Below are 230686 nucleotides of genomic sequence, written 5' to 3'. Positions count from 1 at the left end.
TTCACGGCCACCAGCCGGCCGCCCGGCGAACGGCCGAGATACACCTGCCCCATGCCACCGGCGCCGAGCCGGGCGAGAATCCGCCACACGCCTATTCGTTCAGGATCCTGAGGTCGCAGCTCATCCACGGCACGACTTTGCCACATTCCGGCCTGTGGTGGACTACGAGGGACGTACAAAGTCCCCTTGTGTTCGGCGGAGTTGGGGCCCGAACCAGAACGCGGTCACGAGCAGCAGGGACAGGGCGGCGAAGCCGGCCGCCCAGCCGAACATGCCGGAGACGGTCCGGCTCGGGTCCGCGCCGTTCGCGGTGAACGGGATGAGCAGGACGGCCAGGCCGACGGTGCCGCCGATGGTCAGCGCGGCTTGCAGAATGCCCGCGGTGATGCCCGTGTCCTCGGGGCGGGTTGTCGACAGGATCGTCAGGTTGACCGGGACGATCGCCATTCCGACGCCGGCACCGAGCAGCACGATCTGCGGCAGTACGTCGGTGGCGTAGCCGCTCTGCCCGTCCAGGCGGGTGAGCCAGAGTGTGGCCGCCAGCACCACCGCCAGGCCGGTGACCGCGCGGAGCCTTCGGCTGATGCCCACCAGGAACGTGTTGAGCAGTTGGACGGTGAGCAGCATGCCGAGTCCGAAGGGGAGGATCGCGAGTCCGGTCTCCAGTGGGCCGAAGCCGAGCGCGGTGTCCAGGTACTGGATCAGGTAGAAGAGGAATCCGGTCAGTACCGCGGCGAGCGTCATCAGGCCGAGGAAGCCTCCGACGCGCTCCGCGCTGGTGAACACCCGCAGCGGGAGCAGGGGTTCGGGGGACCTCGGGTCGACGTACAGCAGCGCGCCCGTGAGGGCGGTCGCGGCGGCGAGCGAGATCAGCGTTCCGGTATCGCCCCACCCTTCCTCGGCGGCCCGGACCAGCCCGTACACGAGTGCCACCAGTGCGCCGGTGACCAGCGTCGAACTGGGCAGGCCCAGCGAGCGGCGGGCGGCGGCGGGGGGCCCGCCCCGGGTCAGGACCCTGTTCCCGACGACGACGATGGCCAGCGCCACGGGTACGTTCACGAGCAGGGTCCAGCGCCAGTCGCCGATCCAGGTCAGCACAGCGCCGAGGATCATCCCGGCCACCGCTCCCAGGCCGGTGATCACGGCGTACAGACCGAACGCCCGCTGCCGCCGCGCGCCGTCGAACTCGATGGTCAGCAGGGCGAGTCCGGTGGGTCCCGCGATGGCGGCTCCGGCGCCTTGCAGCACCCGGCCGGCCAGGAGAACGGGGAAGTTCGGTGCCAGCCCCGCCAGCAGCGACGCGGCGCCGACCAGGCCGACGCCGAAGAGGAAGAGCCGGCGGTGGCCGAGCACGTCGCCGAGTCGCCCCGCGAGCAGGAGCAGTCCGCCGAAGGCCAGGAAGAAGCCGTTGAGGACCCACGAACCGCCGGTGACCCCGAGCCCCAGGTCCGACTGGGCACCCGGAAGCGCGACATTCACGATCGTGCCGTCCAACTGGAGCATGAACTCCGCTCCGACGACGGCGAGGAGCACAAGCCTCCCGGGCGCGGGACGCCCTACGGGCCGGGCCGCGCGTTCGGGATCCGGGGGGCTGGTATCGGTGGACATGGAAGTGCCTCCTTCGTCGCGGCATGACTGGCATGACGGCATGACGGCATGACGGCATGACGGGATGTCCGGGGACGTCGGCCCCGGATCCGTAACCTGAGGAGACCTCAGGTTGTGCCGCTCAGTTAAGCTGAGGCGTCCTCATGTAGTCAACGGCGGGAGAAGCGGACATGGACGCGCCCCCCTTCATCGCCCAGCGCCCCAAGCGGGCCGACGGCCGGCGCAACTACGACGCGATTCTCGCCACGGCCCGGGCGGCCTTCGCGGCCCACGGCTCCGGCGCCTCACTGGAGGACATCGCCGGCCGGGCGGGCGTCGCCATCGGCACCCTCTACCGGCACTTTCCCAGCCGCGCCACGCTCATCGAGGCCGCCACCCGGGACGGCCTCGACGCGCTCGTCGCCGACGCCGTCAGGCGGGCGGCCGACAGCCAACCGCTCGACGCGCTCACCGGCTGGATGGCCGGCGCGGTGACGCACATCAGCACGTTCCGCGGCCTGGTCGGCATCCTCACCGAGGCGATGTACGACGAGGGCACCCCCTCGCACACGGCCTGCACCGCCATGCACCGCTGCGCCGCGGACCTGCTGCGGGCCGCCCAGGACGCGGGCGAGGTCCGCCCGGACCTCACCCCCGACGAGCTGTTCGACCTGCTGACGGCGGCCGGCTGGGTGCGGGAGCACTCCGCCCCCGGCCGGGACCCGAGCGCCCGAGTCCTGCAACTGATGCTGGAGGGAGTGCTGTTGCCGCCGCAGGAGGGACCTCGCCGGGCTGAGTAGCTGAGGAACTGCGGAGCAGCGGGTACGGCGGCAGCGGGTACGGCGGAGGCCGGTCAGCGCATCCGTAGAACGATCTTTCCCCGGCTGTGCGGCCCGGCGAGCGCCGTGTACGCCTCGCGGACCCGCTCGATGGGGTACGTGGCGCTGACGGCGGCGGTGATCTCGCCTTCGGCGAGCAGGGCGGCGAGTTCGGCCAGGACATCCGCACTGGCCGCGGCAGCGCTCCCGTCGCTCTTGGTGCCGAACTTCCGCGCGGCGGGGAAGTCGGCGATCGTGTTGATCCGTACGGGGGCGACACCCAGCCTCATGGCGAGTTCGACGTAGCCGTCCCCGTGCGCGTCGATGAACGCGTCGACGCCTTCGGGCGCAGCGGCACGGAGCCGTTCCTCGACACGTTCGGCACCCTCGCCGTACGCCACCGGCACCGCGCCGAGGGAGGCGAGCCAGTCGTGGTTGGCCTCGCCCGCGACGGCGAGGACCCGCACGCCCCGGCGGCGGAGCAACTGGACGGCCAGGGAGCCCACGCCGCCGGCGGCGGCGCTGACCGCGACGGTCTCGCCGGGCTCGGCCCCGACGGCCCGGACGGCCGCGTAGGCGGTGGTGCCGGCCACGAACAGGGACCCCGCCACGTCCCAGTCGACGGCCGCCGGCTTGGGCGTCACCTGGTTCGCCGGGACGGCGACGTAGTCCGCCTGCGCGGCGCGCCGGTCGGTGAACCCGATCACCTCCGCGCCGATCGGAGGCGTGGACACGGCGCTTCCCGCGGCGCTTCCCACGGCGACGACGCGGCCCGCGAAGTCGCTGCCCTGGCCGGAGGGGAAGGAGGCCGGCCAGACGTCGTGCATGAGCCCCTCACGTACCGGGATCTCGCCGGGATTGAGCCCGGCGACGACCACTTCGACGACCACCTCGTCGGCGGCCGGGGCGGGTGTGGCGACGTCGGCGATGTACAGGACGTCGACGGTTCCGTAGCGGTCGTAGCGGACGGCTCGGGGCATGCCGGTGCTCCTTCGTGGTGGTCGAGTTGGTGGTGGCCGAGGCGGTTATCGGCCGATGGAGTCGAGTTCGGCGACGGCGTCGGCCGGCAGGCGCAGCTCGGCAGCGGCGACGTTCTCCCGCAGGTGGGCGACGGACGAGGTGCCGGGGATCAGGACGGTGGTGGCCGAGCGCTGGAGCAGCCAGGCCAGGGCGACCTGTTGCGGCGCGGCGTCCAGGCGGGCGGCGACCGACGTCAGGGTCTCGGACTGCAACGGGCTGAAGCCGCCGAGGGGGAAGAACGAGGCGAAGGCGATGTTCTCGGCCGCGCAGCGGTCCACGAGCGCGTCGTCCGCCCGGTTGGCGAGGTTGTAGAGGTTCTGCACGGTGCCGACGGGCGCGATGGACTGCGCCTCGGTGAGCCGGACGGCCGAGACATTGCTGAGGCCGAGGTGGCGGATCAGACCCTGCTCGCGCAGCTCGGCCAGGGCGCCGAACTGTTCGGCGAGGGGCTGGTCGGAGATGCCTTCGGCCGTGCCCAGGCGCAGATTGACCACGTCGAGGGCGGCCAGGCCGAGGTGCCGCAGATTCTCCTGGACCTGGGTCTTGAGGTCGGTGGGCTTCAGCGCGGGGATCCAGATGCCGTCGTCGGTGCGACGGGCGCCGACCTTGGTGACGATGCGCAGGTCGGCGGGGTAGGGGTGCAGGGCTTCCTTGATGAGTTCGTTGACGACGGTGGGGCCGTAGAAGTCGCTGGTGTCGATGTGCGTGATCCCGAGCCGCACCGCCTCGCGCAGCACGGCGAGCGCCTGGTCGCGGTCCTTGGGCGGGCCGAAGACGCCGGGTCCCGCCAGTTGCATGGCTCCGTAGCCCATGCGACTGATCGTCAGGCCCTTCGCCGGGGTGAGGGTTCCGCCGGGAATGGTGGTGGTCATGTCGCGCCTTCCTACGCTCTCTGCCTCGGCCGTTTCCGCTGCTTCGGCCGTTTCCGCCGCTCTATCTCCCCGCGCGGCGATCCCGTCTCGGCCTGGATCTCCTTCACCGCGCCGGTCGGCCCTCGCGGGCCAGGCTCTGGGCGACGGGGACCGAGGACTCGACCTTCGACATCGCCTCGTCGGGGACGCCCCGACAAGTTGGACGAGCGCGTGGCTCAAGGAAATCTCGCGGAACCCGCAGACCGCCTGACGGAATTACGCCGCCTCGGTGACGAGCTGAGAGACATCAGCCGGGACGCAGGAATTCTTGCCCTACTGGAAAAGGAGCCGGATTTCAGCAGGCTGGAGATAACGGTCAGCGAGCCGCAGATCATTGGCCCGGGAGAGTATAGAAGTCTTGAACTCCCGGTCGACGTCAAGATTCTGTATGTGGTCAGGGACGGGGACACCCGCGAGATCCTCAAAGTGGGCGAAACGACGTCCGGCCGACCTCTTGTCGCGCGCTTCGACCGGTACCAACGGGCAGCGGATAGATTGGGAAAGAGGGTCGAGTCCGAAGTCCGGATACCCCGTTCGAATCCCTTCCCGGAGGAAGCCGACTGAGAACGGAAGGGTGGTATCGGAATGAGCGGGGTGAACTCGTGCCCCCGTACGGCGCCGCCCCTCCATCCTTCCGTCGCGCCAACGCACCTCCCGAAGAAGGCGCCGTCCGCGAAGTTCTGACGAGATCTACCGGTAACGTGCGGGCTGCGGCGACAGAAATGAATGTCACCACGGGCGCGATGTACAAGTGGATGACCCGCTACAATACCAACGCTGTTGACTACAGATAGGTCGCCCTGTGCTGCAATGGCTGGAATTTTGGGAACTGATCGGCCTGGGGAAAGAGGATCCGGATGCCCTGAACTCTAGGATCGCAAGATTTTCCGAGGCTGATCTGGTGGAGTTCTATTGGATCTACGAAGAGGCTGCTGCCGACCTCAAGGATGAAGAATTCACGGAACATCTGACTTGTCCTCGCACTGAAGATTATGTCGATGATATTGCCCAATGGGTGGTCGCCCAAGGGCTGGACTACTACGAGAGCATCATGACGGATCCGTCAAAAATTCCTGCGGAACTACCGCCGGGCGCTGTCCCGCCACCCTGGACAGGCGCGGCGTCCGAGTTCTACCGAGAGCGATACGGGACGCCTGTGCGCTTCCGTGAAGATCCCCCACCCAGAAATTCTTGATGAGCTCGCCGGGATCATACGCGAGTCAGGTTGTCAGGAAGGCGGACCGCCTGGTTCTGCCCGCAGCACCGCGGCGGCGTACGGGATCAGAGAAGCGCTACGCCGAATCGCTGGAGTATGTACAGCGGGACATTGATTGGCTCGCAGGTCAGCTGGTGGCCGACGATTTGCCTGATTCGGCGTCCTACGCTTACGAATTAAGCCTGGAGCTGACTTCTCTCTTCTGTGCCGCTGGGGCCGACCGCGATGTTTGGCAGGCATGGTCATCCTTGGCCTCCGTGGGTTCAGCGATCCGAGGAAACGTTCTCGAAGCCGCCGCGTACACTGCACTGAGTGGCCGATTTCGGAAAGGGCGAATTTTCGAGAATGCCTCCACCCGGACCGGATGCCCAGGCCGCGACCCTGTGGCGACTTACTGTTGATCCGGAACTCCCCTTGCAGGGTGTCGAATGCCGAGACGAATTGGATGAAGCCTGGCTGAAGCTGGCCGAGAGTATTCCCCAAGGAAAGCACGTGGACACGGAGGAATCACTTCAAGTTGTTGCGGACTTCTGGATTCAGGAGGATGAGGACTGGGGCTTGTTCCATCCCAGAAGCTATCCGTGCTTCGATCCCTATGTCTGTGCGGTAGCGGCACTCGCCTGCCGAGGCGGATATTCTCCTCGCAAGCTCTCCGCCGATGCGCTCAAATTCCTTGATCCGGGCCTGGTGCCACCGAATGCGGACTCGCCCCGCTCGGCTTGACTCTCAGGGCAAGTACCATACCCGCCGTCGCGAAAAGCGAGCGCAGCTCTTCGTCTTGAACCTTGGGGCTTGCCGTATGGAAGGTCAGATTCAAGTAGATCGCCGGCAGGCGGCCCAGCGTCACGGCTTCCACCAGATCGCGGTCTATGTCCTCTTCTTCGAAATCACCTGGTACGACAAGGGCTACGACTTGATAGCCGGCGAGGGCTCCTTCTCTCTGTAGCACCGAGAGCCGAGAGCCGAGATTCCCCATGAGGGCTACTGCTTCGCCGTGAGTGTTGAATTCTCGCTCGGAGACGAAGGTTTCGCAAGAAAGGTCCATTTGTTCCTACAGTGTCACTATCGCGGACAAAGGGGTCGCGCAGGCTGGCGCGGTGACGGCACCAAGCCCTCCCTCCCCCTCCGGGAAGGTGATCGCGGCGATGTCAGTGCCGGCCGACAGCGTCGCACCCATGAACCTGAAAGGCAGCACTGTCGCGCTCTCCGGTAGTTTCGACGCTTCTCGGGCCGGCGAGGCCGAGAGACGTCTGGAAGCCGCAGGCGCACACGTGACGGACGAGCTTACGCCTTCGACCGCCGCGATCTTCATAGGAGAGGAGACGTCGAGGGACAAGGGCAACAAGGCGTACGTCCAGGGCATACCGAAGTATGACGAGGCCGCGCTCCTCGCGGCGCTCGCGGTGCTTGTGGGCCCGGCGGGCGGGGACGGTTCCCGGCCCGCTCCTTTGCCGGACCTATTCGCGGACCCCGCCGCCCTCGCCGCGGCCGGCCCGGACGAGCTGGAGAGCCTGCTGACGGAAGCGGACTGCACATCCTTCGTTCCCGCCCGCGACCTGCCCCCTTGCGGGCCCGGCTGACCGCGCTGGAACGCGAGCACGGCCTCACCCCCGCGCACCGGCTCGCCACGGACAGGATCCGTGTGCGGGGCACGATGCTCAGCCGCCCCTACGGGCACCACTCGAAGATCAACGCACTGGCGCTCAGCCCTTCGGCCACCGGAGACTGGGGGCATGGCGAGAGCGGCACCGCGCGGGTCTGGGAGGTGGCGACCGGGCGGTGCGTCAACGTCCTGGAGTGGATCGACGGCGGCGTCGGCTGGGACGGCTACGCGCGCACCATGCGGTGGTCAGCCGACGGCCTGCACCTGGGCATGGCTTTTCGCACCAACACGGTTGGCGTGTGGGACCCGTTCGGCGAGTCCTCCGAGCCACGTGTGGAGGCCCAGGTGACCAATGGCGCTTCCCGTCCGCCGGCCTGGGCGCTGCATCCCGAGGGGCGCGGCGCCTACGTCGTGGCGGGGAACAAGGACCGGGTCAGTGTGGGCGGGAGCCTCCCCCCCGTTGGAGCACGGCGCCCTGTTCTGGCTGGCCGAGCATGCCGAGATGCCGCACGAGCACATCCTGGCCAAGGGGCCCGTACCGGCGAGCGTCCAGGACTGCGGGGAGGAGTTGGGGGTCGACCGGTCGCCCGTGTGGTCTCCCGACGGAAGCCGGCTGTACGTCGCCAATCGCTCCGAGGCGTTTGTCGTCGATGTCGCCACGGGTGTTCCGCTCTGGTGCACAGGGAACAGGGTCGACTGGCTCGCCGAGTGGAGCCCGGACGGACGCTACCTCGCTCATCTCCATCAACGGCTGCTGCACTTCCGTGACGCGGCCACCGGCCGCCCGGCCGCCCGGCCGCCGTACCGAACGCCGGGCCGCGCTGGGATCTGTCGCTGCACTGGGGCATGCGCGGTGACACGGCCCGACTCGCCGCCGTGCTGAGTGAGGTGGCGGCGGAGCCTGGCGTGGAGGTCTACGACGACGGGCGGCTCAGCCACCGACTGGCTGTCACCCCGGCGAGGACAGCCCTGGCCCGTGAGAACAAGGGCTTCGCGGTATGGGCCTGGGCACCGTCCGGAGACCGGGGAGCCGTCCTCACGGCAGCGGGGGCCATCGAGGTCTGGTGGCTGGGCGACGGCGAGCTGCGGCGACTGCGCACGCTCGCCGCCCCGGCCGGTACGCAGGGCGTGCTGTGGGGCATTGACGAGGTGATCGTCGCGGTGGGCGAGCGGGTGCTGCGGTTCCTGCGGGCCGACAGCGACGAAATCGTGGGCGCCTATACGTTTCTTCGTGAAGCGGACGCTGAGCTGCCGCTTCACGAAGGATGTGTCTACGACCACTTCGACGGCAGAATCCTCGCGCTCGACGAGCACACCTGGTGTCTGCCCGTCGAACCGGACATGGCGATCGCGCCACCCGAGCGCCGCGCCGGCGTCGAGGCGCAACTGGCCTGGATCGTCGACCGGCGCTACGCATGGCCGCTCCACTGGGGCCGGTTCGGCGTCTGGCCGGACGCGGCCACCGCGGTCGCCGCGGTCGCCAACCTCCGGTCGACGTCACCGGGCACCTGGAAACTGCGCCAGGCCGTCAGACAGGCAGCCGGGTAGGCGACTGCCGCCCGGTCGAACCCCGCTGTCGCGCGCCACGTCGGCAGTCGTACGGGAGATGAACTGGTGGCAGACTCGGGGCCATGGTGCGTCTGCGGGTTCTCACGGCGAGCGACTGGCCGTTGTGGCGGGAGGTTCGCCTGGCGGCGCTTGGCGAGGCACCGCACGCGTTCAAGTCCCGGCTCGAAGACTGGGACAACGGCGGCCAGGAGCTCTGGCGTGCACGCCTGTTGATGCCTGCCGCCCACAACCTCGTCGCGCTGCTGGACGGCCGACCCGTGGGGATGGCCGCCGGCCTTCCCGAGGGCAGTGGCGTATGTGAGCTGAGGTCGGTGTGGGTCGGTCCCCGAGCGCGGGGCCGCGGCGTCGGAGATCGTCTCGTGGCGGCGGTCGATGCGTGGGCCCGGGAGTCGGGAGCCGTAACGCTGAGGCTCGCGGTGCTTCCGGACAACGAGTCCGCCGTCGCGCTGTACCGGCGCAACGGGTTCGTCTTCACGGGAGAACAGGGCGACCTGTTGTCCGACAGGGTGACCAGGGAACGGGTGATGGCGAAACAGCTTCGCTGACACTTCTTCGCCGACGGGTCCCTTGGCCGTCCGTTCCCTCGGCCGTCCGGTCCCTCGGCGGTCGGGTCCGGCGGCCGTCCGGTGCGAAGGGCCTGCGCGGTGAATGCGGGAAAATGAGGAAAGGAACTGGGCGGTGTCGGACAGGGACCTTCACGCGAGTGAAGCGGGTCGTATCATTGTTCGTCTAAAGGCGGCCGGCTGGGACATGGCCGATGGAGCGGAGACGCTGGGTCTGGCCTCCATGACTTACCACAACGGCCGAATGCTGATCGAACTCGAACAGGACTATGAGCAGCGGGAGTTGCTTTTCACCCTGGAGTCTCCGGATGGCAGGGGGACTACCGTGTACCCGGTCTACGGGGACTCCCTCGAAGCCACCCTGGACGCGGTGATCGGCTTCCAGGACCGGGTCGGTCCGGAGAACTTCCAGGAAATCCTGAAGGAGCTGGTCGTGGCATGTTCCGAGGTCTACGTGCAAGAGGGTGATGACAGCGAGGCCCGGCTGCTGACGGCTGAGTAGTTGATACGTGGCGCGACAGGGCACGGCAACGCACGGCACACGACAACGCACGGCAAGCGCCGCGCGCCCGGAACGCCATGGGCGATCCGGGCGCGCTCAGCCCTGCACCAGCCCCAGGGTCCGGGAGGGGGAAGTCGACGACCAGGTCGAGGCGGCGGGTGAACGCGTCGTCCAGGTTGGCGCGGAGATTCGTCGCCAGGATGGTCAACCCGTCGAAGGACTCCATGCGTTGCGGGAGGAACGCGCTCTCCACGTTGGCGTAGCGGTCGTGTGCGTCCTTCACGTCCGAGCGTTTGCCGAAGATCGCGTCCGCCTCGTCGAGGAGCAGGACGCCGTTCACGCCCGCCGCCTCCGTGAAGATGCGCTCCAGGTTCTTCTCGGTCTCGCCCACGTATTTGTCGATCACCGTCGCCAGATCGACCGTGTACAGGTCCAGGCCCAGATCCGCCGCGATGACCTCCGCCGACATCGTCTTGCCCGTGCCCGAGTCGCCGGCGAACAGGGCCGATACGCCCCGGCCCCGGCCGCCGCCCGGCCGCATTCCCACTCGCACTGAGGTAGGCCAGTTGGACGCCGTCGGCCAGCACCCCGGCGAGGGGCGCCGGATCGCCGACGCCCGGTACCGCGTGCCACGGGGCCAGCAGGTCGGCCAGCCGCGGGTCCGGGGTGTCGTCGCCCAGGAGGTGGGCCGTGACCCGGTCCGGTACCCGCAGCGCGCGGCTCAGGAAGGGCCGGTCCAGGTCTTCGACCAGGAGCAGTCCACCGGCCCGCAGTGGGGAGCGGCCGGCCAGCCGGGCGCGGCCCACCTGGTCCGCCGGGGTCGAGCCGCACAGTCCCAGCGCCAGGCCGATGGACGGGCGGCGGCGGGTCACGTCGTCGTTCAAGTAGCCGTAGAACGCCTCGAACCGGTCGTCCAGGTCCGGTACGAGCGCGATGAGCAGGATCTCGATGTCGAGCGCGGTGAGGCCGAACTCCGCGGCCAGCGTGGTGAGTCGGGAGTCCGGTACCTCTTCGATCAGCTGCTCGTCGCGGGGCGGGAACGACCGTACGCCGTCCTCGTCCAGCAGCCTCGCGACGTTCTCCTCCGTCAGATACGGGCCCCTGAAGGCGTCGTCCGGATCCGGGTCGACGCGTTGCCTCGCCTCCACGGCGCGGCGGACGCGCTGCTCCACCGCCACGGCCCGCGCCAGCAGGTGCCGCAAGCTCGTCATGCGCCGGTGTCCTCCGGTGTCGTGCCGCGCGTCCCCGTGCCGGGCGTTTCGGTTCCGCGCGTCCCCGTACCGCGCGTCTCCGTGACGCGGACGGCGCCGGACGATCGCGGCGGCGCCGGATCCCGGTGCGGACGGCCGGGCCGTGACCCGTACACCGGCAGCCCCTTACGGCCCGGCTGGTCCTCCGTCCCGCCGGCCCCACCCCGTACCGGTACGTCCCCGAACGTCGCCCGCAGCCCTTCGCCACCAACGCCGCCGGCCCCGGGAGCCTTGCGGCTGCTCCGGTTCCGGCGGCGCGTGGTTCAGCTCAGCTCAGCCCTGCTCAGACACCGACGCCGAAGTCGGTGGCGATGCCGGAGAGCCCGGAGGCGTAACCTTGGCCCACCGCGCGGAACTTCCACTCCGCGCCGTTGCGGTACAGCTCGCCGAAGACCATCGCGGTCTCCGTCGAGGCGTCCTCGGTGAGGTCGTAGCGCGCGAGTTCGGCTCCGCCGTCCTGGTTCACCACGCGGATGTACGCGTTACGGACCTGGCCGAAGCTCTGGCTGCGGGACTCGGCCTCGTGGATGGAGACCGGGAACACGATCTTGTCGACGTCGGCGGGCACCCCGGCGAGGTTCACCTTGACGACCTCGTCGTCACCCTCGCCCTCACCGGTGAGGTTGTCACCGGTGTGCTCGACCGAACCGTCCGGGCTCTTCAGGTTGTTGTAGAAGATGAAGTGCTGGTCGGAGGGGACCTTGCCGGTCGCGTTGATCAGCAGCGCGCTCGCGTCGAGGTCGAAGTCCGCGCCGGTCGTGCTGCGCGCGTCCCAGCCCAGGCCGACGAGCACCGCCGTCAGCCCCGGCGCCTCCTTGCTGAGCGAAACGTTGCCGCCTTTGGAGAGGGAAACTCCCACGATCTTCTCCTGGTGCTCGATGGTATGGACTGATCAAAATCTACAACACTGTAGAAGTTGTCAGACAGCCGACTCGGCCCCCCACACACACGGTGTGCCACCGCCCGGCTCCGTTCACCTGGCGGAGCCGAGCTGGAACAGCACAGGCTCCTGGAGAGCTTGGTGCGCTCCTTCGAAGTCGGCGAGTCGTGCGGCGACCGTGGCCACCGCGAGTCTCTCGGGCAGGGCCGCGGAGAATTTGAGCCCCTGAACGGCGCGGCGGTCGACATCCGGAAGCACGAGAACCCTGCCACCGTCCGTGGCCTCGCGGCTCGCACGCCACATGTCGAGCGTCAGGTCTTCCCGCAGGCGCACATAGCAGTCAGTCGGCCGCTGCACCGGATCGGTGATCGGCGACAGCGTCGCCGCGAGTGTCGCGTTCGCGCGGTAACCGGCCCACGTCCACCACCGGACGTCGCCGCCCTGACACGCCACGAGTGTTCCGCCAGGATCCACGATCTCGGGGGCCTCTTCCTCGCGCCACGTGGCCAGACACAACTCGGCCCGCCGCGTGAGTGAGACCGGGGGATCGGCCCCCAGCAGGACTTCGCGCATCGCGCGTGTGAGGGCGAACGACAGCCCGACGAGTGAGCCACCGGTCCACTTGGCGACGCCGCCGCCGTCGGCCGGCTCGACGAAGACCCGCTTGCGCCCCCAGTCGATGAATGTCACCTGCCAGCTACGCCCGCCGAGCAGGAGCCGACGTGGGCCCGGACGTTCCTCGGTCAGTACCGAAGGATCCATCTGCCCGATCTCGGTGCGCCCGGACAGGACCGTGAACTGCGGGGGAGCGGTGAAGGAGGCGGTCAGTTCGATGAAGTGCCGTCGCCCGAAGCGCCGTTCGGCTTCAGGCCCGACGAACAGCAGACCGTCGTCCTCGTCCAGGAAACCCTCGGCCACCAGGTGACGCAGGACAGGCCGCGCCGAGCGGTCGAAGGGCGCCAGGCCGTTCCACTGCTCGGGCCACAACTGGTCGCCGATCCGCTGCTGCTGGAGGGTGACGGCGAGCAACTGCTGAGCCACCAGGTGACGAGGCTCGGGTGGCGGGGTCACCGACTCCACCCAGCCCCTTCCCCAGAGCAGGAGCAGCGCCGCTGCCTGAAGGAAACTGTCCTTCCGGGTGGCGAGGAACAGGCAGTTGCGGGTGTTTCCCGGACGGCGCCCCGTGCGCCCGATGCGTTGCAGGAACGAGGCGACGCCGCTGGGCGAGTCGATCTGGATGACGCGGTCCAAGTCCCCCACGTCAATGCCCAGTTCCAGCGTGGAGGTGGAGACGATGACGCAGTCACGGGCCTCGGCGAAAGCCTGCTCGGACCTGGCCCTCTCCTGCGCCGAAAGCGACGCGTGCGACAGGAACACCGTCACCTCGCGTTCGCGCAGCGCGGCCCCCAACTGCTCGACCTGCCGCCGGGAGTCACAGAACACCAGGCGTTTCTCGCCCCGGTGCAGTGCGGCGACGAGCTTGGCCGCGTTGTCCAGAGAGCCGACGTAGTCGAGCTCCACCTCACCGGCCGGCGGCGCGCCGCTCGACGGCGCGTCCGGTTCCATGAACGAGCCGGGGACGACGACACGCGCCGGCCGCCTTCCGGCGCCCGAACCTTGCAGCCAGGTGAGCAACTGCTCCGGATTGCCGACGGTCGCCGACAGCCCGATGCGCTGGATGGGACGTCCGGCCACTCTCTCCAGGCGCTCCAGCACCGCCAGCAGGTGCCAGCCGCGGTCGTCCCCCGCGAAGGCGTGGACCTCGTCCACGACGACCGCCCGTACACCTGCGAGAAGGTGCGCGTGATCGGTCTTCACGCCGATGAGCATGGCTTCCAGCGACTCCGGCGTGGTGAGCAGGATGTCCGGCCGGTCCGTACGGATGCGTCGCCGCTGAGACTCCTTCGTGTCGCCGTGCCACAGCGCGGCACGGCGACCGAGCCATTGGGCGTACCCGTCGACGCGGGTCACGAGGTTGTTGAGCAGTGCTTTGAGCGGACAGAGATACAGCACGGAGGTGCCGGTCCAGCGCTGCTCGGACATGGCTGAAAGGATCGGCAGGCACGCGGCTTCGGTCTTTCCGCCCGCCGTGGGAGCGAGCAGAACCGCGTCTTCGCCGTCCATCAACGGGTGGATCGCGGCCCGTTGCAGCGGTCGTAGATCCGGCCAGCCGAGTGTGTTCACCACGTGATGCAGGATGACCGGGTCGAGCCGGTCCACCGGATCCTCCTGGGCGGCCGCGGTACGAGCGGAGTGCGGGGGAACGGCGCCCGCGTCGTCGGCGCCCGCCCTCACACGTCCACGTCCAGTGCGATGTCGTCGGCCGAGCCCGCGGCGGCGGAGTTCCGCTCCACGTCGGTGAGTTCACCGCTGTTCACGGTCAGTCTGTAGTGCCGCCGCGGGTCGAAGTCGTCGAACTGGTCGATACGGTCGAGGACATCGCCCACCAGTTTCTTCAGGTAGAGCCGCGGTGCCACCCCCACCTTGCCACCGAGCGCTCCGCCGACCGCGCGGGCCAGGTCGGCGACGTACGCGTCGTCCGCGAGCCTCCTGATCCGGTCGGGGGCAGCGGCTCCGGCGGCATAGAGGTCGCGGATGGCGACACCCAGGCGCACCAGCGATTCCTGGGTGAAGCCGGGCAGCCTCAGTTGCACCGCGCGGGGATTGTCGAAGCGCGGGTCGGTGGTGAAATCGGTGGCGAGGCGCTGAGCGAGCGGGGCGAGGCGCTGCACGCCCTGCTGTCCGTCGTAGAAGGCAGGGGTTCCGGTGATCACCAGATAGAGGCCGGGGAAGCGACCCGAGTGCGCCTCGTCGATGAGCTGGCGCAGGGCGTTGAGCGCCTTGTCCCGGGCGTCGGAACGCACCCGCTGAAGCGTCTCCACCTCGTCGAGCACGACGAACAGTCCGCGGTGCCCTGAATCCCGCAGCACGGTCAGCAGCCCCTGCAGAAAGCCGAGAGCGCCGAAGTGGTCGAGGTCCCCGCGGACCCCGGCAGACCGCCGCGCCGCCGCGGCCACGTGCGGTTGCCCGCCCAGCCAGGCCAGAACGGCTGCCGCCGTCGCTTCGTCCCCCTCCGCCAGCGAGGCCCGGTAGCCGCGCAGCGCGGTCGCGAAGGACGGGGCGTGGCGCGAGACGTCGGCCAGCCTCGCCGTCAGCAGCCCCTCGACCTCGCCGGCCAGCTCGTCCTCGCTCACATCCGCCGCGAGGGCGTCCTCCTCCAGGGCGTAGAACCAGGCGTCCACGATCGGCCTGAGCGCGCTCGGAGGGAAGCTCGATGTGGTCAACCGCTCGGTGAGGCGCCGGTAGACGGTCTCCAGCCGGTGCAGCGGCGTCTCGGTCTCCGAGATCTGGATCTCGGCCACGGCGAAGCCGAGGCGCTTGGCCCGCTCGCCCAGCCACCGGGTGAAGAAGGTCTTGCCCGATCCGTACTCGCCCCGTACGGCCTTGAACACCGCTCCGCCCGACGCGACCGACTCCAACTCGGCGTCGAGCGCGCCCTCGAACCGGTCCAGCCCGGTGGCCAGCAGATCGAGCCCACTCTCGGGCACGGCCCCACGGCGCAGCGCGTCGATGACCGTCCGCCTCCGGGCAGCGGAGGCGGGGGAGGCGACAGGGGCGGGTGCGACAGGATTCGGCTCGGCTGGGCTCACCGGCTCAGTCTCTCACCCGGTCTGATCGACGGTCTGGGTCACGGCTGCCAGGGTGTCGGCGGCCAACTCGCCTCCCTCGGAAGAGTGGTGTGTGAAACACTCACCCGGTGTTACTGACCTACGTCGATGAGTCATACGACAACGATCGCTACTGGATGGTCGCTCTTGTGGTGGCCGAGGGAGACCTGCGGTCGCTGCACCGCGCGCTCGACGCGATCGTGGCCAAGGCGGCGGACCACTACCCGGTCGACCGCCATGCCGAACTGCACGGACACGCCCTCGTGCAGGCCAAGGACGACTGGCAGCGGATGGACAACAAGGGCCGCAACATGGTCCGCGCCCGTATCGGTGTCTACGGCGACGCGATGAAGGCGATCGGCGCGCACGACGTGCGGGTGATCGTCCGCGGGCTCGATCGACGGGCCTACCGGGCCCACCGCCCGCGGGAACCCGACGCCGGGTCGGGGTACTGGCCCCCTCCGCACGAGCTTGTGCTGCGGCACCTGCTGGAACAGGTCTGTGACCATGCGCGGGGGCGGGATCAGCTGGCCCTGGTGATCGCGGACGAGATCGAGGGAGCGGACGAGCACCGTCGGCACTTCCGCGACTACCAGCTGGACGGCACAGGGGGCAGCATCAGCACGACGCTGCCGAGTCTTGTCGACACCATTCACTTCGCGCCGTCGAAGGCCAGCCGGCTTCTGCAAGCCGCCGATCTGATCGCGTACCTGCACCGCCGGCTGGTCAGCGGACAGGACGGCGACTCCCGGGCACGTAAGGCCAACGAGACGCTGTGGTCCTTCGTGGCGCCCCGCGTCGCCCATCAGTACTGCTGGGTCCCGGGGCAGTCCCCGGACTGAGCGAGGCCGATCAGCACAAAGGCCCCGCTTCCGCGGGGCCTGAGGCGAACCGGGCGTCATTTTCTGAGGACGTCCCTGCGGCCGAGGCTAGCACGGTACGCCGCTCGGTGACTGCCCCGTGACTGCCCGCTCGCGGCCCGCGCATGCCCCGCGCCCGGCCTCACCCCAGTGCGAACTGCTCCCGCAGAAGCCCTTCGTGCAGGCGCAGTGTCCGCCCGTCCGGCAGGGTCTCCAGGACCTGGACCCCGTCGTAGTTGAGGAGCTGACGCAGGACCGCCGCGAAGCCGTCCGCGCGACCGACGGGGAAGTCGACGCGCTGCGCCAGCGCCGTCACCGGCAGCGTGCCTCCCGCGTCGAGAAGAGCCTCGACCGCCCGCCCGAACTTGACCAGTTCACGCTCACGCGGCCTGCGTGCCAGGAGTTCGACCTGGTCCTGGAACGACGCCGAGGCGAAGAGCGCGGTGGCCACGGCTCCCACCGCGCTGACCGGGTCGGTGCCGGCCGGCGGGGCGACGCCCCGCTCCGTGGCGAACGGGGTCTTCCCGCTCTCGTCCGCGGGAACGGTCACCGCCGGAGCGGTGACGGGGAGCACGTCGAACAGCGAGTCGTGCGTCTGCGCCAGTTCTGCCTGGACCTTGGAGGGCTTGTGACGGGGCGGCTTGTTCGGCGTCGCAGTCGGCGCCGTCGGCGTGGTGCTGGTCCGACTGGGAGTGAGAGGCGGTACCTGTCCGGCCGCTTGAGCGTCGAGGAACCACCAGGGCGGCCGCTGATCGCCCAGCTCCCGCCACTGTCGCGGCGGCATCGCCCCGAACGGCAGGAAGGCGAGGATCGGAATGGTGAGTTCGGCGAGCGAGGCCCCACCGTGGTAGCCCGCCTTGAGCGCGGTGTAGTGCGAGTCGGCGTCCCACAGGGCGACGATCGACGCGCCGGGCTCGGGCCAGACCACGCGCGGTCCGGTGAGGACGACCTCGCTCGGTGCCAGGGCACCGCCGGGCGTGCGGTGGCGCGCGGATTCCGGGGTCTCGGCCGCGACCTTGGCACCGCGCCGGTCCACCACATGCCCGTGGTCGCTGGTGATGAGCACGGCCATGCCCTGTGCCGCGGCCACCCGCAGCAGGTCGGCCAGCCCCGGGATGTGCGCGACCCGCCAGCTTCCGTCGCCGAGCTTCTGCTCCTTGGCCAGTCGGTCGTCGATGGCGTTCAGGACCACCGCCACATGGGTGCGTCCATCGGTGAGGGCCTCACCGAGCGCGCGGCCGAACGTCTCACCGGCACTCTCGGCACGCAGATCGTCCTTGTGGAACACGGCGGCCGGCGCCCCGCCCCACAGCTTCCGCGTGGGGAAGAGCCGCTTCTCGTCGGCCTGCGTCCCCTTCGTCAGCCTCCCCGCGAACAGCGATGTACGGGAGATGGTGGTCAGGGTCGGCAGCGCGGCGGCCATACCGCGCCGACGTGGCTTCCCCTCCTCCACCGGATCAAACTCGGCCCAGGAGGAACGCAGTTCCTCACCCAGCTCGGCGGCGATCGCCGCGCTCATCCCGTCCAGGACGAGGAGCAGGACGCGCCGGCCGTCCGTGTCGCGCACGACCGGTCTCACCACCCGGTCCAGGAAGGACTCCACCGTCAGCATCGAGCCCGGCGGCGTGCCCGCGGCGGTCCAGGTCGCCAGCGCCCGCGCGAAATGACCGTCCATCGCGTGGCGGCGTTCCCGTACGCGGGCGGCGAGCTTGTCGAACGCGGCGGTGAGAACCGGGTCGGGGTCCCCGCCGGCCTCGATGTGTTCGAGCGCCTGATCCACCCAGCCGGTCTCACTGATCTGGCGCTTGATCCAGTCGCCCGTGGAGTCGCAGGTGACGGCCGCGCCGCCGGCGAGCCATCGCGTCAGCCGTCCGCCCATGCGGGCCCGCTCGATCCGTGCCCCGGCCTCGGGGATCTCGGCGCGCCGATGCGTGCTCAGGGCGCGCACTGTCTCGGCGACAGCCCCGAGCGCGCCCGCGTCCAGCGCCCGTCCCACGGCCGCGAACCGGGCCTCCAGCCCGGTCGGCAGCAGCGGGCTCGACCTGGCGGCCGACTCCGCCCCGAACTGGCGGGCGATGGCGGAGGCCCGGTCCAGGATCGTGTCACTCGTACGACGCGCCTCGCGCGCCTCGTCGGCCGCGTCGCCGGACCCCCCGTGGGAGGCGTTGCCCGCCGCCCGGTCCGTTTCGCGTGCCGCCGTCGTGAGCAGCACCCCGGTGTACTCCTCGCAGGCCCGCCCGAACGCGGCGGTGAGCGCGTCGAGTTGTTCGCCTTCGGCCGGCGGCTGTTCGCCGAACCAGCGCTCCGCGCGGCCCCGTGCGCGGTAGGTGTCCGCGTCCGGTACGGCGTGCAGCCACAGCGCCCCGCACACCAGCCCGAACGCGACCGCGTCCTCGCCGTGCTCGGCTTCGACCAGGGCCAGCAGCGCCCGTCCGGCCGGACCCGCCTGGTCCTGCTCGCTGAGGAAGTCCCGCAGACCAGCACGCTCGGGACCGCGCAGCTCCCGGAACCGTTCGGGGGCGCCGGGCCGCAGGGACCACGCCAGGAGCATGTGGGTGTCGAGGCTGTCGCCCGGCTGGGCGCCACGCCGGGCGTCGGAATCGCTCTCGTACCGTCCGAGCCGCAGCCGCCGCAGGGTCAGTGCGGACAGGGCCGTACGCCAGGAGAGAATGCCTCCGGCGAGCGAGGGCCAGCCGGTGGGCGGCCGGGCGTCCAGGAACGCTTCCGAGGCCCAGCTCGCCTCGCGCAGCCGGGGGTCGATCTGCTGGGCGCCGAAGGCGTCGCGCACCATGTCCCAGTTGTCGACGGTGTCGATGCGCTTCTTGTGGGCGCGCGCCAGGATCGCCGGATCGAGTTCGCCCGGTTCACGGTCGGTCAGTACGACGAGCACGGCCGGACCGTCCCCCGCCGCCCCCTTGATCCCCGCGAGGTGCCCCAGCACGAGTTCATGGACCGCCAGAGCGGACGGCGCGGCGGCGATCCGGGCCGTCCGTCCGTCCCCCCACACCGGCTCGGCCGGTCCGTCCCAGTGCGGCGTCGAGCGCAGCAGGACGGCCCGTCGCCTGTCGCCGCCGGTCAGGGACGCGGCCAGCGAGGTCTGGGCGGAGAGGTACTGGGTGATGGTCGCGACATTCAGCGGTGCCACCACCGAGCTGATCGTGGCACTCACCGGTCGATGACCTGCCAGTGGAACTCAACCGTCGCGCCGGGCTCCCTGGCCGCCAACTCGGTCAGCTCCCGCTGGAGTTGGGCCGCCGCGTGCGCCGCCGTCGCACGGCCGCTCCCGGACCGCCCGACCCGTCCCGCGCCGGCGGCGCCGCCCGAGCCGTCGGTCGGCGACGGGACGCTCGGCACCGGCGGGTGGCTGGTGTCCGTGTCCAGGGGCACGTCGCCCGCTCCTGGCGGCACCTGTACGGGTGCGGGATGCGCGGCCGGGGCCCGGTTCCGCTTCAGCAGCGCGAGAACCTGGCTCTGCGTACGGGCCAGGGCCTCCCGCAGGTCGCTCGTCCGCTGGTCGCTCCCGGCCACGTTCCGCAGCGAGTCCAGCAGCGCCGCTCCCTCGGGGCCCTCTCCCGTCGCCAGTTTCACCGTCTCCCAGGACGTCGTCTCCAGTGCCTGGGCGACGGACTTCGCCTGCTTGACCGACGCGCCGAACCGGTCGGCACCGACCTGCCCGAGGTCGAACGAGGCCAGGGCTTCGACCGTCCTCTTCGCCCCGGCCGCCCCCTGCCCCGCCGACTGAGTGAGAGCCTTCAGCAGTTCGACGCAGCGCCGGGCCAGTGGGAGCCGGCCCGTCTCGTCCGTCCCGTCGAGACGCAGGAACCCCGCGTGGGCCTCCAACTGCCTGACGAGATCGGCCGCGTGGTCCTGGTGGGAGCGGGCCTCCTCGGTGATCTTGCGGGCGAACTGGTTGACCATGCGTCCGCGCCGCAGCGTCGGAGCGGGCTTCCCGAAGATCGCCTCGAAGCGCTTCCGGGCGCTGTCCCAGTCCTCCGCCGAGGGCAGCGGCTGGCTGCGCAGCGCGTCGTGGTCCTTGATCTGCGACAACTCGGGGGCGGGATCGAGCGGCATCCCGGCGCGCACCCACACCCGGTCGTCCATCTCGGCGAACGCGGCGACGACCAGCCGGGCCAGGAAGTCGGGCAGCCCGCGCGGTTGCGGCAGGTCGGTCCAGTCGGTGAGCGTGATCAGTGAGAGGTCTCCGGTGACACCGCGGTCCCGCGCCAGCCCCCGGAAGTGATCGGCCCAGTACTCGGACAGCTCGAAGTACGCCTCCTTCTGCTTTCCCAGCCGCAGCGGGCCCGCGATGCGCTGCACCAACGCCCTTTCACCGCCGGGCACTTCGGCGTGGCGGTCGCGTGCCTCGGCGGCGTTGCGGATATGGGTGAAGACCTTGCGCGCGTCGGCCGCCTTCACCACCGTGCCGGTGGAGTCGGGGTCGAAGTCCGGGTGGCCGGGAAACTGCTGGGCCAGCAGCGTGCCCGCGATGTGCCGCAGGCCGTCGTGCGGCGACTGGCCGATGGACAGCGTCAGCCCCTCGACGTCGCGCAGCGAATGGAGATGGTCGCCGAATCCGGGTCCCACATCGGTGGCCTTCTTGTCGGCCAGACCGTACGCCTGCTTGAAGGCGCCCTTGATGGTGGTCCGCAGGGACTCGCGCTGGGTCTCCAGCAGCCCCTTGGCGCGGGCTCGGTTGTCGGCGTTGAGGTGACCGGCGTACTGACTGTCGAAGCGCTGCTCATCGGCGAGCGCCTTGTCGATGACGACGAGCCGGCAGAAGTCCCCGTACCGCTGCGCGGACAGGTGGGCGGGCAGCCAGGCGACCGTACGGGACCGCTCGCCCCCGACCTGCCGCTCACGCAGCTTCTCGACGCGGCGGACATGATCGACGGGGCCGAACTCGCCCTCGTCGTACGGCAGATCGATGACGATCCGCCACAGGCCCTCCTCCTGCGGACTCAGGTCGTGGTCGGCCAGTTCGTCCTCGTCGGTCACGTTCCCGAAGACCACTTCCGCGGCCCGGCTCGTGCCTCGCCAGGTGAATTCCACCCGGCTTGTCAACTGCCCCTGCTCCACGCCCAGTTCCTCGGAGAGGAGCCGCTTCGCGAGCGCCTGTCGGTTGCCCGGGTTGTCGTTGACCTTGGCGTTGGCGATGACGGAGTCCACGTCCACGCCGGTCAGTTCGAGACGGACGCCCGGATTGGTCTTGGTGCCGGTCTCCTTGATCTCCGGGAAGCGGCCCGCCCATTCGGCGACCTTGTCCTTCAGGACGCCGTACTCGCGCCCCGGGATCGGGGCGACGACGGAGCCGTAGTTGAGCGCGGAGAGCCGGCGGATGGTGAGATCGGCGAGCGCGGGCACGCTGGGCGCGAGCGCGGACAGCAGCAGCGTGCCGACGATCCGGTTGTCACCGACGAACGTCTTCACCCGGGCCCGCTGCTCCGGATCGGCGATACCGGCGGGACCACGGCGCGTGTACTGCTCGACGTCCTCCTCCGACACCCCGCACGTTTCGAGCAGATACGGGCGCAGCTTGGTGCGGTAGAGCTTGTCGGCCGCCTCGAAGACGACCTTCAGGCTGTCGGTGAACGGCTTGTCGCCCCCGGCCGTGATCAGCGGATACAGATCACCGACGGGGATCAGATCACCGAGCCGCAGCTCGTCGCGGTGGTCGGCGAGCAGCTGACCCATCAGCTTCATACCCGTCCTGTTCCGCTGGAGCGCGGAGGAGACGTGCACGAGCGTGTCCATGAAGGCGGGTGAGAAGGGATACGTCAGCCGGAAGCTCTCCTCGTCGGCGCCCACCCCGCCGGCACCGCGGTCCGACCCCAGCAGCGTGTCCCAGACCTCTTGACGGATCCTGCGCGTCTTCTCGAACTCGGCGGTGACGAGCGCCTGCGACTCCGCGTCCTTGGGCCGCAGCAGCCGGGCGTGCGCGACCTGCGGCAGGTTCCGGTCCTCCAGCGTGATCTTGTCGAAGCGGCCGGACGCCAGGTTCAGGGTGTCCTGGATGGACGACTCGGCCGCGCCGGACACCTCCTCGCCCACGAGTTCCCGCAGGTCCCGCTGGCGGGCGATGAAGGACACCACGGGAACGGCGCGGCGCGCGTCGCCGCCCTCCACGAAGTTCGTGATCTTGCCGGCTTCACGGGCCACGAACTTCTGGTCGTGGATGAGGGTGGCGAGCCACAGGATCAGCTCGTCCATGAACAGGATCAGTCCGTCGTAGCCGAGCGACTTGGCGTGCGCGGCGATCACCGACAGGCCGGCGTCCAGCGAGACGAAGCCGTGCTCGTCCTCGGCGGCGTCCTTCGCGAAGCCGGGCAGCAGATGCGTACTCGCGTCCTGGACGAGGCGCGCCCGCAGCTCGGCCGGGGCGGACGGACTGACCAGGTTGAGCGCCTGCCCCGACTCGTGCACCTCCTCGGCGGCCAGTGCGATGTCCAGCAGATCCGGCGCCCAGGAGAACGCCTCGCCCCACTCGTCCTCGTCGCCCTCGACGGCGTCCTTGGCGGCGAGACCGTCGATGATGAACCGGTCCCCGTGCCGCTCCCGCAGCGACCGGATGCTCTCGAAAAGCGCGTCCGTCCGGTACACCTGCGGCGTCGGGGCCTGCGGATGCAGCTTCTTCACATGGCTCACATAGCCGCCGAGCACCCGCTGCTCCAGGGCCTTGGCACCGAGCATGTGGTACGGCACCAGCAGGAACCGCTTCCCCCGCGTACCGAGCCACTCGTGCTTGGTCAGCACCGGATCCAGGTCGGTCCGCGCACGGGCCGCCGGGCTCGCACTCAGCAGCGCGTGCAGCACCGCCATGAAGTGCGACTTACCGGAACCGAACGACCCGTGCAGATAGGCCGCCTTGGAGGCGTGCCCGTCGACGGCCGCCTTGATGAGGCCCAGCGCCTCGTCGAAGTTCTCCAGCAGCCGCTCCGTGACCACATAGTCGCGCAGCGCGTGCTCGGCGCCCGCCGAGGTCGTCGCCTCGGACAGCTGAAGCACGAAGTCCGAGGTGGAGATCGACTCCTTGATGTCGATGACATCGCGGAGCAGGGGCGGCTGCGGCTGTTGGGCCATGGACGGTCTCACTCTCCGACGGGCGGTGGCGCGGTGTCGTCCGAATCGTATGGCGTAGGTCGGACAACGACCCAATGGTTCCGAGATCAGACCGTCAGACGAGCGCGGTCGCCCTGACCCCGGTCCCCGGGTGGATGAGCGAGCGCAGCTTCTCGCGGGTCTCGGGATCGGTGGAGTAGATCATCGTTCCGACCATCCCCCGGGTCAGCAGCACCTTGTACGTGTTGCGGACGAGGCGCTCGACCTCGTCGTCCGGGGTCGCCCTGGTGAAGATCGGATCCTTCGACGCGGTGCGGTCCACCACCCACTGGTCCGTCCGCCACACCAGGTCGGGCCCGATGATGACACCGGACCAGTCGTACTCGAAGCCCTGCGCCGTGTACACGCAGCCCACCTGCCCGAAACCGGCCGGATCGGTGGCCCACAGGGACGACGACGGCGCACCGAGCACCGACCGGTCGCCGTACAGGTTCCACGGCCGCGCCCAGTCGCCGATCACGACATCGGCGGGGAGCGCGGACATCCCCGGTGTGATCTTCGTGGTCCACTTCCAGCAGTACCCGGCCGCCATGCGCGCGCCGTAGTCCTCCTCCCGGCGCGAGACGAGGAAGTCCTCCAACTCCCGCGGGCTGTCGGCGGTCAGCAACTCCACCTTGCCGTCCGGCTCCCAGGCGAGGGGTCCGTCGCCCTCCAGGCCCAGCAGATTCGCGACCCACGTCACGTACGCGTCGCTGCCGCCGCAACGGAACTGGTCGTCCAGTTCGATCACGGCGCATTCGAGCCCCTGCGCGGCAGCCGCCTCCTTGATCTGCTCCTTGGTTCCCATCTCGCCGGGGCGCACCACCTGGTGCTGATCCAGCAGGAACACCGGCACCCGGGCGGCGTCGATCAGCTCCGCCACCTGCGGGCGGCCGGTACGCAGAGCGGCCGTGGTGTACCGGTTCGCCGAGGTCTTGCGGAGCCGGTGCGCCTCGTCGCAGATCAGCACATCGAGATCGTTCGGCTCGGCCGCCATGAAGCTGTTGAAGTACTTGAACAGACTCCGCACCTCGGGCTTCCGGGCGCCCGCGACCTTACGCATCGTCTTGGTGAACGACTGCGAGCCGGTCGCGTGCAGAGCGGTGACCCCGGTGCGGTACAGCTCGCCGAGGAGCGACAGGGCGACCACGCTCTTGCCGGACCCGGGGCCACCGGTCACCACGATCACCTGCTTGTGGTTCGACCGCCGCGACTTGCGCACCGCGGACAGCACCGACTCGTAGGCGACCCGCTGCTCGGCGAGCAGGACGAACTGCTCACGGTCGCGAATCTCGGCCGCCGCGACCGCCATCAGCTGCTTCGACGGGCGCACCTTGCCCTGGAGCAGCAGATCGGCCGAGTGGGCGCCGGACTTCGGAGCGAGCCGTGAGCGCAGGAAGTCGAGGAACGCGCCGCGCTGTTCGGCGGTGTACATACGTCCCCGCAGGTCTTCCGGGACCTCGCGCAGTGAACTGATGCCGAACTCGGTCGCGTTGTGCAGGAAGGCCACTCCGGCGACGGACTCCGGGATCCGTTCCAGCGCGCCGTTGAAGTCCGTCAGGTAGGAGCAGTAGCCCCGCACCTGTTCGATCGGGTTGAGCACGGGACGGGCATACGCCTCGACCCGGCAGAGCAGCGGCGCGTCCTCCTCGGCGAAGGCCGCACTCCACTGCTTCAACTCGACCACCACGTAGGACGGCTCGCCGGTGGCCGGGTGCACCCCGGCGAGTACGACGTCCGCGCGCTTGCTGGTCAGCGGGAGTGCGTACTCGATCAGCATCTCGACCTCGCCGAGCCCGGCGTCGAGCAGCGCGCCGGTGAGGGCGGGGATGCTGCGCTCCCAGGACCGCACTTCGGACGTCCCGGGCCGGCGGCGGTGCGCGTGAACGAAGTTCTCGACCAGACGCAGCGACAGTGACCCTTCGAGATTTCGGGCGGCGACGGACGTGGCGGAGTCGCGGAACAGCAAGGAATGCCCCCAGGCAGCACGAAGTTGCTCGTGCGGGTGGGGGCATGTCCTCTTAAGTCCGCTGACGCGGAACGGAAGCCCGTCGGGCCGCTGAGATGATCTGTCTCATCGTAGGGCGGCGGGCGGATCGGGCGGAGGAGATTTCGGCCGGACTTGGCCTGACTCGGTCGGGACCGGTCAGGACCGGTCAGGACCGGTCAGGACATGGTGCGGGCCTGGATCGTCGGACTGTGAGTACAGAAGTGACGGGGCGTCAGATCTGTTGCCTGCTGCGAGCGTTCACCTCGGCGAGTTGGGCGCTCAGCAACTCGGCCGGGCTCGGCGGGCGGACGTGGGCCGGGTCCGCGTCCCACTCCCGGCCACCGCCGAGCGGACGGAGCTGAAGACACGGCCCCTGGTGGGCCATGACGATGCCGACGCGGTCGCGGGCCGTGTCGTGGACGGTGTCCCCGATGGTCGGCTCGGCTGGGGGAGTTGTCGGGGTCGGCGAGGTCGGGACGGACGGCGAGGCGTCCCGTACCGGCCCCGTACTGCCTGTCACCGGCCGGCGCCCTTCACGATCACGGCGGCGAGCGCGAGCGCGACGGGCGCCGAGCAGACGCCGAGATGCACGAGCGCGTAGCGGGTGGCCCGGCCGGCGTCGCCGGCGTCGGTGATCGGCCACGGGGTGCGGACGTCCATGGAAGGCAGTTGGATACCGGCGCTCGTCAGTGCTGCTGCCAGCGCGTCGCGTGCGTCGACGCTCTCCTGGATCTTGTCCGGAGCGACCAGCCCGGCCGGGGGGACGAGGGTGCCGGGAGTCCGGTCCGGGGCGGTGGCTTGCGGGGTCCGCCGGGGGAGGGGCGGCTTGGGTGTCGTGGAGGTCATGGGGGGTTTCCTTCGGCTGATTGTTTCGCGGTTTCTCCACCTGGGCCGCGCGGCGTGAATTACCGTGCGTGAGGGGTTCGTTACGAGAATGCGCCCGCCGGCGCTCGATTTCGCCGTTGGTCTGTGCTGCTTCCGGCGCGAGCGTCGCAACTTCCACACCTTCCACGGAGGGCAGCACCATGCCGACGAGACGAGTGGTCACCGGCCGCAGCAGGGACCCCCGAGCACGGTTCGCGGAGGAACTGCGTTCACTGCGCGTCGCGCGGGGCGAGAGCCTTCGCCAGCTCGGCGAACGGCTGGGCTGGGACTGGTCGTTGTTCGGCAAGATGGAGAAGGGCGAGACGCTGGGCGGCCCGGAGGTCGTCCAGGCGCTGGATACCCACTACGGGACGCCGGGGTTGTTGCTGGCGCTGTGGGAGCTGGCGGTGAGTGACAAGTCGCAGTTCAAGGAGCGCTATCAGCGGTACATGGCGCTGGAGGCGGACGCGACGAGCCTGTGGCACTTCGCGGTGAGTGTGCTGCCGGGGCTGTTGCAGACGGAGGGGTACGCGCGGGAGCTGCTGGCGGCGGGTGGCCTCAAGGGGCAGGCGCTGGATCAGCAGGTTGAGGCGCGCATGGGGCGGCGGGAGTTGCTGGAGGGGGACAACGCGCCGCCGTTCCGGACGATCCTCTCGGAGGCGGTGCTGCGGACGCCGTCGAGTGACGCCGGTGAGTGGCGTGAGCAGTTGGAGCACCTGGGGGAGATGGCGGAACGGTCGGAGGTGACTGTTCAGGTGTTGCCGTTCCACGCCGGGCTGCACGGGTTGATGAGCGCCGACATGTGGTATCTGCGACTTCCGGACGGTCGTACGGTCGTGTACACGGAGAACGGTTACCGGGGCGAACTCATCGAAGAAACCGCACCTGTTGAGCGGTTGCAGCTCACGTACGATGCGGTACGAGACTTGGCGCTGTCCCCGGCCGAGTCACGGAAGTTCATCCTGCGCATGTTGGAGGAAGTACGGTGCGAACCGTCGACCTGAGCGTCGCGACTTGGCGCAAGAGCAGTTATAGCAACCAGGACGGTGGCGCGTGTGTCGAGGTCTCCGACGACTTCGCCGCCGTCGTCCCCCTGCGTGACAGCAAGAACCCGCAAGGCCCGGTGCTCGCGTTCGGTGCGTCCGGCTGGGCGTCGTTCGTCTCGGCCGTGAAGGACGGCGCGTTGGACATCTGACGCGCCTGTTGTACGAGACGGCCCCGCAGACCGGTTTCATTGGTCTGCGGGGCCGTCTTCGCTACTTCTTGACCGCTTTGCGTCCGCGCGTCGCGGCGATCGGGCGCCAAGCGCGCAGGTCGTCATCCGAGAGGCCGTGCTCGCCCTGGACCATCTGCCTGTCGCCTCGGAAGAACGCGGCGGGCGAGGAGCCGAATGCCGCGTCGAACTCGTCGTGCCACTGCTCCAGCCAGGGCTGGAGTTCCAGCAGGCCCGCGAGGAACGGGGTCAACTCCTCGGAGGTCAGCGCCTCGTGCGAGGCGATGTACGCGTCCAGCGCGTACGCCTGCTCCTGGTGGTCCCAGCCGGCCCAGCCGTACAGCTCGGGGGTGGCGACGTTGCTCTGCCCGTACGAGATGAACCGCTCCTTGGGAACGTCGAGCTTGCCGCGCGCCCGCCAGAAGGAGGTGCGCAGGAAGTCGGCGGAGGTGTACTTCGGCGGTACGGGGATGGTGTCCCGGATCTTCCGCTTGGCGGGCTCGTCCGCTGCGGCGTCCTCCGCACGCTGAAGGTCCCAGACGTGCTCCCAGTCGGCGCGCTTCTTGAGCCCGGAGGGCTTGTAGCGGAGGGCGGAGAGGAAGGGGACGTGCTCGTCGGTCATCAACTCGCTGACGACGGAGTGCAGTTCCTTGTGCGGTGCGTAGATCTTGGCAACGGAGACGAAGTCGTCGTCGCGCGAGAGTACGTCTGCGAGACGGGAGAGAGTGACGAGGGCGGGCATGCCGTTCTCGTCGAACCAGTGATCCCGGTCCTCGATCCGGTCGAGCAACCAGGACTTGAGGGCCTTCTCCTGGAGAGCGTCCCATCCCTCTCCGTCCCAACGCCTTTTGAACTCGGGACGCTCGACCATGCCGATTGCGCGGCTAGTTTCGATAACGTCGATGCGACGCTGTACCACGTCCCTATACGAATCAGGCCAGTTGATAGGAATGTCAGTTACTGCCGTGAATCCATGACGCCTAAACCAATCTGTTGAAGCAGTTCCATCTGCGACCCGCCGAGCCAGGACAATTTCGAAGGCACGCTGCCCCGGCAGTAGTTCGGGAATTTCAACGAAGTCTGAGTCGTTAGGCATGCGAAGGTCTTCTGAGTGCAGGGTGTAAAGAGTATAGACTTGCCAATCCAACTCCTCTTGGAGAGCGATCATGCGAGCGTGGGTGGAAAGCCAAACGGTGCGAGCATCACGAAGGGAGGAGGCGGTGGGTGTGCTTTTCGAAGTGATGGCTGAAGGGCTGGCGGATGAGAGCTGCTGGGCGAGGGTATCTAGAGCTGCGGCAAGTTCGGTTGGGTAGGAGGGCGGGAGTGGGAATTCTTGGAGTTTGGTGCCGGTGAACTCGTAAAACTCTTCCCACTTCTCACCTCGAAGTCCTTCATTGACTCCGCCGTTCCCCTTGCCGTGGCTGACCATTTTGAGCCAGAATCCAGCCGTAGAGCTGTTGAATAGCCCGAGTAGCTTTAGGTGCAATTCTTCGTTAGTCGCGTCCCGCAACTTGATTACTGGGGCGTGGCGGTTGAACACGCGGCCCCCGCGGCCGAGGGCGAAGTGATTGTGTGTTGCCACGAATGGAAATGTGATCAAGAAGTCTGCGCTGAGGCGGCCCTCATGGTGATATGCATAGTTGGACCAAGGGAGCCCTCGTTGTTCTTTGGTTGTGGAGAACATGAGCCCATTGCGCAAGATCTGACGTCCTTGCCACAAGACGTGTTCTTCGAGGTTTTCTCGCTCTGGCAAAGTTGCGGCAGATGGGAAGATAGTGTCTGCCGCTTGGTGGCAGTTCCAATCGCGTACCTGCTCGCCGGTGACGAAGGACCTGCGAGGCACATCGTGCTTGCTGAGCCAGCTGGCGAGCGGATGTGGCAGTACGAAGTACTCGTCGTCTCCTGTAATGGCAGCGAAGCCGATGGAATCCGCCAGTTCTGACAACTTTCCGGTGGCGCTGTGCTGAAGTTTCTCGACCATTTCAAGCCCACCATCTGCGAGGGCCCATGGTTGCTTTTCGAAGTAGCGCTTGCGCTCCAGGTCATCGACCGAAACCCATTGGCTTGCAGAACGAGGTTCGTCTATCTGCTTGAGAATCGCCCGCCAGACCTTTCCGTCTTCTCCGTGCTCCGGCGCGCCGGGCTCACCCTGAATGCTACGTACCGTGCGAATTGTTTCTGAACGCCCAAGGCCGCTACGGCGTTTTCCTACTAGGATGACCGTAGGAGTTCCATGCCCTGGAATGTAAGCGCCTGACGTGTCAATGACTTCCGTCAATTCGACTTCGTGGCCGAAATATGTTTCGATGAGTCGGGCCCCGAACTCCCGCTTCATGAAGGAATTCGATGTGATCTGCCCGACCAGACCGTACCCCCGCCCACTCTCAGCTTCCCCGGACTTCGCCAGCTCGAAGAACCGCTGAGCGAACGGCACTGAGAGAGCGTACTTCCCCGAGCAGGCGTCGTATAGGCCTCGATAAAGCTCGTTGAGCTTCCTGTCTTTCACCGTGATGTAGGGCGGATTCCCCACCACCACGTGATACCGCCCCTGCCGCAGAATCTCCGGATGCTCGTGCACGTCCTCCGTCACGTACTTGAACTCCGCGAGTTCGTCCGCGCCCTCTTCCTCCAGGCCGTCGAACAAGTTCCCCTGCTTGTGTCGAGTCTTGATCAGCGAGTCCCCGACAGCCAAATGAATCGGCCACTCGTACTTACTGGCCTCCGCCATCGTCCGCACCCCACTCGCGGCCATCGCCGCCACCAACAACCGGAACCGCGCCACCGCCACAGCAAACGGATTCAGGTCCACCCCGTGCACCGAATCCAGCGCCGCCCGCACCCGCTCGTGCAGATCCCGCCCCGGCTGGCCCTCCGCCCACAACCGCACCAGCCGCCGGAAAGCGCCCAGCACAAAGTGCCCCGACCCGCACGTCGGGTCGATCATCTTCAACTCTTCGTACCCGAACTCCCGCACCGCCGGGTTCATCGTCCGGTCGAGGATGAACTCCTCCACGAACTCCGGGGTCTGGAGCAGCGCGTACGTCTTACGCGCGGCCTCGCTCAGGTCCTGGTACAGATCCCCAAGGAACCGCGTGTCCCACCCCCGCGTACCGTCGCCCTCCTCCTCCAGCGGGTCGGTGAAGTCGTGCACCAGCACGCCCTCCTCGTCCCGCCCGCGCCAGAAGTCGACCAGGTCCCGCGCCCCGTCGTGCGACAGCGGGATCTGATAGAGCGGGTTGTGCTTGCGGTCGAAGAGCAGCCGGCCCGCCTGGCCCGCCCCCAGCTCCTCGAACGATGTCTCCAGCCAGCCCCGGTACGTCGGGTCGTCCGACGTCGCCACGTAGTCCTCGTACCGCGCCAGTGCCACGTCCCGGCGGTCGTCCTCCGGGGCCGTCAGGTACGGCTCGGGGATCAGCCGGTTGTCCTCGCAGAAGCGGACGAAGACCGTGCCCAGTACCCACGCGACGCCGACCTGGGTGACGCGTTCGTCCAGCCAGGAGTTCCATGTCGCCGCCGTACGGCCCAGCTTCCGCGCCATGTCGTACTCGGCGTGCAGCCGCGTGCCCACCTCGGCGACGGCCTTCACCTGCCGGGCGAGATCCGTTTCGACCGCCTTGACCTGCTGCTTCAGGTCATCCAACAGAGCTTTGCGGTCGATCACTTGACGTCTCCCTCGTGTGCTTCGGCACCGTTGGCGCCTACTTCGCCGGCCCGGTGGGCGTTGCGCACCCACGCGTCCGGCAGTTCGATCCATTCGCCGAGGCCCGCCTGGTAGGCGACCGCGACCTGTCCGAGTTTGGGTTCGCGCGCCGGGTCGCTCTGCGGGACCAGGAGCCACAGGCCCCGCCCGCCCTGCCGGGATGTCTCGGCGAGGCGGTCCAGCACGCCCATGGCGTCGTAGCGCGCGAAGGCCGTGGCCTCCGTCAGCAGCAACGGGGCCGTGCCGGGGCCGCCGTCTTCGAGCAGTTGCCGTATGCGCGGCTCCACCGTGCCCCACGCCGTACGGGCGTACTCCGCGAACTTCCGCGCGTTCGGGGAGCCGGGCGTCGCCGCGTCCGCCTTGAGCAGGGTCTCCCACGTGGGCTTCTTTCCCGGCGGGGCCAGCGCGTGCAGGGCGGCCAGGAACAGCTCCGTCACGGACACCACGTGCGCACCGATCCGCCCGTTCACGGGTCCCACGCCCACGCCCACGCCCTCGCCCGCGTCCACCGCACCCGCTTCGGGCGCTCCGCCCAGCTCCACCACGGCTTCCCGCGACAGTTCTTGCCACACCGTCAGGACCCGGTACCCGTCCTGCCGCGCCGACGCGGTCAGCCGCTCCTCCGTGCGCACGGCGCCCGCCAGCAGCGGATCGTCCGCGTACCGTGTCACCGCGCCGATGTCCGTGGAGCGGCGCCAGGCGCCCGTCGTGAGGTAGCTGGACGCGGTGTCCATCCGGGTGGGCAGGTAGCGCAGCGTCCCGGTGTCCTCGCGCGTCGAGAGCGTGAGGTCGAAGCCCGCGTTCCGCAGTGCCTTCGTCAGGGGACCGGCAGTCGGGAGGTCGCGTGTGGTGCCGCCGCGCCCGTCCGGCACGACGAGTTCGGGGAACCGGGCGCGGACCCGCTCGTGCACGTCCGCGCCGGTCAGCCCCGGCTGCCGGGCCTCCGGTACGCCCGGGATCAGCCGTACCAGCCCGGCCTGGGTCAGCCGCAGGGCCCGTACGAGGTCCAGGTCGCGCGGGTAGATCTCCAGGCGAGGGGTCGCCGCCGCGTTCACGGACGCGGCTGCCGCCAGTTCGACCAGTCGGCGTTCGTCCCACTCCACCGCTCCCGGCGCCGGGGGCAGCGCGGCCAGTTCACCCAGGACGGTGGTCGCCGTGGGCAGGGTGTCCAGCCGCGCGAGGTCGTCGGCCGTGTTGCCGAGCCGCATCGCGTAGTCGAGCAGGCCGGGTGCCGTGGGGGTGTCCGGCGGGTCGCCCGCCGTCCCCGATGCCTCGTCGGCCTCCCGCACGTCCAGGGCGAGCAGGCCGGCCCCGAGGGCGTCCTCCGTGGCCTGGCGGTTCGGCTGGTGCTGGAACTCGGCCGATTCGGGGGCGAGTTGCTCCACCTCGACCACGGCACGGACCGCCGCGAGCGCCAGCGCGCGTCGCTGCTCGCGCTCGGAGAGCAGTGTGCCGCGCCGTACGGCGAGGGCGTCGGCGATCTCGGCGGCGGAGGCGACGCGTACCAATCCTCCGAGGAGGTCGGTGATCTCCGCGCGAAGGGCCAGCACCGCCGGGTCCTTCTTCCAGCGCTTGCGTTCCTCCTTCAGCATCTGCGAGATACGGCCGGGGGAGAGGCCCATGGCGTCGGCGACGTCCTTGAGCCGGGGCCAGGCGTCGATGTCCGGGAGGACGCCGTGCTCGTCGGGGAGCCGCAGCAGCAGCCGTACCATCTCGACCTTGCTCCGGTTGGAGCCGTTGTTGTTCAGCTCGGGAACCAGGATCGTGGCGAGCGTGTCGAGGCTGACCGAGCGCAGCGCGGGCGCGGAGAGCCCGGCGGCGCCGCCGTCCGTGGCGAGGGCGTCGACCACGGCCGATTCGGTCGCGGTGAGCTGCGCCAGCTCTTCCCTGGCCTCCGCCCGGCCGCGCGGTGTGAGCGGCGACAGGGGTGCCTCGCGCAGCAGTTCACCCCACTCGCGCTGGCGGCGCTGCACCTCGCCGCGGGTCTTGGCGCCCAGGCCCGGCGCGTTGAGGAGCTTGCGACGGCTGTGGTCGAGGAGACCGCCGACGGTGGTGAGGCCGAGGCCGTAGAGGAAGGACTCGGCGGCCGGGGTGAGGCCCGCCGACGACAGGTGTGTCTCGCGGGTGACGTCCTTGGCCACCTGGTCGCGCTGCTGCTCCGCGGTGAGTGGTTCGGCGTCCGCGATGGCGGGCGTGTCACCTTCCGCGCGCTCCGCCGCGGCCGTCCCGGCGGGACGCGAACGGCTGGACGGTACGGCCAGGGTGGCGTCCAGGAAGATCTTCCGCCAGGCGTCGCGCATCGGCTTCAGCTCGGGGAAGCGGTGGGCGACGTCCCGGTGCAGGGCCTTGTGGAAGAACGCGACCAGGTCGTCCCGTACGGCGGGTTCGAAGGCGTCGTACGCGACGATGGGGGACGGGTACTCCTCCGGGTCCGTCTGGCGGGGCAGGACGGAGCCGTCGCCCCACTTGGGCAGCTCGCCCGAGGCCATCTGGTGCAGGGTGACCGCGACCGCGTACCGCTCGGCGTGCGAGTCGTAGGCGGTGCGGGTCAGTTGACCGATGAACGGGTCGAGATAGCCCTCCGTACCCGCCTCGAACTCCCCGGCGGGATAGCCGGCCAGGGAGAAGTCGATGAGGACCAGTTCGCGGGTGCGGTTCGGGCGGACGCGGATCGCGATGTTGTCGGGCTTGATGTCCCGGTGCCAGACGCTCTCACCCTCCAGGAAGTCCACGGCACCGAACAAGTAGTCGCCGTACGCCTCCAGTTGGTCCATCTGGAGGCGGCCCCGGTCGCGGAGCTGACGGGCGACGGTCTCCTCACGGCGGCGCGCTCGTTTGCCGGTGGACTCGGCGCCCTCGCCCGGCTCGTCGCGCTCGTCGCCCACGTACTCCAGGGCCAGTACGGTGCGCTCGGCGATGGTCAGCGGCTCCGGCTCGACGAGCCGGATGACGCGGGAGTCGGGGCGCAGCCGCCCCATGATCTCCGCCTCGCGCCGCAGGATGTCCCCGCGGCTGTCGGACAGGGCCACCTTCAGGACGGCCAGGGGCCGCGTCCTGCGGGCCTCGGCCTCCCGGTCCCTGACGAGGAACGCCCGGCTGGTCGAACCCGTCCCGAGGCGGCGGCGGACCTCCCAGCGGTCCCCGAGCACATCGCCCGCGACGGCTTCCAGGGGGTCCTTCGCGCTCTCGCGCTCGGTCGTGGAGGCGCTCGGCGGGGCGGTCAGTACGTCCTCGACCAGTTCCAGCGTCTCCAGGAACTCCAGGACGGTGGTCATCCGGGCGCGGGGGTCGTAGGCGGTGGCGGCCTGCACCAGAAAGTCGATGTCCTCCGACAGGTCGTCCACCAGGGAGCTGGGCCGCAGACCCTCCCCGGCCTCCAGCCGGGTGTGCAGCTCCGACTGGCTCGCCGCCGGGGCCTGGCCCGTGACCAGCAGATAGGTCAGCACACCGAGGCCGTAGACGTCCAGGGACACCGGGTCGGCGCTCAGGGCCCGCAGCTCCGGCGCGAGATAGGCGTCGGAGCCGTCGGCCAGGTGTGTCGTGGACAGCGTCGTCGGCGCGAGCCGGGGGGCGCCCGGCGCGGCACCGCCCGTGCCGCCGCGCTGCGTGGCGATCTGCCAGTCGGAGATCTCCAGGTGCGGGGTGAGCCAGGTGGCCTCCTCGCCCACCGCCTGCCCGCGCCGGCCCCGGTCACGGGGTACGACGTGCACGGAACGCGCGGTCAGGGCGCGGTGGAAGATCCGGGCGGAGTGGGCCGACTTCATGGTCTCGGCGAGCTGTCGCACGAGCGCCATACGGCCGAGGATGTCGAGCTTTTCCCCGTACTGGAGCAGGTATTCGTCCAGGCGCAGGGTCTCCGGGTGGTAGCCGAAGATCAGGGCGGGACCCGCCGTGTGCCCCGACGGGTGGTACTGCTTGAGATCCACCACGCCGGGGTGCTTGAAGCGCTGGAGGACGGCGGCCTCCCGCCGGGCGGCGTTCTCCACGGACCGGCGGATCGTGGCGTCCGAGCCGCGCTCGCGCAGATAGACGCGGACGCGGGCTGTCTCGGGCAGCTCGATGTGTTTGGCCTGGTAGTCGGACCAGGTCTGTCCGGAGTCGAACGACTTCCGCTCCAGCTCGTACGGACCGACGATGCGCGCGGCCTCGCTGGGCCGGATACCCACACGCTCCAGCGCGTTCTTGATCTCACGGGAATCGGGCGCGGTGATGCGGTGACGCGCGTCGCGCGGCGGCTGCTTCAGCATCGTGACCAGCTCGTCGACGCGGTACACGCCGTTCTGGTCGTGCGCCGGGAGCTGGATGCGCAGCGAACCCTCGGTGAAGCAGACGGCCTCGCCGACCCATACGCGCCTGCCGTTACGGCCGAGCAGCCCGGCCAGCTCTTTCGCCTTCTTGTTGACGAGGTGCAGCGGATTGCCGTGCGGGCGGCGCCTGTTGCCGGGGATGGTCTGGACCCAGGTGCCGTTCTCGCTGGTGAGGGAGCCGTACCAGTTCTTCAGCTCGATCATGCAGACGCCACCGGGGGCGATGACCAGAAGATCGACCTCCCGGACGTGTCCGGTCGTGGCGGTGAAGGTGAAATTCGACCAGGCGCGCCACGGGTCCGAATCCGGCAGCCTCTCCCGGATGGCCTCCAGCCCTTGGCGTTCATGATCGAACTCGGACTCGGTGACCGTGGTCCACCGGCCTTCGCGCATGCGCTGTCCCCGCCCCTTGTACCCCGTGCCCCGCTGGTCGCCGACCGCCCGTCCGGCTGTCGGCCCGCGGACGGTGGAGGCGTGGGGAAATCCTAACGGCGGGCCGGGAACATGAGGCGGCACATGATGAAGAAGGCACGGAGTGCGCCGCTCGCCCGGCGAGGAGTTCACCACCGCGGTGGGACGGTCAAGCGGTCGCGACGGAGAAGGGAAGGGGAATGACCGAAGAGGCGGTCCTGCCGTATCCGGTAACGGAGTTGCTCACGGCGGTGCGGCTGGAAACGGGGAGTGCCAGGCCAACTGGATCTTGTCGGCGGCCGGCTGTTCAGCGCGAGCCGCTCCAGGCGGCGGGAGCGAAGGTCCAGAGCACTTCCGCGACCGACGTGCCGTCGTTGCGCCAGTTGTGCGGTTCGCGGCCGGAGAAGGTCAGCGTGTCCCCGGCCGCCATCGGCACGGTGCGTCCGGTGAACAGGACGGTCAGTTCGCCGCTGATCACATGAAGCACCTCGACCTCGCAGTTGATCGTGTAGAGGTCGTCGCCGCCGTCCGCGCCGGGTTCGAGACGGGAACGCAGCACCTGGACCCGTGACTGGCCGCGAGGCGTGATCATGCGGTCGACGACGCCGCGGCCTCCCATGTTGATGTGCGGAGCGCTCTCCAGGTGGACCAGCTCGGTCTCGGCGTCCTCGAAGAGCGAGCCGACCGGCAGTGAGAGGACCTGGCAGAGCGTGACGAGGGTCGCGACGCTGGGTGAGGTCTCGTCGCGTTCCACCCGGCTGACGAATCCCTTCGTCAGGCTGGTCGCGGCGGCGACCTGGTCGATCGTGAGTCCCTGTGCTTTGCGGCATGCCCGCAGGCGGGCGCCTATGCGGACCGGAAGCGTGGACGGCTTCGGATGCAACGCCTTCATGAAGTCCTCACGTCGATCAGCCGATCGGCCGGTCACCGGCGACCCTTGACAGGGGTGGTGACCCAGAGCAACACTACCGGAACGTGAGTTGTCTAATAGGCATTATTTATTGTCTATCAGTGGCTCCCTGTACACAGAGATCCGAGGCTCCGATGAACGCTCCCAACTCCCCCATCGGCCCCGCCGACGCCAGTGTCGTCCCCAGGTACGCGGGGATCGCCACGTTCGCCAGGCTCCCCCGAATTGAGGACGTCCCGAGCGCCGACATCGCCGTCGTCGGGGTCCCCTTCGACAGTGGCGTGAGCTACCGGCCCGGAGCGCGGTTCGGCCCGGCGCACATCCGCGAGGCGTCCCGGCTGCTGCGCCCGTACAACCCCGAGCAGGACGTCGAACCCTTCGCCCGGCAGCAGATCGTCGACGCGGGCGACATCTCCGCCAACCCGTTCGACCTCGACGAAGCCGTCCGGCAGATCGAGTCCGCGGCCGAGGCGCTGTCGGCGGACGGCAAGCGGCTGCTGACCCTCGGCGGCGACCACACCATCGCGCTTCCCCTCCTGCGCGTCGCCGCCCGGCGCCACGGACCGGTCGCGGTCCTGCACTTCGACGCGCACCTCGACACCTGGGACACGTACTTCGGCGCGCCCGTCACCCACGGCACACCCTTCCGCCGCGCGTCCGAAGAAGGCCTCATCGACCTCGCCGCCAGTACCCATGTCGGCATCCGTGGCCCGCTCTACTCACGCGACGACCTGCGGGACGACGAACGACTCGGCTTCGCGGTCATCTCCAGCGTCGACATCGAGTCCGAAGGGCTGCCACGGGCCATCGAGCGGATGCTCGCCCGCCTCGGCTCCCGCCCCGTGTACCTCTCCATCGACATCGACGTACTCGACCCGGCGCACGCCCCCGGCACCGGCACCCCCGAAGCCGGCGGCATGACCAGCCGTGAACTCCTCGCCATGATCCGCGCGCTGCGCGCGGTGAACCTGGTCGGCGCCGATGTCGTCGAGGTCGCGCCCGCCTACGACCACGCCCAGTTGACAGCCTTCGCGGCATCCCACGCCGCGTACGAGATCCTCTCGGCCATGACCCCGGCCGGCCCCGCCCACGCCGGCTGACCGGCCAGTTCTCCGAGAGGACGACGATGTCTTCACCGACGACGTCTTCACCACAGACCACACCCGAACGTGACAGCGTGATCGAGCAGCACTCGATCGACTACGTGCCCCACGCCGAGCGCCACGGCAAGGTGTGGCACCAGGGACCGTTCTGGTTCACCGGCAACTTCGTCCTGCCCACCATGGTCACCGGCTTCGTCGGCGCCGCCATGGGACTGAGCGTGGGATTCAGTGTGCTCGCCATCGCACTCGGCGTCGGGTTCGGCACCTTCTTCATGGCGTTCCACGCCAACCAGGGGCCACGCATGGGCCTGCCGCAGATGATCCAGTCCCGTGCGCAGTTCGGCAGCCGGGGTGCCTCCGTACCGTTCGCCGCGACCGTGTTCGTCTACGTCGGCTTCCTCGTCTTCGACACCATCCTCGCCGCCCAGGGGATCGGGCTGCTGCTCCCCGACAACAAACTGTTCTGGTATCCGCTGCTGATCGCCGTCTCCATCGTCATCGCGGTGGTCGGGCACGATCTGCTCCACTTCGTCCAGCGCTGGCTCACCTACGCGCTGATCGTGGTGTTCGCGATCCTCACCGTGGCCGCGATCGCGCACTTCTCCTCGACCCCGCTCGCCGCCGGCGCACCCGCCGCCGACGCCGGATGGGACACCACGGCGTTCCTGGTGCAGTTCTCACTCGCCGCCGGATACAACATCAGCTACTCGGTGTACGTCTCCGACTACACCCGCTACCTGCCGGCGAACGCACCCGCCGGGAAGCTGATCACCGCCGTCTACGCGGGCGCCGCGTTCTCCGCCATCTGGCTGATGTCGCTCGGCTCGATCCTCGCCAGCTACATGCCCGACCCCGACCCGATCGTGGCCCTGCGCGAGGTCGGTGACCTCGTCTTCCCCGGCTTCGGACTGATCGCCGTACTGGTCTCGGTGGCCGCCCTGATCTCGATCATGGGCGTCAACGCCTACGGCGCCATGCTGACCGGGACCAGCGCCGTCGACGGCTACAAGAAGGTCAGGCCGACCGTACGGCTGAGAGTCATCGGCCTGAGCGTCGTGGGCGTCGGCACGCTCATCGTGGCCCTGCTGATCCCCGACGACTACATCGGCAGCTTCAACAACTTCGTCCTGATGATGCTGTACTTCCTCGTCCCGTGGACCGCCGTCAACCTCGTCGACTTCTACTTCGTGCGCCGATCCAAGTACGCCATCGCCGAGATCCTGAAGCCCGACGGCCTCTACGGCCGCTGGGCGTGGCGGGGGATCGCCGCCTACGTCGTGGGATTCCTGGCGATGGTGCCCTTCTTCTCGACCAGCTTCTACGTGGGGCCGGCCGCCGAAGCGCTCGGCGGAGCGGACTTCTCCTTCGTCATCGGGCTGATCGTCGCCGGAGGGCTGTACCTGTACCTCTCCCGCACCATCGACCGCGACGCGGAAGCGGCTGCGGGCGTGGCCAGCGAGGCGGAACTGGAGGGAACCCCCTGATGAGTTCAGCACACCCCCCGCCGTCCGCCGCGCCGACCGCCGCGCCGTCCGCGGTCACCGTCGCCTGCTGCCAACTCGCCCCGCGAGTCGGCCGTACGCGGGAGAACCGCGCACGCGTCAGCGCCGCCATCCGCACCGCCGCCGACCAGGGCGCCCACATCGTGGTCCTTCCCGAACTGGCCAACTCCGGCTACGTCTTCGAGGACGCCGAAGAACTCCACGCGGTCGCCGAGCCGATCGACGGCGCGACCATCCAGGAGTGGCAGGCGCTGGCCGAGGAGCTGCGCCTGGTGATCGTCAGCGGCTTCGCCGAACTCGGGCCGGACGGGCACGCGTACAACAGCGGTGTGCTCATCGACGAGACGGGACTGCGCGCCGCGTACCGCAAGGTCCATCTGTGGAACGGCGAGAAGAAGTGGGGCTTCACGCCCGGCGCCCAACCGCCACCCGTGGTCGACACTCCGTACGGCCGAATCGGCCTCATGGTCTGCTACGACCTCGAATTCCCCGAGTGGGTCCGACTGGCGGCGCTGGCGGGAGCCGAACTGCTCTGCGGACCGGTCAACTGGCCGCTCTACCCCCGGCCGGAAGGTGAACGGCCCGGCGAGATCGTCCGCATCCAGGCGGACGCCGCGGTCAACCGGATGTTCGTCGCGGTCGCCGACCGGACCGGCACCGAACGCGGCCAGGACTGGCTCGGCGGCAGTGTGATCGTCGATGCCGACGGATACCCGGTCACGGCGCTCCACCTCGGCGAAGAGGCCCTGATCACCGCGTCGGTCACGCTCGCCGACGCGCGGAACAAGGCCATCAGCGAACTCAACGACGTACACGCGGACCGCCGTCCGCAGCTGTACGGGCGCGTCGGAACGGAGCCGGCATGACCACCACCACCACGATCGCCATCGTCCAACAGCCGCCCGCACTGCTCGACCTGGAGGAGTCGCTGCGCCGCGGCGCCGCGCACGTGCTCGCCGCGGCGGAGTCCGGCGCCACGCTCGTGGTGTTCCCCGAGACCTGGCTGACCTGCTACCCGGCGTGGGTGTTCGGCCTGGCGGGCTGGCGTGACACCACCGCCCAGCGGTGGCACGCGCGGCTGCTGGAACAGAGCCCCGTGCTCGATCACAGCGGTGGCGTCGACGACGATCTGGCCCCCGTCCGCGCCGCGGCGCGCGAGGCCGGAGTGACCGTGGTGCTGGGACTCAACGAGCGCCCGGCACGGGCGAGCGGATCGCTCTACAACTCGCTCATCACCATCGGCCCGGACGGCCGTACGCTCAATCTGCACCGCAAGCTGACACCGACCCACACCGAACGCATCGTCTGGGCGGCGGGCGACGGCGCCGGACTCCAGGTCGTCGACACCCCGGCCGGCCGGGTCGGCGGGCTCATCTGCTGGGAACACTTCAGCCCACTGGCCCGCCAGGCGCTGCACGCGCAGAACGAAGAACTGCACGTCGCCGCCTGGCCCGACATGCCTCAGAGCCATACGATCGCGGCCCGCTCCTATGCCCTCGAAGGCCGCTGCTTCGTCATCTCCGCGGGCCAGATCCTGTCCACGGACGACCTTCCGGCCGATCTCCTGGACGCCTACCGTACGGGCGTCGGTCCTGACGCCCCGGAGAGCGGGCTGATCTTCACCGGCGGTTCCAGTGTGGCGGGTCCGGACGGCTCCTGGGTGGTGGAACCTCATTTCGGCGAGGCACGCGTCATCACCGCGACACTGACGACCGATCGCCGGTACGAGGAGTCGCTCGACCTCGATGTCGCGGGCCACTACGCCCGGCCGGATGTCTTCCAGCTCTCCGTCGACCGCCGGCGGCGGACGACCGGGGTCGACTTCACCGACTGAGCCGCGGCGGTGGGTTCCTCGACGAGTTCACGACTCTTGCGTGATCCCCGTGATCCCCGTGATCCCTGTGGTTCCGGCGATCTCTTCGGTTGCGGTGATCTCTGCGGTTGCGGTGAACGCCGCCCGAGCGGCGTGCTGTTGTGCGAGTGATTCCTGCTCGACGGTCCATCCGGCGCTGCTCCGCAGCGAGTTGAACTCGCGCGTCAGCGAAGTCGCCGAGGTGGTCCGGGCGTCGGTGCTGATCGTCACCGCGAGGCCGTCCGCCAGCAGGCGGGTCGCGGGGTGCTCGGAGCAGTGCCACGGCGTCGTCGGATCCGGTCGGTGTCGGTGTCGACCACCAGGGGGAGTGCGGGGACGTGGCTCACCGGGCGGGAGCCTCCACGGCGGTGGTCAGCTGTGTGAAGAACAACGGACTCCGCCCGGTCGCGGCGGCGACCCACCGACCCGGCGGCCCGCCCGGTCGGTGGGCGGCCCGTCAGCGCAGGATCCCCGCCTGCCGGGCCTCCCGCAGCCACGACGGGAAGTCCGACAGGAGCCGGTCGTACAGCTCCGGATCGGAGACCTGCTCGATGTCGTCCACGGCGAAGAAGCCGACGTTGTCGACGCGGCGGCCCGCCATCGTGTCGAAGCGTTGCAGTACGCCGTAGTTGGCCCGGCCCAGCCCCACGAACTGCCAGAACACCGGCTCCTCGACGGCCGCGCGCAGCTCGCGCTCGATCTCGCTGTCGCGGTACACACCGCCGTCGGAGAAGAACAGGACCAGCGTCGGCACGGGCACGGGATTGTCGCGGACGTACGCGCGTACCTCCGCGATCACCTTCTGCTCCTCGTTCTGGAAACCGACCGCCCGCATGTCCACCTGCCCCGGAACCTGGCCCTTCGGCGGCTTCTTACGGCCGAAGAGGCTCATCTGCCCCACCCGCACATGCAGCCTCAGCCACTCGGGCAGCTCGCCGATCACCAGATCGGGCAGCCGGGCCGGGTTGGAGGCGAACGTCCACGCCTGCATCTCGCCGTCGTCGTCGAGCTGCGCCGCGACGGCCGCCATCCGCTCGGCGACGTTCTTCACCACGCCGCGCGAGTACAGCGCGCTCATCGAGCCCGAGGCGTCGAGGACGAGGATGACCCGCGCGACGACGCCGGTGACACCGTGCTTGTCCAGGCTGACCGCGACCTGCTCCTTGCGCAGCGACAGGCGCTTGCGCATGTCGACGGGAAGCCGCTCCTCGCCCTTGGTGAGCCGGGTGGCGGGCCGCCCGCCGGCGGGAGCCGGGGGGGAGGGGGCGACGGGAGCGGGCGGCGCCGGGGCGGGAGGCGGTACCGGCGGCGGCTCCTCGTCCACCGTGATGCCGAAGTCCGACGCCAGACCGGCCAGCCCGCTCGCGTACCCCTGCCCGACCGCCCGGAACTTCCACCCGCCGCCCCGCCGGTACAGCTCGCCGCTGACGTACGCCGTCTCCGCGCCGGCCTCCATGTCGAAACGGGCCAGCTCCGTACCGGCCGCCGCGTCCAGCAGCCGCAGCCGCAGACCGGGCACCTGCCCGAACGTCCCGCCGTCGGCGGACGCGCACAGCGCCACGCGCTCGATGCCCGGCTCCAGCGCGGCCAGGTCCACCTCCACCGAGTCGGCGCCGGGCTGCTTGCCGAGGTGGCGTACGGCGCCCGAGGCGTGGCGCGGCTGGTTGTAGAAGACGAAGTCGCCGTCGGAGCGCACCTGTCCGGCGCCGGTCAGCAGCAGCGCCGAACCGTCCACGTCCGGTACGCCGGACCCCGCCGACCAGCTCAGGACGGCCCGCACGGCGGGGACCGTCACCGGGAGATTGGCGCCTTTGCCCAGTGTCGTCATGGCAGCCAGTCTGCCCGCCGGCGCGGCCGAATTCCCAGGCGTGACGGACTTCACGGAATCGTGGGCCTCCACGGCACTCCGCGGTCGGCACCGGGGCTCTCCGACGCGCCCCCGGCGCCCCGCCGCAGTACGATCGCGCCATGGCTACATGTACAGATCTCGCCAACGCGACTGCTGACGTGACGCCCCTCTCACCCACCGACGCCTGCGCCGACTGCGTCGCCCTCGGCCGCCGGGACTGGGTGCATCTGCGCCTCTGTCTCGCCTGCGGACACGTCGGGTGCTGCGACAGCTCGCCGCTGCGCCACGCCTCCGAGCACTTCACGCAGACCGGTGATCCCGTCATGCGGTCCCTGGAGCCCGGCGAGGACTGGCGCTGGTGCTTCACACACCAGCTGCTGGGCTGACCTCGTCAGCCGCCCCACCGGCCTTAGTCGTCCTCACTGGCCTCAGCCGTCCTCACTGGCCTCAGCCGCCCCACCGGCCTCAGTCGTCTCACCTGACTCGGCCGTCTCGGTCGCCTCGGCCGTCTGCTCGATCGGCAGGCACACCTGAAAGCGGGTGTCCCCCGGCCGCGAGGTGACCCTGAGGTCCCCGTGGTGCTTGTTGACCACGATGCGGTACGAGATGTCCAGCCCCAGCCCCGTGCCCTCACCGACCTGCTTGGTCGTGAAGAACGGCTCGAAGATCCGTGGCCGCACGTCCTTCGCGATGCCCACCCCCGTGTCCGCGATCTCGACCATCAGCCGGTCGTCCTCGCGCCAGGTGCGCAGCGTGAGCGTGCCGCCGTCGGGCATCGCGTCCAGGGCGTTGACGATCAGGTTCGTCCACACCTGGTTCAGCTCCGCGCCGTACGCCGGGATCGACGGCAGGTCCCGGTCGTACTCCCTGACCACCCGCACCCCGTCCGGGATTCTGGCCTGGAGCATGGTCAGCGTCGCGTCGAGCAGGTCGTGCACATCGACGATCTGCAACGGTGTGCGGTCGAGCTGCGAGTACTGCCGCGCCGCCCCGACCAGCTCCGAGATCCGCTCCACGGAGTCGTCGATCTCGCCCATCATCAGCTCGGTGTCGATGGTGTACGTGATCCACCGCACCGCCGCCTCGAAGTGCTCCGCGCCCACTGTCCGCGCCGCGTCGGCCAGCCACGACACCCCGATACCCGCGGCCACCAGCGACGGCGCCAGGTCCCACGCCCCGGCCAGCCCCCGCTCGTCCAGCCAGTCGCTGACGGTGTCCTCCGCGTCGGCGGTCTCCATCGCGGTCATGCTGACGCCCGTCGCGGCCCGCTGGACGGCGTCGTCCTGGAGCGCCACCAGCCGGTGCAGACCGGCCCCGTCCAGCCGCCCGTCCGCGATCATCGCCAGCTTGTGCCGCATGCCGGTGACCCGCCCGCGCAGCCCGGCCGTCGCCCGCAGGGCCGCCGCGGCGGGATTGTTCAGCTCATGGGTGAGACCGGCGGACAGCGACGCCAGGGCCAGCAGCCGCTCCCGCTCGTTGACGATCGCGTTGGCCGCCCGCGTACCGAAGAACAGCCCCTCCAGCAGATGCAGCGCCATCGGGAACCAGGTGCGCACCGCGTACGCGAACTCGTCGGCCGGGAGCACGAAGAACTCGGCGTCGCTGACCGCGCGCAGCGTGTGCGGATACAACTGCTCGACACGGTCGCCCAGATACGCGCGGGTGGCGCCGCTGTACACACCCCGCTGGTCGGTCCTGGTGACCTCGACATCGTCGCCGTGCAGCACCCGGTTGAGCGAGAGCGCCCCGCTGAGCAGGATGAAGAAGCAGGTGGCCGGCTCACCCTCCCGGTAGACGACCTCACCGGCCTCCCGTCGCTCGACCCGGCCGCGCTCCGCCAGCCAGTCGAGCTGTTCGGGGCTGAGCGCCTCGAAGAGAAAGAGGGTGCGCAACTCGTCCGGTGTCAGCCGGTCCTGCGGTGTCGGCCGGTCCTGCGGTGTCGGCCGGTCCTGCGAGGGGGTGGTCACTGTGCCTCCAGATATCGGTGCACCAGGGATACGGCCATGGCGCCCTCGCCGACGGCCGACGCGACGCGCTTGACCGAGGTGGCGCGCACGTCCCCGGCGGCGAAGACACCCGGGACGCTCGTCTCCAGGTGGTACGGATCGCGTGGCAGCGGCCAGCCCGCCGGGCGCCGCCCGCTCGTCATGAGGTCCGTCCCGGTCATCACGAAACCGCGCTCGTCGCGGGTGACGGCCCCGTCCAGCCAGTCGGTGTGCGGCTCGGCGCCGATGAAGACGAACAGCCACGACGTCGGGACGATTCTGCTCTCCCCGGACCGGCTGTCGCGCAGGGTCAGGCTCTGCAGATGCCCGTCGCCCTCCGCGCAGGTCACCTCGGTCCACGGATGGATCTCGATGACGGGGATGCCGTCGAGCTGGTCGATCAGATAGCTCGACATCGAACGCGTCAGATCGCCCTGGCGGATCAGCACGTGGACGCGGCGGGCGTAGCGGGAGAAGTACACGGCCGCCTGCCCGGCGGAGTTGGCGCCACCGACGATGTAGACGTCCTGGTCGGAGCAGTTGACCGCTTCGGTGACGGTGGATCCGTAGAAGACACCGGTGCCGGTCAGCTCCGCCACGCCGGCCGCGCCCAGGCGCCGGTAGGAGACCCCGGTGGCCAGCACCACGGTGTGCGCCGTGACGGCGTTCGTCTCGCCCAGGCGCAGCACCCGGCCGGAACCCGCCGCGTCCAGTGCGACGGCCCGCTGGGTGCTGAGGATCTCCGCCCCGAACTTGAGCGCCTGGCGGCGGGCCCGCTCCGTCAGCTGCCGGCCCGACACGCCGTCGGGGAAGCCCAGGTAGTTCTCGATCCGGCTGCTCTGGCCGGCCTGCCCGCCGGTCGCCTGCTGCTCCACCAGCAGCGTGCGGAGCCCTTCGGAGGCGCCGTAGACGGCAGCGCCGAGACCGGCGGGGCCGCCGCCGACGACCACCAGGTCGTAGAAGTCGGCCGCCGGTACGGTGCTCAGCCCGACGTGCGCGGCGAGTTCCCGCTCGGAGGGTTTCACCAGCGTCTCGCCGTCCGAGGTGACGATCGTCGGCACGTCCGCCCGGGTGAGTCCGGCGGCGTCCAGCAGCCGGCTGCCCTCCGGTTCGTCCGAGAGCAGCCACCGGAACGGCACGAGGTTACGGGCCAGGAAGTCACGTACGGCGAAGGACGGCGCGGACCACCGGTGGCCGACCACACGGGTCTCGGTCGCGACCGGATCCGGGGTGGCCAGCCACAGCTCCAGGAGCGAGTCGATCACCGGGTAGAGGTTCTGCTCCGGCGGGCTCCACGGCTTGAGCAGGTAGTGGTCGAGGTCCACGACGTTGATGGCGTCGATCGCGGCCTCGGTGTCCGCGTACGCGGTCAGCAGCACCCGGCGGGCCAGCGGGAAGAGATCCATCGCGGCCTCAAGGAATTCGAGACCGTTCATGCGGGGCATCCGGTAGTCCGCCAGCATGATCGCGAGCTGGTCCCCGCGCAGCTTGATCTCCCGCAGGGCCTCCAGTGCCTCCTCGCCCGACACGGCGCGCACGACGCGGTAGCCCTCGCCGTACTGCCGCCGGATGTCACGGGCGACGGCCCGGGAGACGGCGGGATCGTCATCGACGGTCAGGATTGTCGGATTTGCCATACCTCCATCATGGCTCGTGACGGCGTGGCACGGCGTGCGGTGCGGGGGCGGCCGGGACAACAGCCATCCGGTCATCGCAGTGGTGACGAGCGCCATGATCACCATCATGGTGAACATGCGTCCGCTGAGAACGCCCAGGCTGACGGCGGCATTCAGGATGATGAGCTCGACTCCCACTCCCCCAACCGCCAGTGGCTCGTACCGTCCCCCTCACCCCCCCGTGAGCACGAGCTCATGCATTACGTCACCCAAGCGCTGAGCAACCGCCAGATCGCGATCCAGCTCGGCAGCGTCGAAGGCACTGCCAAACGGCACCTCCGCAATATCTTCGCCAAGTGGGGTGCCACCTCCCGCATCGACGCCGCCAACCGTCTTCGCGAACTCCAGCAGGGCTACGAAGCGCCCCGCTCCGGACAGGAAGCGACGAGGCAACCGTCACCCACTCTCCCCTCCCCGCGGCCGATGCCGTGACGGGCGGCGGTGAGCCGGGAGTGGGCGGGCTGTTCTGTCAGTTGCCGGCCCGACACGCCGTCGTGAGCCCAGGTAGTACTCGATCCGGCCGCTCCGGCGGACCACGGGTGGCCGATTACGCGGGTTCGGTCCGGTGCGGTGGACGGCGGTTGGGGGGCCGCCGTCCACCGCGGTCGAGGGGGTCGTGCCCCGCGACGGTCAGTGCGCGGTGTTGGTCTGCCAGACCACCGTGCCGTCGGCGGCGCGGATCACCACGTTCCCGTCCATGAGGGCGATGAGCTTGGCGCGCGGATTCCCGGTCGTACGGGACTTCCACACCGGCCTGTCGCCGGCCCCGAAGATGACGAGGTCACCGTCCTCCTGGAAGGTGGCCCGCGCCCCGCCGCTCCCGGTGGTGCCCGACTCCCAGCGGACCTCGTCGCGCTCGTCCAGGACGACGAGATTGCCGTCCTGCCACATCACCAGCCGGGCCTTGGCCGGGCCGATGGGACCGTCCCCGGGGAGCAGGGTGAACGGAGCCTCAAGGATCCGGTCGCCGTCGGCGCCGCCGCCACCGTCGAGCTTGCCGTCGGCGAGCTTCTCGATGGTGGTGAGCGACGGGGAGAACGCGTACACCGCGCCCTCGGTCCTGACGAACTGCTCGAAGTGCACCTTGGTGCCCTTGAAGCTGACATCGGTGGCGGTGGCGACCAGCGGGTCCTTGCCGGGCGGTGTCTTGCGCTCCGGGAAGTTCGGCGCCTCGATCCAGTCCTTCTGGATGAACTCGAACTGCCGCACCAGGTCCGCCTGATAGCAGACGAAGACCAGACCGCGCGGCGCGTCCGGGCCGTTGCCCGCACTGCCGGCGGGGTCGAACGGCTGACCGTAGGGGATGCCGCGCCGCATGATGCGCCGCCCGTCGAGGACGTTCTTCTCCGATACGGGCTCCTTGTCGCCCGACTTGAGCAGCAGACCGTCGCGCGGTGTGGTCTTGCGCAGGTGCGAGAACAGTGGGGTGATCTCCCCCTCCAGGTCGTCGCGGTAGCTGATGTCGTTGTCCGACCACGCCTCCGCGTCGCTGGGGCTGTCCGCGTGCGGGCACTTCGCCACCGGCGTGCCCGAGCGCCACCGGCCGACCAGCCGGGCGGCCAGCCACTCGGTCGTCGCCTCGGGCGGCACCTTTCCCTGCGCCTTGAGCTCCTTCAGACGCGCCGCGATCTGGGCCCACCAGCCCGGAACGTCCTGTGCGAGACGCCGCAGAACCTGGAAGGAGCCGTTCTTCGCCCAGTCCGGGAGGTCGTTCGGCCGGCCGGCGGTCCGCTCGTAGCCGACGACGATCTCGCCGGTCGGGATGATCCGGGTGCCGGGGCTGCCCTTCTTGTGCTCGGGCCTGTTCGGGTCGGGCTCGTCGAAGCCCTGGACGGCTGGCTCACTGATGCCGTCCTTGAAACCGAAGTGCTCCTTGCCCCGGCGGCTCCCTTCGAGAGTCGCGCCGTCCTGCTCGAAGACGATCACGACCTTGTGCCGGACGGCCTCCTCGCGCTCCTCGGTCAGCGCGACGCGCAGGTCCTGCGGACGGTCGGCGGCGACGGTGAGCACCGCGTGCACGGGCTGCCCCGTGCCGTTGCCGAACAGCCAGTGCTCCGGGGCGCACTCCCCGATGTCGCCGAGCATCGCGGCGCGCGCCGCGGGGCCCTGCTTGAAGGCTTCCTGGGTGCTGCCCGGCGGGATGGACGGGAAGGGATCGCACCCGGCCAGCAGCCGCAGTCCGGGATACGTGAAGCTGACGACCCGCCATACGGCGTTGAGCGCCTTGGGATCGTCACCGCCGGACTGCTTGCGGGCCTTGCTGAACTCCGCGTTGAACGCGGCGACCTGCCGGGTCGTCGCGATCCGGGGCCGCAGCCTGCGCAGCCACGTCCTGGCCAGGTCCTTGTCCTCGAACTTCAGCAGGAGCAGCTGGACATGGTCCTTCTTGGCCCCGGCGATGATGTCGCCCTGGATCTCCCGGCTCCTGCGCAGCGGCAGATCCGCCCCACCGCCACCGGGCGGGGTGTCGGTCCTGGAAGGCTGTGCCGCGTAGGTCATGACCGGGCCTCGTTCGGCTCCAGGGAGATCCACTTGGCGATGCTGGGCACACCCTCCTCGTTGAGGAGGAAGAGCATGTACCAGCCGGGCGGGGCGGCATCGGCACTGGGCGGAGCCTGCAGGTCCAGCTCGCCGTTGCCCTGCCGCTTGATCCGCAACTCCAGATGGCGCTGGCTGGTGTTGACCGAGTGGGTGGCGGTCGTGGGCGCCAGCAGGACGGCCCGCTTCACCTCGTCGGCGGTGGAGCTGGAGACGGTGAACCGCTGGTCGTAGGCGAGCGGAGCGGACGGCGCGGAGCCGAGGGTGGGACGGGCGCCGTTGTGGAGGTACGACGGCTCGTAGATCTCGATGGTGCCGTCGATGTCGTCCTTGATGTTCCGGTCGTTGGCGATCTGCTGTGCCTCGTCGCCGGTGACCATGACGCGCCCGTCGGGCAGCACCACGGCGTTCGAGTGGTACCCGCGCGGGAGGCGCTGGACGGGGCCCAGACGCCAGTCACCGTTCTCGTCACGCAGCTCCGTGTGCCGGTACTTCAGGTCCGCGTTCGGGTTGTACTGCCCGTTGCCGTAGTCGCGGATGTCGTAGGAGCCGTTGACGGTGAGCAGATTCCCGGTGGGCAGCAGCAGCGTGTTGTCCTGCGTACGGCCGAAGGCCCGCGCCTCCTTGGCCTTCCACTTGCCCGCGGCGAGCTGGTAGGTGTTCGGGTCCGTACGGTCGCCGCCGAGGACCAGGACGGAGTCCGGGCCGCGGAAGCCGCCGGGGAGCGGGACCGCGGAGCCGTAACTGCGGTCGACGGCGCCCGGCCGCGGCGCCAGGTCGCTCCGGGTCTCCTTGACCGGGTCGAAGAGCCACTGCTGGTCGTGGCTGCGGCCGAGCCCGTAGATCTTCCCGTCCCGCAGGCTGAACAGGTGGGGGTAGTCGAGCTTGTACGGCGCGTCCGCGCGGAAGCGGTCGACGCTCTGGAACCGGGGGAGGTCGGTCTTGCGGTACGGCACCGGGTCGCTCAGCGCGGGGAAGCGCTCCACGATCGGGGTGGGCGTGCCCCAACCCAGCTCGGACTGGCCGGACATGATCAGCATCCGGCCGTTGGCGCCGGTGACGACGCTGGGATACCAGCGGCCGACGGACATGTCCTCGTTCATCGCCCAGGTCTCGCTCCACGGGTCGAAGACGAAGGACAGCTTGGCCCCCGAGCCGCCGTTGCCGCCGAGATTGCCGCCGAAGACGCCGAGCATCCCGTTCGGCAGGAAGGCGTGTCCGGCGCAGAAGATCGGCGCGGGGCGGGAGACGCCCGTGCTGTCGGGCATCGTGACGGCGGGCGGAGTGACCTTCTTGAATGCGCTTTCGCCGGTGCCCTTCGCGGGGTCCCAGAGGTAGGCGCGGCCCCGGTTGGCGGCGCCGACGACCTGGGTGGGGGCCGTCTCCTTCGTGGGATCGGTCTCGATCCGCTCGAAGGAGAACAGGAGCACCTTGCCGGTGGGCAGTTGGGCGACGTGGACGCCGAAGTCGGGTGAGTCGAAGTACTCCTTGAAGGCGCCGAAGTCCGACGCCTTGTACTCCCCGTTGATCTTCCGCTGGGTGTCGGTGAGCATCTTCAGCCGGGCGGTGCGGGTCGCCTGCGGATACGTCCCGAGGTCTTCGGCGCCCTGGCGGGTGGTGGCGTGCTCCTCGGCGTGCTCCCGGCCGAGCACCGCCACCTCGGCGGGATCGACCTCGGGCTTGCTCTCCGTCTTGTCCTTCTTGTCCTTCTTGTCTTTGGACTTGTCCTTCGATGTGTCCTTCGCGCCGGGGTCGGCGGCCGGCTTCCCGGCGGGGTCGACGCCCGCTCTGGTGGAGTGCTCGTGGTGGTCCTCTCCGCTGTGAGCGACAACGGGAGCGGCACCGACGAGAGTTGAGGCGGCGAGGGCGCTGACGACAGCGCACGCCGCGAGGGTGTTGGACAGTCTGGTGCGAGAGCGGGAAATTCTCATGGGGCCCGGACAGGTCCTTTTCGGGATGGATGGAGCACGTGGCACGGCGGCGCCGCACCCGGAGCGAATGACTACTCGCAGTAATCATGCTGAGGGTGTTCGCGAGCAAAGGTCCAGGAGAACGGGCGATTTTGGCTCTATGGAGGTAACAGCCAGTTGATAGGGTTCGCGCCCCGCGTGAGCGCCCGGCGCGTGAAGCGCCCGCCGCCCGGCCCGATCCTGTCCGCGCCGCCCCGCGCCGCGGCCGAGCGTGGAGCGACCCCCCCCGTACATCGGGTACGAGGCCGAGGCCGGCCGCTACCAGGGCACCCTGGTCAAGGCCGACGCCGTACGCGCCTTCGGGCACACCAACTTCGCCAGCGAGTCCTCCGGCCGTAAATCGGTGCGGCTGGACAGCACCGGGGAGTGCGTGGAGTTCACCTCGACCAACGCATCGAACTCGATCGTCGTACGCAACTCGATCCCGGACGCGCCGGGCGTGACGCAGGTGGCACCCCCGGCGGCCAGGCCCGCCGAGTGCACCTCGATCACCGAGTGCGGGGCGGTCCCCGACGACGGCAACGACGACACCAAAGCCGTCCAGGCGGCGGTCACCGCCGACCAGAACGGCGACATCGCGTGCGTCTGGATCCCGCAGGGCATGCGTATCCGCAACACATACGCCGACGGCATCAACTTCACCAACGGCACCCGCAATTCAAAGGTCGACAACTCGTCCTTCCGTACCACGGGTGACGATTCGCCCGCCGTCTGGGCCAATCGATACGTCAAGGATCCGGCGGTGGACATCGCGCATGACAACTCGTTCACCAACAATACGATCCGGCTGCCCTGGCGGCCAACGGCGTCGCGATATACGGCGGTTGGCGGTTGCGGAAACAAGGTCCACAACAATTGGATCGCCGATACCGCCAACTACCCGGGAATCATGCTGGCGACCGACCACGAACCGCTGCCTTTCTCGGGCGAGACCCTGCTCCCCGGAAACGCCCTGCACCGTACGGGCGGCGCTTTCTGGGACGAGGGCCAGGAGTTCGGCGCGATCACCATTTTCCCGGCGAGCCGGGACATCATCGGGGTGAGGATCAGGGACACCGAGATCTCCGACTCGACGTACGACGGCATCCAGTTCAAGAACGGTGGCGGCAACGTACCGGACGTCGAGATCAACAACGTGTCGATCGACAGGTCCAACAACGGCTCCGGCATCCTCGCGATGAGGGGAGCCGTACGGAAGGCGCGCCGTCATAAATTCGTTATCGGTCATCCGTGATTCGCGACGGCTGGAAAATACTTATTTGTCCGCTTTTCGGGTGTGGGTGATATGCGTATCCAGCAACCAAGTTGTCCCTTTCTGGGTGGTGTTGTCGTTGAACGGTTGCGCCGCTCTCCCGTGATGTGTGTCACAAGCGCGGTGGGTCGCGGCTTCCCCGCCTCCGCCCACCTCCCGTGCGGGAAGGGAAAGTTGAGGCGTGTACCGCCGGGCGGGAATTCGAATTGATCTCCGCCCGGTCTGTCGAATGGCAGGGTGCGGTGAATTCAGGACTTGTTTCGCCCGGACGTTCTCGCTTACGTTCACCTCATTCCGGGCGGAACGCCGAATCCTGCCGCCGTCCGGAAACCGCACTCACCCATTCACGTACGGCAGGAGCGGGGGACCCAGGTAAGCCGCCGATCCGGCATTTGCCGGACCGGCTTGGGGTGAAGCCGCGCCCACAGCGCGGCCGGGCATCTCCCGCCCGAACCCGACAGCTCACCTCGTAGGCGACGGAGAGGATCTCGTCATGCCCGCAGAGGGTAAGCACCGCCGTTCCCGTACCAGCCCGCTCGCCCGCCGCCTCATCGCGGCCGGCACGGGCGGTGCCGCACTCGCCCTGCCTCTGGTGACCGCCACCACGGCGGGCGCCGCGCCCGCCCCGCGGCAGGCCGTCACCGCACCGTCGGCCGTGAACGCCGTCAAGGCGGTCACCCACACCGTCGCGGAGGGCGAATCACTCGCCAAGATCGCGGACGCCCGTTCCGTGAGCGGCGGCTGGAAGGCGCTGTACCAGACCAACCGCGACGCCATCGGCGACGACCCGTCGCTGATCCGCCCCGGCCTCACGCTGAAGCTCTCGGGGAAGCCCAAGGCGGCCCCGACCGCCTCGACCGCGGACGCGTCGGCAGCCAAGACCACCGAAGCCGTCCAGACGGCCGCCAAGTCGTACACCAACGACCTCGACGGCTGGATCCGGGAGGCGCTGGACGTCATGGCGCAGAACGGCATCCCCGGTTCGTACGACGGCATCCACCGCAACATCATGCGCGAGTCCGCGGGCAACCCGCAGGCCATCAACAACTGGGACTCCAACGCCGCGGCCGGCATACCGTCGAAGGGCCTGCTCCAGGTCATCGACCCGACCTTCGAGGCATACCACGTGCCCGGCACGTCGACCGACAGCTACGACCCGGTCGCCAACATCACGGCGGCCTGCAACTACGCGGCCGACCGCTACGGCTCCATCGACAACGTCAACGGTCCCTACTGATCGGCGACATCCCCACATCGCGCGGCTCTCGGGCCGCACCTCCTCGGACAGCCGGCGAGGCCACACACGTGGCCTCGCCGGCTGTCTGTGTGAGAACTGCCGGAAGGCGGTCGTCGTGGGGCAGTTGTCGTGGGGCGGCTGTCCGAAGGCGGTTGGCGGAGGCGTTTTGTGACGGCCTCATTGAGGATGGGTGAGGATTCGGGGGTGGTTCCGGTATCGAAGGGAGTCGGCCTGGCGCCTCGTCGGCCGGGTGGTACGTCGGCGAACGGCCGCCGGTCGGCACCGGCGGGTCCACGGGCCGGTCCCCGCGACGAGAACACCACCCGCTGTCACTCTCCGGCCTGGTGGTAGCGTGCGCGGGATCAGCGCCGATGCGCGTGTGAGCAGGCAGAGTTGGACGTAGGGGGAGCTGCCGTGACGGCTGATCTTGGAGTAGGCCCAGGAGTCCTCAAGCAGGGCGCCAAGGACATTCTTGAAGTCCTCAAACCGGTCAAGAAGGTGGACCTGAGCGACCCGGCCGGGCAGGCGACGTCGCTCGGGGACGATGGCGCGGCGGCGGCACTGGTGACTTTCTGTGCGACGTGGGAGTCGGGATCCGGGTTCCTCGCCGACTGTGCGGCGACCCTGGCCGATGGACTGAACAAGGCCAACGGCAACTACGAGGAAACGGACAAGGCCATCCGTGACGCGGTCAAGTCCGTCAAGACGGTACTGACCTAGCCGCAGTCCTGGCCGCAGCCACCGCCGCAGCCACAGTCCCGGCCACAAGCCACAGTCACAGGCACGGACACACGAACGGGGAATCCGCACACATGGCAGGCACGCTCGGGTCGACGACGGACCCGAAGGCTCTCATACCGGGAGACGTCGGCAAGCTCGGCGATCTTGAGATCGCCCTCAACAAGTGGTCGAACAAATTCGAAGGAATCGGCGACGGCCTGCGTGACGTGCGCGTCAAGGGCTGGGTCGGTGAGGCCAGCGAAGCCTTCTGGCCCACCCTCGGCAAGGAGAAGACCAACTGGTACTTCGCGGGCGACGCGATGTCCGGGGCCTCCAAGGCCATCCGCTCGTACTCCACCACGCTGACTTGGGCGCAGGGCCAGGCCGGTACCGCGATCGACACGTGGAAGACCGGGGACCACGCAGGCGCCGAACAACTGCTGAGCACCGCGCGCAAGCAGCTCAAAGAGGCGGCCACGACGCTGACCACGAAGCTCAACGACCTCGCGGGGAGTGCCAAAGGCAGCCCTGACTGGCTCGTGACGGTCAGGAGCGGGGTGGACGCCAAGGCGTGGGCCGAGGCGCACGGCGTCGCCAAGACCGCCATTTCTCCTACGGCTTGGGCCAGGGAGGACAAGCGATGGGTGACGGACGAGGCGAGCCACTGGCGTCGCAGGGAGAAGGAGTTCGGCAAGGACGCGGACAACAACTGGTATCTCCGTAACCAGGCCGCTCAGGACGGTGACCCACCCCCGGCCGACAGGAAGGCCGACGTCAATATCAAGATCGCCGAGTGGACGGGCAAAGCCAGTGCCTGGGAGGCCGGCACCACCGGTGAGACGACAGCGGGTGGTGTCAAGCTCAAGGGCGCGGCCAGCGTCCAGACGCTTGGGGTGGACGGCTCGGTCGGTGCGAGTGTCACCAACGGCCAGTTGCAGGCCGGCGCTTCGGGGACCGCGTACCTGGCGCAGGCATCGGCGAGCGGCAGCGCGCAGTACGGCATCGTCGGCGCGCAGGGCGAGGCGAAGGGCTTTGTGGGTGCCGACGCCGCGGTGAAGGTCTCCGGCGGCAAGGACGGAGTGCACGTCGGAGCGGAGGCGTTCGCCGGAGCCAAGGCCACCGGGTCCCTCTCCGCCGATGTCGCCGGGGTGGGCGCCGGTGTCACCGGCGAGGCATGGGCGGGCATCGGCGCCGAAGCCAATGTCGACGTGGGCATGACGGACGGCAAGTTCACCATCGGCGGAGATCTCGGGGTCGGTCTCGGCGTCGGCGGTAAGGTCGGTGCCAACATCACCGTCGATCCGGGCAAGGTGGTCGACGCGGTCGGCGACGCGGGTAAAGCTATCGGCGACGGCTGGGACAAAACAGTGGGCAGTTGGTTCTGAGACACGCCCTGGCCCGAGCCGAAGTTCATTGAAGGGTTGGATCCACCATGACGGCCACGTTGCCGGTCAAGATTTCCTTTTCGCTGCCGGACGGCTGGCAGGCCGCGCCGCCGGACGAGGTGGGAGCGCCGAACGCCGCTTTCGTCGCGCTGCACCGCGCCTCCGTCGACGGCGGGTTCACGGCGAACATCACCATCTCCGGGGAGATGCGCAACGACGGCGCGACCATGTCGCAGATCGCCGACGAGTCGGTGCCCCGGCTGGAGCAGGCCGGGCCCGTACGGGTCGTCAAGAAGTCGGACATCGGTACGCCGGACATTCCGGGCCTGACGGATTCCCCCGGAATCGTGCAGAACCTCGTCCTCTCCACGACCCTGCGGGGAGAGCCCATCGAGCTGTGCCAGAGCCAGGTGTACCTCGGTTTTGAGGACGTCAGGAATCCGGCCCAGCGCGCGGTGATCGAGCTTGTCCTCACGGCGACGCAGAATCAGCTCGGTGAAGTCATCGACGACTACAAGGAATTCGTCGGGACGGTCCGCGCGGCCGACGGGGACACGCCGGCCTAGGCCCTGTCCGACAACGCGGCGAGGTGCCGTGCCAGGCGTCCCGGACCCCCCGAAGATCCGCCGGACAGGACCTAGGCGAAGCGAGTCGGACCGGCCGATTTGGACCTGGACCGCACCGGGCCGATACGCGCCGAAATACGAAGGCAGAGTGCCCCTTGTCCCGGCGGGCGGAATCGCCGCTCCGGGACAAGGGGCACTCGGCTCCGCTCAGGCGGCAGTCCACGCCTGCGTGGGAATCCGGTCGAGCGCGTCGCACAGGTAGTTGAGGTTGTCCTCAAGGCTCTGCGGGGAGATCGCTCCCGTGTACCAGGTGAACAGTTCGTCGCCGCGTACCTGAAGCGGAGACTTCTTGGCTCGCTCGTCCGTGAGAAGAAAAGACACCATGGTGTCACTCAGGACGTTCCTGGCGAAGGCCTCGTCCGCGGTGACGACGCGATACGTGTCGTCGAACTCGGCTGCGCCGAGCGGCATACTGGACCGCCGGTCGAGCATCACGTTGAACATGCTCGGCCGCAGGATCTCCAGGGACGGCCCCGGGCCGGGCGCCGTGACCATGAAAATGGCCTCGATGGTGGGCCGTTTGCGCCCGCCCTGCGTATCGCCCGAAATGGGGCTGTTGTAGCGGTGCTCGAAGCACTTGAAGGAGCGACCGCGGAACTCGCCTGTGATGTAGTGCCAGGCGCTCAGATTCGATCCGCTGCCGGGCATGGGACCCACGCCGCAGTACTCGGTGGCCCGTCCCCGTGCGCGCTGCTCGTACGTCCAGCCGCGGTCCGCCGCGACCCTGGGGAGCGCCGCCCAGCCCGCTCTGAGCTGCGTGTCCTCCCTGCTGCTGCGCACGAACGTTCTGATGACGAAGGTGAACATCCCCACGACGAAAGCGAAAAGGATGACCTTCACCAGAATCCCAACCAGCGTGTCCATGGCTCCGATTATCGCGGACGCGGTGTGCGCCTGGGAACCGAGGCTTCCTCGCCTTCGAGATTGCCGGGCGGGCGCGACGTCGCGGCAGCCGTGGGTACGGAGCCGCGATCACGACCCGGCGAGCGTGGGTCGCCAGTGGTGAATATCGTTCGCCGGTGAGGTGAAGAGTCCATGGAGTGCGCGGTGGTTTGGCCGGTTCGGGGTGGAACCGCGGAGTCCGAGTCCCGATACCCGCCATACGCTGGGCATGTTGAAGGGGGCCACCCATGCTTCCGGCTTCCGCTTCCCCTCACCACCCGGAATGGAATCACCAATGATCAAGTCCCCTCTTTCCGCAGTGACGTGGGGCCTTTCGGCCGTAGCGGCAGGGGTGCTGCTCGTCGGATGCTCGGGCTCGGTCAGTGTCGGAGACTCCGCCCCGAAGGTGTCCAAGGACAAGCTCTCCGACACGGTCGCCGAGCAACTGGCCGAGACGACGGGCCAGGCGAAGCCGGACATCACCTGCCCCAAGGATCTCGTCGGGAAGGTCGACAACACCGCCCGCTGCACGCTCACCGCGGCCGACGGCAGCACGCTGGGCGTGACGGTCACCGTTTCGGCCGTCGACGGTGACGACATCGATTTCGACATCAAGGCCGACGACACGCCGACCCCCGCGAGCTGACGACCGCGAGCTGACGACCGCGCCGTTCCGGCACGGCACGGCACGGCATGCCGGACAGACGGCCGGGTGAACGGGCGGGCGGACGACGCTACTTCCCCGACACGCCCTGTTCGGTGTCCAGCAGCCCCGTCGCCACGTCCTGCACCCGCGCCCGCCACGCGACCATCGGTCGGCAGGGTCGTTGCCGGGGTGCGCGGTCATGAGGAATCGTCCTCCATCGCGTCGAGATGCCGTTCGAGCGCGTCGAGACCGCCGGTCCACAGATGCCGGTAGTGCGCGAGCCAGGCGTCGAGCTCGGCGAGTGGTTCCGGGGCCAGTTCGTACCAGCGGCGCTGGGCGTCCTGCCGGACCCGTACGAGTCCGGCGTCCCTCAGTACCCGCAGGTGCTTGGAGGTGCCGGGCTGGCTCAGGCCGAGCCGGTCGGTCAGCTCACCGACCAGATGCGGGCGCTCCAGGAGCAGGTCGAGGATCTTGCGCCTGCTCGGCTCCGCGAGCACGTCGAACGGTATGGGCATACCCCGATCATACCCACGCGATTATATAACCGCAAAGGAATGAAAGCGTCGCGCCCCGAGCCGAACCCCGAGCCGAACCCCGAGCCAAACCTTGAAACCCCCGCCCCTACGCCCCGCCCCTACGCCCCGCGCCGCGCCCTACGCCCCGCCCCCGCCACCAGCCAGTCCATCGCCACCGGACACGCGTCGAGCACCGACACATGCCCGTCCTCGGGCCGTACCCACAGCTCGCCCCGTGCCAGACCGGCGAGCATCGCCCTGGCGTGCGCGGGTGGTACGACCCGGTCGCGGCTGCCCTGCACGAGCAGTACGGGCGCGGTCACCTCCGCCAGGTCGAAACCCCACGCGGTCGCGAAGGCAATGTCGTCGTCGATCAGCCCGTCGGGCCCGGCCCGCCCCGCCTTCACCGCGTCGGCCCCCAGCGACGCCCACGCGCCCTCCAGCGCCGCGAAATCGGCGGAGATGAAGCTCGCGGGGTCGAACTCGTCCGTCGCCGCGTACAGTTCGCGCGCCTCGCGCCCGTCGGCGGCGGCCCGCAGACCGCCGGGCGACACCATCCCCTCGTACCAGTCGAAGTCCTCCGTGTACGGCGCGATGCCCGCCAGGCAGACGGCGCCCGTCACCCGGTCCGGCAGCAGCGCGGCGCACGCCAGCGCGTGCGGTCCACCACCGGACGCCCCCATCACCGCGAACGACCCGACGCCGAGCGCGTCGGCGATCCGTTCCACGTCGGCGGCGGCCGATGCCACGTTCCGGCCCGGCAGCGGGCTCGAACCTCCGTAGCTGGGGCGGCCGTACGTCACCAGCCGGATGCCGCGCGCCGCCGCCGCGGCGAGCAGGGGCTCCAGCGGGGCGCCGGTCTGCGGCGAGCCGTGATGCCAGAAGACGGTCAGCCCGTCCCCGCGCGGGGCACCGCCACCGCTGTCGTACGTCCGCAGCGTGCGCCCGTCGCTCAGCTTCACGTCCTGTTCGATGACCACCCGGCTCAGCCTACGGCGGCCCGCCCGGCCCGGCTCAGCAGATCCCGTCCCCCGGCTTGGGGTTGCCCAGCGCGAACAGCGGGCGCAGCCGTATCCCCGCCCATGTTCCGAGCAGGGCGGTGGCGCCCCAGATCCAGCCGTGCAGACTGCCGGACGCGATACCCGCGAGGTACGCGCCGATGTTGCAGCCGCCCGCCAGCCGTGCGCCGATCCCCATGAGTACGCCGCCGAGTACCGCGGCCACGGCGGTGCGGCCGGGGACGCCCCGGTGCAGCGCCCAGGTCCCGCCGAGCGAGGCGGCGACCGCCGCGCCGATCATGATGCCGATGTCGGTCAGGCTGTTCTTGTCCTTCAGTACGGGCCCCGCGAACATCTCGGCGTTGCCCGGCTGCTGCCAGAACGACCAGCCGGCGGGGTTGCCGCCGAGCGCGTCGACGACCCGCGAACCCCACAGGCTGAACGCGCTGGTGACACCCCACGGCCCGCCGGACACCAGCAGCACACCCGCGCCCAGTACGGCCAGCGCCAGCGCGCCGGCTACCAGCGGCCACGAGCCGCGCAGCACGCGCGCCGCGCCCTTCGCGCTGGGCGGGGTGCCGATCGGCGGCGGGTTGCGGCGCGCCTGTACGCGGCGGCTCACCAGCACGATGACGCCCAGTACGGCGATGGTCACCGCCCAGGAACCGAACCACCCGACGTGGTCGGAGAGCAGCACCGGTTCGAGCGCGGGCAGATCCTTCCACAGGTCGAACTGCCAGGCGGCGACGGTCGAACCGACGATGAAGCCGCCGAGCGTCAGCACGATGGACGACTGCCCGGAGCCCACGGCGAACAGCGTGCCCGACGCGCACGCGCCGCCGAGCTGCATACCGACGGCGAAGACGAACGCCCCGACGAGCAGCCCGACGCCGAGCGGCCCCGCCGACGGCGCGGGCACGGACCCGAACAGCCCCGTGCCGCTGCCGATGATCAGCGCGAAGAGAGTGGCGGTGGTGCCGAGGAGCAGGGCGTGGGCGCGTAGCCCCTGCCCGTTGCCGACGGCGACCAACTGCCGCCAGGCGGAGGTGAATCCGAACCGTGAGTGGAAGAGCGCGAGGCCCAGACCGAGCCCGAGCAGCAGGAGCGAGCCCGGCTTGGCGCCGTGCGTCGACCACACGTACGCGGTCAGCGTGACGGCCAGCAGCCCGGACACTGCGAGCGGCACCCGCCGTACCGGAGGCGCGGGTTGGGCCTCGGGGGCGGGGGAGGAGGTCGGGGAGGGGACGAGCAGCGCGGCGGGGTTGGCGCGGCGCGGGGGAGCGGTGGTGGTCACGGCTGTTCTCCGGAGTCGGTGGTCGGCGGCTGGGCGCGGGGGCTCGACTCAGGAACAACAGAGGTTGTCGTCGACGCACCACACCGAGTTCGCGAAGCACGCGAGACAGAGGAAGTGGGCAGGTGCGGACATGGCGGCGAGAATAGCGCTCACTTTCGATTCGCCGCACACGTATCTCACGGACCGGACCGGAGCGACCCGGACCGGCCTGGACTCGACCGACCCGGACCGGACCGGACCGGCCTGGACCTTCGTGGTGCCGGACGCGGCGTGCTTACGTACGTACGGGGATGCGGCGGTTGATGTCCGTGGTCATGTTCCGCATCGCCATGCGGAAGATCTCGGCCTGGTGGTCACCGAGATACGCGGTGTGCCCGAACACCTCCAGGACGACGAGACCGTGCATGTGCCCCCACGCGCCCAGGAAGAGGGCGGCGGCGGGTGCCGGCAGTCTTCCCAGGCCGCCCGGTGGCAGGTTCTCCAGGTAGGTCCGGAGCTCGGGCGAGAGCGCGGGGATGTCGGCCGCGGCGAGTTGAGCCTCGGTGAAGCCGTCGAACATCTCGTGCTCGAACAGCGCCCCCATCCGCCGCACCGCCTGGGTGGTCGGGCCCTCGACCGGTGCCGTGTAGTACCGCAGCGGTGTTCCGTAGAGCAGTTGGAAGCGCTCGGGATGGGCGATGCCCCAACGGCGGTACCCCTCGGTCGCGATCACCAGGCGGGGCAGCTCCGCGTCGCCTTCCACCGCGGCCACGTCGCCGTCCACCGCGGCTCGCACCGCGTCCGCGAGGTCGTCGTACGCCTTCGCGACGAGCGCGGTGACGAGGGCGTCCCGGCTCGGAAAGTAGTGGTAGAGCGCCTGCACGGTCATGTCGAGGCTGCGCGCGACCGCCCGCAGGGACAGGGCCGCGGGTCCGTGTTCGCCGAGCTGGAACTCGGCGGCGTCCAGGATCTCTTGGGCCGCGGCGGCCCGGCGCCGCTGGCGCAGCGAGGGTCGGGCCGATACGCGTTCGTCAGCGGGCATGCGCCCACCGTATGAGCGGCATCAGGAATTTGAACAGTGTTAGAAAAATCTCGCACTGCCAAACCCCGCGCCACCCCACTTACCTTCATCGCGGCGACGAAGAGTGCGACACCGACACCGCACCTGGTCCGACGGGATGAAGAGCCTCCGTCGAGCACTGCGCCGGCCCCCTCATGCGCCTGGCCGCATCACGTCGTTTTCATGCAAGGAAGCAAAGGAGATCATGCGTGTTCGAACGCATAGCCGAACTGGCGATTCGCCGGTCCCGGCTGGTACTCGTCGTCGCCGTCGTGGCGGTGGCCCTCATGGGTGTCGCGGGCGCCGGCGCATTCAGCAAGCTGCTGGGCGGCGGTTTCGCCGACCCCGACTCCCAGTCCACCCGGGCCGGCCAGGTCATTGACGAGAAGTTCGGCGGTGAGACGAACCTGGTTCTGCTCGTCCGCGCCGCCGACGGCCGTATCGACACCCCGGCCGCCGAGAAGAGCGGCCAAGCGCTGGTGGCCGACCTCAAGAACGAGAAGACCCTCGCGAACGTCGTCTCGTACTGGGAGACGGACAGCGCGGACCTCCGCTCCCGGGACGGCCGCGAGGCCATGGTGCTCGCCCACGTCAAGGGCGATGAGACCCAGCAGCAGAAGAACGCCGCGGAACTCCTCGACGAGTACACCGGCACCTACGGGGACGCCCTCACGGTCAAAGCCGGAGGCGGCGCCGCCGTGGGCGCCGACATGTCGACACAGGTGGTCGACGATCTGATCCTGGCCGAGGCCATCGCCATCCCGCTGACGCTGATCCTGCTCCTGTTCGTCTTCGGCAGCGTGGTCGCCGCCCTGCTGCCGCTGGCCATCGCCGTCATCGCCATCCTCGGCTCGTTCGCCCAGCTCTCCCTGCTCGGCAGCATCACCGACGTATCCAACTCCGCGACCAACCTCACCACGGCCCTCGGCCTGGGCCTCGGCATCGACTACGCCCTGCTGATGATCAGCCGCTTCAGGGAACAACTCGCCACCGGGGCAAGCGTGGACGACGCCGTCCGAAGGACGGTCAACACCGCCGGCCGCACCGTCGCGTTCTCCGCCGCGACCGTGGCCGCCGCGCTCGCGGCGCTCCTGGTGTTCCCGCAGTACTTCCTCAGCTCCTTCGGTTACGCGGGGGTCGGCGTCGTCGCCGTCGCCGCCATCGGTACCCTGTTCGTGATGCCGGCCCTGTTCGTCGTCCTCGGCCACCGCGTCAACAGCGGAAAGCTGCCGTGGGCGAAGACCGTACGCCCCGAGGGCCGCACCTCCGTGTGGGGACGCCTGGCACGCACCGTCATGCGGCGGCCCGCCCTCACCGCGCTGCCCGTGCTCGCGGTCATGCTGCTGGCGGCGAGCCCCCTGCTGGGCATCACCTTCGGCACGCCGGACGAACGCGTACTGCCCGAGGACGCCGCGAGCCGCCAGGTGGCCACGGCGCTGGAGAAGAACTTCAACGGCAGCGACGCCGCCGCCCTGCACATCGTCATCGAACAGCGCGTGAGCGAGGCCCCCTTGGGGGCGTACGCGGCAGAACTGTCCCAGCTCCAGGGCGTGGAGCGCGTCGAGACCAGCGCGGGCACCTTCGCCGACGGACAGCCCACACAGGCCGGCCCCGGCAACGCCGCCCTCGGCCGCCCCGACGCGCAGCGGATCAGCGTCGTCAGCTCCTTGACGCCGAGGTCGGACGAGGCGCAGGACCTGGTCGGGGACGTCAGGGCGCTGAGCCCGCCCGCTGGATCGCACCCCCTGGTGGGCGGTGTCGACGCCGAACTGGTCGACTCCAAGGCATCCATCAGCGGCAAACTCCCGCTCGCCGTGGCCCTGATCGTCATCACCACCTTCATCCTGCTCTTCCTGTTCACAGGAAGTGTGGTGCAGCCGCTGCGTGCCCTGGTCCTCAACGTGATCAGCCTGGGAGCGACCCTCGGCGTCATGACCTGGATCTTCCAGGACGGCAACTTCTCCTCCCTGCTCGGCTTCACGGCGCAGCCGATGGAAGTGTCGATGACGGTGCTGATGTTCTGCATCGCCTTCGGCCTCTCCATGGATTACGAGGTGTTCGTCACCAGCCGGATCAAGGAGCTCCACGACCTGGGCGAGGACAACGAGTCCGCCGTGACCAACGGCCTCGGGCACACCGGAGGCATCGTCACGGCGGCGGCCTGTCTGCTCGCCGTGAGCTTCTTCGCGTTCGGTACGGCCCAACTCAGCTTCATGCAGATGTTCGGCCTGGGCAGCGGGCTGGCCATCCTCATCGACGCCGTCGCCGTACGCGGTGTGCTCGTCCCGGCCGCGATGCGCCTGCTCGGCCGCTCGGCCTGGTACGCGCCCGGCTTCCTGCGCACGTTCCACGGCCGGTTCGGCCTCAGCGAGGGCGGCCCGACGCCCCCGCCCGAGCCCGCGGCGGAGCCGTCGTACGAGAAGGCGTCGACGGGAGCCTGACCGCTGGGTAACGCGCTCTGCGGCCGTGCCGGGGTCCGAACGCAGCCCGTCCGGCGTCTGCGGACGGACCTTTGACCGGATGGGCCAGATCCTGGCCTGTCCGGTCAGCGGCCGTACCGCGGCCGATTCCAGCCCGTGCGGCGTTTGAGGACGAACCGGCCGCCGGACGGCCCCGGCCAACTCACCCCCGCCGCGACGACAGCCACCGCAACGCCCCGCGCCCCAGCCCCGTCATCATCGCCTCCAACCGAGGATCCGTACCCGTACCCGTACCCGTACCCGTACCTGCACCCGCGTCCGCGTCCGCCGAGTCCATCGAGCACGCCGCCGCCAGCAGAAACCCCGCCTGCGCCGAGATGAGCACGTCCACCGCCTCCGGATCGACGCCCCTCAGTAGAGGATGACGCGCGGCGTACGGCTCCGGGTCGAGCCCACTGAGCGCCACACTCCCGAGCAGCATCACCAGATCCGCGTACGCCGGTCCGGTCCACGCGTGCGGCCAGTCCACGACCACCACCCGCGCGTCGGTGATCAGCACGTTGAACGGATACAGGTCCCCGTGCGCCGGCGTCTCCCCGGCGATCGCCTCGGGCAGCCGCGCCTCAAGGGCGAGATGCCCGTCCAACGCACGGGCGGCGTCCGGAGCGACCACGGCCGGCTTGGCGAGCGACCGGGGACTGTCCGCCAGCCGCGCCCAACCTCCCAACCGGGGTGACACGCCGCCCGAGTTGAGGCGCGGCGCCGGCGTCAGCCGCTCCGCCACACCGCGAGCGGCCCCCGCGTCGACGGCCTTGGCGAACGCCCTCCGCCCATCGGCCAGTCGCAGCCGTGCCGCGAGCCTGTCGGAGAACCCGCCCCTCTGACTCGTGGCCGCCGTCACCGTCCCCCGAGCACGTCCTCGGTGCCCGTCCGCACGGCACGGGGGAGTTCGTGCCACGGCATTCGCCGGCTGCCGGTGAACGCGTCGTCGTCGGTCGTCATGTCTCTCCAGAGATCGAAAAGGAGCCGAGGCGGGAATTCCGTTTACCCGCTCGAAATAAAACTCGGGAAGCCGTGCAACCCTCGGGGAAGATCCCGTGTCTGCCTATGTGTTCGGAAGTAATTCCAGCAGACAGCATCGGGCCCAATAGCCGAGCGGTAGCCGCCAATGGCGGGCCCGTGGGTCTACTGCGCCCTTGTGCTCAGAGAAAGGTGTTCCTATGCGCTACACGAAGCGCGCGGTCGTGGCCGCGGCCTGCGCATTCGCCATGATCCCGGCGGGCGCGGCGGTCGCGGGCGACGGCCCGGCACCGGCCCCGTCGAAGTCGTCCAAGACGGCGCAGTCGACCACACCGACCGAGGCGGGAAACCCGGCGAGCGCGAAAGCGCGAGTGGCGGGAGTCTGTGCCGACGCCTACCAGGTCGGAAAGACAGCGTACATCGACAGGGCCGGGGCGCACATCGCGTCGGTCAAGCAGTTCTACTCGAAGACCTGCAACGAGAATTACGGGTATCTCTGGGTCTGGGATTCATTCCGTAAGACCAACAAGGATTACGACGTCAGCCTCGCTGTCTACAGCTACAGCCAGGACGACTTCTTCGGCGGGCAGGCGTGGACCGACCACAACGGCCAGGAATTCTGGTCGGGGGGTACGGCCACGGTGAAGGACTGCACGGCGGCGGTCGGCTCCCTCCGCAGGGCGGGCGACCCGCTCGCGGGCCAGGCGGCCAGCCAGAAGATGTGCTGACGAGAGTGGGGTGGCCCGAGGAGACTCGGGCCACCCTGTCAACGTGTCAACGCGCGGCGAGCTGGGTGGTGAAGGCGGCCCAGGCGGCGGGGGCGAGGGTGAGCCGGCCGATGTGGGGGTCTTTGGAGTCCCGTAGGAGTACGGCGTGAGGCTGGGCGGCGACCTCGACGCAGTTGTCCCCGTCACCGCTGCTGTAGGTGCTCTTCGACCAGGCGACTTCGAGGCAGTTGTCGCCTCCATCACCGCTGTAGCCGCTCTTGAACCAGGTCAGTTCAGTGGTGCTCATTGCGCTCCTCGCATCTGCTCCAGCAGGCTCACGGTGGCCTGACGGCTCAGGGCCTGTGAGCGCGTCTACCCATAGCGCTGAAGCATGGAACTCGCCAGTTTCGGATCCCTCAGCAGAATGCCGCTGTCATGACCTTCGACGTAGCCGATCCACTGGTGGTCCGATGTCTCCGCAAGGTGCAACTGACCGACGGAGCCCCCGTGGTCCTCTTGGCGCAGCGGCATGAGCTGGATCTCGACGTTGCGGTGCGCGCCCGCTTCCAGTAGCCGGTCAACGGCCGCTCCGGTGACTTTCCGCCCTCCCAAGTCCCGCTCCAAGAGGGCTTGTTCGATGATGAGGCTGAAAGCGGTATTCGGTCGTTCGACGAGGAGTCGCTGGCGTTCCAGACGAGCGGCCACCTGTTGTTCGAGTTTCCCCTCGCTCAGTGGCGGCAACCTACGCTCGGAGATTGCCCGGATGTACGACTCCGGCTGCAACATCCCAGGAATCACCCGGCACTCGTACGCGTACAACGAGATCGCCGTCTCCTCGATGATCGCCCACTTCTTGAACCACGACGCCAGCCCCGCTCCCTTCATGAGACTGCTCTCTCCGGCTTCAAGCACCCGCCTCGCGACCGGTCCCAGCACAGGCTCCGCCCGTTCCGCCAGGCTCTTCGGAGGGAACCGCTTCCCCTGCTCGATCTTGGCGATGTAGTGCACCGAGTACCGCACCCGCGGCGCGAACTCCTCCTGCGTCAGGCTCGTTTCCTCCCGCAGCGCCTTCAGGACCGCCCCGTAGGTCTTGAGACTGTCCGACGTCTCAGGTTCACTACTCGCGCTGCCATCGCTGTCCGCCGCCATACCCGTTCGCCTCTCCGCCACCCGGCGCGGTGCCCGGCTCGCGCGGCGGCCGGCCACCCAGCAGCTCGACGCGTGGGGCATTCCCTACGGCTCCGAGCCGTCCGACGCGGCGGTCCTCGTGGTCGCCGAACTGGCCGCGAGCGCCGTGCTGCACGGCCAGGTCCCCGGGCGGGACTTCGCGCTGCGGCTCGCGTACAACACGGCCAAGAACCTCGTACGGATCGAGGTGACCGACACCCACAACGCGATGCCGGCACGGGCGCCGCGCGGCGCCGCCGGCGAGGAGCGGGGGCCTACGTACCGGCTTCCCGGGAGGAGCCTGAGGCACTACCGTACAAAGCAAGTACTTACTTGCCGCTTCTTGGAGTGCTCATGTCGGACACCCGAGCGCGGATATTGGGCGAGGCCATGCGCCTCTTCGGGGAGCTTGGCTACACCGCCACCACGATCGCCAAGATCGAGGAGGCGGCAGGGCTCTCCCCGGGATCCGGGGCGCTGTACAAGCACTTCCGCAGTAAGAAGGACATCCTGAGCGTCGGCTTGCGTGAGCGCATTCGTAAGAAGGACGCGCTCACCACCCTCCTCGGTACAGAGGCCCCCGCTCCGGCCGCGCCGCCGGCCACGCTCACCACCCCCCGCGCGCTGCTGCGCGCCGTCGCGAAGTCCGGGCTGGAGCGGCTGGCGTACGAGCGGGATGTGAACCGCATCCTGGTCCAGGACCTCGCAGCCTTCCCCGAACTGCTGGAGGAGTTCCGTACGGCCGAGGTCGCACGGAACCACGCCGCGCTCACCCAGCTCCTCCAGACCCACTCGACCCCCAACTCTCCGCAGCCGGACTGGTCGGCCGTCGCCGCGATCCTTCAGGACGCGCTCTCGCACTACTGGCTGATGGCCGACATCTACGGCGGCACCCATCCGACCGGGGTCACCGAGGACGCGTATCTGGACACCCTCACCGACCTGGCACTGGGACTCGCCGGTGTTCCCGCATCGGCTGCCTCCTAAGGAGGAGTCATGAAAGTTCTCCTCGGCGGAGCCTCCGGCACGCTCGGCCGCTTCCTCGTACCCCAGCTCATCGCGGCGGGCCATGACGTCATCGGCGTCACACGCGGCGCGCGGGCCGCCGACCGCCTCACACGTGCCGGCGCGACCGCCGTCGTGGCCGACGTGCTCGACCGGGGCGCGCTGCTCACGGCCGTGGACGGACTGACCGCCGACGCCGTCGTCCACGAACTCACCGCGCTGACCAAGGCGCCCGCGCGGTACGGCGACATGGAGCCGACCAACCGGCTGCGCGTCGAAGGGACCCGTAACCTGCTCGACGCGGCACGGCGGTTGGGGGCCACCCGCTTCCTCACGCAGTCGATGTTCCTCGGGTACGGCTTCCGGGACCTGGGACGTGAACCGTTGACGGAGGACGCGCCGTTCGCCGTGCCCACGGGTGCCAGGACGGCCCCGGTGCTCGCGGCGCTGAAGTCCACCGAGGATCAGGTCCGGGGCGCCGCCCCCGGCATCGAGGGCATCGTCCTGCGGTACGGCCTCTTCTACGGAGGCGACACCGACGTCTTCGCCGCGCTGCTGCGCAAGCGCCGACTGCCGGTGCCGTCCGGGCGCTCCGGGACGCTGGCCCTGATCCACCACCGGGACGCGGCGTCCGCGACCGTCGCCGCGCTGGAGCGCGGGGTCGCGGGGCGCGCCTACAACGTCGTGGACGACACCCCGGCCACGTGGCGCGAGTTGATGGACGAGATCGCCCGTACGAGCCGTACGCCCAAACCGCTCGTGCTCCCCGCCGGACTGATCCGGCTCGCCGCTCCGTACATCGGCGAGGTGATGACCCGCGTCGATGTACGGATCTCCAACGAGCGGGCGCGGACGGAGCTGGGCTGGACGCCGCGCCATCCGGGCTACCGGGACGGCCTGGCGGGGGGCGTGGCCACCGGGGGCCGGGCCGACGGTCAGCGGTAGGGCAGGGCCGGGCAGGAACGGAGAAGCGCTGGTCACCGAGCCGCATTAGCGTGACTGGTATGACGGCCGTGACTGCGGCCCCGTCTCGCAGATGGAGTCACGATGCGTAAGGCCACGAGCACGAGGACGAAGACGAGCACGAGGACGAGCGCGAGGACGAGCACGAGGACGGACACCCGCTCGCCCGCGCCGCGCGCCGCCGGCAGCCATGATCTGATCCGCGTGCACGGGGCGCGTGTGAACAACCTCAAGGATGTCAGCGTCGAGATCCCCAAGCGCCAGCTGACGGTGTTCACCGGCGTCTCGGGCTCAGGCAAGAGCTCCCTGGTGTTCGGCACGATCGCCGCCGAGTCGCAGCGGCTGATCAACGAGACGTACAGCGCCTTCGTCCAGGGCTTCATGCCGACGCTCGCGCGGCCCGAGGTCGACGTACTCGAAGGGCTGACGACGGCGATCATCGTGGACCAGCAGCGGCTGGGCGCCGACCCCCGCTCCACGGTCGGCACCGCCACCGACGCCAACGCGATGCTCCGCATCCTCTTCAGCCGGCTCGGCAAGCCGCACATCGGCTCGCCCGCCGCGTTCGCCTTCAACGTCGCCTCCGTGCGGGCGAGCGGCGCGATCACCGTCGAACGCGGCAACCGCAGGGCCGTGAAGGCGACCTTCAGCCGTACCGGCGGCATGTGCACGCGCTGCGAGGGCCGGGGCACGGTCTCCGACATCGACCTCACCCAGCTCTACGACGACTCCAAGTCGCTCGCCGAGGGCGCGTTCACCATCCCCGGCTGGAAGTCCGACAGCTTCTTCACCGTGCGCGTCTACGCGGAGTCGGGCCTCCTCGACCCGCACAAGCCGATCCGTAGGTTCACGAAGAGAGAGATGCAGGACTTCCTCCACCGGGAGCCGACCAAGGTGAAGGTCGAGGGAGTGAACCTCACCTTCGAGGGACTCATCCCCAAGATCCAGAAGTCCTTCCTGTCCAAGGACAGGGAGGCGATGCAGCCGCACATCCGGGAGTTCGTGGACCGGGCGGTCACCTTCACCACCTGCCCCGAGTGCGACGGCACCCGGCTCAGCGCGGAGGCCAGATCCTCGAAGATCAAGAAGATCGGCATCGCCGACGCCTGCGCGATGCAGATCAGCGACCTCGCCGACTGGGTGCGCGCGCTGGACGAACCGTCCGTCGCGCCGCTGCTCGAAGCGCTGGGCGGGACCCTCGACTCGTTCGTGGAGATCGGGCTGGGCTACCTCTCGCTCGACCGCGCGTCGGGCACGCTGTCGGGCGGCGAGGCGCAGCGCGTCAAGATGATCCGCCACCTCGGCTCCTCGCTCACCGACGTCACCTACGTCTTCGACGAACCCACCGTCGGCCTGCACCCGCACGACATCCAGCGGATGAACAACCTGCTGCTACGCCTGCGGGACAAGGGCAACACGGTGCTCGTCGTGGAGCACAAGCCGGAGACGATCGCGATCGCCGACCATGTCGTGGACCTCGGGCCCGGCGCCGGTACGTCGGGCGGCACCGTCTGTTTCGAGGGCACCGTCGAGGGGCTGCGGGCCGGCGGCACCCTCACCGGCCGCCATTTCGACGACCGGGCCGTCGTCAAGGAGACGGTGCGCGAGCCGACCGGGGCGCTGGAGATCCGCGGCGCGACGACGCACAACCTGCGCGGCGTCGACGTCGACATCCCGCTCGGGGTGCTCACCGTCGTCACGGGCGTCGCCGGCTCCGGCAAGAGCTCGCTCGTGCACGGATCGCTGGGCAAGGGCGCGGGCGCCGCCGGGGTCGCCGGTGCTGAGGTGGTGGTGATCGGGCAGGGCGCGATCCGCGGCTCGCGACGGAGCAACCCGGCGACGTACACCGGACTGCTCGACCCGATCCGCAAGGCGTTCGCCAAGGCCAACGGCGTGAAGCCGGCGCTGTTCAGCGCCAACTCCGAGGGCGCCTGCCCCAACTGCAACGGTGCCGGAGTCATCTACACCGACCTGGCGATGATGGCCGGGGTCGCCACCGTCTGCGAGGAGTGCGAGGGCAGGCGGTTCCAGGCATCGGTGCTGGAACACCACCTCGGCGGCCGCGACATCAGCGAAGTGCTCGCGATGTCGGTGGCCGAGGCCGAGGAGTTCTTCGGCGGCGGCGAGGCGCACACACCGGCCGCGCACCGCGTCCTCGACCGGCTTGCCGACGTCGGGCTCGGCTACCTCACCATCGGCCAGCCCCTCACCACCCTGTCCGGCGGCGAGCGGCAGCGGCTCAAGCTGGCCACCCACATGGGCGAGAAGGGCGGCGTCTACGTCCTGGACGAGCCGACCAGCGGCCTCCACCTCGCCGACGTCGAGCAACTGCTCGGCCTGCTCGACCGGTTGGTCGATTCCGGCAAGTCGGTCATCGTGATCGAGCACCACCAGGCGGTCATGGCCCACGCCGACTGGATCATCGACCTCGGCCCCGGCGCGGGCCACGACGGCGGCCGGATCGTCTTCGAGGGCACCCCCGCCGATCTCGTCGCGGACCGCTCCACGCTCACCGGCGAACACCTCGCGGCCTACGTCGGTGCCTGACCGAGGCACCGACGCACCGACGCACCGAGGCACCGACGCTCCAAGAATGCCCCGTGCCTGATCCGTGTCGCTGTTGGGCCGAACGGGTGAGGGGCGGGAGGATGGCCGTATGCAGACACAGTGTGCGGGTGAGGTGATCCGGTGAGCAGATACGGCGGTTACGACAGGTACGACAGATACGACAGATACGACAGGTACGACGCCACCGACGAGCAGTGGGAGGGCCTGGCCCAGGTCGTCCCGCTGCGGGGCCGAAACGAGTGGCCCTCGCGCGTCGACCACCGGACGGTGCCCGAGGACTACGCGGCCGAGCAGCGGCGATTCGTCGTCCTGAGGGTGCGGGTCTTCGCCGACGCGCGGGACGTCGCGGAGCATCTGATCGCGCAGATCCCGGTACTCCTGGACCTGACCGGCGCGGAGACGGATGTGGCCAAGCGCATTCTGGACTTCAGCAGCGGGGTCGTCTTCGGGCTGGGCAGCGGCATGCACCGGGTCGACCGCAACGTTTTCCTGCTCGCGCCGATCGGCACCGAGGTCGAGGGGATCGCGGCGGCGGCCATTCGGCACCCGTGACGAGACGGCCGTGACGGGCCGTGCCGCCGGTCACGGGACAGCCGTGACAGGAACCCTGATACACCTGGATCCGTGACGGAACTGGATCTGGATGTAGCGGGATTGCGGCGCAGGCTGGTGGAGTTCGCGGCGGCACGGGAGTGGGAGCCGTACCACACGCCGAAGAACCTGGCGGCGGCGCTGAGCGTCGAGGCGTCCGAACTGCTGGAAATCTTCCAGTGGTTGACGCCCGAGCAGTCGGCACGGGTGATGGACGACCCCGGGTCGGCGCACCGCGTGCGGGACGAGGTCGCGGACGTGCTGGCGTATCTGCTCCAGTTCTGCGACGTGTTGGGGATCGACGCGCTCACCGCGCTCGCCGAGAAGATCGACCGGAACGAGCTGCGCTTCCCGCCGAGCGGCGACCGACCCGTCTCCGCGCCCCAGTCCGCGTCCCAGTCCGTGCCGCCGCCCGTTCCGCCGTCCACGTCGCCGCTTCCGTCCACGTCGGACTGATTCGTCACTCTGTGGAGTGAGTGAGTTATCCACAACTGGCTTCCTGTCCACAGATTTCCGAATTCCTCTGGTCTTTCTGTTGCCAACACCTCACTCTGGGTAATGAAGTAAGTGAGCGGAGTGTTCGACAGACGGGGACGGACGGACGGACAGACAGGCAGACGGATAGACGGACAGACGGAGACGGGGATGGCACATGGACGCGGAGAGGCTGATCGGGGCCGGCCGGGTTGCCTTGGCCCGGAGCGGTGCGGAGCTGGACGTGGTGGCGGAGGCCTGGCAGGCGCAGGCTCTCGCCCAGGCGATCGGGGACCAACTGGCCCTGCACGGACCGCAGGAGCTACGGACGGAGGCAAGAGGCCTCGCTGAAACGGGCGCGCGGGGCGGCGCGTCACCCGATCACCCCTCGATGCGCGCCGGGGGGATACGGGCGGCACGGCTCTCGACGGTGACGGACGCGCGGAGTGCGCTGACCGGACTCGGTGTGCTGCTGGGCGAGGTGGGGATCGCGCTGGTCTCGGTGGCCTGCGGGACGGACGAGGAGGGGTTGTACTGGCAGTGCATCGAGGCCATCGACGCGGCTGACGAGTCGAACGACCGGGTGCTCGGCATGCTGCGCAAGCTCACCGAGCAGGACGAGGTGCGTGAGCGGGTGCGGGAGAGGTGACGACCCGCCCTGGAGAAGAACGCGAAAAGAGACGCGGCAGGAGACGCGGCAAGAGACGTGGAAAGGGACCCGGAGGAGAACGTGGCGGGGAACGGGGTGGACCTGGCGAGGAGGCGCGGGCGACGAGCGCGCCAGGGTGCAGGATGGATGCATGGATCTTCGAATCTTCACCGAGCCCCAGCAAGGGGCGAGCTACGAGACACTGCTGACCGTCGCCAAGGCGACGGAAGACCTTGGCTTCGACGCCTTCTTCCGCTCCGACCACTATCTGCGGATGGGCTCGGGCGACGGTCTTCCCGGACCCACCGACGCCTGGATCACGCTGGCCGGCCTCGCCCGCGAGACCAAGCGGATCCGGCTCGGCACCCTCATGACGGCGGGCACCTTCCGACTGCCGGGCGTGTTGGCCATCCAGGTCGCACAGGTCGACCAGATGTCGGGCGGCCGGGTCGAACTGGGCCTGGGCGCGGGCTGGTTCGAGGAGGAGCACCAGGCATACGGAATCCCCTTCCCCAAGGAGAAGTTCGCCCGCCTTGAGGAGCAACTGGCCATCGTCACGGGACTGTGGAGTACGCCGCCGGGCGAGACGTTCTCGTACGACGGGGCGCACTACCAACTGGCCGGCTCGCCCGCGCTGCCCAAGCCGGCCCAGCCCAAGGTCCCGGTCCTGATCGGCGGACACGGCGCGACGCGCACCCCGCGCCTCGCCGCGCAGTACGCGGACGAGTTCAACATCCCGTTCGCCTCGATCGAGGACAGCGAGAGGCAGTTCGGCCGCGTGCGGGACGCGGCGGTCAAGGCCGGCCGGAAGGCCGACGACCTGGTGTATTCGACCGCACTGGTCGCCTGCGTGGGCAGGACGGACGCGGAAGTGGCCCGCCGGGCCGCGTCCATCGGACGGGAGGTGGAAGAGCTCAAGGCGAACGGACTTGCGGGCTCGCCCGCCGAGGTCGTCGACAAGATCGGGCAGTACGGCGCCATCGGCGCCTCCCGTATCTACTGCCAGATGCTGGACCTGGACGACCTCGACCACCTGGAACTGCTCTCCTCCCAGGTCCAGTCGCAGCTCTGAACGTCGGGTACCGCTCGTCCGGCGCTTGAGGGCAGGGCGGCGTCACCACGGGGGTGCTCAGGCGCGGTTGGCGGTGTCGGTGTCAGCCGGTCTGGGTGACGAGGGTGAGGAGGGCGTCGGCGGCGGGGGCGGAGGAGGCCGGGTTCTGGCCGGTGACGAGCAGGCCGTCGGTGAGGACGTACGGTTCCCAGTCGCCCGCCTTGGAGTAGTCGCCGCCGAGCCTGGTGAGTTCGTCCTCGACGAGGTAGGGGACCACGTCGGTCAGGCCGACGGCGGCTTCCTCCCCGTTGGTGAAGCCGGTGACCCTCCGGCCCTGGACCAGGGGGGCGCCGTCGGGGGCGGTGGTGTGGCGCAGGACGCCGGGAGCGTGGCAGACCAGGGCCAGGGGCTTGCCCGCGCGCAGGGTGGCTTCGATGAGCCGGATGGAGTGCTCGTCCTCGGCGAGGTCCCACAGGGGGCCGTGGCCGCCGGGGTAGAAGACGGCGTCGAAGCCGTCGGCGGAGACGGTGTCGAGGCGGACGGTGCCGTCGAGGGCGGCTGTGGCGCCGGGGTCGGACTCGAAGCGGCGGGTGTCGTCGGTCTGGAAGTCGGGTTCGTTGCTCTTCGGGTCCAGCGGGGGCCGCCCGCCCTTGGGTGAGGCGAGGACGATATCGGCGCCGGCGTCCTTGAAGCGGTAATAGGGGGCGGCCAGTTCCTCCAGCCAGAAGCCGGTCTTGCGGCCGGTGGTGCCGAGTTGGTCGTGCGAGGTGAGGACGATGAGGACCTTCACGATCTCTCCTTGGGTGGGGGTGACAGTGGACCGGTCGTCTCCCGCGAGGTGCGGCGAGGCGACCGGGGACAGGGCTGCCGTGGTGCGTGGGTGGGCTGTTGCCGCCTGTTACAGGTGCAGAAGCCGGCGGGTGGCCGCCGTCGTGGTGTCGAGGTGGCTGATGTCGCGGTGGATCTTGGCCACGATGCTGGCTCCGAGCCACATGTCGTACAGGATCTGCGCGGTGGCGCGAGGGTCGCCGTCTGTGGTGTCGACGGTCAGCGAGCCGTCCTTGCGGCCGGCGGCTATGGTCCGTTCCAGACGGTCCACGGCGGCGGTGGTGCCCTCCTTCAGCGCGAGCCGCATGGTCTCCGACAGGTCGGAGACCTCCGCGCCGAGCTTGACGACCAGACACTTGCCCTGGCATTCGTCGACGCCCTGCGTCTCGCGCCAGTTCTGCCAGTAGTTCATCAGCCGCTGCGCCGAGGTCAGGCCCGGCTCGGCGAGGGTGCGGTCCATGTCAGCGAGGTAGTCGGCGAAGTAGGACCGCATCATCGCCTCACCGAAGGCGTCCTTGGAACCGAAGTAGTGGTAAAAGGACCCCTTGGGCACGCCGGCCTCGCTGAGGACTTCGTTGATGCCCACGGCGGCGAACCCCTTGTGGGCCATGATCCGCTGAGCGGCGTCGAGAATGCTGCGGCGGGTGTCGCCGTGGATGGCTGGCATGATTCTCACCCTACCCCCGAATAGACCAGTCGTCTATCGGGGTTCGCGCGGGGCCGCCCGCCGCCCCTGCGGCACTGCGCCATGGGAGTTCACTGGCCGAGGAAGTCCAGGAGGACTTCGTTGACCTCGGCGGTGTGGGTGGTGAGCAGCCCGTGCGGGGCGCCCTCGATCTCGACGTACCGGGCGGCGGGCAGGGCCTTGGCGAAGCGGCGTCCGGTGGCGTCGATCGGCAGGGTGCGGTCCGCGGTGCCGTGCACGATCAGCGCGGGGACGTCGATACGGGGGATGTCGGAGCGGAAGTCGGTGGGCCAGGTCAGGGGCGCGGCGGCCGAGGCGATCGGGCCGGCGCCGGCCGCGACGTTCCAGGCGTTGCGGACGGCTTCCTCGCTCAGCCGGGTGCCGAGGTTCTCGTCGAGGTTGAAGAAGTCGCTGTAGAAGCCGGTGAAGAAGGCGTACCGGTCCTTCTTCGCCTTCTCGGAGATCTCCTGGAAGAAGGAGAGCGGGGCGGCGCCGTCGGGGTTGTCGTCGGTGATGGCCAGGTACGGCTCCAGGGAGGCCAGGAAGGCGGCCTTGCTGACGCGGCCGGAGCCGTAGGCCGACAGATAGCGCGCGACCTCGCCGGTGCCCATCGAGAAGCCGACGAGGACCGCGTCGTGCAGGTCCAGGGACTCCATGACAGTGTTCAGGTCGGCCGCGAAGGTGTCGTAGTCGTAACCGGTGGCCGGCTGGCTGGACTTGCCGAAGCCGCGCCGGTCGTAGGTGATGACCCGGTAACCGGCGTCGAGCAGGGCCGGCGCCTGTCCCTCCCAGGAGTTGCCGTCCAGCGGGTAGCCGTGGATCAGTACGACCGGCTGTCCGGCGCCCTTGTCCTCGTAGTGCAGTTCGATGTCCGTGCTGTTCTCGGTGCCGACCTTGATGCGTCCCATGATGCTTGCCCTTTCCGGGAGTTCGGTGTGCCGTGTTCCGACGCTGACGACTATACGACCGGTCTACTCTGCCGTCAACTGGTCCACACGGAGACCCCACCGCGACGGAAACAGTCCCGTGCCACGGCACCGGCCGCGTCCACGAAACACTGTCGCGGTCCGTAGCGGACTCGGCGATACTCGGGCAGGTGTTCCTTACGATCAGTACCACCGGCACCCCTGAACGCCCCGCCACCGACCTCGGGTTTCTGCTGCACAAGCATCCCGACAACGCGCAGACGTTCTCCACCTCCCACGGCACCGCGCACGTCCTCTACCCCGAGGCGTCCGTCGAGCGGTGCACGGCGGCGCTCCTTCTGGAGGTCGATCCGGTGGCCCTCGTCCGGCGCGGCAAGGGCAAGGGGCGCGGTGGGGCGCCCGACGCGGCGCTCGCGCAGTACGTCAACGACCGTCCGTACGCGGCGTCCTCGCTGCTCGCCGTCGCCCTGAGCACCGTCTTCAAGAGCGCGCTGCGCGGCGTGTGCAAGGCGCTGCCCGAGCGCGCGGCCGAGCCCCTGCCCCTGCGGATCGAGGTGCCCGCCGTGCCCGCACGCGGCGGCGCCGAGCTGGTCGGCAACCTCTTCGGGCCGCTGGGCTGGACGACGGTCGACGCGCGCCCGGTGGCGCTGGACGAGACGTTCCCCGCGTGGGGTGACTCGCGCTACGTACAGCTCGTACTGGAGGGGGAGCTGCGACTGTCCGACGCGCTGCGGCACTTGTACGTGCTCCTGCCGGTGCTCGACGACGCCAAGCACTACTGGGTCGCGCCCGACGAGGTGGAGAAGCTGCTGCGGGCCGGCGAGGGCTGGCTGGCCGACCACCCGGAGCGGCAGCTCATCACCAGCCGCTATCTGGCCCGCCGTTGGGGCCTGACCAGGGAGGCCACCGAACGGCTCGAACTGGTCCGGCTCGCCGAGGCCGACGACATCGGCGTCGAGGCGATCGACAACGCGGTCGAGGACCCGGCACCGGAAGCCGACGACGCCGCCCCTCAGGAGACGCAGGAGAGGCAGGAGAAGCAGGAGACTGAAGAGAAGCAGGAGAAGACCGTCTCGCTCGGCGAGCAGCGGCGCGACGCGATCCTCACCGCCCTGCGCGACGCCGGCGCGAGCAGCGTGCTCGACCTCGGCTGCGGCCAGGGCCAGCTCGTCCAGGCGCTGTTGAAGGACGTGCGCTTCACCAAGGTGGTGGGCGTCGACGTGTCCGTACGCGCGCTCACCGTCGCCGCCCGCCGGCTCAAGGTGGAGCGGATGAGCGAGCGCCAGGCCGAGCGCGTCACGCTGCTGCAGAGCTCCCTCACGTACACGGACAAACGGCTCAAGGGCCACGACGCCGCCGTGCTCAGCGAGGTGATCGAGCACCTGGATCTGCCGAGGCTGCCCGCCCTGGAGTACGCGGTGTTCGGGACGGCCCGGCCGGGGACCGTCGTCGTGACGACGCCGAACGTCGAGTACAACGTCCGCTGGGAGACGCTGCCCGCAGGGCACGTACGCCACCGGGACCACCGTTTCGAGTGGACGCGTGCGGAGTTCCGCGCCTGGGCGGACACGGTGGCGCCGCGCTACGGGTACGCCGTGCGGTACGTACCGGTGGGGCCGGACGACCCCGAGGTGGGGCCGCCCACACAGATGGCGGTGTTCACCGTCGCCGCGACGGACATGAAGAAGGAGGAGAAGGCCGCATGAGCAGCAACGAGACAGCCGACGAGACCACCACCGAGCCCCGCCGCCTCCCTGTCACCGACCTCGCCCTCGTCGTCCTGATCGGCGCCACCGGCTCCGGCAAGTCGACCTTCGCGCGTACCCACTTCAAGCCCACCGAGGTCATCTCCTCGGACTTCTGCCGCGGCCTCGTCGCCGACGACGAGAACGACCAGAGCGCCAGCGGCGACGCCTTCGACGTGCTCCACTACATCGCGGGCAAGCGCCTCGCCGCCGGGCGGCGCACGGTCGTCGACGCCACCAACGTCCAGCAGGAGAGCCGCAAGCAGCTCGTGCGGCTCGCCAGGGAGTACGACGTGCTCCCCATCGCGATCGTCCTCGACCTGCCCGAGGCGGTCTGCGCCGAACGCAACGCCGTCCGCCCCGACCGGGCCGGCCTGCCCCGCCAGGTCATCAAGCGGCACCAGCGGGAACTGCGCCGTTCGCTGCGCGGACTCGAACGCGAGGGCTTCCGCAAGGTCCACGTCCTGCGCGGTGTCGAGGAGGTCGAGCGCGCCGAGGTCGTCACCGAACGCCGTTACAACGACCTCACCCACCTCACCGGCCCCTTCGACATCATCGGCGACATCCACGGCTGCCGCTCCGAGCTGGACACACTGCTGGCGAAGCTCGGTTACGCGGACGGCGACGGCGCCCACCCCGAAGGCCGTACGGCGGTCTTCGTCGGCGACCTCGTCGACCGCGGCCCCGACAGCCCCGGCGTGCTGCGCCGCGTGATGCGCATGGTCGGCGCGGGCAACGCGCTGTGCGTGCCGGGCAACCACGAGAACAAGCTCGGCCGCTGGCTCAAGGGCAGAAAGGTCCAGGTCACCCATGGACTCGCCGAGACCGTGGAGCAGTTGGAGAAGGAGGACGACGCCTTCCGCGAGCAGGTGGGCACCTTCATCGACGGTCTCGTCAGCCACTACGTCCTGGACGGCGGCAAGTTGGTCGTCTGCCACGCGGGTCTGCCGGAGAAGTACCACGGCCGCACCTCGGGCCGGGTCCGCGCGCACGCGCTGTACGGCGACACGACCGGCGAGACCGACGAGTTCGGCCTGCCCGTCCGCTATCCGTGGGCCGAGGACTACCGGGGCAGAGCGGCCGTCGTGTACGGCCACACCCCCGTACCGAACACCTCCTGGATCAACAACACCATCTGCCTCGACACCGGCGCCGTATTCGGCGGGAAGATGACCGCGCTGCGCTGGCCCGAGCGCGAACTGGTCGACGTACCGGCGGAGCGTGTCTGGTACGAGCCCGCCAAGCCGCTCGCCACGGAGGCGTCCGGCAGCCTTGAGGGCCGCCCGCTCGACCTCGCCGACGTGCACGGCCGGCGTGTCGTGGAGACGCGCCACATGGCCCGGCTCGCGGTGCGCGAGGAGAACGCGGCGGCGGCCCTTGAGGTCATGAGCCGCTTCGCCGTCGACCCGCGGCTCCTCGCCTACCTGCCGCCGACCATGGCACCCACCGCGACATCGCGCGAGGAAGGCTATCTGGAACACCCGGCCGAGGCGTTCGCGCAGTACCGCGACGACGGAGTGGCGCAGGTCGTGTGCGAGGAGAAGCACATGGGCTCGCGGGCGGTGGCGCTGGTCTGCCGCGACGCGTCCGTGGCGCGCGAGCGCTTCGGTATCGGCGACGCCGACGACCCCGGCGCGCCGACCGGCGCGCTGCACACCCGCACCGGCCGCCCCTTCTTCGACGACCCGGCGGTCACCGAGGAGATCCTGGGCCGCCTGCGTACGGCCATCGGCGCCGCCGGCCTGTGGGACGAGCTGGAAACGGATTGGCTGCTGCTCGACGCCGAGCTGATGCCCTGGTCGCTGAAGGCCACCGGCCTGCTGCGCACCCAGTACGCGGCGGTCGGCGCGGCGGCGGGCGCCGCCTTCCCGGCCGTGACGAGCGCGCTCGAAGCGGCCGCCGGCCGGGGTGTCGACGTGGGCGCGCTGCTGGCCGACCAGCGTGCGCGGGCCGCCGACGCGGCGGCGTTCACGCAGGCGTACCGCCGCTACTGCTGGGAGACGGACGGACTTCAGGGCGTACGCCTCGCGCCGTTCCAGCTCCTCGCCGCGCGGGGCCGCAGCCTGGCCGCCGTACCGCACGACCAGCAGCTGGCCTGGATCGACCGGCTGACCGAGCACGACCCGACCGGTCTGCTCCAGGTCACCCGGCGCCTCGTCGTGGAGACGGGCGACGAGGAGTCGGTACGGGCCGGGACCGACTGGTGGCTGGAGATGACGGGGCGCGGCGGCGAGGGCATGGTCGTCAAACCGCTCCAGGCACTGGTACGCAACGGCAAGGGGCGGCTGGTCCAGCCGGGCGTCAAGGTGCGCGGACGTGAGTACCTGCGGATCATCTACGGCCCCGAGTACACCCGGCCGGAGAATCTGGAGCGGCTGCGCGGCCGGTTCCTCGGGCACAAGCGGTCGCTGGCGCTGCGCGAGTACGCGCTCGGGCTCGAAGCGCTGGACCGGCTGGGCGACGACGAGCCGCTGTGGCGCGTCCACGAGGCGGTGTTCGCGGTGCTCGCGCTGGAGTCGGAGCCGGTCGACCCCCGGCTCTAGGTCGTGTCTGACAAATGGCACCGTCCGCCCGCAGGGCGGGGCGTGCGGCGTCCGGTGCGTGCGATCGCGAGGCGGAGGATCGCCCGCGTACTGGACGTGCTCGGGCGGGTCCGACAACGCGGCGAGCGTGCGTGCCGGGCGTCGCACGCCAGGCGGGATTTGTCAGACACGACCTAGGCCCTGTCCGGCTGATCCCCGAAGATCCGCCGGACGGGACCCAGGTGGGTGTCCGGTGGCCGGGCGGGCCGGTCTCGGCCCGCCCGGCCACCGGGGCGGGCGCGCCGCGCGCCACCTGGGGGCCGCCGCGCCACGGCCCGCGCGGCGGCGGCCCGGTCTCTGGCGCATTCGCCGCGTGAATCGCGCCCCATCCGGGAGGATGGAGTCATGGGATTCCATGTCGACTCCGAGACCGGGCGGCTGCGCCGCGTCATACTGCACCGCCCCGACCTGGAGCTGAAGCGGCTCACCCCCAGGAACAAGGACACGCTGCTCTTCGACGACGTGCTGTGGGTGCGCCGTGCGCGCGAGGAGCACGACGGGTTCGCCGACGTCCTGCGCGACCGCGGGGTGAAGGTCCATCTCTTCGGCGACCTGCTGCGTGAGTCCCTGGACATCCCGGCGGCCCGCGCGCTGGTCCTGGACCGCGTCTTCGACGAGAAGGAGTATGGTCCGCTCGCCACCGATCACCTCAGATCGGTCTTCGACGCGCTGGAGACGGACGATCTCGTGGAGGCGCTGGTCGGCGGGATGACCAAGCGGGAGTTCCTGGACAGCCACGCCGAACCGACCTCCGTCCGTTTCCATGTCATGGACCTGGACGACTTCCTGCTCGACCCGCTGCCCAACCACCTCTTCACCCGCGACACCTCCGCCTGGATCTACGACGGTGTGTCCATCAACGCGATGCGCTGGCCGGCCCGGCGGCGCGAGACCGTCCACTTCGAGGCGATCTACAAGCACCACCCGCTCTTCACCGGACCGGGCGCCGGGCCCTTCCATCACTGGTCGCAGGGGCAGGACGACTATCCCTCCACCATCGAGGGCGGCGATGTCCTGGTCATCGGCGAGGGCGCCGTGCTGATCGGGATGAGCGAGCGAACCACACCGCAGGCCGTAGAGATGCTGGCGCGCGGGATGTTCGCGGCCGGTTCGGCCCGCACGATCGTGGCGCTCGACATGCCGAAGCGGCGCGCCTTCATGCACCTCGACACGGTGATGACGATGGTCGACCGCGACACCTTCACCCAGTACGCGGGCCTCGGCATGCTCCGCTCGTACACCATCGAGCCGGGCGCGGGCGGGAACGAACTCAAGGTGACCGACCATCCGCCGGAGCACATGCACCGCGCGATCGCCGCGGCGCTGAGCCTGGACGGGATCCGCGTCCTGACGGCGACGCAGGACGTGCACGCGGCCGAGCGCGAGCAGTGGGACGACGGCTGCAACGTGCTGGCCGTCGAGCCGGGGGTGGTCGTGGCGTACGAGCGCAACGTGACCACCAACACGTATCTGCGCAAGCAGGGGATCGAGGTGATCGAGATCCGGGGCAGCGAGCTGGGCCGGGGGCGGGGCGGGCCGCGCTGTATGAGCTGTCCGATCGAGCGGGACGCCGTGTGACCGAGCGGGACGCCGTCCGACCGACGGGGACCGACGATCCGCCCGCCCAATGCTCTGTATATCAATACGGAAGGTCGTATATAGTTCCAAGGTCTCTGTATCGGTCCCCGTACAGGTCTCCGTATTCGCGACGCAGGAGCAGCCACCATGGCGATACAACTCGCAGGCCGCCACTTCCTCAAGGAACTCGACTTCACCGCCGAGGAGTTCCGCGGGCTGGTCGAGCTGGCCGCCGGGCTCAAGGCCGCGAAGAAGGCGGGCAACGAGGTCCAGCTCCTGCGGGGCAAGAACGTCGCCCTGATCTTCGAGAAGGCGTCGACGCGTACGCGCTGCGCCTTCGAGGTGGCCGCCGCCGACCAGGGCGCCTCGACCACGTACATCGACCCGGCCGGCTCGCACATCGGGAAGAAGGAGTCCGCCAAGGACACCGCGCGGGTCCTCGGCCGGATGTTCGACGGTATCGAGTTCCGCGGTGACGCGCAGTCGACCGTCGAGGAGCTGGCCGCCCACGCCGGGGTGCCCGTCTTCAACGGGCTCACCGCCGACTGGCACCCCACGCAGATGCTCGCCGACGTGCTCACGATGACCGAGCACACCGACAAGCAGCTCAATCGCATCACGTTCGCCTACCTCGGCGACGCCCGCTACAACATGGGCAACTCCTACCTCGTCACCGGCGCGCTGCTGGGCATGGACGTACGGATCGTCGCGCCCCGCGCCTACTGGCCGGCGGACGACGTGGTCGCCCTGGCCCGTAAGTCCGCCGAGGTCAGCGGCGCCCGTATCACGCTGACCGAGTCCATCGCGGAGGGTGTGAGCGGCGCGGACTTCGTGGCCACCGACGTCTGGGTGTCGATGGGGGAGCCGCAGGAGATCTGGGACGAGCGCATCGCGGCCCTCGGGCCGTACAGCGTGACGATGGACGTGCTGAGCGCGACCGGGAATCCGGACGTGCGGTTCCTGCACTGCCTGCCGGCCTTCCACGACCTGGGGACCGTCGTCGGATGGGAGATCCACGAGCGGCACGGGCTCACGGAACTCGAAGTGACCGACGAGGTGTTCGAGTCCGCGCACTCCGTGGTCTTCGACGAGGCGGAGAACCGGCTGCACACGATCAAGGCGGTACTCGTCGCGACCCTGGCCCCCGACGCGGCGCCGGCCCCCGGCGACCCGGTCGCGCGGCGTGGTTCGGTGCCGCGCGGTTCGGCACCACGTGGGTCGGCGCCGCGTGGGTCAGCGCGCTGACAGCGTGAACCAGACCGCCTTGCCCTGCTCGGTCGTACGGTGGCCGCAGTCGGCGCTCAGGGTGCGGATCAGCAGCAGCCCACGGCCGTGCTCCTGCCAGGGGTCGGGCGGGTGGCCGGCCGTCGGCGCCGACAGATCGCCCGGCGGGTCCGGGTCGCCGTCGTGGACCTCGACCTGACACCCGGAGGGCAGCAGCCCGACCACCAGCTCGATCGGGACGTCGGGACGGGTGTGCTCGACGGCGTTGGCGACCAGCTCCGCCGTCAGCAGTTCCGCCGTGTCGCTGTCCGCGGTCGGCCCGATGTCGGACAGGGCTGTGCGGATCAGGGCACGCGCCATCGGCACCGCCGCCGCGCTGTGCGGCAGGGTGATGCGCCAGGAGGCGGTGTCCGGTGCTTCGGGCAAGGCGGGGAGTCCGTTCGGGGGCCGTGCGGGGCCGTTCGGGGTGCCGGGCTTCGACAGGGGTGGCCCTGTCGCCCAGCCTTACGGAGCGTAAGCGGCTTAACAAGGGGCAGCGGACTGCCGGAAAGGGGACCTCCGCCACATGTCTCCCGGGACCTTCGGCGCCTCCGGCGAGGACCCGCTTACGGTACCGCGCGCCGTATCGCGCACTCGTGACGGCGGTCACGGACGAGTGATACCTTGCTTACGAGGGTGTCCGCCCCCGGCGCCCCACGGCACTCCGGGCGCCCGGCACGCGGCGTGAAAGGCGCACAGCGTGAGAGACGAGCAGCGTGAGAGGCACACAGCGTCGAGCTGAAGGAGGCCGCACCCCATGAGCCCGTTCTCCGGCTCCGCCCCCCGCACCGAGGAGTGGCGCCATCTGCGGCTGACACGCGAGGACGGTGTCGCGACCGTCACCCTCGCCCGCCCCGACAAGCTCAACGCCCTCACCTTCGGCGCCTACGCCGACCTGCGCGACCTGCTCGCCGAGCTGTCCAGGGAGCGGTCCGTCCGCGCCCTCGTGCTGGCGGGCGAGGGGCGCGGCTTCTGCTCGGGCGGTGACGTGGACGAGATCATCGGTGCCACGCTCGCCATGGACACCGCCCAACTCCTCGACTTCAACCGGATGACCGGGCAGGTCGTCAGGGCCGTCCGCGAATGCCCGTTCCCGGTGATCGCCGCCGTGCACGGGGTCGCCGCCGGCGCCGGCGCGGTCCTCGCGCTGGCCGCCGACTTCCGGGTCGCCGACCCCACCGCGCGCTTCGCGTTCCTCTTCACCCGGGTCGGCCTCTCCGGCGGCGACATGGGCGCCGCCTATCTGCTGCCGCGCGTCGTCGGCCTCGGCCACGCCACCCGGCTGCTGATGCTCGGCGAACCCGTCCACGCGCCCGAGGCCGAACGCATCGGCCTCATCAGCGAGTTGACCGACGAGGGAGCCGCCGGCAGCCGCGCCGCCGTACTCGCCCGCCGGCTCGCCGACGGCCCGGCCCTCGCGTACGCGCAGACCAAGGCGCTGCTCACCGCCGAACTGGACATGCCGCTCGCCGCGTCCGTCGAACTGGACGCCGCCACCCAGGCGTTGCTCATGAACGGTGAGGATTACGCGGAGTTCCACGCCGCCTTCACCGAGAAGCGGCCCCCCAAGTGGCAGGGCCGCTGACCGTGGCAGGCGCGGGGAATCCCGTCGAACCCCTGAAGGTCGCCGTCATCGGCGGCGGACCCGGCGGGCTGTACGCCGCCGTCCTGCTCAAACGGCTCGACCCCCGGCGTGAGATCACCGTCTGGGAGCGCAACGCCGCCGACGACACCTTCGGCTTCGGAGTCGTCCTCTCCGACGAGACCCTGGGCGGCATCGAGCACGCCGACCCCACCGTCCACCGTGCCCTCCAGGGGGAGTTCGTGCGCTGGGACGACATCGACATCGTCCACCGGGGCCGCACCCTGACCTCCGGCGGTCACGGCTTCGCGGCCCTCGGGCGCCACCGGCTCCTGGAGATCCTGCACGAGCGCTGTACGTCCCTGGGTGTACGGCTCCGCTTCCGCACCCCGGCGCCGCCCGCCGCCGAACTCGCCGCCACCCACGACCTGGTGATCGCCGCCGACGGGGTGAACAGCCGCACCCGCGAGACTCACGCCGACGTCTTCCGCCCCACCGTGGGCACCGAGCGCTGCCGGTACATCTGGCTCGCCGCCGACTTCGCCTTCGACGCGTTCCGATTCGAGATCGCCGAGACCGAGCACGGGGTGATGCAGCTCCACGGGTACCCGTTCTCGGCCGACGCCAGCACCGTCATCGTCGAGATGCGCGAAGAGGTCTGGCGCGCCGCCGGCTTCGACACGCTCGACGAGCGGCAGTCCACCGAACAGTGCGCCAAGATCTTCGCCGACGCGCTCGGCGGCCGGACGCCGCGCGCCAACAAGTCGTCCTGGACCGCGTTCCGTACGGTCGTCAACGCACGCTGGAGCCACGGCAACACGGTCCTCATCGGCGACGCCGCCCACACCGCGCACTTCTCGATCGGCTCCGGTACGAAGCTCGCCGTCGAGGACGCCCTGGCGCTCGCCGCGTGCGTGGATGAGCAGCCCGATCTGCCGGCCGCGCTCGCCGCGTACGAGAGCGAGCGGCGCCCCGTCGTCGAGTCCACGCAGCGCGCGGCGGCGGCGAGCCTGCGCTGGTTCGAGGAACTGGCCACCTACACCGACCAGCCGGCCCGGCAGTTCGCGTTCGGCCTGCTCACCCGCAGCCGCCGCGTCACCCACGACAACCTGCGGCTGCGCGACGCCACGTTCACCGGCGCGGTGGAGGAGGACTTCGGCTGCCCGCCCGGCACACCCCCGATGTTCACGCCCTTCCGGCTGCGCGGACTGACGCTGCGCAACCGGGTCGTCGTCTCGGCGATGGACATGTACGTCGCCGAGGACGGTGTGCCCGGCGACTTCCACCTCGTGCACCTCGGGGCGCGCGCCCTCGGCGGGGCGGGGCTCGTCATGACGGAGATGGTGTGCGTCGGCCCGGAGGGCAGGATCACGCCCGGCTGCACCGGGCTCTGGACGGACGAACAGGCCGCCGCCTGGCGGCGCGTGACGGATTTCGTGCACACCGCCGTACACACCACCGCGCCCACCGCCGAGCCCACCGCCGCCATCGGCGTGCAACTCGGCCACTCCGGCCGCAAGGGCTCCACCCGCCTCATGTGGGAGGGCATGGACCAGCCACTGCCGGACGGGGACGCCAACTGGCCGCTGTCCGCCGCCTCGGCACTGCCGTACCTCCCCGGCATCAGCCAGGTCCCGCACGCACTCGACCGGGCCGGACTCACCGAGATACGCGAGCAGTTCGCGTCGGCGACCCGACGGGCCGCCGACGCCGGCTTCGACCTGCTCGAACTCCACTGCGCACATGGATACTTGCTCTCCGGTTTCCTCTCCCCGCTGACCAACACCCGGACCGACGCGTACGGCGGCGACCTCGCCGGACGGCTCCGCTACCCGCTCGAAGTCTTCGACGCCGTAAGGGAGTTGTGGCCCGACGACCGGCCGATGACGGTCCGGATCTCCGCCACCGACTGGGCGCCGGGCGGCAACACGGCCGAGGAGTCGGTCGAGATCGCCCGCGCGTTCGCCGCGCACGGCGCCGACGCCATCGACGTGTCGACCGGCCAGGTCGTCCCCGAGGAACGCCCCGAGTTCGGCCGCTCCTACCAGACCCCGTTCGCCGACCGGATCCGTAACACCCTCTCGGTGCCGGTCGTCGCGGTCGGCGCCATCTCGTCCTGGGACGACGTCAACTCCCTGCTCCTGGCCGGCCGCGCGGACCTCTGCGCCCTGGCCCGCCCGCACCTCCACGACCCCCACTGGACCCTGCACGCGGCGGCCGACCAGGGCTACAGCGGCCCGGGAGCGCCCTGGCCGCTCCCGTACCGCGCGGGCAGCCGCCCACCCCCGACGGGCCGCACGGACGGACCGAAGCCGAGGCTCACCCTGACCTGACGCTTCCTCGGGTCTCACTCGCCCGCGCCGGTCAGGCACGCGTGGCAGAGGCAGCCCCGGGGGTGCGGGACGCCCGCGTGGGCCTCCCGGCGGTAGCGGGTCGCGAGGCGTTCCAGGCCCGCCGCCCACTCCCGTGCGCGCTCCTCGGTGTGGTTCTCGGTCCACCGCTCCTCGGCCCGGCGCAGCACGGCGGGGGAGTGCACCAGCTTGGCCCGGAAGGTGTGCAGATGCCGGGTGGCCGTGTCGATGGTGATCCAGTGGCCCGTGTCGCGGGCCTGGCCGACCGTGGTCAGGTCCATGCTCCCCATACCGGGGTACGTGTCGATGACGAACACGCGCGCTCCGCCCCGGTACACCTTCGTGCCGGGGCGCAACTCCTGTCCGCCGTCGCCGTACCGCCGCCACCGCGCGATGGTGGCGACGACCAGCCAGCGCGGTTCGGGTGCCTCGTCCATGCTCCGCATGATGACCGGGTACGGCCCGGCCGGTCACCTGATTTCAGGCCGGGCGTACGAACTGCTCACCGGCCCGCCACAGTTGGGCGTGCAGCGCGGTGAAGACCCGCGCCGAACGCCCGCCCGGCCAGTCCGCCGGCAGCAGCTCCCTCGGCAACCCCGGATCGGCGTAGGGCAGTTGGCGCCAGGAGTCGAGGGCCAGCAGATAGTCCCGGTAGGCGTCCTCGGCCGACGCGGCGGCCGGGCGACGGGATTCCCACCACCGCAGCACCGGTTCGTGCGCCTGCAGGAACTCCTCGTGCCGCGCGGCGACCTCCCCGAGGTCCCACCACCGCCCCACCGCCTCCGCCGTCGCCGCGAAACCCAGGTGCTCGCCCCGGAACAGGTCGACGTACGGGTCGAGTCGCAGCCGCTCCAGCGCGTGCCGCGTCTCCTCGTACAGATGGCCGGGCGCGATCCACACCCCCGGCGCTGCGGTCCCGAACCCCAGCCGGGCCAGCCGCGACCGCAGCAGATGACGCTTGTGCCGCTCGGCCTCGGGGACGGAGAACACCGCGAGCACCCAGCCGTCCGACAGCCGGGGCACGGGACGGTCGTAGATGCGCCGGTCGCCGTCGTCCAGCAGTTGCCGCGCGTCGGCGGAGAGCGCGTAGCCCGCGGCGCCCTGCGGTGTGCGCTCGGCGATCAGCAGACCCCGGCGCTTGAGCCGCGACACCGACGACCGCACGGACGGCGCGTCGACCCCGAGCGCGCCGAGCAGCCGGACCAACTCGGCCACGGCGAGCGGCGCGCCGTCCGGCGTCCTGCCGTACGCGCCGTAGAGGGTCACGATCAGGGATCGCGGGGTGTGCTGCTCGGCCACGTGATCACTCTAGAGCCTGTCCTCGAAGTCCCGCCTGGCCCGCGGCGTCCGGTACGGCACCTCGCGGCGTTGTCTTCAGTCATGCGAGTACGCCCGGTACGAGCATGATCCTCCGCCTTGCGATCGCACGCACCGGACGCCGTCGGTCCCGCCCTGCGGGCGGACGGCGCTGGTACGACTTCGCCCGGGCGTCGCCAGTCCCCCGCCGTACAGAGTGGCCGGACGCGAGATCGGAGTTTTCGGGTATCACTCGTTGGGCGACGTCAAGGAATTCGAGGCCGATCCGGTTCTGCTGCGCGGAGCCGTGCTGCGATTCGCCCCGGACCGCTACCGGACCAACAGCGAACTCCTCGGCCTCGGCCCGCGCCTGCGCCTCCCCCTCAAGCCGTGACGTGCTCGCCGAGCGGGCCGGGTGGACCGGGTGGGCCGAGCGGGCCGGCCACGCTCAGGCGACCGGCCGCAGCCGGAAGCGCTGGAGCTTTCCGGTCGGGGTGCGGGGGAGCGCGTCCAGGAACTCGAAGACGCGCGGGCATTTGTACGGCACCAGCCGCGACGTGACGAACGCGCGCAGCGCCTCCTTCGTCTCCTCGCCGGGCCTTACCCCCGCGCGCAGGACCACGTACGCCGCCACGATCTGCCCCCGCAACTCGTCGGGGTGCCCCACGACCGCCGCCTCCGTCACATCGGGGTGGGCCAGCAGCGCCTCCTCGACCTGCGGTCCCGCGATGTTGTACCCCGCCGAGATGATCATGTCGTCCGCGCGTGCGACATAGCGGAAGTAGCCGTCCGGCTCCCGTACGTAGGTGTCGCCGGTGAGGTTCCAGCCGTCGCGTACGTAGACCGACTGGCGCGGATCGGAGAGATAGCGGCAGCCCACCGGGCCGCGTACGGCCAGCAGCCCCGGCTCTCCGTCGGGCAGCGGATCGCCCGACTCGTCCACCACGTGCGCCTGCCAGCCGGGCACCGGCAGGCCCGTCGTGCCGGGCCGGACCGCCTCGTCGGCCGCCGAGATGAAGATGTGCAGCAGCTCCGTCGCGCCGATGCCGTTGATGATCCGGATCCCGGTCCGCTCGTACCAGTCCTGCCAGGTGGCGGCGGGCAGATTCTCCCCGGCGGACACACAGCGGCGCAGCCCGGAGATGTCGTGGGTCCGCGCGGCGCCGAGTTCGTTCAGCATCACGCGGTACGCCGTCGGCGCGGTGAACAGCACCGATACCCCGCGCTCGGCCACGGCCGCCAACAGCTGCTTGGGGCCCGCCTGTTCGAGCAGCAGCGTCGACGCGCCCGCCCGCATCGGGAAGATCACCAGACCGCCGAGCCCGAAGGTGAAGCCGAGCGGCGGACTGCCGGCGAACACGTCGTCCGGCTCCGGCCGCAGCACATGGCGCGAGAACGTGTCGGCGATGGCCAGCACATCGCGGTGGAAGTGCATGCAGCCCTTGGGCCGCCCCGTGGTCCCGGAGGTGAAGGCGATGAGCGCGACGTCGTCGGCCGCCGTCCGAACCGCCTCGTACCCTTCCGGCTTCCCCGCCGCCAGCCGCAGCAGATCGTCCGGCGCGTCCCCTCCGTACGTCGCGACGCGCAGCCCCGGCACCTCCGCCTTGACCAGGTCGTCCACCGACCGGATGTCGCACAGCGCGTGGCCGACCCGCGCGATCTCGCACATCGTGGCCAGCTCCCGCTCCCGCTGCTGGGCGAGCACCGTCACCGCCACCGCGCCCGCCTTCAGCACGGCCAGCCAGCACGCGGCGAGCCAGGGGGTGGTGGGGCCGCGCAGCAGGACCCGGTTGCCCGGTACCACGCCCAGGTCACCGGTCAGGACATGCGCGATCCGGTCCACGTGGGTGCGCAGCCGGCCGTACGACCAGCTGCCGCCTGACGGGAGGTGGAAGACGGGGCGGTCGGCGCCGACGCGGTCCAGTGTGCGGTCGAGCAGTTCGACGGCGCAGTTCAGCCGGTCGGGGCCGCGCAGTTCGGGCGGGTCGAAGACGAGCTGCGGCCACTGCTCGGCCGGCGGCAGATGGTCGCGCGGGAAAGTGTCGCGGTGCGCCGAGGGTGTGAGAACCGCCGGTGTCAGCTCCATCGTTCGCCCCCTCGTGGGGTGGCTTGGTGGCCTTGTGCATCGAGCGTATCGTGTAGGTGACGACAGTCAACAGTCCGCGATAGACGCGACAGGCGTGATTGAGTAGGCCCGGAATGCCCGTATTCTCGCTCGATCCGGCACAAAATTCCTGGTGCGACGAGCTGCGCGCCGTCGCCGCCGACCGGCTGCGCCCGCTCGCCGACCAGTTCGCCGACCAGTTCGCCGAGAGGGGCGAGCCGGGCCGGATCAACCGCCCGCTCGTCGCCGCCCTCGGTGAGCTGGGGCTGCTCGACCGCATGCTGACCGCCGGGGCGCTCGATCTGTGCCTGCTGCGCGAGTCCCTGGCCCACGGCTGTACGGAGGCGGAGACCGCGCTCGCGCTCCAGGGGCTCGGCAGCTACCCGATCGTCCAGGCCGGCACCGAGGAGCAGCGGGCGCGCTGGCTGCCCGAGGTGGCGGCGGGCCGCGCCGTGGCCGCGTTCGCGCTGAGCGAGCCGGGCGCCGGGTCCGACGCGGCGGCGCTCGCGCTCGGGGCCGTACCGGACGAAGGACCGGACGGCCCCGGCTGGCTGCTCACCGGCGAGAAGCGCTGGATCTCCAACGCGCCCGAGGCCGACTTCTACACCGTCTTCGCCCGTACGACCCCCGGCGCCGGTGCCCGCGGCGTCACCGCGTTCCTCGTTCCCGCCGACCGGCCCGGACTGACCGGCTCGCCGATCGAGATGCTCTCACCGCACCCCATCGGCGCCCTGGCCTTCGACTCCGTACGCGTGAGCGCCGCCGACGTCCTCGGCGAGGTGGACCGGGGCTTCCGCGTCGCCATGAACACCCTCAACCTCTTCCGCCCGAGCGTCGGCGCCTTCGCCGTCGGCATGGCGGGCGCCGCCCTCGAAGCGACGCTCGCCCACACCGCCGACCGCACCGCCTTCGGCGGCCCGCTCAAGGATCTCCAGTCCGTCGCGCACCAGGTGGCCGAGATGGCGACGCGTACGGAGGCGGCCCGGCTGCTGGTGTACGCGGCGGCCGAGGCGTACGACTCCGGCGCGCCGGACGTGCCGCGCCGCTCCGCGATGGCGAAGCTGTTCGCGACCGAGACCGCGCAGTACGTGGTCGACGCCGCCGTCCAACTGCACGGCGCCCGCGCCCTGCAACGCGGTCACCTGCTGGAACACCTCTACCGGGAGGTCCGCGCGCCCCGTATCTACGAAGGCGCGACCGAAGTCCAACGCACCATCATCGCCAAGGAGTTGTACGGATGAGCCTGGAGCGGACCAACCCGGCGGAACTCGCCCCGCCCACCGGCTTCTCGCACGCCGTCAGTGTGAGCGCGACGGACGGCCGGCTGGTCTTCCTGGCCGGCCAGACCGCGCTCGACCAGGCGGGCGCGGTGGTGGGGGAGACCCTGGTCGAGCAGTTCGAGACGGCCCTCGGCAATCTCCTCGCCGCGCTGGCCGCGACGGGCGGCACCCCGGCCGATCTCGCACGCGTCACCGTCTACGCCACCGACGTCGCGGACTACCGCGCGCACGCCGGTGAACTGGGCCGTGTCTGGCGGCGGCTCGCGGGCCGCGACTACCCGGCGATGGCGCTGATCGGCGCGGTCAGGCTCTGGGACGAGAACGCCCTGGTGGAGCTGGACGGCATCGCGATGGTGCCCTGAGCCCACCCCTGCCCAACCAGCCCACCCGGACCCAACGGTTCCAGCTCCCGTCACCGGTCACCGGTCACCGGTCACTCGTCACCCGTTATCCGTCACCGGTCACTCGTCCAGTTCGTTCCGTACGATCCGGGCCCGGCCTCCCGCGTCCGGGGGCCACGACGTGACCACCTCGCGCAGCAGTGCCCGGTGCTGGTCGATCACATGCTCAAAGGTGAGGCCGATCGCCCCCTCGATCTGGATCGGCGACTCGGCGCAGCGGGCCGCGCGCACCAGTGCGCCGGCGGCCTGGCCCGAACTCCGCGGCCCGCCAGCCCTCGTGGGTAAGGATGGAGAAAGTCCTGGTCGACGGGGCCGTCACCTCGACTGTCCACGCCAAGAACGGAGCACGCCGCATGAAGGACGTCACCCCCCTGACCGAAGGCTGGACACTGCGCCACGAGCGGACCGACGTACCGGCGGTGGTCCCCGGCTGTGTCCACACCGACCTGCTCGCCGCCGGGCTCATCGAGGACCCGTTCCTCTCCCGGAACGAGACGGCGGTCGCCTGGGTGGGCCGTACCGACTGGCGTTACGACACCGTCCTCGGCCCCCGCGACACCGCGCACGAGCGCACCGACCTCGTCTTCGACGGCCTCGACACCGTCGCCGCCGTCAGCGTGGGCGGCCGACGCGTCGGCAACACCCGCAACATGCACCGCGGTTACCGCTTCGATGTCACGGACCTGCTGGACCCGGCCGCCGGTACGCCCCTGTGCGTGGAGTTCACCTCCGCCTATACGGAGGCCGAGGCCGTACGCGCCCAGGTGGGCGACCGGCCCAACGCCTATCCCGAACCGTTCCAGTACATCCGCAAGATGGCCTGCTCCTTCGGCTGGGACTGGGGGCCGACCCTGGTCACCGCCGGTATGTGGAAACCGGTCCGTCTGGAGCACTGGTCCACCGCCCGGCTCGCCACCGTCCGCCCACTGGTGACCGTCGACGGCTCAACCGGCCGCGCCGAACTGCGCGTTGACGTCGAGCGCACCCCGGCGGGAGGTGTGCTCACCGTCCGGGCCCGCGTCGGCGACCACACCGCGTCCGCCGACTTCGACGGCTCACGGGCCACCCTCACGGTCGAGGTCCCCGACGCCGCCCTGTGGTGGCCCCGAGGCTACGGCGAACAGCCATTGTACGGAGCGCAGTTGGAGCTGCTGGACGCCACCGGCGCGGTCCTCGACCGGTGGGAGCGCCGGCTGGGATTCCGTACCGTCACCCTCGACACCGGCGCCGACGCGCACGGCACCGCGTTCACCCTGGCCGTCAACGGCGAACCGGTCTTCGCGCGTGGCGTCAACTGGATCCCCGACGACGTCTTCCCCTCCCGTATCAGCCCCGACCGCTACCGCACCCGCCTCACCCGGGCCGCCGACGCGGGCGTCAATCTCGTCAGGGTCTGGGGCGGCGGCATCTACGAGAGCGACGACTTCTACGACGTCTGCGACGAACTCGGCCTGCTGGTCTGGCAGGACTTCCCCTTCGCCTGCGCCGCCTACCCCGAGGAGCAGCCGCTGCGCTCCGAGATCGAGGCCGAGGCCCGCGAGAACGTCACCCGCCTCATGCCGCACGCCTCCCTCGTCCTGTGGAACGGCAACAACGAGAACCTGTGGGGCTTCCGCGACTGGGACTGGGAGCCCGCGCTCGACGGCGACTCCTGGGGCGAGGGCTACTACCTGGGCCTGCTGCCGCGTGTCGTGGCCGAGACCGACCCCACCCGGCCCTACTGGGCGGGCAGCCCCTGGTCCGGGAGCTGGGACCACCACCCCAACGACCCCGCGCACGGCACCGCGCACTCCTGGGACGTCTGGAACCGCACCGACTACACCGACTACCTCGACACCGTCCCGCGCTTCGTCGCCGAATTCGGCTGGCAGGCCCCGCCCGCCCACGCCACGCTGCGGCGCGCCCTGCCGGGGGAGGAACTGTCCGCCACCTCGCCCGGCATGCTCCACCACCAGAAGGCGCACGACGGCAACGGCAAACTGGAGCGCGGCCTCGCCCACCACTTCGCGGTACCCGGAGCGGGACCGGCGAACTTCGACCGCTGGCACTACCTCACCCAGCTCAACCAGGCCCGCGCCATCGCCACCGGCATCGAACACTGGCGCTCCCACTGGCCGTTGTGCGCGGGCACCGTGCTCTGGCAGCTCAACGACTGCTGGCCGGTGACCTCCTGGGCCGCCATCGACGGCGACGGACGCCTCAAGCCGCTGTACTTCACCCTGCGTCGGCTGTACGCGGACCGGCTGCTCACCGTACAGACCCGCGACGGCCGCCCGGCCGTCGTCGCCGACAACCAGTCCGCGACGCCCTGGGACGCGGCCGTGACGCTGCGCCGCATGACCGCCGACGGCCGGACCCTCGCCGAGTCGACGGTGCCGGTACGGGCCGGGGCGCGCTCCGTCGCGCTCGCGACCGTGCCCGCCGAACTGCTGCCGGACGCCGGTTCCGGGAAGGAGTTCCTGGTCGCCGACGCGGGGGAACTGCGGGCGCTGCACTTCCCCGTACGCGACCACGCGTTCGCCTACCCCGCCCCGCGCTACGACGTGGAGACCGTCCTGCGTGACGACACGGTCGACGTCGTCGTCACCGCCCGGACGCTCCTGCGCGACCTGCTGCTCCAGGCCGACCGGCTCGCGCCCACGGCCGCCGCCGACCGGGGGACGGTCACCCTGCTGCCCGGCGAGAGCGTCACCATCCGGGTCCGCGGCTGGGACGGCGCGGGCGTCGGCTCGGTCGCCGCCGTACGGGCCGCGCTGTTCATGGTGGAGCCGTCGGCGTGAAGGTCAGCCGGCCAGGTCGACGCGGACCGTCAGCAGGTTCGTGCCCATCAGCCGGACCACCGCGCTGTTGCCCGTCGGCAGCGACTTGAGCCGGGCGCGCGGGTCGTCCTCCGGCATCGGGTGGGCGGTCCCGGTGTGCCAGGTGCCCTTGATGCGGACCCGGACCCTCGGGTCGGCCTGGATGTTGCGTACGTAGTGCGACTTGTCGCCGTACTCCGACACCAGCCAGAACTCCTGGCCGACCCGGCTCCCGCCGACCGGCGTCCGCCGGGGCAGTCCGGACGTGCGCCCCGTGGTCTCCAGAAGGATCTGTCCCGGCATCCGGGAGGAGAGCGGATTGGCGATCCGCCGCTGGAACGCCGTGACGGCCCGGTGCTTGATCTCGTGATAGCGCGACATTCGTGACTCTCCCGTTCGCTGAGCTGTGTTGTGCCGTGGGGTGCCTTGCCGTGCCGTGCCGTTCGGTGAGGTGGTGCTGACGGCTTCTCATCCTTCTCTTACCTTGCTCATACGCTGCCATCACGCAGCGTGCATATTTTCACGCCATGTTCTTCACCTACCTCCGGCGCGAACTGCGCCGCCGCCGAAAGGCCGCGCTCGTCGTCGCCTCGGGGCTCGCACTCGGTATCGCGCTGGTCATCGTCGTCAACTCCGTCTCCTCGGGCATGCGGGACGCCCAGGGCAAGGTCTTGGAGTCCCTGTACGGGCTCGGCACGGACATGACCGTCACCAAGGCCGCCCCACCCGCCTCCGAGGGTGGCCGGGAACGGCCCCGCTTCAACTTCGACGCGGACGACGGCGACGAGGCGCAGAGCAGCGACATCGTCATGCCGCAGGGCTTCCAGACCCTCGCGTCCAGCACCGTCGGCAAGGTCGCGGGACAGTCCGGTGTGGCCACCGCGGTGGGCGGTCTCAGCCTGTCGGTGGTCAAGGTCGACGGGGAGTTCAAGCCCGGCCAGTTCCAGCCGAAAGAGGGCGGCGCGAACGGCGGTGGTGGTGGCGGTACCGGCGCTCCACAGGGTGAAGTGCGCGGCGGCGGGGCCGAGTTCGACGTCAACTCCTACAGCGTCTACGGCACCGACACCGCCCACCAGGATCTCGGCCCGCTGACCTCGTCGAAGATCACCGACGGCCGTGGGTTCAAGACGACCGAGACCGACACCGAGGTGGCCGTCGCCGACGCCGCCTACGCGAAGGAGAAGAAGTACCAGGTCGGCAGCGAAGTCACCATCAAGGGAACGAAGTTCGAGATCGTCGGCATAGCCACCGCCGACAGCGGCGACGCGGCGGCCAATCTTTACGTACCGCTGAAGCAGGCGCAGACCCTGTCCGACTCAAAGGACAAGGTCACCACGGTCTACGTCCAGGCCGACGACTCCCAGCAGATCGCCGCCGTCAAGTCGGCCATCCAGAAGAACATCCCGGGCACCACCGTCACCACGTCCGCCGACCTCGCCGACACCGTCTCCGGCTCCCTCTCCACGGCGTCCGACCTCGCCACCAGCGTCGGCAAGTGGCTGTCGATCGCCGTCCTCATCGCCGCCTTCGTCGTCGCGGGACTGCTCACCGTGTCGGCCGTCAGCCGCCGCGTACGGGAATTCGGCACCCTCAAGGCCCTCGGCTGGAAGAGCGGGCGCGTCACCCGGCAGGTCGTCGGCGAGGCGATGGTCAACGGGCTGGTCGGCGGCGCGCTCGGTATCGCCGTCGGCGTGGCCGGTGCCTACGCGCTGACCGCGGTCAGCCCGTCCCTGACCGCCCAGCTCGGCGCCGCGGCGAGTGGCCCCGGCCCCGGTGGCGGCGGTGGCGGTGGCGGTGGCGGTATGGCCCGGGTGGCCGGGGGCGGCGCGCAGAGCGCCGACAAGGCCATCGAGATCGCCCTCACCGCTCCCATCTCCGCCGCCACCATCGCCCTGGCGGTCGGCCTCGCGGTGACCGGCGGCCTGATCGCCGGCGCCTTCGGCGGCTGGCGCGCCTCCCGGCTCCGTCCGGCCGACGCGCTGCGCCGCGTCGAGTAACCGCCGGGCCGTACGCACCCCCTCAACTCATCGCGGCAGTCCAGGAGTCCCACCATGTATGAACTCAGCGGCGTCACCAAGCAGTACCGCAGAGGCAAGGACACCGTCCACGCGCTCGCCGGGGTCGACCTGACCATCGGTGAGGGCGACCGGCTCGTCATCAAGGGCCCCACCGGCGGCGGCAAGTCCACCCTTCTCCAGATGCTCGGCGGCCTCGACCGGCCCACCGCGGGCAGCGTCAAGCTCGACGGCACCGACCTCGCCCGGCTCGGCGAGGCGAAACTCACCGCCGTACGCGGCCGGTCCATCGGCTTCGTCTTCCAGAGCTTCAACCTCATCCCCACCCTGTCCGCGCGGGAGAACGTCGAGACGGCGCTCGTACCGCTCGGCACCAAGGCCGCGGAGCGCCGCGACCGCGCCGCCGATGCCCTGCGCTCCGTCGGACTGGGGGAGCGCCTCAAGCACGTGCCCTCCGAGATGTCCGGCGGCCAGCAGCAGCGCGTCGCCATCGCGCGGGCGCTCGTCAAACAGCCCAAGGTGCTGTTGGCCGACGAACCCACCGGCAACCTCGACGAGTCCATGCGCGACGAGATCATGGACCTGCTCGAAGGGCTCTGGAAGGAGCACGGGCTGACCTTCGTGATGGTCACCCACGACAGCGCCATCGCCCGCCGCGCGACCCGGCTCGCCACCATCAGGGGTGGCAGGATCACCATCACCGAACGCCCCGAGTAGCCGGGAGACGCCCCGGCCACCCCGCCCCGCCCCGCCCAGGCCCGGCCGACGCCGACACGGCCGGGCCGGGTGCGCGCCTGCGGGGGCGTGCGGGACCGGCGTGGCGGGAGCGGGGTGTGTGCGGGGGTGGGGTGCGCGTGTGGGCGGGACTGGCGTGGCGGGACCGGCGTGGGGTGCGCCGTGTGGGCGGGGCTGGCGTGTCAGGGCGGGGCGTCCGGCGTACGACCGTACGCTGAGCCGGTTCTGCCCCCGCCCCTCCCTCCTTCCCCCCACGCCGGCCCCGGAGGCGTTCTTGCGGTTCCGCTCACCTTCGACACGTCTGTTCACCCGCCTCCCGCTGGCCGGGAACTACCCGGCGGCCGTCGCCCTGGCGCTGCTCGCGCTGAGCCCGTACCTGATCCTCACCACCGCCACCGTCCTGGCGGAGCCGCAGATCATGGAGGGCATCGGCGCCACGGCGTACGAACTCCAGCTCAGCGGCGGCATGTCGAACGCGGCGTACGCCTTCGGTGCCGTCCTCGCGGCCGACCTCGTCCAACGGGTGGCACGGCGCCGGATCTACCTCATCTGCGAGTGCGGGTTCGTGCTGAGTTCGATGCTGGCGCTCAGCGCGCAGAACATCGGCATGTTCGCCGCCGGAGTGGTGCTCCAAGGGCTCTTCACCGGCATGCTGCTGGTCGCCGCGCTGCCACCGCTGATCACCGGACACCCCATCAGCAGGCTCCGGACGACAGCCGCCGTCGTCAGTCTCGGGCTCTTCGGGATGGTGGCCTTCGGGCCGCTGGTGGGCGGGCTCGTCGGCTCGCTCGGCGGCTGGCGGCCCCTGTTCGCGGGCATCGCCACCCTGGCGCTGATCGGCCTGGTCATCGGCTCCCTGACCTTCGAGGGCAACGATCCACCGGACCGCCGGGCGAAGTTCGACCGGAGCGCCATCCCGCTCGCCCTCGGCACCACGGCGCTGCCGTTCTTCGGTGTCTCGTGGCTGACGCGTGGCTCGTTCAGTGATCCGGAGTTCTATCTGCCGGTCGTCTGCGGACTGGCCTGCGGGGTCCTGCTGGTGGGCGGTCAGTACCGCAAGGCCCGCCCGCTGATGCCGGTGCGGCCCATCAGCAACACCCTGCCGGTCGTCGGCACGCTCAACGCCATGCTCGTCGGGGCGTGCTTCACCACCCTGCTGGAGCTGATCGAGGTCTATCTGACCAGGGAGGCGCGCTACTCCGCCGTACGGATCGGGGCGCTCCTCACCCCTCAGATCCTCGGCATCTTCATCGCCGCCCTGCTCTTCCGACGACTGATGTCGACCCGCTGGACGCCGTATCTGGCCCTGTGCGGCACCGCCGGTGTGGCCGTCGGTGCCGCCATCCTGCTGGCCGCCTCCACGTCGAGCGCGTCGGTGACCGTCCCCGTCGCCGCCTTCTTCCTCGGCTTCGGCGCGGGCGCGGGCGTGACGCCGGGACTCTTCCTGGCGGGCTTCTCCGTCCCCGCCGCACAGATCGGCCCGACCTTCGCACTGGTCGAGCTGCTGCGCTCGGAGGCGGCGTTCCTGATCGGCCCCGTCCTGCTGCACCTCGCGCTCATCCAGGGTCTCGCCGACGGATTCCACCTGGCGGTGGGGATCACGCTGGGTATCACCGTGGTCGGCGCGCTGTCCCTGGTGGCCCTCTACCTCGCGGGCGGCGCCCGCCCCGAGGCACCGGACCTGGTGTCCTGGCACGCCGGTACGTCGACGGCGTACCACTCACCGGCCCTGCTGGCGGCGGTCCGCAAGCACTGACCGCCCCGCCGACATGCGAGGGTCCGGCGGGCGCCGGATAGTGGATGGGCGGGGCCGGCTCTCCGAGCGGAGGCGCGACGATGGGCAAACGTGGCCGGAACTCCGGAACGGACGGGCGGCGCGCCGCCCCGTACCTGTCCCCCCGGGAGCGGGCGGAGCGCGGGAAGGCGGCGCGCAAGCGGGCGCCGAGATCGAGCCACGCGGGGTTCGAGGCCGGCCGCGACCGGCCCGATCCGGTGGCCGTCGTGGACGCGCAGTCGCAGACCCGGGTGCCGGACCTGGTGCCCATCCGCTACGGGCGGATGACTCAGTCGCCCTTCCGTTTCTACCGGGGCGCCGCCGCGATCATGGCCGGTGATCTGGTCGGCACCCCGGACTCGGGCCTCACCGCGCAGCTCTGCGGGGACGCGCATCTGCTGAACTTCCGGCTCCTCGGGTCGCCCGAGCGGCGGCTGGTCTTCGACATCAACGACTTCGACGAGACGCTGCCGGGCCCCTGGGAGTGGGACGTCAAGCGGCTGGCCGCGAGCCTGGTGATCGCCGGGCGGGAGAACGGCTGGTCCGCCAAGGAGCGGGCGGTGATCGTGCGGGCGGCCGTGCGCTCGTACCGCGAACGCATGCGTTCCTTCGCCGGGATGGGCAATCTCGACGTCTGGTACACGCGCGCCGACATGGCGGACCTCCAGCCGCTGGCCGACCGGCGGCTCGGCGCGAGGGGCCGGGACCGGCTGTCCGCGATGATGGCGAAGGCGCGCACCCGCGACAGCCTCCAGGCGTTCGAGAAACTGACCCGGGTACGGGACGGGCAGCGCCGGTTCGTGCCCGATCCACCGCTGGTCGTGCCGGTCGACGACCTGCTGCGGGGCGGGCGGCGCGACACGTTCGTGGGCGAACTCCACCAACTCGTCGAGCGGTACGGCAGGAGCCTGTCCACCGAACGCAGGCAACTGCTCCGCCAGTACCGCGTGGTCGACATCGCCCGCAAGGTCGTCGGCGTGGGCAGTGTGGGGACGCGCTGCTGGATCCTGCTCCTGCTGGGCAGGGACGATACGGATCCGCTGATCCTCCAGGCAAAGGAGGCGGACCACTCGGTGCTCGCCGCGCACACCGGCCGCAGCGAGTACCGCAACCAGGGGCAGCGCGTCGTCGCCGGGCAGCGGCTCATGCAGGCGGTGGGCGACATGTTCCTCGGCTGGGACCGGGTACGCGGACTCGACGGCCGTCAACGGGACTTTTATATAAGGCAGTTGCACGACTGGAAGGGCATCATGGTGCCCCAGGACATGCTGCCCGAGGGGATGCGGGTGTTCGCCGAACTGTGCGGCGCCACGCTCGCCCGCGCCCACGCCCGGTCGGGGGACCGGATCGCCATCGCCGCGTATCTGGGCGGCGGCCCGGTGTTCGACCACGCGCTGAGCGACTTCGCGGAGAGCTACGCCGACCGCAACGAGCGCGACCACGCCGCGCTGGTGGCGGCCGTGCGGTCGGGGCGGGTGACGGCGGTGGCGGAGTGACGAAGCGGGCACCGTGGGAGGCCGTCTCTATCTCTGGGTAGAGGTGTTGATCGCTCGGTGGGGGGATGTCGAGGCCCTGCGCGGGACCGTAGCGTGGGACGCATCATGGAACGAACTGACGACCGGTTTCTCCCGGTTCTGCTGCTCGGTGCCCAGGCCGTGGTGTGGCCCGGGTTCGCGCTGGCGCGCGGCGCCGCACCGCCCGCCGCGGACCTCCTCGCGGCTGCCCTGGCGGGCGCTCTGGTGGCCGTCGCGCTCGCGGCCCGCCGTCGTCGCCCGGTGCCCGTCCTCATGCTGGTCGCCGTGGTCTGCGCGGTCGGCGCGGGGCCGCTGCCGGCCGGCGCGATGGTGGTGCTCGGCACGGCGGGCGTAGCGCTGGCCATATTCACGGTCGCCACCGAACGGGACACCACCACCGCACTGCTGTGCGTGGCGACGCTCTCGGTCTGGCAGCTCATGTACAGCCTCAGCCTGCACGGACTGGAGGACCGTCAGGGTCTCGATCTCGTCCTCACCGCCCTGCTCTACGCGACCGCCACCGGTGCGGGGCTGTTCGCGCGGCGGCGACGGGCCGACCGGAGCGCCGCCGAGCGGCGTCTGCACCAGGCACGGGGCGAGCGGCACCGGCTCCCCGCGGCGGAACAACGCCGTATGGAACGGGAGCTGCACGACGTCAGCGCCCACCACCTCACGGCTGTGGTCGTGACGGTCGAGGCGGCGCTGGGCCTGCGCGACCGCCGACCCGAACTGGCCGACAAGGCGGTGGAGTTCGCCGCCGAGACCGGCCGCGAGGTGACCCGGGCACTGAGCGCGGTGCGGGCACCGACGCCCTCACCGGAGGATCTGCCCGCGCCGGAGGAGCGCCTGCGGGAACTGGTGACCGGCTTCCGCGCCCTCGGGCTGTCGGTGACCTGTGAGACCGAGGCCCTGCCGGACGGCGCCATCGGCGACGCCGCGTACGGCATCGTCCGTGAGGCACTGACCAACGTGGTCCGCCACGCTTCCGGCGCGCCCACCACCGTGCGGTGCGTCTACGGCGATACGAGCACGGACATCGTGGTGCGCAACGCGCCACCGGCCGCGCCTGTCGTGGGCGCCGTCTCCGGGTCCGGGTCCGGCAAGGGGCTCGGTGGCGGGCGCGGCCAGAGTTCGCTGCGCGGGCGGGCGCGGGAGGCGGGCGGCACGCTCAGCAGCGGGCCGACGCCGGACGGCGGGTGGGAGGTGCGCGCGGTCCTGCCGGGGCGGCACCGGACGGTGCCCAGGACGTCCGTCCCGCGGGACTACCGGCTCGCCCAGTTCGTCGCCGCGGCGCTGTGCTTCCAGCCGCTGCTGCCGTTCCTCATCGTCCGGGCGGGTACGACGAGCACCGAGCCGGGTGTCTCCGCCGGTGCGCTCTTCGCGCTGCTCGCCACGGCACAGGTGTTCACGCTGCTGTGGCTGCGGCGGTCCCCGCGGATCGCGCTGGGGCGTGTTGCGAAAGTGGCGCCGTCCGCCCGCCGGGCGGGGCCGACGGCGTCCGGTGCGTGCGATCGCAAGGCGGAGGATCGGCGGTGTGAATGGCCCGGCCGTACTCGGATGCCTTCGAGAACGCTGTCAACGCGGCGAGTGCGCGTGCCAGGCGTCGTCGGCCAGGCGGGACTTTCGCAACACGCCCTAGGTGTGCTGCTGGTCCTCGCCGGGCTCTGGCCGGCGGCGATGGCCGTGAGTGGGTACGCGGGGCCGGTTCTCCTGCCGCCGGGGCTGGGCGTGCTCGCCACCTGCGTGGCGCTCGCCATGGCGGCGGCCGGCACTCCGGAGGCCGGCACCGTCGGGTCCGCGCACCCGTCCGGCTCGAACAGGGCGGTGGCGGCGCGGCGTTGGGCGCTGCTCGCGCCGGCCGTCGCGGTGCATGTGGCCGCGGCGATCGCCGCCGTCCTCGCCCGTGGTGCCACCGCGCCCGCCTGGGAGTTCATCGGTGCCGCGATCGCCATGACGGTGCCGACGTTCGCCGCCTGGTCCTTCGGCGTCCGGTACGGCAAGCGCCGACGGGCGGACCGGGAGAGGCACCAGGACCGGCTCGCGACCTGGATGGAGGAGGCCGTACGGGACGCGTGGGCCGAACGTCGCCGTATCACCGCCGGGCTGGAGACCACCGTGCTGGCCCGCACGGCCGAACTGGTCGAGGAGGCGGAGGCGGGCCGGCTCGTACAGACGGCGGAACGTGCCCGCGAGGCACTGACCGCCATGCGGGCCCTGCTCGAAACCGTCCACACCGCCGAACCACCCACCGAACTCCGGCCGCAGCCCACGCTCCAGGCCCTCGACCTGCTCGTCAACCAGTGCCGGGCCACCGGTCGGCAAGTGGAGGTGCGGCTCACCGACCGGGTGCCGAGACGGCTCCCGGCGGAGGTGGACATCGCCGCCTACCGCGTCGCCGAGACCATTCTCCAGGCGGGCGGTGACGAGCCCGCCGTGCTTGTCCTCGACGCCACGGACCGCGTCCTGACCCTCACCGCGACCGGCGTGTCCGGTGCCGGACACGCCGCCCGCGAGCGCCTGATGACACGGGCCGGCGCCCTCGGCGGCACCCTGACCACGGAACAGCCGGGTACGGTCCTGCTGCGCCTGCCCCTGAGCACCGTCCCGAGCGACGGTGCCACGACCCGCGAGGATTCCCGATGACGCTCACCGTGCTGGTCGTCGACGACCAGATGGTCGTCCGCGCGGGCTTCGCCGCCGTGATCGACGCCGAGCCGGACATGACAGTCGTCGGCGAGGCCGGCGACGGCGCCGCCGCGGTGAGCCTCGCCGAACAACTCGCGCCGGACGTGATCGTGATGGACGTACGGATGCCGGGGCTCGACGGCATCGCCGCCACCCGGATTCTCACCGGCCGGGAGAACCCGCCCCGCGTCCTCGTGCTGACCACCTTCGACCTCGACGCGTACGTCTTCGAGGCGCTGCGCGCCGGCGCGTCCGGCTTCCTGCTCAAGGACGTGCGGGCGGCCGAACTGCTCGACGGCATCCGGGTCGTGGCCGCCGGGGAGAGCGTCCTCGCCCCGTCCGCCGCCCGCCGGCTCATCGGCCACTACGCGGCCGGGCCACCCGTAGGACCAAAGGCCGGGCAGGGGAGGCTGGACCGTCTGACCGCACGAGAGCGCTTCGTCCTCACTCTCGTCGCCTCGGGGCTGAACAACGCGGAGATCGCCGCCGAACTCGACATCACCGTCGGCACCGTCAAATCCCATGTGAACGCACTGCTGCGCAAACTTGAGGTACGCGACCGGCTTCAGGCCACGATCCTCGCGTACGACCTGGGCCTGGTCCGCGCGACCCCACCGGGCGGTCATGTCTGACGCCCCCCACCACCCACACGCACCGCCCCACCGCCCCACCCGAGAGGACCGTTGAACCCATGAGCACCGCACGCGGGGAGAGCACCACCATGACCGACACCACCGCATCACACCGGGCCCTGCGCGCCGTGCGCCGCACGTTCGCCGGCGTCTACGTCCGCGTGTATCTCGCCGTGTGCGTGGCGCTGCTCGGCTGGTCCGTGGTGGTGAGCATGGGCCCCAACGAGGACGCATCCTTCGCCGGGGTCGTGCCGCTGATGGCCACCGCACCGCTCAGCCTGATCGTGATCGTGCTGCCCGATCACGTCTCGATGTTCTATCTCTCCGTCGGCGTCGGCGCGCTGGCCAACGCCGTCCCCATAGCCTGGTGCGCCCGGGTGCTGAGCCGGGCACTCGACCGCTCCCGGCCAACGGCCTGACGGACGGGCCTGTGTCGACAATCGCGTTCTTGAGTGGTGTGCACCCTCGGGAGCCGATCTGGAGGACGCCGAGATTCAGCGTGAGCAGCGCGCCTTCGCTCACGGTGCCGTCGGACGGGTCGGTGCGTATGTCGGAGCGGTCGAGCTTTTCGTCGACGAAGTACGGACCCTCCGTCTGCTCCGGGTTCGCGATGCAGTCGACCGTGCCGCGGCCGTCGCCGGAAGGCGACGAGGCGGGCGCGGCCGCGGTGGCGGCGCCCGAGCCGGCCATTCCCGCACCTTTCAGCGCAATCACAGGTCAGCCAAAGGGTCCTCATATGAACGGCCAGCAGGCTCTGCCTTGTTGACCGAGCCGATGGGCGCGTCCGTCAGGTACGGGACCGCCCGCCCCGGGAGTGCGCGGGGCGGGCACGTGACGGTGTGGACGTGCGGTTTCAGGAGAGTACGCGGCGGCGGAAGTTACGCAGGCCCAGCCCGAGGAAGAGCGCGCAGAACCCGACGAGGACGGGGTAGATCACGTACAGCGGCATGTGGGAGAGGTCGGTGAATCCCGCCCGCATGCCCTCGGTGATGTAGATCAGGGGATTGAAGAGCACGAGCACCTGGAGCCAGTGGAAGCCGCCGACCTCCACCGGGGCCAACTTGGTCCACTGGTAGTAGGTACCGCCGAGAAAGACCAGGGGCAGTACCACGAAGCCGAACATGACACCGATGTTCCGCGGCTCGAAAGTGGTGCCCAGCAGAAGCCCGAGGGACGTCATGGCGATACATGACAACGGGATGAGGGTGACCACGATCCACCAGTGGATACTGAACTGTGGATGAACGCCCGGCGCGTGGACCACGGCGGCGATCGGGAACACGATGACCGCGGAGATCAGGCCCTGCGCGGCCCCGGACAGCACCCGGGCCACGGCCACGAGCCAGATGGGGCAGGGCGCCTGCACCCGGTCCTCGATCTCCCGGGTGAAGCCGAACTCCTGGGACATCTGAATGGCGACGGACTGGATGCCCTGGAACATGATGGCGATGGCCACGACCCCGGGGACCAGGACGGTGGCGAACGCCGACTCTCCCGCGGTTCCACCACCCGAGCCGATGCCCTGTCCGATACTGGGGAAGACGTAGAGGAAGACGAAGACGAGCAGGAACGGCTGCATCACGGTGCGGCCCACGAACTCGCCGAAGTTCTTTCGCAGCACGGCCAGATCGCGCCGGACCAGCCCGGCCAGGGCGGACCGGCTGGAAGCGGCGGCCGACCGGTCGGGACGGACACCGCTCCGCGACGGGGCCGGACCACCCCCGGCCCCGGCCCCGGCTCGGGCTCCTCGGGATCCTCCGGCCCCGACTCCGGCTCCGGCCGCCGGGTCGTCGGCGGGAGAGGCTCCAGACATGGCCATCAGTCCCGCAGCTCCTTTCCGGTGAGGCTGATGAAAACGGTCTCCAGGGTGCTCTCGCTGATGGAGAGATCGACGAGGTCGAAGCCTCCGGACTCCGCGCTTCGTACGACCTTGGGCAGCAACCGGTCGGCCCCCTTCACATGGAGTTCCACTCCACCGTTGACCAGCCGGGCGCGGACGACACCCTCGATGTCACGGCGTAACCGGTCGGCCAGTTCTTCGGGTCTGCCGCTGGTGACGACCGTGACAATGGCATCCGCGCCCAGGCTCAGCTTGAGCGCGGCCGGGCTGTCCAGCGCCAGGATCCGGCCCTGGTCGATGATCGCCACCCGGTCGCAGAGGTGGTCGGCCTCCTCCATGTTGTGTGTCGTCAGCAAGATGGTCTGGCCGGCACCGATCAGCTCGTCCAGTACGTCCCACAGGGCCAGCCGGCTCTGCGGGTCCAGTCCCGCGGTGGGCTCGTCCAGGAACAGGACGGCGGGCTGATGAAAGATCGCCCGTGCCACCAGCAGCCGCTGCGCCATGCCGCCGGACAGCGCGAACACGGAGGAGTCCCGCCACCGGGTCAGTCTGAACTGCTCCAGAAGCTCGTCGGCCCGTTGCCGCGACCGGGCCCGGGGGATACCGAACAGCAGACCGTGGAAGTACAGGTTCTCCCGGACCGTCAGCGAACGATCCAGGGTGTTCTGCTGGGTGACCACGGCGATGACCTGCTTGACCAGGGTGGGCTGAGCGACGACGTCGATCTGCCCGATCCGGGCGGAGCCCGAGGTAGGTACCACGCGGGTGGTCAACATCCCCACCGTGGTCGTCTTGCCCGCGCCGTTGGGACCCAGCAGCCCGAAGATCTCGCCCCTGCGTACGCGCAGATCGATTCCGTCGACCGCCGCGAAATCCGTCTTCGCATAGACCTTCCGCAGCGCGGACGTATGGATGACCACATCGGCGGGGTCTTCCGCCAGGCCACCGTCAGTGTCGGGGGCGTCCACCGGCCTGCCCGGTCGGCCTTTCTCCATAGCGCACCGGCTTCCAGGATCAACCGGCCACAGTCGTTGGCCGCGTCGCGAGATCAGTTAAGCGCCCACCGCCGTCCCCGGCATCTTGCGCGTGCCACGGATGGACCATTGGGCTCTCACCGGCGTGGACACCGGCTTCATGTCGCACCCCTCACGGGGGTGACGAGGTCCGGGGTGAGGGTCCGGGCGGAGTCGTCACCGATGACCGGTCGGCCCGCATCCGGGGTACCGGAGGTGAGGACGGCCACGGCCGCCCCCGCGGCGGCTGCCACCGGGTGCGCCCGGCCCGGCCCCCCGTGCCGGAGCGAGCGCGGCGAAGATCCCCGCGCCGATCATCGCGCCCGGGCCGATCGCCACGGCATCGGCCGGCCCCACCCGCCGCTCCAACTCGTCCGGCGTCCCCGTGATGGTCGACGGCTTGCCCATCAGCTCACCCTCACAGCCCAGCCGCCGCTCACGGCTCTCACCGCGCTCACGGCATGACCCCACATCCCGAAAGCATCGACTCGTGGCAGGCGAAGTGAACTACCCGTGTGGCTTCTTTCAACTGCCTTTTCATGTAAGCCTTCTCTGAACTAGGGCGTGTTGCGAAAGTAGCGCCGTCCGCCCGAAGGGCGGGGCCGACGGCGTCTGGTGCGTGCGATCGCAAGGCGGAGGATCGTTCTCGTACTGGGCGTACTTGGACGAGTCCGACAACGCGGCGAGTGTGCGTGCCAGGCGTCGTCGGCCAGGCGGGACTTTCGCAACACGCCCTAGTGCCGCATCAGGGGCCGGGGCGAGTCAGCGGGGGAAGAGGGTGGACTTCCACAGGCGCATGGAGCGGTAGTCGTACGGGCCGCCCTGCGCGGTGCACCTGCCGGTGGTGACTCCGGTGCTGTTGGCCGAGACCCGCAGACACGGCGCTTTCCCGTCGTCGATCTTGTACTTGCTGCGCAGCTGCACGTAGCCGTTGGCCTGCGGCACTACCTTCCACAGGCGCATGGACGCGAAGTCCGCCGTACCGCCCTGCGCGGTGCAGCTGCCGGTGGCCGTGGTGGTGATGCCGTTGAAGGTCCGCAGGCAGGACCCCTTCCCGTCGTTGGTCTTGAACGTGCTGCGCAGCTGGACGTAGCCGCCGGGCTGCGCCACGGCCTTCCACTGGCGCATGGACGTGGAATCGGAGGGGCCGCCGAGGGCCTGGCAGTCGCCGACCGCGATGGTGGTGCGGGCGTTGAAGGTGCGCAGGCAGCTGCCGGAGCGGACATCGACGCGGTACTTGTTCTGGATGACAGCGGGGCCGGCGGGCGCTCGCTCCGCCCGAAGGCCCACGGTGGCGGCGCCGGTGGAGGATTTGGGCTGCGCGGCGGCCGGGGCCGTAGCGGCGGAAGCAGTGGCGAGAGCGGTCAGGGCGGCGCAGGCGACCGTACGGATGATGCCGGATTTGCTCATGCGCTCTTGGTACCGGCCCCGGAACCCTCACGAGCGCCGATCCGCCGTCAGACCACCCGCACGGCCGAAGTCGTCATACCGGCACCACAGTTCGGGGCCGACGGTCTTCGACACCGGACAAGGATCTCGTGCGGGCGGGGCCGCACCGGCCTCGGTCCGGTCCCGCAGACGCCGCGGCACGAGACGGTCCGACACCCGGACGGCTCTCCCGCCGCCAACCCTCAACTGCCAAGCCTCGCAAGCGAACTCATTCTGAAATGATCGGTAAGGGCCGGGGAACCGTACGAGCGCTCCAGATCGTCTTCGCCTATCGTGCTGTCCGGTGGAGGGGGACTGTTGAGTTTTGAGTGGCTGGCCGCGGAGGACCCGCAGCGTATCGGCCCCTACTGGCCGCTCCGGCGGCTCGGCGCCGGCGGGCAGGGCGTCGTCTATGAAGCCTATGATCGTTCCGGGGCGCGCTGTGCGGTGAAGGTTCTACGCCCCGAGCTGGTGGCCGACCCCTTCATCAGGAAACAGTTCGGTCGAGAGGTACGGGCTTCCCAAGCCGTTGCGTCGTTCTGCACCGCGAGGATCCTCTCGGCCGATCCGGACGCCGAACAGCCGTATATGGCAAGTGAGTTCATCGACGGACGTGATCTTGCGGCAGTGGTCCGTCATTCGGGGCCCTTCCACGGCGATGGCCTCCTGCGGCTGGCCACCGGGATGGCCACCGCCCTCACCGCCATCCACGCCGCGGGCGTCCTCCACCGTGATCTGAAGCCGGCCAATGTGCTCATCGGGCCCGACGGGCCCCGGGTGATCGACTTCGGTATCGCACGCACCCACGACATGACGCTCACCGCGCCCGCCAGAATGATGGGGACGCCGAGCTATATGGCGCCCGAGGTACTCAGAGGCGAGCGTCCCGACGAGAAGGGCGATGTGTTCGCCTGGGGCGCGGTCGTTCTCTTCGCCACCACGGGGCATGGCCCGTTCCACGGCGAGAACATCGGGGAGATCATCGTCCGGGTCAGCGAACACCACCCTGATGTGTCAGGCCTCGCGGAGCCTCTGCGGACCCTGGTGGCCGCCGCTCTGTCCAAGGAGCCCGGAGACCGGCCCACAGCCTTGCGGTTGTTGACCGGCCTGCTCGACGAAGGGGCTTGGGCCAAGTTGCCGGGTCAGCTGCCGCGGACGGAACTGCTGGAGGCCGGTCTCCGCGGGTCCGCGCGGGTCCGAGGACCCGGCGAGACCGTTGCCGCGCCGGACCTGGGCCGGACCGCCGAGGAGGCCTTCGGCGAACTCGCCCCGGCCGTCCAGGAGGTCGCACAGCGCGTCCTCCTTCGGATGGTCGTTCCCGGCGATGCCGCAGACGGCTCGCAGGACGGCGTCCGTGCCGCCACGCTCACGGAGCTGACGCAGGGCCTGCCCGCGCTGGAGCACGCCGCGGTGCACCGTGTCCTCGATGTGCTCCTCGGCGTCGATGCGCTGCTCACCGGCCCGGACGGCGGCGTACGGCCCACCGGCGCGGCGCTGTTACGGGCCTGGCCCCGGCTGGGGGGCTGGGTGGAGACGCACCGCGCGGCACTTCTGACGGCACGGGAGATCGGGAACGCGGCGCGAACCTGGGACCGAGGCGACAGGAACGCCGACGACCTGCTGCGCGGCAGCACGCTGCGCGCCGCGTGCGACTGGGCGGACGCGGCACCCGAAGTCCTCCGGCTCAGTGCCCTGGAACGCGCCTTCCTGGACGCCGGCGACGTTCAGGAGAATCAGCGGCGAGGCCAGCAGCGCCGGGTGCGGGCCTCCCTCGCGGTCGTCCTGGTCCTTGCTCTGGTCGCAGGCGCCGCGGCCTGGCGGCTACAGCGCGCGAACACCGGGCAGGAGAACCGGGCCATCGCGGGGGACGTGGCGTCGGTCGCCGAGAGCATGCGCCTGTCCGACCCGGATACGGCCATGCTGCTGAGCGTCGCCTCCTGGCGGATCGCTCCCACGGACAGGGGACGTGATGCCCTGCTCACGTCGATAGGCCAACGGGAACGAGCGCGATTCCGGATCCCCACGCCCCCGGAACTCAGGAAGGGCCGATTCTGGAGCTTGCACCGATCCCTGTCCGAGGACGGCCGCGTTCTCGTGACCGACTCCTCCGAGGCGAAGCCCGGCTCGCCGGCCGATTCGGCAACGCCACGAGCGCGGCGTTTCGATGCCCGGACCGGGAAGCGGCTGCCCGACCGCGGCACTGTGGGGGACGTCGGGGTGATGTCGCCGGACGGACGGTTCCACGCGTACAAGCACAACCTGCGGGCTGTGAGCGTCGTGCAGGACCTTCGTACCGGGAAGAACGTGGGGAGACAGGTCCAGGGCGCTGTCACGTCGCTGTCGGCGGGAGGCGGCCGTGCGGTGTCGGAGCTCCCCGAGGGGGATTTGCTCTTCACCGACCTGCGGAAGGGGCGCCTCCTGCATCGTGAGTCCGAGGGCGCCGCCTCCTACGACCCGCCCCGGATCTCCAGCGACGGAAGCACCGCGCTGTGGTGCGGCGAGGACGGCCCCGTGGTGCTGGATCTGGGGTCGGGTGACAAGAAGACCCTCCGCCGCGGGGGCGAGTTGGTCCGGTGTGATGTGTCGGAGAACATCACGCTCGCCCTCAGCCGGGACGGCGGCCGTGCCGTGATGACGTCCCCGGAAGCGATGCAGGTGTGGGATACGAGGGGGCCGTCCGGCCGGGAGCTCAGCAGGTCCGACTACGACTCGACTCTGCCGGGGGGCAAGGACAAGGATCTCGACCCGGGCTACGGTGCCCTCCGGGCCGCGTTCAGTACGGACGGCAGCCTCATCACGGTGGCCTCCACCACCCGGGTGGTGGTCGTGCGGACCACGGACGTGAATGAGACGGTCGCCGACGCGGACATCGTCCCGGTGGACAGTACCAATCCGGTCCCCCCTGCCGTGGCCGTCGACTCCGAGGACCGAGTGCTGCGCTTCACGAGCGGGACACGCCTGCGGACGCTGGATCTCGGCCCCGTACTCGACGCGCCGAGAAGCCGAGCCGTGGCCGTCGTCGCCGCTCTCGCCCCGGGCGCGCGCACTCTGACCACCCTGGAAGGCGTTTTCGACGGGAAGCCGCACCTGCGCACGTGGCAGCTCGGCACCCCGCGCCGACATGACACGTCCGGGCCAAAGCCTCGCTCCACGATCTCCGACATCGGTTACGCGGGAATCGGCTCGGGCGTGTACCGGCCCGACGGCGCACAGTTCGCGGCCGAGGACCGGCTCGGCGACATCGTCCTCTACGACGCGCGGACAGGCGAGAAACGGCATGAACTGCCGGGCAGAGGGAGCGAGGCAGAGCTGGAGGCCCTCGTCTATGGCACGGACGGCCGCTCCCTCGCCGTCGACTACGGCTCCCAGGTGGAGATCTGGGACACCCACGAGCGGAAGAAGGAACGTGTCCTGAAAAACGTCGACGGCTACTCTTTGGCGCTCGGTGGTGACGGCGACAAACGCGTCCTGGTCACCTCGGCGGGCGACCGGGTGGACGTTTCGACGGGCGAAGTCTCGCGTGACGCGCTGGGGTCGTTGGAAGACGCGGAGTTCAGTCCCGACGGCTCGGTCCTCGCCGTCAGCCGCGACGAGGGCGTATCACTGTGGAACGGCGCTGCCACCACCCGGATCGGTGCCATGGGCGGCGAACCGGGAGACCGGTCCACCACGCGGAGCGAAGCCGCGATCACGGAGCTGCGCTTCTCGGCCGATGGCAAGTCACTGGCGGCAGTGGTGGGCCGCGAGGACTACCGGATCTGGGATGTGCCGTCGCGCCGTTCCGTCGGAGGCGTCCAGCCGGGCGTCGAGGACCGGTTGAACGGGCTGGCCTTCGACCGCGAGGGCAGACTCCACCTGACGGGTACCAGAGTCCGCCACCACATCGTGGAAACCGACCCGGACCGCATGATCCGTACGATCTGCGAACGTGTCGACCGCGCTCCCGACCTGACCAGGGGGGAATGGGATCAGAACGTGCGACAGGCACCGTACCGCAGGGTGTGCGACGCACCGTGACGTCCGCTCACGCGGCAGCCGCCGGTGGAGTTCGTACGCGGTCCGGGTCTTGCCGCCTCCGCAGGGGCCGTTCATCCCGCCGGGGTGGCCGGGAGCCCCGGACGAGCGCCGGACCGACCCAGCTGAACCGAAGCTCCACGCCGACAAGGGATACGGCTACGACCACCTGTGCCGATGGCTCCGCGACCGCGGCATCCCGCACCGCACAGCCCGCAGAGGCGTCGAGTCCTCACAGCGCTCGTTCCGCCACCGTGGGGTCGTCGAGCCGACCGTGTCCTGGCCGGCCGGCTGCCCGCGCCCGCACCGCCGATACGAACGCGAGGCGGAACCCTTCCTCGCCTTCCTCGCCTTCGTCGGCATACGCCGCAGCCCTTGTCGGCTACCCCGCCGACTCACCGAATGGAGCGACGTCTTACCGGGTCGGGTCCACGTCCATGAACTGGTAGTCGCTCTGGATGAGGCCGTCCGGGCCGAGGACGATGAACTCCGTGCCGACGGCGGCGACATCACCACCGCCGGCCGGCACCATGTGCCAGGTGATGCGCACAGAGTCGTGGTTCACCTGGTAGTTGTGGACCGTGAAGGCGAATCCCTTCTCGACGAAGTCCTCGTACGCCTCATGAATGGCCTCGTGGATCTGGCTGTGGCCGCGGTACTCATCGCTCACGTTGGCGTAATGGCCGTCGCTCGCCCAGAGCGCGCTGACGGCCTTCTGACGGCGGTCGGCGTCCACCTCGTTCCACACCGCGGTGTACCGGTCCACGACATCGGCGATATTGGTCAAGGCACTTTCCCTTTCCTGAATGAAACTGGTCGGGCACCCGACGCACCATCCGCATCGTCGGACGGTGACGCCTGGAAGCCTCCTGATGCTCACAGCCGGCATCACGGCTGTCGATTACTTGGGAGGTAATCCATCACGGGCACCGATTCCCGGATGAGCACCCACAACTCGTCCGGCACCAGCCGCTCAACCGGCCCCACGATGCCCCCCCTTCAGCGACCAGCCTCGCCAAAAGAGACGACGTCAAAGTGGAGGTGCGGAACCTGTCCCCGCCAGGCTCGTCCTCGCGCTCATTCCTCGATCGGCAGCCACTTGGGGGGCGCGGGGTGGTCGACGTACGCCGCAACGAGTTTGTCGATTACAGGGCTACGGCGCCTGACCTGTTGACGGGCGATCGTGTCCAGGCCGAAGTTCCGCGAGAAGCCCCGCCCACCGCTGCCCTCCACCGCGACCCTTGGGGACCACGATCGCCCGCGGGGTCTGAAGAACCTCGGTGTCGAGCGACTGCCCGGGCTGCGCGGCGAAGCCGTACCGCCGGGGCGTCCACACCCCCGAGGCACTGCTCGACGCGTCCTACGCGGTCGAGCGTCTGGCGGAAATCGGCGGCGAGTTCGCCGACGCGCCCGGCGACAAATGAACGCCTGTTACTGACGAGGCGAGTCATTGCACGCCCCGGCACACCGGCGCCGGGGTCCGCCTTGAGCTCAGTGCGATCACCGCTCTCGACTCAACTTGCCGCCTGGGCAAGGATGTCAGGAACCGCTCAGGCATTCCACCACTCGCTGGTCCCGGAGCAGGTTCGTACGCGAACGGTCCGTCGGACAGCCGTGCGGGGTGCGCTTCATCACGTACCTGGAGATGTTGTAGCCCTTTTTCCGCACGTCCATCGGGCCGCCTCTCGGCGAGTACCCCACCTGGAGTGCCCCACCCGCCGCTCACACCAGGCCCGCGACCGGCGGCTTCACGCTGGAATCCTCCCAGTGGCGAGATGTCATGGCCAGTTGCCCTCCGGGGGTGCCGGGAGTGGTAGCGGGCGCGGCGGCACAGGGGTGGCCACCACGATCGACGTCGTGGTCTGGCCAAAGATCAGGAATCTGTCGATGATCCCCTCAAGTCCTTCGATGGATGGGGCGTGGACCTTGAGGTAGAAGCAGTCCTCCCCGGTGACCCGGTGGCATTCGACTACCTGTGGAGTGCTGCGGGCGGCTTCGGTGACCTTCGGCAACTGGCCGGGTCCGGGCCGGACGCGCAGAAGAGCGGTCACCGGCATGCCGAGCGCGGCCGGGTCGATGTTCATCCGGAAGCCGGTGATGACGCCGGCCCTTTCCAGGCGTTGGACCCGTTCCGTGACCGCCGGCGCTGACATCCCGACCCGGCGGGCCAGCTCCGACATGGACACGCGTGGATCGCCGTGCAGCTCGGTCAGAAGCCGCACGTTGACGGCGTCAAGCAGGCGCATTCGCTCATCGTAGGCGTTCTCGCTATTCGAGCTTGATTTTCCAGGCACTTGGCCCTTCTCACCTTAAGAGAGCCATTCGTTTTCGCGGCCCTTGTTCGGAAGATAGTGACATGAAGTCGATCCCGACGCCGAGCGGTGCCCAACGGCCACCCCCGGTACGACTCCCCCTGAGACAGGTGCCGCCCCAGGCGTTGTTCGCCGTCAGCGCGATCTTCCACTACCTCGGCCCAGCCATGGCCGTACTGCTGTTCGTCCACGTGAACGTGCTCGGAGTCGCCTGGCTGCGGATAGCCAGCGCGGCCATGGTGTTCGCGGTGTGGCGTCGGCCGTGGCGGCTGATGAGGCGGCTGTCGTGGGAGCAGTTCCGAATCCTGGTCGGACTCGGTGTGGTGCTGGCCGCGATGAACACCACGTTCTACCTGGCGGTGGCGCGGCTCCCGCTGTCCACCGTCGGCGCGATCGAGTTCCTCGGGATCATCGTGCTGGCCGCCCTCGGCGCACGGACCCGCCGCAATGTTCTCGCACTCGTGCTCGCAGCGGGCGGCGTATTCGCACTCGTGGACATCCGGTTTGTCGACGAACCACTCGGGTTCATCTTCGCTTTCGTGAACTGTGCGCTGTTCGTGCTCTATGTGATCCTCGGCCACCGCATCGCGAACACCAGGCCCGCCGGCACCCACGCCGACGGCGACGGGTGGAGCCCTGTCGATCAGCTCGGCGCCGCGATGCTGATCGCCGCCGCTGTCGCGACACCCATCGGTATCGGCGGTGCAGCCGGGGCCTTCACCCATCCCGGCTGGCTGCTCGCCGGCCTGGGCATCGGCATCTGCTCCTCGGTCATCCCCTACGTGATCGACCAGTTGGCCATGACCCGGCTGCGCCGGTCCACCTTCGCACTCAATCTCAGCATCTTGCCGGCCACCGCCACCGGGATAGGCGTGGTCGTGCTCGGCCAACACCCCACCCACCAGGACCTCGCAGGCATCGCACTGGTCATCAGCGCGGTCGCGATCCACCGGCAACAAGACCAGACACAGCAACGGGAGACGATATGAAGTACACCCGGCTCGGCACCTCGGGCCTGAACGTGTCACGAATCGGCCTGGGGATGATGAGTTACGGCGACCCCGAGCCGGACGATCAGCAATGGATGCTCCGCCAGGAGGCGGCCGAGCCAATCGTCCGGCGCGCGGTCGAGGCCGGTGTCACGTTCTTCGACACCGCCGACATGTACTCGCTGGGCCAGAGCGAGGAGATCACCGGACGGCTGCTCAGTAAACTCTTCCCGCACCGCGACGACTACGTGCTCGCCACGAAGGTCTACTTCCCCATGGGGTCGGGCCCCAACGACAGCGGCCTGTCACGCAAGCACATCATGGCGAGCATCGATGGCTCGCTGCGACGGCTGAAGACCGACCACGTGGACCTCTACCAGATCCACCGCTGGGACTACGAGACTCCGATCGAGGAGACCATGGACGCGTTGAACGACGTCGTGAAGTCCGGGAAGGCTCGCTACATCGGCGCGTCCAGCATGTTCGCCCATCAGTTCGCCAAGGCGCAGTACACCGCGCGGGCTGCGGACCGGACCAGGTTCGTCTCCATGCAGAACCACTACAACCTGGTATACCGGGAGGAGGAACGGGAGATGATCCCGCTCTGTCTCGACGAAGGAGTCGGAGCCATCCCCTGGAGCCCACTGGCGCGCGGGCTGCTCACGGGTTCGCGCAGGCGGGGCGGCGAACGGCGCACCGTTCGTGCCGGGAACGACTCTTTGGCCGATCAGTTCTACACGGAGGCCGACTTCGACGTGGTCGACGCGGTCGCGGCCGTCGCCGAGGAGCGGGAGCTGCCGATGGCGCAGATCGCGCTGGCGTGGCTGTTGAGCAAGCCCGTGATCAGCGCACCCATCGTGGGAGCCACCAAAACGGCCCACCTGGACGACGCGGTGGCAGCGGTGAACGTAGCGCTGACCGACGAGGAGATCGCCCGGATGGAACAGCCCTACCAGCCACACCCAATACGTGGCCACAGCTGAAGCTTCCCCTTGATCATGGAAGCCCAGGGCGGCTGGCCAAGTTCGACAAGACGGGTGTAAGTGATCAGTCTCCCTGGGACCAAGCGGCGCTCGGCAGGGACAGGTAAACGCCGAAGTCGACGATCCCCGTTGCGGCGCGGATGTCCGCGTGGGGGAGCGTCCACGCGCTCTTGGCGGTTGGCTTCCCGGCCGGCGGACCACTTCGACAAGCGGCATCGGGTGGTCGACTCTTCGGCGCCTGCGAAGAGAGCTGCCCGGTAGGCGAGTTCGTCGCGACCCCAGGCCGCGACATCCCTTCCTCATCAGCTCGGAGGGTGATCTTGTACTCCGACCTTCGGCGGAACAAGGTCGCTCTCCGAGCCGATGAGGATCGTCATGCGTCCCGGCAGGCTGGATGCATGATCAAAACCAAGCACCAGCACCTGGGTTCCGATACGACGGGCCTTGTACAGCGCAGCGTGCCCGCCTGGGCGGAGCGCGTCGCGCACGCCATCCCGCTGGTCGTACTGCCCGTCGGCATCTGGCGGCTGCCGATCGGTTTCGGGTACGGCATGGGCGGCGAGACCATGCCCGCCGCCTGGTTCAACGCCCCTTACGTCATCGGACTGACGGTCCTCACCGAGCTCCTCGCGCTGCTCAGCTTCGGACTGGTCCGGCCGTGGGGCGAGGTCGTTCCGCACTGGGTGCCGAAGCTGGGCGGGCGACGTATCCCGCCGGCCGCCGCGATCGTCCCCGCGACCCTGGGCGGCCTCTTCTTCACCGGGCTCGGCATCCACTGGCTGTACGAGGCCGCTACCGTCGGCAGGGCGGCCTGGCCGTACGACGAGGGATGGAACGTCCTCGCGATGGCGATGAGCGGACTGATGAACCTGTGGGGTCCGCTGCTTCTGGTTCTCACCTATGCGTACTACCGACGCCGCCGGGCCTGATCCCCGTCTTCGGTGAGAACTCTCAACCTTGGAGCCAAGGTCATGGACGGCCTCGCCGAGCGCGCTACCAGCTCGGGTCAGCTCGTCGTCCAAGCGTGTCTCGTAAGGCCGCAACGGCAAGGTCACCAGATCACGTCGGTTCCAACTACCCTGTCCCAGCCCAGGGGTTATCGGTTGAGTAGCGATTCCGCGATCGTGACGGAGGACGGGGCGAGCCGGGTCTCGCCGTCCTCGATGTCCCAGAGTGAATTCTGCAGCAGCCGCCCCAGCGTCCAGCCGGTCGCCCGTGCGCGGTCCAGGCCGAGGACATCGGTATGCAGGTCGAAGCGGCGCCGCACGATGCCCGGGGTGTCGCCCTTCGCGACGACGTCGTCCCACCTGCTGTCCAGGGCGGGCCACAGATCGAATCCCGGGTCGCCGACGAGTGGCTCGGGATCGATGGCGATCCACGGCTCGCGCTGTGCGGCGAGAACGTTGTCGTAGTGCAGGTCCCAGTGCAGCATCCGGTCTCCGGGCTCGCCGACCAGTTCGGCCACCGCCGATGCCCAGTTCCGCAGGAGTCGACGGTCGGCCCGGTCGGCCAGCTTCGTGATCGCCTGGGGGACCTGCTCCAGCATCTCGGAGGCGATGTCGCCGAGACCGCGCAGCCCCCGCGCCGCGGGGACAGCGACCAGCCGCGCGTGAAGCTCGGCGAGGGTTCTCATCGCCACGTCGTCGTCGCTGATCGAGGCCAGCGTGCGCGCTCCGTCAAGGCGCTCCAGGAGCATGCTGCTGCTCACAGGGTCGTGATCGAGCAGCTGTACCATCCCGTTACCGTTCCAGGTACGGAGGCCGATCAGTGCGGCGGTGGTCTCCTGTCTGGGCATCTGGAGTCTGAGGACCGCGGGCGTGCCGTCGGGGCGCAGCACCGGCAGCACCAGTGAGGCTTCCCCGGCTCCTGCTGTGCCGTCCCGTTCCAGCTCCCAGCGTTCCAGCATGTTCGCCGCGAGGGCCGGCAGTCCGGCGATCCATGCCCTTCCTTCCTCACCGAAGCCCGTGGCGTACGACGCTGTCAGGTGATGCGGGACCTCATCTGCTTTCAACGTGCCCACAAGGGACCTCCTTCAGAGGGAATCGAGTGCGTGCCGCAATCTAGCGGAAGTCAATGGACAGCCTGCGGTCGCCCTTTCGAACCCGGCGGGGGTGCCGGCCGTGACCTTGAGCAATCGCCGCAAAGCAGCGGGCCTCGATGTATGGGGAGCGTGGCCCGTCGAGGGCCCAACGTCCCAGAGAAGTCCCAGAGAAGTCCCAGAGAAGTCCCAGAGATGCCGCCGCACACCTGCCTCACCCGCTGGACAGCAGGTCGGGCCGATTGCGGCGGTACCGCCGGTTCAGATGTCGCGGAAGATCTCGATCTGCGCGCCGACCGAGTTCAGCCGCTCCGCCAGATCCTCGTAACCCCGGTTGATCACATACACGTTGCGCAGCACCGACGTGCCGTCCGCCGCCATCATCGCCAGCAGCACGACCACGGCCGGGCGCAGTGCCGGTGGGCACATCATCTCCGCCGCGCGCCAGCGGGTCGGGCCTTCCACCAGGACCCGGTGGGGGTCCAGGAGTTGGAGCCGGCCGCCGAGGCGGTTGAGGTCCGTCAGGTAGATGGCGCGGTTGTCGTAGACCCAGTCGTGGATCAGGGTGGTGCCCTGCGCGACGGCGGCGATCGCCGCGAAGAACGGCACGTTGTCGATGTTCAGGCCCGGGAAGGGCATCGGGTGGATCTTGTCGATCGGCGACTCCAGCTTCGAGGGCCGTACGGTCAGGTCCACCAGCCGCGTACGCCCGTTGTCCGCCGGGTATTCGGGCGTACGGTCGTGGTCGAGGCCCATCTCCTCCAGCACCGCGAGTTCGATCTCCAGGAACTCGATCGGTACCCGGCGGATCGTCAGCTCGGACTCGGTGACGACGGCGGCGGCGATCAGGCTCATCGCCTCGACCGGGTCCTCGGAGGGGGAGTAGTCCACATCGGTGTCGATGCTCGGCACGCCGTGCACGGTGAGCGTGGTGGTGCCTACGCCGTCGACCCGTACCCCGAGCGCGTCGAGGAAGAAGCACAGGTCCTGGACCATGTAGTTGGACGACGCGTTGCGGATGACGGTGACACCGTCGTGCCGGGCGGCGGCCAGCAGGGCGTTCTCGGTGACCGTGTCGCCGCGTTCGGTCAGCACGATGGGCCGGTTCGGCGATGTCGAGCGGTCGACCACCGCGTGGTACAGCCCCTCGGTCGCCGTGATGTCCAGACCGAAGCGGCGCAGCGCGATCATGTGCGGCTCGATGGTGCGCGTACCGAGGTCGCAGCCGCCCGCGTACGGCAGCAGGAAGTTGTCCATGCGGTGCAGCAGCGGGCCGAGGAACAGGATGATCGAGCGGGTACGCCGAGCGGCCTCCGCGTCCATGGCGGCCATGTCCAGCTCCGCCGGCGGCACGATCTCCAGATCCATGCCGTCGTTGATCCAACGGGTGCGTACACCGATGGAGTTGAGCACTTCGAGGAGCCGGTAGACCTCCTCGATACGCGCCACCCGCCGCAGGACCGTACGCCCCTTGTTGAGCAGCGAACCGCAGAGCAGCGCCACGCAGGCGTTCTTGCTCGTCTTGACGTCGATGGAGCCGGAGAGCCGGCGTCCGCCGACCACCCGCAGGTGCATCGGCCCGGAGTATCCGAGGGACACGATCTCACTGTCGAGCGCCTCACCGATGCGCGCGATCATCTCAAGGCTGATGTTCTGGTTGCCGCGTTCGATGCGATTCACGGCGCTCTGGCTGGTGGCCAGTGCCTCGGCAAGCTGGGTCTGGGTCCAGCCCCTGTGCTGGCGGGCGTCACGGATGAGCTTGCCGATGCGTACGAGGTAGTCGTCTGCCATGGCTGCCACGTTATCTCATATGTGAGATGACAGGGCGATTGGGGTGCGCCATTCGTGAGGCCGTGGCCGTGCTGCCCGGAGGCCCGGCGCGCGTACGCACCTCGTTGCCCATCCTGGCCCGGCCCGTGGTGTTCGGCGAGTTGGGTGGGGCCGGACGGGGCGGACATTGACGAAGAGTCGCGAGTCGCGAGTCGCGAGGGGTGAATCACGATTCGCGACTCGCCCGAGGCCGTGGGGGCGGCACGTCCCCGACCGTGAGCGTGTGGACCAGCCGGGCCACCAGCACGCGCGTCTCCTCGAAGGTGGCCTCGCTCAGCGCGGGTGCCCGGACGAGCGAGCGCATCACCCCGATGCCCATGAGCAGCGCCCCCATCAGTTCGGCGCGCAGCGCGGCGTCGTCGCCCTCCAGCCGCTCGGCGAAGTCCGCCAGATAGCCCGCGCAGAGCCGGCTGCGCAACTCGTCGCGTACGGCGGCCGGTCGGACGAGCGCAGCGCCGAACGGATCGGCGGGCTGGATCCACGCTCAGTCCAGCTGGCGCGAGCGCACTAGGGCGTGTTGCGAAAGTAGCGCCGTCCGCCCGAAGGGCGGGGCCGACGGCGTCTGGTGCGTGCGATCGCAAGGCGGAGGATCGTTCTCGTACTGGACGTACTTGGATGATTCCGACAACGCGGCGAGTGCGCGTGCCAGGCGTCGTCGGCCAGGCGGGACTTTCGAAACACGCCCTAGCCTCACCGGCGGGGAGGCCGACCGGGACTCCGACATCATGCGCGAATGGTTCGAGGCGACCGGCGCCGTGGTCATGGGGCGGCTCATGTACGACTCGGGGGAGGGGCACTGGGCCGACAACCCACCGTTCCGCGCACCGGTCTTCGTCCTTACCAACCGGCCACGGCCCACCGTCGTCAAGGAAGGCGGCACCAGCTTCACGTTCGTCACCGACGGCATCCACAGCGCGCTCGACCTGGCCAAAGCCGTCTCCGGCGGCCGTAACGTCGACATCGCCGGCGGCACCGACACCTTCCAGCAGTATCTGAGGGCCGGTCTCGTGGACGAGCTGCAACCGCATGTGATCCCCGTGCTGTTGGGCGCCGGTCTCCGGCTCTTCGACAGCCTCGGGCCGGGCGCGCACGACCTGGAACCGATCCGTGCGCTGGACACCCCCGGCGCCACCCACGTCAAGTACCGCGTCCTCAAGCGGACGTAGCGGCGAGGAGCCCGAGCGCCGCCTCGGACGGGGAGCCGGGCTCGGCGCCGTACACGGCCACGCGCTGGCCCGCGTCGTTCGGCAGGGTCATGAATTCGACCATCAGCGTCATCGTGCCGACGGTCGGGTGCCGGTACGTACGCGTGTCCGTGCCGCAGTCGCCGACCGAGTGCGCGGCCCACAACTCGGCAAACTCCGGGCAGACGAGGGTCAGTTCGTCGACGAGCCCGGTCAGGCCGGGGTCGTCGGGGAAACGGCCCGCGATCAGGCGCAGATCGGCGACGGTGGCGCGGGCCTTACGCGTCCAGTCACCACGGTCACCGCACTCACCGCGGTCGTCGCGGTTGCCCCGGTCACCCCCGTCGCCGTACAGCGCCCGCGTACGCGGGTCGAGAAACACCAGCCGGGCGATGTTGGGACGGTCGCCGGGCCGGTCCGGGGAGCCGATGCCGAGATGCCCGGCGAGCAGCGCGTGCGCCGCCGGATTCCAGTCGAGGATGTCGCCGAAGCGCCCGAGCACCAGGGCGGGTACGTCTCCGAACGACCGGATCATCATCCGTACGCCGGGACGCACCCGCTCGGGCGCCGCCTCCCGGCGCGGCGGCTTGGGCCGTGGGCGGGCCAGCGAGTACAGGTGGGCTCGTTCGTCCCCGTCCAGGCGCAGCACGCGTGCGACGGCGTCGAGCACGGAGTCCGACGCGTTCGGGCTCTGCCCCTGCTCAAGTCGCGTGTAGTAGCCCGCGCTCACCCCGGCGAGCTGCGCCAACTCCTCGCGGCGCAGCCCCGGCACCCGGCGGCGGCCTCCCCCGTACGTCGGCAGCCCAGTGTCCTCGGGCCGGAGCAGAGCCCGCCGTGACCGCAGGAACTCGCCCAGGTCCGCGTGTGTCTCCATGCGCTCCAGTATCGGGGCGCGCCGCCCGTCCAGCCTGTACCTGTCAGGGGTGGTCTTGGCGGAGGGATGGGTACGACCGCCGGGCCGTCGCAGCATGGCGCCATGAGAATTCTGGTGATCGGTGCCACGGGCACCATCGGAGGCGCGGTCGCCGACGCGCTGGCCGTGCGGGACGAGACGTACGAAGTGCTGCGTGCCGCGCGACGCGGCCCACTGCGCGTCGACCTGACCGACCCGGCCTCGGTCGACGCCCTGCTCGAAGCGGCCGGTCCGCTGGACGCGATCGTGTGCTGCGCGGCGAGCGGCGCGATGGCCCCGCTGACCGCGCCGTCCCACGACTTCTGGACCGGCCTCGACGGCAAACTGATCGGCCAGGTCGACCTCGTACGGCGGGCTCTCGCCCACGTACGCGACGGCGGCTCCCTCACCCTCACGAGCGGCCGTTTCGCGGAGCCCGTACCGGGAAGCTCGCTCGGACATCTGGTCAACGCCGGGCTGGAGTCCTTCGTCCACGCGGCGGCGGTCGAAATGCCGCGCGGTGTACGGCTGAACGCGGTCGGTCCGGGTTGGGTACGGGAGACGCTGGCCGCCCTGGGCAGGGACCCCGCGCCCGGCACCCCGGCGGCCGATGTGGCGCGCGTCTACGTGGACGCGGTCGAAGGCACGGCCCACGGCCGGACGCTCACCGTGCCCCCGCGATGACCGCCCCCGCGCCCCACGGCTACGCCCGCCGCAGCCCCTCCATCGCGAACGACAGCAGCCGTTCGGCCTGCGCCGCCGACGTCTGCTCACCGGCCCACGCGACCGCGTTGACCAGGGCGTAGAGGTCCGCGGCCGTGGCGTCCTCGCGTGCGTCACCGGACCGTTGGGCCCGCCCGAGCAACCGCTCGCCCGCGTCGAGCACCGACCGGCAGGCCGCGTACAGCTCGGAGGTCTCGTCCTCCAGGGCGCGCATCAGCGAGGTGGCGAGACCTCGGTACGCGGTCGTGTGCGTTATCGCCGTACGCGCCCACAGCAACAGGGCCTCGTGCGGCGACGGGTGGTCCATCAGCTCGTGCGCGGTCGCGGCGAGCGCGCGCATGCGGTCGCCCAGCAGCGCCTCCAACAGGGCCTGGCGGGTGGGGAAGTGGGCGTACAGCGTGCCGTTGGCCACGCCCGCGCGGCGGGCGATGTCCTCCAGTGACGCGCCGGTGCCGTGCTCGGCGAAGGCCGCGCCCGCTTCGGTGAGCAGCCGTTCGTAGTTGCGGCGCGCGTCGGCGCGCATCCGGCGGCGGGGCGTGGGTCCGTCGGGTGCGGCAGACGCGTCGGGTCCGGCGGTGCCCATGCGTGACCTCACTTGCTAAGTCGAGACAGTCTCAATATATTTCTCCGGAACGCTTTCCCGAGACAGTCTCATCTTAACGAAGCGAGAGCATCCGTGAGCCCCCAGAGCGCTGTGCGCACCACCACCCCGACCGTCCTCGTCACCGGCGCGACCGGACGGCAGGGTGGAGCCACCGCCACTCATCTCCTCGCCGCGGGCCGCCCGGTGTGCGCCCTCGTGCGCGACCCCTCGGCCCCCGCGGCGAAGGCGCTCGCGGCGGCCGGTGCCGAACTCCGTACCGGAGACCTCGACGACCCGGACTCCCTGACCGCGGCGGTCGAGGGCGTCCACGGCGTCTTCGGGGTCACGCCCGACGACCTGGACGCCGAGCGCGAGATCCGCCGGGGCCGCGCCCTGGTCGACGCCGCGGCCTCGGCCGGTGTCGCCCACTTCGTGTTCGCCTCGGTCGGCGGCGCCGAGCGGGGGACCGGCGTCCCCTACTGGGAGAGCAAGTGGCAGATCGAACGCCACCTCCGTGCGAGCCGCCTGCCGGCCACGGTCCTGCGCCCCGTCCGTTTCATGGAGAACCACACCATCCCCGGACTACCCGTGGGCGGCATCGTGGACGGCGTCCTGATCCACCTCTTCCCGCCGGACGCGCCGGTCCAGCTCATCGCCGCCACCGACATCGGCGCCTTCGCGGCCCTGGCGTTCGCGAAGCCGCACGACTATCTCGGCCGGGCGCTCGAACTGGCCGGGGACGAGCTCACCCCCGCGCGGACGGTCGAGATGATCGCCCGCAGCCTCGGCCGCGAGGTCCGCTACCGCCAGGTCCCCCCGGACGCACTGGGCCTGACCCCCGACGGCGCGCGGGCCTTCGCCTCCGAGCGGGGCCTCTGGCAGGCGGACATCCCGTCCCTGCGTGCCCGCCATCCCGGCCTGCTGGACTTCGCCACCTGGCTCGAACGGGGCGGCGCGGCGCGGGTGGCCGAGCTGTGGCCGACGAGTGAACGCCCGAACACCTCAACAGGATGAGACGGGACGTGACCTGTCGCAGTGAAGGTTGAGCGTTTCTCACCGAAGGTTGAGCGATTGATCGCGCGGTCTGCCGCTCGGCGAACGTGCGATCTGTTGTCGGTGGCGTGCGCTTGGATGGGCCGCATGACCGTTCACGACGTTGCCGAGGCCCTTCCTGATATCCCGACGCTGCGCGACCGGTGTCGGTCGTTGGCCATGCTTGAGACCGTGCTGAATCCTGACGGTGAGCGTTACTACTCATTCAGCCGGACCTGGTCCGAGACGGAGGAGATAGCCTCCATGAGCAACGGCTCGGGGGACGAGTTCGACGTCATCTTCTCCGCGGCGGGCGCATATGTCCGGGGCTTCGACCATGAGTCGGCGATGAGTCCCTATGTCGACGACGAGCCTTGGCCAGGCGTCGTGGACTCGGTTCCCGAGGTGTTCCGCAGTTGCGTTGAAGAGCCGGCCTTCACGGACGACGGAATGCCGGTGGTGACGGCCTGCGTGTGGCGTGAGGCGGGAAGCGAGCACTGGCGGGCGGGAGTGATCGACTTCCCTGAGGACAGCGACGACCCTGACGGCTCGGGTTGGTTGTTCAACCTGCTGGTCGACGCATCGCCGACGGCATTCCAGAAGTTCGCTGAGGACTACTACGAGATCCCGGTCGACATCGAGGCGGTGCGCCACGTGTATGCCCTTCGCCCACTGACCCAGGACGTGGTCACCGCTTTGAACGACAAGGTATCCCTGGCGGGCATCGCCGAAGCCGCCGCCGCGATCGGCTATGCCATCGCAACTGACTCGGCTCCCTGACCTGCACTTGCCGGAGATGCTTCGCGGGTGCCGAGCGTACCTGTCAGAGCTCCTTGAGAGACTTTCGACCATGACCTCGATTGATCATGAAGTGCGGAAGTCGTGGGATCGTATCGACGCCTGGTGCAGAGATCGTCTGCAGAGGGCCCCCGTAAGGGCGGCTGCGGACGAGGGTCAACTCCGTGCGGTCGAGGCGGATCTTGAGGTAGCACTTCCCACCGAAGTGCACGAGTGGTGGACCCTGGACCGTGTCAGCGCCGACTACTGGATCCCTGGATCGTTTGCACCGGTGGGCCTGGAGGAAGCCCTGGAAACGAGAGAGATCTGGTTGCTGGTCGCGGAACAGGAAGGGGCCTCCTTCGATGCGAACGGCGAACCAGAACCGCGGTTCCTGCCGTCGTTCCTGCCGATCGCGATGAGTCCTGGCGGTGACGGACTCATCGTCGACCTGCGGCTCGGCGATTCCTATGGCTCAGTTTTCCTGTGGAACCACGAGACGTGGGTGCTCGGGGCACCGCTGTGGGGTTCGGTGGTTTTCATGCTCCAGGACATCGCTGCCGCACTCGAATCAGGGACCTCGGCCCTGCTCCGGCATGCCGCCCTCGGCGGCACTGAAGAGGGATGCGTCGCTGTCGTGGACGACGCCGGCGATCTGGTCTGGGAGGTAGCAGAACACTGATTGTGTGCGCCCCCTTCGAAGTCGTCCACAGCTCCTGACCGCGGGTCAGGGATCTTCGGAGGGGTTGACAACAAGACTGGCAATACGCCCTTGTTGACAGGTGGCACGGCGATTTGGTGACAACAACCACGGCACCTAGACCACGAAAGATCCGGTCAGACCCCCATCAGGTGACAACTACTGACCTTGAAGTCGTCTTGTCGTAGGGGCTGACGGTTGGTGATCGTCGCGGTATGCCGGAGGTATGAGGTATCCGCAGGGTGGGGGTCTGACCGCGGAGAGGCAAGCATTTCGCGAGCGGGTCCGGATGGAAGCGGTCGCCATGTTCGCCGACGGACGTGGCAGTACGGAGATCGCGAAGGAGTTACGGGTCAGCGTCCGGTCGGTTCAGCGGTGGCGGCGGTCCTGGCGGGAGGCCGGCCAGGACGCGGTCCGTTCCCGCGGCCCGGTGTCCCGTCCGAAGCTGAATGACCGACTGTTCGCGGTGCTCGAGGAGGAGTTGGCCAAGGGGCCGGTCGCTCACGGCTGGCCGGACCAGCGGTGGACGCTCGCCCGGATCAGGACGTTGATCGGCCGACGGTTCCATAAGTCCATGACGCTGTCGGGGATCTCCCAGATGCTGCGGCGCCGTGGCTGGAGCCACCAGGTTCCGGCCCGTCGTGCCGTCGAGCGCGACGAGGCAGCCGTCGCCGGCTGGGTGAAGGAGGTGTGGCGGCACCTGGAACCACCGCGGCGGCGCTCGGGGCCTGGATCGTCTTCGAAGACGAGGCCGGATTCTCGATGACGCCGCCGACCTCACGCACGTGGGGCAGACGCGGATCCACCCCGGTCATCCGCGTCCGGGGTCGTTCCCAGCGTCGCTTCTCCGTGGCAGCCCTGTGCTGCTACCAGCCCGGCGAACGCTCCCGCCTGATCTACCGGCCCAAACGGCATACCGACCACAAGAGCGGTGGCCGCAAGAGCTTCGCCTGGACCGAGTACCGCGACCTCCTCATCGCCGCCCACCAGCAGCTCGACGGACCCATCGTCCTCATATGGGACAACCTGAACGTCCACAAAGACCGCCGCATGCGGGCCTTCATCGACGCACAGGACTGGATCACCGCCTACCACCTGCCGCCTTACGCACCCGACCTCAACCCCGTCGAAGGCATCTGGTCAGTACTCCGTCGGACCACCCAGGCCAACACCGCCTTCACCGACCCCGACCACCTCATCCGCCGGCTACGGCACGGCCTCCGCCAGATCCAATACCGCAGCGACATCATCGACGGATATCTCACCGGGACCGGTCTCACACTGACGACACCACGCCTACAACCTCAGTAACCCAGCACGGCACAGACTCATATCGCATTATTCGGGGTCAATGCCGCTTCGACTCGAGGCCGGATTCGTGGTGGGCGTCGCCCGGGCCACCCCAGTGCAGGCGACTACTGCTGTAGTCGTGGCGTCGAGGAAGAGCATGAACGTCCACGACGCGTCGGCGGCGTCGATGCGGCCGATCCGGAGAAGGACGTCTCCCGTCTGGTCGAGGATGTTGACGGTTTCTGCAAGGGCTTGTGTCTGCTGACCGCGCTTCTGGGTGATCCGAAGCCTGGTCCGGTAGGTGTGCATGACCTGGCTGGCGGGGACCAAGCCGTCCCAGATGACAAAGGCGCCTCCGCTGAGTAGGGCGTCGCGCGCTGGACCACATGCCGTTGTCTGCTCACCGAGCAGCGCGGCGAGATCTTCACGCGTCATGCCCGGACCTCGTGCGTTGGGTCTACTTCGGGAGCCGGACGGGTCCAGAGTGTGAGGTCGCTGCTGGTGGCAATGGCGAGGGTGCGTCCGGACGGCGAGAAGCCTGCGGCCAGCATCCTCCTCCGCGTTCGGATCGACGCCGTGCAGGACCTCCAGGATGTGGCCCTCCCACCACAGAGCCTTCTCCCGCGCGTGCTCCGGAAGCGCCTCCAGCAGCGACACCGGCGGCAGCGGCATCCGCGCCGGGCTGCTGAGCACCTCGAAGCTCTCATCGCCCAGCAGCACCGCCAGCGGAATCTCCCGCGGTGAATCGTCCTCCTCTGCCAGCGTCACCGCCCGGGCGGACACTGCGAGCACCGCCCGCACTTGTCCGGCGAACCGGACCCGATCGCCCACTCGGATCGCCGCCGGCCTCGACAATCTGCGCATCTGGCTCCCTTCGCCGCGCGTGCCCGGCCGCGGACGCAGCAGCAAGCCACGGCTCCGACTCTCGAACTGAGGCCCGATGGCTGTTCCATCCGACGTGTGCACCACCGTGCCACCGGTCAGCAAGGCCCGCCGAGGTCAGCGCGTAGTACCCCGGTCCACATCAGGTGGAACAGCGCCGGCAGGACACGCAGGACGTCCCCGGCCTCCTTTGCTCCCGCCCGCAGCCCATGAGGCTGCCGGAAGACCTCCACCAGACGCTCGACGATGTCGGTCTCACGGCCGCACCGCCTGTGCCGGTAACGGGCCAGCCACCGCAGATTCGCCATGAACACCGGATCCGGGACACCGACGTGCGCAAACTCCCAGCCCACCGCCGAACAGGCCCGCTCGGTCGCGGCGAACGCTTCCGCGGTCCGCTCGTCTACATCGTCCTCGGCACGGACATCGACCACGCGGGCGCGTCCGTCGGCCAGCCGTACGAAGTAGTCAGGCGCGTGCCGCCGCTTCTCTGCCTCCTCGCGCCAGTGCAGCCAGAACGGCTGTGAGGCGATCCCCACCACGTCCGGTGCGAAGTCCAGTAGGATCAGCCGATCCCGCTCCAGCCACGACTCGTAGCCCACATGGTCGCCGGTGGTCACCGCGTAGTACCAGCCCGCGAAGCTGCGGTCACCTTTGTTCCACCGGAACCCGCGTACGGGCGCTACGTCCTCGAACCGGACACCCCACCCGGAGCCCAACGCGGTGCGACGACGCCGGCCGCTGTCGAAGAAGTCCAGGTCAAAGGCGCCCAGCACGGGATCGCCGTACGCGCGTAACGGTTCCCCCACCGTCTCCCCAGACAGTCAGCCTTAAATGATCACTCAACCTTCAGTGAGAAAACCTAGCGGTCACCAACCTTCGGTGACAATGCTCAACCTTCGCTGCGAGAGATCAATGCTGTCCTGTCTCAATGAAGTTAGGCGCCCGTCTCGCGCTGACCTGCGCGGACTATGTTGAATGAGACGGTTCTCGGACAGCCGGGGTGCCCCCGGGGTGGGCACAACCCGGTTCTGTCGACTTTACGGCTGGTTGCCGTCCCGGCGGGGAAGCTTGTCGCCGATTGCCTCGACCAAAGCCTTGACCTCCTCGGGGAACCTCCGGGCCCAGGTCGTCAGGAACGCGCCCTTGACGATGTGGCCGGAGGTGAAGTCCAGGTCGCCGCCGATCTGTTCCCAGATCATGTGTCTGTCCCAGTTGGTCAGCGCGCGTCCCCTTACAACCTTCTTCACTCGCTCTTGGTCGTGCAGGTCGAGATGGAGGGCAAACGCGAGTCGACCTGCTTCCTCGTCGAGACAGTCCAACACCCGTTCCAACACGTGAGCTTCGGGATAGCTGGATCCAGGGAGCGTGAAGATCCCCTTATCCGGGTTGGCGCGTTCGTCCTGGTCGCCGTCGAGGATGCAGATCGACGGATAGGTTGCAGTGGGGTCAATGTTGTGATGGGTGTTGACCTTGATGGCTGGGTCGTGTCCTCCCATCGCATGCACTTTGACCTCGTCGAGCTCGATGCCACCATGGCTGCGCAGAGCGGTGAGGACCATGAGTTCGGCGAAGGCGTCCTCGACGAAGATTGCGAGCTTGGCTTGGATCTGTCCGGTGATGGTCCGCAGGGCTTTGACGTCGAGCTTCCCCTGAATCACGTTGCCCTGAAGGGCTGCCCAGATGGCTTTGGAAGGCAGCGGCGCGAGCGCGTCGTTGGAGTGCGTGGTGAAGATGACCTGGCAGGACTTGCGGTGGGCAACGCCGATCAAGTACTCAACCATGCGCTGAGTGGCCATCGGGTGCAGGCCGTTCTCGATCTCCTCGATGAGGATCATGGCCCCGGGCGAGGCCGCTTCGACCTCGGCGACGATCCGGATGACGCTGGCCTCGCCGGCACCGAAGTGGAACTCGGAGTACCCGTCCCCCCGAGGGGTAAGCCCGGAGAAGAGCGAGACCTTGCCCGCAGTGTCCACGTAGAGCTGCCGGAATCCCTCAATCGGCTTGGACAGGATCTTTGCGACATGCTGCGTGACCTCGGGATCAAGGGTCACTTCGCGGGCGGCGGCGAAGGACCCGCCGATGGCGGCCTTGAGCTTGGACCGCTCCGTGGCGGGCAGAGTCCGCTCGACTCCGAACACCAGCACTTCGCGTTCCAGGGCGGTGCGGTTCCACTTCAGTTGCTTGAAGCTGGCGGTGCGTGAGACCGACAGGCGCGGCGTGTGCTCCTTGTCGATGAGCTCATACTCGATCGACCAGTTCTGCATGCTGGCGTCGTACTTGCCGCTCTTGGCGAAGAATCGTCCCGGTGAAACACTCTTGTAAGCCAGCGCCGCCGCCCCCAGGACGGTGGTTTTGCCTCCGCCATTCGGCCCGACCAGCGCGGTGACGGGGAAGTCGAAGGTGACCTCTCGATCCGTGAACCCCCGGAGCTTCCGCAAAGTTAGCCGTTTGAGGTATTTGCCGTAGTTTTCCTTGGATGCCTTGGTCTCCAAGTCGGTGATCACGCTCGGCCGGACTTCGCTCTTGTAGTCAGCCACCACTGCCCCCTATGTACCTCTCGACTGTTTGTTGGTTCATCGTCCCAGATCTGATGAAGTGAAGGATGGCCCGTCGCCCAAGCCCGGCGGGACTGTCTTCATTGGGATGGTCGGCGCTCGAACAGATGGTGGGATGGGCCGTAGCGAACTGGCTGTTCGCTGAGGCGTGGGGGACCTGCGACGCTGTTTCGCGATCTCCCACTGTTGCTGGAGCCAGGCAAGGTGGCGGCGGCGTTTGGAGATGTAGAGACTGAGCGTCGCGTAGGAGACGGACGTGTCGTGGTCGTCCATCAACGCGGTCCAGATGTCTCGGGTGCCGAGGCCCACGTCGAGCATTGTGTCGATCAACGGCGCGACCGGACGAGTCACTGGGATCGGATGAGGCGGGAGGTCGCGGGACAGGGGCCGGTTGCGGGTGAGGGTCTCTCGGACGGATTTCTTCGGGACGCCGTAGCGGTCGGCGAGCTGCCGGAGGGTCAGGCCCTCGTCGCGGGCGGCGTCATGCAGCTGGAGGTAGAGGTCCGGCTGCATGCTTGCGAGGTGTGCCCTTCCCGGCCCTGGCCGATAGCGGCGGCGCGGAGTACTCACATCGAGCAGCGCCTGCTCCAGGTTTGCGATCATGCGCCCGGTGACGTCAGCGAGGCGTTCGACGCGCGGCTTGCCGAACCAGAATGGCGGTCCGCAGAGGAATCCGTGCAGGTAGCTGGGCCTGAGGTGGTTGGCCCGGGCGAGGCGTCGGATGAAGGAATCGGTTCCCTCACCGAGACGCGGTGAGACCTGGATGGGAAGCCGGGCCAGACGTCCCGGGAAAGCTTCGGTCACCGGGTGACCGCGTCCTTCAGCAGCTTCCTGGGGGTTTCGGCGGCGTGGTCCAGGGGGATCGCGTCGAGCCCCTCCTTGGTCACGCGTTCCGTCCCGTTGAGGATCGCGTCGATCGCGGCGCCCCGGATGGCGTGGGACAACGCACCGATCATGCCGTCGGCTCGGTTATGAAGGTAGCGGTCCAGCTTGACCAGGCTGCCCAGCGGGTGATCATGCAGGAGCAAGGTCTCCTCCATGGTTGCCACCAGCCCCTTCCACTCGTCGCCGTAGGGGAATGGGCGGGTGGGGACGAGGGTGAAGCGGCCGGCGATCTGGGCACCTCGGGTGCCTGCCAGGAGTTCGCTGGTTTCGAGGCCGATGCCCGCGTAGACGAACGTCGCAGGGATGCGTTCGGAGAAATACTTCAAGGTGTCTGAGACCTCGCCGCCAGCCCGTGTGACCTGCGAAACGTTGTGAATCTCGTCCACGAGGACCAGCCCGGTGCGGGTGTCCGTGCAGACGCCGACCACTGCCTCGATGATGTCCGTCATGTTCGACCGGGGCCTGACCGGCAGGCCCAGGAAGCGGGCGAACTCGGCGGCGACCATGCGGGCGGTCGCGGCGGGCGGGACGGTGATGTAGAGCACCGGGATGCGGTCGGCAACGTTCGGATGGCGGGCCCGGTCGAGGAGTTCATGGGCGAGCCCGAGCTGGGTGATGGCGCTGGTCTTGCCTGTGCCGGGCAGGCCGGAGACCATCAGACCGCGGCGAGCGCTGATCGCATGACGGTTGAGCAGGACCAGCCGACGGCCGCAGACCACCGTCTTCTCGACGAACGAGGTGGCGACGACGAGCATCCGGGCGTGATGGTTGAGTCGGTCCTCGTCGTAGAGAGCCCGCCCGGTCGGGGACAGCCCTCGCGACTGGCCGGGAGACAGCAGAGCCGGAGGTTCGGGCGGGCCGTCGACGAACCGCCGCCATCCCTCCAGGGTGGTGAGCTGCCGGTTGGCCACGGCATCGGCCTCTTGCAGGGCAGTATCCCGGCCTGCCGGTTCAGGGATGGTCACGGGCGCCTCCAGGGGTTCGCGAGCGGGTCGAACAGGCCCAGTGGGATGACCTTGGCCAGCTCGGTGTCCGCCGCTTCATCCACCGGGGTCTCGGCGGCAGGCGGGTCGAAAATCGGCCGGTCGGCGGTGGTGGCGCGGGTGCGGGCGGCGACGCGGCGATCGCGGCGGGAACGCTTGGCCGGACGGTCCTTCTCTGGGGATGGGCCGTCATGGGCTCGCCGCAGTAGTGCTGCCGTGGCGTCCGCGATCTGTTCCTCGGTGCCGCCGGGAACCTGTTCGCAGGCGTGGTCCCAGGCCATTTCGCCGAAGGGGACGCCGACGCGGTGCAGGTGTTTCCAGAACACGGTGATCCACCGTTCACGACGGCGATCGCGTACCCAGATCCGGGAGATGTCGTAAGGGTCGTGGTGGATCTCCCACAAGCCCTTCTTCTCCATCACCCCGGAGTGCTGGCGGCGCATAGGGTTCAGCTCGCCGTCGTCGTAGGTGCGGTGCTTGATCCGGATGCCGTAGGCGTTGATCGCCTGCCACCGCTCAGGCAGCAGCTCGATGTAGTCCTCGCCGTTCAGCGGGACCGGAACATAGCCGCAGGACTCCACCAGCGCCGCGTACTTCTCGTTCGGCGAGAACGCTCGCTTCGGCGCGTCCGGGTCCCGTAAAGCGTCATGTGGCCTGGATTGCCAGACGGCGACGATCCACTCGTCGAGAAGGTTCTGCAACTCGGGCAACGACCACAGCGGCCCGTCTTCCAGCTTCCGGCCCCGGCGGTCCGTCGACCGGCCTGTGTAACCCGCGACGAACTGAGCGAACAGAGTGGCGATCGAGCCCAGTGTCTTCTCGATCGTGCCCTTGTCGGTAGGCGTCGCTTTATGGGCAGGTTGCAGGTTGATGCCCAGATAGCGGCAGGAGGCGCGGAAGTTGTTCGAGATGAACACCTTGCCGTGGTCGCAGACGATCGTCTCTGGCACGATCACCGGCCGTGCGGCCGCGTGCTCCAGGCGGTCGTCCAACGCCAGGAGTCTCCGGTGCGGCAGCACCGAGCGAGACATCCGCAGGGCCTCCGACCAGCCCGGGCGCATCGTCTCGGGGGTGACACTGCGGGCCAGCAATGCGGAGGCGTCGGCGGCCTTGGTGGTCGGCCGCAGCACTGCCGCGGTGATCGACCTGGTCGCGATGTCGACCATCGCCGTCAGCTCGACCTTCTCGGCGATCCCGTCATCCAGCCGAACCAGCACATCCAGCGGGGTGGAGTCGATCTGCATCAGCTCGCCCGGCGCGCTGGCCGGCACTTCCCCGAACGGCCCAGGCGGCCGCAAGGCGATCGAGCGGCGGGTGCGGGCTGATCCGGTGGCGTGCGTGCCCGTGGCCAGCTTGTCGAACAGCCGGTAGAGCGTGGCCCGAGAGGGCATCTCGACGGCGGCGGTGTCCTCTCGGTCAGCCAGGATCTGCTTCGTCCGCCAGACGATGAATCCGATGGTCCTCGACGACGCGTCGGCAGCCTCGGCGATCGCTTGCCGCATCGCCTCCACCACCGCGGGGTCGACCGTACCGAAGGCCGGCATCTGTTTGGCCGACCGGCCGTCCGCCAGCCCGACCAGCCCGTCGCGCTGGTAACGCTGCCGCCGTTGCTTGATGCCGCTGGCCGTCACCGTGTGCCCAACTGCCGTCAGCTCCGCCGCCTTGGCCACCTCGCGCTGAGCCAGCGAGGTCTGCCTCGGGTCGAACTCCGGACGGGGAACAGCCCCATCCGGAGCATCCGGGGGCAGACCCTGCAGGACCTCCAGGATGTGCCCCTCCCACCAGCGAGCCTGTTCAGCTGCCGACACAGGGAACTCCCCGATCCGCGCTGTCGGTGGAACCCACCGTCCCGTCCCGCTCACGGAGTACTTCCACCAGACAGGCGCACGACCGTGCGCGGCCCCAACAGCTCAACCGACAGATCCTCAGCAGCCAGTTCCTGGCGCCAGAGCAGATGGAAGAGCGCGGGCAGCGTTGCAAACCGGTCCCCAGCCGTATCAGCCCCGGCCAGCAGCGGGCCCGGCGTCGCGAAGACCTCCAGAAGCCGGTTCGTGGCCCTGCGGTGCAGGCAACGCGGATGCCGGTAGCGCGATAGCCACCGAACATTCGCCAGCAGAACCGCCTCCGGCGCGCCGACCCGCTCGAACCCCCACCCCGCCTGAGCACAGGCGATCCGCGTCACCTCGAACGCCTCCGCGTCCTTCGGCTCGATCCGCTCATCCGCGCGGACGTCGATAACCACCGCCGAGCCGTCCGTGCGGCGTACGAAGTAGTCCGGGGCGTGCCGACGCTCCCGCTTGCCGTCGCGCCAGTGCAGCCAGAATGGCTGCGAAGCGATCCCCACCACCTCGGGGTCCGAGTCCATGAGCACAAGCCGGTCCCGCTCCAGCCAGGACTCGAAGCCCACGTGTTGCCCAGTCGTAGCCGCCCAGTACCAGCCCGCGAAGTGACGCTCACCACGCGCCCACCGAAACGGCCGTACGGGCGCTGTGTCCTCAAAGCGGGCAGTCACACAGTCCAACAGCGGACGCCGCTGACGCTCGCACGCAGCGTCTATATACGAGAGCTCGACATGCGGCCCCGCGAGTTCTGCCCCAGCCGGTACAGCCACCCAGCACCCCCAGTGCGTACACCCCGTACGACTAGGTTCACTGAGACAGAAGGCGAAACGACTGGGTTCGCTGAGTAAACGACTCGATTGGATGAGACCGGACAAATGCCGCCTGGGCATGACCTCGCAGCGGTCATGTACTAGAGTTATCTCGACATCGAGATATCTGCCGAAGGCGTACCGCAGCCGCCAGGCAGTAAGGCGAACCTAACTTAGCCTTACCTTAGCGGATCGGCGAGCAGCCCGTTGGCGGCACCGCGCGGCGTCAGCCGCACATGCGTCGCGGCGCGGTAGTACGCGCACATTCATGAAGGAGACTGTCGTGTCGGCGAACAGCTTCGACGCCCGCAGCACGCTGCGCGTGGGCGACGAGTCGTACGAGATCTTCAGGCTGGACAAGGTCGAGGGCTCAGCGCGCCTCCCTTACAGCCTGAAGGTGCTGCTGGAGAACCTGCTCCGCACGGAGGACGGCGCGAACATCACCGCCGACCACATCCGCTCCATCGGTGGGTGGGACTCCCAGGCGCAGCCGAGCCAGGAGATCCAGTTCACCCCGGCCCGCGTGATCATGCAGGACTTCACCGGCGTGCCCTGCGTCGTGGACCTCGCCACTATGCGTGAGGCCGTCAAGGAGCTGGGCGGTGACGCCGCGAAGATCAACCCGCTGGCCCCGGCCGAGCTGGTCATCGACCACTCCGTCATCGCCGACAAGTTCGGCACGCCCGAGTCCTTCGCGCAGAACGTGGAGCTGGAGTACGGCCGCAACAAGGAGCGTTACCAGTTCCTGCGCTGGGGCCAGACCGCGTTCGACGAGTTCAAGGTCGTCCCGCCCGGCACCGGCATCGTCCACCAGGTCAACATCGAGCACCTGGCCCGCACCGTCATGGTCCGCGGCGGCCAGGCGTACCCCGACACCCTCGTCGGCACCGACTCGCACACCACCATGGTCAACGGCCTCGGCGTGCTCGGCTGGGGCGTCGGCGGCATCGAGGCCGAGGCCGCGATGCTCGGCCAGCCCGTCTCGATGCTCATCCCGCGTGTCGTCGGCTTCAAGCTGACCGGCGAGCTGACCCCGGGCACCACCGCCACGGACCTGGTCCTGACGATCACCGAGATGCTGCGCAAGCACGGTGTCGTCGGCAAGTTCGTGGAGTTCTACGGTGAGGGCGTCGGCGCGACGTCGCTCGCCAACCGGGCCACCATCGGCAACATGTCGCCGGAGTTCGGCTCGACCGCCGCGATCTTCCCGATCGACGACGAGACCATCAAGTACCTGAAGCTGACCGGCCGTGACGCGCGGCAGCTCGCGCTGGTCGAGGCGTACGCCAAGGAGCAGGGCCTCTGGCTCGACCCGGCCGCCGAGCCCGACTTCTCCGAGAAGCTGGAGCTCGACCTCGCCACGGTCGTCCCGTCCATCGCGGGCCCGAAGCGCCCGCAGGACCGCATCGTCCTGGCCAACGCCAAGGAGCAGTTCGCGCTCGACGTGCGCAACTACGTGACGGACGACGAGGAGGCGGGCAAGGAGTCCTTCCCGGCCTCCGACTCGCCCGCCTCCTCCAACGGTGTGCCGACCCGCCCGACGCTGGTCACCACGCCGGACGGTTCGACGTACGAGATCGACCACGGCGCCGTCACCGTCGCCGCGATCACCTCCTGCACCAACACCTCGAACCCGTACGTGATGGTCGCCGCCGCGCTCGTCGCCAAGAAGGCCGTCGAGAAGGGCCTCACCCGCAAGCCCTGGGTCAAGACGACCCTGGCGCCGGGCTCGAAGGTCGTCACGGACTACTTCGACAAGGCCAACCTCACGCCGTACCTCGACAAGCTCGGCTTCAACCTGGTCGGTTACGGCTGCACGACCTGCATCGGCAACTCGGGTCCGCTGGACGAGGAGATCTCCAAGGCGATCAACGAGAACGACCTGGCCGTCGCCGCGGTGCTCTCCGGCAACCGCAACTTCGAGGGCCGGATCAACCCCGACGTCAAGATGAACTACCTGGCGTCCCCGCCGCTGGTCGTGGCCTACGCGATCGCCGGCTCCATGAAGGTCGACATCACGCGCGACGCGATCGGCGTCGACCAGGACGGCAAGCCCGTCCACCTCGAAGACATCTGGCCGACCGAGGCCGAGGTCAACGAGGTCGTCGCCTCCGCCATCGGCGAGGACATGTTCAACAAGTCCTACCAGGACGTCTTCGCGGGCGACGCCCAGTGGCAGGCGCTGTCGATCCCGACCGGCGACACCTTCGAGTGGGACCCGGAGTCGACCTACGTACGCAAGCCCCCGTACTTCGAGGGCATGACGATGGAGACGACCCCGGTCGCCGACATCACCGGCGCTCGCGTGCTCGCCATGCTGGGCGACTCGGTCACCACCGACCACATCTCCCCGGCCGGCGCGATCAAGGCGGACACCCCGGCGGGCAAGTACCTGACGGAGCACGGCGTCGGACGCCGTGACTTCAACTCGTACGGCTCGCGCCGCGGCAACCACGAAGTGATGATCCGCGGCACGTTCGCCAACATCCGCCTGCGCAACCAGATCGCGCCGGGCACGGAGGGCGGCTACACCCGCGACTTCACGGCGGCGGACGCCCCGGTCGCCTTCATCTACGACGCCTCGCAGAACTACCAGGCGGCCGGCACCCCGCTGGTCGTCCTCGCGGGCAAGGAGTACGGCTCGGGCTCGTCCCGCGACTGGGCGGCGAAGGGCACGGCGCTGCTGGGCGTCAGGGCGGTCATCGCCGAGTCGTACGAGCGCATCCACCGCTCGAACCTGATCGGCATGGGCGTGCTCCCGCTCCAGTACCCGGAGGGCGCGTCGGCCCTGTCGTACGGCCTGACGGGCGAGGAGACGTTCACCTTCACGGGCGTCACCGCGCTGAACGACGGCACGACGCCGGCGACGGTCAAGGTCACGACGGACACCGGCGTGGAGTTCGACGCGGTGGTCCGCATCGACACCCCGGGCGAGGCGGACTACTACCGCAACGGCGGGATCATGCAGTACGTGCTCCGCAGCCTGATCCGCAAGTAGGCATCGCCGGGCGGTACATGGCAGGCTTTCGAGGGCCGCACCTCACGCGCGAGAGCGCGCGGGGTGCGGCCCTTTCGAGGTTCGGACGGCCCCGGTCGGCCGGCCGGCCGCCGGATTCGACGGAGGAGAGCCTTGTCCATCCATCCCTTCTACGGCGTGCGCGTGCTCGACCTCCAACCCGACCGGCGACGGGTGAGATTCCGGGTCTTCGTCGTCGACTACGACGTCGGCCGCCGGTGGCACGCCGAACTCCCCACGGACCCCGGCTTCTTCATGCAACTGCTGTGGGAGAGCGCGGAAGGCCACAAGGGTCCACTGCGCCGAGTGGGCACCTGGCAGGAGCTCGACGACGACGGCTGGCTCGCCGTGAACACCCGGTGGTTCGTCGAAGGCCTCGAACGTGTCGCCGTCCACAACCATCCGCCGTCCGACGAGGACTGGGAGCACATCAATGCCCTCCAGGGGCGGATGCGTGAACGGGACGACGCCTGGCCGGATGAGGACCGTCTCGTGCGGGCCGACTACGAGGTGCGGGTGACCGACCCACGCTGGCTGGAACATCTGGCGCCCGGCCTGAGCTGGCAGAGCGGGTATTACCCGGACCACACCCGCCAGTTGCGTGCCGAGGATGCCCCGCACATACCGGATCTCACGGTTCCGGAGGCCGTCCTCACTCCGTTCGCCGGCTCCGAATCCTCCGTCGTGGCGCTGGCCTTCTCCGACGACGGCCGCTATCTCGCCGTCACCAACGAGGACGGCGAACTGGCCGTCCACGACACGAACGACCGGTCCGAGCGTCTCCACGCGGAACCCGAATCGGCGGGCCGGGACATCATGTGGGTGCCGGGGCGGCATGTGGTCACGCTCAAGGAGGACGAGTACGACGACCTTCTCCCGTGGGCCTACGACCTCGACGCCGACACCGAGATCGACATTCCGGTGGAGCCGGGCCGCGCACGCTCGCGCACCGGACGCTTCCGGGTCGAGTACGGCGGCGGCGACCGGATCGACTTCGTCTCCGGGGGGTCCACACCCGATCGAACGGTACCGCTCGGCGACGAACCCTCACGCCACGTCACGAGTGTGGCCTTCAGCGCCGACGAGACCCGCATGTTCGTCGCCCACGGCCTACAGGTGCGTGTGATCGAGCCCGACACCGGCCGGATCCTGAACACCCTGACCGTACCGGGCAGTTGGCTGGACTCGGTGGCGGCGAGCCCGGACGGCGCGTACCTGGCCGTGGCAACGCGGGACTGGAACGACGAGCGGAAGTGCACGCCGGACATCTACCGGGTAGCGGACCGTCAGCTCATCCTGCGACGGCCGGGCAAGGACCACACAGAGCCCGGCCTCGGTGCACAGGCTCTCGCCTGGTCGCCCGACGGCGCCCGGCTGGCGGCCGTCGTCGAGGACGAGATCCACCTCTTCCGCGTCGGCCTGCCGGCCGAGCCGGCCACCACTCTCCGCCTGGCGTTCACCCAGTTCGACGCGGCCACCTCCCCTGTCCCCGGCTCTCGGGCCGAGCAGGGCCAGGGCCGCCCCGGCGGAGGCTGAACGGCAGGACGGGTCCCGGCGGTGAACCGCCGGGACCCGTCCGCCAAGCAGAACCGCTACCGCAGCAACTCCATCTCCGCCAGCTCGCCCTGACCCTTCGTCACCAGACGGTACTTCGCGTACGACCCCGGCGTCCCCACCGTGAACGCCCGCGTCTGCTGGTCCCACTCGAAGGACTGACCTGACCGCTTGTCGAGCGTCTTCCAGGTCTTGCCGTCCGCCGAGCCCTGCAACTCCCAGGCCCGCGGCGCGACATCCGCGGTCGAGGAGGTGAGGGTGTACTGGACCGCCTTCGTCGCCGACGCCACCGGCAGGTCCACCGGACCCGCCGAACCTCCCACCGCGCCCGCCGTCTTCGACGAGTTGTCGAAGAGCGCGCCCGAGCCGGTCACCGCGTCGCTCCGCGGCGACGGCACCCTGTCGTCCTTCGCGATCGACACCGGCGCCGCGTCCTTGCCGGTGCCCCACGCCGACGGCTTCGCGCCCATGTCGAACTCCAGCGTGCCGCCCTCGGTCAGCAGGTCGTGCGGCAGCGCCGTGGACTTCCACGTCTTGCCGTTGACCTTCAGGCCCTGCACGTAGATGTTCTTGTCGCTGTTCTTCGGCGCCGAGACGACGAGTTTCTTCCCGTTCTCCAGACGCACCGTCGTCTTCGTGAAGAGCGGTGAGCCCACCGCGTACTCCCCGCTGCCCATCACCAGCGGGTAGAAGCCCATCGCGGAGAAGAGATACCAGGCCGACTGCTCGCCGTTGTCCTCGTCGCCGTGGTAGCCCTGCCCGATCTCGCTGCCGGTGTAGAGGCGGCCCAGCACCTCGCGGACCTTCTCCTGCGTCTTCCAGGGCTGTGCGGCCGCGTTGTACATGTACGTGGCGTGGTGCGCGACCTGGTTGGAGTGGCCGTACATGCCCATCCGGACGTCCCGCGCCTCCGTCATCTCGTGGATGACGCCGCCGTACGAACCGACGAACTCGGCGCCCGCGGTCTCCGGCGTCGCGAAGTACTCGTCCAGCTTGTCGCCGAGACCGGCCCGCCCGCCGTACAGGTTGGCCAGGCCGCGTGAGTCCTGCGCCGCCGTGAAGGCGTAGCCCCACCCGTTCGTCTCGGTGTAGTCGTAGCCCCACACCCGCGGGTCGTACTCGCCGCTCGGGACCCGCCAGTCGCCCTTCAGGTTCCGGCCCTGGAAGAAGTCGGCCTTCTTGTCGAAGAGCGAGACGTAGCTCTGCGCGCGGTTGAGGAAGTACGCGGCCTCTTCCTTGTAGCGCTTCTTGCCCGTCTCCTCGTAGAGCTTCTGGCCCATCTTCGCGATGCCGTAGTCGTTGAGGTAGCCCTCCAGCGACCAGGACAGGCCCTCATGGGTCTGGGTGGAGGCGTAGCCGAGGAACGGCGACGTCTCCATTCCCTTGCGGCCCACGCCCGCACTCGGCGGCTTCACGGTCGCGTTCTTCAGCGCCGCCTCGTACGCCGCCTTCGCGTCGAAGTCGACACCCTTCACGTACGCGTCCGCGAACGCCACGTCCGAACTGGTGCCGGTCATCAGGTCGGCGTAGCCGGGGGAGGACCAGCGGGAGATCCAGCCGCCGTCCTTGTACTGCTGGACGAAACCGTCCACCAGCTCGCCGGCCTTCTTCGGCGTCAGGAAGGAGTACGCGGGCCACGTGGTCCGATAGGTGTCCCAGAAGCCGTTGTTGACGTACACCTCGCCCGTGACGATCTTCGCGCCCGTGTGCGTGGGGGAGTCGGTGCCCATCTTCGGTACGAAGGGGCTCGCGTACTGCTGCCTCGGCTTCTTCTTCGTGCCCGTGTTCTCGAAGCCGGAGTTGGGGTACAGGTAGAGCCGGTAGAGGCTGGAGTAGAGCGTGGTGAGCTGGTCCTTGTTCGCGCCCTCGACCTCCACCTTCCCCAGGATGTCGTCCCAGGCGCGCCGCGCGTCCTTCTTGACCCGGTCGAAGCCGAGGTCGGCCGGCAGCTCGTCCGCCAGGTTCTTCTTCGCCTGGTCGACGCCGATCAGCGAGGTCGCGATCCGCAGGTTGACCGTGCGGTCCTGGCCCGCGTCGAAGCGCAGATAGCCGGTGACGTCCTTGCCGCCGCCGCCCGGCAGCTTGCCGCTGCCGGTGACCGCCGCGTCGAAGACGCCGTACACGAACAGCCGGGTGGCGCCCGCCGATCCGCCGCTCTTGACGTCGGAGTAGCCGGTGAAGGACCGGTTTCCGGCGTCGAGGGTCAGCCCGCCCGCGTTGGTGACGTTGTCGAGTACGACGCTCGCGTCGTCACCGGGATAGGTGAACCGCATCGCCGCCGCGTGGTCGGTCGGGGTGATCTCCGCCTTGAGCCCGTTCTCGAACGTCACGCCGTAGTAGTGCGGCTTGGCGATCTCGTTCTCGTGGCGGAACGGCAGCGCGCGGGCCGAACGCGACGCGTCCGGCGTGCCGCCGGCCGCCGACGGCATCAGCTGGAAGGTCTGCCGGTCGCCCATCCAGGGGCTGGGCTCGTGGCTCGCGGACAGCGCCTGAAGTGTGGGCAGGTTGTCGCTGTTGTTGCCGCGTGCGTACTCGTACAGCCAGCTCGTGGATCCCGCGTCGGTCACCGGCGTCCAGAAGTTGAAGCCGTGCGGCACGGCCGTGGCCGGGAAGGTGTTGCCGCGCGAGAAGGAGCCGCTGGAGTTGGTGCCGCGCGTGGTGGACGCGTAGTCCGAGAGGTGCGCCAGGCGCTTCTCGGGCGCCTTCACCGACAGCGTGATGTCGTCCACCCAGCCCTGGAACTTCGCCGGGCCGTGGGGGGAGTCGTACGCGACGAGTATCCGGTCCACCGTCCTGCCGGCGGCGACCGAGCCGATCCGGGAGGCGACGGCGTTCCACTGGTTCACGTACAGCCGCTTCGCGGCGCCCTGGCCCTGGGGTGACAGCGTGCCGCCGTGCGAGTCGAGCGCCTTGAGGTCGCTCAGGTACGTGCCGTCGGTGAAGGCGAGGTCCACCGAGACGTTCGTGGCCGGGTAGTTGAGGTCCGTCTCCGGCATGGAGGGATAGATCTTGTACGACAGCTCCGTGTCGGCGCGCACGGCTGTGTCGACGTCGAAGACCTTGTTGTACGAGTAGCCGCGGCCGTCCGGCTGGTGCGAACCGGCGTACTCCAGCGCGCGCTTGCCGGTGAAACCGGCGTTGGCCTTGGCCGTGGGGGAGCCGCCGGGGCCGCCGTCGACCTGGCTGCGCATGTCGGCGGGCGGCGGCGTGCTGGTGTCGCCGTCGGAGAACTGGATGTCGGCGAGCTGGGTGGCGTCACCGGCGCCGTTGTTCTTGGTGATGTCCAGCCGGTAGTGCGCGTACTCCGTCGAATTGTCGAAGTCGTACGACTTTGTCTGAAATCGTTCGCCGAAGGTCTGGTCCACTTGGGAATCGAGGACTCTCCAGTCCTTGCCGTCCGCCGATCCCTTGAGCGTCCAGTCTTTCGGGTCGCGTTCGGCGTGGTCGTTCGCCGAGGTCAGCGCATAGGTGACGACCTTGACGGGGGCGTCCAGGTCGAACTCGATCCAGGCGGTCGGCTCGAAGGCCAGCCACTTCGTGCTGGACTGGATGTCGACCAGGCTCTCCTTGCCTTCGCCGCCGTCCGCGTTCTCGTCGCTGGCGCGCAGCTCGACGACCCGGTCGGTGACATTGCCCGGGATGCCGGCGTTGAACTCGCCGTTCACGCCCGAGGACCGTTTCTTGCCGTCATCTCCGATATCGACGGTATTGCGCCAGTCCGGCTGGGTGTCGCCCTCTTCGAAGGAGGATGCGAAGGTGTCTTTCGGGGCGTCGGTCCTGGCGGGCTGGGCCACTGCCGCCGAGTGTGCGGTGATGACGAGCAGTGAAGCGGCAGCCACCAGGGCGGCGTGGCGGTACTGCGTGAGCCGGGGTCTTGGTGTGCGCTGCATCCCGAGCCTTCCTCCTGCGGAACCATGATGGACAACGTTGTCAAAAGTCATGCGCGGCTTAAGTAGTGATGCAAGAGGCGCATGGTGTCAAGGGTGTTGCCGGTGTGGAATGGCGGGAACCAGCCACTCCGCCGCAACTGATTCGTGGAATATGCACACAAGTGCCCGTGCCGAGGGCGCGCGAGAGGTCCGGATATCGCGCCGCACGCGATCCGGAGAAAGCGGCGAGATCCGTACGGATGCCACGCGGGCCATCCGAAACCCGTCCTAGGTCTCAACTAGGGAAAGACTCCCGCCCAAACCTGCTTTCGATCTTGCTCAGTTGAGGTGAAGTGGACTATACCTGTCGGCATCCGCCTCGCCAGGCTTCGAACGGCGAAGGACCTTGGGACGGGGGACGGTTGGGTGCCGCGACGCACCCCGCCACCAACCATTCAGGCCGTCCCTGCTGTAATCACGGATCACGCGTCACGCATCACACCCGTCGCATCACGCACCACGCACCACGCACGACAAGACGAACCGCACGCGCACGGCAATCAGCACCACAATCCTGTACGACCAGCTTCATTTGACCGCGGTGGCGGGGCCCTTCTGCCTCAGGCGAGAAGGACGGGCGACCGGTACACCGCCTGAGTCCTGGAGAAGGCGAGGACTTGAGCATGGGATCCACCTCCGCTCACAGCAATGAGGGCCTTGGCCGGCGTGACCTGATCAAGCGTTCAGCCGCAGTCGGTCTGATCACGGTGCCGACGATGAGCTTCCTGGCGTCCTGCGCGAGCGGCGACAGCGGCGGCGACGAGAAGGTCGACAAGGGCAAGACGTCGGCGAAGAACCCCCTCGGAGCCAACGAGACGGCACAGCTCGACGTCGTCATCTTCAACGGCGGGTTCGGTGAGCAGTACGCCATCGACGCCGAGAAGCGGTACAACGCGGCCTTCCCGAAGGCCCCGAAGGTCAAGCACGCGGCCACCGAGAAGATCCAGTCCACGCTCCAGCCGAGGTTCAACGGCGGCACCCCGCCGGACCTGATCGACAACTCCGGCGCCGAGCAGATGGACATGGGCGTGCTGGTGGGCAAGAAGCAGCTCACCGACCTCACCGCGCTGATGGACGCCCCGTCGTACGACGACCCGGCCAAGAAGGTCCGCGACACCCTGCGCCCCGGCATCATCGAGATGGGCCAGTTCGACGGCGACCCTGTCTGGATCATGTACTACGCCTACACGGTGTACGGCGTCTGGTACTCGCAGACGGCGCTGGAGAAGCTCGACGCGACGTACCCCGAGACGTGGGACGACATGCTCGCCCTCTGCGCCAAGGCGAAGAAGCAGGGCATCGCCGGCTGGACGTACGCGGGTAAGCACCCGTACTACCTGCCGTTCTCGCTCTCCCCGCTGATCGCCAAGATCGGTGGCGTCGAGGTCATCGACAAGATCGACAACCTGGAGCCGAACGCCTGGAAGGACCCGGCCGTCAAGACGGCCCTTGAGGCGTACTACGAGCTGTACAAGAAGGGCTACATCCTCAAGGGCACCCCCGGACTGGACCACATCCAGTCGCAGACCGCCTGGACGAAGGGCAAGGCGCTCTTCATCCCGAACGGTTCGTGGGTGGAGAACGAGGCGGCCAAGACGATGCCGGCCGACTTCAACCTCGCCGTCGGCGCGCCGTCCAGCATGGACGCCTCCGACAAGCTGCCGTTCGGCACCCTCTGGGCGTCCGGCGGTGAGCCCTTCATCGTCCCGCAGAAGGCCAAGAACCCGCAGGGCGGCATGGAGTTGCTGCGCATCATGCTCAGCGAGGAGTCGTCGAAGAACTTCACCTCCAAGGTGAAGTCACTGTCCGCCCTGAACGGCGGCACGGACGGCATCGAGCTGACCCCGGGCCTCAAGTCGGCCGTCGCCGCCCTGGACAAGGCGGGCGACAACGTGGTCAACCCGCGGATGCAGGACTGGTACGTCAAGCTGCAGAAGGAGCAGATCGGTGTCGCCTGTCTCGGCGAGATGATGGCCGGGCGTCTCACCCCCGCCGAGACGATCAAGAAGATCCAGGGCTACGCGGATGCCGCCGCGAAGGACCAGTCCATCAAGCACTACAAGCACCAGTGAGTACGCGTCACCAGCGGCGGCATCCGCACACAGATCGGGGTCGGATTCATGCAGCACGGTAAATACCGGTTCATCGTGGGGTTTCTGATCGCCCCCTTGGCGTTGTACGCGATCTTCGTCATATGGCCGTTCATCCAGTCCATCTACTACTCGTTCACGGACTGGACGGGGCTGAGTTCCGACTTCAAGATGGTGGGCTTCGACAACTACACGAAGATGTTCGAGGACGACATCTTCTGGAAGTCCTTGCAGCACAGCGTGCTGTTCGTGCTGTTGCTGCCGCTGGTGACGCTCGCCCTCGCGCTGTTCCTCGCCTTCATGATCAATGTCGGCGGGCGGCAGAAGAAGGGTGCCGCGATCAGAGGCGTACGCGGTTCGGGTTTCTACAAGATCGCCTATTTCTTTCCGCAGGTGCTCTCCGTCGCGATCGTCGCGCTGCTTTTCCAGTTCGCCTACAACCCGGAGAGCGGGGCCATCAACGCGGCGCTCTCCGCGGTGGGTCTGGACAGCATTCAGCCGCTCTGGCTGGGTGACCCGAATCTCGCGCTCTGGTGCGTGATGGCGGTCCTGATCTGGAGCACGGTCGGCTTCTTCGTCGTCCTGTTCTCCGCCGGTATGGCCTCCATTCCGAAGGACTACTACGAGGCGGCGCTGCTGGACGGCGCGGACCGGTTCACGACCTTCTTCAAGATCACGCTTCCGCTGCTCTGGGACACGGTGCAGGCCGGCTGGATCTACATGGGCATCCTGGCCCTCGGCGCCGAGGCGTTCGCGGTCGTACAGATCATGACCATCGGACCGGGCGGCGGTGGTCCCGACTACTCGACCACGATCCTGCCGCTGTACGTCTACCAAACGGCCTTCCGGGACGCCCAGGCCGGTTATGCCACAACGATCGGTGTCGCTCTGCTCGTGGTGACGCTGGCCTTCGCGGCCGTCGTGACGAAGCTGGGCCGGCGCGAGCGGCTGGAGTTCTGATGAAGACCACTGACACGCCTCCGGCCACCCTGCCCGAGGAGCCGCAGGACCGGCGGGCCGTGACCAAGGGGAACGTGCCTCCTCAGAAGGACAAGCGCGAGGGCACCGTCCTCAATGTCTTCTCCCACGGTGTGCTGGTCATCTGGGCGCTCCTGGTCGTCCTGCCGCTGCTGTGGGCGGTGATGTCCTCCTTCAAGGACGACAACTCCATCTTCAGCTCCCCGTGGGCACTGCCGGACAAGCTCCACTTCGAGAACTGGTCGCGGGCCTGGACCCAGGCGCACATGAGCGACTACTTCCTCAACACCATTCTGGTGGTGGGGTGTTCGCTGGTCGGCACGCTGGTGCTCGGCTCGATGGCGGCGTACGTCCTGGCGCGCTTCGACTTCCCCGGGAACCGCTTCATCTACTTCCTGTTCATCGGAGGGATGAGCTTCCCGATCATCCTGGCGCTGGTCCCGCTGTTCTTCGTCATGAACAACATGGGGCTGCTCAACACCACGCACGGTCTGATCCTGGTGTACATCGCCTACTCGCTGCCGTTCACGGTGTTCTTCCTGTCGTCCTTCTTCAGGACGCTGCCGTCGTCGGTGGCGGAGGCGGCGATCATCGACGGCGCCTCGCACACCCGGACCTTCTTCCAGATCATGCTGCCGATGGCCAAGCCGGGTCTGATCAGCGTGGGCATCTTCAACTTCCTCGGGCAGTGGAACCAGTACATGCTGCCGACGGTGCTCAACACCGACCCGGAGAAGAAGGTGCTCTCGCAGGGCCTGGTGCAGCTGGCGGTCAGCCAGGGGTACAAGGGTGACTACTCCGGGCTCTTCGCCGGACTGGTGATGGCGATGCTGCCGGTACTCGCCGCGTACATCATCTTCCAGCGTCAGGTCGTCGCGGGTCTGACGGCCGGCGCGCTCAAGTAGCCGCGCCTGGTCGCGGTTTCACGGTTTCACGGCTCCACCCGACCGCCCTCCGGCCTCCCGCCGGGGGGCGGTTCGCCGTCTTCCGGGGCCGCGTGAGGAGGGTTCGTTCGGTAACCGTCCCGAGCCGAAGGGCAGTTTTTCGCCACCGGTACCGGCCTGAATTCGCCAAAACGGTGATGTTCGCAGGTCAGATGCGTAAGAACGGTGCTCATCCGAGTCCGGCACTGCTCAAGGTCTTGACGGGAAGCGGCCCCAAAGGCTGAGCTTAGAGTTCACAAGTTGGAGATACGCCGGGGTTTCACAGGCGCGACCCCGGCCGGGGGCGGCGTCATGCCGCCTGCCAAAGGCAGGAGTGGATCAGTGGTGGAGACTCCAGGGTCGCAGTCGTCTCTGCACCGGGCGAATCTGGAGCGGGTCGTACGCGCGGTGCGTATGGCCGGCTCGCTCACCCAGGCGGAGATCGCCCGGAGCACCGGACTGTCGGCGGCCACGGTCTCCAACATCGTCCGCGAGCTGCGGGAGGGCGGCACCGTCGAGGTGACGCCCACCTCGGCGGGCGGCCGCAGGGCCCGCAGCGTCTCGCTCAGCGGCGACGCGGGCATCGTCGTCGGCGTCGACTTCGGCCATACGCATCTGCGGGTGGCGGTCGGCAACCTGGCCCACCAGGTGCTCGCCGAGGAGTCCGAACCGCTCGACGTGGACGCCTCGTCGGCGTACGGCTTCGGCCGGGCCGAGGAGCTGGTGGAGCGGCTGATCGAGGCCACCGGGATCGGCCGCCAGAAGGTCATCGGCGTGGGTCTCGGGGTGCCGGGCCCGATCGACGTCGTCTCGGGCACGCTCGGCTCCACCTCGATCCTGCCGGGCTGGACGGGGATCAACCCGGGCGAGGAGATGGCGGGCCGGCTCGGCGTGCCGGTGTACGTCGACAACGACGCCAACCTGGGCGCCCTCGGCGAGCTGGTCTGGGGCAGCGGCCGGGGCGTGAAGGATCTCGCGTACATCAAGGTCGCCAGCGGCGTCGGCGCGGGTCTGGTGATAGACGGCCAGATCTACCGGGGACCCGGCGGTACGGCGGGCGAGATCGGGCACATCACGCTCGACGAGTCGGGCCCCGTCTGCCGCTGCGGCAACCGGGGCTGCCTGGAGACCTTCACCGCGGCCCGCTACGTACTGCCGCTGCTGCGCTCCAGCCACGGCCGCGATCTGACCATGGAGCGGGTCGTGCAGCTGGCCAGGGAGGGCGATCCGGGCTGCCGCCGGGTGATCGCCGACGTCGGGCGCCACATCGGCAGCGGCGTCGCGAACCTCTGCAACCTGCTGAACCCCAGCCGGGTGGTGCTCGGCGGTGATTTGGCGGAGGCTGGGGAGCTGGTCCTCGCGCCGATCCGTGAGTCGGTCTCCCGGTACGCGATTCCGAGCGCGGCCAGACAGCTTTCGGTGCTGCCGGGAGCCCTGGGCGGACGCGCGGAAGTGCTGGGCGCGCTCGCCCTCGTACTGAGCGAGATGGGCGATTCGACCCTCCTGGAGAGCACACTGCCTGTCGGCGCGGCTGTCTTCACTTAGATAACGAATGGCACCGTTGTCATCTCGTTAAGAATTTACTCCTTGACGCTGCGTCTGAGGCGGAGTTGACTTCCAGCCACCTCGGCCGCAACGTCGCGGCCTCGTCAGGGAGGTTTCTGAAGTGAACGCACATCTCCGACGTGCTGCCGTGGCTACCGCCGCCACCGCGATGGCCGTCTCGCTCGCCGCCTGTGGAAGCGCCAAGGAGTCCGGTAATTCGGCGAAGGAGTCGTCGAAGAAGAAGGACGGTCCGCTCACCATTGGTCTGCTCCTTCCCGAGAACCAGACCGCGCGTTACGAGAAGTTCGACAAGCCGCTGATCGAGAAGCGTGTCAGCGAGCTGACGGACGGCACCGGCAAGGTCGTCTACGCGAACGCCAAGCAGGACGCGTCGACCCAGAACCAGCAGGCCGACACCATGGTCACCAACAAGGTCGACGCGCTGATCGTGGACGCCGTCGACTCCAAGGCCATCACCGGCTCGATCAAGAAGGCCAAGGAGGCCGGCATCCCGGTCATCGCCTTCGACCGCCTCGCCGAGGGACCGATCGACGGTTACGTCTCCTTCGACAACGAAGAGGTCGGCCGCGTCCAGGGCCAGGCGCTCCTGGACGAGCTGGGCCCCAAGGCGAAGGACGGTGAGATCGTCATGATGAACGGCGCGATCACCGACCCGAACGCCGCCCTCTTCAAGTCGGGCGCCAAGTCCGTCCTCGACGGCAAGGTGACGGTCGGCAAGGAGTACGACACCAAGGAGTGGAAGCCGGAGAACGCCAACGCCAACATGGAGGGCGCGATCTCGGCCCTCGGCAAGGACAAGATCGTCGGCGTCTACTCCGCCAACGACGGCATGGCGGGCGGCATCATCACCGCACTCAAGGGCGCCGGCATCAGCCCTCTCCCGCCGGTCACCGGCCAGGACGCCGAACTCGCCGGTGTGCAGCGCATCGTCGCCGGTGAGCAGTTCATGAGCGTCTACAAGCCGTACCCGGCCGAGGCCGCCGTCGCCGCCGAGATGGCCGTAGCGGTCGCCAAGGGCGAGAAGCTGGACTCCATCGCCAAGACGAAGCTCGACAGCGCCACCACCAAGGGCATCCCGTCGGTCCTCGTCCCGGTCGTCTCGCTGACCAAGGACAACATCAACGACACGGTGATCAAGGACGGCATCTACACCGTCGACGAGATCTGCACCACGAAGTACAAGGCCAAGTGCGACGCCGTGGGCCTCAAGTAGTCGGTACGCCAGACCGCGGAAACCCGCCCTGAAGCCTGTCCGGCGCCCCGCCCCCAACCGTCCCGCTACCGGGCGGGGCGCCGGACGGACCACTTCACGGTTTTCGCCGGGTCTCCCGTCCCGCAGCACTCTCTTCTGCTCGACCCCCGCGCTCACCACCCCCGGGCGCGGTATCCCCGCCGGCCAGGCGGCGAAGGAGATGGTTCAAGTGACCGCTACGCCCGTGCTGGCGTTGCGAGGGGTCTCCAAGCGGTTCGGTGCCGTGCAGGCGCTCACCGACGTAGAGCTTGAGGTCCATGCCGGACAGGTCGTCGCCCTCGTCGGCGACAACGGCGCCGGAAAATCCACACTCGTCAAGACGATCGCCGGAGTCCACCCCATCGATGACGGCGTCATCGAGTGGGAAGGCCGGCCGGTCGCGATCAACAAGCCGCACGACGCCCAGGAGTTGGGCGTGGCGACGGTCTACCAGGACCTCGCGCTGTGCGACAACCTCGATGTCGTCGGCAATCTGTACCTCGGCCGGGAGCTGCGCTCCTGGGGTGTCCTCAACGAGGTCGAGATGGAGCGCCGCGCCCGCGAACTCCTGAACACGCTGTCGATCCGCATCCCCAGCGTGCGCATCCCCATCGCCTCGCTCTCCGGCGGCCAGCGCCAGACCGTGGCCATCGCCCGCTCGATGCTCGGCGAGCCCAAGCTGGTGATCCTCGACGAGCCCACCGCGGCCCTCGGCGTCGAGCAGACCGCCCAGGTGCTCGACCTGGTCGAGCGGCTGCGCGAGCGCGGTTACGCCGTGATCCTCGTCAGCCACAACATGGAGGACGTCCGCGCGGTCGCCGACAAGGTCGCCGTGCTCAGGCTGGGCCGCAACAACGGCTTCTTCGACGTCGCCGGCACCTCGCAGGAAGACATCATCTCCGCGATCACCGGGGCCACGGACAACGCCGTGACCCGACGCGCGGCGCGCAACGTGGAGGTTACGAAGTGAGCGTCGACAAGACCTCCACGCCGGTCGGCCCCGCCGACGCCGTGCCCGCCGACGACGTGCCCGCGCCCGCCGCCGGCGCGGCCACCGTCGCGGTGGACCCCCGGCTCCTCGTCCGCGAGCAGGGCTTCGCCGGCTATCTGTCGGAGTTCGGGCGCAAGATGCGCGGCGGTGACCTCGGTTCCCTGCCGGTCGTCATCGGCCTGATCATCATCTGGGCGATCTTCACCAGCCTGAACTCGAACTTCCTGACCGCCGGCAACCTCTCCGACATCTCGGTCGCCATGGTCGGCACCGGCATGATCGCGGTCGGTATCGTCTTCGTCCTGCTGCTCGGCGAGATCGACCTGTCGGTCGGCTCGGTCAGCGGTGTGGCGGGCGCCGCCTTCGCGGTCCTCGCGGTCACCCACGGCATGGCCGAGTGGCTGGCGCTGATCCTCGCCATCGCGACCGGCGCCGCCGCGGGCGCCATCCACGGGTTCTTCTTCGCCCGGGTGGGAGTACCCGCGTTCGCCGTCACCCTCGCCGGTCTGCTGTTCTGGAACGGCTTCATGCTCCAGATCCTCGGCGACAACGGCACCATCAACCTCGACTCCGAGGGCCTGGTCGCCAAGCTGACCGGCTACTACTTCACCGACGTCGCCGCCGCCTACGCGCTCGCGGTGATCGCCGTGGCCGGCTTCTTCCTGTCGTCGTTCTTCGACAACCGCCGCCGGGCCGCGGCCGGTGTCCCGTCCCGCCCGCTGAGCGAGATCGTCGTCCGTACGGCGCTGCTGGCCGTCCTGGCCTTCGCCGCCGCGATCATGTTCAACCAGTACAAGGGCCTGCCCCTGGCTGTGCTGATCTTCCTGATCGTGCTGGTGGTGACGGACTTCGTGCTCCGCCGTACCAGCTTCGGCCGCAAGGTCTTCGCGCTCGGCGGCAGCGTCGAGGCGTCCCGCCGCGCCGGTATCGGCGTCGTGGGCGTACGGGTCGCGGTCTTCTCCATCGCGGGCACGTTCGCCGCGATCGGCGGTCTGTTCATCGCCTCGAAGATCACCTCAGCCAACCAGGGCGCGGGCGCCGGTGAGCTGCTGATGAACGCCATCGCGGCGGCCGTCATCGGCGGCACCAGCCTCTTCGGCGGCCGGGGCCGTACCTGGAACGCGCTGCTCGGTGTGCTGGTCATCACGTCGATCCAGTACGGACTGGCGCTCCAGGGCATCGCCTCGCCGATCCAGTACATGATCACCGGTGGTGTGCTCCTCGCCACGGTCGTCATCGACGCCGTCACCCGGAAGACCCAGAAGACCGCGGGCCGCGCCTGACAGCCGTCGCCCCACGTCGTGCCCGGTACCGGAGCCCCGGTGCCGGGCACGTCCGTGTGCCGGACGTACCCTCGGGGCTCGTTCGACCGCCATACGTACACACGCTCGTACGGTGAATGGCGTGCCGCCCGATGACGCACGTCGCGACGGGAACATTAGACTCGGCGGACCGGCATGCCAGATCCGTTCAACGCAAGGAGGCACGGTGACACAGCCGCGCGCAGCGCGACCGCCCGAGGCGGCGGTGGGCGACGGATGGGACCTGCTGACCCGGATCAAGGGCCCGCGTGATCTGGACCGCCTGGGCCCCGAGCAGCTGGACCAGCTGGCGTCGGAGATCCGGTCCTTCCTCGTCGACGCCGTCTCCAAGACCGGCGGGCACCTCGGTCCCAACCTCGGGGTCGTCGAGCTGACGATCGCCCTGCACCGGGTCTTCGACTCGCCGAAGGACAAGGTCCTCTTCGACACCGGCCACCAGTCCTATGTGCACAAACTGCTCACGGGACGTCAGGACTTCTCCAAGCTCAAGGGCAAGGGCGGCCTGTCCGGCTACCCGTCCCGGGCCGAGTCCGACCACGACATCATCGAGAACTCGCACGCCTCCACGGTCCTCGGCTGGGCCGACGGCCTCGCCAAGGCCAACCAGGTGCTGGGCCGCGACGACCACGTGGTCGCCGTCATCGGCGACGGCGCGCTCACCGGCGGCATGGCCTGGGAGGCGCTGAACAACATCGCCGCCGCCAAGGACCGCCCGCTCGTCATCGTCGTCAACGACAACGAGCGCTCCTACGCCCCCACCATCGGCGGCCTCGCGAACCATCTCGCGACCCTGCGCACCACCGACGGTTACGAGCGCTTCCTGGCCCGCGGCAAGGACATCCTGGAGCGCACCCCGGTCGTCGGCCGGCCGCTCTACGAGACGCTGCACGGCGCGAAGAAGGGCCTCAAGGACTTCATCGCACCCCAGGGCATGTTCGAGGATCTCGGACTGAAGTACGTGGGCCCGATCGACGGACACGACATGGAGGCCATGGAGTCGGCGCTCCAGCGCGCCAAGCGCTTCGGCGGCCCCGTCATCATCCACTGCCTCACCGAGAAGGGCCGCGGCTACCAGCCCGCGCTCCAGGACGAGGCCGACCGCTTCCACGCCGTCGGCAAGATCCACCCCGACACCGGCCTGCCGATCGCCAGTTCCGGCGTCGACTGGACCTCGGTGTTCGGTGAGGAGATGGTCAAGCTCGGCAAGGAGCGCGCCGACATCGTCGCCATCACGGCCGCGATGCTCCAGCCGGTCGGCCTGGAGAAGTTCGCGAAGGCGTTCCCGGACCGGGTGTACGACGTGGGGATCGCCGAGCAGCACGGGGCGGTGTCGGCGGCCGGCCTGGCCACCGGCGGACTGCACCCCGTCTTCGCGGTGTACGCGACCTTCCTCAACCGCGCCTTCGACCAGGTCCTGATGGACGTCGCCCTGCACAACTGCGGAGTGACGTTCGTCCTCGACCGCGCCGGTATCACCGGCACCGACGGCGCCTCCCACAACGGCATGTGGGACATGTCGATCCTCCAGTGCGTGCCCAACCTGCGGATCGCCGCCCCGCGCGACGCCGACCAGGTACGCGCGCAACTGCGCGAGGCCGTCCAGGTCGATGACGCGCCGACCGTGGTGCGCTTCTCCAAGGGCGCCGTGGGACCCGCCGTCGCCGCCGTGGGCAAGGTCGGCGGCATGGACGTGCTGCGCAGGCCGGCGGAGGGCACGGGCGAGGCCGACGTACTGCTCGTGTCGGTCGGCGCGCTCGCCCCGATGTGCCTGGAGATCGCCGATCTCCTCGACAAGCAGGGCATCTCGACGACCGTGGTCGACCCGCGCTGGGTCAAGCCGGTCGACGAGGCGCTCGCGCCGCTCGCCGAGCGGCACCGCGTCGTCGTCACCGTCGAGGACAACAGCCGGGCGGGCGGCGTCGGTTCGGCCGTCGCCCAGTCGCTGCGGGACGCCGGGGTCGACATCCCCCTGCGGGACTTCGGCATTCCGGCGCGCTTCCTCGACCACGCGTCCCGCAAGGAGTTGCTGGCCGAGATCGGACTGACGGCGCCGGACATCGCGCGCCAGGTCACCGGCCTCGTGTCGCGGATCGACGGCCGTATGGCGGGCGAGCCGTCGGCCGAGGAGATCACCCGCGACTGACGCGAGCGAACACATCGGCGGATGGGCCGGTCGGACTCCCTGTACGGGTGGTCCGACCGGCCCATCCGTGTGAAAAAAACGCTTCCGGGCACCGGGGCCGCCGGGCACCTCTCGATCATGGCGGCAACCACGCACACGGAGGTACGCCGGTGAGCACCCAGCACGACACGGGACCGCACGACACGGGACCGGGAAACAACTCGCTGTTCCGCACGAAATCCGTCGAACAGTCCATCCAGGACACCGAAGAGCCGGAACACGCGCTCAAGAAGTCGCTCTCCGCGCTGGACCTCACCGTCTTCGGTGTCGGTGTCATCATCGGCACCGGCATCTTCGTTCTCACCGGCGCCGTCGCCAAGGACAACGCGGGCCCCGCCACCGCCCTCGCCTTCGTCGTCGCCGGCATCGTCTGCGCCCTCGCGGCCGTCTGTTACGCGGAGTTCGCGTCGACCGTGCCGGTGGCCGGGTCCGCGTACACCTTCAGCTACGCCTCACTCGGCGAACTGCCCGCCTGGATCATCGGCTGGGACCTGGTCCTCGAATTCGCCCTGGCCACCGCAGTGGTGGCCGTCGGCTGGTCCGGCTATGTGCGGTCACTGCTCGACAACGCGGGCTGGCACCTGCCCGACGCCCTCGCGGGCACCAGCACCGAAACCGGCTTCGGCTTCGACCTGTTGGCCTTTCTGCTGGTCCTGCTGCTGACCGGGATCCTCGTCCTCGGGATGAAGCTCTCGGCCCGCGTCATCGCCGTCGTCGTGGCCATCAAGGTGGCCGTCGTCCTGATCGTCATCATCGCGGGCTCGTTCTTCATCGACACGGCGAACTACTCGCCGTTCATCCCCAAGGCCGAGCCGCAGTCCGCGGGCGCCGGACTCGCCTCCCCGCTCGTCCAGTTGATGTTCGGCTACGCCCCCACCAACTTCGGCGTCATGGGCATCTTCACCGCCGCCTCCGTCGTCTTCTTCGCCTTCATCGGCTTCGACATCGTCGCCACGGCCGCCGAGGAGACGAAGCTGCCGCAGCGCGACATGCCGCGCGGCATCCTCGGCTCGCTGATCATCTGCACCGTGCTCTACGTCGCCGTGTCCATCGTCGTCACCGGCATGCAGCACTACACCGACCTCACCGTGGAAGCACCGCTCGCCGACGCCTTCAAGGCCACCGGGCACCCGTTCTACGCGGGTGTCATCAGCTTCGGGGCCGCCGTCGGCCTCACCACCGTCTGCATGATCCTGCTGCTCGGCCAGACCCGGGTGTTCTTCGCGATGAGCCGGGACGGGCTGCTCCCACGGGTCTTCTCGCACGTCCACCCCAAGTTCCGTACCCCGTACCGCTCGACGGTGCTGCTCGGCGGGATCATCGCGATCGTCGCGGGCTTCACCAGCATCGAGGAACTGGCCGCCCTGGTGAACATCGGCACGCTCTTCGCCTTCGTCGTCGTCGCGATCGGCGTGGTCATTCTCCGCCGTACCCGCCCCGACCTGCCGAGATCCTTCCGCACCCCGCTGGTGCCCTGGCTGCCGGCCCTGTCGGTACTCGCCTCCCTGTGGCTGATGCTCAACCTGCCGGCCGAGACCTGGCTGCGCTTCGGCATCTGGATGGCCATCGGCGTGGTCGTGTACTTCGTCTACGGCCGCCGCAACAGCCGCCTCGGCAAGTCCGGCTGACGCCACGTCGGTCACACCACCCCGCCCCGCACGAAGGTCGCGCATGCCCGTCGAGCCGCCGTCCGCCGCACCCGGCCCCGCACCCACCCGGCGGGAGCCCAGCAGACCGCACGCCGGCAGACCGCGGCGCGGCAGACCGCGGCCCACCCGGCCCCGGCCCACCCGCCCGGCCCCGCCCGGCTACTGGCGACGGCTGCTGCCCCTCCTGGCCGCCCTCGCCCTCGTCACCCGGCTCCCGTCCTTCCTGCACCCCTTCTGGAGCCCGGACGAGGGCTATCTCGCCGTCCAGGCCCGGATACTGGCGGGCGGCGGGGAGCTGTACGAGACGGTTGTCGACCGCAAGCCGCCCCTGCTGCCGTGGCTGTACGAGGCGACGTACACGGTCTTCGGCGACGGATCGCAGCACGCGGTCAAACTCCTCGCGATCGCCGCCCAGTTCACCACGGCGGCCCTGCTCGCCGCCCTCGCCCGGCGCCGCTGGGGCGACCGGTCCGGTGTCACGGCCGGGGTCCTGTTCCCGCTGATCTCCTGCGGGCTCATCCCGCAGGACACCCAGGCCACCACCTTCGAGGTCTTCATACTGCCGTTCACGGCGGCGGCCGTCCTCTGCGCCGACCGGGGCCGCTGGTGCGCCGCCGGAGCGGCGGTCGCCGGCGCGTTCCTCACCAAGCAGACGGGCGGCGTGGTCCTCGTCCCCGTCCTGTGGCTGCTCTGGCGCGCCCACGGCCCCGCCCCGAGGCCCGGCACGCTCCCAACGGCCCTGCTGCGTACGGCGGTCGGCTTCGCCGCACCGGTCCTCGCCGCCGCGCTCCTCACCGACCCGGAAGGCTTCGTCTTCTGGACGTTCACCGGATCGGGGTCGTACGCCTTCTCCCTCGACGGCTCCGGACTCCACGTCCTGATCCGGGCGTTCGTGAACTCCGCGGTGCTGTGCCTCGCCTGCGCCGGGCTCCTCCCGCCGCTGCGCAGGGCCGCCCTGCGAACCACCCGCCACCCGGCCGGGAGAGACCTCACGGATCTCTGGGTCTGGTTCGCCGCGTCCGCCGCGGCCGTCGCCGTCGGCTTCCACTTCTTCGGCCACTACTTTCAGCAACTCCTGCCCCCGATCGCCCTGTTGGCCACCGCCGCGCTGCGGTCGCTGCCCCACGAACGGCTCAGGTCCGTCCTGTCGGCGCCGGCCTGTGTCTGCGGGCTCTTCGTGATCTGGTCCGTCTTCGCGCCCCGCTCGGAACTGGACCACGCCGCCCGCGTCGCCACCGCCGTACGGGAGCACACCGCCCCCACGGACCGCGTCCTCGTGTGGGGGATACACCCGGAGACCTACCGGCTCGCCGACCGCGCCCCCGCCAGCCGCTACTTGACCGCCGGGCTCCTCACCAACTTCAGCGGCGGCCGGGCGGGCCCCCAGGTGGGCGAGGAGTACGCCGTGCCGGGCGCCTGGCGGGTCTTCGCCGCCGAGATGAGGGCGCGGCCCCCCGCGCTGATCGTCGACGACTCACGGGGCAAGCCGTACGCCCCCGAACATGTCCCGACGCTACGGCGGTTGCTGGCCGACCGGTACGAGCCGCTTCCCGCCACCGTCGAGGGCACCGTCTTCTACGTCCGCTCCTGAGGCAGTTGACGCACCGTCCGGGGACCCACGCACCGCGCCCCGTACGCCTCGACCCGCCGCCGCAGCTCCCGGTCGGCGGTGACGACGACACAGGCGCGCTCTCCCGCGCCCCCGGCCAGTTCGGCGATCAGGTCGTCACCGCTGCCCGGCGCCGACTCCACCCGTACGCCGGGCACCGACTCCACGCCCCGCGCCCGGCCCTCCACCACCAGCACCAACTCCACGGGCCCCGGCACCCCGGCGTCGGGCAGCCCGTGACCGGCGACCGGCACCAGCCGGTCCCGCAGCCGCTCGGCCGCCGCGTGCCGGTCGCGCCACCATCCGTCGGGCACCGAACCAACCACGTTGGCCCCGTCGACAATCAGTAGAATCCGCACTTCAGGAGCGTGCCACAACAACTGGGGCGGTACGGATCCCGCTCGCCCGCGAATGCTATCGTCGGGGAAATTTCATGCGCTGGGGAAGGTGGCAGTGGGTCATGGCACTGCGGTCCGCACGGACGTCGAAACGATCCGGACGCAGCCCCGGCGAGGCCCCGGACACCGGTGCCCGGCCGGCTGAATCCACTCCCGTTCCCGCGGCCGACGGCACACTGCCCGCGACCACCGGCTGGCTGCTGCGGGGCAAGGACGGCAGGCTCACCGCCTACGCCCCCGCCCAGGACGGCGTGCTGCGCTGGACGGAGGAACGGCTCGGCGGCCCGCGCTGGTCCGGCCCCGAACTCCTCCCGGCCCCCGGCCTGTTGCCCTATCTGTCCGTCGCCACCGGCGCCCAGGGCTATGTCCATCTGGTGGGCCTGCGCCGTACGCCCGCCGCAGGCGGCCAGATCCGCACCGACGTCGTCTACGCCGTCCAGTTCCAGACCGGCCGCCCGCTGCGGGACTGGCAGCCGCTCGGTACGCCGTACCCGAAGGATCTCGCCAGAGGAGGGCTGCTCGGCCTGCCCTCGGCGGTGATCGACCCCAACGGCTCGCTGCACCTCTTCGCCCGCAACGCGGGCCGCGGTCTGTCGGCCCGGCTCCAGAAGGCCAGCGGGGCCTGGCTCGCGTGGGCGGACCTCAAGGGGTCCCGGATGACCGGCGAGGCGGCGGCCGTCGTGGGCGAGGACGGCCTGATCGAGGTCCTGGCCCCGACCGACGACGCCGTCATGCGCTGGCGGCAGCCGAAGGTGGCGGCCAAGGCCGAGCGCGACCCTAAGAGCTTCGTGGCCCGTGTCACCCCCGGCACCCTCACCTCGGAGCGCACCGGCGCCGACCGGCTCACCCACTACTGGCGCGACACCGACGACCGTACGGTGCACGCCTGGCGCCTCGACGAGGGCGAGACCGCCCCGCTGGGCGGACCCGGCACCGGGCCGATCGCCCTGCTCCGTACGCCCGTCGACGGCCACGACTGCACGATCCTGGCCCAGCGCGGCCTCGACGGCAGGCCCATGCTGGCCGCGTACCCGACACAGGACGAGGCGGCGGGCGTCACCTGGACACCGACCGGTGAGCGCTGCGTGGGCACCCCCGCGCTGGCCCTGGACGGGCGCGGCCGGGTGGTGATGGCGGCGATCGGCACGGACGGCGGCCTGCGGGTGGCACGCCAGAAGGCGGAGCCGGGGCTGGCGCTGGAGGCGTGGTCGCGGGTCTGAGGCCGGTGCCGGGTTCCGCGCCCGCGGACCGGTTTCGTCCTTAGGGCGTGTTGCGAAAGTAGCGCCGTCCGCCCGAAGGGCGGGGCCGACGGCGTCTGGTGCGTGCGATCGCAAGGCGGAGGATCGTGCTCGTACTGGGCGTACTTGGACGAGTCCGACAACGCGGCGAGTGTGCGTGCCAGGCGTCGTCGGCCAGGCGGGACTTTCGCAACACGCCCTAGCGCCGGACGGGCTGGGTGGGTTGCGGTGGTGTCCGGGTGCCGCTCCGGGGTCATGGCCGGACGGCGTGATTTACGCCGCGCGCAGGGTTCGTTGGACCCGACGACCCAACCTGTCCACGCGACACAAATCAGCCTGGGTGTCCGACCACGACCCCTACGCGTCCCCCTTCCAACCCGCAGGGGAGAGGGGTGTTGACCGCAGCACGTGGCGGTGTGAGGGGGGCGGGGTCGCAGGACGCGTGTGTTCGGACACTCAGGCTGATTTGTGGTGCGTGAGAATGCCGGGTCGTCGGGTCCAACGAGCGTTGCACGCGCCGTAAATCATGCCGTCCGGACGTACCCGTCCGGACATACCCGTCCGGACATACCCGTCCGGACATACCCGTCCGGACATACCCGTCCGGACACCCCGAACCCCGACCGGGCACACGACGACCGCAACCCGCACCACCCAGCCCGGTCGGCGCTTGAGGCCACCCACCGGCCCGCAGGAACACGCAGGCGGGGCCGGACGGAAGACTCCGCCCGGCCCCGCCGCTGAAACGCGTTACGCCGGCACGCTCGCCACGCCCGGCTCCAGGAACTTCTTCCCGTTCACCCGCTCCGAGACGCCCTCACGGTCCAAGTACGGTGTGACGCCGCCCAGATGGAACGGCCAGCCCGCACCCGTGAGCAGGCAGAGGTCGATGTCGCGGGCCTCCGCGACGACGCCCTCGTCCAGCATCAGACCGATCTCCCGCGCCACCGCGTCGAGCACCCGCGCCCGGGTCTGCTCCTCCGTCAGCACCGTGTCACCCTGCTTGAGCAGCGCCACGACCTCCGGGTCCAGCTCCGGCTTTCCGGAATCGTAGACGTAGAAGCCCCGCTTGCCCGCCTTCACCACGGCCGCCAGGTTCGGCGAGACCGTGAAGCGGTCCGGGAAGGCCCGGTTGAGGGTCTCGGAGACATGCAGACCGATGGCGGGACCGACCAGCTCCAGCAGCACCAGCGGCGACATCGGCAGACCCAGCGGCTCAACGGCCCGCTCCGCCACATCCACCGGGGTGCCCTCGTCGATGACGTTCTGGATCTCGCCCATGAAGCGGGTGAGGATGCGGTTGACGACGAACGCCGGGGCGTCCTTCACCAGCACCGCGCTCTTCTTGAGCTTCTTCGCGACACCGAACGCCGTCGCCAGCGACGCGTCGTCCGTCCGCTCGCCGCGCACGATCTCCAACAGGGGCAGGATCGCGACCGGGTTGAAGAAGTGGAAGCCGACGACCCGCTCCGGGTTCTTCAGCTTCGACGCCATCTCGGACACCGACAGCGACGAGGTGTTGGTGGCGAGGATCGCGTGCGCCGGGGCGACCACCTCGACCTCCGCGAACACCTGCTGCTTGACGCCCATCTCCTCGAAGACGGCCTCGATGACGAAGTCGGCGTCGGCGAAACCGTCGGCCTTGTCCAGGACCCCGGTGACCAGGCCCTTGTATCGGTTGGCCTTGTCCTGGTTGATCCGGCCCTTGCCGAGCAGCTTGTCGATCTCGGCGTGGACGTAGCCCACACCCTTGTCGATGCGCTCCTGGTCGATGTCCGTGAGGACGACGGGCACTTCGAGCCTGCGCAGGAACAACAGCGCCAACTGCGAGGCCATCAGGCCGGCCCCGACGACGCCGACCTTGGTGACGGGACGTGCCAGCGACTTGTCCGGCGCCCCCGCCGGACGCTTGGCGCGCCGCTGCACCAGGTCGAACGCGTAGATCCCGGACCGCAGTTCACCGCCCATGATCAAGTCGGCGAGCGCGCTGTCCTCGGCGTCGTAACCCGCCTGGAGGTCACCGTCCTTGGCGGCGGCGATGATGTCCAGCGCGCGGTAGGCGGCCGGGGCGGCGCCGTGCACCTTGGAGTCGGCGACGAACCTGCCGCGAGCCACGGCCTGGTCCCACGCCTCGCCCCGGTCGATCTCGGGCCGCTCGACCGTCAGCTCGCCGCTGAGGACCGACGCGGTCCACAGCAGCGACCGCTCCAGGAAGTCCGCGCCCTCGAACAGGGCGTCGGCGATGCCCAGTTCATAGACCTGCGCGCCCTTGAGCTGCCTGTTCTGGTTGAGCGAGTTCTCGATGATCACCGTGACCGCGCGGTCGGCGCCGATCAGGTTCGGCAGCAGCGTGCAGCCGCCCCAGCCGGGGACGAGACCGAGGAAGACCTCGGGCAGCGAGAAGGCGGGCAGCGCGGCGGAGACCGTACGGTACGAGCAGTGCAGCCCGATCTCGACGCCACCGCCCATCGCGGCGCCGTTGTAGTACGCGAACGTCGGCACCGCCAGCGCGGCCAGCCGCTTGAAGACGTCGTGGCCGCCCTTGCCGATGGCCAGCGCGTCGTCGTGCCGCTTCAGCAGCTCGACGCCCTTGAGGTCGGCGCCGACGGCGAAGATGAACGGCTTGCCGGTGACCCCGACACCGACGATCTTCCCCTCGGCGGCCTCGGCCTCGACCTGGTCGATCGCCGCGTCCACGTTGGCCAGCGACTGCGGGCCGAACGTCGTCGGCTTGGTGTGGTCCAGCCCGTTGTCCAGCGTGATCAGCGCGAACGTGCCCACGCCGCCGGGGAGTTCGAGATGGCGCACCTGTGCCTGGGTGACGACCTCGTCCGGGAACAGCTCGGCCGCGCCCTTCAGGAGTTCAGCGGTGCTCACTTGTTTCCTCCGTCGAAGTGCGGGTTCTCCCAGACGACCGTCGCGCCCATGCCGAAGCCGACGCACATGGTGGTGATGCCGTACCGGACGTGCGGCTGCTCCTCGAACTGCCGGGCCAGCTGTGTCATCAGCCGTACACCGGAGGACGCGAGCGGGTGGCCGTACGCGATGGCGCCGCCGTACTGGTTGACGCGCGGGTCGTCGTCGGCGATGCCGTAGTGGTCGAGGAAGGCCAACACCTGCACGGCGAAAGCCTCGTTGATCTCGAACAGACCGATGTCACCGATCGACAGACCGGCCTTGGCGAGGGCCTTCTCGGTCGCGGGGATCGGACCGAAGCCCATGACCTCCGGCTCGACACCCACGTACGCGTAGCTCACCAGGCGCATCTTGACCGGCAGCCCGGCCTCGCGTGCGAACTCCTCGGAGGCGATCAGCGAGGCGGTGGCACCGTCGTTGAGCCCCGCCGCGTTGCCGGCCGTGACCCGGCCGTGCGGGCGGAACGGGGTCTTGAGACCGGCCAGGGACTCCATCGTCGTACTCGGGCGCATCGGCTCGTCGGCGGTGGCCAGGCCCCAGCCCGTCTCGCCGCCCTCGGGGCTGGTGCGGCGTACCGAGATCGGCACGAGGTCCTGCTGGATCGCGCCGTTCGCGTAGGCCTTGGCGGCCTTCTCCTGCGAGCGCACGGCGTACTCGTCGGCGCGCCGCTTGGTGATGTGCGGGAAGCGGTCGTGCAGGTTCTCCGCCGTCATGCCCATGAACAGGGCCGACTCGTCGACGAGCTTCTCGGAGACGAACCGCGGGTTCGGGTCGACGCCCTCGCCCATCGGGTGCCGGCCCATGTGCTCGACACCGCCGGCGACGACGACGTCGTACGCGCCGAAGGCGATGGAGCCGGCGGTGGTCGTCACGGCGGTCATCGCGCCCGCGCACATGCGGTCGATGGAGTAGCCGGGGACGGACTGCGGCAGCCCGGCGAGGATCCCGGCGGTGCGGCCGAGGGTCAACCCCTGATCACCGATCTGCGTGGTCGCGGCGATGGCGACCTCGTCGATCTTCACGGGGTCGAGGCCGGGGTTGCGGCGCAGCAGCTCCCGGATCGCCTTCACGACCAGGTCGTCGGCCCGGGTCTCGTGGTAGATGCCCTTCGGGCCCGCCTTGCCGAACGGGGTGCGGACGCCGTCGACGAAGACGACATCCCTGACGCTACGAGGCACGATGGCTCTCCTCCAGGGTGCGGGGGTGACTGCGGGCGCGCTTTCCAACCCTATGCTACTTACGGGTAACCGCACCGCGCCAGGGCGGAGGGATGTACCCCGGGTCACGGTTCCGCGCGTGCGGGCCGGGTTCGTCCTCAAGCGCCGGACGGGCGCATTTCAAGCCCGTCCGGCGCTTGAGGACAACCACCCACCGTCCCGCAGGCGCGGAACCGGCACAGCGTCGTCAACCGGTCGCGGCCGTCGCGCCCAGCGCTCGCGCCAGCAACGGCGCCACCTGCTCCACCTGCCACCGCCGCGCGCCATACGCGGCCAACGCCTCCGACACCGCCTCCACGCTCCGCTCCGCCGGCGGCTCCCAGCAGACCCGTCGCACGGTGTCCGGCGTGATCAGGTTCTCCTGCGGCATGTTCAGCCGCTCCGCGAGCGCCGTCACGGATGCGCGGGCGGCCGAGAGGCGGGCCGCCGCCTCCGGGTCCTTGTCCGCCCACGAGCGCGGCGGCGGCGGACCGTTCAGCGGCTGGCCGGGCTGCGGCAGCTCCGTGTCGGGCAGCGCCTTCGCCCGGTCGATCGCCGACTGCCACTGTTCGAGCTGGCGCCGGCCCATCCGGTGCCCGAAGCCGGGCAGCGCGGTGAGGGCCTGCACGTTCAGCGGCAGCGCCAGCGAGGCCTCGATGATCGCGCCGTCGCTGAGAACCTTGCCGGGGGACACGTCGCGCCGCTGGGCGGCCTGGTCGCGGGTGTTCCACAGCTCGCGTACGACGGCCATCTGCCGGCGCCGCCGGACCTTGTGCATGCCGGACGTACGGCGCCACGGGTCCTTGCGCGGAGGCGGCGGCGGGGCGGACGCGATCGCGTCGAACTCCTGCCAGGCCCAGTCCAGCTTGTTCTGCCGGTCCAGCTCCTTCTCCAGCGCGTTGCGCAGATCGACCAGCAGCTCGACGTCGAGCGCGGCGTACCGCAGCCACGGCTCGGGCAGCGGTCTGGTGGACCAGTCGACGGCGGAGTGGCCCTTCTCCAGGGCGAATCCGAGAACGTTCTCGACCATCGCGCCGAGGCCGACGCGCGGGAAGCCCGCGAGTCGTCCCGCCAGCTCGGTGTCGAACAGCCGCGTGGGGCGCATGCCTATTTCCCTGAGACACGGAAGATCCTGGGTGGCGGCGTGCAGGATCCACTCGGTGTCGGCGAGTACGTCGCCGAGGGCGGAGAGGTCGGGGCAGCCGACGGGATCGATGAGCGCCGTGCCCGCGCCTTCGCGGCGCAGTTGGACGAGGTAGGCGCTCTGCCCGTAGCGGTAGCCGGACGCCCGTTCGGCGTCGACGGCCAGCGGGCCGGTGCCCGCGGCGAAGGAAGCGATCACCTCGGCGAGCGCCTCGTCGGTGGCGACCACCGGCGGAATGCCTTCGCGAGGCTCCAACAAAGGGATCGGCGCCGTTTCGACGTCGTCCGGGGGAGCGCCCCCGGTGGTTCGCAGTGCTGGGTCTGCTGCGGTCTCTTGGGCGTCGGTCACGTGTCAAGGGTATCTGTGAACGGACGCCGCCCGCCGACGGAACGTTCCGTCGGCGGGCGATGCGGCCGGTGGGGAGGGTGAAACCGGTCAGTGAATGATTCCGGTACGGAGGGCCACGGCGACCATTCCCGCCCGGTCGCCCGTGCCGAGCTTGCGCGCGATACGGGCGAGGTGGCTCTTGACGGTCAGGGCCGACAGGCCCATGGAGACGCCGATCGCCTTGTTCGACTGGCCTTCGGCGACCAGCCTGAGCACCTCGACCTCACGGCCGGAGAGCTCGCGGTAGCCGCCCGGGTGGCTCGGGGAACCCGGGGGGCGGCGGTGCATGCGGGGTCCCGCGCCGATGGGTGCGGCGCCGGGGCGGCCGGGGTGGCCGATATTCGTACGGGTACCGGTCACGACGTAGCCCTTGACTCCGCCCGCGAGGGCGTTGCGTACCGCGCCGATGTCGTCGGCGGCGGAGAGGGCGAGGCCGTTGGGCCAGCCCGCTGCCCGGGTCTCGGACAGCAGGGTCAGCCCGGAACCGTCGGGCAGATGGACGTCGGCCACGCAGATGTCGCGTGGACTGCCGACGCGGGGACGCGCCTCCGCGATGGACGAAGCCTCGATGACGTCACGTACTCCAAGGGCCCACAAGTGGCGGGTGACGGTGGAGCGGACGCGAGGGTCGGCCACGACGACCATGGCCGTCGGCTTGTTCGGGCGGTAGGCGACCAGGCTTGCGGGCTGCTCAAGGAGAACGGACACCAGGCCTCCTGGGAAGGTGCGGGACGGGCCGGCTCGGGGATGAAGCCGGGGGAGAACCGTGCTTGAAGGGTCATTGACCTCTTCGGCAGCAACCGTCCCCGCCTTTAGAGAATGATCACGAATTGGTGAGTAACAATTCGGGCAATTCGGATACGTGATCGATCATCCTACGAGTGGTCCCCTCAATGGGGGGGCCAGAACCGGCCATCGGGCAGCCCCGGTAGACCGGCTCCGACACCGTTCCTACCGCGCCTGCGGACCCCGGCGCTGGGGGAGCGAGACCACGCCCGCCCCCGGCTCCGTGGGACCCGTCGGGGCCGCCGGCGGCAGCCCCGCGAGCTGGCACAGCAGATCGCACCAGGCCGCCAAGTGCGTTGCCGTGTCCGGGACTCCACCCATGCCCTCGCGTGGCGTCCAGGACGCCCGGATCTCGATCTGGGTCGCCGGACGGCGCTCCGACAGCCCGCCGAAGTAGTGCGACCCCGCACGCGTGACCGTGCCGCTCGGCTCCCCGTACGACAGACCGCGCGCCTCCAGCGCCCCCGTCAGCCACGACCAGCAGACCTCCGGCAGCAGCGGGTCCGCCGCCATCTCCGGTTCCAGCTCCGCCCGCACCAGCGTCACCAGCCGGAACGTGCCCTGCCAGGCGTCGTGCCCGGCCGGGTCGTGGAGCAGGACGAGTCTGCCGTCGGCCAGGTCGTCGTCCCCCTGGACGACCGCCGCCTCCAGCGCGTACGCGTGCGGTGCGAGCCGCTGAGGCGGCTTGGTCGGGTCGATCTCCATCTCGGGGCGCAGCCGCGCCGTCCGCAGTGCTTCGACGGCCAGCCGGAACGCGGACGGGACGGAGTCCTCCTCCGTACCCCCCGTACCGCCGACGCCGTTGGAATGATCAGAAAACTGTCCCTGAGCCGCAGCCATGCGGGGAAGAGTAGGCGGAACGAGCGCCCCGTGCGGTGAAGGACACCCGGCCCGGCCCGGCCGCTTCTGTGTACATGCGAAGATTCTGGGCGTGAGCGCCAACGACCGCCCCTCGGGCCAGCCGACGAAGACCGCAGCGACAGCGGCGACACTCGCCACCCGCGACTCCGCCTTCATGAAGGCGTGCAGGCGGGAGCCCGTACCGCATACGCCTGTGTGGTTCATGCGGCAGGCGGGACGGTCGCTGCCCGAGTACCGCAAGCTGCGCGAGGGCACGGCGATGCTGGAATCGTGCATGCGGCCGGACCTGGTCACCGAGATCACGCTCCAGCCCGTACGCAGGCACGGGGTCGACGCCGCGATCTACTTCAGCGACATCGTCGTCCCGCTCAAGGCCATCGGCGTCGATCTCGACATCAAGCCCGGCGTCGGCCCCGTCGTCGCACACCCCATCCGCACCCGCGCCGACCTCGCGCAGCTGCGCGACCTGACGCCGGACGACGTCCACTACGTCACCGAGGCGATGGGCATGCTCACCGCCGAGCTGGGGTCCACCCCGCTCATCGGCTTCGCGGGCGCCCCGTTCACCCTCGCGAGCTACCTCGTGGAGGGCGGGCCGTCCCGCAACCACGAGAACACCAAGGCCATGATGTACGGCGACCCACAGCTGTGGGCCGACCTGCTCGACCGGCTCGCCGAGATCACCGGCGCCTTCCTCAAGGTGCAGATCGAGGCGGGCGCCAGCGCCGTACAGCTCTTCGACTCTTGGGTGGGGGCCCTGGCCCCCGCCGACTACCGGCGCTCCGCGATGCCCGCGTCCGCCAAGGTCTTCGACATGATCGCCGGGTACGGCGTGCCGCGTATCCACTTCGGTGTCGGTACGGGCGAACTGCTCGGGCTCATGGGCGAGGCGGGCGCGGACGTCGTCGGTGTCGACTGGCGCGTACCGCTGGACGAGGCGGCCCGCCGCGTCGGCCCCGGCAAGGCGCTCCAGGGCAACCTCGACCCGGCGGTCCTCTTCGCCCCCACCCGGGCGGTGGAGACGAAGGCCGACGAAGTCCTCGACGCCGCGAAGGAGTTGGCGGGGCACATCTTCAATCTGGGGCACGGCGTGCTGCCGAACATGGACCCGGACTCGCTGACGCGGCTTGTGGAGTACGTGCACACGCGCACCGCGCGGTAGTTTCCGGCGGCGGTACGCGGACGGCTACCAGCCCGCCTTGCGGACCGCCGCCGTCGTCTTGCGGGCCGCCACCAGGACCGGGTCCCAGACCGGGGAGAACGGCGGCGCGTAGCCCAGGTCAAGCGCCGTCATCTGCTCCACCGTCATCCGGGCCGTCAGCGCGACCGCCGCGATGTCGACCCGCTTCGCGGCGCCCTCGCCGCCCACGATCTGCACGCCGAGCAGCCGGCCCGTACGGCGCTCGGCGAGCATCTTCACCGTCATCAGTTGTGCCCCCGGCAGATATCCGGCGGTGCCGGTGGACTCGATGGTGGCCGAGACGTACTGCAGTCCCGCCGCGCGGGCGTCCTTCTCGCGCAGCCCCGTCCGGGCGATCTCCCGGTCGCACACCTTGCTGACGGCGGTGCCGACGACGCCCGGGAAGGTGCCGTAGTCGCCGCCCACGTTGGCGCCGATGATCTGGCCGTGCTTGTTGGCGTGCGTGCCCAGCGCGATGTGGCGGGTGGTGCCCGTGAGCAGGTCGAGTACCTCCACGCAGTCGCCGCCCGCCCAGATGTTCTCGTGGCCGCGTACCCGCATCGACTGATCGGTGAGCAGCCCGCCGTGCGGGCCGAGCGGCAGACCGGCGGCCTCGGCGAGAGCCGTCTGGGGCCGGACGCCGATGCCGAGCACCACGACGTCCGCCGGGTACTCGGCGTCCTCGGTGACGACCGCCCTGACCCGGCCGTCGTCGCCGGTCAGGATCTTCGTGACGGCGGCGCCGCCGACCGTGGTGATGCCGAGGCCGTCCATCGCCTCGTGGACCAGCCGGCCCATGTCCGGGTCCAGCGTGGCCATCGGCTGCTCGTCGCGGTGCAGCACGGTGACCTCGTACCCGCGTTTGAGCAGCGCCTCCGCCATCTCGACGCCGATGTAGCCCGCGCCCACGACGACCGCGCGGCCCCCGTTCCCGCCCGTGCGGGTCAGGGTCTCGATCAGCGCCTGGCCGTCGCCGAGGGTCTGCACGCCGTGCACACCGGGGGCGTCGATGCCGGGCAGCGGGGGCCGGATCGGACGCGCGCCCGTGGCGATCACCAGCTTGTCGAAGTCCGTCCACGTATCGGACCCGGTGTCCAGATCCCGGGCACGGACCCGCCGGGCCGCGGTGTCGATCTCCAGGGCCTCGGTCCGCATCCGCAGGTCGATCCCGCGTTCCCGGTGTTCCCGCGGCGTACGGGCGATGAGGTCGTCGCGCTCCGCGACGTCGCCGCCGACCCAGTAGGGAATGCCGCACGCCGAGTACGAGGCGAAGTCGCCGCGTTCGAAGGCGACGATCTCCAGCTCCTCGGGCCCCTTGAACCTGCGGGCCTGCGACGCGGCGGACATTCCCGCCGCGTCGCCGCCGATGACCACCAAGCGCTCCGCTGCCATTTGCGCGTCCCTTCGGATGTGTGCCGGGCACCATGCCCCCGGCACACAGACGCTACGCGGACGCGCCGCTTCAGTCCTCCTCGTCCCCGTCGCGAGACGGCGCCAGAGCCGGGTCCGGGTCCGGGGCCTGGTCCGGAGCCGGGTCCAGGTCGGAGTCCGGGACCGGTGTCGGCGCCGGGGTCCGCGTACGCCGCAGCCGGACACCGAACAGCAGCCACAGCCCGAACAGCACCGCCAGCGCCACCACGAACGGCAGGATCGCGGCCAGCACCACCACGATCCACCGCAGCACGGTCACCAACGCGTCCCAGCCGCCGCCGAGCGCGTCCAGGAAGCCCGGGTCGTCGTTCCCGGGGTCCTTCTCCCGCTCCGTCCGCTCGCTCAGGTCCAGCGTGATGGTCGCCATCGTCGTCCGGTCGGCGAGCGAAGCCTGCTTGGCAAGCAGGGACTCCAACTCGGCCTGGCGCGTGTTCAACTGAGTCTCCAGGGCCACCACGTCCGTGATGTCCTCCGCCTGGTCCATCAACTTCCGTACCCGGTTCACGCTCGCGCGCTGCGTCGAGATCCGGCTGTTCACGTCGACCACCTGCTCGGTGACGTCCTTCGCGTTCGCCGTCCGCGCCAACAGCTTCCCGGTGCCCGCGAGTTCGGTCAGGACGGAGTCGTACTCGGCCTCCGGGACCCGCAGCACGACGTTCGACGCCACATGTGTGTCGTCGACGCGCTCGGTGGTCTCGTCCTCCACCACGCCACCCGCGCCCAGCGCGACCGTACGGGCCCTGGCGAGGGCCTTCGGCACGCTCTTCACCTCCACCGAGAGGGTGGCGGTGCGGATCACATGGGTCTTCGCGGCAGCCTCGTCGACGGCCTCGCCGTTGTCGGAGACCCGCTTGCCGCCGGCGTCGTCGGCCGCCGAGGCGGCTGCGCCCTGCCCGCCCCTCTGTGGTTCGGCCGCGCTGTCGGCGGCCTTCAAGTCGCCACCGCCGTCCGAACTCCCGGTGCACCCGGCCAGGGCCAGTGAAGCGGTGAGAAGTGCTGCCGCGAATGCGGGAAGTGCACGCATGTCGGTCCCCCCAAGGACGCCGAGCGGTGAATGTCGCCGGTTCGACGGAACGCCGAGGATGGGGGTTGCGCTTTTCCGGTAGCGAAGCGGTCACGGTCGGGACTCGGTACGGGCCGAGGTGCGCCGGAAGTGGTCTGAGAGAGTGGAGGCCATGGTGAGCAGCCCGAACCCCACGCCTACGTCCCGTCCCACGCCGCGTGTCGTCGTCATCGGGGGCGGCATCGCCGGTCTCGCCGCCGCGGACCGGCTGCTGTCCGCCGGAGCCGCCCGGGTGACGCTCCTGGAGGCGACCGACCGGCTCGGCGGCAAACTGCGGACCGGCGAGATCGCGGGCGCCCCCGTCGACCTCGGCGCCGAGTCCATCCTCGCGCGCCGCCCCGAGGCCATCGACCTCGCCCACTCCGTGGGGCTCGCTCAGAGCCTTCAGCCACCCGCGACGGCCTCCGCCTCCGTCTGGTCGCGCGGCGAGCTGCACGCCATGCCCAAGGGCCATGTGATGGGCGTCCCCGGCGACGCCTCGGCCCTCGCCGGTCTGCTCTCCGTAGAAGGCGTCGCCAGGATCGACCGCGAGCGGGACCTCGGCCCGGCGGCGGTCGGCGACGACGTGTCCATCGGCGCGTACGTCGCCGAGCGACTGGGGCACGAGGTCGTGGACCGGCTGGTGGAGCCGCTGCTCGGCGGCGTCTACGCGGGCGACGCCTACCGCATCTCGATGCGCGCCGCCGTCCCCCAGCTCTTCGAGGCGCTGCGCACCCACGACTCGCTGCTCGACGCCGTCCGCGCCGTTCAGTCCAAGGCCGCCGAACACCCCCGTACGGACGCCGTGTTCACCGGCATCGACGGCGGCGTGGGCAGGCTCCCCGGCGCCGTCGCCGACGCCGTACGGGCGCGCGGGGGCGATATCCGTACCCAGACGCCCGTCCTGGCCGTCACCCGTACCACCACCGGCTGGTCGGTCAGGACCGACCAGGAGATCATCGCCGCCGACGCGGTGATCATGGCGAACCCCGCCTGGTCCGCCGCCGCGCTCCTCGTCCAGGAGTCGCCCGCCGCGTCCGCCGAACTCGCCGCCATCGAGTACGCCTCCATGGCCCTCGTGACGATGGCCTTCCGCCGCGCCGCCCTCACGGAGCTGCCCGGCATGCCCGCCGGCAGCGGATTCCTCGTACCGCCGGTCGACGGGCGCACCATCAAGGCCGCCACCTTCTCCACCCGTAAGTGGGGCTGGGTCGACGCGTCGGCGCCGGACCTGTTCGTGCTGCGCACGTCCATCGGCCGGTACGGCGAGGAGGACCAACTCCAGCGCGAGGACGCCGAACTCGTCGCGGTCTCCCTGCGCGACCTCGGCGCGGCCACCGGACTCGCGGAACGGCCCGTGGCCACCGAGGTGACCCGGTGGACCGGCGGGCTGCCCCAGTACCCGGTCGGCCACCCCGCCCGCGTCGCCCGTATCCGCGAAGCCGTCGCGAAGCTCCCCGCGCTGCGCGTCTGCGGCGCCCCGTACGACGGCGTCGGCATCCCCGCCTGTATCGCGAGCGCCCGCCGCGCCGCCGACGAGATCTTGGCCACGCCGACCCTGGCGCGGGGCACGGATCGGTACGCGGGAGAATAGCCGTATGACTTCCGCACCAGACAAGACGCCCAACGCGGGCAAGAAGGCCAAGGATCTCAACGACGTCATCCGCTACACGCTGTGGTCCGTCTTCAAGCTGCGCGATCTGCTGCCGGAGGACCGGGCCGGTTACGCCGACGAGGTCCAGGAGCTGTTCGACCAGCTCGCCGCCAAGGACATCACCGTGCGCGGGACGTACGACGTGTCCGGGCTGCGCCCCGACGCCGATCTGATGATCTGGTGGCACGCCGGCACCGCGGACGAGCTCCAGGAGGCGTACAACCTCTTCCGCCGCACGAAGCTCGGGCGGACGCTCGACCCCGTCTGGTCGAACATGGCGCTGCACCGCCCCGCCGAGTTCAACAAGTCCCATGTGCCGGCGTTCATGGCCGACGAGACGCCGCGCGAGTGGGTGAGCGTGTACCCCTTCGTGCGCAGTTACGACTGGTATCTGCTGCCCGACGAGGAACGGCGTACGATGCTCGCCGACCACGGAAAGATGGCCCGTGGATATCCGGACGTCCGCGCCAACACCGTGTCATCCTTCTCGCTCGGCGACTACGAGTGGATTCTCGCCTTCGAGGCCGACGAGCTGGACCGGATCGTCGACCTGATGCGTCATCTGCGTGGTTCGAAGGCGCGGTTGTACGTACGGGAAGAGGTGCCGTTCTACACCGGCCGCCGCAAGTCGGTCGCGGACCTGGTCGCCGAACTCGCCTGAACCACGCCTGATCCACAGGCGCGGACCGCGATCCGCGTACCGTGGTCGCACAACTGCATGACGGCCGGGCCGCCCTCGGGCAACCCGGCCGTCCCACCCGGAAGATCAGACGACCGGCGGCAGCCCGCGGCCGGACCTCTCGTCCAGCGACACCGGGTTCGCCGTGCTCCCGCGGGAGCACCGTGAAAAGGCGCTGGGCCTGGTCCTCGAAAGGGACCAGGCCCAGCCGGGTTTCCGCCCGCTCGCGAAGGAACGCGACACCCGCGGCCCTCACCGGTACACGGTGAAGGTCGCGGCCGTAGCCGCTGCCCGCCGCCGGGTCGGCCGACCGGCCAGAACACAGACGCCGCCGCCCACGGTGAGCAGTACGCCCAGCACCACGGCCGGTCCGCGCAGCGGCGGGACGGTCCGGTTCTTGAGCGGGCGGCCCTGGACCGCGGTTGTGGGTACGGTGCCGGAGTCCTCGCTCAGGAAGTACCGCGAATCGTTCGAGTTCCCCCGGTTGTCGCCCAGGAGGAACATGCGGCCGGGCGGCACGGTCACGTCGTAGGGCGGTGAGTCCAGCCCTCTGTACGCCTCTTCCACATACGGTTCGCTGACGGGTGCTCCGTTGACGGTCAGCTTCCCGCCGGCGAAGACGACGCGATCGCCGCCGAGCCCGATGACGCGCTGCGGGATCGGCAGTTCGCCGTACCTGTCCGGCATTGTGTAGAGCACGACGTCGCCCCGCCGTACGTCTTCGCCGTCGGAACGTTCGACCGCGACACGGGTGCCCTCGAGGTAGGTGGGCTCCATCCCCCCGCCGGCGATTGTCACCGTGTAGAAGCCCCGGCCGTACCAGAGCGCCGCCACGGTCGTGGCGACCCCCAAGGACGCCAGGAGTATCCCCGTGATCAGCAATCCGCGACGGGCACGCACGCGCCGAATCCCCTTCATCGTCTCTCCGTCACTCGCAGGCGGAACGGCCTCGTCCCCAACTCAGAGCGCGATGAGACCCGCGTTCGTCGGCTTGAACCCGCACGCGTCGAAGTAGAACGCCCGCAGGTCGTCATCGAAGTCGACGTGCAGCCATTCGCAGTTGGCGGTACGGGCCTGTCGGGCGGCCACGGCGACGAGTCCGGCCCCGATCCCGGAGCGCCGGTGGCTCCCCGCGACCATGGTGTCCAGGATGAAGGCGTGGACGCCACCGTCCCACGCGACGTTCACGAAGCCGACGAGGTCACCGCCGAGGCGCGCGCAGACCCAGCCGAGGCTGTGGCGGTGCACCTGAGTCAGCCAATCGATGTCCAGGGCCGGATGGTTGAAGCCCTCGGCGTGCAGCGCGTTGACGGCCGCGTTGTCGAAATCGCCCCGCCACTCGTACGTGATCGTCATGGTGTGAGCTTAGGGCATGTTGCGAAAGTCCCGCCTGGCCGACGACGCCTGGCACGCGCACTCGCCGCGTTGTCGGAATCATCCAAGTACGTCCAGTACGAGAACGATCCTCCGCCTTGCGATCGCACGCACCAGACGCCGTCGGCCCCGCCCTTCGGGCGGACGGCGCCACTTTCGCAACACGCCCTAGTTCGGGCATCTCGGTCACGATGTTCCCGGACGGCTCGTCCGTCTCCAGCTGTCGAACCCGTCACCGAGGAGGACTTCTAATGCGCGACGTGACATATTCGATGAGCGTTTCACTTGACGGCTACATCGTCGGGCCGGACGGCGGCTTCGACTGGACGGCGCCCGACGAGGAGGTCTTTCGCCTCGCCACCGACGAGGTGCGAGAGGTCGGCGTCCACCTGATGGGGCGGCGGCTGTACGAGACGATGCTGTACTGGGAGACCGCCGACCAGAATCCGTCACTCGACTTCTCGACGCTTGAGTTCGCCGCGATCTGGAAGCCGCTCCCCAAGGTGGTTTTCTCCACCACGCTGTCGGCGGTGCGGGGCAACGCCCGCCTGGCCTCCGGCGGCCTGGCGGAGGAGATCGAGCGGTTGCGAGCCGAGCCGGGGGACGGCGACATCGCGATCGGCGGCGCGACGCTCGCCGCCGAGGCGGCTGCGGCGGGTCTGATCGACGAGTACCGGGCCAGGGTCTACCCGGTGCTGGTCGGCGGTGGCATCCCGTTCTTCCCCCGGCACGAGCGCCGGGTGGATCTCGAACTCGTCGAAACCCGCACCTTCAACTCAGGAGTCGTCTATCTCCGCCACCGCGTGGCGCGCTAGGGCGTGTTGCGAAAGTAGCGCCGTCCGCCCGAAGGGCGGGGCCGACGGCGTCTGGTGCGTGCGATCGCAAGGCGGAGGATCGTTCTCGTACTGGACGTACTTGGATGATTCCGACAACGCGGCGAGTGCGCGTGCCAGGCGTCGTCGGCCAGGCGGGACTTTCGAAACACGCCCTAGTACTGCAACCGCGTTTGCAGTGACGACGTGACGTCGTGGTCGTTGTGCTTGTCATGGGTGGGGACCTCGAAATCGGTGACGTGCGGCGGTGGGCGGTGGGGCTGGAAGAGGTGCACGAGCGGTTTGTGCACCGTTTTCAGCGTTCGGAGCCCCGCGAGTCGGCGCTGGCTTACATGCGCGGGTTGGTGTCGTCGCTGGAGCGGAAGAACGCGTGGACGGTCGCTGAGCGCGCGGGGCATGACCGGCCGGACCGTTTGCAGAGGCTGCTCAATACGTGTGACTGGGATGCCGACGAAGTCCGCGACGATGTGCGGGAGTTCGTGATGGAACATCTCGGTGACCGGCAGGCGATCCTGGTCGTGGACGACACCGGGTTCTTGAAGAAGGGGGTCCGCTCGGCCGGTGTCCAGCGCCAGTACACGGGCACGGCGGGCCGGATCGAGAACAGCCAGGTCGGCACGTTCCTGGCCTACGCCACCGAGGTCGGCCACACGCTGATCGACCGGGAGCTGTACCTGCCCGCGTCCTGGACCGAGGACCGGGACCGCTGCCGCACCGCGGCGATCCCCGACGAGGTCACCTTCGCCACGAAGATCGAGCACGCCAAGGCCATGATCGAACGGACCCTCGCAGCCCGGGTGCCGTTCGCGTGGCTGACGGCCGACGAGGCATATGGGCAGGTCAAGGGGTTGCGCTACTGGCTGGAACAGCGTGGGGTGTTCCACGTGCTGGCCACCCGTCGGACCGACACTGTCGTAACCGCCTCCCGCATGGACCATGTCGTGGAGGAACTGGTGGCGGGCCTGCCCCGACAGGCATGGAAACGCCGCTCGTGCGGGTCGGGCGCCCACGGCGAGCGGGTCTACGACTGGGCCCGGGCACCGATCCGGCCCTGGCGTGAGGAGGGCGTCGAGCACTGGGTTCTGGCCCGTCGCAGCGTCACCGATCCCACCGGGATCGCCTACTACGTGTGCTTCGCACCCGAGGGCACCACCTTGAACACACTGCTGGTGGTGGCCGGCCGCCGGTGGACGATCGAGGAATGCTTCCAGACCGCGAAGAACGAGTGCGGCCTGGACCACTACCAGGTCCGCAAGTACCACGCCTGGTATCGGCACATCACGCTGGCCATGGCGGCCCACGCCTACCTGGCAACGGTCCGTGCGCAGGAGCTGAAAAAGGGGGCTCACGATCCGCTGACCAGTACCTTGTCCCACTGAGCCTGCCCGAAATCCGCCGCCTGACCGCCCACCTCACCGCACGCCTCCTGCCCTCACTCGCCCAGGTCCTGCACTGGTCCCACTGGCGGCGACGAGCACAGCACCGAGCACGCGTCAGCCACTACAAACGACGAGGCCACAGCCCGTGACTAAACCATCGTCACAGCAAACACGGTTGCAGTACTAGGCCCTGTCCGGCTGATCCCCGAAGATCCAAACGAGAGGCCCTAGGTGTTTTGGAAGTAGCGCCGTCCGCCCGAAGGGCGGGACTCCTGAAACACGGCACAGGGTCCAACTGCCGGACCCACGCCCGGACAGTTGGTCACCTCCCCGGCCGCGTTTCGCCTCCTATGAGAGATGAGCGCCCGGATTGAGCCTTCTCCGCAGGTCGGTCCGCTCGTCCTCCGATGCCAGTGACACCGGGTTCGGTTCCGCGTGCGGTGCGCACTCGGCGTGCCGTGCCGGTGTCTTTCCGGTCAGCAGATACGCCTCAAGGTGGTCGTTGACGCACTCGTTGGGGCCGCCCGCGATGCCGTGCGTGCCCGAGCCGCGCTCGGTCACCAGAACGGAACCGGACAGGCGCCGTTGCAGCTCCAGCGCCCCCGGGTACGGCGTCGCCGCGTCGCGTTCGGCGGCCAGGATCAGTGTCGGCGGCAGCTCGCCGGGGCCGGTGCGGACGTCGGCCGGCTGTTGGCGCGGTGCCGGCCAGTAGGCGCACGGCAGGTTCATCCACGCGTTGTCCCAGGTCTCGAACGGCGCCTGCTCGGCGAGTCCGGTGTTGTCGCGGTCCCACACCTTCCAGTCCGTCGGCCACGGCGCGTCGTTGCACTCCACGGCCGTGTAGACGGCGTTGCTGTTCTCGTTGTCGACGGCCGCCGCCGGGTGCGGTGTGGCCTGGTCGATCAGGGGCTTCGGGTTGCCCTTGAGGAACTCGGAGAGCGCCGTGGCGCGCATCGCCCAGTAGTCGTCGTAGTAGCCCGCCCCGAGCATCGCCGCGTGCAGCTGGCCGGGGCCGACCTTGCCGCCCGCCGGCCGGTGGGCGACCTCCGCCCGTACCTTCTCGTAGTTGCGCTGGACCTCTTCGGGTGTGGTGCCGAGGTGGTATGTCGCGTCGTGCTTGGCGACCCAGGTCCGGAAGTCCGCCCAGCGCCGCTCGAACGCGAGGGACTGGTCGAGGTTGTTGCGGTACCAGATCTGGTCCGGGTCCGGGTCGACGGCCGAGTCGAAGACCATCCGGCGTACGTGCGACGGGAAGAGCGAGGCGTACAGCGCGCCGAAGTATGTTCCGTAGGAGGCGCCCATGAAGGACAGCTTCTTCTCGCCGAGTGCGGCCCGCAGGACGTCGAGGTCGCGGGCGTTGTTCAGCGACGTGTAGTGGCGCAGGGCCGGTCCCGCGGTGCGGGCGCAGCCCTGGGCGTACGCCTTGGCGCGCGAGATCCGTTCCCTCTTGTACGACTGAGAGGGGTACGTCGGCGCGAGTGTGGGTGCCTTCGCGAAGTCCCCGGCGTCCTGGCAGGAGAGCGGCGCGGACCGGCCGACCCCGCGCGGGGCGTAGCCGACGATGTCGTACGCCGCCGCGATCCGCTTCCACTCGGGCATCTGGGCCGCCATCGGGAAGGCCATGCTGGAGGCGCCGGGGCCGCCGGGGTTGTAGACGAGCGCGCCCTGGCGGGCGACGGTCTCCACGGCCTTGCCGTCACCGCCCGCGGCGCCGGTCCTGCCCGATGCCTTCACGCGGCTGACGGTGAGTCTGATCCGCTCGCCGTCCGGCCGGGCGTAGTCGAGGGGCACCTCGACCGTGCCGCAAGTGAGGGGAGCGGGCAGCATCTCGGCCTTGGGGCACGTACGGAACGTGATCCCGGCGGCGGCGGCGCGCTGGGCGGCGACGACCGTGCCGCGCGCCTCGGACGAGGTGCCGGCGAAGTCCGCGCCGCCCGCCGGGGCGGCGGAGAGGGTGGACAGGACCAAGGAGCCGAGGGTGGCCAGGGCCCCGTACTTCGCAACTGCTCTCATCGCTTTCCCTTCAGGCGTGGCGCGTTGGGGGGAAGGCGATCATCTCCGGAGCCGTGGACATGTAAAGGATCTGTGAGCGGTGTCGGGGCTCGTGACTCCGATGCGTCATACAGTCACTCAAGAGGCCCGTACGGGGTGCGGGATCGGGTACGGCGTGCTCCGTGCGCGGGTGGGTGCGGTGTGTCCGAGTGTGTCCGGGTGCGTCCGGGTGGGGACGCGTGCGTCCGGGTGGGGACGCGTGCACGGTGCGTACGGAGCGGGCGCCGGTCAGCCGCCACCACCTCCGCAGCCGCCGCCACCCCCGCCGCCACCACAGCTACTGCCCCCGCCCCCTCCGCCGCCTCCTCCGCCGCTCCCGCCGCAGCCACCGCCCGAGCTGCCGCAGCCGGAACCTCCGGAGCCCCCGCAGCCGCCGCCTCCGCTGCCGTCACCACCCGAGCCGCCGTCCCCGAAGCCCGCGCTCGCGCACCACACCACCGTGGTGGCGGCCAGATGCGGCGCCGGCTGGAAGTCGTAGCCGGGCCGCATGCGCGTCGCCACCACGAGCTGGTCCCGCAGCAGCGTGTCGTCCAGTGCCATCGGCCCGTGCACGGCGACCAGATGGGCGGGCGTCGTGACGTACGCGTACGTCGTGCGGAATCTCAGCCTCGCGCGGACGGCGCCGGCGGTGAGCCGGCGCCTGGCCCGCAGGGTGCAGGCGATGCCCGAGATGATCCCGATGATCGCCAGCGGCACGGTCGCGATGACCGACGGCGAGGTGGTGCTGACGAACACCACGATGGCCAGCGGCACGGTGAGCATGCACACGATCGCCTGCGTCAGCCCCCAGAACACCCACAGCCGGGTCTTCCTGGCCGGTATCACCAGACCCCGCGCCGCCAGCGAGTCGCCGATCTCCTGCACGGCCCGGCTGCGCATCACCGCGAGCCGCAGCGCGTGCAGGGCGCCGTGCGGCGCCCGGTTGTGCTCCTCGATGACCGCGCGTTCCACCGGGTCGTGCGCGACATCGCTGTACAGGGCGACGATGCCGGGGCCGCCGATGCCCAGCCGCCCGTCCGCGTGCATCGCGACGACGGCGGTCTCGGCGACCCGGCCCGGTCCGCCGCCGAGGAAGGCGATGTCCATGAGGCCGCGGATCTCACCGGTACCGCCGCGCGAGCGCAGGGTGATCACTCCGACGAGAAGCGTGACGAAGGACAGCGGGATGGCGATCTGGAGTGCGGTCACGAGCGTTTCCACGGACGGTCACCGCCCCACGAGTACGGAGCGGGCGGCGCGCACCATACGGGTCGCCCGGCGCGGCGGGTGCGCTCCGGAGCGGTCCCGCCACCACAGGGTCAGCTCGCGCCGGGCCGCCGCGTCCTCGGGCAGGTCGGCGATCAGCAGGTGCTCGGCGAAGTCGAGCGCGTCGCGCCGGTAACCGGCCCGCATGGGGCGGTACTTGGCGTACGCGAGGAACGCGGCGCGGTAGCCGCCGCCGAGGATGCGCGGGATGTCGGGGGCCACCTTGGCGACGACCTCGGCCCGCTTCCCGGCGAGCGCCCGGCTCTGCACACCGAGCCGCCGCGAGTCGAAGCCCTCGGGCGCGGGGGTCCCGGCGACCAGGGCGGACAGCAGGGCGGTCTGCGCGAGGGCGAGGCGCTGGCGGGCGGGGTCGGTCGGCGCGCTCGTACCGTTGGCCTCGGGCTCCGTAACTGCCTCTGGCTGTACGTTGGTTGACGTTACGTCAGGTGCCGTTCCGGCGAGCGTCGCGCGGATCGTGTCGAGTTCGGCGGCGAGTTCGGCGGTCGGCGGGAAGTTGTCGTCCCGCTCCAGCAGGACACCCGGCGGACGGACCCGCGAGCGCAGTTCGGCCAGTACGTCGAGGACCGGCGCGCTCACCGGGTGGGCGTGCGTGTCGTGCCAGACGCCGTCGCGTTCGACGCCGCCCGCGACATGCACGTACGCGATGGCCTCGACCGGCAGTTGGTCGAGCGCGGTCGCCGGGTCCTCGCCCCGGTTGACGTGGTTGGTGTGCAGATTCGCGACATCGATCAGCAGCCGTACGCCGGTCCGTTCCACCAGCTCCGCCAGAAACTGCCCCTCTGTCATCTCCTCGTCCGGCCAGTTGATCAGCGCCGCGATGTTCTCCACGGCGAGCGGCACCGGCAGACAGTCCTGGGCGATCCGCACGTTCTCGCACAGCACCCGCAGCGCGTCCTTGGTGCGCGGGACCGGCAGCAGATGGCCGGCTTCGAGCGTAGGGGAGGCGGTGAGCGGGCCACCGCCCCGTACGAAGGCGATGTGCTCGGTGACCAGCGGCGAGCCGAGGGCCTCGACCCGCTCCGACAGATCGGCGAGACGCTTGGCGTCGGGCCGCTCGGCGCCCCCGAGGCCGAGCGAGACGCCGTGCGGGATCACGGTGACGCCGCGTGCGCGGAGCCGGACGAGCGAGTCGGGGAGATGGCCGGCGCACAGGTTCTCGGCGACGGCCTCCACCCAGTCGATGCCGGGCAGCGCTTCGACCGCTGCCGCGATCTCCGGCCGCCAGCCGATACCGATCCCCAGGTGCTCCATATGTGCCGTGTGGCTCATGACTCCCCCTCCTCCGTGCCTCGGCGAGTGCCGGTTCAGGAGTATTGGCCCCGCCGGGCGCCGGCGAATCCAGAGGAGGGGACGTTCAGAGCATCATTTGAGGTTCCCGCCACGGGCGGATCCCCGGATCCCCGGATCCCCGGATCCCCGGATCCCCGGATCCCCGGATCCCCGGATCCCCGGATCCCCGGATCCCCGGATCCCCGGATCCCCGGATCCCCGGATCCCCGGGCCGCCGGACCGGATCTACGGGGTCGGCTTGACGCTCGACGGCGGTGGACGGTTGGTGTTGACGGCCGTCGGCGCGCCCGGCTGGGTGGACGGCCGGGAGGTGAAGGAGCGGTCCCCGGTCGGTGAGGCGGCCGGCGCCGACGGCGGCAGGTTGCCGTTGGGCGGCGGCGGTCCGGTGGGGCTGGCGGTCTTGGTGCCCGCGGCCTCCCGCGCGATGTCGTCGAAGTCGACGAGCCCGGTGCCCTCCAGCATCGTGATGTGGTCCAGGACGGTCTGGTTGGCGTCGGTCGCGAGCTGCCGTATCAGGGTGTTCCGTGTGGTGTGTCTGACCTCTGCTATCAGCGCGAAGACCTTGCCGTGGGCGTTGCGCAGGAGGTTGGCGAACTTCCGGTCGTACTCGGCGCCGGTGGCCGCCGACAACTGCCTGAGCCAGTCCCGCTGTTGCTCGTTCGGCTGGTTCGGCAGCTCGACACCGAGCCTGGCCGCCACGTGGCGGGCGCGGGCGTCGAGGTCGGTGTGGCCGACGACGAGATGGTCGCCCGCGTCCTTGATGGCCTGGCTGGGGGCGCGCTCGATCGCCTGCTGCCCGGCGGGCAGCTCCCACAGCCCCGCGAGCCGCACCTTCACGAGAAAGTCCCGGTCCGTCGCCGTGAGCGGACCCCACTGGGTCGCCACGCTCGACGCCGCGAGATTCGCCTCCCCGGTGCCGGAACGGTCGGCGTACGACCAGACAGGAAAGGCGAGGGCTCCGACCGTCGCGACGAGCGCCGCGATGATGAGTGCCGTGCCGTTGATACGTCGCAACAAAGTGTCTCCCGGGCCGATGTGTACAACCGCGTACTACCGCGGAATCAACCGCGCACTGACCGGTCGTTCAACCTACTTGGCGGTATGGGGAGATACGAATTCCGGCGCGGGAGTGTTCAACGCCGTGGCGCGGGATGGCCGGCGGCCACCGCGCCGGTCCGTCGTGCCCGGCCGTCCCGGGTGCCCGCCGCGTCGGTTGTTCGAGATTTTGACCTTCATACAGGTGTCAAGCTTTACGGTCGTCCCACCGAGCGGGCATCGCACAGATGCCCGACTGATCACCGATCGAGGCTGGAGCGATACACGATGTCTTTCGTTGTCCAACGTAACGGCCTGGCGGCGACCGCCGAAGAGCTGACGCCCCTCGCCTTCGCGGGCTATGCCCACTTCACCGCCATCCAGGTCCGGGGCGGCCGGGTCCGGGGTCTCGATCTGCACCTGGCGCGGCTGCGGTCCGCCTCCCTGAAGATGTTCGGTCAGGCGCTCCCCGACGATCTGGTCCTTTCCCGCCTGCGGACGGCGGTGCGGTCCGGCCCGGCCGACCTCTCGCTGATGCCCACGGTGTACTCCCCGGCCGGCGAGTTCACCGTGGCCGGACCCGAGGTGGAGCCGGAGCTGCTGGTCCGTACGGGACCGGCGGCGGGCGGCCCCGAGGGTCCGCTGGCCCTGGCGTTGGTCGAGCACGAACGGGAACTCCCCACCGTGAAACATGTCGGCGAGGTGGCCAAGACGTACTACCTCCGCCAGGCCGTCGAGCAGGGATTCGACGACGCCGCCTTCGTCGACCGGCGGGGTCGGCTGAGCGAGGCCACGATCTGGAACCTGGCCTTCTGGGACGGCGAGAGCGTGGTGTGGCCCGCCGCCGAGATGCTGACGGGTACGACGATGGGCATCGTCCGCCGCCAGCTGGAGCACCTCGGTGTTCCCCAGCGCACCGCGGAGATCACCGTCGACGATGTGCCCGCGCTGGCCGGAGCGGTCGTCATGAACTCCTGGACGCCGGGAATCCCGGTACACCGCATCGGCTCGGTCCCCCTGCCGGACGCCCCACTCTTCCTGGAGCGGCTGCGTCAGGCCTTTCAGGCGGAACCCGCCCTGCCGCTGTGACGGCCGGGGCGGCGGGCGCGGGAGTGGTCAGCGGGGGCGCGACAGCCTCAACGCCGCAGCGCCGGATGGTCGGCGACCACCGTGCTCGACCCGGGCGCGATCTCCGTGAAACCGGCATCGCGCACCAACGGCAGCCCGCTGCGCGTCAGTTGGTCCCAGCGGGCGGCGTCCGGCGTACGTACGGAGAGCGGGAACCCGGCCTCCCGCCACGCCTTGCGGTCCGTCTCCGACAGCTCCCACCAGGCGAGTTGCGCGCCGTGACCGGCCTGGGCCATCGCCTTGCCCGCCGACATGTCGAGGCCGGGGCTGAGCCAGAGCACGGGAGCGGCCGGGTCGGCGGCGGGCGGGGCGGCGGGGTCGTCCAGGTCGGTGCCGGAGACCTGGAGCTTCGCCAGCTCCTTGGGCCAGCCGTCCAGCGGGACCGGCGGGAAGACCCGTACCTCCGCGTACGGGGCGAAGACGGCGTCACCCTCACTCTCGCCCTCGGCCGCTTCCGGTGCGTCCGCCGCCGCCGGGCTGCTCACCGCGATGCCCGGCAGCCGCGACGCCTTCCGCCACTCCGCGCCGCGCGCCCTGCGCACCACCTTGCGGATCCGGGCGTCCTGCCAGTCCCGTATCGCCCGCGCCCACTCGCCGTCGCCGGTCGACCGCTCGTCGGCGAGCATCAGGAGTACGGCGCGGGCGGCGGCCTCCAGCGCGTCCGTACGGGTCGGCGGCGCCGCCTTCTCGATCCGCACCACCAGCGGCAGCACGAACTGCGGGGCCTCGTCGCGGGAGGTCGGCTCATGCCGGAACGGGCTGTCGGTCGGGTTGTCCGCCGGGCCGGCAGTCGGGTTGTCGGCCGGATTGTCCGCCCCGGCGGCGGCGCTCTCGTCGATGCTCACGGGGCCAGTGTGCCAGCCCGGACTCGCCGAGCTGTTGGCGGAATGGACCCCTCCGGGTGACCATGCTCCGCATGAAGAGCGATCTCTTTTCCCACGAGAACATGGCACAGCAGGCGACCACCCCCGGGATGAGCCTCCAGAACTCCAAATCCGTCAAGTACGCCGTCAACGGCGAAATGCACGCGCGCCAGGGGTCGATGATCGCCTTCCGCGGAAATCTCCAGTTCGAACGGAAGGGCCAGGGCGTCGGCGGGATGCTCAAGCGCGCCGTCAGCGGCGAGGGACTGGCGCTGATGGCCGTGAAGGGCCAGGGCGAGGCATGGTTCGCGCACGAGGCGGCCAACTGCTTCATCGTCGACATCGAGCAGGGCGACGCGCTCACCGTCAACGGCCGCAACGTCCTGTGCTTCGACGCCACCCTCAGCTACGAGATCAAGACGGTGAAGGGCGCCGGCATGACCGGCGGCGGCCTCTTCAACAGCCTCTTCACCGGCTACGGGAAGCTCGCCATCATCTGCGAGGGCGACCCCATCGTCATCCCCGTCACCGCGCAGGCACCCGTGTACGTCGACACGGACGCCGTCGTCGGCTGGAGCGCCCAGCTCAACACCTCGCTGAACCGCTCGCAGTCCATGGGCTCGATGATCCGCGGCGGTTCCGGCGAGGCCGTCCAACTGATGCTCCAGGGCGAGGGGTTCGTCATCGTCCGCCCGAGTGAGGTGACGCCCGTGAAGGGGTCCGGGAGCTGACCGTGGAACTGCGAGGAGTGGGCCGCCGGTACGGTGTCGGCGGCCCCTGGGTGCTGCGCGGAATCGACCTCGCGCTGCCACCGCGCCGCCTGATCCGTGTCGAGGGCACCAACGGCACCGGCAAGTCGACCCTGTTGCGGCTGCTGGCCGGGATCGACCGGCCCACCGAGGGCCGCGTCACCGGCCGCCCCGGCCGTACGGCGTACGTCCCCGAGCGCTTCCCGGTCGCGCTGCCCTTCACCGCCGCCGGGTATCTGACGCACCTGGGACGGATCCACGGACTGCGCCGGGCCGAGGCGGCGGCCCGCGCCGCCGAATGGCTCGCGCGTTTCGGGGCCGGGGGCCACGCCCGTACGGCGCTCTCCGAGCTGTCGAAGGGCACCAGCCAGAAGGTCGCGGTGGCGCAGGCGCTGCTCGCCGGGCCCGAGTTGCTGGTGCTGGACGAGGCGTGGACGGGGCTGGACTCCGCAGCCCGTACCCAACTCGACCTGGCGGTCGCGGAACGCGTCGCCGACGGCGGCACGGTGGTCTTCGTGGACCACGATCCCCGGCGTCTGGCGGGGGCGGCCGACGCCGTGTACGCGATGGCGGGCAACGCGCTCGTACCGGCCGCGCGAGCGGCCTCCCCGGCCGGACAGGGGCCGCGCGTAAGGGTCTTGGCCGTCGGCCCGCCGGGCGCGGCGCCGCCGGACGGGCTGCCCGGCGCTCCGACGTACGAGCCGGGGCCGGGGGACGGGACCGTACTGCTGAGCGTCGCCGCCGCGCACTCCGACGCCCTGCTGCGCGCGCTGCTCGCGGCGCGCCCGCCCTGGCACATCCGGGAGGTGGGCGCGCCGGCGCCCGCCGCCGTGGCCGGGGAGCGTTGACCGGGCCGCGCGGCTCACCGGCCGCGCCTGTTCACCAACACCGGACGGGCTGTGCCCGGTCGGCCCCGGAGAACCTGACCCGGCCACAGCACCAGCACCAGCACCAGGAGTACGCCGTTTCATGACCGCGCTGTTCCGCTACCACACCGCCATGCTGCTGCGCTCGCAGCGCTGGCTGCCACCGGTCCTGCTCTACGGGATCTTCCTCGCCGTCGGCGTCCAGGGCGGCGAGCCGGTGCTCGACTCGCTCGGTGTCGCCGCCGCCGCGCTGCTGCCGGTCACCGCGTGGCTGGTCCGTATCTGCGTCACGCAGGAACCGGACGCGGCGCGCGCCGTCACGGCCGCCGCGTCGGGCATGCCCCGCGCGCATCTCGCCGCGCTGCTCGCCGCAGCGGCCTGCGCGGGCGCGCTCGGTGTCGTCGGCACGGTGGTCGTCACGGCCGTCAGCGACCGCAGGAGCGCCGACCAGCTGGTGGACGTGGCGCCGCTGCCCGCCGGGACGGCTGGGCTGGTCGCGGCCCTCGTCTGTCTGCTGACCGGTGCCACGGTCGGCGCGCTGTGCTCCCGGCCGCTGCTGCGCGGCCGGGGCTGGTCGCTCGCGGCGATCTCGCTCTTCGCGCTGCTGGCGCTGGTGACCACCGGGTCCCCGGCGAAGGCCGCCGTCAGCGGTCTGGTGACCGGCTCGCGCACGGGGGCGATCCATCCGCCGGGGCTGTCGCTGGCCGCCGCCGCGCTGGTGGCGGCCGTGGTGGCGGCGGTGGTCTGCGTCCTGGGGGTACGGCGCCGCTGAGCGCGGCGGCGGTTCGGTACGCTCGTCGGCATGGGAGAAGCGGACAGTGGCACCGGCACCGTCGTCGCGTACGCGGACTGTGTGCACTGCTCAGAGCCGACCGAGTATCCGGAATCGGTCCGGGGCGCGACGCTGTGCCCCGTCTGCGAGTGGCACGAGGCGCAACGGACGGCCTGCCCGGGCTGACGGCCTCCTTCGGGTGACGGCCTGGCGGGCCGGGGCCGGCACTCAGCCCTTCATCAGCTCCGACACCTTGACGAAGCGGTAGCCGCGCTCGCGCAGCGCGGGCACGATCTTGCGTACCGCCTCGTCCGTCACCGGGGCCGCGCTCGTCGTGCAGTGCATGACGACCAGCGAGCCGGGCCGCACCTCGGCGAGCACCTGTTCCGCCACCGCGTCCGCGTCCGTGGCGAAGGCGTCGCCGCTGACGACGTCCCACTGCACGGCCGTCAGGCCGGCCGGTGCCAGCGTCCGTAGCGTCGACCGGTCGTAACAGCCGCCGGGGAAGCGGAAGTACGGCACCACTTGGCGCACCCCGGCCTTGCGGAACGCGCGGAAGGCCCGCTCCACATCGGCGGCCATGTCCTTCTCGCCGAGTACCGGAAGCCCGTAGCAGTCCGCCTTGAAGGCGTGGTGGCTGTAGGAGTGGTTCGCGACCTCGAAGAGGGGGTCGGAGCCGATCTCTCTGGCCTGGAACGGGTACTCCTCGGCCCATCGGCCGGTCATGAAGATCGTCGAGGGGACTTCGAGGCGGCGCAGCGAGGAGACCAGGGTCGGATTGTCGAAGCGCTCGCCACGGGCGGCGCGTGGTCCCTGGTCGGCGGTCATGTCGGCGTCGAAGGTGAGCGCGACGGTCTTGGCCGCCGTCCCGGCCCGCTTCTTGCCCACGGGGTCGGCGCCACGGAGGAAGACCGGCGTCACGGCCGGGCGTTCGGGTCCGGCGGGTTGCCGCGCCGCGGCCTTGGGGGAGGGGGTGCCCGCCAGGCGGGTCTCGGCGTTGGCACCGCATCCCACGGCGACGGTCCCCAGTACGGCGAGGGCCAGCATTCTCTGGACGTATCTAGTCATATATGGAAAATATATGACTAATTGTTCATCCTGCGGTTACGGCGCTCGAAGATTGCCGGAACACGGCACTGCTCTGCCGTGACGGACCGTGAGAAAATCTCCTCCCGTTCAAGGGTTCATCAGGGGGACCGGCACGCGCCGGGGGAGGGACGACCCATGGATGTGTTCCTCGGCCTCGGTATCGCGGGCGTGGTCCTGCTCGCCGTCGCACTGATCTTCGACGGCATCTTCGAGGGCCTGTTCGACGGAGTGCTCGACGGCCTGTTCGCGGGCCTGCTGTCACTGCCCGTCGTGGCGGGATTCGTCGCGATGCTGGGCTTCGGCGGCGCGATCGTGCTCGGTACGACCGACCTCGGAGCCGGCCCCGCCGTCGCCGCGGGCGCCGTCGCCGGTGCCGTCACCGGCTGGCTGGCCTGGAAACTCAGCCGCGCGCTGATGCGCGATCAGACGGACGCCACGCCACGGGGAGCGGACCTCGTCGGGACGTCGGGGTCCGTGGTCACGGCCATTCCCGTCGACGGCTACGGCGAGGTGATGCTCCGGGTGGCGGGCCAGCCGGTGAAGTTCGCCGCGAAGAGCGCGGTGCCCCTGGCGCGGGGCGCGGAGGTGTGGGTGGAGTCGACGCTGTCGTCCACCTCGGTCGGGGTCCGGCCCGTCGAGCGCTGATCCGGCCGCCGAGCTGCCTGCCCTCCCAGCCGTCGAGCCACCCAACCGCCGATCCGTCGATCCGTCGAGTCACCCAACGGTCGAGTCACCCAACCGCCGAGCCGCCCAACTGCCGAACCGTCGAACCGTCGAACCGCCGCGCGGCAGCCGGCGTCCCACAGGTGCGGCGTCCACAGCCCGTACGTCAACAGGGGGAATTCCATATGAGTCCAGTGATCATCGCGGTGGCGGGAGTCGTCGTACTCCTCGTCCTGCTCGCCCTCGTCGTCATCACCCGCTACAAGGTCGCGGGACCCAGCGAGGCCTTCATCATCACCGGCCGCCGGGGCAAGTCGTCCACGGACCCGGTCACCGGCCGCATCAGTACCGACAACAGCGGTCAGAAGGTCGTGGTCGGCGGAGGCGTCTTCGTCGTCCCGTTCGTCCAGCAGAGGTTCACGCTCGACCTGTCCAGCCGGCACATCCCGGTCGCCGTCCGGGGCGCGGTGACCCTGCGCGGCGTCAAGGCGCATCTGGAAGGCGTCGCGATCGTCAAGGTCGGCGGCAACGAGGACGCCATCCGCGCCGCCGCCCAGCGGTTCCTGCGGCAGCAGAAGGGCATTGTCGGCTTCACCCAGGAAGTGCTCTCGGGCGCGCTGCGCGCCATCGTCGGCCGGATGGCCGTCGAGGACATCATCCGCGACCGGGCCGCCTTCGCCGGTCAGGTCGCCGAGGAGGCCGAGGCCAGCCTGTCGGGCCAGGGCCTGATCCTGGACGCCTTCCAGATCCAGGACATCACCACCGAGGGTTCCTACCTGGAGGATCTGGGCCGGCCGGAGGCCGCCCGCGCCAGGCAGGAGGCGGACATCGCCGAGGCGATCGCCAAGCGGGCGTCCGAGCAGGCCCGGCTCAAGGCCGCCGAGGAGATCGCGGTGGCCGAGCGGACCTTCTATCTGAAGCAGGCCGAGATCAAGGTCGAGACCGAGGCGGCCAGGGCCAAGGCCAACGCGGCGGGGCCGCTCGCCGAGGCCGCGCGCCAGCAGGAGGTTCTGGGCGAGCAGGAGAAAGTGGCGCAGCGTCAGGCCGCTCTGACGGATCGTCAGCTCGACACCCAGGTACGTAAGCCGGCCGACGCCGCCCGCTACCAGGCCGAGCAGGAGGCCGAGGCCCGCCGGATCGCGCAGGTCAAGGAGGCCGAGGCGGACGCCGAGCGGTCGCGGCTGACCGGTGAGGGCGAGAAGCTGCGCCGTGCCGCGCTCGCCGAGGCCGTACGGATCGAGGGCGACGCGGAGGCCGACGCGATCGCGGCGCGCGGTAGCGCCGAGGCCGGGGCGATGCAGAAGAAGGCCGACGCGTTCGCCCAGTACGGCGACGCGGCCGTGCTTCAGATGCTCGTCGAGGTGCTGCCGGCCGTCGTCGCCAAGGCGTCGGAGCCGCTGAGCGCCATCGACAAGCTGACGGTCATCTCCACGGACGGCGCGAGCCAGCTCTCGCGCACGGTGACCGACAACGTCGCGCAGGGGATGGAGCTGCTGACGTCGACCACCGGGGTCGACCTCGCGGAGCTGCTGAAGGGGCTCACACAGAAGGCGAGTTCGCCTGTGCCTGAGAGGTCGGAGAGCAACAAGAAGATCGAGGTCAGCGGCTGACGATCCGTCAGTTCGACAGGTGCGAGGGGCCGTCCGGGCCGTCGTCCGGCCGGCCCCTCGCATGTCGCCCGTCATCTCCGGTGAACACAACTCCCGTGCCGCCCGTATCAAGGGGTCACTCCGTAAACCCCCACAGGAGGCGACGAGTTGAGTCACAGGCGAATATCCAAGGGCAAGGCCGTTCTCGCGGGAGCCGGGGCGGTGGGTGTCGCGGCAGCGGCCATCCTGCTGCCGAACGCCAACGCGTCACAGTCCGGCACGGACGACGGTGCGGGTAGGAACACGCGGACGGTCAGCGCCGCGGCGGCGCCGGAACTCGTCGCGAAGCTGTCCGCGCAACTCGGCGAGGAGTACGCGGGGGCGTACTACGACACGCGGAAGAAGCAGGTCGTGGTGAATGTCGCGGACGGCGGCGGCGACTCGGCCGCGCGGGTGCGTGACGCCGGGGCCGTGGTACGAAGCGTCCAGCACAGCATGGATGAACTCCGGTCCGCCACCAGCACCTTGAGCCGTGACGCCACCATCCCCGGCACCGCGTGGGCCGTCGACCCCCGGACCAACCAGATCCTCGTCACCGCCGACACCACCGTCACCGGCGAACGCTGGGACACCCTGGAGTCGACCGTGCGCGCGCTGGGCGGGGGCGTGGCCCGTATCCAGAAGTCGGCGGGCGAGTTCACACCGTTCCTGGCGGGCGGCGACGCCATCTTCGGCGGTGGCGCCCGCTGTTCGCTCGGCTTCAACGTCACCACGCAGGAAGGCACGCCCGGATTCCTCACCGCAGGGCACTGCGGGGTCGCGGCCGAGCAGTGGTCCGAGGCGCAGAACGGCGTGTCCGTCGGGACGGTCCGGGCCGCGACGTTCCCCGGTGACGGAGACTTCGCACTCGTCACGTACGACGACCCGGCCACCGAAGTGCCCAGCGAGGTGGACGTCGGCGACGGGCAGACCGTGCCGATCGGTCGGGCGGGCGAAGCCGCGGTGGGCCTGGATGTGGTCCGGATGGGCAGCACCACGGGGCTGTCCGACGGTGCGGTCACCGCGCTCAACGCGACGGTGAACTACGCGGAGGGGTCCGTCAGCGGGCTCATCCAGACGAACGTCTGCGCGGAGCCCGGCGACAGCGGCGGCCCGCTGTTCACGGCGGACGGCACCGCGATCGGTCTGACGTCGGGCGGCAGCGGTGACTGCGTGTCGGGCGGCGAGACGTTCTTCCAGCCGGTGTCGACGGCGCTGGCGGCGGTGGGAGCGGAGATCGGTTCGGCCGGCTGACGGCGTTGTCGTCAAGCGCCGGACGGGCTGCTGTGCTCAGTCCTCAATCGCCGGACGGGCTGCTGTGCTCTGTCCTCAATCGCCGGACGGGCTTGAAAGCCCGTCCGGCGATTGAGGACGAACAGAACCGGTCACCTCACAGCGCTAGCGCCACGGCCCCGTGATCGCGAACGTCTTGCCGGGTGTGTAGCAGTTCACGTACATCGTGTCGCCGTCCGGCGCGAACGTGACCCCCGCGAACTCACCCCACTCCGGCTCCTCGGGCGTCCCGATGTTCTCCGCCGCACGCGCCATCTCGTACAGTTCGCCGTGCCGCGTCAGCCCGTACACGTGCTGGATGCCGCCGCCGTCCTCGCACACCATCAGGCCGCCGCTGGGCGCGAGGCAGATGTTGTCGGGGGACTCGCCGGGCATGTGGATGTCGGTGTCCGGACCGAAGGCGATCACCAGCGTGAGCCGGCGCCGATGCGGTTCGTACTTCCACACCTGGCCGTAGTGGTCGGCCGCCGAGCCCTCCGCGCTCTTCGCGAAGCTCGACACGAAGTAGACGGACCGGTCGCCCCAGTAGCACCCCTCCAGCTTCTGGGCGTGCGTGATGCCCTTCTTGCCGAAGTCCTGGAGCCGGATGGGCGTCTCCTTCGCCTGCGAGTCGGGCACGGGCACCCACTCGACGCGGTCGAAGCTCGCGCCCGGCTCCTGGATGACCGACAGGTCCGGTACGCCGGGGACGCGCATGGCCTCCAGCGTGCCGCCCGCGCGCAGCGACCCGATACCGCCCAGCGGCTTCTCGGGCAGGAAGCGGTAGAAGAGCCCGAAGGGCCTGTCGAACGCGTCTTCCGTCTCGTACACGACACCCGTACGCGGGTCGATCGCGATCGCCTCGTGCTGGAAGCGGCCCATCGCCTCCAGCGGTACGGCGCCGGTACGGTGCGGATCGGCGCCGTCGACCTCGAAGATGAAGCCGTGGTCCTTGGTGTAGCCGTTGGTGCCGGCCTTGTCCTCGGTCTCTTCGCAGGTGAGCCAGGTGCCCCAAGGGGACGGCCCGCCCGCGCAGTTGACGGCGGTGCCGGCGATGGCGACGCGCTCGCCGAGTACGTTGTTGCGCCCGTCGAGTTCGAGCGCCGTACAGCCGCCCTTGCCCATCGGGTCGTAGGTCAGGCCGTCGACGGTCGGGACGCCGATCTTGCCGTTGGCCCGGTTCTCGTGGTTGCGGACCAGATGGACGCGTCCGCGGCGGCCGGCGAAGGCCGCCATGCCGTCGGGATTGCTGGGTACGTCGCCCTCGCCCGAACGGAGCTCGTCGCCCGTTCTGGACAGGACGCGGTAACGGAAACCTCTCGGCAGATCGAGCAGGCCGTCCGGATCGGGTACGAGCGGACCGTAGCCGCTGCGCCCTACTTCCTGTGCGACAGCGGTGCCGGCGAAAAGCTCCGACACCGCTCCGGTGAACGCGATTCCGGCGACCGACGCTCCGGTGGCCAGGACTTGACGTCGTGTTGCGGACATAAGGCAACTCCCTGCTGGCGGACAGGAGACGTGACCCGCACGTGTGTATCACGGGTGTAGTGCACACGTGAACTGTGCGGGCCACAGAGCCTTATGTGTCGCCTGGTATGTCCCGAGAGGTCAGTGGATCAGGAGTTCAGCGGACAGACCAACCGGCGGACCGACCGGCGGACCGGATCAGGCGAGCGACGCGGTGAGCGTGATGCTCGTGCCCGCGAGCGCCTGGCTGACCGGGCAGTTCGCCTTCGCGTCCTCGGCGGCCTTGACGAAGCCCGCCTCGTCCAGACCCTCGACCTCACCCTGAACGGTGATGTGGACGCCGGTGATGCCGGTGCCGGGCACCAGCGTGACCTCGGCCTGGGTGGTCAGCTTGGTCGGCGGGGTGCCGGCCTTGGCGAGACCGTTGGACAGGGCCATCGAGAAGCAGCTGGAGTGAGCGGCGGCGATCAGCTCCTCGGGGCTGGTCTTGCCGTTCGCCTGCTCGGCGCGGGAAGCCCAGGAAACCGGCGTCTCGGCGATGCCGGAGGAATCGAAGGTGACGACGCCACTGCCCTTGAGGAGGTCGCCTTCCCAGACGGTGTGTGCCTGGCGCGTGGTAGCCATGGTGACGGAAACCCTTCTGTATCGGGCACGCGAGAGCTGATAGGACGCACCTCGCGTACCGCACATCGTTACGGTGTTACGCCCCCGAACTTACTCGGCGAGCAGGCTCTTCGCGTCGCGCGCCAGGGCGGTGAGACGGGAGATCGCGCGGAAGTACTTCTTCCGGTAGCCGCCGTTCAGCATCTCTTCGCCGAAAAGCCGGTCGAAGGGCAGCCCGGAGGCGAGGACCGGTATCTCCCGGTCGTACAACCGGTCGGCGAGTACGACGAGGCGCAGCGCCGTCGACTGGTCGGGTACCGGTCCCACGTCCGTGAAGCAGGCGACCCGCAGCCCCTCCGTCAGCGCGCCGTAGCGGCTGGGGTGCACGGTGGGGAGGTGTGCGAGGAGAGCGGGGAAGTCGTCCAGGCTGGCGGCGTCCGTCGCGTGCGCGGCGCGCGTCACCTGCTCGGTGGTGAGCGGGGGAGGCGCCTCGGGCAGCCCCCGGTGCCGGTAGTCCTCGCCGTCGATACGCAGCGGCCTGAAGCGCGCTGACAGTCCCTGGATCTCCCGCATGAAGTCGGCGGCGGCGAAGCGGCCCTCACCGAGCTTGCCGGGCAGGGTGTTCGAGGTCGCGGCCAGTGCCACGCCCGCCTCCACGAGCCGGCTCAGCAGGCTCGATACGAGGACGGTGTCGCCCGGGTCGTCCAGCTCGAACTCGTCGACGCAGAGCAGCCGGTGGCCGCCGAGCGTCTGCACGGTCTGCTGGAATCCGAGCGCGCCGACGAGGTTCGTCAGCTCGACGAAGGTGCCGAAGGCCTTCTGCTCGGGGGCGGCGGGGGTGGCGTGCCAGAGGGAGGCGAGCAGGTGGGTCTTGCCGACGCCGTAACCGCCGTCGAGGTACACGCCGCGCGGACCGGCGGTGGCGCCGGGCTTCCGCCCGAACCAGCGCCGCTTGCCCTGCCCCTGTCCCCGCCCGCCGCCCGCCGCGCCGTCGAGTCCGGCCGCGAAGGCGCTCAGTGCGGTGACGGCCTCGGCCTGGCTGGGCTGGTTCGGGTCGGGGACGTACGTCGTGAACCGCACGGCGTCGAAGCGCGGCGGCGGCACCATCGCGCGGACCAGCCGCTCGGGGGCGACGTGGGGCGTGCGGTCGCAAAGGGACGCGGGGGAGAAGGCGGGAGAGGCTGGCACAGGTCTCAACTGTAGTGCCCCGTGACACCGGTTCTTGAGGTGTGCCGACGAACGGTGAGTGGTTCTGGCTTCCCGGTGGGATTGGCTGTGCATCGGGCCCTGTTGTCCCGAAAGGCGTTCTGCCCCGCCGGGGTTGTTTGCTATTGCGGAGATTGAGGCTGTTCGCGGTCACTCTTGAAGCTGGTCCGTGAGTACGGTGCGGATCGAGAATGCCCTGTGGTATCGGATATCGGTCGAGTGCACGCAAATTTGGACAGTCTCGTTCCGGGCGGGCAGAAAAATTGGCAGCGTAGGATCAAATTTGGCTCAAATCTTGAAGTTGCAGGCGGCTTGCGATGTAAATTACGCGCAGGAGAGCCGCTCTTTGGTGGCATCACTCACGGAGGATTCATGGCAATGCGAAAAGTGATTACGGCATCGGTGACGGCGATTTCTTCGATAGCTGCGGTTCTTGCTGTCAGTACCCCGGCCCACGCCAAGACGACGACGTTCTGTGGACCTCCATTCGCGTTTGCGCTGGGGTGTTTCTACTCGTCCGGTGACGACTTCACAGTTCAGGATATGCGTGCGGATGGGTTGCGCGCCGTACTGAAGTGGACCACGGACTACGGTCGCCAGGGGGAGTGTCACGACGCGGATGGCGCCAACAATCCGCCCACCAAGTGTGACTACAACCTCGCTGAGGGTCACACCCTTGTTTTCACTACGTCGCTTCGCGACGGGGCGAATGGGCGGGACCAGGCTACGTCCAAACCGATGGTTGCCTGGATCTCCGGCAGGTAGACAGAGGCTTTCGCCGCGCCCCGGGCCTGCGGCCCGGGGCGCGGCCGTGTTTGCCTGTGTTTGCCTGTACCTGGCCGGGGTCGGCGGCAGTGATATCGGAGTGGACGTCAACACGTTGCGCGCGCTCGGTAACTCGCAGAAGGTGCAGGGCGTTTATATGGGGCCCTCAAGCCAGAAGTAGGATATTTCGCTCTGCGCCTCGATGGACCTCCAGGGCCGGATGAACCGTGACGCCTTGGTCTCGAAGGAGATGGCTCTCTGCGACATCGACTCCGGTTACGAGTGTCTGAAGGGCGGAGGCGCCGCCCGCTTGGTCATCGCCGACCTCTCCTGAGTCGCCTCGCTCGCCCAGTCCGCCCCCCTTCGTCCCCTCCGTCCCGCGTTTCCCTCGCGTCGCCGGGGGCGGGCGGGCCGTCCGGGGTGGGAACGTCCTGACGCCGCCCGGCCTCCCGGCTTGCCCCGCCGACCCGGCGTCGGGCGATGCGCCGGGCGGCCCGCCGATGCCGCCCCGAGGAACCCCCACGTACGTCAGTTCGGGGCAACGCGGGGCCCGGATATGTGGGCGGCGCCCCGGCGTGCGCCGTGTCAGACTGCCGCCATGCGACGCCTGTTCCCCGTGCCGTCCGAGCCGACGCCAGACCATGAGTGGGCCTTGGACGATCTGGCCGACGCGTACGCCTATCCCGAGCGCGCCGAAGGGCACTGGCTGCGCGCCAACATGGTCTCCACCCTGGACGGCGCCGCCCAGCACGACGGGCGTTCGCAGGCCATCTCGTCCGACGCCGACATGCGGATCTTCGGCACCCTGCGGGGGCTCGCGGATGTCGTCCTGGTCGGTGCTGAAACGGTTCGCCTGGAGGGTTACCGGCCCGCCCGCGCCCGGGACGCCTTCGCCGCGCGCCGTGCCGCCGCCGGGCAGGCGCCCGCGCCGGCCATCGCCGTTGTGAGCGGGAGCCTGAACCTGGACTTCTCGCTTCCGCTTTTCGCCTCGCCCCTCGTCCAGACCCTGATCCTGACCGGCACCGCCGCGCCCCCCGACCGGATCCGCGCCGCCGAGAAGGCGGGCGCGCGGGTGCTCGTCGCCGGGGGCGGGGACGGGCCGGGCGTCGAGCCCGCCCGCGCGGTCGCGGAGCTGGCGGAGCTGGGCCTGGTGCGGCAGCTCACCGAGGGCGGCCCCCGGCTGCTCGGCCAGTTCGTGGCGGCCGGGGTGCTGGACGAACTCTGCCTCACGGTCTCCCCTCTCCTCGCGGTCGGCGACGCCCAGCGCATCGCCGGCGGGCAGCGACTCGCCGACCCCGAACGCTTCGCTTTGGCGGCCGTACTGGAGGAGGCTGGGTTCCTTTTCACCCGCTACCGTCGGAACTGACATTGGGCGGAATTTGCCGTTCCGGTTAGCTTCCGCTGGGCACACTTACTCACGCAGACCCCGTGCGGACACGGGGAAGGATGGTTTCCGCAGCGGGCCTCACCGGCCCCTGAACGACGAAGGGCGCCTGTCGTGTTCACAAGCGTATTGATGATCGAGAAGCCCCTGTCGTCCGAGGACGTCGACTTCGTCACCACGCTCCACGGTGACGAGGACGTCACCTTCGTCGTGCTCATGCAGCCCCGCGGCGACCAGGCGGACGCGCTGCTGCGCGCCATCGACGACCTCGCGTACGGGGAGCTGAGGGAAGCCGGCCGCGAGGGCGACGTCCTGGAGGGCGCCGAGGCCCGTGGCCCCGCCGAGCTGGCCCTGGCGGCGTCGACGGCCGCCCTGCGGGCGGCGGGCCGGGAGGCCACCGGCCTGGTGGTCGAGAAGCACCCGCTGGACCACCTCAAGTCCGTCGTCGAGCAGTCGGCCGCCGACGAGGTCATCGTGCTGACCGAGCCCCACTACGTGGAGGAGTTCTTCCACAGAGACTGGGCCTCGCGCGCACGCCACAAGGTCGGCGTCCCGGTGCTCAAGCTCTTCGCGCACAGCCCGGACAGCGCGGACGGTGCGGACGGCGAGGCCGCGGACGGGCAGGCCAAAGGGACGGGCGGAAGCGAATAGGCTGGGAGGCCACCGCCGACGGCGCACGTGCGCCTTTCGGCACAGCACGCACCACCCTGGGAGAACACGTATGGCACCCGGCATCCCCACCGCCATGGAACGGCCGCACTTCATCGGCATCGGCGGCGCCGGAATGTCGGGTATCGCCAAGATCCTCACCCAGCGCGGCGCCAAGGTCGCGGGCAGCGACTCGAAGGAGTCCGGCACCGCCGAGGCCCTGCGCGCCCTCGGCGCCACGGTCCACATCGGCCACGCGGCGGACCACCTCGCCGACGACGCGTCGTGCGTGGTCGTCTCCAGCGCGATCCGCGCGGACAACCCCGAGCTGGTCCGGGCCGCCGAGCTGTCCGTCCCGGTCGTGCACCGCTCCGACGCGCTCGCCGCCCTGATGGGCGGCGGCCTGCGGCCCATCGCCGTCGCGGGCACGCACGGCAAGACGACGACGACCTCCATGCTGGCCGTCGCCCTCACGGAGCTGGGCCTCGACCCGTCGTACGCCATCGGCGGCGACCTGGAGGGCCCCGGCACCAACGCCCGCCACGGCGACGGGAAGATCTTCGTCGCCGAGGCGGATGAAAGCGACCGCAGCTTCCAGAAGTACGACCCCGAGGTCGCCATCGTTCTCAACGTCGAACTGGACCACCACGCCAACTACGCCTCCATGGACGAGATCTACGAGTCCTTCGAGACGTTCGTCGGCAAGATCGTCCCCGGCGGCACGCTGGTGATCGCCGCCGACCAGCCCGGCGCGGTCGAGCTGACCGCGAAGGTCCGCGACCTGTCCACGATCAAGGTCGTGACGTACGGCGAGGCGGCGGACGCCGACGTACGCGTCCACAAGGTCACCGCACGCGGGCTGACCAGCGAGGTCACCGTCGTCCTCGCCGGCCGTTTCCTGACCTTCACCGTCTCCGTCCCCGGCCGCCACTACGCCCACAACGCCGTGGCCGCCCTCGCGGCGGGCGTCGCGCTCGGCATCCCGGCGCACAACCTCGCCTCCGCGCTCGGCAAGTACACCGGCGTCAAGCGCCGCCTCCAGCTCAAGGGCGAGGCGAACGGCGTGCAGGTCATCGACTCCTACGCGCACCACCCCACCGAGATGACCGCCGACCTGGAGGCGATGCGCGCCGCCGCCGCCCCCGGCTCCCGGCTCCTCGTCGTCTTCCAGCCGCACCTCTTCTCGCGCACGCAGGAGCTGGCTACGGAGATGGGCCAGGCCCTCGCCCTCGCCGACGCGTCCGTGGTCCTGGACATCTATCCGGCCCGCGAGGACCCGATCCCCGGCATCACCAGCGCGCTGATCATCGAGGCGGCGCAGGCGGCCGGCGCGGACGTCAGGGCCGTATCGGACAAGGGCGCGGTACCCGAGGCGGTGGCGGGAATGGCGAAGGCCGGTGATCTCGTTCTCACCATGGGGGCGGGTGACGTCACGGACCTCGGTCCGGAGATCCTGGCCCGCCTGTCCCACTGAGGCCCTGGAGAGGAAAGTCATGGCGTACGACATCGACAAGCCCGACGAGCAGTGGCGCGAGGAGCTGTCCCCGGCCGAGTACGCGGTGCTGCGCGAGGCAGGGACCGAGCCCGCCTTCGTCGGTGAGTACACGGACACCAAGACGACCGGCGTCTACTCCTGTCGCGCGTGCGGCGCGGAGCTGTTCCGCTCCGACACGAAGTTCGAGTCGCACTGCGGCTGGCCGTCGTTCTACGACCCGAAGGACAGCGACGCGGTCGAGCTGATCGAGGACCGCACGATGGGCATGGTCCGCGTCGAGGTCCGCTGCTCGCGCTGCGGGTCGCACCTGGGCCACGTCTTCGAGGGCGAGGGCTACGGGACGCCGACCGACCAGCGCTACTGCGTCAACTCGATCTCCCTGCGACTGACCCCCGACGAGACGAGCGCCTGACGGCCGACGCGGTTTCGGCGGCCACCCGGCACCCGGCGTGATCACTTGCCTTCGGTGGCCGCCCTCGGCGTCTCCGAGCGCAGCAGCGGATGGATCACGCCGGGGAGCACCCGCGCCCGCACGACTTCCTCCGCCGACCCGCCGACCACCACGGTCTCGGCGACGCCCCAGGGCCGCCCGGCCAGGTGCACGGTCAGGGTGTACGAGGAGGAGCAGCCGGTGCACTCGTAGCGGTCGGCCCAGGTCTCGACCTCGGTGGTGCTCCCCGGGTAGCGCTTCACATGGCGGTGCCGCGCGTGGCAGTGACCGCAGGTGTCGCCCGGTTCGCAGGTCCCACCGCACGGGCAGGGCACATCAAAGCTCTCGGCTGGCGACCAACGCTGCACGAGGGCGGCATCGCGGGTGGCGCCCATGTCCTTCATGGCCTTGAGGTTGCGGGCGGCGACGTTGTACGACTCGCCGGTGGCGTTCATCCGGTCACGGATGACGTCCTTGCGTCCTCGGTTGGTCGTCATGGGCTTCCTTCACCAGTTCCTTCGGGTGTCACGCAGCCCGCAGGGAGGTGCACGAGATTGGTACGCCCTACGGTACCTGGCCGCGTGAGGCCGGTACCCCGCCGGCTGGGCAGGTGTCCAGGACCGGTTCCGGTAGGACGGACCGGACCGGACCGGACCCGACCGGACCAGCCCGTCCCCGTCCCGTCAGCAGGTCAGGCTCCGGTCGCCGCGTACGTGTGCTGACTTGGCGTACGGGTTTGCGATCTGGGCCGATCACCCCGCTGAGCGAGCCTCTTGTGCGGGATTGGCCTGTCCATGACGATGAAGCGCCGGATCATCGCTCTGGAAAGGAACTTCCATGCCCGAGCAGCCCGCTGGAACGCCGAGTGGACCGCGCAGCCCGCGTAGAAGGACCGTACTCACCTCGGCCGCCGCGACCGCCGCCGTCGCCGGCGTCCCCCTGATCGCCTCCGCCGGGCAGGCGGTCGCCGCGCCCGGCGGCGGGGCCGCCACCACCCAGGCGCCCGACCGGGAGTTGCGCAAGCTGCTCAAGGAGATCGACGCGGACCGTATCGAGGCGACCGTACGGCGGCTCGCCGCCTTCGGGACCCGGCACACGCTGTCGGTCCAGGACGACCCCGAGCGCGGAATCGGCGCGGCGCGTGACTGGATCCTGGCCGAGATGAAGAAGTACGCGGCGGTGTCCGGCGGCCGGATGACCGCCGAGCTCCAGTCGTACATCCAGGAGCCCGCCTCGCGGATCCCGGTGGCGACGCGGATCACCAACGTCGTTGCCACGCTTCGGGGTTCGGTGGCGCCGGACCGCGTGTACGTCGTCGCCGGGCACTACGACTCGCGCGTCACCGACGTCATGGACGCGACCAGCGACGCGCCCGGCGCCGATGACGACGCGTCAGGTGTCGCGCTCGTGATGGAGCTGGCACGGGTGATGGCGAAGCGGCGTCCGGCGGCGACGATCGTGTTCGCCGCGGTCGCGGGGGAGGAGCAGGGGCTGTACGGATCGCGGTACGCCGCCACGCGGTTCAAGGCGGCGGGCACGGATGTCCAGGGCATGTTCACCAATGACATCATCGGCAGCTCGCGCGCCGACGACGGCACCCGGGACCCGTACACGGTGCGGCTCTTCGCGGAGGGTGTCCCGACGTCCGAGACCCCGGCACAGGCCAACACCCGCCGCTCGGTGGGCGGCGAGAACGACTCGGCGACCCGGCAGCTCGCCCGCTTCGTCAGCGACGTCGGGGACAACGACGCGACGGGCATGAACGTGCGCGTGGTCTACCGGCGCGACCGCTATCTGCGCGGCGGCGACCACATCCCGTTCCTCGAACAGGGCTATCCGGCGGCCCGGTTCACCGAACCCGCCGAGGACTTCGCGCACCAGCACCAGGACGTACGGGTGGAGGACGGCAAGCAGTACGGCGACCTGCCCGAGTTCTGCGACTTCGACTACATCGCCCGTGTGACGCGGGTGAACGGCGCGGTGCTGTGGACCCTGGCGCAGGCACCGGGCACACCGCGCGAGGCCCGGATCGTCACGAGCAACCTCACCAACGACACCGAACTGAAATGGGCGTTGGGCACGGAGCCGGACCTGGCGGGCTACGAGGTGGTGTGGCGCGAGACGACGGAGCCGGAGTGGACGCATGTGATCAAGGTGGGCCTCAAGACCACGCACACGGTGGACCTGTCGAAGGACAACGTGTTCTTCGGCGTACGCGCGGTCAACCGCGACGGGAGGCGTAGCCCGGTGGCCTTCCCGATGCCGGGGAACTGAGGGCGGGCGCCGGACCGACCGGGTCCGCCCGGTGGGCGGTGTGCCCTCAATCGCCGGACGGGCTCGACGGTGCCGGTCCCGTGCCCTCGATCGCCGGGCGGGCTTGGTTTTCGGGGTCAGCCCGTCGCCGGTTGGAGGAGGTCCCAGCGATTGCCGTACAGGTCCTCGAAGACCGCCACCGAGCCGTACCGCTCGTGCCGGGGCTCCTCCAGGAAGCGCACCCCCGCCGCCACCATCCGGGCACGGTCCCGCGCGAAGTCGTCCGTGTGCAGGAAGAAGCCCACCCGGCCGCCCGTCTGCGCGCCGACGCTCGCCCGCTGGGCGTCGTCGGACGCGCGGGCCAGCAGGAGCCCGCCGTCGCCGCCGCCCGGCCGTACGACCACCCAGCGGGCGCCGTCGCCCAGGTCGGTGTCCTCGACCAGCTCGAAGCCGAGGGACTGGGTGTAGAAGCCGATGGCCTCGTCGTAGTCGTGTACGACGAGGGTGACCAGGGCGATGTGTGGCATGCGGGCACGTTATGCGTATGACCGGTGCTGGGCAAGGCGGATGGACCGGGTCCGCCCACCATCAGCCCGTCCGGCGTTCGAGGACAGAGCACGTAGCCCGTCCGGCGTCTGAGGACAGAACCCGGCCGGCCCCGAGAACGCGCCCGTGCGGATGGGACACTGCGCCCATGGACGCGCAGCAGCTCGACGTACTCACCCGTCGCGCCCGGCAGCTCGCCGCCCCCGGTCGGCGCCGGGTTCTCGGTATCGCGGGCGCGCCCGGCGCCGGGAAGTCCACCCTCGCCGCCCAACTCGTCGCGGCGCTCGGCGGGAGCGCCGTGCTCGTTCCGATGGACGGCTTCCATCTCGCCCGGGCCGAGCTGCGCCGGCTGGGCCGCGCCGAGCGCAAGGGCGCGCCCGACACCTTCGACGCCGTCGGGTACGCCGCGCTGCTCGCCCGGCTGCGGGCGCCCGTGCCGGGGGTCGTCGTCTACGCGCCGGCGTTCGACCGGGCGCTTGAGGAGGCCGTGGCGGGCAGCATCCCGGTCGCGCCGGACGTTCCGCTGGTCATCACCGAGGGCAACTACCTGCTGCACGACGGCGGCGACTGGGCGCCGGTCCGCACGTTCATCGACGAGGCGTGGTTCCTGGAGCTGGACCCCGTGGTGCGCGTACGGCGACTGGTGGAGCGGCATGTGCGCTTCGGGAAGGAGCATCCCTACGCGGAGCGCTGGGTCAGGGACTCCGACGAGGCCAACGCGCGACTGGTGGCACGGGGCAGGCACCGCGCGGACCTGGTCGTTCCGGTCGTCGTCGGGCCCGGCTGACCCGCACCGTACGCCCCCCGACCGGACATCGGCCGCCCGTCAGGGCCTACCATCGAACGTTCGACGGACATCGACGATCACGGCGGGGACCAGGGGCCGGGGCGCGTAGCCGAGCGGGATCATGGGGAGGCGGGCGACGTGGGGTTGTTCAGGCGGGGGCCGAGACGAGACGGACGCGAGATGCCTCGCGACCCCGAATTCTCTTTCTTCTCGACCGACGAGGCCGCGCTCTTCCGCAGCCAGGTCCGCGAGGCGTTCGCCGAGCGGGGCCTGGAGGTCACCGTCTACTCGGACATGGTGACCGACAGCGCGGGCCGCCAGTTCGGGCTCGCCAACCTCGCGGCCGTCTGTCACAACGACGACCGGGGCGCCCGTGTCTGGGGCGAACTCGTCCGGCAGCACGCCGGGATGGTGCTGCGGACCATGGACGGTCCCTCGGCCCTCGACACCCTGTCGCCCGCGCAGATCCGCGCCCAGCTCTATCCACGGGTGATCAGCGGCGACAGCCTCGACGCGCAGGCGTTCGCGTACGCGCGTTCCGTGGCCCCCGGACTGTACGAGATCCTTGCCCTCGACCTCCCCGAGAGCGTCATGATGCTCACCGACGAGGCGCTCGAACCGCTGGGCACGCTGCCTGAGTTGCGGGCGCAGGCGCTCGGCAATCTGCGTCAACTGCCTGTCGAGGGGCGGGAGACGGTCAAGGACGCGAAGGGGATGCGGTTCGAGGTCGTCATGGGCGACTCGTTCTACACCGCGAGCCGCGTGCTGGCCCTTGACAGCCTCGTACAGCAGGTCACCGGGCGCCAACTCGGCACGGACGGCGCGCTGGTGGCGTTCCCGTTCCGGCACCAGGTGGCGTTCCATGTCATACGGGACGCGACCGTCATCCCGTCGCTGAACGCGATGGCGTCGTTCGCCGCCTCCGGCTTCGAGGACACGCCGGGTGCGATCAGCCCGTACGTCTACTGGTGGCGCGACGGCACGCTGACCCAGCTCAGCGACAAGGACGAGGGGAACGTCGAGGCGGGCGGGCTGCGCATCGTCGTCGGTGACGACTTCCAGGAACTGCTGGAGCGACTGGTCGCGCCGTCGCGCCCGGACGAGGACTGACCGGCACCCGGCTCCAGGCCCCCGGCACCCTAGAGCGTGCGCAGCCAGGCCGCCCCCCGAGGTGAGAGCGCGTAGCCGGTGTCGAGGCTGAGCGTGAGGCCGAGGGTCTTCAGCTTGCGGACGTCGCGCTTGAGCGTGTCCTTCTCGACGCCGAGGGACCGCGCGAGATCCACGGCCCGCGTGCCCGGACTGCTCTCGATCAGCCGCAGCGTCTCGCGCGTCCACGCGCCCCGCGTGCTGCGCGCGTCGAGCCGGTCCAGCGCCCCGCCGATCCGCGCGACGTCGTCGGACGTGAGGGCGGTGTCGGCGGCGATCGCGTCGCGGGGGTCCGGGCCGCCGTAGGACAGGGTGATCCGGAAGACCGGGTCACCTGCGGTGCCGCGCAGCGCCGCCAGGACGTCCTCGACACCGCTCGCCCCGGCGGCGCGGGCGTCGTCGTCGGTGATCGTCGCCGGATCGATCGGCTCGACGGCGCCGATGACGATCACCCCGGCGACGGAGAGGAACGTACCGCCGGGGGAGACGCGGCTGGTCGCCCAGCGGCGGAACGCGAGCGTGACATCGCCCCGGGCGACTCCTTCGGCGACGGCCCGCGTGAGCATCACGACTCTGCGCCGTTCCGGTCGGTCGTGGTCGTGGCCGTGGCCGTCGGCGGGGTGGTCATCGTCGTACTCCCAGGGGTCGGCGGGCAGGTCGGGACCCATCGTGCCGCACACCGCCCGGAACACCCCCCGAGCCGGCGGAGGCGCTTGGGCTGCCGGCGGCGGGCTTCGGCGGTCGGGGAGAGTGTCCGCATCCGGGCGGGGAGGTCGAGTGCGGGGGAGGCGGACTTGCCTGCCGGCTTCAGGCAAGTCCTCCGCGTTCTTCGCGTTCTTCGCGCCCTTCGCGTGCCGCCGCATCGAGCTCGCCGCGCAGCTCCACCGTACGTTCGGCAAGCCAGTCGAGATACGGCTCAGGTGTGTCCGACGCCGGGGCACCGAACCATAGATCGGCGCTGCTCCGCAGCGTGCGGGCAGCCCACTCGGGCCTGTCGATCACCACACCCTCCACGCAGTTGACGACATCCGAAGCCCACCAGGGGGCGTTCCTGGCCCTGATTCCGAAGACCTCCAGGGCTTCGTCGTCGGGAGTGGTACGCCACAAGTCTTCGCACAGCTCCGCGAAGAACAGGCGAGGGTTCTCCTCCCGCCACTGATGATCTTGTTCGATCTCGCGGAGAATCCGCCGGCCCAGCTCGATGTTCTCACTCATGACGACCCCACCTTTCCTCACCGCGGCGACGCGGATTGTCACCCGCAACTTCGTAGGGGTCGTCCGCTCATCGGCTGTGCCGGAACAGATCCCGTGGCAGTGCGGGTGCGCTCCCGACGCCAGGACGACCCTCAGTCGGTGAAGCGCGCCAGCAGGTTGTACGGATACGGCAGCGGCTTCGCGCTCGCCTCGTCCAGGCGGATCCTCTGACCGTCCGTCAATTCCCAGCCCACCGCGCCCAGATTGTCCGTCAGCTGGTCGTGCGTCCGCGCGCCGATGATCGGGGCCGTGACCCCCGGGCGGTCCAGCAGCCAGCGCAGGGCCACCTGGGAGGGGGTGCGTTGCGCCTCGGTGGCGATCGCCCGGACCGCCTCCACGACCCGCCAGGTCTCCTCGTTGTCCCGGCCCCGCCAGCTCTCGCCGTCGCCGTGCGACTCGCGGCTGCCGGGCGGGACCGACGTCATGCCGCGCTGGTACTTGCCGGTCAGCCAGCCGCCCTGGAGCGGGCTGTACGGGATGACGCCGACGCCCGCCGCCTCGCTCAGCGGCAGCAGCTCCCACTCCACCTCGCGGGCGAGCAGGTTGTAGATCGGCTGGAGGCAGACGTACGGTTCCCAGCCCCGCCGGTCGGCCACGTCCAGCGCCCGCTGGAGCTGACCGGGTGAGACGTTGCTCGCGCCCAGGTAGCGGACCTTCCCCGCCTTCACGAGGGTGTCGAGCGTGCCGAGGGTCTCCTCGATCGGTGTCTTGTAGTCCCAGACATGCGTCTGGTAGAGGTCGATGTAGTCGGTGCCGAGCCGCCGCAGGCTCGCCTCCACCGACGCGATGATGTGCTTACGGCTCAGGCCGGCCTCGTTGGCGCCCTCACCCATGGGGAGGGCCACCTTCGTCGCGATGACGAGCCCGTCGCGGTCGCGCCCCTTCAGCCAGCCGCCGAGAACTTCCTCCGAGACGCCCCGGCCGTACGCGTCCGCCGTGTCCAGGAAGGTGCCGCCGGCCTCCGTGAAGGTGTCGAGGATACGGTGCGCGCCCGGCTCGTCGTCCTTCGTGAAAGTCATCGTGCCGAGGCACAGTTCGCTGACACGGAGCCCTGTCCTGCCGAGATTTCGCTGCTTCATGACCAGGACGCTAGACGTTCGAGCGCGCACCGCCAGGTGGTTTCGCTCACCGCAGATTCCCCTTCGGACGCGGGCGCCCGGTCAGCCGCCCGGTCAGGCACCGGTTCAGCCGCCCGCCAGTACCGCGCACGACTCCGGCGGCAGCCGCAGCACCCCGTCGGGGCCGGGCGGCTCCACCGGCTCCCAGGCCATCAGCACCTGGCCGCCCCGGCCGCCGCCCAGCGGGATCTCGGCCGGCCGCGCGGACAGGTTCAGGGCGATCCGCAGATCGCCGCGCCGGTACGCCAGCCGGCGCGCCCCCTCGTCGTACGCCACCCGCACCGTCGCCAGGTCCGGGTCCGACAGGTCCGGGTGGCTGTGGCGCAGCGCGATCAGGTCGCGGTGCCAGGCCAGCAGCCGGGCGTGCGGCTCGCGGGCGGCCTCCGTCCGGTCCAGGCACGAGCGGTCGCGTGTCGCCGGGTCCTGCGGGTCGGGGATGGACTCCGCCGCCCAGCCGTGCGCCGCGAACTCCCGCCGCCTGCCGTTGCGTACGGCCTCGGCCAGCTCCGGGTCCGGGTGGTCGGTGAAGAACTGCCAGGGTGTCCGGGCGCCCCACTCCTCCCCCATGAAGAGCATCGGCGTGAACGGTCCGGTCAGCACGAGCGTGGCGGCGCAGGCCAGCAGACCGGGGGACAGGGTCGCCGACAGCCGGTCGCCGAGCGCGCGGTTGCCGATCTGGTCGTGGGTCTGGGCGTAGCCGAGGAAGCGGTGCGCGGGGGTCCTGGCGGGGTCGACGGGGCGGCCGTGCGTCCGCCCCCGGAAACTCGAATACGTACCGTCGTGGAAGAAGGCCCGGGTCAGGGTCTTGGCCAGCGCGGCGACCGGCTCGGCCGCGAAGTCGGCGTAGTAGCCCCGCGATTCGCCGGTGAGCGCGGCGTGCAGCGCGTGGTGGAAGTCGTCGTTCCACTGGGCGTGCAGCCCGAGGCCGCCCCGCGGGCGCGGCGTGGTCGTCCGCGGATCGTTCAGATCGGACTCGGCGATCAGGAACAGCGGCCTCGCCAGCTCGGCGGAGAGCCCGTCGACGGCGGTCGACAGCTCTTCGAGGAAGGTGAGGGCGCGCGTGTCGGCGAGGGCGTGCACCGCGTCGAGCCGCAGCCCGTCGAGGCGGTAGTCACGCAGCCAGCCGAGCGCGCTGTGCAGCAGATACGCGCGGACCTCGTCCGAGCCGGGGGCGTCGAGGTTGACGGCGGAGCCCCAGGGGGTGTGGTGCGTGTCGGTGAAGTACGGGCCGAACACCGGCAGGTAGTTGCCGGACGGACCCAGGTGGTTGTGCACGACGTCGAGCACGACACCCAGGCCCAGCCCGTGCGCCGTGTCGACGAAACGCTTCAGCGCCTCGGGGCCGCCGTACGGCTCGTGGACCGCCCACAGCGACACGCCCTCGTACCCCCAGCCGTGTGTCCCCGGGAAGGGGCACACCGGCATCAGCTCGATGTGCGTGATGCCCAGCGCGGCCAGCGGGGTGAGACGGGCCGCCGCGGCGTCCAGGGTGCCCTCGTCGGTGAAGGTGCCGATGTGCAGCTCGTAGAGGACCGAGCCGGGCAGCGGACGGCCGAGCCACGGCGTGGACCACTCGTACGCGTCCTGGTCGACGACCGCGCTCAGCCCGTCGGGTCCGTCCGGCTGGCGGCGGGAGCGGGGATCGGGCAGCGCGGGGCCGTCGTCCAGCGCGAAGCCGTAGCGCGCGCCGTCCGACGCGGGTACGTCGGCGGTCCACCAGCCCTCGCGGAGCGGGTCGCGCGCCATTGCGTGGGCGACGGCGCCGTGGCCGGCCGCGTCTGCCAGCTGGAGCGTGACCCGCTCCCGCGCCAGTGGCGCCCAGACCTCGAACCGCACGGGTGGTCTCCCTCTGTCATCGGCTGTCATCGGCACTCTTCACCCACATGGTGACAAGAGTGCGGGCAGGAGGCCCGGTGATCGCGCCGATTCGCGCGACACGACCGCATCCAGTCAGGTCCGGACAGATCAGGTCGGGTCGGACACCAGATAGATCCGCTCCTGGACCACCGGATAGCCCGCCCGCGCGAAATGCGCGGCCATCGGGACGTTCCCCTGGTCCGTCGCCCCCGCGACGAACGCCGCCCCGTTCTCCGTCAGCACGTGCGTGCACTCGGTCAGCAGGTCGTACGCGTACCCGTGGCCACGTTTCTCCGGTACGACCCCGATGAAGCCGACGCACGGCCCCGACGGGTTGTGCGCGGGTACCTGGATGCCGACGAGCTCGCCGGCCGGGTCGTACGCCAACTGCCACCACTCACGCGGCGACGGGCACCAGCGGAAGAAGTCCAGCTCCTCCTGGGCGGCCCGGTCCAGGCCCGACTCGGCGGTCGTGCGCAGCGCGTGCGCGTCGAGCGTCACCGAGTGGACGCGGCGCAGCACGTCGAAGATCACGTCGTCGTCCGGCTCGGGGCGGAACTCCAGCCGGCCCGGCCGCTCCGGCAGCCCCAGCTCGGGCGTCCACCGGTAGTGGAAGCGCTCCACCAGCGGTTTCATCCCGGCGGCCCGAGCGGCGCCCGTCCGGGACTCGACGGCCTCGCGGACCGCCGGGTCGTCGCGCCAGCCGGCGGGCGCGATCAGCTCGTACTCGACGGCCCACGGCGCGCGGCGCAGCAGTTCGGCGCCCGCCGCGTCCTCGCCCTCAGCGATGTCGAACCAGTTGAGCAGCAGCGGCTCCCGGTCGTCGGGCCCGCCCCACCAGGCGGCGCGGGCCACGACGACGCCGTCGCGCAGCGCGACCCAGCTCCACTCGGGGCGGTAGTCGCCGCCCTCGGCGACGGTGCGGTACTCGACGCCGGTGATCGCGCGGCCGACGAGCCCCGCGTCGGGCAGTGAACGGAACAGCGGAGCTTCGGAATCGCCGAGTTGACGGAAGACGGGGTCGGTCATGTAAGTGAGCCTCCAGGAAGGGGCGCTCACCGTAAACGAGCAGCCCGCGGCCGGTCGAACCAATTTCGTCACCGCGTGAAGACCCTTCTGGACACACCGCGAACTCGGCCCGACAATCAGTCATGTGACGTCCTCGTTCGAGTTCCACACGTATTCCGCTCGGCTCTCCGACGCCGAGCGCGACCGTGTGCTCGCGGTGCTCAGGGAAGGCGCGGCGCAGGGCAAGCTCTCGCACGACACCTTCATACGCCGGATGGATCTGGCGCTGGCCGCGCGCAGGTCCGACGAGCTGGAGGTACTGACGGCCGACCTGGACACGGACGGCCGTTGGTCGCGGCGGCTGTTCGGCGCGGTGGGCCGGGCGTCCGCGTTCTCCGGGCGGCTGCGCAGGGCCTGGCAGGTCGAGCGGGTGCCGAAGCTGCTGCTGCCCGACCCGGGGCCCGTTCCGCTGCGTATCGGACGCGATCCGATGAACGGGCTGCGGCTCAGCGACGACACCGTCTCGCGGCTCCACGCCGAGCTGATGATGTACGGGGGGCGGTGGATCCTGCGGGACCTCGGATCGACCAACGGCACGACGGTCAACGGGCGCCGGGTGACGGGGACCGTCGTGGTGCACGACGGCGACATGGTGAGCTTCGGCGAGTTGAGTTTCCGGCTCGCGGCGCACTGACCGACTCTCCCCAGCCCCGTGGTGGGGGTAACCGCAGGCAGGTTGTGCGGCGAGCACCAGTGACCCGGATACACCCCGGACGCGAACCTGATCATCAACAGCGGATCAGGATTCACCAGGGGGTGCCCGTCATGCCGGGCAGAGAACCGATCACCGTCAAAGTCGCGCGCTGGTGCGCGACGCATCCATGGCACGCGGTCGTCGGATGGGTGGTGTTCCTCGTGCTCTGCGTCGGCGCGGGCGCCGCCGCCGGCACGAACAAGGGGAAGTTCGAGGACTTCTGGGTGGGCGAGGCGGGCCGCGCCGAGGCCATGGCCCAGTACGGCGGCCTCACCCCGGCGCCCCTGGAGGACGTACTCATCACCTCCCGCGAGGGGGTGCTCGACGCGAAGACCGCGAAGACCGCGCGGGCCGCCGCACGCGATGTCGAGGGGCGGATGGAGAAGCTGCCGGCCGTCGTCTCCGTCGCCGACCCGGTCGCCTCCAAGGACGGCTCGTCGCTGCTCGTCACCGTCACCCTGCGCGGTGACAAGGAGACCGCCAAGACCGACGTCGACGCGCTGCTCGCGCAGACCGACGCCGTACGGGACGCGCACCCCGGCCTGACGATCCGGCAGACCGGCAGCGCGTCCATCTCCAACGGCGTCAACGACAAGCAGGGGACCGACCTTCAGCGGACCGAGATGATCAGTCTGCCGATCACCTTCATCATCCTGTTCGTGGTCTTCGGCACCGTCCTGGCGGCCGGAATCCCGCTGCTGCTCTCGATCTCCGCGATCGCCGGGGCCATCGGGCTCTACGGACTGGCGTCCTGGGTCTTCCCCGACGCGGGCGGCGCGGTCATCAGCGTCGTCTTCATGCTGGGCATGGCCGTCGGCGTCGACTACTCGCTGTTCTATCTCAAGCGGGCCAGGGAGGAGCGCGAGCGGTCCGGCGGCACCATCAGCCACGTCGCCGCCGTGGAACTGGCCGCCGCCACCTCCGGGCGCGCGGTCGTCGAATCCGGACTCGCCGTCGTCCTCGCGCTCAGCGGCCTCTACGTCGTGGACGACGTCATCTTCTCGTCCATCGCCACCGGCGCGATCCTGGCGACCCTGGTGGCCGTCGCCGCCTCCCTGACCGTCCTGCCCGCGCTGCTCGCGAAGCTCGGCCCCCGCATGGACGGCCGCAAGGCGCGGCGCGGCGGTGGGGCAGGCAGGGCAGGCACGGCAGGCACGGCAGGCGCGGTCACCGGGCGTCGGCGCGCGGACGGCTCGCGGATGTGGACCGCCGCGCTGCGCCCGGTGATGCGCAGGCCGCTCGTCACGCTGATCGTCGGTGTCGCCGCCACGGCGGCCCTCGCGCTGCCCGCGCTGGGCATGGTCATGGGTACGGAAGGCAAGGAGACCTTCCCGGACAGCGTGCCCTCGGTCGCCGCGTACGACAGCCTCACGCGGGCGTACCCCTCGCGGGGCGTCGCGCATCTCGTCCTGGTCGAGACGGACCGCGCGCACGCCGGCGAAGCCCGCGAAGAACTGCGGCAGTTGGCGGCGCGGACGCAGGGCGATCCGCTCTTCGCCCAGGACGGTGAGCCCCGGCCCGAGGTGTCGAAGGACGGCCGGACCGCACTGCTGCGGCTGCCCGTTCCGTACACGCAGAACTCCGCCGAGGCCAAGCGGTCGCTGGACCGCGTACGCGACGTGCTCGTCCCGGCCACGGTCGGGCGGGTCGACGGCGCGCGGACCGCGGTCTCCGGCGAGATCGCCGGCGGCGTGGACTACGCGGCCCACCAGGAGGGGCGGCTGCCCTGGGTGATCGTGCTCGTCTCGCTCACCACCCTGGTCATCATGTACGTGGCCTTCCGCTCCGTCGTCCTGGCCCTGCTGGGCGTGGCGCTCAACGTGGCCGCCGTGGCGGTCTCCTGGGGCACGCTCGCGCTGGTCTTCCAGGGGACCTGGGCGGAGGGGCTGCTCGGCTTCGACTCCACCGGATTCGTCGGCTCCCGCAACCCGCTGATGATCTTCGCGATCCTGGTGGGGCTCTCGACGGACTACCAGATCTTCGTGGTGAGCCGGATCCGGGAGCGGGTGCGGCGCGGGGTGCCGACGCGGGAGGCGGTGGTCGAAGGCATAGCCGGTTCGGCGAGTGTCGTCACCAGCGCGGCGGTCATCATGGTCTCGGTGTTCCTCAGCTTCCTGTTCATCGACCGCATCGAGATGAAGCAGATCGCCGTGGGGCTGACGGTGGCCGTGCTCTTCGACGCGATCGTGCTGCGGGCGCTGATCCTGCCCTCGGCGATGGCGCTGCTGGGCGACCGGGTGTGGTGGCCGGTCCGCCCGGAGCGGCTGCGCGAGCAGACGGGGGACGCGGCGCCCGGTGCGGCACCGGCCGGGACCGGTGCGCCGTCGGAGGCGGTGCCTGGCGGCCACTGACCGCGCGGGGCGGGGGCTTCACCGCTGGTGCGGTCCCCGCCCCGCCGGCGTCGGGAACGTCTCGCCGAACTCTCGGAGCGCACGTGGGTGCGGTGCGCGAGGGAACCGGTGGTCGACGGCCGTGAGTTCCCGGACTGGGCGTGCGGCACGGCCGGCTTCGTACCCCGCACGGCGGTCCGCACCGAGCAGACGTCGACGGCGGTCCGCATGGCGGCGGCGTTCGTGGCGACGCTGCGAGCGGTTGCGGCTGGGCCGGGGCGGGCGGAGAACCAGCCCGTCCGGCGATTGAGGACACCCACCCAGCCCCTCCGGCGATTGAGGACCGGACGAGACCTCCCCGCGCCGCGCGGCTACTGGCGGGACAGCAGTGCCACCGGGCTCGCCGACAGCAGCTCCGTCAGGGAGATCGGGCCGCCCGGGAACTCGCGGTCCGGGGACAGCTCGTCCGTCCAGCGGCCCGCCGGGAGTTCCAGCACCGTGCCCGACCAGCCGCCCGACGCCGCCAGGCGCAGGGAGAGCCGTGTGACCGCCGTGATGACCTCGCCCGAGCGGGCGAACGCCGTGCAGTGGTCCGCCGCCGGACCCGTCGCCGTCAGCGGCGTGTACGTGGACGACTCCCCGAAGGCGTGCGGGCGTTCGCGGCGCAGCCGCAGCGCCGCCACCGTGAGAACCGTCTTCTCGTCCGGCGGGCCGGTACGGAAGCGTTCGCGGTTGTCCGGGTCGACCAGGGCCAGATACTCCCGTTCCGTCCGCTGGTAGATGTCCGGCACACCCGGCATCGTGAGATGGACCAGCGCCGCCCCGAGCGCGTTCGCCCTTACGTACGGGGCGAGTTCGCGGGCCAGGCGGGCCACCGCCTCGCGCGGGCGGCCCGCCGGACCCGCCGTGACGAAGTCACGTACCGCCTGTTCGTAGACCGGCTCCGGCTCCGTCCAGCTGGTGTGCAGCCCCGCCTCCCGTACGGACTTGAGCAGCGCCGGCTCCATCCGGGCGCCGTCCGGCGGCGCCTCCGCCGGGGTGAAGCCGATGGCCGTCTGCCAGGCCTGCCAGGCCAGTTGGGCGTCCGGCGCGGCGACGCCCGCCAACTGGCGCAGCAGCGCGTCCCACCGGTCGGGGCACTCGGACAGGACGGTGATCCTGGCCCGTACGTCCGCGCTGCGCTTGGTGTCGTGCGTGGTCAGTACGGTGCCGGTGGCCGGCCAGTCGCGGGCCAGGCGCGCACAGTAGTCGTGGAAGCGCTCCGGGCTCACCGCGGGCCGCCCCGGGTCGCCGCCGACCTCGTTCGCGGACAGCAGCGGTACGTGGCGGTAGAACGCCGTGTCCTCCACCGCCTTGGCGCGCAGCGCGGACGACGTCTGGGCGAAGCGCGCGCAGAACGCCGTCCGGTCGGCGCCGCCGCCGAGCCTGCCGAGCGCCAGTTCCCGTACGACGTCGACGGCCGCCGCCTCCTGGGGCACGGCGAACGCCGCCTTCGCCTGGCGCGCGGCCTCCTCGGGCACCGCCGCCTCGTCGGACTTGCGGCACGGCCCGCCCGCGACCGTGTACGGCCGGTAGACCGGCACCCGTACCAGCAGCTCCCGGATCGCCGTGCGCAGCGCCCACGGCGCGTGGTCGCGCAGCGCGACGTCCGCCGCGCAGATCCGCTCCGCGATCCGGGCCAACGCGTTCGTCTCGGCGGCCAGTTCGTCGATGACGACCTTGTACATCGCGCGCCGCACGGTCGCTTCCCAGTAGCCGCCCCGGTCGCCCGCCGGCCCCGCGAAGTCCCGGAAACGGCGCGCCAGTTCGTCGGCGCCGGCCGGGTCGGTGAACAGCCCGTCGACGCGGTGCAGTGCGTCGTAACCCGTCGTGCCGGCCACCGGCCAGCTCGCGGGCAGCGGCTCGTCACCGGTCAGGATCTTCTCCACGACCGTCCAACAGGCCCCGCCCGTGGCCTCGTTGAGGCGGCGCAGATACTCCTCCGGGTCGGCCAGCCCGTCCGGATGGTCGATCCGCAGACCGTCGACGACCCCGTCCCGCACGAGTTCGAGGATCTTGGCATGGGTGGCGGCGAAGACCTCCGGGTCCTCCACCCGTACCCCGATCAGCTCCGAAATGGTGAAGAACCGGCGGTAGTTGAGGTCGGTGCGGCCCAGCCGCCACCAGGCGGGCCGGTAGTGCTGGGCGTCGAGGAGCGCGGGCAGCGGCAGCTCCCGCGTGCCGGCGGCGAGCGGGAATCGCTGTTCGCCGTGGTGCAGCATCCCGTCCTCGACGCGCAGTTCGGCGAGTTCGCCGCCCACCGGACCCGGCAGCACCGGCAGCAGCAGCTTCCCGCCGCCCGCCTCCCAGTCGATGTCGAACCACCGCGCGTACGGGGACGCCGGACCCTCCCGCAGTACCTCCCACAGCGCCCTGTTGTGCCGGGGCGCGGTCGCCATGTGGTTGGGGACGATGTCGAGGACGATCCCGAGCCCGTACTCGCGGGCCCGGTCGGCCAGCAGGCGCAGCCCCTCCTCGCCCCCCAGCTCGGCGCGCACGCGTGAGTGGTCGACGACGTCGTAGCCGTGGGTCGAGCCCGGTACGGCCTCCAGCACCGGTGACAGATGCAGATGCGAGACGCCGAGCGCGGCGACGTACGGCACCGCCTTGGCGGCGGCGGCGAAGGGGAAGTCCGGCTGGAGCTGGAGCCGGTAGGTGGCAGAGGGCGTCATGCGAACGTACGTACCCCGCTGAGCGGGGTATGTGTCATCCGCTCATGCATTCGGCAGCCCGGCCCGGCTGAGCGGCAGGCGCGACCGGGGCGCGGTACGGACACGCAACCGGCCCCGGACACGGAACTCGCCCCGGTCGCGCCCCGCCCCGGTCCTCGCCTACACCGACCGCATCAGCACCGTCATGCTGCGGCCGATCATCGTGACGCGCTCGCCCGCGTCCACCTTCGGCCCGTCGCCCGGCGGCACACCCTCCGGACGGGACGTGTCCACGACGATCCGCCACTGGCTTCCCTGATGCGCGGGCACGGCGAATTCCAGCTTCTGCGCGCTCGCGTTGAACATCAGCAGGAACGAGTCGTCGCAGATCCGCTCGCCGCGCGGTCCCGGCTCCGAGATGGCCTGCCCGTTCAGGAAGACCGTCATGGCCTTCGCGTCGGTCGCCTGCCAGTCGCCCTGGATCATCTCTTCACCCTCAGGGGTGAACCAGGAGACGTCCGACAGCTCGTCGTGCGTCCCCTCCACCGGCCGGCCGTGGAAGAACCGCCGCCGCCGGAAGACCGGATGGTCGCGCCGCAGCCAGACCATGGTCTGGGTGAAGGCGAGCAGACTCTTGTTCTTCTCGTCGCCCTTCTCGGGCCAGTGCACCCAGGCGACCTCGTTGTCCTGGCAGTACGCGTTGTTGTTGCCACCCTGCGTACGGCCGAACTCGTCGCCGTGACTGAGCATCGGCACGCCCTGGGACAGCATCAGCGTCGCGATGAAGTTGCGCACCTGACGGTCGCGCAGCTCCAGCACCTCGGGGTCGTCACTCTCGCCCTCCGCCCCGCAGTTCCACGAGCGGTTGTGGCTCTCGCCGTCCCTGTTGCCCTCCCCGTTCGCCTCGTTGTGCTTGTCGTTGTAGGCGACCAGGTCGTGCAGGGTGAAGCCGTCGTGGCAGGTGGTGAAGTTGATGGACGCCAGCGGACGCCGCCCGTCGTCCTGGTACAGGTCGGACGAGCCGGTGAGCCGGGACGCGAACTCCGCCAGGGTGCGCGGCTCGCCCCGCCACAGATCGCGGACCGTGTCGCGGTACTTGCCGTTCCACTCGGTCCACAACGGCGGGAAGTTCCCCACCTGGTAGCCGCCCTCGCCCACGTCCCACGGCTCGGCGATCAGCTTCACCTGGCTGACCACCGGGTCCTGCTGGACCAGGTCGAAGAACGACGACAGCCGGTCCACCTCGTGGAACTGGCGGGCCAGTGTCGCGGCGAGGTCGAAGCGGAAGCCGTCGACATGCATCTCCTCCACCCAGTACCGCAGCGAGTCCATGATCAGCTGGAGCACGTGCGGACTGCGCATCAGGAGCGAGTTCCCGGTGCCGGTGGTGTCCGTGTAGTAGCGCGGGTTGTCGCCGCCGAGCCGGTAGTAGGAGGCGTTGTCGAGGCCCCGGAAGGAGAGCGTCGGGCCCAGATGGTTGCCCTCGGCCGTGTGGTTGTAGACGACATCGAGGATCACCTCGATGCCCGCCTCGTGCAGCGCCTTCACCGCCTGCTTGAACTCCAGCACCTGCTCGCCCCGGTCTCCCCAGGAGGCGTAGGTGTTGTGCGGGGCGAAGAAGCCGATGGTGTTGTAGCCCCAGTAGTTGTTGAGGCCCGCGTCCACCAGCCGGTGGTCGTTGACGAACTGATGCACCGGCATTATTTCCAGCGCGGTGACGCCCAGTTCGGTCAGATGCTCGATCACCGCCGGATGGGCGAGCCCCGCGTACGTACCGCGCAGCTCCTCCGGCAGCTCCGGGTGCAGCATCGTCAGGCCCTTCACATGGGCCTCGTAGATGACGGTGCGGTGGTAGTCGGTCCGCGGGCGGCGGTCGTCGCCCCAGTCGAAGTACGGGTTGACCACGACGGCCGTCATCGTGTGCGGCGCCGAGTCCATGTCGTTGCGCGAGTCCGGCTTGCCGAAGTGGTAGCCGTACACCGACTCGTTCCAGTCGATGCTGCCGCTGATCGCGCGGGCGTACGGGTCCAGGAGCAGCTTCGCCGAGTTGCAGCGCTGCCCGCTCGCGGGCTCGTACGGCCCGTGCACCCGGAAGCCGTAGCGCTGACCGGGCATGATGCCCGGCAGATAGGCATGCCGGACGAAGGCGTCCGCCTCGCGGAGCTCCACCGCCGTTTCTGAACCGTCGTCGTGCAGGAGGCACAACTCGATCCGGTGCGCGGCCTCTGAGTAGACCGCGAAGTTGGTTCCGGCGCCGTCGTACGTGGCGCCGAGGGGATACGTCTGTCCCGGCCAGACCTGCATAGATATGACTCTTCCACTTCTGATCCGGGTGCTGGGGCCTTCTTCGATCAGATACCTCCCCGATACTCCCCGAAAGAAGCGCAACCTCCTAGGAGGCCGGTGCGGAAGCCGGGCCGGAAGCGGTCGGTCCGGTCGGGCGGGTCAACTTCGGGTTCCCGGAGCGCCACCCCGTTGCCGGACCGTGTCCCCACGTCGCATATGGCCGGATTCAGACCATACGCCGCCCCTTGGCCGACCATCCGTCACCAGGGCCAATCACTATGAATCATCCCACTCCGGCCGAGATCGGCACACAGAACGCCCCCACGCACCAGGGGAGTTGAGAAACGAGCCTGTGCATCCGGCTGCACCTCCTCCCGTTTGCGCAGTACCCTTCCTTGATCGTTGAAAGGGGAGGGAAGGCGGTGCGCGGGTGAGCTCGGGAGGGCTGGAGCTACCCCCAGGTGACCCAGGTCATGAGGGGGTTTCCGGCGACATCCCGCCCGGAGCGGTCTCCCTCGCACGGCCGATGGAGATCGGGGCGGAGCTGGACTGGGGTCCGGAGGCCTGGACCGAGGTGCGCACGCGCGCCCAGCGGGCCGGCCGGGCCTACATCTGGCTGAATCTTGTCGAACAACGGCTCCGAGCCGTCGTCTCGGCGATCCTCAAGCCGATCTACGAGCCGGTGCACGGCGACGACTGGGTGGTGGCCGCCGCCGGACCGGCGGGTCAGGAGTGGGTCCAGCGCGCCGTCGCCGTCCGCGAGGTCTCGCGCCGCAAGGGCTATCTGCTCGACCCGGCCGACGACAACGTCCTGAGCTTCCTGACGCTCCCGCAACTGCGGGAGCTGATGGTCCAGCACTGGCCGGGCTTCCAGCCGTACTTCGACGACCGCCGCGACGTCGAGCTGGCCCTCGACGAACTGGAGGTCGCCCGTAACGTCGTCTCCCGCAACCGGGCCCTGTCCGAGGCCGTCCTCGCGCAGGCCGAGCGGGCCTCGGCGCGGCTGCTGGAGATCCTGGGCAGCGGAACGGCCGTACCGTCCGCCGAACGGCTCAGGGTGGACGCCGTGGAGGACCTGGTCGGCGACCGGTACGCGGACGTGGTCTCCGTCCACCCCGACCGGGTACGGCTCCAGCGGCAGATCCCCGCCGAAGACCTCTTCGGCGGCGCCCGGCGCCTCGACGCGGTCGGGATAGGCCTGAACCTCCTCGTGCAGAACTTCTCCGGCCGGCGCCTCGTACGGCTGGCCGAGTCCGGCTGCCGGATACGGCTGCTCTTCCTCAACCCGGCCAGCAGCTCGGTCAAGCGCCGCGAACGCGAACTGGGTCTCAAGAAGGGCGAGCTGAGCCGCTCCGTGGAGATGAACATCCTCCATATGCGCCGGGTCCGCTCCCGGCTCCGCGACCCGGGCGCCTTCGAGATCCACGTCTTCGACGAGACCCCGCGCTTCACCGCGTATCTGGTCGACGGGGACGGCCCGGACGGGCTCGCGGTCGTGCAGTCCTACCTGAGACGGGCGCGCGGCATGGAGGCGCCGGTGCTGGTGCTGCGCGGCGCGGGGCGCGATGTGGTGCGGGTCGGCCAGGACACGGAGCACGGGCTGTTCCAGACGTACCGCGAGGAGTTCGAGTCGGTGTGGGCCGACTCGCGCCCCGTCTCCTGACGGCGTGCGAACGCCCTGACGCCCTGACGTGAGCGCCTGCGGCGCCGCGCTGATGTGCCGAAGCCGCGTCAACCGCGTCGCGCTCCACCCGGCGTTGTCAGTGCCGCGTGCGAAGGTGAATGTCGAACGGGGAGAAGCGTGAGGGAGGACCGGAATGGGCTGGCACGGGGAGCCGTTGGTCGGATTCGATCTGGAGACGACCGGCACGGAGCCGCTGGAGGCGCGCATCGTGACGGCTGCGGTGATCGCGGTGCGCGACGGCGCGGTGGAGGAGTGGCCCGCGCGTGAGGCGGCGGACGAGATCGCGTCGACGCCGGCCGGGTACGGGACGCGGGGAGTGCCGGTCGTGGCGTACGGCACGTCGTTCTGTCCACGCACCCAAGACGCGTCTCGGGTGTTCCATGGGGAGGCGCGGCGTCGGCTGACGGTCCACGCGGGAATGAGGGCCGCGTGACGAGCTGGATCAGTGGGCCGTTGATGGCCTTCGACCTGGAGACCACGGGCACCGACGTGGAGACCGACCGTATCGTCACAGCGGCGGTCGTACGGCTGGATCCGGACGGGGCCGTCGCCGAGGAACGAACCTGGCTGCTCAATCCCGGAGTGGCCATACCCGAGCAGGCATCGGCGATTCACGGGATTTCGACGGAACATGCCCGCGAACACGGGGTATTGGCGGCTTCGGCGATCGAGGAGATCGCACAGGCCGTTGCCGAGGGGCTGCGTCTTGGCACACCTCTGGTCGTGATGAACGCACGCTACGACCTGTCACTGCTGGATCGGGAGTGTCGGCGCCACGCGGTCGATTCGATCAGTGAGCGGTTGGGCAGCGTGCCTTCGCCCGTCATCGATCCGCTGGTGATCGACAAGCATGTGGACAAGTACCGGAAGGGTAAGCGGGCTCTCCACGCGCTCTGTGCTCACTACGGGGTGTCGCTCGATGACGCGCACGATGCGAGGGCGGACGCCGTGGCTGCCGCCCGGGTGGTGCGACGCTTGGGTGAGAAGCACCAGCCCGTGGGACTGATGCCGTTGGCGGATCTGCATGACCTTCAGGTGCGGGCGGCGGCCGAGCAGTCGGCCTCTTTGCAGGCATATCTGCGGCGCGCCGTGGACCCGACGGCAGTCGTCGAGCCGGCCTGGCCGCTCATTCCTCGGCAGAGATGACTGCGCTGATCAGCACGTGCCCGGCTCCCGCAATGCCTTGTCCGTACCGAGGGCGAGGCATCCAACCGATCCGGGAAGAGCCCGGCAAGGCCGTGACCGTCGACCGTCGGCGCCTGGACGGCTCGCATACCTCAATCCTCCGCCACCACAATGCTGCAGGCTCGCACGGTGTCGGCGGGGACCGCCAAAGTCTGGAGGCCACTGTCCCGGTGGGCAAGGAGGCACTCGTCCCAGCCGTCGGCGAGCAGCTGCTCGGGTGAGCTGAGGACGTCGTGGTCCACTCGGCCGGTGCAGGCCAGGTGGCCCGGATAGCCGTACGGCAGGCGTTCCGTTCGCCACCCCGGCCACGCGGCGACCACCCGCTCGTGCGCTGCCGGGGGAACCATGTCCGTTGTCCAGTAGCGCACACACCGAGCCGCCATGTCGAGGACCACACCCGCGCATCGATCAACGGCGGTCTCGTCAGGCAGCGGGTAAGGGGCCTCCGCCGACAGCGCCGCAAGCGCCGAATCACCGTGGCGTGCAAGCCAGTCGACGACGTTCCAGTAATCCAGGCGGTAGTCCAGCACCGCGTTGTCGGGCCGGACAACACTGATGACCGAGCAGTCGGACTGGAACCAGTCCGCAGAAGTCTCCGCGTACCGCACGGTGATCTCGTGCCGCCCGGCGTCCCACGCGACGAACCATTCGTCGCGCGAACACAGGGCGGCTGGTGGGACGTCCAGTGGGACGTCCGCCTCGGACGGGTCGTCGAGCGCCACAGCGGGTGCCGCCTGGGGCACGGCGTCGAGAAGTTCCTGCCGACCGCCCCACGCGTACCTGACGTCCCACCCCGACCACACCGGGGCCGCCGCCACCCACGCCGCGAAGCTGTCGGTATGGACGGCGCCGCCCAGAGGGCTACCGCATTGGAAGTGGCGCACACGGCGTTCGATCATGTCGATCGCGACGGCCTGGCAGTGCCAGGTGTTGACGAAGTCGAGCGCGCGCTCGTCGTCCGCCGGTATGCCCGTGCGCCGGACCATCTCCAAGATGCCGGCGACGTCTTCCGCACGGCCGAGGTTCCGCCAACTCTGCTTTTCCGCGGTGACCAGGCACCTGCCGTTCTCGTCGCGGAGGATGTACGCCGTCCAACAGCTCATCCCGCGCATGCTATGCCACGCCTGACATGCGCTGTCGAAGAGCACTGTGCCCCGGGGCCAGTGATGGAGAACGGGTAGAACGACAGACTCAGCTCAGGGCCTTCAACCGCCTGCCGGGCCGTCAGAAGGGGTACCAGCGCACCTCGGTGTCACCGTCGCGCAGTGACGCGACCCGGCGGCGGAATTCGGCGAGCGCCTTCGGGTTCGTCGGAGCGTGCTGCGCCACCCACGCGCAGCTCGCCGTCTCGCGGGCGCCGCGCAGCACGGCGCAGCCGGACCAGTCGCGTACGTCCCAGCCGTAGGTGGCGGTGAAGGTGTCGTACGCCTCCGGGGCCATGCCGTACCGGTCACGGGAGAGCGCCATCACCACCAGGTCGTGCTCGCGCAGATCGGTGGAGAAGGTCTCCAGGTCGACCAGGACCGGTCCGTCCGGGCCGACATGGACGTTGCGGGGGAGCGCGTCACCGTGGATGGGGCCGGGCGCGAGGTGCGCGGTGAGCGCGGCGGCGGCAGTGGCGAAGCCGTCTCTGCGCTCGCGCAGATAGTCGGCGTCGGCCGGGTCGATCGCCGCGCCGGCGATCCGCAGCCACCGCTCCACACCGCCCAGCAGCTCCCTGCGGGGCAGTTCGAAGGGCGGGGCGGGCAGGGCGTGGACGAGCCGTAGCAGCTCCGCCAGATCGGCCGGGCCCGCGGGGCGTATGGCGTCGGGCAGCCGCCGCCAGAGCGTGACCGGGTGGCCGTCCACCGTGAGCGCCTTGGGCTCGGCCGCCCGGACGGTGGGGACGCCGCGCTCCGCCAGCCAGTCGGCGACGGCCAGTTCACGTTCGGCGCGCTCCAGCAGCTCCGGGGCGTCGGCGAGGCTCCGGCCGACCTTGACGACCAGATCGCCGACGCCGAACACCGCGTTCTCGCCCAGCGCCAGCAGCTCGGCGTCGTGCGACGGCCCGTTCGGGATCCTGTGCGGCAGCCCCGTGGCGGCCAGTACGGCGCGCGCCCGTGCCTCGTCCATCGAACTCTCCTCGATCTCCCCGCCGGACTCCCGCCGGGCAGGCCCAAGTCTCCCATCCGTACGCGCACGGCGTGCTCGGCTCCATCCCGCGCCTCGACGCACCGGGCGGCGAACCGCTGCGGCCGATCCGCGGCTCGATCAACGACAAGATCGCGTGGGCCGGTCCACTTCCCGGTCAGGAAGGGCGTCTTCTTCGACCGTACCGTCGGCCATGTGTACGCCGTCGAAAGTGCTGATCGCTACGGGGAGTCGGGGCGGCCCGCTTCGAGGCGGGCCGGCGTGTGGTAGTCGGCGAGCGCGGCTTCCATGTCGGGTACGCCGACGGGGAAGAGGACCTGTGGCCGGAAGTCCGCCCCGCCGGCGACGCCGCCGTTGATGCCGGGCACGTTGCCGCTCGTACCTTCGCCCGGTTCGGGATTCGCGGCGCCGTTCACGAAGCCCTACTCGCCCGGCCGCGAGACCTTCGGTGTGCTCGCGTCACCCAGGTCGAATTCCCACCCGGACAGCTCTCCGTAGAAGGGGCGCAACCTCGCCGGGGCGGCGCCGACGATCTCGAAATGCGCCACTGGCAGTCCCATGACCCCTTCACTCCTGGTACGAAATCCCGGTTGTGCGAGACGCTGCGGTTCGTCTAGCGTCCGGGACATGGCTAGCAACTTCATGGCGATCGTAGAGACCGGCTCCTTCCGGGGCTCCGTCGCCGCCTTTTCCCGGCTGCGGCGCACCCCCGGTGCCCTGACCGGGCCGGGGATCTTCGACAGCTGACATTCGGCGTCCCCCCGCGCGCACCGATCCATGATCCGTGCGCTGCCTCACCCTGCTCCGGTCAGGGCCTTCGTCTGCCCACGAAGCCCTTTCAGGAGACAGGACGCAGGCCATGGCCCGCAGCTCGCAGCAGCGCCGATCCCGCACGCTCTCGCAGAACTTCCTCACCGACCGCGCCACCGCCGCCCGTTTTGTACGCACCGCCCGCCCCGACCCGGCCGGACTGCTGCTCGAAGTCGGCCCCGGAAAAGGCGCGTTGACCACCGCGCTCGCGCCGCACTGCCGCGAGTTGCGCGCGTACGAGATCGACCCCGGGCTCGTCCCGGGGCTCCGTGCCGGCCTCGCCGGCGCACCCCATGTGCGGGTGTACGAGCGGGACTTCGTCGGCGTGCCCCCGCCGCGCGAACCCTTCGCCGTCGTCGGCAACGTGCCCTTCTCGCGTACCGCCGACATCGTCGACTGGTGCCTGCGCGCGCCCGCGCTGACCGAGGCGACGCTCATCACCCAGCTCGAATACGCCCGCAAGCGCACCGGGGACTTCGGGCGCTGGTCGCTGCGGACGGTGCTGACCTGGCCCCATGTCGAGTGGCGGCTGGCCGGCCGGATCGGACGGCGGGAGTTCCGTCCGGTGCCGCGCGTGGACGCGGGCATCCTGCGCGTCGAGCGGCGTCCGCGTCCGCTGCTGCCCGCCGCCGAACTCGCCGACTACCGGCGGCTGGTCGAGGTGGGCTTCGCCGGGGTCGGCGGGTCGCTGTACGCGTCGCTGCGCCGGGCCGGCCACCCGCGCCGACGGCTCGACGCGGCGTTCGACGCGGCGCGGGTCGGCCGCGCCGAGATCGTCGCGTACGTACCGCCGCGGGCGTGGCTGACCCTGCACACGGAGCTGAACGAGACGTCTCGTCTCGTTTGATGTTACGGTGTGGGCATGACCTCACCACAGCGTGCCCATATCGCCATGTTCTCCATCGCCGCCCACGGGCACGTGAACCCGAGTCTCGAAGTCATCCGGGAGCTCGTCGCCCGTGGGCATCGCGTCAGCTACGGCATCCCCGCCTCCTTCGCCGAGAAGATCGCCGCCACCGGCGCCGAGCCGGTGATCTACACCTCCACCCTGCCGATGGACGACGACCCCGACGCGTGGGGTCCCGAGTTGGTCGACAACCTGGAGCCGTTCCTCACCGACGGGACGCAGGCGCTGCCCCAACTGGCCGAGGCCTTCGAGAACGACCGCCCCGATCTCGTCATCAGCGACATCACGTCGTACCCCGCGCCGATCCTGGCCCACCGGTGGGGCGTGCCGTATCTCCAGCTCGCACCGAACTTGGTCGCCTGGGAGGGGTACGACGACGAGGTCGGCGCTCCTCAGAACGCCCTGCTCGCCGAGTCGGAGCGGGGCAGCGCCTACCTCACCCGCTTCCAGGCCTGGCTGGACGAGAACGGCATGGACCTGCCCCTGGACCGGTTCGTCGCCCATCCGGACCGCGCGATCGTGCTGATCCCGAAGGCACTTCAGCTCTTCGCCGACCGGGTGGACGAGTCCGTCTTCACCTTCGTCGGCGCGTGCCAGGGGGAGCGGGCCGACCAGGGGGAGTGGGAGCGGCCGGCCGGGGCCGAGAAGGTGCTGCTGGTCTCGCTGGGCTCGGCGAACACCAAGCAGCCCGCCTTCTACCGTGCCTGCGTCGAGGCGTTCGGCGGTCTGGCCGGCTGGCATGTCGTGCTCCAGATCGGCAAGTTCGTCGACCCGTCCGAACTGGGCGAGATCCCCGGCAACGTCGAGGTGCACTCCTGGGTGCCGCAGCTCGCCATCCTTAAGAAGGCCGACGCGTTCATCACCCACGCGGGCGCCGGCGGCAGCCAGGAAGGACTCGCGACCGGTACGCCGATGGTCGCCGTACCGCTGGCCGTCGACCAGTTCGGCAACGCCGACGCGCTGGTCTCGCTCGGTGTCGCGCGGCGCCTTTCCATGGAGGAGGCGACGGCGCAGGCGCTGCGGGAGGCGGTCACCACGCTCGTGGCGGACCCCGAGGTCGCCCGCAGGGGCGAGGAGGCCAAGCGGGACATGGCCAAGGAGGGCGGTACACGCCAGGCGGCCGACATCATCGAGGCCGCGCTGCCGACGGCACGCTCCTGATGTGCGGCACGGCGCCGTACGCCCGGCCGGTGGAGGCCGGCCGGGCGCACGGCGCGGTGTGTACGGGGGAGTGACGGGGTGTGTAAGACCCGTACGGGATCGGGCCGTTCGCCCGCCTTCCGGGTAGTGCTCGCCACCGGCGTCGGACTGCTCAGCCGTCTCCTTCTCCGCGCCGACCGACAGCAGGTTCAGCACGATCGATGTCACCGCGATCGTCAGCGACCTGAAGCAGAGCAGCATCAGTACGAAGGCGAAGAGCACGACGAAGGCGAAGACGGGCGCCACGGCCCCGGCGAGCTGGTCGTTGAAGTCCTTCGACCCGGCGACCTGGCCGGAGATCGGCGCCTCGACGCCGTCGACCGTGCCGGACGTGTCGGGCCGTACGGTGTCCCGCAGCAGCCCCAGACTCTTCTCGGCCCGGTTCTGGTCCGAGCCGCCGACCGGCGGCACCTCGATGATCGCGACGTTCTGCTTGTCGTTCGTGAAGATCTCGACGGGGTCCCTTCGAGGCACCCGAACTCACCGCCCGCTCACGGAAGTCGGCGAGCGCCTGCCGTACCGGTGCGGCGTTGATGTCGTCCGACCGCACCACGACCTGCGCCGGGTCGGCGCCTTCAGGGAAGGCCTCGTTGACCCGCTCGTACGTCTGGACGATGGGCAGCGAGTCGCCGAACTCCCGAACCGGCCGCAGCGCGCTGCTTCTCCGACTCGAATTCATGGGCGGATTCCAGCCTTCTCGTCCTGCTCCCCGGTGACCCGGAGAGGCCCTGCTCTCCTCCTCATGGGGTGGTCACATCCCCGACAAGAGGGATGGAAGGCCCTTGCGACTATCCCGTCACAGAAGAGGATCGGGGGCTCGGTCCGAGTTGCGCACCCGTGGCCGATTTCGTATTACGAAATGTTGTTTTCTAAGTCACAGCAGCCTGAAGGTCTTGATCTGAGCGCGACAATCGGCCAGGGTTTCGAACCAGCCCGCCGGAAGCTCTTCGTCCGGCGAGCTATCCCCCCACAAATGCTCACGAGGAGAACCCTCTTCATGACAGCTCATAAGCGTGCCGCCCGGATGAGACTCACCGCGGCGATAACCGCGGTGGCAGCCGTGGCCGGTATCACCGCCTTCACCTCCCCCACGGCGGGGGCGGCCACCCCCCTCGGCACGGTGTACGGGGCCGACGCCAAGGGCGCGGTCGCGGGCAGCTACATCGTGATGCTGGACCAGAAGGCCAACAAGAAGGATCTCGCCAAGGAGTACGGCGGGAAGCTCAACCGCACCTACAGCGCCGCCATCAACGGCTTCTCGGCCAGCGGTCTTTCGGCCACCGAGGCCAAGCGCCTCGCCGCCGACCCGGCCGTCTCCAAGGTCGTCCAGAACAAGCAGTTCTCGATCAACGCCACCCAGGACAATCCGCCGTCCTGGGGCCTGGACCGGATCGACCAGACCGCGACCGCCGGTGACAGCGCCTACACCTACCCGGACAGCGCGGGCGAGGGCGTCACGGCGTACATCATCGACACCGGAGTCCGCGTCAGCCACGCCGATTTCGAGGGACGCGCGTCCCTCGGCTACGACGCGGTCGACAACGACGACAGCGCCGACGACGGCAACGGCCACGGCACGCACGTCGCAGGCACCGTCGCGGGCGCCTCGCACGGCGTCGCCAAGAAGGCGAAGATCGTCGCCGTCCGGGTCCTGGACGACACGGGCAACGGCACCACCGAGCAGGTCGTCGCCGGTATCGACTGGGTCACCGCGAATCACACCGGCCCCTCCGTCGCCAACATGAGCCTCGGCGGCGGCGCCGACCCCGCCCTCGACGAGGCCGTCCGCAAGGCCATCGCCTCCGGCGTCACCTTCGGCGTCGCGGCGGGCAACGACAGCGGCGACGCGGGAACGACCTCCCCGGCCCGTGTCGGGGAAGCCATCACGGTCGCCTCGTCCGCCGTCGACGACACGCAGTCGTACTTCTCCAACTACGGCCCGATCGTGGACATCTACGCCCCGGGCTCCGACATCACGTCGGCGTGGAACGACAGCGACACCGGCACGAGCACCATCTCCGGTACGTCGATGGCGACCCCCCACGTCGTCGGCGCCGCCGCCGTGTACCTCGCCGGACACCCCGACGCCGCGCCGGCCGACGTCGCCACGGCGCTGACCGAAGGGGCCACGCCCGATGCCATCAGCGACGCCGACCCGGGCACCGCGAACAAGTTGCTGAAGGTCGTCGAGTAACCGGTACGCATCGACAGCCCTCGACCGGCGGTCGCCGCGCTCTCCCCCACGGGGCGCGGCGACCGCCTTCGGCATGCCGGAGCGGTGACCCGGAGCGGTGATCCGGAGCGGTGTTCCGCAGCGGTATGCCGGACCGGCCAGGGACGCCCACCGACCTATCGTGGACCCATGACGACGACCACGTACGCGGCGCTGCTGCGCGGAATCAATGTCGGCGGGAGCCGGAAGGTCCCGATGGCCGCTCTGCGCGACGTGCTCGCCGGCCTCGGCCACCGCGACGTCGTGACGTACCTCCAGAGCGGCAACGCCGTCTTCACCGACACGACCGGCGCGGACGAGACCGCGCTCGCCGCCGCACTCGGCGACGCCATCCAGGAGACGTTCGGCTTCACCGTCGACTGTCTGGTGCGCGACGCCACCTATCTGAAGGCCGTCGCCGACGCCTGCCCCTTCCCCGCCGCCGCGCTCCAGGGCAAACAACTCCATGTCACCTACTTCTCCCGGCCGGTGGAGCCCGAACGCTTCGCCGCCGTCGACCAGGAGTCGTACCTCCCCGAGGAGTTCCGGCTCGGCGACCGGGCGCTGTATCTGTACGCCCCCGACGGCCTCGGCCGCTCCAAACTCGCCGCGGCGCTCTCCAAGCCCCGTCTGAACAAGGGCACCATCGCCACCAGCCGCAACTGGAACACCGTGGTGAAACTGGTGGAGCTGACCCATGGCTGACTCGCCCGCGGTCGTCGCCGCCATCGAGGCCGAACTGCGCCTCCTCGACCCGGTCGTCCGCTCGTCGGCGGAGCTGATCGGGGAACTGCTGCACCCGCGGTTCACCGAGTTCGGCTCGTCCGGCCGGCGCTGGGACCGGCAGTCGGTCATCGCCGCCCTCACCGCACACGACGCGCCCCCGGCCAGGCCCGTCACGACGTCCGAGATGCGGGGCGTCGAACTCGCCCCGTACGTCGTGCTGTTGACGTTCGACACCGAGCACAAGGGGCGCCTGGCCCACCGGAGTTCGCTGTGGATGCTCACCGGTGACCGCTGGCTCCTCTACTTCCACCAGGGCACGGTCTTCACGCCGGAGGGCGCCTGAGCCGCCCCCGGCCCGTCCGGCCGTCGCGGGCGGCATTGTCGCGGACGGGGGTGCGGAGTTACGGTGACGGCATGTACTCGCGGCGCCACATCGACCTGCTGCGCGTCGTCGGCGCGCTGTGTCCGGCGTACGTCTACGCCGCCACGCGGCACACGGCCCCACCGCGCACCGCCTTCTGACGTACCACCCCCGCCGCTCCCGCCAGGGGTGACCGCTGTCCGGCGCGCGTGTCCATTCCGCCGAGTTCAGGCGAGTTCAGGTACTCCCGGA

194 protein-coding genes, 5 pseudogenes and 1 riboswitch (1 of these 200 only partly in view) are annotated in these 230686 nt (G+C 70.0%); of the genes and pseudogenes, 108 read left to right on the top strand and 91 right to left on the bottom strand.

The genetic code is table 11. The features are described 5' to 3' along the window. Window positions 1-128: the 5' portion of a serine/threonine-protein kinase gene (locus tag OG700_RS07230; protein ID WP_405610640.1), read on the bottom strand. It extends 1648 nt beyond the left edge of the window; only the first 128 of its 1776 coding nucleotides appear in the window; the start codon lies at window positions 126-128; the stop codon falls past the left edge of the window. Between the two features lie 34 nt (window positions 129-162). After that, window positions 163-1608, bottom strand: a complete 1446-nt coding sequence (locus OG700_RS07225) for an MFS transporter (RefSeq protein WP_405610637.1) — start codon at window positions 1606-1608, stop codon at window positions 163-165. A 170-nt stretch (window positions 1609-1778) separates the two neighbouring features. On the opposite strand from OG700_RS07225, the gene OG700_RS07220 reads away from it, so the two are divergent. Continuing rightward, the gene (locus OG700_RS07220) at window positions 1779-2387 is read left to right on the top strand and encodes a TetR/AcrR family transcriptional regulator (protein ID WP_405610634.1); all 609 of its coding nucleotides are present in this window, start codon (window positions 1779-1781) and stop codon (window positions 2385-2387) included. A gap of 53 nt (window positions 2388-2440) precedes the next feature. Here OG700_RS07220 and OG700_RS07215 read toward each other — a convergent pair whose 3' ends face one another. Further along, entirely contained in the window at window positions 2441-3385 is a 945-nt protein-coding gene (locus OG700_RS07215) for an NADP-dependent oxidoreductase (protein WP_405610631.1), read from the bottom strand. A gap of 45 nt (window positions 3386-3430) precedes the next feature. Further along, window positions 3431-4297: an oxidoreductase gene (locus OG700_RS07210; protein WP_405610628.1), complete on the bottom strand. Its 867-nt coding sequence runs from the start codon at window positions 4295-4297 to the stop codon at window positions 3431-3433. Between the two features lie 198 nt (window positions 4298-4495). Here OG700_RS07210 and OG700_RS07205 point away from each other — a divergent pair, with 198 nt between their 5' ends. The 9 genes from OG700_RS07205 to OG700_RS07165 all read left to right on the top strand — a co-directional run bounded on the left by OG700_RS07205 (window position 4496) and on the right by OG700_RS07165 (window position 9789). Then, window positions 4496-4900: a hypothetical protein gene (locus tag OG700_RS07205; RefSeq protein WP_405610625.1), complete on the top strand. Its 405-nt coding sequence runs from the start codon at window positions 4496-4498 to the stop codon at window positions 4898-4900. Window positions 4901-5138: 238 nt separating this feature from the next. Continuing rightward, window positions 5139-5531, top strand: coding sequence for a DUF4240 domain-containing protein (locus OG700_RS07200; protein ID WP_405610622.1), 393 nt, complete (start codon window positions 5139-5141; stop codon window positions 5529-5531). A gap of 333 nt (window positions 5532-5864) precedes the next feature. Then, the gene (locus tag OG700_RS07195; RefSeq protein WP_405610619.1) at window positions 5865-6275 is read left to right on the top strand and encodes a hypothetical protein; all 411 of its coding nucleotides are present in this window, start codon (window positions 5865-5867) and stop codon (window positions 6273-6275) included. A gap of 76 nt (window positions 6276-6351) precedes the next feature. Further along, window positions 6352-6498 carry a hypothetical protein gene (locus OG700_RS07190; RefSeq protein WP_405610616.1) on the top strand — a complete coding sequence of 49 codons (147 nt, stop codon included), beginning with the start codon at window positions 6352-6354 and terminating at the stop codon, window positions 6496-6498. 199 nt (window positions 6499-6697) lie between these two features. Beyond that, window positions 6698-7132, top strand: a complete 435-nt coding sequence (locus OG700_RS07185) for a BRCT domain-containing protein (RefSeq protein WP_405621504.1) — start codon at window positions 6698-6700, stop codon at window positions 7130-7132. A 483-nt stretch (window positions 7133-7615) separates the two neighbouring features. Next, a complete protein-coding gene (locus tag OG700_RS07180) occupies window positions 7616-8038 on the top strand; it encodes a hypothetical protein (protein ID WP_405610613.1) in 423 nt (140 codons plus the stop codon). Next, entirely contained in the window at window positions 8002-8703 is a 702-nt protein-coding gene (locus tag OG700_RS07175) for a hypothetical protein (RefSeq protein ID WP_405610610.1), read from the top strand. Before OG700_RS07180 ends, OG700_RS07175 begins: the two co-directional genes overlap by 37 nt. Before the next feature lie 83 nt (window positions 8704-8786). Continuing rightward, entirely contained in the window at window positions 8787-9269 is a 483-nt protein-coding gene (locus OG700_RS07170; protein ID WP_405610607.1) for a GNAT family N-acetyltransferase, read from the top strand. A gap of 133 nt (window positions 9270-9402) precedes the next feature. Continuing rightward, window positions 9403-9789: a hypothetical protein gene (locus OG700_RS07165; RefSeq protein WP_405622262.1), complete on the top strand. Its 387-nt coding sequence runs from the start codon at window positions 9403-9405 to the stop codon at window positions 9787-9789. A 115-nt stretch (window positions 9790-9904) separates the two neighbouring features. On the opposite strand, the pseudogene OG700_RS07160 reads toward OG700_RS07165, so the two are convergent. The 4 genes and pseudogenes from OG700_RS07160 to brxD form a co-directional block, all read right to left on the bottom strand. After that, window positions 9905-11000 (bottom strand): annotated as a pseudogene (locus tag OG700_RS07160) (ATP-binding protein); the annotation flags it as partial. 322 nt (window positions 11001-11322) lie between these two features. After that, on the bottom strand, window positions 11323-11898 hold the full coding sequence (locus OG700_RS07155; RefSeq protein ID WP_405610604.1) for a TerD family protein: 576 nt from the start codon (window positions 11896-11898) through the stop codon (window positions 11323-11325). Window positions 11899-12012: 114 nt separating this feature from the next. Further along, window positions 12013-14139, bottom strand: a complete 2127-nt coding sequence (locus OG700_RS07150) for a DEAD/DEAH box helicase (RefSeq protein ID WP_405621502.1) — start codon at window positions 14137-14139, stop codon at window positions 12013-12015. A gap of 71 nt (window positions 14140-14210) precedes the next feature. Next, the gene (brxD, locus tag OG700_RS07145) at window positions 14211-15569 is read right to left on the bottom strand and encodes a BREX system ATP-binding protein BrxD (protein WP_405610601.1); all 1359 of its coding nucleotides are present in this window, start codon (window positions 15567-15569) and stop codon (window positions 14211-14213) included. Between the two features lie 107 nt (window positions 15570-15676). Between brxD and OG700_RS07140 the strand changes: the two genes are divergently transcribed. Further along, the gene (locus OG700_RS07140; RefSeq protein ID WP_405610598.1) at window positions 15677-16429 is read left to right on the top strand and encodes a DUF3800 domain-containing protein; all 753 of its coding nucleotides are present in this window, start codon (window positions 15677-15679) and stop codon (window positions 16427-16429) included. A gap of 160 nt (window positions 16430-16589) precedes the next feature. Here the strand turns inward: OG700_RS07140 and pglZ are convergent, their stop codons facing one another. The 5 genes from pglZ to OG700_RS07115 all read right to left on the bottom strand — a co-directional run bounded on the left by pglZ (window position 16590) and on the right by OG700_RS07115 (window position 26378). Next, window positions 16590-19616 carry a BREX-2 system phosphatase PglZ gene (pglZ, locus tag OG700_RS07135; RefSeq protein WP_405610595.1) on the bottom strand — a complete coding sequence of 1009 codons (3027 nt, stop codon included), beginning with the start codon at window positions 19614-19616 and terminating at the stop codon, window positions 16590-16592. Beyond that, window positions 19613-23524, bottom strand: a complete 3912-nt coding sequence (locus OG700_RS07130; RefSeq protein WP_405610592.1) for a phage resistance protein — start codon at window positions 23522-23524, stop codon at window positions 19613-19615. Before OG700_RS07130 ends, pglZ begins: the two co-directional genes overlap by 4 nt. A gap of 94 nt (window positions 23525-23618) precedes the next feature. Further along, entirely contained in the window at window positions 23619-25511 is a 1893-nt protein-coding gene (locus tag OG700_RS07125; RefSeq protein WP_405610589.1) for a DNA/RNA helicase domain-containing protein, read from the bottom strand. Window positions 25512-25764: 253 nt separating this feature from the next. Continuing rightward, complete coding sequence (locus tag OG700_RS07120) at window positions 25765-26052, bottom strand: hypothetical protein (RefSeq protein ID WP_405610586.1); 288 nt, start codon at window positions 26050-26052, stop codon at window positions 25765-25767. After that, the gene (locus OG700_RS07115) at window positions 26049-26378 is read right to left on the bottom strand and encodes a hypothetical protein (protein WP_405610583.1); all 330 of its coding nucleotides are present in this window, start codon (window positions 26376-26378) and stop codon (window positions 26049-26051) included. Before OG700_RS07115 ends, OG700_RS07120 begins: the two co-directional genes overlap by 4 nt. A gap of 179 nt (window positions 26379-26557) precedes the next feature. Between OG700_RS07115 and OG700_RS07110 the strand changes: the two genes are divergently transcribed. Together OG700_RS07110 and OG700_RS07105 are read left to right on the top strand one after the other, a co-directional pair. Continuing rightward, window positions 26558-27400: a helix-turn-helix domain-containing protein gene (locus tag OG700_RS07110; protein ID WP_405610580.1), complete on the top strand. Its 843-nt coding sequence runs from the start codon at window positions 26558-26560 to the stop codon at window positions 27398-27400. Next, window positions 27382-27591, top strand: a complete 210-nt coding sequence (locus tag OG700_RS07105; RefSeq protein ID WP_405610577.1) for a DUF397 domain-containing protein — start codon at window positions 27382-27384, stop codon at window positions 27589-27591. The genes OG700_RS07110 and OG700_RS07105 overlap by 19 nt, the downstream gene beginning before the upstream one ends. A 61-nt stretch (window positions 27592-27652) precedes the next feature. Here OG700_RS07105 and pglX read toward each other — a convergent pair whose 3' ends face one another. The 3 genes from pglX to OG700_RS07090 all read right to left on the bottom strand — a co-directional run bounded on the left by pglX (window position 27653) and on the right by OG700_RS07090 (window position 36919). Continuing rightward, window positions 27653-31270, bottom strand: coding sequence for a BREX-2 system adenine-specific DNA-methyltransferase PglX (gene pglX, locus OG700_RS07100; RefSeq protein ID WP_405610574.1), 3618 nt, complete (start codon window positions 31268-31270; stop codon window positions 27653-27655). Next, complete coding sequence (pglW, locus tag OG700_RS07095) at window positions 31267-36009, bottom strand: BREX system serine/threonine kinase PglW (RefSeq protein ID WP_405610571.1); 4743 nt, start codon at window positions 36007-36009, stop codon at window positions 31267-31269. Before pglW ends, pglX begins: the two co-directional genes overlap by 4 nt. 325 nt (window positions 36010-36334) lie before the next feature. After that, entirely contained in the window at window positions 36335-36919 is a 585-nt protein-coding gene (locus OG700_RS07090; RefSeq protein ID WP_405610568.1) for a helix-turn-helix domain-containing protein, read from the bottom strand. Between the two features lie 152 nt (window positions 36920-37071). On the opposite strand from OG700_RS07090, the gene speB reads away from it, so the two are divergent. The 4 genes from speB (at window position 37072) to OG700_RS07070 (ending at window position 41376) form a co-directional block, all read left to right on the top strand. After that, window positions 37072-38037, top strand: coding sequence for an agmatinase (speB, locus tag OG700_RS07085; RefSeq protein ID WP_405610565.1), 966 nt, complete (start codon window positions 37072-37074; stop codon window positions 38035-38037). 77 nt (window positions 38038-38114) lie between these two features. Beyond that, a complete protein-coding gene (locus OG700_RS07080; protein ID WP_405610562.1) occupies window positions 38115-39524 on the top strand; it encodes a purine-cytosine permease family protein in 1410 nt (469 codons plus the stop codon). Continuing rightward, window positions 39524-40408, top strand: coding sequence for a nitrilase-related carbon-nitrogen hydrolase (locus OG700_RS07075; RefSeq protein ID WP_405610559.1), 885 nt, complete (start codon window positions 39524-39526; stop codon window positions 40406-40408). Before OG700_RS07080 ends, OG700_RS07075 begins: the two co-directional genes overlap by 1 nt. Then, window positions 40405-41376, top strand: coding sequence for a carbon-nitrogen hydrolase family protein (locus OG700_RS07070; RefSeq protein ID WP_405610556.1), 972 nt, complete (start codon window positions 40405-40407; stop codon window positions 41374-41376). The genes OG700_RS07075 and OG700_RS07070 overlap by 4 nt, the downstream gene beginning before the upstream one ends. 27 nt (window positions 41377-41403) lie before the next feature. Here the strand turns inward: OG700_RS07070 and OG700_RS07065 are convergent. Together OG700_RS07065 and OG700_RS07060 are read right to left on the bottom strand one after the other, a co-directional pair. After that, window positions 41404-41658 (bottom strand): annotated as a pseudogene (locus OG700_RS07065) (hypothetical protein); the annotation flags it as partial. A gap of 193 nt (window positions 41659-41851) precedes the next feature. Continuing rightward, a complete protein-coding gene (locus OG700_RS07060; protein ID WP_405610553.1) occupies window positions 41852-43222 on the bottom strand; it encodes a VWA domain-containing protein in 1371 nt (456 codons plus the stop codon). 140 nt (window positions 43223-43362) lie between these two features. Here OG700_RS07060 and OG700_RS07055 point away from each other — a divergent pair, with 140 nt between their 5' ends. After that, entirely contained in the window at window positions 43363-43629 is a 267-nt protein-coding gene (locus tag OG700_RS07055; protein ID WP_405610550.1) for a UBP-type zinc finger domain-containing protein, read from the top strand. Between the two features lie 42 nt (window positions 43630-43671). Here OG700_RS07055 and OG700_RS07050 read toward each other — a convergent pair whose 3' ends face one another. Both OG700_RS07050 and OG700_RS07045 read right to left on the bottom strand, forming a co-directional pair. After that, window positions 43672-45210 (bottom strand): ATP-binding protein, encoded by a 1539-nt coding sequence (locus OG700_RS07050; RefSeq protein ID WP_405610547.1) that lies wholly within the window; start codon window positions 45208-45210, stop codon window positions 43672-43674. Further along, a complete protein-coding gene (locus OG700_RS07045; RefSeq protein WP_405610544.1) occupies window positions 45207-46865 on the bottom strand; it encodes an FAD-dependent oxidoreductase in 1659 nt (552 codons plus the stop codon). Before OG700_RS07045 ends, OG700_RS07050 begins: the two co-directional genes overlap by 4 nt. A gap of 9 nt (window positions 46866-46874) precedes the next feature. Here OG700_RS07045 and OG700_RS07040 point away from each other — a divergent pair, with 9 nt between their 5' ends. Beyond that, on the top strand, window positions 46875-47336 hold the full coding sequence (locus OG700_RS07040; RefSeq protein ID WP_405610541.1) for a response regulator transcription factor: 462 nt from the start codon (window positions 46875-46877) through the stop codon (window positions 47334-47336). A gap of 198 nt (window positions 47337-47534) precedes the next feature. Here the strand turns inward: OG700_RS07040 and OG700_RS07035 are convergent, their stop codons facing one another. Both OG700_RS07035 and OG700_RS07030 read right to left on the bottom strand, forming a co-directional pair. Further along, window positions 47535-49403, bottom strand: a complete 1869-nt coding sequence (locus OG700_RS07035; protein WP_405610538.1) for a Dyp-type peroxidase — start codon at window positions 49401-49403, stop codon at window positions 47535-47537. Then, window positions 49400-51373, bottom strand: a complete 1974-nt coding sequence (locus OG700_RS07030) for a galactose oxidase-like domain-containing protein (protein WP_405610535.1) — start codon at window positions 51371-51373, stop codon at window positions 49400-49402. The genes OG700_RS07035 and OG700_RS07030 overlap by 4 nt, the downstream gene beginning before the upstream one ends. Before the next feature lie 265 nt (window positions 51374-51638). Between OG700_RS07030 and OG700_RS07025 the strand changes: the two are divergent. The 5 genes and pseudogenes from OG700_RS07025 to OG700_RS07005 form a co-directional block, all read left to right on the top strand. Then, window positions 51639-52601, top strand: a pseudogene (locus OG700_RS07025) (hypothetical protein); the annotation flags it as partial. A gap of 390 nt (window positions 52602-52991) precedes the next feature. Next, window positions 52992-53153: riboswitch (cyclic di-AMP (ydaO/yuaA leader) on the top strand. Between the two features lie 4 nt (window positions 53154-53157). Next, on the top strand, window positions 53158-53901 hold the full coding sequence (locus OG700_RS07020) for a transglycosylase SLT domain-containing protein (protein WP_405610532.1): 744 nt from the start codon (window positions 53158-53160) through the stop codon (window positions 53899-53901). Window positions 53902-54315: 414 nt separating this feature from the next. Beyond that, window positions 54316-54621 (top strand): hypothetical protein, encoded by a 306-nt coding sequence (locus OG700_RS07015; protein ID WP_405610529.1) that lies wholly within the window; start codon window positions 54316-54318, stop codon window positions 54619-54621. A 92-nt stretch (window positions 54622-54713) separates the two neighbouring features. Further along, window positions 54714-56006: a putative T7SS-secreted protein gene (locus OG700_RS07010; protein ID WP_405610526.1), complete on the top strand. Its 1293-nt coding sequence runs from the start codon at window positions 54714-54716 to the stop codon at window positions 56004-56006. A gap of 47 nt (window positions 56007-56053) precedes the next feature. Next, window positions 56054-56572: a hypothetical protein gene (locus tag OG700_RS07005; RefSeq protein WP_405610523.1), complete on the top strand. Its 519-nt coding sequence runs from the start codon at window positions 56054-56056 to the stop codon at window positions 56570-56572. Between the two features lie 207 nt (window positions 56573-56779). On the opposite strand, the gene OG700_RS07000 is transcribed toward OG700_RS07005, so the two are convergent. Beyond that, complete coding sequence (locus OG700_RS07000; protein WP_405610521.1) at window positions 56780-57496, bottom strand: hypothetical protein; 717 nt, start codon at window positions 57494-57496, stop codon at window positions 56780-56782. A gap of 313 nt (window positions 57497-57809) precedes the next feature. Here OG700_RS07000 and OG700_RS06995 point away from each other — a divergent pair, with 313 nt between their 5' ends. Next, on the top strand, window positions 57810-58160 hold the full coding sequence (locus OG700_RS06995; RefSeq protein WP_405610518.1) for a DUF4333 domain-containing protein: 351 nt from the start codon (window positions 57810-57812) through the stop codon (window positions 58158-58160). A 197-nt stretch (window positions 58161-58357) separates the two neighbouring features. On the opposite strand, the gene OG700_RS06990 is transcribed toward OG700_RS06995, so the two are convergent. From OG700_RS06990 to OG700_RS06975, 4 genes are all read right to left on the bottom strand, one after another. Next, entirely contained in the window at window positions 58358-58675 is a 318-nt protein-coding gene (locus tag OG700_RS06990) for an ArsR/SmtB family transcription factor (RefSeq protein ID WP_405610515.1), read from the bottom strand. Between the two features lie 119 nt (window positions 58676-58794). After that, window positions 58795-59655, bottom strand: coding sequence for an alpha/beta fold hydrolase (locus OG700_RS06985; protein ID WP_405610512.1), 861 nt, complete (start codon window positions 59653-59655; stop codon window positions 58795-58797). 34 nt (window positions 59656-59689) lie between these two features. Next, window positions 59690-60967 carry a YeeE/YedE family protein gene (locus OG700_RS06980; RefSeq protein ID WP_405610509.1) on the bottom strand — a complete coding sequence of 426 codons (1278 nt, stop codon included), beginning with the start codon at window positions 60965-60967 and terminating at the stop codon, window positions 59690-59692. Window positions 60968-61241: 274 nt separating this feature from the next. Continuing rightward, entirely contained in the window at window positions 61242-61988 is a 747-nt protein-coding gene (locus tag OG700_RS06975) for a TetR/AcrR family transcriptional regulator (protein ID WP_405610506.1), read from the bottom strand. A 227-nt stretch (window positions 61989-62215) separates the two neighbouring features. Between OG700_RS06975 and OG700_RS06970 the strand changes: the two genes are divergently transcribed. Further along, window positions 62216-64447 (top strand): MMPL family transporter, encoded by a 2232-nt coding sequence (locus tag OG700_RS06970; protein ID WP_405610503.1) that lies wholly within the window; start codon window positions 62216-62218, stop codon window positions 64445-64447. Between the two features lie 181 nt (window positions 64448-64628). Here the strand turns inward: OG700_RS06970 and OG700_RS06965 are convergent, their stop codons facing one another. Beyond that, window positions 64629-65327 carry a phosphotransferase family protein gene (locus tag OG700_RS06965; RefSeq protein WP_405610500.1) on the bottom strand — a complete coding sequence of 233 codons (699 nt, stop codon included), beginning with the start codon at window positions 65325-65327 and terminating at the stop codon, window positions 64629-64631. A 319-nt stretch (window positions 65328-65646) separates the two neighbouring features. Here OG700_RS06965 and OG700_RS06960 point away from each other — a divergent pair, with 319 nt between their 5' ends. Beyond that, a complete protein-coding gene (locus tag OG700_RS06960) occupies window positions 65647-66174 on the top strand; it encodes a hypothetical protein (RefSeq protein ID WP_405610497.1) in 528 nt (175 codons plus the stop codon). Between the two features lie 46 nt (window positions 66175-66220). Here the strand turns inward: OG700_RS06960 and OG700_RS06955 are convergent, their stop codons facing one another. Continuing rightward, window positions 66221-66460: a DUF397 domain-containing protein gene (locus tag OG700_RS06955; RefSeq protein WP_405610494.1), complete on the bottom strand. Its 240-nt coding sequence runs from the start codon at window positions 66458-66460 to the stop codon at window positions 66221-66223. A 65-nt stretch (window positions 66461-66525) separates the two neighbouring features. After that, complete coding sequence (locus OG700_RS06950; RefSeq protein WP_405610491.1) at window positions 66526-67302, bottom strand: Scr1 family TA system antitoxin-like transcriptional regulator; 777 nt, start codon at window positions 67300-67302, stop codon at window positions 66526-66528. Window positions 67303-67674: 372 nt separating this feature from the next. Between OG700_RS06950 and OG700_RS06945 the strand changes: the two genes are divergently transcribed. From OG700_RS06945 to OG700_RS06915, 7 genes are all read left to right on the top strand, one after another. After that, window positions 67675-68307, top strand: coding sequence for a TetR/AcrR family transcriptional regulator (locus tag OG700_RS06945; RefSeq protein WP_405610488.1), 633 nt, complete (start codon window positions 67675-67677; stop codon window positions 68305-68307). 9 nt (window positions 68308-68316) lie between these two features. Then, entirely contained in the window at window positions 68317-69270 is a 954-nt protein-coding gene (locus tag OG700_RS06940; RefSeq protein WP_405610486.1) for an NAD-dependent epimerase/dehydratase family protein, read from the top strand. A 102-nt stretch (window positions 69271-69372) separates the two neighbouring features. After that, window positions 69373-71835 (top strand): ATP-binding cassette domain-containing protein, encoded by a 2463-nt coding sequence (locus tag OG700_RS06935; protein WP_405610483.1) that lies wholly within the window; start codon window positions 69373-69375, stop codon window positions 71833-71835. Between the two features lie 141 nt (window positions 71836-71976). Then, on the top strand, window positions 71977-72408 hold the full coding sequence (locus tag OG700_RS06930; protein WP_405610480.1) for a cell division protein SepF: 432 nt from the start codon (window positions 71977-71979) through the stop codon (window positions 72406-72408). A 72-nt stretch (window positions 72409-72480) separates the two neighbouring features. Continuing rightward, entirely contained in the window at window positions 72481-72903 is a 423-nt protein-coding gene (locus OG700_RS06925) for a nucleotide pyrophosphohydrolase (RefSeq protein ID WP_405610477.1), read from the top strand. Window positions 72904-73099: 196 nt separating this feature from the next. Continuing rightward, a complete protein-coding gene (locus OG700_RS06920) occupies window positions 73100-73570 on the top strand; it encodes a DUF6099 family protein (protein ID WP_405610474.1) in 471 nt (156 codons plus the stop codon). A 151-nt stretch (window positions 73571-73721) separates the two neighbouring features. Further along, complete coding sequence (locus OG700_RS06915) at window positions 73722-74642, top strand: LLM class F420-dependent oxidoreductase (RefSeq protein ID WP_405610471.1); 921 nt, start codon at window positions 73722-73724, stop codon at window positions 74640-74642. Between the two features lie 82 nt (window positions 74643-74724). Here OG700_RS06915 and OG700_RS06910 read toward each other — a convergent pair whose 3' ends face one another. The 3 genes from OG700_RS06910 to OG700_RS06900 all read right to left on the bottom strand — a co-directional run bounded on the left by OG700_RS06910 (window position 74725) and on the right by OG700_RS06900 (window position 77042). Beyond that, window positions 74725-75411, bottom strand: coding sequence for a type 1 glutamine amidotransferase domain-containing protein (locus OG700_RS06910; RefSeq protein ID WP_405610468.1), 687 nt, complete (start codon window positions 75409-75411; stop codon window positions 74725-74727). Between the two features lie 108 nt (window positions 75412-75519). Then, window positions 75520-76116 (bottom strand): TetR/AcrR family transcriptional regulator, encoded by a 597-nt coding sequence (locus OG700_RS06905; RefSeq protein ID WP_405610465.1) that lies wholly within the window; start codon window positions 76114-76116, stop codon window positions 75520-75522. Window positions 76117-76205: 89 nt separating this feature from the next. Beyond that, on the bottom strand, window positions 76206-77042 hold the full coding sequence (locus tag OG700_RS06900; RefSeq protein ID WP_405610462.1) for an alpha/beta fold hydrolase: 837 nt from the start codon (window positions 77040-77042) through the stop codon (window positions 76206-76208). A gap of 188 nt (window positions 77043-77230) precedes the next feature. On the opposite strand from OG700_RS06900, the gene OG700_RS06895 reads away from it, so the two are divergent. The 4 genes from OG700_RS06895 to argF all read left to right on the top strand — a co-directional run bounded on the left by OG700_RS06895 (window position 77231) and on the right by argF (window position 84210). Beyond that, window positions 77231-78766 carry a 3' terminal RNA ribose 2'-O-methyltransferase Hen1 gene (locus OG700_RS06895; RefSeq protein ID WP_405610459.1) on the top strand — a complete coding sequence of 512 codons (1536 nt, stop codon included), beginning with the start codon at window positions 77231-77233 and terminating at the stop codon, window positions 78764-78766. Next, entirely contained in the window at window positions 78763-81348 is a 2586-nt protein-coding gene (locus tag OG700_RS06890) for a polynucleotide kinase-phosphatase (RefSeq protein ID WP_405610456.1), read from the top strand. Before OG700_RS06895 ends, OG700_RS06890 begins: the two co-directional genes overlap by 4 nt. Window positions 81349-81732: 384 nt before the next feature. After that, entirely contained in the window at window positions 81733-82965 is a 1233-nt protein-coding gene (locus OG700_RS06885) for an arginine deiminase (RefSeq protein WP_405610453.1), read from the top strand. 147 nt (window positions 82966-83112) lie between these two features. Then, on the top strand, window positions 83113-84210 hold the full coding sequence (argF, locus tag OG700_RS06880; RefSeq protein WP_405610450.1) for an ornithine carbamoyltransferase: 1098 nt from the start codon (window positions 83113-83115) through the stop codon (window positions 84208-84210). On the opposite strand, the gene OG700_RS06875 is transcribed toward argF, so the two are convergent. After that, a complete protein-coding gene (locus OG700_RS06875; RefSeq protein ID WP_405610447.1) occupies window positions 84199-84615 on the bottom strand; it encodes an ATP-binding protein in 417 nt (138 codons plus the stop codon). The genes argF and OG700_RS06875 overlap by 12 nt on opposite strands. 370 nt (window positions 84616-84985) lie before the next feature. On the opposite strand from OG700_RS06875, the gene OG700_RS06870 reads away from it, so the two are divergent. Further along, window positions 84986-85813 (top strand): enoyl-CoA hydratase family protein, encoded by an 828-nt coding sequence (locus OG700_RS06870; protein ID WP_405610444.1) that lies wholly within the window; start codon window positions 84986-84988, stop codon window positions 85811-85813. Next, window positions 85798-88143, top strand: a complete 2346-nt coding sequence (locus OG700_RS06865; protein WP_405610441.1) for a bifunctional salicylyl-CoA 5-hydroxylase/oxidoreductase — start codon at window positions 85798-85800, stop codon at window positions 88141-88143. The genes OG700_RS06870 and OG700_RS06865 overlap by 16 nt, the downstream gene beginning before the upstream one ends. 14 nt (window positions 88144-88157) lie before the next feature. Here the strand turns inward: OG700_RS06865 and OG700_RS06860 are convergent, their stop codons facing one another. Together OG700_RS06860 and OG700_RS06855 are read right to left on the bottom strand one after the other, a co-directional pair. After that, window positions 88158-88598, bottom strand: coding sequence for a hypothetical protein (locus OG700_RS06860; protein WP_405610438.1), 441 nt, complete (start codon window positions 88596-88598; stop codon window positions 88158-88160). Between the two features lie 43 nt (window positions 88599-88641). Beyond that, the gene (locus OG700_RS06855) at window positions 88642-89460 is read right to left on the bottom strand and encodes a PaaX family transcriptional regulator C-terminal domain-containing protein (RefSeq protein WP_405610435.1); all 819 of its coding nucleotides are present in this window, start codon (window positions 89458-89460) and stop codon (window positions 88642-88644) included. Between the two features lie 253 nt (window positions 89461-89713). On the opposite strand from OG700_RS06855, the gene OG700_RS06850 reads away from it, so the two are divergent. Continuing rightward, window positions 89714-89851, top strand: coding sequence for a hypothetical protein (locus OG700_RS06850; RefSeq protein WP_405610432.1), 138 nt, complete (start codon window positions 89714-89716; stop codon window positions 89849-89851). Between the two features lie 54 nt (window positions 89852-89905). Here OG700_RS06850 and OG700_RS06845 read toward each other — a convergent pair whose 3' ends face one another. After that, window positions 89906-91543 carry an AMP-binding protein gene (locus OG700_RS06845; RefSeq protein ID WP_405610429.1) on the bottom strand — a complete coding sequence of 546 codons (1638 nt, stop codon included), beginning with the start codon at window positions 91541-91543 and terminating at the stop codon, window positions 89906-89908. A gap of 113 nt (window positions 91544-91656) precedes the next feature. On the opposite strand from OG700_RS06845, the gene OG700_RS06840 reads away from it, so the two are divergent. Together OG700_RS06840 and OG700_RS06835 are read left to right on the top strand one after the other, a co-directional pair. After that, complete coding sequence (locus OG700_RS06840) at window positions 91657-92802, top strand: acyl-CoA dehydrogenase family protein (RefSeq protein WP_405610426.1); 1146 nt, start codon at window positions 91657-91659, stop codon at window positions 92800-92802. Then, window positions 92799-93203 carry a RidA family protein gene (locus OG700_RS06835; RefSeq protein WP_405610423.1) on the top strand — a complete coding sequence of 135 codons (405 nt, stop codon included), beginning with the start codon at window positions 92799-92801 and terminating at the stop codon, window positions 93201-93203. Before OG700_RS06840 ends, OG700_RS06835 begins: the two co-directional genes overlap by 4 nt. A gap of 99 nt (window positions 93204-93302) precedes the next feature. On the opposite strand, the gene OG700_RS06830 is transcribed toward OG700_RS06835, so the two are convergent. Further along, window positions 93303-93473, bottom strand: a complete 171-nt coding sequence (locus tag OG700_RS06830; RefSeq protein ID WP_405610420.1) for a hypothetical protein — start codon at window positions 93471-93473, stop codon at window positions 93303-93305. Between the two features lie 122 nt (window positions 93474-93595). Here OG700_RS06830 and OG700_RS06825 point away from each other — a divergent pair, with 122 nt between their 5' ends. Further along, complete coding sequence (locus tag OG700_RS06825; protein WP_405610417.1) at window positions 93596-96022, top strand: glycoside hydrolase family 2 protein; 2427 nt, start codon at window positions 93596-93598, stop codon at window positions 96020-96022. A 3-nt stretch (window positions 96023-96025) separates the two neighbouring features. On the opposite strand, the gene OG700_RS06820 is transcribed toward OG700_RS06825, so the two are convergent. Continuing rightward, window positions 96026-96421, bottom strand: coding sequence for a nitroreductase/quinone reductase family protein (locus OG700_RS06820; RefSeq protein ID WP_405610414.1), 396 nt, complete (start codon window positions 96419-96421; stop codon window positions 96026-96028). A gap of 146 nt (window positions 96422-96567) precedes the next feature. Here OG700_RS06820 and OG700_RS06815 point away from each other — a divergent pair, with 146 nt between their 5' ends. The 7 genes from OG700_RS06815 to OG700_RS06785 all read left to right on the top strand — a co-directional run bounded on the left by OG700_RS06815 (window position 96568) and on the right by OG700_RS06785 (window position 105814). After that, window positions 96568-98037: an ABC transporter permease gene (locus OG700_RS06815; protein WP_405610411.1), complete on the top strand. Its 1470-nt coding sequence runs from the start codon at window positions 96568-96570 to the stop codon at window positions 98035-98037. Between the two features lie 54 nt (window positions 98038-98091). Next, window positions 98092-98772 (top strand): ABC transporter ATP-binding protein, encoded by a 681-nt coding sequence (locus tag OG700_RS06810; protein ID WP_405610408.1) that lies wholly within the window; start codon window positions 98092-98094, stop codon window positions 98770-98772. A gap of 292 nt (window positions 98773-99064) precedes the next feature. Then, complete coding sequence (locus OG700_RS06805; protein ID WP_405610405.1) at window positions 99065-100546, top strand: MFS transporter; 1482 nt, start codon at window positions 99065-99067, stop codon at window positions 100544-100546. 80 nt (window positions 100547-100626) lie between these two features. Further along, window positions 100627-102060 carry a DUF2252 domain-containing protein gene (locus tag OG700_RS06800; protein ID WP_405610402.1) on the top strand — a complete coding sequence of 478 codons (1434 nt, stop codon included), beginning with the start codon at window positions 100627-100629 and terminating at the stop codon, window positions 102058-102060. Window positions 102061-102165: 105 nt separating this feature from the next. Next, complete coding sequence (locus OG700_RS06795) at window positions 102166-104721, top strand: histidine kinase (RefSeq protein ID WP_405610399.1); 2556 nt, start codon at window positions 102166-102168, stop codon at window positions 104719-104721. Beyond that, window positions 104718-105395 (top strand): response regulator, encoded by a 678-nt coding sequence (locus tag OG700_RS06790; protein WP_405610396.1) that lies wholly within the window; start codon window positions 104718-104720, stop codon window positions 105393-105395. The genes OG700_RS06795 and OG700_RS06790 overlap by 4 nt, the downstream gene beginning before the upstream one ends. A 59-nt stretch (window positions 105396-105454) precedes the next feature. Then, window positions 105455-105814, top strand: a complete 360-nt coding sequence (locus OG700_RS06785; protein WP_405610393.1) for an SCO4225 family membrane protein — start codon at window positions 105455-105457, stop codon at window positions 105812-105814. 434 nt (window positions 105815-106248) lie between these two features. Here OG700_RS06785 and OG700_RS06780 read toward each other — a convergent pair whose 3' ends face one another. From OG700_RS06780 to OG700_RS06770, 3 genes are all read right to left on the bottom strand, one after another. Beyond that, window positions 106249-107214 (bottom strand): ABC transporter permease, encoded by a 966-nt coding sequence (locus tag OG700_RS06780; RefSeq protein WP_405610390.1) that lies wholly within the window; start codon window positions 107212-107214, stop codon window positions 106249-106251. Beyond that, complete coding sequence (locus OG700_RS06775; RefSeq protein WP_405610387.1) at window positions 107214-108230, bottom strand: ATP-binding cassette domain-containing protein; 1017 nt, start codon at window positions 108228-108230, stop codon at window positions 107214-107216. The genes OG700_RS06780 and OG700_RS06775 overlap by 1 nt, the downstream gene beginning before the upstream one ends. A 780-nt stretch (window positions 108231-109010) precedes the next feature. After that, a complete protein-coding gene (locus OG700_RS06770) occupies window positions 109011-109658 on the bottom strand; it encodes a hypothetical protein (RefSeq protein ID WP_405610384.1) in 648 nt (215 codons plus the stop codon). 336 nt (window positions 109659-109994) lie between these two features. On the opposite strand from OG700_RS06770, the gene OG700_RS06765 reads away from it, so the two are divergent. Beyond that, window positions 109995-113693 carry a protein kinase domain-containing protein gene (locus OG700_RS06765; RefSeq protein ID WP_405610381.1) on the top strand — a complete coding sequence of 1233 codons (3699 nt, stop codon included), beginning with the start codon at window positions 109995-109997 and terminating at the stop codon, window positions 113691-113693. A 412-nt stretch (window positions 113694-114105) separates the two neighbouring features. On the opposite strand, the gene OG700_RS06760 is transcribed toward OG700_RS06765, so the two are convergent. Further along, a complete protein-coding gene (locus OG700_RS06760; protein WP_405610378.1) occupies window positions 114106-114477 on the bottom strand; it encodes a nuclear transport factor 2 family protein in 372 nt (123 codons plus the stop codon). Between the two features lie 493 nt (window positions 114478-114970). Here OG700_RS06760 and OG700_RS06755 point away from each other — a divergent pair, with 493 nt between their 5' ends. Further along, window positions 114971-115114 (top strand): hypothetical protein, encoded by a 144-nt coding sequence (locus tag OG700_RS06755; protein ID WP_405610375.1) that lies wholly within the window; start codon window positions 114971-114973, stop codon window positions 115112-115114. Window positions 115115-115229: 115 nt separating this feature from the next. On the opposite strand, the gene OG700_RS06750 is transcribed toward OG700_RS06755, so the two are convergent. Both OG700_RS06750 and OG700_RS06745 read right to left on the bottom strand, forming a co-directional pair. After that, window positions 115230-115364 (bottom strand): hypothetical protein, encoded by a 135-nt coding sequence (locus OG700_RS06750; protein ID WP_405610372.1) that lies wholly within the window; start codon window positions 115362-115364, stop codon window positions 115230-115232. A 104-nt stretch (window positions 115365-115468) separates the two neighbouring features. After that, window positions 115469-115936, bottom strand: coding sequence for an Lrp/AsnC family transcriptional regulator (locus OG700_RS06745; RefSeq protein WP_405610369.1), 468 nt, complete (start codon window positions 115934-115936; stop codon window positions 115469-115471). A gap of 110 nt (window positions 115937-116046) precedes the next feature. Here OG700_RS06745 and OG700_RS06740 point away from each other — a divergent pair, with 110 nt between their 5' ends. The 3 genes from OG700_RS06740 (at window position 116047) to OG700_RS06730 (ending at window position 118903) form a co-directional block, all read left to right on the top strand. Further along, window positions 116047-116991, top strand: a complete 945-nt coding sequence (locus OG700_RS06740) for an EamA family transporter (protein WP_405610366.1) — start codon at window positions 116047-116049, stop codon at window positions 116989-116991. Then, a complete protein-coding gene (locus OG700_RS06735; RefSeq protein WP_405610363.1) occupies window positions 116988-117974 on the top strand; it encodes an aldo/keto reductase in 987 nt (328 codons plus the stop codon). Before OG700_RS06740 ends, OG700_RS06735 begins: the two co-directional genes overlap by 4 nt. A 398-nt stretch (window positions 117975-118372) precedes the next feature. Then, complete coding sequence (locus OG700_RS06730; RefSeq protein WP_405610360.1) at window positions 118373-118903, top strand: hypothetical protein; 531 nt, start codon at window positions 118373-118375, stop codon at window positions 118901-118903. 167 nt (window positions 118904-119070) lie between these two features. On the opposite strand, the gene OG700_RS06725 is transcribed toward OG700_RS06730, so the two are convergent. The 3 genes from OG700_RS06725 to OG700_RS06715 form a co-directional block, all read right to left on the bottom strand. Next, the gene (locus tag OG700_RS06725; protein WP_405610357.1) at window positions 119071-119994 is read right to left on the bottom strand and encodes an aminoglycoside phosphotransferase family protein; all 924 of its coding nucleotides are present in this window, start codon (window positions 119992-119994) and stop codon (window positions 119071-119073) included. A 279-nt stretch (window positions 119995-120273) separates the two neighbouring features. Further along, window positions 120274-121803 (bottom strand): helix-turn-helix domain-containing protein, encoded by a 1530-nt coding sequence (locus tag OG700_RS06720; RefSeq protein ID WP_405610355.1) that lies wholly within the window; start codon window positions 121801-121803, stop codon window positions 120274-120276. Between the two features lie 205 nt (window positions 121804-122008). Next, entirely contained in the window at window positions 122009-122320 is a 312-nt protein-coding gene (locus OG700_RS06715) for a hypothetical protein (RefSeq protein ID WP_405621500.1), read from the bottom strand. Window positions 122321-122567: 247 nt separating this feature from the next. Here OG700_RS06715 and OG700_RS06710 point away from each other — a divergent pair, with 247 nt between their 5' ends. Then, on the top strand, window positions 122568-123008 hold the full coding sequence (locus OG700_RS06710; protein ID WP_405610352.1) for a dihydrofolate reductase family protein: 441 nt from the start codon (window positions 122568-122570) through the stop codon (window positions 123006-123008). On the opposite strand, the gene OG700_RS06705 is transcribed toward OG700_RS06710, so the two are convergent. Then, on the bottom strand, window positions 122995-123900 hold the full coding sequence (locus tag OG700_RS06705; RefSeq protein ID WP_405610349.1) for a helix-turn-helix transcriptional regulator: 906 nt from the start codon (window positions 123898-123900) through the stop codon (window positions 122995-122997). The genes OG700_RS06710 and OG700_RS06705 overlap by 14 nt on opposite strands. 102 nt (window positions 123901-124002) lie before the next feature. Here OG700_RS06705 and OG700_RS06700 point away from each other — a divergent pair, with 102 nt between their 5' ends. Further along, window positions 124003-124602 carry a short chain dehydrogenase gene (locus OG700_RS06700; RefSeq protein WP_405610346.1) on the top strand — a complete coding sequence of 200 codons (600 nt, stop codon included), beginning with the start codon at window positions 124003-124005 and terminating at the stop codon, window positions 124600-124602. 19 nt (window positions 124603-124621) lie between these two features. Here OG700_RS06700 and OG700_RS06695 read toward each other — a convergent pair whose 3' ends face one another. Beyond that, entirely contained in the window at window positions 124622-125224 is a 603-nt protein-coding gene (locus OG700_RS06695) for a TetR/AcrR family transcriptional regulator (RefSeq protein ID WP_405610343.1), read from the bottom strand. 93 nt (window positions 125225-125317) lie between these two features. Between OG700_RS06695 and OG700_RS06690 the strand changes: the two genes are divergently transcribed. The 5 genes from OG700_RS06690 (at window position 125318) to OG700_RS06670 (ending at window position 129044) form a co-directional block, all read left to right on the top strand. Next, complete coding sequence (locus tag OG700_RS06690; protein WP_405610340.1) at window positions 125318-126238, top strand: NmrA/HSCARG family protein; 921 nt, start codon at window positions 125318-125320, stop codon at window positions 126236-126238. A gap of 126 nt (window positions 126239-126364) precedes the next feature. Then, window positions 126365-127036, top strand: a complete 672-nt coding sequence (locus tag OG700_RS06685; RefSeq protein ID WP_405610337.1) for a hypothetical protein — start codon at window positions 126365-126367, stop codon at window positions 127034-127036. A 70-nt stretch (window positions 127037-127106) separates the two neighbouring features. Then, on the top strand, window positions 127107-127715 hold the full coding sequence (locus OG700_RS06680) for an SMI1/KNR4 family protein (RefSeq protein WP_405610334.1): 609 nt from the start codon (window positions 127107-127109) through the stop codon (window positions 127713-127715). A gap of 244 nt (window positions 127716-127959) precedes the next feature. After that, a complete protein-coding gene (locus OG700_RS06675; protein WP_405608181.1) occupies window positions 127960-128499 on the top strand; it encodes a winged helix-turn-helix domain-containing protein in 540 nt (179 codons plus the stop codon). Further along, window positions 128496-129044 (top strand): transposase, encoded by a 549-nt coding sequence (locus OG700_RS06670; protein ID WP_405621498.1) that lies wholly within the window; start codon window positions 128496-128498, stop codon window positions 129042-129044. The genes OG700_RS06675 and OG700_RS06670 overlap by 4 nt, the downstream gene beginning before the upstream one ends. A gap of 27 nt (window positions 129045-129071) precedes the next feature. Here the strand turns inward: OG700_RS06670 and OG700_RS06665 are convergent, their stop codons facing one another. The 7 genes from OG700_RS06665 to OG700_RS06635 form a co-directional block, all read right to left on the bottom strand. Further along, window positions 129072-129932, bottom strand: coding sequence for a hypothetical protein (locus tag OG700_RS06665; RefSeq protein ID WP_405622260.1), 861 nt, complete (start codon window positions 129930-129932; stop codon window positions 129072-129074). Between the two features lie 71 nt (window positions 129933-130003). Continuing rightward, the gene (locus OG700_RS06660) at window positions 130004-130681 is read right to left on the bottom strand and encodes a TnsA-like heteromeric transposase endonuclease subunit (RefSeq protein WP_405610331.1); all 678 of its coding nucleotides are present in this window, start codon (window positions 130679-130681) and stop codon (window positions 130004-130006) included. Between the two features lie 264 nt (window positions 130682-130945). Next, window positions 130946-132445, bottom strand: a complete 1500-nt coding sequence (locus OG700_RS06655; RefSeq protein WP_405610328.1) for an ATP-dependent nuclease — start codon at window positions 132443-132445, stop codon at window positions 130946-130948. A 36-nt stretch (window positions 132446-132481) separates the two neighbouring features. Continuing rightward, window positions 132482-133267: a hypothetical protein gene (locus tag OG700_RS06650; RefSeq protein ID WP_405610325.1), complete on the bottom strand. Its 786-nt coding sequence runs from the start codon at window positions 133265-133267 to the stop codon at window positions 132482-132484. Then, entirely contained in the window at window positions 133264-134313 is a 1050-nt protein-coding gene (locus OG700_RS06645; protein ID WP_405610322.1) for an ATP-binding protein, read from the bottom strand. The genes OG700_RS06650 and OG700_RS06645 overlap by 4 nt, the downstream gene beginning before the upstream one ends. Beyond that, complete coding sequence (locus tag OG700_RS06640; protein WP_405621496.1) at window positions 134310-135833, bottom strand: Mu transposase C-terminal domain-containing protein; 1524 nt, start codon at window positions 135831-135833, stop codon at window positions 134310-134312. Before OG700_RS06640 ends, OG700_RS06645 begins: the two co-directional genes overlap by 4 nt. 356 nt (window positions 135834-136189) lie before the next feature. Continuing rightward, complete coding sequence (locus OG700_RS06635; RefSeq protein ID WP_405610320.1) at window positions 136190-136843, bottom strand: TnsA-like heteromeric transposase endonuclease subunit; 654 nt, start codon at window positions 136841-136843, stop codon at window positions 136190-136192. Between the two features lie 421 nt (window positions 136844-137264). Between OG700_RS06635 and acnA the strand changes: the two genes are divergently transcribed. Continuing rightward, entirely contained in the window at window positions 137265-139979 is a 2715-nt protein-coding gene (gene acnA / locus OG700_RS06630; protein ID WP_405621494.1) for an aconitate hydratase AcnA, read from the top strand. A 132-nt stretch (window positions 139980-140111) separates the two neighbouring features. Further along, window positions 140112-141533, top strand: coding sequence for a WD40 repeat domain-containing protein (locus OG700_RS06625; RefSeq protein WP_405610317.1), 1422 nt, complete (start codon window positions 140112-140114; stop codon window positions 141531-141533). Between the two features lie 56 nt (window positions 141534-141589). Here OG700_RS06625 and OG700_RS06620 read toward each other — a convergent pair whose 3' ends face one another. Beyond that, on the bottom strand, window positions 141590-145441 hold the full coding sequence (locus OG700_RS06620; RefSeq protein ID WP_405610314.1) for a GH92 family glycosyl hydrolase: 3852 nt from the start codon (window positions 145439-145441) through the stop codon (window positions 141590-141592). 662 nt (window positions 145442-146103) lie between these two features. Between OG700_RS06620 and ngcE the strand changes: the two genes are divergently transcribed. The 10 genes from ngcE (at window position 146104) to OG700_RS06570 (ending at window position 160003) form a co-directional block, all read left to right on the top strand. After that, entirely contained in the window at window positions 146104-147552 is a 1449-nt protein-coding gene (gene ngcE, locus OG700_RS06615) for an N-acetylglucosamine/diacetylchitobiose ABC transporter substrate-binding protein (RefSeq protein WP_405610311.1), read from the top strand. A gap of 48 nt (window positions 147553-147600) precedes the next feature. Then, a complete protein-coding gene (locus tag OG700_RS06610) occupies window positions 147601-148530 on the top strand; it encodes a carbohydrate ABC transporter permease (protein ID WP_405610308.1) in 930 nt (309 codons plus the stop codon). Beyond that, entirely contained in the window at window positions 148530-149453 is a 924-nt protein-coding gene (locus tag OG700_RS06605; protein WP_405610305.1) for a carbohydrate ABC transporter permease, read from the top strand. Before OG700_RS06610 ends, OG700_RS06605 begins: the two co-directional genes overlap by 1 nt. A 363-nt stretch (window positions 149454-149816) precedes the next feature. Next, entirely contained in the window at window positions 149817-151016 is a 1200-nt protein-coding gene (locus OG700_RS06600; protein WP_405621492.1) for an ROK family protein, read from the top strand. Between the two features lie 121 nt (window positions 151017-151137). Further along, the gene (locus OG700_RS06595; protein WP_405610302.1) at window positions 151138-152250 is read left to right on the top strand and encodes a substrate-binding domain-containing protein; all 1113 of its coding nucleotides are present in this window, start codon (window positions 151138-151140) and stop codon (window positions 152248-152250) included. 199 nt (window positions 152251-152449) lie between these two features. Then, entirely contained in the window at window positions 152450-153238 is a 789-nt protein-coding gene (locus OG700_RS06590; RefSeq protein WP_405610299.1) for an ATP-binding cassette domain-containing protein, read from the top strand. Next, window positions 153235-154542, top strand: a complete 1308-nt coding sequence (locus OG700_RS06585; RefSeq protein WP_405610296.1) for a sugar ABC transporter permease — start codon at window positions 153235-153237, stop codon at window positions 154540-154542. The genes OG700_RS06590 and OG700_RS06585 overlap by 4 nt, the downstream gene beginning before the upstream one ends. Before the next feature lie 244 nt (window positions 154543-154786). Next, window positions 154787-156724 carry a 1-deoxy-D-xylulose-5-phosphate synthase gene (gene dxs / locus OG700_RS06580; protein ID WP_405621490.1) on the top strand — a complete coding sequence of 646 codons (1938 nt, stop codon included), beginning with the start codon at window positions 154787-154789 and terminating at the stop codon, window positions 156722-156724. 149 nt (window positions 156725-156873) lie between these two features. Beyond that, the gene (locus tag OG700_RS06575; protein WP_405610293.1) at window positions 156874-158391 is read left to right on the top strand and encodes an amino acid permease; all 1518 of its coding nucleotides are present in this window, start codon (window positions 156874-156876) and stop codon (window positions 158389-158391) included. 43 nt (window positions 158392-158434) lie between these two features. After that, a complete protein-coding gene (locus tag OG700_RS06570) occupies window positions 158435-160003 on the top strand; it encodes a glycosyltransferase family 39 protein (protein ID WP_405610290.1) in 1569 nt (522 codons plus the stop codon). Here the strand turns inward: OG700_RS06570 and OG700_RS06565 are convergent. After that, window positions 159988-160380, bottom strand: coding sequence for an NTP pyrophosphohydrolase (locus OG700_RS06565; protein WP_405610287.1), 393 nt, complete (start codon window positions 160378-160380; stop codon window positions 159988-159990). The two genes, OG700_RS06570 and OG700_RS06565, sit on opposite strands and share 16 nt — an antisense overlap. A gap of 101 nt (window positions 160381-160481) precedes the next feature. Here OG700_RS06565 and OG700_RS06560 point away from each other — a divergent pair, with 101 nt between their 5' ends. Beyond that, entirely contained in the window at window positions 160482-161639 is a 1158-nt protein-coding gene (locus OG700_RS06560) for a hypothetical protein (protein WP_405610284.1), read from the top strand. 768 nt (window positions 161640-162407) lie between these two features. On the opposite strand, the gene OG700_RS06555 is transcribed toward OG700_RS06560, so the two are convergent. The 5 genes from OG700_RS06555 to OG700_RS06535 form a co-directional block, all read right to left on the bottom strand. Next, window positions 162408-164534 carry a 3-hydroxyacyl-CoA dehydrogenase NAD-binding domain-containing protein gene (locus OG700_RS06555; protein ID WP_405610281.1) on the bottom strand — a complete coding sequence of 709 codons (2127 nt, stop codon included), beginning with the start codon at window positions 164532-164534 and terminating at the stop codon, window positions 162408-162410. Then, complete coding sequence (locus OG700_RS06550) at window positions 164531-165751, bottom strand: thiolase family protein (RefSeq protein WP_405610278.1); 1221 nt, start codon at window positions 165749-165751, stop codon at window positions 164531-164533. Before OG700_RS06550 ends, OG700_RS06555 begins: the two co-directional genes overlap by 4 nt. 226 nt (window positions 165752-165977) lie before the next feature. Continuing rightward, window positions 165978-167261, bottom strand: coding sequence for an HRDC domain-containing protein (locus tag OG700_RS06545; RefSeq protein WP_405610275.1), 1284 nt, complete (start codon window positions 167259-167261; stop codon window positions 165978-165980). An 87-nt stretch (window positions 167262-167348) separates the two neighbouring features. After that, window positions 167349-168008, bottom strand: coding sequence for a LuxR C-terminal-related transcriptional regulator (locus OG700_RS06540; protein WP_383647651.1), 660 nt, complete (start codon window positions 168006-168008; stop codon window positions 167349-167351). A gap of 243 nt (window positions 168009-168251) precedes the next feature. Continuing rightward, window positions 168252-168926 carry a DUF3000 domain-containing protein gene (locus OG700_RS06535; RefSeq protein WP_405610272.1) on the bottom strand — a complete coding sequence of 225 codons (675 nt, stop codon included), beginning with the start codon at window positions 168924-168926 and terminating at the stop codon, window positions 168252-168254. Window positions 168927-169017: 91 nt separating this feature from the next. On the opposite strand from OG700_RS06535, the gene hemE reads away from it, so the two are divergent. Next, complete coding sequence (hemE, locus tag OG700_RS06530) at window positions 169018-170109, top strand: uroporphyrinogen decarboxylase (protein ID WP_405610269.1); 1092 nt, start codon at window positions 169018-169020, stop codon at window positions 170107-170109. Window positions 170110-170133: 24 nt separating this feature from the next. Here the strand turns inward: hemE and OG700_RS06525 are convergent, their stop codons facing one another. Beyond that, window positions 170134-171519, bottom strand: a complete 1386-nt coding sequence (locus tag OG700_RS06525; protein WP_405610266.1) for an FAD-dependent oxidoreductase — start codon at window positions 171517-171519, stop codon at window positions 170134-170136. A gap of 70 nt (window positions 171520-171589) precedes the next feature. Beyond that, window positions 171590-172582, bottom strand: coding sequence for a DUF4349 domain-containing protein (locus tag OG700_RS06520; protein WP_405610263.1), 993 nt, complete (start codon window positions 172580-172582; stop codon window positions 171590-171592). A 151-nt stretch (window positions 172583-172733) separates the two neighbouring features. On the opposite strand from OG700_RS06520, the gene hemG reads away from it, so the two are divergent. Both hemG and hemQ read left to right on the top strand, forming a co-directional pair. Further along, window positions 172734-174194 carry a protoporphyrinogen oxidase gene (gene hemG / locus OG700_RS06515; protein WP_405610260.1) on the top strand — a complete coding sequence of 487 codons (1461 nt, stop codon included), beginning with the start codon at window positions 172734-172736 and terminating at the stop codon, window positions 174192-174194. 4 nt (window positions 174195-174198) lie between these two features. Next, a complete protein-coding gene (hemQ, locus tag OG700_RS06510; RefSeq protein ID WP_405610257.1) occupies window positions 174199-174915 on the top strand; it encodes a hydrogen peroxide-dependent heme synthase in 717 nt (238 codons plus the stop codon). A 270-nt stretch (window positions 174916-175185) separates the two neighbouring features. On the opposite strand, the gene lepB is transcribed toward hemQ, so the two are convergent. Further along, complete coding sequence (gene lepB / locus OG700_RS06505; protein WP_405610254.1) at window positions 175186-175833, bottom strand: signal peptidase I; 648 nt, start codon at window positions 175831-175833, stop codon at window positions 175186-175188. Window positions 175834-175893: 60 nt separating this feature from the next. After that, window positions 175894-176289, bottom strand: a complete 396-nt coding sequence (locus OG700_RS06500) for a GNAT family N-acetyltransferase (protein ID WP_405610251.1) — start codon at window positions 176287-176289, stop codon at window positions 175894-175896. Between the two features lie 269 nt (window positions 176290-176558). Here OG700_RS06500 and OG700_RS06495 point away from each other — a divergent pair, with 269 nt between their 5' ends. Together OG700_RS06495 and OG700_RS06490 are read left to right on the top strand one after the other, a co-directional pair. Continuing rightward, entirely contained in the window at window positions 176559-177122 is a 564-nt protein-coding gene (locus OG700_RS06495; RefSeq protein WP_405610248.1) for a dihydrofolate reductase family protein, read from the top strand. A gap of 230 nt (window positions 177123-177352) precedes the next feature. Next, the gene (locus OG700_RS06490; protein ID WP_405621376.1) at window positions 177353-178519 is read left to right on the top strand and encodes an IS701 family transposase; all 1167 of its coding nucleotides are present in this window, start codon (window positions 177353-177355) and stop codon (window positions 178517-178519) included. A gap of 348 nt (window positions 178520-178867) precedes the next feature. Here OG700_RS06490 and OG700_RS06485 read toward each other — a convergent pair whose 3' ends face one another. The 4 genes from OG700_RS06485 to OG700_RS06470 form a co-directional block, all read right to left on the bottom strand. After that, window positions 178868-180532 (bottom strand): alpha/beta hydrolase, encoded by a 1665-nt coding sequence (locus OG700_RS06485; RefSeq protein ID WP_405610245.1) that lies wholly within the window; start codon window positions 180530-180532, stop codon window positions 178868-178870. Between the two features lie 267 nt (window positions 180533-180799). Next, a complete protein-coding gene (locus OG700_RS06480; protein ID WP_405610242.1) occupies window positions 180800-181759 on the bottom strand; it encodes a TIGR04222 domain-containing membrane protein in 960 nt (319 codons plus the stop codon). Between the two features lie 18 nt (window positions 181760-181777). Next, complete coding sequence (locus OG700_RS06475) at window positions 181778-183106, bottom strand: DUF692 domain-containing protein (RefSeq protein ID WP_405610239.1); 1329 nt, start codon at window positions 183104-183106, stop codon at window positions 181778-181780. A gap of 246 nt (window positions 183107-183352) precedes the next feature. Then, complete coding sequence (locus OG700_RS06470) at window positions 183353-184141, bottom strand: DUF4142 domain-containing protein (RefSeq protein WP_405610236.1); 789 nt, start codon at window positions 184139-184141, stop codon at window positions 183353-183355. 309 nt (window positions 184142-184450) lie between these two features. Here OG700_RS06470 and OG700_RS06465 point away from each other — a divergent pair, with 309 nt between their 5' ends. After that, window positions 184451-185251, top strand: coding sequence for an aminotransferase class IV family protein (locus OG700_RS06465; protein ID WP_405610233.1), 801 nt, complete (start codon window positions 184451-184453; stop codon window positions 185249-185251). A 47-nt stretch (window positions 185252-185298) separates the two neighbouring features. Here OG700_RS06465 and OG700_RS06460 read toward each other — a convergent pair whose 3' ends face one another. Beyond that, on the bottom strand, window positions 185299-186135 hold the full coding sequence (locus OG700_RS06460; RefSeq protein ID WP_405610230.1) for a peptidyl-tRNA hydrolase: 837 nt from the start codon (window positions 186133-186135) through the stop codon (window positions 185299-185301). 71 nt (window positions 186136-186206) lie between these two features. On the opposite strand from OG700_RS06460, the gene OG700_RS06455 reads away from it, so the two are divergent. From OG700_RS06455 to OG700_RS06440, 4 genes are all read left to right on the top strand, one after another. Then, on the top strand, window positions 186207-186884 hold the full coding sequence (locus tag OG700_RS06455; protein ID WP_405610227.1) for an AIM24 family protein: 678 nt from the start codon (window positions 186207-186209) through the stop codon (window positions 186882-186884). A 2-nt stretch (window positions 186885-186886) separates the two neighbouring features. Continuing rightward, entirely contained in the window at window positions 186887-187750 is an 864-nt protein-coding gene (locus OG700_RS06450; RefSeq protein ID WP_405610224.1) for an ATP-binding cassette domain-containing protein, read from the top strand. Window positions 187751-187871: 121 nt separating this feature from the next. Then, window positions 187872-188540, top strand: a complete 669-nt coding sequence (locus OG700_RS06445; protein WP_405610221.1) for an ABC transporter — start codon at window positions 187872-187874, stop codon at window positions 188538-188540. 30 nt (window positions 188541-188570) lie between these two features. Continuing rightward, window positions 188571-188726, top strand: coding sequence for a hypothetical protein (locus OG700_RS06440; protein WP_405610218.1), 156 nt, complete (start codon window positions 188571-188573; stop codon window positions 188724-188726). Between the two features lie 42 nt (window positions 188727-188768). On the opposite strand, the gene OG700_RS06435 is transcribed toward OG700_RS06440, so the two are convergent. After that, entirely contained in the window at window positions 188769-189608 is an 840-nt protein-coding gene (locus tag OG700_RS06435) for a polysaccharide deacetylase family protein (RefSeq protein ID WP_405610215.1), read from the bottom strand. Window positions 189609-189764: 156 nt separating this feature from the next. Between OG700_RS06435 and OG700_RS06430 the strand changes: the two genes are divergently transcribed. The 3 genes from OG700_RS06430 to OG700_RS06420 all read left to right on the top strand — a co-directional run bounded on the left by OG700_RS06430 (window position 189765) and on the right by OG700_RS06420 (window position 193174). After that, window positions 189765-190274, top strand: a complete 510-nt coding sequence (locus tag OG700_RS06430; RefSeq protein ID WP_405610212.1) for a hypothetical protein — start codon at window positions 189765-189767, stop codon at window positions 190272-190274. Between the two features lie 203 nt (window positions 190275-190477). Further along, window positions 190478-191902, top strand: a complete 1425-nt coding sequence (locus OG700_RS06425; protein ID WP_405610209.1) for a flotillin family protein — start codon at window positions 190478-190480, stop codon at window positions 191900-191902. A 147-nt stretch (window positions 191903-192049) separates the two neighbouring features. Beyond that, window positions 192050-193174, top strand: coding sequence for a S1 family peptidase (locus OG700_RS06420; RefSeq protein WP_405610206.1), 1125 nt, complete (start codon window positions 192050-192052; stop codon window positions 193172-193174). Window positions 193175-193318: 144 nt separating this feature from the next. On the opposite strand, the gene OG700_RS06415 is transcribed toward OG700_RS06420, so the two are convergent. The 3 genes from OG700_RS06415 to zapE form a co-directional block, all read right to left on the bottom strand. After that, window positions 193319-194680: an alkaline phosphatase PhoX gene (locus OG700_RS06415; RefSeq protein ID WP_405610203.1), complete on the bottom strand. Its 1362-nt coding sequence runs from the start codon at window positions 194678-194680 to the stop codon at window positions 193319-193321. Window positions 194681-194857: 177 nt separating this feature from the next. Further along, complete coding sequence (locus OG700_RS06410) at window positions 194858-195283, bottom strand: OsmC family protein (protein ID WP_405610200.1); 426 nt, start codon at window positions 195281-195283, stop codon at window positions 194858-194860. Between the two features lie 90 nt (window positions 195284-195373). Further along, on the bottom strand, window positions 195374-196459 hold the full coding sequence (zapE, locus tag OG700_RS06405) for a cell division protein ZapE (RefSeq protein ID WP_405610198.1): 1086 nt from the start codon (window positions 196457-196459) through the stop codon (window positions 195374-195376). Between the two features lie 1372 nt (window positions 196460-197831). Here zapE and OG700_RS06400 point away from each other — a divergent pair. The 4 genes from OG700_RS06400 to msrB all read left to right on the top strand — a co-directional run bounded on the left by OG700_RS06400 (window position 197832) and on the right by msrB (window position 201172). Continuing rightward, window positions 197832-198599, top strand: coding sequence for a pyrimidine reductase family protein (locus OG700_RS06400; RefSeq protein WP_405610195.1), 768 nt, complete (start codon window positions 197832-197834; stop codon window positions 198597-198599). 132 nt (window positions 198600-198731) lie between these two features. After that, window positions 198732-199268, top strand: a complete 537-nt coding sequence (locus tag OG700_RS06395; protein WP_405610192.1) for an indole-3-glycerol phosphate synthase — start codon at window positions 198732-198734, stop codon at window positions 199266-199268. Between the two features lie 70 nt (window positions 199269-199338). Next, window positions 199339-200739 (top strand): UDP-N-acetylmuramate--L-alanine ligase, encoded by a 1401-nt coding sequence (gene murC / locus OG700_RS06390; RefSeq protein ID WP_405610189.1) that lies wholly within the window; start codon window positions 199339-199341, stop codon window positions 200737-200739. Window positions 200740-200758: 19 nt separating this feature from the next. Continuing rightward, complete coding sequence (msrB, locus tag OG700_RS06385; RefSeq protein ID WP_405610186.1) at window positions 200759-201172, top strand: peptide-methionine (R)-S-oxide reductase MsrB; 414 nt, start codon at window positions 200759-200761, stop codon at window positions 201170-201172. Between the two features lie 41 nt (window positions 201173-201213). On the opposite strand, the gene OG700_RS06380 is transcribed toward msrB, so the two are convergent. Beyond that, window positions 201214-201687, bottom strand: a complete 474-nt coding sequence (locus OG700_RS06380; protein WP_405610183.1) for a hypothetical protein — start codon at window positions 201685-201687, stop codon at window positions 201214-201216. 340 nt (window positions 201688-202027) lie between these two features. Between OG700_RS06380 and OG700_RS06375 the strand changes: the two genes are divergently transcribed. After that, window positions 202028-203464 carry a M20/M25/M40 family metallo-hydrolase gene (locus OG700_RS06375; protein ID WP_405610180.1) on the top strand — a complete coding sequence of 479 codons (1437 nt, stop codon included), beginning with the start codon at window positions 202028-202030 and terminating at the stop codon, window positions 203462-203464. Window positions 203465-203580: 116 nt separating this feature from the next. On the opposite strand, the gene OG700_RS06370 is transcribed toward OG700_RS06375, so the two are convergent. Further along, window positions 203581-203970, bottom strand: a complete 390-nt coding sequence (locus tag OG700_RS06370; RefSeq protein ID WP_405610177.1) for a VOC family protein — start codon at window positions 203968-203970, stop codon at window positions 203581-203583. Between the two features lie 167 nt (window positions 203971-204137). Between OG700_RS06370 and OG700_RS06365 the strand changes: the two genes are divergently transcribed. Beyond that, on the top strand, window positions 204138-204776 hold the full coding sequence (locus tag OG700_RS06365; protein ID WP_405610174.1) for a nucleoside/nucleotide kinase family protein: 639 nt from the start codon (window positions 204138-204140) through the stop codon (window positions 204774-204776). Window positions 204777-204914: 138 nt separating this feature from the next. Beyond that, window positions 204915-205886, top strand: coding sequence for a hypothetical protein (locus tag OG700_RS06360; RefSeq protein ID WP_405610171.1), 972 nt, complete (start codon window positions 204915-204917; stop codon window positions 205884-205886). Window positions 205887-205915: 29 nt separating this feature from the next. On the opposite strand, the gene OG700_RS06355 is transcribed toward OG700_RS06360, so the two are convergent. The 5 genes from OG700_RS06355 to OG700_RS06335 form a co-directional block, all read right to left on the bottom strand. After that, window positions 205916-206590, bottom strand: a complete 675-nt coding sequence (locus OG700_RS06355) for a hypothetical protein (protein WP_405610168.1) — start codon at window positions 206588-206590, stop codon at window positions 205916-205918. A gap of 139 nt (window positions 206591-206729) precedes the next feature. Continuing rightward, window positions 206730-207179: a hypothetical protein gene (locus OG700_RS06350; protein WP_405610165.1), complete on the bottom strand. Its 450-nt coding sequence runs from the start codon at window positions 207177-207179 to the stop codon at window positions 206730-206732. Window positions 207180-207268: 89 nt separating this feature from the next. Next, a complete protein-coding gene (locus OG700_RS06345; protein WP_405610154.1) occupies window positions 207269-208255 on the bottom strand; it encodes an aldo/keto reductase in 987 nt (328 codons plus the stop codon). 105 nt (window positions 208256-208360) lie between these two features. Continuing rightward, on the bottom strand, window positions 208361-210130 hold the full coding sequence (gene treZ / locus OG700_RS06340; RefSeq protein ID WP_405610151.1) for a malto-oligosyltrehalose trehalohydrolase: 1770 nt from the start codon (window positions 210128-210130) through the stop codon (window positions 208361-208363). 129 nt (window positions 210131-210259) lie between these two features. After that, a complete protein-coding gene (locus tag OG700_RS06335) occupies window positions 210260-211180 on the bottom strand; it encodes a GNAT family N-acetyltransferase (protein WP_405610148.1) in 921 nt (306 codons plus the stop codon). Between the two features lie 124 nt (window positions 211181-211304). On the opposite strand from OG700_RS06335, the gene OG700_RS06330 reads away from it, so the two are divergent. Both OG700_RS06330 and OG700_RS06325 read left to right on the top strand, forming a co-directional pair. Further along, window positions 211305-211853 carry a DUF1707 and FHA domain-containing protein gene (locus OG700_RS06330; RefSeq protein ID WP_405610145.1) on the top strand — a complete coding sequence of 183 codons (549 nt, stop codon included), beginning with the start codon at window positions 211305-211307 and terminating at the stop codon, window positions 211851-211853. Window positions 211854-211984: 131 nt separating this feature from the next. Next, window positions 211985-214264, top strand: coding sequence for an MMPL family transporter (locus OG700_RS06325; RefSeq protein WP_405610142.1), 2280 nt, complete (start codon window positions 211985-211987; stop codon window positions 214262-214264). 350 nt (window positions 214265-214614) lie between these two features. Here OG700_RS06325 and treY read toward each other — a convergent pair whose 3' ends face one another. Further along, window positions 214615-216954: a malto-oligosyltrehalose synthase gene (gene treY / locus OG700_RS06320; RefSeq protein ID WP_405610139.1), complete on the bottom strand. Its 2340-nt coding sequence runs from the start codon at window positions 216952-216954 to the stop codon at window positions 214615-214617. 159 nt (window positions 216955-217113) lie between these two features. Beyond that, entirely contained in the window at window positions 217114-219237 is a 2124-nt protein-coding gene (glgX, locus tag OG700_RS06315; RefSeq protein ID WP_405610136.1) for a glycogen debranching protein GlgX, read from the bottom strand. A gap of 412 nt (window positions 219238-219649) precedes the next feature. Here glgX and OG700_RS06310 point away from each other — a divergent pair, with 412 nt between their 5' ends. The 3 genes from OG700_RS06310 (at window position 219650) to OG700_RS06300 (ending at window position 222049) form a co-directional block, all read left to right on the top strand. Then, complete coding sequence (locus OG700_RS06310) at window positions 219650-220882, top strand: SAV2148 family HEPN domain-containing protein (protein ID WP_405610133.1); 1233 nt, start codon at window positions 219650-219652, stop codon at window positions 220880-220882. Between the two features lie 154 nt (window positions 220883-221036). Further along, complete coding sequence (locus tag OG700_RS06305; protein ID WP_405610130.1) at window positions 221037-221336, top strand: hypothetical protein; 300 nt, start codon at window positions 221037-221039, stop codon at window positions 221334-221336. Continuing rightward, on the top strand, window positions 221333-222049 hold the full coding sequence (locus OG700_RS06300; RefSeq protein ID WP_405610127.1) for a 3'-5' exonuclease: 717 nt from the start codon (window positions 221333-221335) through the stop codon (window positions 222047-222049). The genes OG700_RS06305 and OG700_RS06300 overlap by 4 nt, the downstream gene beginning before the upstream one ends. A 131-nt stretch (window positions 222050-222180) precedes the next feature. Here OG700_RS06300 and OG700_RS06295 read toward each other — a convergent pair whose 3' ends face one another. Continuing rightward, entirely contained in the window at window positions 222181-223191 is a 1011-nt protein-coding gene (locus OG700_RS06295; RefSeq protein WP_405610124.1) for a hypothetical protein, read from the bottom strand. Between the two features lie 121 nt (window positions 223192-223312). Then, window positions 223313-224200 (bottom strand): phosphotransferase enzyme family protein, encoded by an 888-nt coding sequence (locus OG700_RS06290; protein ID WP_405610121.1) that lies wholly within the window; start codon window positions 224198-224200, stop codon window positions 223313-223315. Between the two features lie 41 nt (window positions 224201-224241). Between OG700_RS06290 and OG700_RS06285 the strand changes: the two are divergent. Continuing rightward, window positions 224242-224361 (top strand): annotated as a pseudogene (locus OG700_RS06285) (ABC transporter ATP-binding protein); the annotation flags it as partial. Between the two features lie 78 nt (window positions 224362-224439). Here OG700_RS06285 and OG700_RS06280 read toward each other — a convergent pair. Next, entirely contained in the window at window positions 224440-224634 is a 195-nt protein-coding gene (locus OG700_RS06280) for a hypothetical protein (protein WP_405610118.1), read from the bottom strand. 6 nt (window positions 224635-224640) lie between these two features. Continuing rightward, entirely contained in the window at window positions 224641-224778 is a 138-nt protein-coding gene (locus OG700_RS06275; RefSeq protein WP_405610115.1) for a hypothetical protein, read from the bottom strand. A 299-nt stretch (window positions 224779-225077) separates the two neighbouring features. Between OG700_RS06275 and erm the strand changes: the two genes are divergently transcribed. After that, complete coding sequence (erm, locus tag OG700_RS06270; protein ID WP_405610112.1) at window positions 225078-225875, top strand: ErmE/ErmH/ErmO/ErmR family 23S rRNA (adenine(2058)-N(6))-methyltransferase; 798 nt, start codon at window positions 225078-225080, stop codon at window positions 225873-225875. A gap of 15 nt (window positions 225876-225890) precedes the next feature. After that, window positions 225891-227096 (top strand): macrolide-inactivating glycosyltransferase, encoded by a 1206-nt coding sequence (gene mgt, locus OG700_RS06265; protein WP_405610109.1) that lies wholly within the window; start codon window positions 225891-225893, stop codon window positions 227094-227096. 168 nt (window positions 227097-227264) lie between these two features. On the opposite strand, the pseudogene OG700_RS06260 reads toward mgt, so the two are convergent. Then, window positions 227265-227775 (bottom strand): annotated as a pseudogene (locus OG700_RS06260) (MMPL family transporter); the annotation flags it as partial. Window positions 227776-228132: 357 nt separating this feature from the next. Between OG700_RS06260 and OG700_RS06255 the strand changes: the two are divergent. From OG700_RS06255 to OG700_RS06240, 4 genes are all read left to right on the top strand, one after another. Beyond that, window positions 228133-229329, top strand: a complete 1197-nt coding sequence (locus OG700_RS06255) for a S8 family serine peptidase (protein WP_405610106.1) — start codon at window positions 228133-228135, stop codon at window positions 229327-229329. A 168-nt stretch (window positions 229330-229497) separates the two neighbouring features. Then, on the top strand, window positions 229498-230052 hold the full coding sequence (locus tag OG700_RS06250) for a DUF1697 domain-containing protein (RefSeq protein ID WP_405610103.1): 555 nt from the start codon (window positions 229498-229500) through the stop codon (window positions 230050-230052). Further along, complete coding sequence (locus tag OG700_RS06245) at window positions 230045-230416, top strand: DUF4440 domain-containing protein (protein ID WP_405610100.1); 372 nt, start codon at window positions 230045-230047, stop codon at window positions 230414-230416. Before OG700_RS06250 ends, OG700_RS06245 begins: the two co-directional genes overlap by 8 nt. A 71-nt stretch (window positions 230417-230487) precedes the next feature. Continuing rightward, the gene (locus OG700_RS06240) at window positions 230488-230595 is read left to right on the top strand and encodes a putative leader peptide (protein ID WP_405610097.1); all 108 of its coding nucleotides are present in this window, start codon (window positions 230488-230490) and stop codon (window positions 230593-230595) included. The last annotated feature ends 91 nt before the right edge of the window (window positions 230596-230686 follow it).

This window comes from Streptomyces sp. NBC_01508 (assembly GCF_045040315.1).
Taxonomy (GTDB): Bacteria; Actinomycetota; Actinomycetes; order Streptomycetales; family Streptomycetaceae; genus Streptomyces.
Note: the sequence above shows the minus strand (reverse complement) of the source record. Positions and strands in the feature narration are given on the sequence as shown.

Bases quoted from the DNA above. Each gene is read 5' to 3' on its own strand.
- OG700_RS07225 (WP_405610637.1), bottom strand. From the start codon at position 1,608: ATGTCCACCGATACCAGCCCCCCGGATCCCGAACGCGCGGCCCGGCCC.
- OG700_RS07220 (WP_405610634.1), top strand. From the start codon at position 1,779: ATGGACGCGCCCCCCTTCATCGCCCAGCGCCCCAAGCGGGCCGACGGC.
- OG700_RS07215 (WP_405610631.1), bottom strand. From the start codon at position 3,385: ATGCCCCGAGCCGTCCGCTACGACCGCTACGGAACCGTCGACGTCCTG.
- OG700_RS07210 (WP_405610628.1), bottom strand. From the start codon at position 4,297: ATGACCACCACCATTCCCGGCGGAACCCTCACCCCGGCGAAGGGCCTG.
- OG700_RS07190 (WP_405610616.1), top strand. From the start codon at position 6,352: ATGGAAGGTCAGATTCAAGTAGATCGCCGGCAGGCGGCCCAGCGTCAC.
- OG700_RS07185 (WP_405621504.1), top strand. From the start codon at position 6,698: ATGTCAGTGCCGGCCGACAGCGTCGCACCCATGAACCTGAAAGGCAGC.
- OG700_RS07175 (WP_405610610.1), top strand. From the start codon at position 8,002: ATGCGCGGTGACACGGCCCGACTCGCCGCCGTGCTGAGTGAGGTGGCG.
- OG700_RS07170 (WP_405610607.1), top strand. From the start codon at position 8,787: ATGGTGCGTCTGCGGGTTCTCACGGCGAGCGACTGGCCGTTGTGGCGG.
- OG700_RS07130 (WP_405610592.1), bottom strand. From the start codon at position 23,524: ATGGCCCAACAGCCGCAGCCGCCCCTGCTCCGCGATGTCATCGACATC.
- OG700_RS07115 (WP_405610583.1), bottom strand. From the start codon at position 26,378: ATGACCTCCACGACACCCAAGCCGCCCCTCCCCCGGCGGACCCCGCAA.
- OG700_RS07110 (WP_405610580.1), top strand. From the start codon at position 26,558: ATGCCGACGAGACGAGTGGTCACCGGCCGCAGCAGGGACCCCCGAGCA.
- pglW (WP_405610571.1), bottom strand. From the start codon at position 36,009: ATGCGCGAAGGCCGGTGGACCACGGTCACCGAGTCCGAGTTCGATCAT.
- OG700_RS07090 (WP_405610568.1), bottom strand. From the start codon at position 36,919: ATGAAGGCGTTGCATCCGAAGCCGTCCACGCTTCCGGTCCGCATAGGC.
- speB (WP_405610565.1), top strand. From the start codon at position 37,072: ATGAACGCTCCCAACTCCCCCATCGGCCCCGCCGACGCCAGTGTCGTC.
- OG700_RS07075 (WP_405610559.1), top strand. From the start codon at position 39,524: ATGAGTTCAGCACACCCCCCGCCGTCCGCCGCGCCGACCGCCGCGCCG.
- OG700_RS07070 (WP_405610556.1), top strand. From the start codon at position 40,405: ATGACCACCACCACCACGATCGCCATCGTCCAACAGCCGCCCGCACTG.
- OG700_RS07060 (WP_405610553.1), bottom strand. From the start codon at position 43,222: ATGACGACACTGGGCAAAGGCGCCAATCTCCCGGTGACGGTCCCCGCC.
- OG700_RS07055 (WP_405610550.1), top strand. From the start codon at position 43,363: ATGGCTACATGTACAGATCTCGCCAACGCGACTGCTGACGTGACGCCC.
- OG700_RS07045 (WP_405610544.1), bottom strand. From the start codon at position 46,865: ATGGCAAATCCGACAATCCTGACCGTCGATGACGATCCCGCCGTCTCC.
- OG700_RS07040 (WP_405610541.1), top strand. From the start codon at position 46,875: ATGGCTCGTGACGGCGTGGCACGGCGTGCGGTGCGGGGGCGGCCGGGA.
- OG700_RS07035 (WP_405610538.1), bottom strand. From the start codon at position 49,403: ATGACCTACGCGGCACAGCCTTCCAGGACCGACACCCCGCCCGGTGGC.
- OG700_RS07030 (WP_405610535.1), bottom strand. From the start codon at position 51,373: ATGAGAATTTCCCGCTCTCGCACCAGACTGTCCAACACCCTCGCGGCG.
- OG700_RS07020 (WP_405610532.1), top strand. From the start codon at position 53,158: ATGCCCGCAGAGGGTAAGCACCGCCGTTCCCGTACCAGCCCGCTCGCC.
- OG700_RS07010 (WP_405610526.1), top strand. From the start codon at position 54,714: ATGGCAGGCACGCTCGGGTCGACGACGGACCCGAAGGCTCTCATACCG.
- OG700_RS07005 (WP_405610523.1), top strand. From the start codon at position 56,054: ATGACGGCCACGTTGCCGGTCAAGATTTCCTTTTCGCTGCCGGACGGC.
- OG700_RS07000 (WP_405610521.1), bottom strand. From the start codon at position 57,496: ATGGACACGCTGGTTGGGATTCTGGTGAAGGTCATCCTTTTCGCTTTC.
- OG700_RS06995 (WP_405610518.1), top strand. From the start codon at position 57,810: ATGATCAAGTCCCCTCTTTCCGCAGTGACGTGGGGCCTTTCGGCCGTA.
- OG700_RS06990 (WP_405610515.1), bottom strand. From the start codon at position 58,675: ATGCCCATACCGTTCGACGTGCTCGCGGAGCCGAGCAGGCGCAAGATC.
- OG700_RS06975 (WP_405610506.1), bottom strand. From the start codon at position 61,988: ATGCCCGCTGACGAACGCGTATCGGCCCGACCCTCGCTGCGCCAGCGG.
- OG700_RS06960 (WP_405610497.1), top strand. From the start codon at position 65,647: ATGCGCTACACGAAGCGCGCGGTCGTGGCCGCGGCCTGCGCATTCGCC.
- OG700_RS06955 (WP_405610494.1), bottom strand. From the start codon at position 66,460: ATGAGCACCACTGAACTGACCTGGTTCAAGAGCGGCTACAGCGGTGAT.
- OG700_RS06950 (WP_405610491.1), bottom strand. From the start codon at position 67,302: ATGGCGGCGGACAGCGATGGCAGCGCGAGTAGTGAACCTGAGACGTCG.
- OG700_RS06945 (WP_405610488.1), top strand. From the start codon at position 67,675: ATGTCGGACACCCGAGCGCGGATATTGGGCGAGGCCATGCGCCTCTTC.
- OG700_RS06940 (WP_405610486.1), top strand. From the start codon at position 68,317: ATGAAAGTTCTCCTCGGCGGAGCCTCCGGCACGCTCGGCCGCTTCCTC.
- OG700_RS06935 (WP_405610483.1), top strand. From the start codon at position 69,373: ATGCGTAAGGCCACGAGCACGAGGACGAAGACGAGCACGAGGACGAGC.
- OG700_RS06920 (WP_405610474.1), top strand. From the start codon at position 73,100: ATGGACGCGGAGAGGCTGATCGGGGCCGGCCGGGTTGCCTTGGCCCGG.
- OG700_RS06915 (WP_405610471.1), top strand. From the start codon at position 73,722: ATGGATCTTCGAATCTTCACCGAGCCCCAGCAAGGGGCGAGCTACGAG.
- OG700_RS06905 (WP_405610465.1), bottom strand. From the start codon at position 76,116: ATGCCAGCCATCCACGGCGACACCCGCCGCAGCATTCTCGACGCCGCT.
- OG700_RS06900 (WP_405610462.1), bottom strand. From the start codon at position 77,042: ATGGGACGCATCAAGGTCGGCACCGAGAACAGCACGGACATCGAACTG.
- OG700_RS06890 (WP_405610456.1), top strand. From the start codon at position 78,763: ATGAGCAGCAACGAGACAGCCGACGAGACCACCACCGAGCCCCGCCGC.
- OG700_RS06885 (WP_405610453.1), top strand. From the start codon at position 81,733: ATGGGATTCCATGTCGACTCCGAGACCGGGCGGCTGCGCCGCGTCATA.
- argF (WP_405610450.1), top strand. From the start codon at position 83,113: ATGGCGATACAACTCGCAGGCCGCCACTTCCTCAAGGAACTCGACTTC.
- OG700_RS06870 (WP_405610444.1), top strand. From the start codon at position 84,986: ATGAGCCCGTTCTCCGGCTCCGCCCCCCGCACCGAGGAGTGGCGCCAT.
- OG700_RS06860 (WP_405610438.1), bottom strand. From the start codon at position 88,598: ATGGACGAGGCACCCGAACCGCGCTGGCTGGTCGTCGCCACCATCGCG.
- OG700_RS06845 (WP_405610429.1), bottom strand. From the start codon at position 91,543: ATGGAGCTGACACCGGCGGTTCTCACACCCTCGGCGCACCGCGACACT.
- OG700_RS06840 (WP_405610426.1), top strand. From the start codon at position 91,657: ATGCCCGTATTCTCGCTCGATCCGGCACAAAATTCCTGGTGCGACGAG.
- OG700_RS06835 (WP_405610423.1), top strand. From the start codon at position 92,799: ATGAGCCTGGAGCGGACCAACCCGGCGGAACTCGCCCCGCCCACCGGC.
- OG700_RS06825 (WP_405610417.1), top strand. From the start codon at position 93,596: ATGAAGGACGTCACCCCCCTGACCGAAGGCTGGACACTGCGCCACGAG.
- OG700_RS06820 (WP_405610414.1), bottom strand. From the start codon at position 96,421: ATGTCGCGCTATCACGAGATCAAGCACCGGGCCGTCACGGCGTTCCAG.
- OG700_RS06815 (WP_405610411.1), top strand. From the start codon at position 96,568: ATGTTCTTCACCTACCTCCGGCGCGAACTGCGCCGCCGCCGAAAGGCC.
- OG700_RS06810 (WP_405610408.1), top strand. From the start codon at position 98,092: ATGTATGAACTCAGCGGCGTCACCAAGCAGTACCGCAGAGGCAAGGAC.
- OG700_RS06800 (WP_405610402.1), top strand. From the start codon at position 100,627: ATGGGCAAACGTGGCCGGAACTCCGGAACGGACGGGCGGCGCGCCGCC.
- OG700_RS06795 (WP_405610399.1), top strand. From the start codon at position 102,166: ATGGAACGAACTGACGACCGGTTTCTCCCGGTTCTGCTGCTCGGTGCC.
- OG700_RS06790 (WP_405610396.1), top strand. From the start codon at position 104,718: ATGACGCTCACCGTGCTGGTCGTCGACGACCAGATGGTCGTCCGCGCG.
- OG700_RS06785 (WP_405610393.1), top strand. From the start codon at position 105,455: ATGAGCACCGCACGCGGGGAGAGCACCACCATGACCGACACCACCGCA.
- OG700_RS06780 (WP_405610390.1), bottom strand. From the start codon at position 107,214: ATGGCCATGTCTGGAGCCTCTCCCGCCGACGACCCGGCGGCCGGAGCC.
- OG700_RS06775 (WP_405610387.1), bottom strand. From the start codon at position 108,230: ATGGAGAAAGGCCGACCGGGCAGGCCGGTGGACGCCCCCGACACTGAC.
- OG700_RS06770 (WP_405610384.1), bottom strand. From the start codon at position 109,658: ATGAGCAAATCCGGCATCATCCGTACGGTCGCCTGCGCCGCCCTGACC.
- OG700_RS06750 (WP_405610372.1), bottom strand. From the start codon at position 115,364: ATGGACGTGCGGAAAAAGGGCTACAACATCTCCAGGTACGTGATGAAG.
- OG700_RS06745 (WP_405610369.1), bottom strand. From the start codon at position 115,936: ATGCGCCTGCTTGACGCCGTCAACGTGCGGCTTCTGACCGAGCTGCAC.
- OG700_RS06740 (WP_405610366.1), top strand. From the start codon at position 116,047: ATGAAGTCGATCCCGACGCCGAGCGGTGCCCAACGGCCACCCCCGGTA.
- OG700_RS06735 (WP_405610363.1), top strand. From the start codon at position 116,988: ATGAAGTACACCCGGCTCGGCACCTCGGGCCTGAACGTGTCACGAATC.
- OG700_RS06730 (WP_405610360.1), top strand. From the start codon at position 118,373: ATGATCAAAACCAAGCACCAGCACCTGGGTTCCGATACGACGGGCCTT.
- OG700_RS06720 (WP_405610355.1), bottom strand. From the start codon at position 121,803: ATGGCAGACGACTACCTCGTACGCATCGGCAAGCTCATCCGTGACGCC.
- OG700_RS06710 (WP_405610352.1), top strand. From the start codon at position 122,568: ATGCGCGAATGGTTCGAGGCGACCGGCGCCGTGGTCATGGGGCGGCTC.
- OG700_RS06705 (WP_405610349.1), bottom strand. From the start codon at position 123,900: ATGGAGACACACGCGGACCTGGGCGAGTTCCTGCGGTCACGGCGGGCT.
- OG700_RS06700 (WP_405610346.1), top strand. From the start codon at position 124,003: ATGAGAATTCTGGTGATCGGTGCCACGGGCACCATCGGAGGCGCGGTC.
- OG700_RS06695 (WP_405610343.1), bottom strand. From the start codon at position 125,224: ATGGGCACCGCCGGACCCGACGCGTCTGCCGCACCCGACGGACCCACG.
- OG700_RS06685 (WP_405610337.1), top strand. From the start codon at position 126,365: ATGACCGTTCACGACGTTGCCGAGGCCCTTCCTGATATCCCGACGCTG.
- OG700_RS06680 (WP_405610334.1), top strand. From the start codon at position 127,107: ATGACCTCGATTGATCATGAAGTGCGGAAGTCGTGGGATCGTATCGAC.
- OG700_RS06675 (WP_405608181.1), top strand. From the start codon at position 127,960: ATGAGGTATCCGCAGGGTGGGGGTCTGACCGCGGAGAGGCAAGCATTT.
- OG700_RS06670 (WP_405621498.1), top strand. From the start codon at position 128,496: ATGACGCCGCCGACCTCACGCACGTGGGGCAGACGCGGATCCACCCCG.
- OG700_RS06640 (WP_405621496.1), bottom strand. From the start codon at position 135,833: ATGCGGCAAGCGATCGCCGAGGCTGCCGACGCGTCGTCGAGGACCATC.
- OG700_RS06620 (WP_405610314.1), bottom strand. From the start codon at position 145,441: ATGCAGCGCACACCAAGACCCCGGCTCACGCAGTACCGCCACGCCGCC.
- ngcE (WP_405610311.1), top strand. From the start codon at position 146,104: ATGGGATCCACCTCCGCTCACAGCAATGAGGGCCTTGGCCGGCGTGAC.
- OG700_RS06610 (WP_405610308.1), top strand. From the start codon at position 147,601: ATGCAGCACGGTAAATACCGGTTCATCGTGGGGTTTCTGATCGCCCCC.
- OG700_RS06605 (WP_405610305.1), top strand. From the start codon at position 148,530: ATGAAGACCACTGACACGCCTCCGGCCACCCTGCCCGAGGAGCCGCAG.
- OG700_RS06590 (WP_405610299.1), top strand. From the start codon at position 152,450: ATGGTTCAAGTGACCGCTACGCCCGTGCTGGCGTTGCGAGGGGTCTCC.
- OG700_RS06570 (WP_405610290.1), top strand. From the start codon at position 158,435: ATGCCCGTCGAGCCGCCGTCCGCCGCACCCGGCCCCGCACCCACCCGG.
- OG700_RS06560 (WP_405610284.1), top strand. From the start codon at position 160,482: ATGGCACTGCGGTCCGCACGGACGTCGAAACGATCCGGACGCAGCCCC.
- OG700_RS06535 (WP_405610272.1), bottom strand. From the start codon at position 168,926: ATGGCTGCGGCTCAGGGACAGTTTTCTGATCATTCCAACGGCGTCGGC.
- OG700_RS06525 (WP_405610266.1), bottom strand. From the start codon at position 171,519: ATGGCAGCGGAGCGCTTGGTGGTCATCGGCGGCGACGCGGCGGGAATG.
- OG700_RS06520 (WP_405610263.1), bottom strand. From the start codon at position 172,582: ATGCGTGCACTTCCCGCATTCGCGGCAGCACTTCTCACCGCTTCACTG.
- hemG (WP_405610260.1), top strand. From the start codon at position 172,734: ATGGTGAGCAGCCCGAACCCCACGCCTACGTCCCGTCCCACGCCGCGT.
- hemQ (WP_405610257.1), top strand. From the start codon at position 174,199: ATGACTTCCGCACCAGACAAGACGCCCAACGCGGGCAAGAAGGCCAAG.
- OG700_RS06500 (WP_405610251.1), bottom strand. From the start codon at position 176,289: ATGACGATCACGTACGAGTGGCGGGGCGATTTCGACAACGCGGCCGTC.
- OG700_RS06495 (WP_405610248.1), top strand. From the start codon at position 176,559: ATGCGCGACGTGACATATTCGATGAGCGTTTCACTTGACGGCTACATC.
- OG700_RS06490 (WP_405621376.1), top strand. From the start codon at position 177,353: ATGGGTGGGGACCTCGAAATCGGTGACGTGCGGCGGTGGGCGGTGGGG.
- OG700_RS06485 (WP_405610245.1), bottom strand. From the start codon at position 180,532: ATGAGAGCAGTTGCGAAGTACGGGGCCCTGGCCACCCTCGGCTCCTTG.
- OG700_RS06475 (WP_405610239.1), bottom strand. From the start codon at position 183,106: ATGAGCCACACGGCACATATGGAGCACCTGGGGATCGGTATCGGCTGG.
- OG700_RS06465 (WP_405610233.1), top strand. From the start codon at position 184,451: ATGTCTTTCGTTGTCCAACGTAACGGCCTGGCGGCGACCGCCGAAGAG.
- OG700_RS06455 (WP_405610227.1), top strand. From the start codon at position 186,207: ATGAAGAGCGATCTCTTTTCCCACGAGAACATGGCACAGCAGGCGACC.
- OG700_RS06445 (WP_405610221.1), top strand. From the start codon at position 187,872: ATGACCGCGCTGTTCCGCTACCACACCGCCATGCTGCTGCGCTCGCAG.
- OG700_RS06440 (WP_405610218.1), top strand. From the start codon at position 188,571: ATGGGAGAAGCGGACAGTGGCACCGGCACCGTCGTCGCGTACGCGGAC.
- OG700_RS06435 (WP_405610215.1), bottom strand. From the start codon at position 189,608: ATGACTAGATACGTCCAGAGAATGCTGGCCCTCGCCGTACTGGGGACC.
- OG700_RS06430 (WP_405610212.1), top strand. From the start codon at position 189,765: ATGGATGTGTTCCTCGGCCTCGGTATCGCGGGCGTGGTCCTGCTCGCC.
- OG700_RS06425 (WP_405610209.1), top strand. From the start codon at position 190,478: ATGAGTCCAGTGATCATCGCGGTGGCGGGAGTCGTCGTACTCCTCGTC.
- OG700_RS06415 (WP_405610203.1), bottom strand. From the start codon at position 194,680: ATGTCCGCAACACGACGTCAAGTCCTGGCCACCGGAGCGTCGGTCGCC.
- OG700_RS06410 (WP_405610200.1), bottom strand. From the start codon at position 195,283: ATGGCTACCACGCGCCAGGCACACACCGTCTGGGAAGGCGACCTCCTC.
- OG700_RS06400 (WP_405610195.1), top strand. From the start codon at position 197,832: ATGCGACGCCTGTTCCCCGTGCCGTCCGAGCCGACGCCAGACCATGAG.
- murC (WP_405610189.1), top strand. From the start codon at position 199,339: ATGGCACCCGGCATCCCCACCGCCATGGAACGGCCGCACTTCATCGGC.
- msrB (WP_405610186.1), top strand. From the start codon at position 200,759: ATGGCGTACGACATCGACAAGCCCGACGAGCAGTGGCGCGAGGAGCTG.
- OG700_RS06380 (WP_405610183.1), bottom strand. From the start codon at position 201,687: ATGACGACCAACCGAGGACGCAAGGACGTCATCCGTGACCGGATGAAC.
- OG700_RS06375 (WP_405610180.1), top strand. From the start codon at position 202,028: ATGCCCGAGCAGCCCGCTGGAACGCCGAGTGGACCGCGCAGCCCGCGT.
- OG700_RS06370 (WP_405610177.1), bottom strand. From the start codon at position 203,970: ATGCCACACATCGCCCTGGTCACCCTCGTCGTACACGACTACGACGAG.
- OG700_RS06365 (WP_405610174.1), top strand. From the start codon at position 204,138: ATGGACGCGCAGCAGCTCGACGTACTCACCCGTCGCGCCCGGCAGCTC.
- OG700_RS06355 (WP_405610168.1), bottom strand. From the start codon at position 206,590: ATGGGTCCCGACCTGCCCGCCGACCCCTGGGAGTACGACGATGACCAC.
- OG700_RS06345 (WP_405610154.1), bottom strand. From the start codon at position 208,255: ATGAAGCAGCGAAATCTCGGCAGGACAGGGCTCCGTGTCAGCGAACTG.
- OG700_RS06335 (WP_405610148.1), bottom strand. From the start codon at position 211,180: ATGACCGACCCCGTCTTCCGTCAACTCGGCGATTCCGAAGCTCCGCTG.
- OG700_RS06325 (WP_405610142.1), top strand. From the start codon at position 211,985: ATGCCGGGCAGAGAACCGATCACCGTCAAAGTCGCGCGCTGGTGCGCG.
- treY (WP_405610139.1), bottom strand. From the start codon at position 216,954: ATGACGCCCTCTGCCACCTACCGGCTCCAGCTCCAGCCGGACTTCCCC.
- glgX (WP_405610136.1), bottom strand. From the start codon at position 219,237: ATGCAGGTCTGGCCGGGACAGACGTATCCCCTCGGCGCCACGTACGAC.
- OG700_RS06305 (WP_405610130.1), top strand. From the start codon at position 221,037: ATGGGCTGGCACGGGGAGCCGTTGGTCGGATTCGATCTGGAGACGACC.
- OG700_RS06295 (WP_405610124.1), bottom strand. From the start codon at position 223,191: ATGAGCTGTTGGACGGCGTACATCCTCCGCGACGAGAACGGCAGGTGC.
- OG700_RS06290 (WP_405610121.1), bottom strand. From the start codon at position 224,200: ATGGACGAGGCACGGGCGCGCGCCGTACTGGCCGCCACGGGGCTGCCG.
- OG700_RS06275 (WP_405610115.1), bottom strand. From the start codon at position 224,778: ATGGGACTGCCAGTGGCGCATTTCGAGATCGTCGGCGCCGCCCCGGCG.
- erm (WP_405610112.1), top strand. From the start codon at position 225,078: ATGGCCCGCAGCTCGCAGCAGCGCCGATCCCGCACGCTCTCGCAGAAC.
- mgt (WP_405610109.1), top strand. From the start codon at position 225,891: ATGACCTCACCACAGCGTGCCCATATCGCCATGTTCTCCATCGCCGCC.
- OG700_RS06255 (WP_405610106.1), top strand. From the start codon at position 228,133: ATGACAGCTCATAAGCGTGCCGCCCGGATGAGACTCACCGCGGCGATA.
- OG700_RS06250 (WP_405610103.1), top strand. From the start codon at position 229,498: ATGACGACGACCACGTACGCGGCGCTGCTGCGCGGAATCAATGTCGGC.
- OG700_RS06245 (WP_405610100.1), top strand. From the start codon at position 230,045: ATGGCTGACTCGCCCGCGGTCGTCGCCGCCATCGAGGCCGAACTGCGC.
- OG700_RS06240 (WP_405610097.1), top strand. From the start codon at position 230,488: ATGTACTCGCGGCGCCACATCGACCTGCTGCGCGTCGTCGGCGCGCTG.